This is a genomic window from Chitinophaga sp. 22308 (assembly GCF_052045305.1).
GTDB classification, from domain to species: domain Bacteria; phylum Bacteroidota; class Bacteroidia; order Chitinophagales; family Chitinophagaceae; genus Chitinophaga; species Chitinophaga varians_A.
Map to the genome: position 1 here is coordinate 1 of NZ_JBQEOP010000011.1, position 209,393 is coordinate 209,393.

Here is a 209,393-nt window from a genome sequence, read left to right on the forward strand (position 1 = left end):
AGTCGGCGACTGTGTTAACGAGGTATTGAAGCGTTACTGGTTTGGTCGCCCAGCTGTTGCCCGGAGCGTAAGTTTTCAGTACCCGGTTCAACGGGGAGGCTTCAAATTCTGTTTTGCTGTAAAATATCCGTTCTCCGGTATACTTACCGGAGTTCCGGTAAAACTGGTCCTGGTCACCAAACGCCGTCGTTTTGAATTTACCATCAGCGGTAGCTACCGTGTAAGGCAGATACTTAAACTGTTCCCGTCCGAAAGCATCGTATATCACCGGAGTTATCATGTCTCCACCCTTGCCGCCCATGTCTTTGGCCACCGTCTGCAAAGGCCGCCCAAGGCCGTCAAAGTACTGCGTCGCCTGTTTTACATCGGCTGTCGGATTTGTCTGGGACATTACTGTCGCGGGGTCAGTCAGTGGTTTGGAAGGCTCCCAGGTCCGGATATAGTTGATCGTGGGATTCGTATAGACGCCAGGGATGCTTTCCGGCGTCGCGGCGGGCAGTCCGCCGCCGCCAGGCTGCTGGCCTGAAACTATCTGGCTACCGGATAATATGGCTGTAAACAATAAAAACGCAGAAATTTGGATGATGCTACGTTGAGTTCTTTGTCTCATAGGTATTATTCTTGGGCAACAATTGAAAACGGAATATTTGATAATAAAAATATAAAATATTATCTAAATAGGGTATCTAAAAATATAAAACTCCTCCTTCACTCTCAATTAAATAGTGTTCTCGTTTTAGCAGGCACAATATGCCGGGCATTGCCAACAAGAGGAAGACAACAAAGCAGGATTAAACACATGTAAACACCGGATATTTCATCCTATTATTTTTTAGTATACTACAAATGCTCCATACAGAATAAATATCTCCCCGGAGTATTCTACGTGCCATGCGTTTTCCATATTTTACAGTTCAAAGCACGTTAAATCATCTACTTACCTCTCCTAATACCAACCTTCCCTTTTCCAATTGTCAAGACTCGATTTTCTTGAATAAAAGAGATCGTAATGGCTTGAGAAAGATATTCAAACCTTAATAAGTGCTTATTGTCAACCAGTAATTCATATACTGGTCTATTACATATTAAAGGTTCAAAATCTTTATATTGTTTATAAGTAACAACCACAGGAATGATGTAAAATTTCTCAAAACCGTAACACCCAGTTGTATCAGAGCAAAAAACTTCAAGTGCTTCTTTTTTAATCGCTTGCCTTTTTTCAAAAAAATCAACTCTTAATCCATCTTTCAGCACAGGCTTCACAATTAAACTATCCAACTCATCAAAGTTACGGCCTGCAGGAAAAAAGAAGTCATGAAAACCCAAAAGCCTGATTTCATTCTGCCTTCCATCATAATCATACATATAATTACTTGCAGATAGAAATAAAAAACCACGCTTTTCCCTCACCACCAAGGTATCTACCTGCGCCGAGCTGGTTATAAAAGCCAGCAAACTGAATAATATAAAAATTATTTTCACCGTCGCTATTTTTGGGCTTCTTAACTACATTACAGTTTTAATGCCCTATCAGAACAATACTTACGAAGTGCATGATAGGAAATATTAGTTGAGTCTTTCGACTCCCTATTGACCGCCACCTGGCCGGACGCCGTCAAACAAGCAAATAAGCATACCGTAACAGAATATATTTTTCTCATCACGTTTCTATTTTTAGAAAAACTACTGCTTGCATTGGAAGATTATAAAAGGAAGATATAAAAATAATCTGATGATATCCGCTTTAAAAACGAAAGGCCTTAGCGATCAATCATCGCCAAGGCCTTCCTGCTTATCTGCCATCTCAACTATTTATACCCCGGATTTTGCTGCAAATTCGGGTTCGCATCAAGCTGCGCCTGTGGAATAGGAAACAGCTTCCTGAACTCCGCATCTGCCGGGTGGAACTGCCATTCGCCGCTCCATTTGCCGAAACGGATAAGGTCCTGCCGGCGGCAACCTTCCCAGATAAACTCCCGGCCTCTCTCCGCCAGCAAATCGTCGAGCGTCAGGGTCAGCAGCGGCTTGGCCACCGCGAAGTTGCGGGCACGCACTTCGTTCACCAGGGCGAGTGCCGGACCAGCCTGACCGGTACGTAACAGGCATTCTGCTTTCAGCATGAGCGCGTCAGCATAACGGAAAATCACAAGGTCATTGTCCTGATCGGCATAGGGTGTGTTCTTCTCAATTTCATATTTGACGATACGTACGCCTTCTGTCTGGGTGGCGTTGGCCAGGTCATTGATCTCCGGGGTGAAAGCCAGCGGAGCCCCCTGTTCTGTCTTCAGGGGCGTGCCATCCTGCGCATATTGTTGCCCTACGAGGAACATGGTCTTACGCCTGTCATCATTGTCATAGGATTCATAATGTGCTTTGAGCGTACACCAGCCGTTCCATGGCGAGCTAGGCAGACCGTAAGTATAGCGGTTGTTGTAATGCAGCGTGAGATAGTGCAGCATCATGCCTTTGGCGTTGATGGCGTCATAAGGGACAACGAAGATATTCTCCTTCGACGACTCGTTACGCGTGGAGAAATTGGCGAAATAGTCCGCCTCCAGCTGATAGCCTTGTTTGGTAACGGAATCGCACATACGAATACAGTCATTCCAGCGCGGCGTTCCGGTATATACTTCAGCGTTAGCATACAAACGTGCCAGCAGCATGAAGCCCATGCCTTTGGTCACTTTACCGTAGTTTTTGGTGTTCAGTTCTGCGGGTAACGACTGGATATTGTCCAGTATCTCTTTTTCAATGAATGTAAAGGCCTGCGCCCTGGGTGTGTTTTTAGGCGGCTCTGCCTGGCTGAAGGAAGTCACGATGGGAATATTGCCGAATGCATCCATGGCCAGATAATAGTGAAAGGCACGCAGCACTTTCATCTGCGCCTTGATCTGGTCTTTGGTGGGCAACTGGATAGTGGACTGGTCGAGCTTTTGCAGGATGGCGTTGACCGGGTTTACGCCATTCTGATAGATGCTGTTCCACATATCGTTGATATACTGATGCGTTACCGGAAACTGGTGACTGATCAGCACGCGCCACAGGCCACCTTCGTTCCAGTCGGCGCCGCGGGAAGGCACCGTGGTCTCGTCGGTTGTGACTTCATTCATTTTCCAATAGGCGTCACGGTAACTGCGCATATTGGCGTAAGCACCGTTGGCGAAGGCGTTGAGCTCATCTTCTGTTTTGAGGAAGTTGTCATCTGTGCCACGGTCGTAGAAAGTCTCGTCCAGCTTGGTACAACTGAAAACGGCACAGGCCATGCCTGCCAGCAAGGTATATTTGAAGATTGTTGTTTTCATGATCATCTTGTTTATTTAAAATTCACCGTAAAGCCCACTGCGAGGGAGCGTGTTTTCGGATATACGTTCCTGTTATCAATGCCAGGCGCGAGGCCGTCAATAGGCAGTTCAGGGTCCAGACCGGAATAGGCCGTCAGGATAAAGAGGTTCTGTCCGGAGATGTAAACCCTCGGATTGGCGAACCACTTACTGTTGGCCGCAGGGATGTTATAGCCCAGGGTGAAGTTGTCCAAACGCAGGAACGCACCGTTTTCGATGAAGCGGTCAGACACATACGTACCGCGGATATTGCTGTTGGCGTACTTGGCGATGATGTTCCTTCCGGGCATGCGGCTGAAACGGTCGCTGAGCACCAGTTCTGTAGCATTGAAGATCTGGTAGCCGAACAGGCTTCGTAACAGGAAATTGAGGTCGAAATTTTTATAGCGGAATGTGTTGGCAAGGCCGGCCTGGTATTTAGGCAGACCGTTACCTGCTACGCGGCTGTCGCTGCGGAAGTCGAAGGAGCCGTTGCCGTCCAGGTCTTTGAACTGCTGGTTACCGTTGGCATCTACGCCGTTGAACTGCGGAATGTAAAACGTACCGATGGAATAACCCGGCACCACCTTCACGATCTGTACGGCGGTTAGGCCGCGGGCGCCCACGGTACCGGCGTAAATAGCGTCGCTTTTGAACTGGTCGTTTGCGATAGACAGTATCTCGTTATAGTTACGGGAGATATTGAAAGACACGTCCCAGCTGAAATCTTTCCGCTGGACCACGCCTGCGCTGAGCGACAGTTCTACACCTTTGTTGCTGATCTGGCCCACGTTGGCGAGGATGGTGGGGAACAGGTACGGCGGTGAAGGCACGTTATAGTTAAACAACAGGTCTTTTGTGCGTTTGTCGTAGTATTCGATGGTACCGGTCAGACGGCCTTTGAATATGCTGAAGTCGATGCCGGCATTGAACTGCGCGGTAGATTCCCAGCGGAGATTGGGGTTTTCATTTTGTCCGATGACATAGGACGTCACCCAGCGGCCGTTATCCAGCACTTTACCTCCCGGGCTGTACGTCAGCGGGGATTTATAGTTTTCGATTTCCTGGTTGCCAGTAACGCCATAGCCTACACGTAGTTTAAGATCTTCCAGCCAGGTGGCGCCGGAGAGGAAGGGTTCCTGTGTCATGCGCCAGGCGAAAGAGGCCGACGGGAAGGTGCCCCATTTTTTGTCTTTACCGAAACGGGTGGAGCCGTCACGACGTACTGTACCGGTAAGCAGGTATTTGTCATGGTAGCTGTAGAAAGCGCGGCCAATGAAAGACACCAGAGCATTCTCTCCTGCCCCGGAGCCAACAGTAGGCAGATCGGCCTGTCCGGCGCCGAGGTTGTTATAGCCGAAAATATCGGATACGAACTGCGTATTGCCAGCATTCATGGAGTTGCTAAAGAAATTCTGATAGGAATAACCGGCGGTCACTTTCAGGTTGTGCTGCTTCCATTGTTTGCCATAAGTAAAATAGGTTTCCAGCGTTTTGTTGTCCCAGGTTTTGGATTCGCGGGTGGCGGTGCCGTTGCTGCCGGAGCCTTCAATCACCGGAGACTTTTTGGAATAGTACATGCCTCTGTCGGCGGAAGCTCTTTCCAGTCCCAATAACAGATCGTAGGTCAGGTTTTTGGTGATATCATAGGTGATCTTGGCAGATCCGATAAATTTATTGAATGCGCGCTGATGTTTGATCTGGTTGGCCAGTGCTACCGGATTGTAGTTATCGTTGATATCGAGTTTTTCGAAATAGGTGCCATCGGGTTTGTAAATGGGAGCGGTAGGGTTATAGGCGATGGACTGTTCCCAGAGGCGGTTATCTCCCTGATCGTCGGGGTTCAGGCCCTGGTAGCGGTTCTTCTCTCCTACATAGTTCATGGACAGGCCTATACGCAACCGGTTATCGAAGATGCCCTGGTCGAGTGTGATACGGCCGATGATACGTTCCAGTCCGGAGTTAATGATCGCACCTTCGTTGTTGAGGTAGTTCACCGAAGCGCTGTAACGGGTATTGTCTTTACCGCCGCCCATGGAGAGGTTGTGGTTGTGGCTCACGCCTGTACGGGAAATAGCTTTTTGCCAGTTAGTGCTGGAACCGAGATCAAAACCATTAGGGTCGATATTATTGTCCTTCAGGTATTGACGGTATTGGGAAGCATTGAGCACATCGTAGGTATTGGCGATCTGGTCGAAGCCCACATAACCGCTGTAAGACACCTGGGGAGCGCCTTCTTTACCACGGCGGGTGGTGACAATAATAACGCCGTTCGCCCCACGGGAACCGTATATCGCTGCCGCAGAAGCATCTTTCAGCACATCGATGGACACGATATCGTCCGGTGGCACCACGTTGATGTCGATGCCGGGAATACCGTCCACTACAAACAGCGGCTGGCTGCTGGCCGACAGGGAGGAAGCGCCTCTCAGCCGGATGCTGATTTTTCCGTTGGGATTACCACCGGGCTTGCTGATCACCAGACCGGCTACTTTGCCCTGTAGTACCTGTACCGGGTTGCTGATGATGCCTTTGTTAAAATCTTTGGGGGTGACGCTCACCACAGAGCCGGTGAGGTCTTTCTTCTGCGTGGTACCGTAACCTACCACTACCACTTCGGAGAGTGCGCTGGAAGATTTTTTCAGCTGTACCTGCATGCTGCCTTTCACGGGCAGCTCCAGCTGGTCGTACCCTACGTAGCGGAATAGCAGTGTACCGCCGGCGGGCGCGTTGAGCTGAAAATTGCCGTTTTCATCCGTCACCGTACCGATGGCAGTACCTTTCACCTGTACCGTTACGCCGGGCAGCGGGCTGCCGTCATCCACGCCGGTCACTTTTCCTTTTACCTGGATGTTGTCCCATCCGGAGTTTTCGGGGATGATGACCACCAGTTTATTTTCCAGTTCTTTATAGGTAAATCCGCTACCGGCCAGCAGTTTGTCCAGCAGCGCCGGCAGAGGCTCATCGTCCGCATGCAGACTGATTTTCCGGTGCAGGTCCACTTTACGGTCGCTGTACAGGAAACGGACGTCTGTCTGCCCGGAGATACGGTCCAGCACCTTTTTGATTTCCGTATCCTTCACCGACAGCGACACCCGGCGCTGGGAGTAGCCGGTGGCGGTCACCTGCAGGCAGGACAATAAAACAATAACAAAAGACAGCTTCATAATGACTAGAGGCTTTAGTACCGCCGTTCTTCGCCGGCGGCAACGCGATTGGTTGACATTTTGCATTACATTTGTGATGATGGGTGAGAAAATAACAATGCCCTGTCCGCCCGGCCAAAGGGGATATGCATTGTTTCTTTACCTGGAATTACAGGAAATGTTAGTAGCATTTCCTGTTTTTTTTCTGTGATGTTCTACTGTTTGTTTTTACTGATTCATAACGGTTTTTGCAGCTTATTTTTTAGTTGACGTGCCAAATATGGTAATTGTATTGCCCTGTACTTCATAGCGGAAATCTTCAATCAACTGCATGGCATCCAATGCCTGGGTGACGGTTTCGCCGGCAAAGGCGCCGCTGAAGATATAGTGCTTTGGTTTTTCATCTCGGAAGGTGATATGTACGCCGTACCAGCGTTGCAGCAGCCGTGCCAGCTCTTCGAAGTCGATCTCGTCAAATTGCAGCCGGTTGTTGACCCAGGCCGTTTCTGTCAGGCTGGTGTCGGCCAGTGGCGCAGCGACGGCGGTTTGTGCGGGCGGGCCTGCGTGTATGGTTTTCAGGTTTATTTTTTTCACCGGCGCCGCGATCGACGCGGTAGCGTCCAGCGATACTTTTTCGTAGGGCCGCAACCGTATCCTGCTGTCGGGGGTTTTGTCGGCATATACTTCCACGGCGCCTTCCAGCAGGGTTGTTTCACAGGATGACTGCCCGTGATAGGCTTTTACGTTAAAAGCCGTTCCCAGCGCGTGTATGTTGACCCCGGAAGCGTGTACCACGAAGGGCCTGGCCGGGTCGGGCGCCACTTCAAAATAGGCCTCTCCTTCCAGCCACAGTTCGCGGCGGGAGCCGGTCAGCACACAGCGTAGCTGGCTACCGCCATTAAGGTGTACGGTACTGGCATCTGCCAGGCGGAATGTTTTCCGTTCCCCGTCGGCCGTCCGCACTATCTGCTGATGACTGCCGCCTGCAGGCCGGAATAAAAGGAACATGCCCAGCAGGGTCACAGCTGCGGCTCCCCATAATATCCATGACTTCAGCCCCCGGGAGTCTTTTGTTGTAATTTTTCCTGGGGATGAGTGGGCCGGCTCTGCCACGGCCATGATGTGCCGGAAAATGTCTGCGGGCGGTGTGGCCGCTACGGGGACCGCCTCCCAGTACCGTTCCAGTAAGGCAATGGTGGCCTGTTGTTCGGGACATGACCGCAACAGGGATTCCAGCTCAGCCGCTCCATCCGCATCGATGGTACCGGCCAGCCGGGCAGTGATCAGTTCGTTCAGGCGTTGTTCATCTGTCATCATTCTTCCGGAAAGAAGTGCTCTCCGGATATACAGACACGAAAAAAAACACGATTACGTACAAACGATGAAAAAAATTTTGAAAAGCACTAATGGATGGGGAGGGAATGGTATAATTTGCTTAAATGTCCAGTCGGTTGTATAACGTCGCTACGGTTGCGTGATTATCTGCCGTGCCGGATGCTCAATGTCTGGCCCGGGAGGCACGCTCTTACCGCACCGGATGCTGCATAGCTTGCAGCACTTCACGCAGCCGGGCCACCGCCCTTACCAGTTGGGTTTCCACCGTGCGTGGCGACACGTCCAGGATAGCGGCCACCTCCTTGTATTTGAAGCCTTCCTCCCGCACCATGCGGAAAACAGTGCGGCATTGCGGCGATAGCCGGTCCACTGCCGCGTCCAGTTGCTGCTGCAGCTCTTTCCACTCCAGCGAAGGCTGAATAGCCGTTTCCGCCGGCTCAGTGATACTGTCCAGCCCCAGCCACCGGTGCCGCTGATGGTCACGTATATAATTATAGCTGCGGTGACGGACCGCCGTATATAAATAGGTCTTCAGTCGTATACCCCCCACCGTTTGCCGGCGGTTCTTCCATAGCTGCACAAACACATCCGATACAATCTCTTCCGCTGCTTCACGGGTACCCTCCAGATCGGCCGCGAAACAGACCAGCCGGTTGTAGAAGTAATCAAACAACGTACGAAACGCCGACTGATCATCCGCCCCACAAACAGACTGCCACAGGGTGTTTACTTCAGCGTCTCCCATACAATAGTTTTTAATAATGCGTGCACCCGGGTAAACTACTCAAATTTTTATTGTAAAGCGATTTTTTTCTCGAAGAATACAAGAGAGCGAAGAACGCGAAGATGTTCATCCATTACCGGCTTTTACCGGCGATTTCCCGAAAAAAAGGACCATCCGGGATAGGTTCATTTCCTTACGTCCCTGCTCTTCGCTAAAATCCTGATGCACTTTACATGACTGCGTTGCCGTTTTCTGCGAAAAAGCCTAACTTCCTGTTATGAAAAAAACCCTGCTGCTATTGTTACTATGCATAGGCAGTATCCGGGAGCTCACTGCACAAACGACGGAAAAATGCTGTGACAACGCCACCTGCAGAGCTAAAGCGGTATCCTATGCACAAACCATATCTGCGCTCACGAAAACCCTGGGAAAATATCAGCCACAGGACAGCGCCAACGAACAGCTGCTCACCCGGCTGCAACAACAACATCCACAAATCTACCAGGATTTCATCCGGGTCAGCCGGCAAACCGCCACTTTCATCAACGACACGCTGAACGGCACCTGCTTTGCTGATGCATTGCCCGACGATGAAGCCAACAATGTATTTCAGTGGCTCGTGTATATGAACCGCCAACATATTGCCCATCCGGAGTTTCCTTCTTCTGAGTTTTGCGGCGGACTGGAAAAACGCTTCGAGCTCAGTCAGGGCGCTGCCAATATTTTCAGCAGCCAGGTAGCCTACCTCGGCACGGTGAGGGGTTACCTCAGCTATACTTTCGCCGGCGCCGGACAGTGTGGCGGCCGTTTTCGGGTAATGGCCGGTCCTGCCCTGTTCCTTCGCGGCAATACCTTCTATACCACGCTTAGCACGCGGCTGGCCGTTCGCGTCACTGACATCTCAGTGAAAAAGATACCCGTCGGCGTTGGTAACCTCAACGCCTATACGGAATATAATACAAGCTTCGTACATTTTAACCAGGTGGCACTGGGAGCGGAATTGCAGCTGGGCCCATTTGGCCTCAACCTGTCGGTCAACAATGAACTGAAATCCGCACGTATGGGCTTTGCCGTAGGCATCGTCCTATTCCATCAGCCTTTCAAAAAAAGATCATGAACGTACTCATTACCAGCGGCGGCGGCGCCAAAGGCGCTTTCAGCGTAGGAGCGCTCCGTCAGCTGATGACCACCACCGGTATCCGCTCCTTTGATCTCATCAGCGGCACCAGCACCGGCGCCCTCATCGCAGCCATGGTAGCCGCCGGTAAAATACCGGAGGTGACAGACATATACCTGAGCAACAGCAATGCGGACATCCTCAACAAACAAAACGCTATCGATAACATCATCAACAACAAGCCTTATCTGTACGACACCACTCCGCTGGAAAACCAGATCCGGCAACAGATGACCGATGACGCCTGGAACACCATACGGCAATCCCCTTCGGTATTATGCCTCAATGCCGTCTGTCTGCAAACCGGCCGCCTGAGCATCTTCTCTTCACATCCTATCCAGGCCAGTATTCACTACGATAACCTCGTGATCAATTCCTCCGAAATGCTGATCAAATCGCTGCAGAGCAGCAGCAACCAGGCCGTTTTCATGCCGCCTGTCACCATTGGTGACCGCCAGTATGTAGACGGTGGCAACCGGGAGGTGGTCCCTACCCGCGCTGTCGTCACCAATCTTTCACCCGGAGAAGAGCACCGGATCTATATCCTCAGTAACAACCCGGACACACAGCAGCCAGGTAGCGACAACTATACCGGCCTTCTCGATGTGCTGATGCGCGCCGTTACCATCTTCATACAGGAAGTACGGGAAAACGACCTCGAAGTACTGCGCAACTTCCAGCACAATGCCACTGCCCCCGTCAAGGTATTTTATATCAGCCCCGAAGCAGAACTTGACCCCGACTTTCCCACCGGTCTGCGGTTTGACCGGCTGCTGATGCAGGCCTGGATGAAGCAGGGACAATTACGCGCTAAGGCAATACTGGAACAGTATCCCGGCGGCAATTGGTAGTAGAAGACACATCAGCACAATACCGATGCAGTACCCCGGCGGCAATTGGTAGTAGAAGACGCATCAGCACACTGCTGAAGCAGTCACCCAGGTAACAATTGGCAGCAGAAGACGCATCAGCACAATACTGAAGCAGTAACCCAGGTAGCAATTGACAGCAAAGGAAATGCATCACGCAACGCGTGCGAAATCGGACACTTTTGTTCCGAAACCGGACGCATCGCAACTCCCCGCCTCTTGCCTGGCCAGTGTTTCAAACATGGCACCTTCTTGGTGGAGCAGCTACCAGGCAGATTAAAATTCCCGATTATGCTGAAAAACTACTACGCCGCCACCGTCCGGGGAATGGTCAAAAACAGGCTGTTCACCTTTGTCAATATCAGCGGCCTGTCGATAGGGCTCGCGCTGGGCATCATCTTCCTTCTTTTTGTAAAGGGAGAATTACAATATGACCGCTTCCATCCCAATCTTTCCTCGATCTACGGCATCATGCTCAATGATCCCCGGGAGAATGTCATCTATACCGGCTACACGACCACGCCCGCCCTCGCCTCGGCCATCCGGGAGGGCCTGCCCGATGCGGACCATGTGACACGTGTTACCCATGGCGGCGACCAGTTGCTGAACATCGGAGATAAAAGCACCTATGAAAACGGGTACTATGCCGATGCGGATTTCTTCCGTATTTTCCGGTTCCCCGTTATTGCCGGCGATCCGGTAGCGGCGCTCTCCGACCCCGGCTCTATCGTAATTACCTCCGGCACAGCAAGAAAGTTCTTCGGCAGCGATGACGCCGTCGGTAAAATATTCCGGCACAACCAGGCCCGCAACCTGAAAGTAGGCGCCGTTATTCAGGACATCCCGGACAACAGTACCCTGCGGTTCGATGTGATGCTGCCTTACCAGCTCATAGAACAGCAAAACCCGGGCATCTCCGATCGATGGGACTATAATGCCATGCAGACTTTTGTCACCCTCAAACCACATGTTGACCCGAACATTTTCAATGATAAACTGAAAAAACTGATTGGCACCCGTTATGGCAACAGTACCCCTTTTGCCTATCCTTTTGCCGACTTTCACCTTTATAACAGGTTCAGGGACGGTAAACCCGCCGGTGGCAAAATACAGGTCATTCAGTTCGTCATTATTGTGGGCATCTTTGTCCTTTTGCTCGCCTGTATCAACTTCATGAACCTGGCCACCGCACGCTCCGCACAACGCGCCAGGGAAGTGGGCGTACGCAAAACCCTGGGCGCCACCCGGCGCCAGATCGTATGGCAGTTCCTCTCCGAATCCATGGCCATGGCCTTGCTGGCGCTGGTTACCGGAGTATTGCTGGCTAAACTGAGCCTTCACGCGATGAACACGCTGCTTCATACCCATCTGACCATGGACCTGGCAGACTGGAAGCTGTGGTTATTTATGATTGGCCTTGCCATGATCACCGGCCTTATTGCCGGCAGCTACCCCGCCTTCTTCCTCAGCGCCTTCCGGCCCGTTAAAGTATTAAAGGGCCTGATGCCGGGTAACCGCAACGGCAGCCTTTTCCGCAAAGGCCTGGTCACCTTTCAGTTTATGATCTCTATTTTCCTGATCATTACCACCATCGTCATTTTCCGGCAACAACGGTATGTACAGGAGCTGCCGATCGGTTATGAGGCGGAAAACCTGATCGACATTCCCACCCGCGGCAATATGGCCGGCAAATATGACGCTATCCGGGAGGCCTTCCTGCAAATTCCCGGCGTACAAAGCGTTTCCGCCGGCAACGACGACCTGGTACGCTTCAACGGCGCCACCAATGACCTGGTATGGCCAGGCAAAACAGCCGACCAGAATTTTATGGTCAATATCAGCCAGGTACAATACGACTGGATCAAAACAGCAGGATTATCTCTCCTGGAAGGACGGGATTTCAACCGCGATTTTGGGGATACCATGGGTTGCATCCTGAATGAAACTGCAGTAAAAAAGATGGGACTGAAACCTCCTGTAGTGGGCACGCTCATTGGTCAGAACATGGTGATTGGCGTGGTCAGGAACTTCTCTTTCAATGATCCGTTCGACGTTACTCAGCCATTAGCCGTCTTCCTGAATACCGGCACCCTCAATCATATTTTTGTGCGCCTCGTCAACGACGGCCAATGGCAGCAACAGGTGCAACAACTCGAAGCCGCCTTCAAAAAAACAGCGCCTGGCTACCCTTTCGAGTTCCACTTCACCCAGGATGCGCAGGAACGCAAATTTGAAGGTATCCGTTCCACCTGGCAGATGATCAGCGTGGTGGGCACGCTCGCTATTATTATTTCCTGCCTTGGGCTGCTGGGGTTATCGACCTTCATGGCAGAAAAACGTACCCGCGAAATTGGCATCCGCAAAGTATTTGGCGCCAGCGTTGCCCGCCTGTGGTTCATGCTGTCGGCCGACCTGATGAAACCGATACTGCTGGCCTTTCTACTGGCTGCTCCGCTGGCAGCATGGGCCATGCAGGTTCTACTGCAACACATGGACCGTCATATCACCCTCTCCTGGTGGATGTTTATGCTCGCCGGTTTGCTGGCTGTGGTCATCGCATTGCTGACAATCAGCTTCCAGGGCATCAGGGCGGCGATGACCAATCCGGTTAACAGTCTGAGGTCAGAATAATAAACAGGGCTTATCCCCCAACCTTATCATCTGAAAAACAATCCTACGCTCCCAGCAGGTACAACAGCTGGTCAGCCTCTCCATTTCTCCCGGGAAGGATATGCAAATGCACTTCCAGTCCGGGATTGACAGGATGTTCCGTCTGCCGCAACGGCTTCAGGAGATAAAGGGTATCACCTAAACGGATATACGTTTCATGTGCCGCTTTGCCACGTTGCAACGGGAACAGTACCTCCGTGATCTTACCGATCACAATCACCTTTTCACGGTTATGGTACTGGCTTACCAGCCGTTTATCCGTTTCCGTTAACACCGCCGGCGCTTTCACCGCCAGCGCCTCCGGATAGATCACCTGTAACAACACACCGGTAACACTGATATGTAACTGTACCCGTTCACCTGCCATGCCGGCTGCCCGCTCTATCACGCCCGGATACCAGGAAGACAACTGCCTGCCCAATACAGAAACACCCGGCAATGGCACCGCTACCCGGTACACCTCGCCATTGTCCGCTACATAATCCACTCCCCCCCGGCCATTGGCCTGTAATGCCTTCAACTCCATCTCCACAATCCCTTTGCGGCCATTGTTAATGCTATGCCGGCTACGCCGCCGCATCAGCCACACTCCCCGCCACATAAAATAACAAAGCGAGAACATCAGCAGAAATATCAGCCCTACGCCAATCCTAAAACCGGTCGCATCAGAAGGTATAAACAATAACAACCCAAACACCAGCGTCACAAATGTAAAAAACAGCAGCAGCCTCAAACGACGTCCCTTCACCCGCCCCAGGCTTTGCAACAATTGAATATCAGTATCAGTCAGTTGAACTTCTTGTCTCGTCATATCGCGAAGTTACTAAAAGGAAACTGTCAGAACGATGACAACCCCCACCTCCAGAAGACACCACCCCCGGATTCAGTATCTTTGCAAAAAAGAAAATTATGACCGCTGTCTATATTATTCGCGCGACTTTAGAAAATATCACAGCATTACAGCAACTTTCTGTCGCCACTTTCCGGGAAACCTACGAAGCCTATAATACACAGGAAGATATGCAACACCACCTGTCCACACACTTTAACGCCACACAACTGTCAACAGAAATCAACTCCCCGCACATCAGCTACTACATTGCCTTCCGGCAAGATACGCCCATCGGCTATATCAGGCTCAACACCGGACCGGCACAAACCGACCTGAAAGATCAGAACACACTGGAAATAGAACGCATCTATGTACTGCAACAGTTTCAGGGGCTCAAAGCAGGGCAACTGCTACTCGACAAAGCCATCGCAGTGGCCCGTGAGAAAAATGCAGATTTCATCTGGCTGGGCGTATGGACAAAAAATGAAAAAGCACAGGGATTCTATCACAAACAGGGGTTTGTTCCCTTCGGGCAACATATCTTCCGGCTCGGCGCCGATGAACAAATGGATATTTTGATGAAACGGGACATTTAAATAGTCCCGGGGCTGAAGCCCCGGGCTAATCCGGCAGCACCGGCAACACTACCGACGAAGGATGCGCTGCATCATGATACACCCGGATATCAGCCTTCTTAAAATCTTTTTCCTGTGCTTCGTAGATGTTGATGAACTGCTGCGGATTCCTGTCAGCCAGCGGAAACCAGCTGCTCTGTATCTGTACCATAATACGATGGCCCTTTAAAAAAGTATGCGCTACGTCCGGTAACTCGAAACGCACCTTCTCCACCTTACCGGGCGTAAACGCCTCCGGAAGCGCGAAGCTGTTACGGAAACGGCCGCGGAAAATATCACCACGCACCAGCATCTGATACCCGCCCATCGGATGCGGGCCGCCGGCATCACGGGTCATATTGGGCTGCGAGGCGCCAGGGTAACTGAAATTATCCGGGAACACATCAATGACCTTCACCACAAAATCGGCATCGGTACCGGTAATGCTTACACGGAGATCTGCGGTAACAGCTCCCCCCAGCGTCACCGGCTCAGTAAGTGGTCCGGTTTCAAAAGTCAACACGTCAGAGCGACGGGAGGCAAACCGCTGATCATCGGTCATATAGTCACGGGTGCGTATATAATGTATGTCACCGGTATAAGGCACCGGATGCGCCGGATCACTGATGTATTCACTGTAAGGCCGCGCAGCACCGGCAGGACGAGCCCAACCCAATTCTCCGCCAGCCTGTAAGTACAATGGCTTGTACGCCACCTCCGGCGAAGGCCAGGTGGTAAACTGCCGCCAGTGGTTTTCTCCGGTAAAAAAGACAGTAGCTTCAGGCAGATCTGCCAGCGAACCTTTGTCTTTCAGATAATGATTAAAGAATGGTACCTCTATATGCTCCTGGTACCAGGCGGCGGTATTATCCCCGAATTGTACATTGCCCAGCCGGGAGCCGTCTGTGGAAGCCCATTGACCATGATACCACGGGCCCATCACCAGTTTATTGAAATGGGCGGACTGCTTTTTCTTTTCAATAGCCTTGTACAGGTTCCACGCACCGTAACAGTCCTCTGCGTCAAAAAGTCCGCCTACCACCAGGATGGCAGGCTCTATCCGTTCCACGTACTGCCGCGGGTCGCGGGCCTTCCACCAGTCGTCGTAATTGGGATGGGATATGATCTCTTTCCAGAACACCAGGCTGTCGCCCGTCAGCTTCGTAAAATCAGGAATGGCGCCTATCTGCAGGAAGGTCTGGTAGTTATCGGCGCAAGGCAGCTGCAATTGCTGCACCGGCGCAACGGACACCGGCTGCGGATGAGGATACCCGAAACCTTTGGTATAAAAATTAAAACAGTCCATCAGGAAAAAAGCCCCGTTGTGGTGGAAGTCATCACCATGGAACCAGTCCGTCACCGGCGCCTGCGGACTAACGGCCTTCAATGCCGGATGCCCGCTTAAAGCGCCCATGGTACTATAAAAGCCGGGATAGGAAATTCCGAAGATACCGACCCTGCCATTGTTATGCGGCACATGATGCAACAACCATTCAATGGTGTCATAGGTATCGCTGGCCTCATCAATATCAGTTCCTTTCTTATCAGGATTAAACGGCCGGATATTGGTAAACTGCCCCTCGCTCATCCAACGGCCACGCACATCCTGAATAACGATGATATAACCCTCACGGACATACGTGTTCCAGTAGGAATTCCACAGCCTGGGCGACATATCTTTGCCATAAGGAGCACAGGAATAAGGTGTCCGGGTCATTAGCACCGGGTGCTGCTCGCTGCTGTCAACTGGTTGATAGATAGTGGTGAACAGCTGCACGCCATCACGCATACGGATATACTGTTCTTTTTTGATATAGTGGGAACGTACCCATACAGAGTCTGCGGCAGACCGTGCGGCGGCTGTCAGCGACAGCAGCACGCACAATACGCCTGAATAAACTTGCTTCATGGCTTCTCGTTTAACCGCCCCTAATACCCCTTGTTCTGCGGGAAGTTGGCGGGGTCATTATGGATATTGATTTCACTCTGCGGAATGGGGAACAACAGGCGGTCGGCGTTTAACACCGGCGTAACCAGATTGTACTCCTGCTTCAGGTGGGCCTGCAATACCGCCACGCCGTTGCTGCTGCGGGCCAGATCAAACCAGCGGTCGTTCTCAAATGCCAGCTCCACCCTCCTTTCACGGAAAACAGCATTGCGGAAACTGGCCTGGTCCGGCAGATCGGCAGGTGTCTTTTCTGCCAGGCCTGCCCTTTTGCGGACAGCGTTCAGGAAACCGAAGGCTGTTCCCGGACCGGTAGCGCCACTGTATGCCTGCTCATTGAGTGCTTCCGCCTGCAATAAGAGTATATCTGCGTAGCGAAGCACAGGGAAATTGCTGCCGCCATCGTTGGTGGCGCCGGGCACATCGAAGTATTTTTTTACATAGTTGCCCTTGACCACATTGGTTGCGCTGTTATTATAGATGGTATCCAGCGATACGCCCAGGCGTTTGTCTCCCGGTTCATAATTGGCCACCAGGTCGTGGGTAGGCCGGTTGTTGTTGGAGCCCCCGTATTGCACACCATTATAATAGAAAGACACCGGCACCATATCGGCGAAATAATTGTTGCCTTCAGAAGGATTGAGGCCTTTTTTGAAACGCACGGCAAACAGTATCTCGGGGTTCACCACGTTGGCCGGCTTGTAGAGGTCAGCGTAGTCATTGAGCAGACTGTAGCCGGTGCCCGTGTTTTTCAGCGCTGTCAACGCATCGGCCCATTTTTTCTCTGTCACCAGCACTTTGCCCAGCAGGCCGAAGGCACTGCCAGCAGTGGCCCGCCCATAGTCGTTGGCGTTAGCATAAACAGCCGGCAGTAAAGACGCAGCGGTTTGCAGATCACTCTCTATCTGCGCATATATTTCTGTAACGGCATTTCTTTTATGGCCCAGCGCCTGTGAGGTAGTCTCCATTTTGGTGACCAGCGGCACCGCTCCGTATAGCCGTACCAGATTGAAGTAAGACAATGCCCGCAGGAACAACGCTTCCCCTTTGTATTGTTTTTTGGATGCGTCAGGGATCGCGGAGGCATCAATCTGGTCCAACACGGCATTGGCCCGCGTGATGATCACATAAGCGCCGGCATACCCGTCGCTGACAAAAGGATTGGTGGTCACTTCGGTAAAAAAGTCGATCTGCGAAGCTACACCAGCCAACGCGCCACGGTCCCATATATCGGTATTGTCGCTGCGTACTTCCATCAGGTAATAATAGGTTTTGCCGTAGGTCTGCGCGCTTTGCAGGCCGTCGTAAACAGCATTCACCCCCTGCTCAAAATCAGATGCCGTCTTAAAAAAGGTGGAAGTTGTTTGGTTGGACTGCGGCGTAAGGTTGATAAAATCCTTGCTGCAGGCGCTGAAGGTAAGTATGCCTAAAAGCGGTAGTATATATTGACGTTTCATAGAGCCCTGGTTTTAGAATGAAAGATTTATACCGGCGATAAAGGTTTTCGGCAGCGGATAAGTACCGTAGTCCTCTCCCTGTGACAGCGGACTGTCGGGCCGGGCGTTCACTTCGGGGTTGTAACCGGTGTAATGTGTCCAGGTATAGATATTCTGGCCGGACACATACACGCGCAGGGCGTTGACATGGTTGCCCAGCAGTTTTTTATTGAAGGTGTAGCCGAGGGTCACATTACGCAAACGCACAAACGAACCGTCTTCCACATGGAATGAGCTGATCTGGGCGCTGTTGGCGTTGGTGACGCGGTTGGCGCGCATCACGTTGCCATCGCCGGGGTCTTGCGGGGATTTCCAGTAAGACAGGGCATCGGCCATCTGGTTGGCGTTACCTTCCATATTAAAGATAAAGCGGCGTTGCAGGTTCAGGATCTCATTACCATGCACCCCCTGCAGGGATATGGCCAGATCGAAGCCTTTGTACCGGAATTCATTGGTCATCCCCCAGATAAAATCCGGGAAATAGCTGCCAATGGTGGTACGGTCGTTGGCATCGATTTTTTTGTCACCGTTCACGTCCACAAAACGACGGTCCCCTGGTTTGGCGGTGGCGTAATGAGGATAACTGTTGATCTCGTCCTGGTTGGCAAACACTCCTCCGTTCACATAGCCGTAGTAGCTGCCGATAGGCTGGCCTACTGCAGTAATGAACAACTGTGAGATAGTGCCGTTACCGCCGTCTGACAGGATCGGGGCGTTACCCGGACCGAGCTGCAGCACTTTATTCTTGTTGGCCGACAGGTTGAAATTGGTGTTCCAGCTGAATGCCCCGGTAAGGTTGCGGGTGGTCAGACCGAATTCCACGCCGCTGTTCTGCACCTTGCCCACATTTTTGAGCGCTGTGGCAAAACCGGAACTAAAGGGCACCGGCACGTTCAGCAGCAGGTCGGACGTGGTGGTTTTATAATAGTCTGCGCTGAGATAAATACGGTTCTGGAAAAGGCCGAGGTCCAGGCCGGCATTGAACTGCACCGTCTTCTCCCAGGTCAGGTCCGGATTGGCTGGCTGGGCAAGCCCTGCGCCGTTGACCACATTGCCGTTGCCGCTGCCAAGGATGTAGTTATTGGAAGCCAGCAGGTCGTAGGAAGCGTAGTTGGCGATCTGGAAGTTACCGGAGGTGCCGTAACTCACGCGGGCTTTCAGCTCGGAAATTACAGGCACTTTAAAGAATGTTTCATTGCTGATCAGCCATCCGCCGGAGACAGACGGGAAATAGCCCCATTTGTTGTTGGCCCCGAAACGGGACGAGCCATCGCTGCGCAGACTGGCGCTTACGAAATATTTATCATCATAGTTGTAGTTGATACGTCCCAGGTACGAGAGCAGCGACCATTGGGAGGTATTAGACGTGCCGCTGGTAATGGTGGCCGCATTAATCGTATGTACGGCATCGTTAGGGAAGCCGGTGCCCACCGTTTCGTTGGCTTTGGTGGTATTTTTCTGCGAAGTGTATCCTGCCAGCACATCGAAGCGGTGTTTTGACGCCTCAAAATGATAGTTGAGCGTGTTTTCCCATAACCAGTTCACCGACTGCGCCGTCTGGGCAGACCCTTTGGGCACGGTGGGCGCTGCCTGCTGAATAGGTTTATAGCTGCCCAGCGTGGAAGGACGGTAATAGTTGCGGTTGAAATAATTGATGTCCGTTCCGAAGAAGGTTTTAAAGGTCAGCCCTTTAATAATCTTGTATTCGCCATAGATATGTCCGAGGTTGCGTACGTGGTCCAGTTTGTCTTCGATCTGGGTGGCGAGCGCCACCGGATTTTCACCGCCGGAATAGCCATAGGCCCACACGTTTTGTTTGTTGGTGGCCAGGGAACCGTCAGGGTTGTACACCGGGAAGATGGGCGATGCTTTAAGGGCATTGCTCAGGATACCGTCAAACGTCCAGGGGCCTTCACTGTTGATCAGGTCATAATGATCAAAGGTGGGGTTCAGGGAGAGACCTACTTTCAGCCGGGAGGTGAGGTTGGCCGTAAAATTGGCCCTTACTCCATATCTCTTATACCCCGAACCGATCACGATACCTTTTTGATCGAGATAATTACCGGAGATATAATACTGGAATTTATCATTACCGCCGGAAGCGGAGAGCGTGTGATTTTGTACCGGCGCGGTGCGGAATACCGCGTCCTGCCAGTCGGTGTTCACCAGCCCCTTTTCCCCGTTGAGGTACGGCAGTGTTTCCGGGGCTATCTGGAAGTTGGAGTTGCCGCGGGTGGCATTGTCATCGTTGATGCTGCCACTGGGTTTAGCGTCGAGGTAAGCGTTGTTCTTGGCGTCAAAAGAGAGTTTTGCCCATTGATAGGCGTCCAGCATTTTGATTTTTTTGCTTACCTGTTGGAAGCCGCCGTAGGCGTTATAACTAAAGGAAGGCGGACCTTCTTTTTTCCCTTTTTTGGTGGAGATGAGCACCACGCCGTTAGAGGCCCGGGAGCCATAGATAGAGGCCGCGGAAGCATCTTTGAGTATTTCGATGGATTCGATATCGTCGCTGTTGAGGGTGCTGAGCGGGTCCGGTGATTTCTGGAAGGAGGCCTGGCCGGTGATGCCTACTACGTCGGTAGTGCCTTGCAGGTTCTTCAGGTCGTTGGATAACGGGAACCCATCTACGACGTAGAGGGGATCTGTGCCGGCCGAAATGGAATTGAGGCCCCTGATGCGGACGCTGAGGCTGCCGCCGGGCGCGCCGGTGTTCTGTATCACCTGCACCCCCGCCACCTTTCCTGCGATAGCCTGGGCAAAGCTGGATACCGGCTGGTCTTTCAGCTCTGCGGCGCGGATGGAGGACACGGCGCCGGTCACTTCACGGCGGCGTTGCACGCCGTAACCCACTACGACTACCTGGTTGAGCGATGAGGCGGATTCTTTGAGCACGGCGTTGAGCTGCAACGGCGTTCCTGCCTTGAGGGTATAGCCGGAGAGCTCCTGCGGCTCCAGGCCGATGAAAGTAATACGGAACGTGTAAGGCCCTCCGGAGGGAAGGTTTGGAAACTGAAACACGCCGGCCGCATTAGTCTGCGTAGAGGAAGTGGTGCCGGTGCCCGTATTGGTGACGGTAACGGAAGCTCCCGGCAGGACCTCGTTGCGGTCGTTACGTACGGTACCGCTTACGCCTGCACGCTGTTGCGCCAGCAAAAACATCGGGGAACCAAGGGCCAGTATCAACAGAAGGATAGCCCATGTCCGCTTACGTGCATTAATGTAAAATAAGTCCATAGGTAACTTTTGGTTTAAACAAATGTGTGTTTTTTACCAGGTGGCCTGGTAAATGGTCGGGTAGTAAAAGCCTGACAATCCTGATTATTTGATTACTCAATTATGGTATCATTTGGTTATCTGTTTTACTATTCGGGGAAGCCTGCATGGGAATATTTCACACATCCCATAACGCAATAATCAAATAATAAAATAACCAAATTTTTCGATTCCGGTTGCCGCGCTGCTGCCCTTTTGTCAGCAGCATATTGGTTGTTCTGTAAGCGCGATAAAAGTACTCACAAGTTTTTAGTCTACCAAATTTATAGACTTTTAACTTTTCTAGTGCGCCGCCACAGCGATGTTTTTTAAATTCTTCAGACAGTTATTTCAATTTAAATTAAATTATTATATTCGTGAAAATATATATACACGATGACCGCAATCAGTCATGATAAATTACTGGAGTTGGGTTTCATTTTTCAGCCGGCGAAAAGGTCGTATAAAATCGAAATCGGAGGGTCAGCATTTGGGGTGGTGGAGAGTGGTCCGCGGTGGTTGTTTTCACCCTTACCAATGGAACATGTTTCACTCGTTACGGTTAATTCTCTGGAAGAGCTGGGCGATCTCGTTTTTGCGGAAACAGGGATAAGACCAGGTGCCTGAAAAACAACATAACAGGAAATTGCGGGAACTACTTAAAGTTTTACTTTACTTTAAACAATTCAACTAAATACATTGATAATCTAATAGTTACAATACAGACATTTTATCAACCAGATATAAAAAAATGCAGGTCTAAAAAACCTGCATTTTTATTAAGTAATACATAAAAACCAGCCTATTTCAGCCATTTTTTAAGGTCATCAAGGAAAGAAACCTGCTGGTCGGCGAATACATTATGCCCCGCTCCTGTCAGATAATCAACCCGGTCACTGCCCAAAATCGCCGTCACCGCCGCTACTTGTTTTTCAGAAAACAACCCGTCGTCCTTTCCATAAACTGCATATATTTTTACCTTCCCGGTCACCAGTTTTTTAAGCTCCGGCAGCATATTCAAGGTGGTGTAATGTTCATGCTCCCAATAGCCGGTTGGCGCCAGCCGGGTCATCTGGCTTGCATATCTTTTCACCACGGAATCCTTCCTGGTTTCCTGATAGATAGCCTTCGCCTCATCTGAAAAATGTGCCGGCCCGTACAAGCCGTTCATCATCGCGTGCCCCAGCGTATAGGAGTTATATGCCAATCCGGCAGTATCCATTTGCTCAATCATCTCTATATACCGAAGGCTCATACTGTCTTTTTTCTCCTGGTAAAGACCCTTCACTTTTGCCAGAATAGTACGGTAAGTTTCCTGTGCATTGAGCAACGCATCTGCCAGCACAATGGCATCTACCGCCCCCGGATTTTTGCCGGCGTATTTAACGGCCAGCACCCCTCCGAAACTATGTCCCAGTAAAACGGCCTTTTTCAGTTTGTAGGTTTTATAGAGCCCATCAATATCAGCCAGCGCCTCCCCGAAAGTAAATTTAGCCGTGGTGTCCGGCGAACGGCCTTCACCCCTGCGGTCGTAAACAATCACAAAAAAACCTTTTTCGGCCAGCCGCGCAGCGGTGCTTACTTCAAAAAAAGCGGCGTTATACCCCGGGCCTCCATGCAGGAAAATGACCGGTTTGTCTGTAGGGCTGCCGTAAGTCTTTACATATAAGGTCTGGGAATGCGCCCGGCACAATACCAGGCATAACAGGGCCGTGAGGATTTGTTTCATGAAACGGAAAAGGGATTTTTTTACCGGGCGAAAGTAGTAAAAAAGCACCTTACATTTGCGCTTCAGACATTTATTATGAAAGCTACAATTTGTGTAACCTCCCTGCTGCTGGCAATATTATGCCTGTCTTTCACGACAGGGGCCAGAAAAAAGTATTGCAACAGCCGCTTCCAGTTCTGTATGGAATACCCGGACGATTTTAAAGCCGACGGAGAATCCGGTAACGGCGACGGTCAAACGTTTTCCGCCCCGAAAGGCACGGCCAAAATATACGCCTTTGGCCAGCTGGTCATGGACCCGGCGGATATTGACGATAACGTTCAGCCCGGGACCGACCCTTTGAAGTATAACTTCCAGTCGGCCACCAAAGGACTTAAAGTGGCCTATAAGGTCATCAAACCCGGCTACTACATCTATTCCGGCACCAACAGCAAAGGCGAGATTGTGTACTGTAAAACAATCAAACGCAAAATCGACTATATGGGCGGTGATTCCGATGTCTTCCAGACCATCATGATCATCTACCCGGCAGCCGAACAGGATAAGTACAAAGATTATTGCACCTACATCGCGGGAAGCCTCAAATAAAAAGAGGCTCCCCTTTCTCCCCCGCCTATTGATCCTACGCGAATTATTACTACCTTCCCGTCTGAACAAAAACAACCAAAGTCAGTAACTGTTACCACGTGAACATGAAACAGGACCTACCAGCCATCCTGTCAACAAACAGCTGAATAATTTTCCGGATGAACAATGAACCAGTAACATTCCGCGACCAGCCCGCTGCGGGCCAACCGCAGACGGATACCGCCAATGCCCGGCTATGGGAGGAAGTGCGCCAGAACAACCAGGAGGCACTGGTAGCCCTGTACGAAAAAATGTACCTGTCGCTGGTCAATTATGGCATCCGCAGCTGTGGCGACGCAGAACTCACCAAAGACGCCATCAACGATGTTTTCCTCGAGATATGGGACAAACGCCACCAGCTGAACACCGTCCGGAATGTGAAGTCCTACCTTTTTACTTACCTCCGCCGCAAAATATTTGCCGGCATACGGCAATCACAACAGACCGGCGCCGCAGCCGATGCATTCGCTACGGCCGCCCCCTACGAACTGTCGTATGAAGCCTGCATTGTGGCCGTACAAACCACAGAGGAGCTGCGGGAGAAGGTACGCCGGGCCATTGCACAGCTCACGCCCCGCCAGAAGGAACTGGTGGAGCTTCGTTATTTCGATGGCCTGCCTATGGAAGAAGTGGCCCGACGCACCGGTATCACGACCAAAACGGCCTACAACACCCTCGGTTCCGCGCTCAAAATACTGTCCGCCGCCTTCTCCCTGCTGATGCTGTTGCATGTCAAATCGCTCCGTGCCCTGCCTGCACAGGAAGCCAGCCTGTCTATGCACAAAAACGGCCCGGGCATCGGGCCATTGTCTGTCGACCTTTATTTTAATGTGATCAACACACTGAAATAAAGACCTTTATCTCCCTTTATCTTATATAGAAAAAAATATTTTGGGATTCTTTGGGAATAACCGGGGATTCCCCACACTATATCATAGCAACACGTCATGGAAAACGCTTTTACCACTACTGAAGATTTTTTACAGGACGATTCCTTCCTCCGCTACTGTATGGGCGTGAGCGAGGAAGATACCCGCCGGTGGGAAGACTGGATACGGGAGAACCCCGACCGCCAGGCCCCCTTTGAGCAGGCCAGAAAGATATTTGATGCCATCAACGGGCAACAGGGACAGCTGCATGCTGCAGTCGGCCAATTCAGGTTGTTGCTCCGGGAGCATGTTGCCAATACAACTGCACAGGCGCCTGCTGCCTTAACCCCTCCTGCCCGGGGCCAACAACGCCGGCTCTACTGGTGGGCCGCCGCCGCAGTGCTGCTACTGGTGGCCGCCGCCGGATGGTACCAATACAGCCGTTACCGTGAGCAACATCTCGCCACGGCCCGCCCAATTCATGATGTACAGCCCGGCACCACCAAAGCCATGCTCACACTGGCCGACGGCACAGCCGTCCCCCTCGATTCCACCGGCGCCAGCCAGTTTGAAGAAAAAGACGGCACCCGTATTAACAAAGGCCAGGGCTCCCTGGTATACGGCCACTCCGGCAGCACCACAGAAAAAATACTGTTCAACACCCTCGCCACGCCTCGCGGCGGTGAATACCAGATCACCCTCCCCGACGGCAGCAGGGTTTGGCTCAACGCCGCATCATCCCTGCGCTTCCCTACCCGGTTCACCGGCAACGACCGGACCGTATACCTTAACGGGGAAGCCTACTTCGAAATCAGCCCCAATGCACAACAACCATTCCACGTACAGCTCAGCGACAACCAGCAAATCACTGTATTAGGCACCAGTTTCAACGTTATGAATTATGCCGATGAAAACAACATCACCACCACACTCGTCACCGGGAAAGTCATGGTGTCCCGGCCCGACGGACAACAGGCCGTTCTGGCCCCCTCCCAGCAGGCGGTCATCACCAAAGGACAAAACCGTATCACGGTATCCGACGCAGACGTCGATAAAACCATCGCCTGGAAGACAGGGATGTTTGAGTTTGAAGACGACGACCTTCCTTCCATTATGCGAACGATCGCCCGGTGGTACGATGTAGAAGTGGTCTATAACGGCAATATACCGGACCAGCACTATTCCGGCTCCATCCGTAAAACGTCTACCCTGTCGCAGGCCTTACGCATCCTGCAAACAGCCGGTATTCAATATTCCATCACCAACAAAACCATCACTATTAAGTCATTTTGATATTTGGTCATTTAATCATTGAAATCAGCCAGATGACGTTAGAATCTACAGCAAGGAAAAACAAAAAATAATTAAATATCTAAAGAACCAAATACCTAAATGAAAAACCGGACATGTCGCCACATGCCCGGTAGAAAGTTCTGGTAAACAAAAAACAATTGTCGTAAAGCCTTATTGCTCACCAAAAACCTAACAAAGTTATGCCATTTAGAAATGCCGTCAAACACCGGTGGTCCCCGGTGTGCGCGCAAATGCTGAAAGTTATGAAGCTAACTGCTTTTCTGCTGCTGGTACTTGCCCTGCAGGTGAGTGCCACCGGTTACTCGCAAAAGCTGACCCTGGACATGCACCGTGTACCACTCACTAAAGTGCTCCGGGAAATCAGAAAACAAACCGGCTATACCTTTTTCTACAACACCGAAATGCTGAAAACGGCCGACAAAGTATCCGTTTCCGCCAGCCAGGCTAGCCTGGAAGATGTCATGGCACAGTGCCTTGCAGGTAATAAACTGAACTACAGCGTGGTGGACAATACCATCATCCTGTCGGTGAAAACCAATGGCGCCGATGTAAAACCCGTCGCCAATATTTCGGTATACGGCCGCATCACTGACGCCCTCACCGGCGAACCGCTGACAGGTGCTTCTGTTAAGCTGAAAGGCAGCACCAAAGGCACCAGCACCGACGCCAAAGGCAACTTTGCCCTCGAACTGCCTGATGGCGGCGGCATCCTCGTCATCTCCTTCATCGGATATGAAACCATCGAAAAACATGTCACCAAAGCCGGCCCCCTCGATATCACCCTGCAACAGAAAGCAGTGCAGACCGAAGAACTGGTGGTGGTAGGCTATGGCACCCAGAAAAGGAAAGATGTGACCGGCTCCGTTTCTTCCGTTCGCGTGAACACCATCAGTGCCAATGTCTCTAAAAATATCAGCAGCGCCATCCAGGGCCGCGTTCCCGGCGTATCTGTAGAATCCGCCAGCGGCGCGCCCGGCTCCGGCCTCAACATCACTATCCGCGGTCTCAGCACCCTGGGCAACAACGCGCCACTGTTTATCGTGGACGGCGTGTTTGTCAACAGCATTGACGGCGTAAGCCCTAACGACGTGGAGTCCATCGAAGTGCTGAAAGACGCGGCCACTGCCAGCATCTACGGCTCCCGCGCGGCCAACGGCGTAGTGATCGTGACCACCAAAGGCGGCCTGAAAGAAACAGCGCCCAAACTGGAAATCGACAGCTGGTTCGGCGTGCAGTCCGTTCCCAAAAGAATGAGCCTCCTCAATGGCGAACAATGGACGAAACTGATGCAGGCCAACATGACCGGCATCCCCGACTACAACGGCGTTAACTCCAACTGGCAGAACGCCATTTTCCGCCAGGCCACCATCGCCCGGACCAACGTTAACTTCAGCGGCGGCTCCAAAAACTTTACCTACAACCTCTCCGGCGGATACCTCAAAGAAAACGGCACCATGATCAATACCGACTACTCCGCTGCCAACTTCCGCGTGAAAACACAATACGAAAAAGGCAGAATTAAAGTAGGCGAGACCGTTATTATCAAAAGAGGCGTCAGCAACCTCGCTCCCGGCGGCGGCGACCAGACACACAGCCTCGTAGGCAGCGCCCTCGTCATGCCGGCAACCGTACCGGTATACGATCCTACACAAGACCTCGGCGGCTACGGCAGAAGACCGATATACATGAAAAATCTGTCCAACCCCGTTGCCCTGCTGGAAAAAATCAATAAAAGCGCGAAAGACCTGAACCTGCTGGCCAACGCCTTCGTGGAAGTGAAACTGATAGAAGGGCTGCGCTACCGCTTCAACGTGGGCCTGACCGAAACTCAGGGTTACACCCGCACCTATACCGGCATCTATAATGACGGCAACGCCGCCAACACCCTGCCCGACCTCCAGGAAGGCAGTTCCGTCGCCAACTCCTGGCTGGTGGAAAATACCCTGAACTACACCAAAAAACTGGGTAAACATAATATCGACGCGGTAGCCGGTTATACCGCCCAGAAAAACACCTACTCCGGCTTCAGCGCTTCCCGCAACGACCTGCCGGACGGCACTTCCGTACTGGGCGCCGGTACCGCCAGCTCCCAGAAAAATGACGGCAGCGCCAGCACCAGCGCTATCCTGTCCACCTTCGGGCGGGTGATGTATTCCTACGATTCCAAATATCTGTTCACCGCATCTATCCGCAGGGACGGTTCTTCCCGGTTTGCGACCGACTACCAGTTCGGCTCCTTCCCTTCTTTCTCCGCCGGCTGGAACATCCACAATGAAAATTTCTTCTCCGGCCTGCGCAATGTGGTCAGCAACCTGAAACTGCGCGGCAGCTGGGGCGTACTGGGCAACCAGGAAATCGGCAACTATCTCACACAGTCTGCCATCACCAGCGGGATCAACTACGTACAGGGCAATACGTTATGGCCCGGCGGCACCGCCAGCGCCTACGCTTCTCCCCTAGACCTTTCCTGGGAAGAAACCAAAATCGTCAACGGCGGCATCGATGCAGGCTTCCTCGATAATAAACTGTTCTTCATCTTTGAAGTCTTTCATAAAAAAACCAATGGCGTACTGCTGGGCGTACCCTTCCCCCTGTCTGTGGGTAAAACGGGCACGCCTACACTCAATGCCGGCGTGATCGAAAACAAAGGGTACGAAGCTTCCGTGGAATATGCCAGCCAAACCCGCAACGGCCTTAAATACCGCGTAATGTTCAACGTTTCCCATACCGCCAACGAAATGACCGCTATCACTGTGGGCTCCGGCAGACAGGAATTTGGCGATATCTCCAGAGCTAAAGTGGGCGCGCCTATTGGCTCCTTCTTCCTCATCAAAACCGATGGCATCTTTAATTCCCAGGAAGAAGTCAATGCCTACAAAGGCAAAGACGGCAATCCTATTCAGCCCGACGCCAAACCCGGCGATATCCGCTTCGTAGACTACAACGGTGACGGTAAAATCGATAACCAGGACGTACAGAACGTCGGCAGCCCCTTCCCGAAAATCACCATGGGCCTGGCCGCTAACCTGTCGTATAAAAACTTCGACCTGAACCTCTTCTTTGAAGGCGTGTCTGGCAACAAAATCTATAACGGCAGAAGACAGTGGATGGAAAAGATGACGGAAGTAACCAACCTGTCCACCGCCGTACTGGATGCCTGGACACCGGAACATCACTCTAACTTCCCCCGTTTCACCCTCTCTGATCCTAACAACAATAAAAGAGAAAACAGCGACAGATGGCTGGAAGACGGTTCCTATATCCGTTTCAAACGACTGGAATTAGGTTATAGCATGCCCACCGCTATCACCGGCAGATGGGGTATCGACAAGGTGAGATTTTTTGGCTCCGCTGAAAACCTCTTCACCGCTACCAAATACAAAGGCTACAACCCCGATCTGGGCGGTGGCGCGCTTTCCCGCGGCATGGACAACTCCTGGGACGCCTATCCGCTGTCACGCACCTTCCTGCTGGGCCTGAACCTTTCCTTCTAACCATCCAAAAAAAGTTGTACGCAATGAAAAAATCAATCAAATATATCGGCGCACTGGCACTGACGATGGCGCTGGCCGGCAGTTGCAATGAACGCGACTTCCTGACACAGACAGATCCCAACAGGATCACCGAAACTAATTTCTGGAAAGATGAAAGCAGCTTAAGTATGGCGCTGGCCGCCACCTACAGCCCGCTGCGCCTTCCGCTCTATGGCTACTGGGGTGCCTTCACCGGCGTACAGGACATCAATGCCATGGGCGACGATGTATTTACCATCCCCGGTGAAGAAGCGCCTACCTGGGCCATTGCATCATATACCAATGATGAAAACAACAGCGATGCCGCCGATATCTTCGAAAAAACATACCAGTGTATCCATCGTGCTAACCTGGTCCTGGCGCGTATCGATAAAGTACCTATCGATGCCGCCAAAAAAGATATCTATATCGCAGAAGCCAAATTCCTCCGCGGCCTCTCCTATTTTATCCTCGCCTCCAACTGGGGCGCCGTGCCGCTGCGCACGGAACCTGTAGAAACCACCAACGCCTATGCCGCGCCCTGCGCCAGCAAAGAGCAGGTATGGCAACAGGTGGTCAGTGACCTGTCGGCCGCCAAAGACAAACTGCCGGTAAAACGCGATCCCAAAGAGCAAGGCAGGGCCACCAGCGGCGCCGCCATCGGTTTCCTCGGCAAAGCATATCTCTATATGGAGAACTACGCACAGGCCGAAGCCACGCTGACACTGCTCACACAGGCGCCCTACAGCTACGGCCTTGTAGATAATTTTGAGGACAACTTCACCGATGCCAACGAGTTCAACAAAGAATCCATCTTTGAATGGGTATGTGCTCCCCTCGGCGACCCGTATGGCCCGTGGGGCGCTGAAACTGCCAACTCACCGATGTTTAACTACATCCCGCAGTTTATCGGCCCTCCGGCCGGCGGCGGATGGTTTAAGTATGTGCCGTCCAACTACCTCGTGTCACAGTTTGTAAAAGAACCACGTCCTGCCGGTTCAGATACCAAATTCGACAAACGTATGTACGCCACGCTGATGTGGAAATACTCCACCCTCGGCGAAGCAGACAAAACTTTCTACGATAACAAAACATTCGACGACCTGTGGGGTTCCGCTCGCGCCAAAATCCTGCGCCTCTATCCGGACACCAAACTGGATACCGTTACCAACGGCCGTTTCCTGATCAAAAAATACACCGGCGCCTGGCGTAATGTGGCCAATGCCGACAACTACTGGGGCGCCACACCGTCTACTGCCAACTATCGCGTGATGCGTTTCGCCGAAGTGCTGCTCATGCGCGCAGAAGCAGCCACCCGCAACGGTAATACCGGCCTGGCGCTGGCAGACATCAACCAGATACGCACCCGTGCCGGCCTCGCCCCTAAAACCGCAGCAGACCTGCCCGGCGCCGATCAGCTGATAGCAGAAATAGACCACCAGAAACTGCTGGAAATGTTCTACGAACAAAACAGGATCTATGACCTGCGCCGCTGGAACAAATCGGCCGCTCAACTGGCGTCTGTCCTGACAGCCCGTGAGAAACAAGGCGCCAACACCTTCAAGGCCAAACACTATGTATTGCCTATCCCCGCAAGGGAACTGAATGCCAATCCAAAAGCCACCCAGAACGATCTCTGGAAATAATATCCGGGCGTGGAGAGCAGGCTGCTCTCCACGCATCCCGGTCAACTAACTGCCATGCACACACGCCTGTTATGCCTGCTGCTGCTGTTATGCAGCTGTACCGCCCACACCGTCCGCATCAAAACGGATGTTCCACCTGCACTGCAGGACCAGTTGAAAGCCACTACCATAGCCGGCGAAAACCTGCCGCAGGAATTTAAAAACGGTTTGCTGCTGCTCAATCAGCGCGATGATCCAGGCATGATTTACCTCGTCAATGCCGAAGGACGTATTGTCTGGTACCACCAGGTAAAAGGCACCGGCTTTAAAACCGCACACCTCACCAGCGAAAAAACGTTCCTCTGCATTCTCGGTGATAAAACTTTTCCAACCAGTTATGGTAATGAAATACTGGAGATCGATTTGCATGGCGATACCCTGCTGCACCTGAAAAAAGGTCAGGAGGATTTTACCGCAGACGTACACCATGAAGTGTTACGCAAAGGAAAAGATGCCATCGTAGCGCTTACCAGCGTGGAAAAGATAGTAGACCTTTCTCTTCAGGGCGGCAGCGAACAGGACACCGTGAAAAGCGACGGCATCGTGGTATTGGACCGCAAAGGCCACCGCCGCTGGCAATGGAGCGTGTTTGACGCGTTGGAGCCAACCGCCGATACCGCTATCCTGCGTGAGCGGCATGACTGGATGCATGCCAACAGTTTAAGCTTCGACAAAGACAGCAATTACCTGATTTCCTTCTACAACAACGGACAGATCTGGAAAATCAATGCACAAAGCGGTAAAGTGATGTGGAAGTTCGGCAAGGGCGGCGATTTCGCTATTCCTGATTCCGCCGCATTCGATATGGGCCACGCCGTGCATATCAACGCCGATAATGACCTGATGTTGTTCGACAACGGTGTATCGCGCCAGCAATCGCAAACGCTCGCGTTTAAGCTCCATGAAAATCCACGGCAGGCCGCGGTGACGCTCCGGTCTGTATTACCATCCTATCTTTTTAATGAAAGGATGGGCAGCGCTTACCTGGTGGGCCATGATCATGTAATACAGTGTTGTTCAAAACGCAACACCGTGATACTGACCAGCCGCAACGGCCGTCCACTGTGGACTTTACGTACCACCTTCATTCCGTACCGGGCCGAGTTCATCACTGCATCACAGTTATTACCTTATGTCATTGCACCATAACGTATAAAGCTTTTGTTTATGACGACAACACAATATATCCGTACCGGTTGTTTCCTGGCAGCAGCTGCAGCTGTGATGGTCTGGTCCTGTAATACCGGCAGCAGCGCCAAAGCTCCGTCACTGGCGACCAGCATGCCGGAGCTACTGAAAGTTGACACCAACTGCATTTCGAAAGACAAGTACGGCGAGATGGTCCGTTATGGCCGTGAGCTGATGCTGAACACGGCCTATTATATCGGTCCGGATGGTGTAAACGGCCATTACCTGGGCAATAAAATGAACTGTACCAACTGTCACCAGGACGGAGGCACCAAAGCTTTCTCCTTCAACCTGATGTTGTCCCATCAGGAATATCCGCAGTACCGTGCCCGCGAAGGCAAGGTACTAACGCTCGCAGAGCGGATCAACAATTGTGTAACGCGGCCGCATAATGGTAAACCGCTGCCGCTGGACAGCAAGGAGATGGTGGCGTTTCTCGCGTACCTGCGATGGATCAATAGTTTTGTGCCGAAAGACAAACCACATCAGGGGAGCCACAACCTTGCCGTAAAACTGCCTGATACCGCCGCAGACCCGGAGAAAGGAAAAATGTTATACCAGGAACATTGCGCGCGTTGTCATGGCAAAGACGGAGAAGGTCAGCTGGCGGGCGTCTCCTATACCTATCCGCCGTTATGGGGCCCTGATGGTTATCAGCCCGGCTCCAGCATGCACCGTGTGATCAAGCAGGCGCAATGGCTGAAAGCCAATATGCCTTATGACAAAGCCACATGGAACAAACCTTTCCTCACCGATGAAGAGGCTCTCGACATCGCGGCGTTTGTGAACAATGACAGCATTCATGCCCGTCCCGATGTCAAAAACTATGACTATCCGCATGTAGCGGAAAAGGCTATTGATTATGACAAGGGACCTTTCGCAGATACTTTCTCCGCACGGCAACATAAATATGGTCCGTTCCGCCCGGTGATCCGTTACTGGGACCAACACGGCATGAAAGCATCTTACTGACAAGGAATCCTAATCACCAGCTATACTATGCTACCCTGTAAAAGCTTCCCTCAAACGGGAAGCTTTTTTTATACCATATATTCTCCGGCGAATGAAAGAGTGCCTGTCACCGGAAAAATAATTTGGTTGTCATGGAATTAATTTCTACCTTAATTGTCGGATTTTTACTACGCTCTTTTTTCCTGGCAGCGCTGTTACAGAACCTCAAAGATTAGTGGATACCCCAAATAAGCCAGGAGGAAGATTTGAGAATAGTATTTCATTTGTTTAAGACGGGAAGTTCAGAATTAGCGTCATTAATTGTTGCTTATGTCATTTCCAGCGGCGACTATCGGTGATCTGCATGTGTGTTCACATGGAGGTGGCCCTGTCCTTGGCCCGGGATGCCCGACCGTATTAATTGGAGGCAAACCTGCGGCAGTGATCGGGGACAGTTGTGTTTGTCCTTTAGCACCTGATGCCATCATTACCGGCTCTGCCACGGTGTTGATTGGAGGTAAGCCGGCAGCACGGATAAGCGATAGTACAGCCCACGGAGGTGCCGTAACAACAGGTGCCGCGAATGTCCTGATTGGCTGATTTCACAGATTATTACAACATTTTTTGCGTTGATCGTTTGCCTTCGGCAGATGATGGACCGGAATGGACTTGTCTTTCCTTAACGTTGGTCTTTTGTCTGATACAAGACTGGAGGCCGATCGGGAGTGGATTGCCTTCCCATGAAGTTTGCTTTTTGTTTTCGGCAGATGACAAATTTCTGTGAGATTTTTTTCCAACGTTATTTTTTTCGGTAGATGACTAACCGCGAGAGGATTATTTTTCCAACGTTATTTTTTGCCTTCGGCAGATGATTGATCAACAGTGAATGGCATTTTGGTTGTGTTGTTTTTTTACGTCAGGCGGGTGTCCTGAATGGAAGTGGACGTCCTTATTCAGAAGACACGGTTTTATATATAGTTGTTTGCAGCAAAAGGATACAGTTTAAAATATACATATGCTGACCGAAATACTGACCATCATCAGAGATAGTCTGACGCCCCAATTCGGAGGCGGGGACTTCGACCTGGGCAACATTGCCAGTCCGGGCAATGCAGCACCGTCTGTGCTGCTGACACTGGTGAACCTGAAAGAGGAACCGTCACTTAAAAACACGGCTTACTCACGGGTAAACAACGCCACGCTAAGAACAGAGTATTTCAATCCCTATGTATTCCTGAATGCCTACATCATGTTCAGCTCCCGCAAAAGCAACTATAAAGATGCCGTGTCCGACATCGGAAAAATTATCCGTTTCATTCACGGGCAAAACCAGTTCTCCACCAATTACAACGGTACTGATTACCGCGTGGTGTTAAACATGTATTCCCCGTCGTTCGAGGAAATGAACCATCTGTGGGCTATCCTGGGCGGCAAGGTATATCCCAGTATTATGTATGTGATGCGCGTAATAGAACTGCACAACACCAATGTGGTGACAGGCGACGGCGTGATCGAAGCCATCACCGGGAAATTCAGCGTTATTGACCCTAAAAAGTGATTGTCTCTGATGGAAAATGTAACCGTGGCATATCAGCATGTGTGTGAAATAGCACTGTCACACCAGTACGTGACAACCACTCAGCCGGCGTTGCCGGCAACGGAGTGGATACAGTGGTATCCCGACACGGCCACGCTGCAGCTGCTGGACGATAAAAAATTAGCTATCAGGGCTTTCAGCAGCGGCCTGCGGCTGATCACGGCCATCAAAGCCGATAAAGACCCGGTTTGTGATCTCAGCAATACCAACATCAGGATAGGGTTTACGTTCATTCCTTCCGTATCGGCCCATACAAAGCTGGACGCCCACTTTCTTGTAGGCAACCAGGAAGGAAGATATGTATTTGGCAATGCCGTAGCCCAAGCCAACGGCAGCACCTATCCTGACATTTCCCTGCAAACAGTCACCGTGGCCGCTCCCACAGACAGCGAAAGGCTTTTCGGCTACATCGAAATCAATATCATCCGCGGTCCCGGCAATTATGACCTGCTGGACACCGGCGGTAAACTAAAATACCAGAAAGGAACAGCCAACAGCAAATTCTCCCTGATATTTCAACAATAAACTCTTTATCACCATCACTTCTTAAACCCCATCACATGCTCAATTTAACTGCCATCAAAACACCCGGCGTTTATATAGACGAAGTGCCCAGGTTCCCGCCCTCCATTGCAGCGGTGGAAACAGCCATCCCGGCATTTATCGGGTATACGGAAAAAGCAGACATGCTGAGCCCCGGCGACCTGCATAATACACCTACAAAAATTGGCTCCATCGCTGATTACCAGTTGTATTTCGGCGGACCAGCCAAACCCGTTGTCACTGAAGTGCAGCTGGACCTCAACAACCAGTTCTCCAGCGCCAAAGTAGACTACCAATGGTTCCTATATGATTCACTACGGCTATTCTATGCTAACGGCGGAGGCGACTGCTACATCGTGTCTGTTGGCCTCTATACCGCCGGAGCGCCGGTACAGGGCGACATTCAGAATGGTATAGACGCACTCGTTAAATACGATGAACCTACCATCATCCTCTTCCCCGACGCGGCCACCCTCACCGGCACGGCCCTCTATGACCTGCAAGTGTCCACCCTGAGCCAGTGCGATAACCTGAAAGACCGGGTAGGCCTGTTCGATCTGAAAAGGACCGATGCACAGGGCGCGGAATTCCGCGATAAAATAGGCATCAACAACCTTAAATACGGGATGGCCTATACGCCGTGGATACAAGTGGCACTTGACAAAAACATCCTGTACGCCGATATGGTCGGCAAAATCAAAAAAGCAGGCGTGCTCATTCCCTCACTTAAAAACTTCACGACAGATGCCAACGTTCAGAAAGTGATCGACGACCTCGACAACCTCGCGGCCGACAGTAAAAAAATCAGTACTGAATTCACTACCCTGCTCGGCACAGACAGCCTGGACGGCCTCTTCAACAAAAAGATCAATAAATTCATCCTCAGTGGCACTGCCGCTGACCTCCAGGACGTATTCAAATACCTGCTGGACATCGCCAATACCGTCAACACCCTCGACACCACGACCCCGGCGCCAGGCACCCTCAAAAATGCCGATATGATCGTGAACCTCAAAAACACGGTACTGGCACTCAAAGACCGCTACACCAACCTGATCAACTATCAGGCTGATCTGAAAGCATTGGCTACCGCGGGTTACACCACACAAACCTTCGCCGGCACCGCTACGGCCGATTGGGGCAGTGTGTTAGGCGCGGCCGGTACGGCCAACGGCGTGCTCTCCGGCCCTAACGACAAAGCCAAAATGCTCAGCGTGGTGCCCCTTGTGCAAAATGAATGCTACGCCATCCAAAGCACCATCCAGGCCGGCATTCTTGGTGCGGCCACCATCCTCGAAAAAGCGAAAAACGACGCGCTCTCCGCCGGGTTCCCGCTGTTCAAAAGCATCATCGCAGGCATCAACAACACCAGCATGGCACTGCCGCCCAGCGGCTCCATCGCCGGCGTATATGCGCAGGTGGACAATGCACGCGGCGTATGGAAAGCGCCCGCCAATGTCAGCATACTCGGTACACCGGATATTATCTACTCCAACAGTGAACTAAATCAGCTCAACGTGGACGTGGTATCCGGCAAATCCATCAATGCTATCCGCGCCTTTACCGGCAAAGGCACCCTCGTATACGGCGCACGCACGCTTGCCGGCAACGACAACGAATGGCGCTACGTGAGCGTAAGGCGCTTCTTTAACATGGTGGAAGAAAGCACAAAAAAAGCGACACTGCAGTTTGTGTTCGAACCTAATGACGCCAATACCTGGGTAAGGGTACAGGCGATGATCGAAAATTTCCTGCTCACCCTCTGGCGCCAGGGCGCACTGCAAGGCGCTACGCCCGACAAAGCATTCTACGTGGCCGTCGGCCTCGGCAAAACGATGACGGCACAGGATATCCTCAACGGCTTCATGATCATCGAAATAGGCATGGCTGCCGTAAGGCCCGCAGAATTTATTATCCTGCGTTTCTCCCATATCCTGCCACAGGCTTAAATCATCTTTTCACACATTAAAACCTTATCACAATGGCTGAATATCCAATTCCTAAATTCCATTTTGAAGTCAAATGGGGAGACACCACGATCGGCTTCACAGAGGTCACCGGCCTCGACAGACAGGTAGATGTCATCGAGTATCGCGAGGGACAAAGCAAAGACTATAACAAAGTAAAAATGCCGGGCCTGCAGAAAAGCAGCAATATCACCATGAAACGCGGCACCTTCCCCAATAAAACCGAATACTTCGACTGGTTCAAGGAAGTCAATAACCTCGGTAAAATAGAACGGCGCACCATCACCATCAAACTGCTGAACGAAGTGCATCAGCCTGTGTTCACCTGGTCCGTGCTCAACGCCTTCCCGGTGAAAGTACAGGCCAGCGACCTCAAAGCCGATGCCAACGAAGTAGCGGTGGAAACAATAGAAATCGCGCACGAAGGAATCAGCCTGGTCAAATAACCAAATTTCAAAATAAATAAATCAGTAAGCCCCGAAATCAATACATCTCTAAATCAATAAATCCCAAAATTGCTATGGCTGGTTACTACCCGCCGGTGGGATTCCACTTCAAAGTGGAGTTTACCGGTCTCGGCAAAAGTGATAACGACACCCGCTTTCAGGCTGTCACCGGCCTCACGGTGGAATATGAAACAGAGACCGTGAAAGAAGGCGGCGAAAACAGGTTTGAACATACCCTGCCCGTGAGGACCAAATACCCCGACCTCACCCTCAAAAGAGGCATGCTGCTCACCGATTCGAAAATATTCGACTGGTGCATGAAAGCCTTTCAGGACAGGGAGTTCACGCCTTCCGATATCGTGATCACGCTGCTCAACCATGAGCATGAGCCTATCCGTACCTGGAACGTTGCGCAGGCATGGCCTAAAAAATGGTCCATCACGGAACTCAATGCTGAAACCAGTTCTATTGTGATAGAAAGCCTGGACCTCCGGTACCGGTTTTTTACCGTCAGCTAAAAAATACTGCTATGCCCATTCAGATAAGAGAATTACATATCCGGGTGGTGGTCAACGCCGCCGAAAGTCCGCCCGGCAGCACCGCTGCCACCGGTGGCGGCGGCAACCAACAACCGCCGCCCGACAAGGCTGATGCCGATAAAGACCTGATCATCGCTGAATGCGTGGAACAGGTGATGGCCGTGCTGCGCGACAAAATGGAGAAATAATCCCGTATTAAAACAATCATCCCATGAGTGTTGACAAAGGCAAACTGGAGAAAGTAAAGATCATCGCATATAAAAAGCCTGAAATGGACGATGCGTCCAAAACAGGCGACTTTGATGCGTTCATCAATCCCGAAAGCTACCAGTTGAACTATAAAATAGAATACAGCGAAGGACAGGGACAAGGCACCAGCGGCAAACAACAGAAGTTTAAAGCCATCGCGCCGGACGAACTGGCCCTCGAACTGATGTTCGACTCTACCGGCATCGCCGATGACCAGCCACGGGACGATATATGGGACGATATCAAAAAGTTCAAAAAACTGCTGACAGACTATGAAGGCGACGCGCACGAACCACGGCATTTCCGGGTAATATGGGGACCGATGGCATTTGCCGGCAGGCTCACCTCGCTGAACATCACCTTCAAACTGTTTAAGCCCGACGGCCGCCCTATTCGGGCCATCGCCAAGGTGACTTTCAAAAGCAGCATCGATGACAAAAAACGGGTGGCCAAGGAAGACCCGCTGTCTCCCGATCTGACGCATCAACGTACCGTGGCCAATGGCGACCACCTGTCGCTCATGAGCTTCCGGCAATACGAAGATCCGTCTTACTACTTTCAGCTGGCCCGCGCCAACAACCTCACCAACTTCAGGAAACTGATACCAGGTACCGTTATTAACTTTTTACCACTGGAAGATGCCCGATAACCGCGACATACAAACCAATGGAACACCCTCCGTGACCACCGTGACCGTCCTTTCCGGCGGTCAGGAGGTGCCACGCTCCTACCCGATCGCATCGGTGATGGTCAACAAGGAAGTGAACCGCATCCCCGCCGCCACCCTGATCTATCAGGACGGCGAAGCGTCCAAACAAACATTTGCCCTTTCCGATACCGATCTTTTTATTCCCGGTAAAGAGATCGAAATCAAAGTGGGCTATGGCGGCAAGGATGAAACTATCTTCAAAGGCGTAGTGATACGGAACAGCATCAAAGTGCGCAAAAACATATCCCTCTTCACCGTTGAGTGCCGGGATAAAGTATTTGCCGCCTCCATCACGCCACAGGAGAAATACTACAAGGACCAGAAAGACAAGGAAGTCATGGAAGATGTCCTGTCCGCCTGGAGCATGCAGAAAGAAGTAGACGCCACCACTTACAAACATCCCGGGCTGGTGCAGTACCACCTGACAGACTGGGACTTTCTCCTGGAAAGGGCCACCGCCAACGGCCTGCTGATAGCCATAGATGACGGCAAAGCCACCATCAAAGCGCCGGACTTAAGTCAGCAGCCCGTGGAAACCGTGCAATACGGTTCCTCACTGCTGGAGCTGGACCTTGAAATGGACGCACGCACACAACCCGCCGGACTGAAAAGTTACTTGTGGGATTATGCCAGTCAGCAGCTCACACCCGTTGAAGCGAAAGAACCGACCGGCACACTGGGTGGTAATATCAACGCCAAAGATCTGGCTAACAGCATCAAAACAAAAGATACCGAACTGAAATTCAACAATAAGATCAACAGCGCCGAACTGCAGCCCGCAACAGACAGTATGCTGCAACAAGCACGCCTGTCGAGGATTACCGGTCGCGCCAATTTCCAGGGCACGCCCAAAATAAAACCCGGCAATATCGTGGCGCTGAAGGGTGTCGGCAAACGTTTTGAAGGCAACGCATTCGTTTCCGGCGTCCGTCACCAGATCGTGAAAGGCAACTGGACCACTGATATTCAAATCGGCTTTCAGCAACCCGTTCCTGCAAATCCGCAGGCGCCTGCGTCCCGTATCACCTCGTTGCAGGTAGGTATTGTCACCCAACTGGAAAATGACCCCGAAGGAGAAGACCGTATCAAAGTCACCCTGCCGTTCATCAACAGCAAAGAAGACGGTATGTGGGCCCGTATCAGCACGCTCGACGCCGGCAAACAAAGAGGCTCTTTTTTCCGGCCGGAAAAAAACGATGAAGTGCTGGTCAGCTTCATCGATGGCAACCCCAACTATCCCGTCGTACTGGGGGGCCTCAACAGCAGCGCGTTGCCCGCTCCCTTCAAAGCCTCTGACAACAACGACGAAAAAGGACTGGTGACACGCAGCCAGATGAAAATGATTTTCAACGACAAGAAAAAAAGCTTTCAACTGGATACGCCCGCCGGCAAAAAATTCACGCTGTCGGAAGATGCGGACATCCTCCAGCTGGAAGATGAACACGGCAATAAAATCACCATGAACAGCAGCGGCATCAGCATCGAAAGCCCCAAAGACATCTCCTTCAAAGCTACCGGCGCCATGACCGTGGAAGGCAAAACAGCAGACGTAAAAGCTTCCATGGGCTTCAAAGCCGATGGCGGCGGCGGCTGTGAACTGGCAGCAGGCAACGGTATGACAAGCGTCAAAGGAGGAATGGTAAAAATAAACTGACACACATGGACAACAACAGCTTTCTGGGCAGAGGCTGGAGCTTCCCGCCCGCCTTCAACAAATACGGCACCGTGGCCATGCTCGAAGATGTGGAAGACATCTACAGCAGCCTGCATATATTACTGACAACCGCCACCGGTGAGCGGATCATGCAGCCCCGCTATGGATGCGATATGCAGGAATTTGTGTTTGAACCGATGGACACCGGCCAGAAAACACTGATGCTCGAAAAAGTGGAAACAGCCATCCTCTTCTACGAACCGCGCATCAAACTGGAAAACCTTGAAATTGACGGCAGCAACGAATGGCAGGGTATCGTATACATCAAAATAGATTTTATCGTGAAAACGTCCAATTCACGGTTCAATTATGTCTTCCCCTTCTATATCAAGGAAGGCACCGAGATACCCAACTTCTTATATACCACCCCCAATATCACTGATACTTTGTAAACCACTATTATGTCACAGGATTGCCCGTTGGTATTGGACCCCTTATTTATTCCGGGAAGTGGCACTTCCCAGCAGGACAGGCAGCTGCCTGCGCTTGACCCTGCCTATGCCCCGGTGGACGAACACAGCACCGCCGACCACCTCGTGTTCACACAGAAACTGTCCGCCTTCCTGCTGTTTATCAACAACGACAATAACAGCGATGGCACCACCTGGGAAAGTTTCTTTAACAAAGACATTTCCACGCAGCTGTCGATGATCGTAACGCAGCAGACCAGCGACTTTGCCGATACACTAAAAAAATTCCTGCAACCATTGCAGGAAGGCACGGCCCTCCTGCCCCAGGCCAAGAACTTCTATGGTAAAATATACAGCGCCCTCTTTTCCCTCGCCTGGCAGATAGAGAAAATGCGGGCGCAGCTGCCCGACACCCTGCTGCTGAAAGCCGTGGTGCAATCGCTGATCACCACCCGCCTCAAAGACCAGCTCCATAAACTGCTGGCTTATTACAACAAAGCTGTCACCGACGGGCTGATCAATGCTAACGCCAACATCTATACGAATATATTCGGTGCCGCGGCAGAAGATGCCGATGTAGCGGCAGGACACAGCTTTCCGGCCATCTGGAACAGCTCCGTTACCGTAGATCCGGACATCTACAGTCCGGCGACCACCAAAATCAAAAAGCTGTATTTCGCCGCCAACCACAATTTCTTCAAAAGCGCGATCGATGTCTTTATCAAAGCCATCGTGAAAATAACGGCTGCTGCCGCACAGGAGCTGCAAGATACGCTCGGTCAGTGGGACAGCCACGAGCCGCACAACGCCTTGTTCCTCGCCTTCCTGAAACTGCTGCAGTTCTCCCGCACACAGCTCAACGAGCTTACACAGCGACACCTGGAGCTGTACTACCAGGAGATACTGCGCCTCCGGAAAAAGCAGCCCGTTCCGGATAGGGTGTTCATGACCTTTGCCCTCGCCCGCTTCGCAGATGAATACCTGTTGCCTAAAGGCAGTCAGCTGAAAGCCGGGAAATTCCCCGATGGCAGCGACGCCTTCTATGCCACAGATGCCGATCTGGCCATTAATACGGCCATTATCAGCGATATGCGCAGCGTATATGTATGCCCGGTAGAAGATGCGGACGCAGCTGTTTCCAAAGACCGCGTATATGCGTCGCCGTTGCCTGCCAGCAAAGACGGCAACGGCCTGCCTTTTGACAATCCCAATACGCCCTGGCATCCCTTCGCCAACAAAACGCTGGCAGACTATACCCAGGTGCAACAGGTGAACATGCCGGTGGCACATATCGGGTTCGCGTTTGCCTCCCACTACCTTTTCCTGCGGGAAGGCAACCGCACCATCACCCTCAGCGTGGCCACCAGCAACCCCATCACCAGCCTGAATGCGACCGATTTTACGGCGGCCGTCACCACCGCCGCAGGCTGGACAGCGCTCACCATCACCGGCCTTGCCGCCGCTGCCACAGGCAACGGGTTTGTGCTCACCTGCGCTATGGCGGCCACTTTGCCCGGCACTGTGCCGTTCAATAAAGCGGTACACCAGGCGGCCTTCGACACTACCGACCCGGTACTGCGTATCCTGCTTAGCGAAAACACCGGCGCAACTTCCGCGTGGGCAAAGCTGAAAGACACCGTCATCACGGGTTATACGCTGGAGGTAAGCGTTGACAAAATCAAAAACATCCATGTGCAAACGGATACCGGCGTCATGGACCCGTCCAAACCATTCCTCCCTTTCAACGCAGTACCGGCCCCCGGCGCCATGCTGTTGCTGGGATGTGATGAGATATTCCAGAAAAACAACGCCCGCGTAACACCCATGTTCATGTGGAAACAAGGCACCGAATATGATTTCGGCGAATCACCACAGCTTTATATCCTGCGGCATAACGACGGATGGAAGATCATCCGCCACCCGCTCGACATCTTCGATGCCGATATCAACGGACTGCTGCACAACAAACCCAGGGAACATTTTTATATCGACGATAAAACCCAAATAGCACCGGTTTACAGTAACCTGAATACACCTTACTCTCCTGCCAGCACCACGGGGTTTGTGCGGTACAACCTCACCACCGACCTGGGTTACCAGGCCAGCCTCATACAACGCATGGCCTACCTCACCAAGGCGGCCAACGGCCAGGACCTCACCGGCGTACCCACCGGGTTGTTCACCCCGCCCACCCTACAGGAAATGTACCTGCAATATGTGGCAGACACACAAACCGAAGCGGCGTTCTTCCATGTGTATCCTTTCGGCGAAAAACAAACACCTGTCGGCAACCACCTGCTGCCGCAATTCCTGCACGATGCTACCGCCAACAAGCCCAGTCTGGCAGAATTTTACCTGGGGCTTCAGCAGTTCGAGCCGCCCCGGCAGGTGACATTACTGTTCCAGATAGATGAAAGCACCGCCAATCCGCTGGTGAGCAAACCGGATAACCAGGTACGGTGGCACTATCTGATGAACGATGAATGGACCGCCTTTGACAACGCTGCCGTGGCCGATGGTACCGATAACCTCATACGCAGCGGCATCATCGCCTTTAACATACCACGGGAAGCAGACCTCAGCCATCACGTGATGCCCGGTCAGCATTATTGGCTGAAGGCCACCATCGCGGAAGCCGACGAAGCGGTTTGTAAAACAGTGTCTATCGTTTCACAGGCCGTGTCCGCCACTTTCGTGCCCGGCACAGACATCACTCAGACGCTGGCCTCCCCCCTGCCCGCAGGCACCATCGCCAAACTGGCCACCCCTCAACCGGAGATCAAAACGGTAACACAACCATTTTCCTCTTTCGGCGGCACGCCACAGGAATCCAGCCGGCAGTTCTACATCCGTTGCAGCGAACAACTGCGGCACAAAGGACGCAGCGTCAACAAATGGGATTACGAACACCTCGTGTTACAGCAGTTCCCCAATCTCTACCGCGCCAAATGTATTCCGCATACCCGTTTTGAAAACGGTATTTACAATGAAATGGCGCCAGGGCATGTAACGGTGATCACCATCCCCTCCCTGTTGCAACGTAATGGCATCGACCCCCTGCGGCCTTTTACCTACATGAGCGATCTCCAACAGGTGAAAGAATATCTGCAAAAACTTATCTCACCGTTCGTCCACCTCCATGTCTGTAACCCGGATTACGAACAGGTACGGGTGGAAGCCAAAGTATGTTTCTTCCCGCAATATGATGAAACACTGTTCACACATCAGCTACAGGACGAAATCACCCGCTTCCTCGCGCCCTGGGCTTACACCGACGGAGCGGAACTACGGTTTGAAAACAGGATCACCAATGCGATGATCGTCAACTTCATGGAAAAAAGATACTATGTCGACTATGTGACAGACGTCAAACTTTATCACGCCGGCATACTTGAAGATATTATCACCCCCGACCGGCAATCCGCCATCATTGTACCGGTAAAGGCCACCGACCACGTGATCACGCCCATTCCTGCCAAAGCTGCCGCTGTGGTGGACAACGGACCTGATTGCGGATGCGCATAAAGCACAAGTCATTGTATTATGGAAAAACAGACAACCATACTTCGCAATATCAAACTGAAACCGCCGGAAGACTTCAACTTCCTGCGGCAGCAGGGCATGAACTATATCCAGCAGCTGGGCAGCCGGTTCTGGACAGACTATAACCTTCATGATCCGGGCATCACCACGCTGGAACTGGTATGCTTCGCCATCACCGACCTGGCTTACCGCACCGGTTTCCCGACGGCCGATATCTTTGCGGCATACATGGATAAAAGCCAGTTAAACAAACAGGCATTTTTCCCGGCCCATGAAATACTGACCATGAACCCGCTCACGGTCAATGATTACCGGAAACTGATGATCGACCAGGAAGGTATCCATAACGCCTGGCTGGCGCCCCGGCATTGCAGCTGCGATGATAACACGTCCCCGCAGGCGGAGTCTGAATGTGCAGACACCTGCAACTGCGAAACAGATATCTATGCAGATGAAAAAAATGGTTTGCTGACCTATAAAAGTCATACTCCCGATGGCAAACAGGTTTTCGAAAAGGTAAACATCAAAGGGCTGTACGACGTACAGATTGCGCTGGAAGACGATCCTGTATTCGGCGACATCAACGATGGCAGGGTGTACCAAACCCTGACCTATGGCAACAGCCGTGCTACCATAGAACTGCGCCTGCCTTCCTACGAAACCATCCTTCAAAAATGGAACGACTGGAAAGACCTGACAGACGACAGCATTTCCGTGACAGGCGTAGCGCTGAACAAAATCGTTGACAACAACAACACCGCCGTAACAGACAGTAATCTGTCCAAAGCCATGCAGAGCGCCATATTCATAGACCTGCAGCTGACACTCAGCAATGCGGCGGTCATCACTTTCACCAACGCGGTACTGAACATATACCTCTCTTTTAGTGACGCCAGTATACCCGCGGTAGCAGACATCACCAGCGCCCTGCAACAGGTGCCGGGCATCATCAGCACATATAAAAACGGGTTGGAAAAAACAGACGCCCTGATCAATGCCACCCGGAGCAATCTCAATGCGCACCGCAACCTCGATGAAGCATTCTGCCATATTTCACTGGTGCCTATGGAAGACGTCAGTATCTGCATGGACGCGGAACTGAAGCCGGACGCGGACATTGAAAAGGTACAGGCAGAGATCATGGTAAAAATTGAACAGTACCTGAACCCGAATATCCCTATCTATTCCCTGGCGCAACTGCTGAAAGAAAATACCGACATCACGGAGATATTCAATGGCCCGAGGCTGCACAACGGATTTATCAAAAATGAAGACCTCGACCAGGCGGTCATCAAACAGGAAATACATGCTTCAGACATGATCAATCTCATCATGGACATCCCCGAGGTGGTAAGCATCACCAATTTCCTGATGACCAGCTACGATGAGCGTGGCGAAGTGATCTATCACAGCCAGCCATGGGTACTGCCGGTAACGGCAGGCCATCAGCCACGGCTATACGTACAACGCAGCAAGTTCCTGTTTTATAAAAACGGGCTTCCCTTCCTGGCGGCCAACGAAGCGGAGCTCAACAGCATCCTGCAGGAGCTGCGCAGCAGCGGCGAATATCTCAAAGCTACCGGTATCAACAACGAACTGGACATCCCTGCCGCCACCATCCGCAATATGGAAGATTATTACCCGGTACAGTATTCCTATCCGCTCACCTACGGTATCGGGGAATTTGGCCTCTCTGACACAGAACCGGCCGTACGCAAAGCGCAAGCGCGGCAGCTCAAAACCTATCTGCTGTTCTTCGAGCAGCTGCTGGTCAATTACCTCGCACAACTGCAACATGCCGGTGATTTGTTCCTGGTAGACAGCAGCCAGCTACAGAGTTATTTTACCCACTGGCTGTCAGAGAACGATATCAAAGGTGTTACAGCACTGTATGCAGGCCTCACGCCGGCAGCATTGCAATCGCTCACAGAGCCGGCCAACGGCGGGCTTGCACGCCGCAATCGCTTCCTTGATCATCTGCTGGCACGGTTTGCAGAGAGCTTCAGCGAATACGCGCTGGCAAGGTATACCAGCATCCCCACAGAACAAACCGCCATGCAGACAGCATTGCTGCAACTGAAAACAGATTTCCTCAGCAATTATCCCGAGGCAAGCTACAACCGCGCCAGGGCGATCGATTACTCCATCGCCGTTCCGTGTACGGCCGGAAACATAGCCGGACTGCAACGGCGGTTGAACAGCCTGCTCAATATAGACGCTACCACCAGCTTCGTGATCATCGAACACCTGCTGCTGCGGCCCCGCATACCCGGACAGATATTGCTGCCCATCTGCCTCGATAGTGGCTGCCATACCTGCTATGATAACGATCCTTATTCCTTCCGGCTCACGTTTGTAATGCCCGGATGGCTGGAACAAAACATGAAGATCGACTACCGGCGCTATGCAGAAAAAACCATCCGGCAGGAAACACCGGCCCACCTTCTACCCAAAATATGTTGGGTCGATAATAAAGCCTGTGATGACACGCTGCTGTGCGACCTGACAGATCTCCTCTGGGGGTTGCAGGTGCCGCTGCCCGCGACCAAAGAAGATGATGCGCTGCATCAGCTATGCCTGGTGGCCGAAGCAGCCATAGCGGCCATGAACAACGCCTACCGGCAGGCATTGAGCACCGGCAACAATGTGTTTCCGGTGAAAGCTGAGGCAGAAAAGTTTTTTGACGATAACGTAAAAGACGGCATCGCGAATGGTGTTCCGGGCATCACACCTGCCGGCATTGATACCGTCAAAGCCTGGATGGTGGATTACTGGCTCAAACACACCGACTGTTTCATCTTCACCCGGCTGGAACTGGCCTGGTGCGCCTGGCTGAGCGCCAACGCCAAACTCACCGCTAAGGACAACTATCTCGAAAACACACTGGCAGAGGCCCTGCTGAAAACAAATCCCGGTAAAAAACAACAGGATATCTGCTCATGCGCCCAAAGCCTGATGGAACAATATGGTGAAGCCATCCGTCTGTGGGTCATAGCGCAGCTGACAACCGGTCTGCAAAAAGCGGCCTTCGACAGTATGATCAATGCCATGGTGCCGGTGTGCAGTGGTATCGTCACCACATCCGTCAATGCCGTTTTCACCACTTTTTATGATGCGGACAAAATACAACTGTTACAAACACATGCCGCGCTGATACAGGTCATGTCGGCACTGAAAAGCATCTATCCGCCGGCCACGCTGCACGACTGCGAAGACGGCAATGATGTAAACCCCGTTCGGCTGGGCGCTACCGCTATCGGATAAAACCGGCAGAAAAGGATAAAGCTATTATTAAATCAAAGAAGTCATTATCATCATTATGATACCTTCCATTCAAAAGTACCCTCAGTTTGAGGCGAACCAGATACTCACCAACGAACAACTGAACCTGTTGTTCGGGTACAATGATGAACAAACGAGGCTGACCAGAAGCCATCTGATCGGCATCGGTATCATTTGCGGCCTGGATGCCATCACCGCGGCAGATGGAAAGTCCGTTACCATCACCCGGGGCGTGGGCGTCACTTCCGCCGGATACCTCGTCATACAGGATACCGACCTGGTGTATGCCGCCTCCCAAAACTATTCCCTGCCAAAGGAAGTAGCTTATCCGGTATTGCAGAACAATGCAGGCGCCAATCTGTACCCGCTGTGGCAGCTGCTGCCGCAGATACCCATCAGCAATCCAGATCCTTCTGCCCGCAACCTGGACAATCCTTTCCTGCTGGACAAAGTAGTGATGCTGTTCGTAGAGCTGAACAAAACCGGCAATAAAAACTGTCTGCCTAACTCCTGCGATGATAAAGGTTCCACCGTGGGCGTCACCATACAGCCGGTGCTGATACGAAAAAGCGATGCCGACAAAATAAAGGCCGTGATCCCTGGTTACCCCAACAAAGCAGCGCTGCCGGATATCCGGATGCCCCGCTTTGATGTGGCGAAAACAGCGCTCAATACCACAGCCGATGTCATCAAGGCATACAAGATCATACTGACCAAAGCTTTTATTGACAAGGTATTGGCCAACCTGAAAAAATTATCAGACACGTTTGCCTTCCTGAACAGTAATGCCACGGCCCTTGGCAACCTGATACAGAACAACACTATTTTTAGTTATGATACCGACAGTACCATTAAACTGCCGGTGGAATATTACTACCAATACTATTATGATTTTGTCAGCGATCTGGTGGACACCTACAACGAGATAAAAAATAAATCGGGATCGGTACTGGCTACCTGCTGTCCCGATCCCACATGGTTCCCAAGGCACCTGTTTTTGAAAGAAGCCGTCAATCCGCCGTCACCGAGCGCCTACCGCCATTATTTCCTGCCTTCGCCGGCAGTGGCACGGGAAGGCCAACGCACGGAAGAGATCGTACAATTACTGAACCGCCTCTACATGATGCTGCTCACATTCCCGAAGATAGCAGCGCCTACCATCATTGCAGGCGGCGGCGTCAACAACTCAGACCTGCGAGTGACGCCCAGCTACCTTGGCAACAATTTGTCGGGCAAAGCTATCCCGCATTATTACAGTGAAGACAAACAAAGCAACAACCGGCAATTGTTTGAATACTGGAACTACCGGCTTACGAAGGATGGCAAAGCGAACCAGAATTTATCCTATCGCGCCATCGAATACCCTGCCACGGAAGATTTTGTTAAAAATCCATTGCGGTATGATGTAGAGCCGTACAACTTCTTCCGGATAGAAGGGCATGTAGGCAAGAACTACAAATCGGTGGTCAACTACCTGCAAGGCATCATCAATAACAACCGCCTGCCTTTTGATATCATAGCCATAAAAACGGGCAACAAGCCGGATGCGCTTACCGGTAGTACTTTTGACGCACAGTTTGCAGACCTGGAAAGTGAATTCCTGCTGATACAGGCGGACATTATCTGTAAAGGCGGTGCCAACGCGACTATCGACGCGTTTAAAAAACTAACGAAGCTGTCACAGCTCAACGACCCGGTGCCGCCCAACAACCAGACGATGCTGGCCATGCTGAAAGCCCTGACCATCGGCGGTATTCCCTGTGATGTGTCAGAACTGGTAAAGTTGCTGGACATCTACAAAACACGGATGACGACGTTGCAGCAGCAGTTCCTGCTTAGCAATTACGCTGAAAAACATGCAGGGTTGCAACACAAAGGCGGCGTGCCCGCCGGTGGCACGTTTGTGATCGTGTACCACGGCGACGTAGCTACGCCGTCACAGCCCGGGAAGTTTTTCGGCGACCTCATTTACCTCGATGCCGCGACCAACAAATACAAACTGGACGAACAGGCTTTTAAGTTTTATCATCCCGATGCCGGCACCGCTGCTGTTATCGGCAGTTTGCTGGGACAGATAGACCCTGCCAACCCGCAAGCAGGCGATTTTATAGAGAAAACCTTTCAACCGATCATCGGTAAATATAAAACCCCTTCGCGGAGACCTTCTTACGGAGGGAGAGGCGTCGTGGGTGCTGCCGGCGCCGGCTTTTCTACCGGGACACCGGTAGGCATCGCCGAAGGCATCGTGTTTGCCGACTTTTACCTGCCTTATCAGTGCTGCGGCGATGGCAGCACCATTCAGTACACCATCAACGAAAGCTCACAGGCGCTGGCAGCGGACATCACTGGCTCAGAATGCGTCGATGGTCAACAGGTGGTGCATTTCCTGGTCACCGGTGGCACGGCGCCCTATAAGGCGAACGGCAATGCTGTCAACAGCCGGTTTGACCTGCAATATGGCAGCAATCAGCCGGGCACCGTAGTCGTGACCGACAGCGCCGGTGGCAGTATAACCGTACAGGTGCCGGCCAAAACCTGTGAACCGCCCTGTAACCTGCCCTGTAACGGCATCTTCACCCGCTGTCTCTATCCTACCTGGATGGCACTGCCGGAGAACAACGTCTTTGACGCCAAACTTATCCGGATGGAGATCGCCTACCTCACTATTGCCGATGAAAACGGACTGGTACTGCTTGACGAACAGTTCGTTAAAGACATTACCGACTATCTCCAGCAAACCGGCGGCATCAAAAACGGCAACTACCACGATTTCATGAAAGCGGTGGCAGACATGATCAACAAGCGGGTGGACAAGCTCGCCAAAGGCATATTCAAGATCGAGTACCTCGTGAAAGATGATACGGTCACCGGACAGTTCATGATCATGTCCTATCCCTGCCAGGCATTTGACCTGCGGATACGGATGGACTTCGATGGTTATTATTACGACTACCGCTATACGAAAAACGGGGTGGACGCACAACTGGAAATCCGTAATCAGCACAGCGACCAGACCCGGCTGCCTAAATATGGCTGCTTTATCGATGACCAGTGCAAAGGCACCAGCATCCAGAAGCCCTGCGCCAACGACGGACTCGTGATCAAACGGGAAACAGACAACTTCTACTTCGTCACAGGTGAGTACAAGGCCATCTACTGGATAGCAGAAGAAGGAACACCGGGCTTCGGTACAGGGCCGCAGTTCCACCTGGACAACAGTGACAGGATGCCGGAAAAAATCAGGGTTATCGCCATTGACAATAATGGATGCTGGGCATACGCGGAATATACCCGCAGAAATAATTAAACCAATAACCAGATAAACATGCATCTCATTCAAAAACAGCTGGTAGACGTGACTTTCAACGGTCCGGAATCGCAGGCGCTGCAACTACAGCGTGAGCTGTCTGCCCTGTGTGAAAATGAGTTGCTGCCCGCCATCGAAAAAGTGCTGGCGCCCTATGATTTTTTAGAAGATGATCTGATTTTTGATTATCTTAGTATCAGCGTTGACGACCTGCGGACGGGCAATTTCCGGCAGCTGTTCACAGACGCTGTAGCGCAGCAGTTGAAAGCAACCCTTGCGCAAAAGATACCGCTCCTTTCAGGAAAAGTATCTTCCACTACCTCCGACGTAATAAGGATAAAAAATAGAAAAAGAAGAGAAGCACAAAGTGCCGATCATCGGAATGTTGAGCAAATACTCTTCCATTTTCTCCTGCATGGCATATACCCCTGGTGGGTATTGCCGGACAGGGTCAGGGAATGGAAGGGTGTTATGCTCAACATTTTTTTTGCACCCCATCCACCGATTACGCAGCTATTGCACATACTGAGAACAGTTCCTGTGGCACGGGAACGCCTGGCAGCACAGTTTCCGGCAGACTGGCAGCAACAACTGCTGCAACAGATTGCTCCCGACGTGTATGCTGCTACGTTAGCTGCCATTACAACATTACAGCAGTATATACCCCCCACGCGGGATATAACAGGGCAGGCTATACGTAAATGGCAACTGGACATCCTTGCGCAGGAACAAACCGCTCTTGCTGAAGCAATCCTGACCGCCAGCGCACTGAGCAGCCTGCTACCGGCTGGTCTGCCATTACTGCAAACACTAGTGCAGGAGAACCTTCCCGGTCCGTTACAGGCCCTGGTGCAGAAGCAACTGGAACAACAGGCGGTCATCTCCCTAAAAGCAAAAACAAACACCTCCCCTCCTCCGGAAGAAAAACATACTGCCGCCATCACGGACGGTTACTATATACATAATGCAGGACTGGTATTGCTGGCGCCTTTTATCAGCCGGTTCCTGCAATACTGCGGGGCAGCCGATGACAAAACGCTGCTACGCCCCGGCTATGCCGCCGCCCTGCTGGAATGGCTGGCCACCGGCCGCACAGACATCGGCGAAGAAGAAATGGTGCTGAACAAAATACTCTGTGGTATCCCGTTGTCGCAAACGATGGAAAGAATCACCGTCATAGAACAGGCACACCAGGAAGAAGCTGCCAGTCTCCTTAAAATGGTGATCAGCAACTGGCCTGCCCTGAAAAACACCAGTCCCGACGGGCTGCAGGCGAGTTTCCTCCGGCGGCCGGGCAAACTGTCCGTCCGTGAAAACGACGGCAACTGGTTGTTACAGGTAGAACGGGAAAGCTACGACGAATGGCTGCTGCCCGACCTGCCATGGGGCTATAACATGGTGATACTGCCCTATACCCCGCATAAAATGATCTGGACAGAATGGATATAACCGATTAAACCAACAGGAATGAAAGCAGGTGCAGATGCGGCCCCCAAAACGTCTGCCGCACAAAAAGCCCCCAAAAGCGCGCCTTCATTGAAAAATGAAGAGAAGCCCTTTTTTGCGCCTGCCATGCCCCCGGTACAAACCAAGCTGAAAGTAGGCAGCCCCAACGATCCCGCGGAAAAGGAAGCAGACAACATGGCCGACAAAGTGATGCGCATGCCCGCCGACAAGCCGGCAGCCAGTGTTTCCGCAGGCAGGAAAATACAAACCAAAAAAGAAGAAAAACCAGGCATACAAGCCAAACACAAAGACAGTAAAAAAATCCGCACCAAAGGGGACGAAAAAAAGATTCAAAAGAAAGAAGAAAAAATCCTGCAACGAAAAGGGGAAGGCACGCCCATCACCGCCACCAACGAAATCGGGGAAGGCATCCGTCAACAGAGTGCCGGCGGATTCACGCTCTCAGACGATACACGGAGTTTTATGGAAACACGGTTCAATGCTGATTTCAGCAACGTACGTATCCATACAGGGCCGGAATCGGCACAGCTCAACAATCAGCTGGGCGCCAAAGCTTTCACCTACCAGAACCACATCTTCTTTAACCATAACCAATATCAGCCCGAAGCACCGGCAGGCAAACACCTGCTGGCACATGAGCTGACCCATACCATACAACAGGGACAAAGCATACAACGTGCCGAGGCCACCAAAACCGAAGCCGCCAAACCTGCCATGGCAGCACCCGCCACTACTGCCATGGCGCCGCAGATACAACGGTTCCTCGGCATCGATATACCCTCCTGGCAAGACGTGCTCGACTGGCTCGCGGAAAAAGCCTACCATATTCCCGGCTACCGCATGTTCACCATCGTGATAGGCGTGAACCCGATCAACGGTGAATCTGCCGACCGCAGCGCCGCCAACATCCTGCGGGCCATCGTGGAATTCCTGCCCGGCGGCCACCTGATCACACAGGCACTCGACAAATACAACGTATTCGAGAAAGCCGGCAGCTGGGTGGAACAGCAACTGAAACGCTTCTCCGGCCTCATGGGTGAAGTCAAATCCGCCGTCAAACAGTTCATGGACGATCTTGACTTCCTCGATATCATCCTGCACCCGGTGCGTACCTGGGAAAGAGCCGTGGCCATCTTCACCAAACCGGTGAACGATATCATCGACTTTATCAAAAGTATCTTCCAGGCCATTATGCAGTTCATCCGCGACGCCGTGCTGAAACCGCTGGCTGAACTGGCCGCCAGAGCGCCCGGATTTGACCTGCTCTGCGCCGTGCTGGGCACCAACCCCATCACCGGCGAAACAGTGCCCCGCAACGCCGATACCCTCATCGGTGGTTTCATGAAGATGATCGGACGGCAGGACATCTGGGAGAACATCAAAAAAGGCAATGCCATACAACGGGCTTTCGACTGGTTCCAGAAAGCCATGAAAGGCCTGATAACAATGGTGACCAGCTTCCCCGGACAGTTCATCGCCATGCTGAAGTCACTGGAAGTGATGGACTTCATTGTGCTGCCCAACCTGTTCAGGAAAGTATTCGGCGTATTCGGCAGCTTCGCTTCCGCCTTCTTCAACTGGGCTTTCAACACCATCTTCGACCTGCTGGAGATCATCTTCTCCGTGGTGGCCCCGGGCGCTATGCCTTACCTGTCCAAGGTGCGCAGCGCCTTCCGCAGCATCATCGAAAAACCGATGGTGTTCGTCGGGCACCTGATCAACGCCGTGAAGAAAGGCTTCAACCAGTTTAAAGACCGCATCGGCACCTGGCTGAAGAAAGCGCTGATAAGCTGGCTGCTCGGCTCTCTCGAAGGCGCCAACCTGTATATACCACAGTCCTTCTCCCTGAAAGAACTGCTGAAACTGGGACTCTCTGTATTCGGCCTCACCTGGCAGAACTTCCGCGTGAAACTGGTGAAAGCCCTCGGGGAAACAGCCGTGGCCGCGCTGGAAACAGGTTTCGACATACTAAAAACACTCGTCACCGAAGGCCCCGCCGCAGCATGGGACAAAATACAGGACAAGATAGAAGAACTGAAATCCCAGTTCATCCAGGAAGTCACCACGTTTGTAACGGTCACCGTAGTGCAGAAAGCCATCGTTAAACTGCTCTCCAGCCTCAACCCTGCCGGCGCCTTCATACAGGCTATCCTCGCTATTTATGACACCATCATGTTTGTCATCCAGAAGATCAAACAGATAGCACAGGTAGGCATGGCCGTTGTCAACAGCATCGTGGAAATAGCCAGCGGCAATATCAGTAAAGCAGCCAATGCCGTGGAAAACGTGCTGGGCGGCCTGTTGAAGATGGCTATTAGTTTCCTCGCCAATTTCCTCGGACTGGGTAAGATATCCGATAAGGTAGTGGAGATCATCAAAAAGCTGCGCGCACCGGTAGACAAGGCCATGGACAAGCTGGTGGACTGGATCGTGACAGGCGGGAAAAAACTGTTGGGTGGCATCAAAAACAAAGTATTGGGCTGGCTGGGCGTCACACAGGGCTTTACGGCCAAAGACGGGGAATCGCATACGATCAGCTTTAAAGGCAAAGATGCTAATGCGAACCTGTATGTGAATTCCAGGCCCAAGCTGGTGACCGACTATCTCAATGAGCTGGCCGCCATACCGGAAAACGGGCCTTACATAGGTGCGGCCAGGAGCGCTTTCGACAATATCGCCAAACTGAAAGCCAATGATCCCGGCGATGATCCGGCGAAAGTAACAAAACAGAAAAATGATATCGAAGCCGAATTCAAAAAGCTCGCCGCTGCATTCAGCCAGATGAAAGGCGGCACACAACAGACCATGGAAAACGTGGCCATCGTCTTTAACCGCAGCAGCCTCACCACGCCGGTGGAACATAAAGAATTCGACGATCAGCTCGAAATGCAAAAGAACGCATTAAACAACATGACGATCCTGATCTGGCTCAGAAACAGAAACACCTTTGAACAGATAGGCAGGAGCAAACAAGGCACCAGGGCCATGCGGCGCGAAAGAACCCTGGAATGGACCAACCTCAAAAACCAGTACATAGCAGCCGGGAAAACACCTGCCGACGCAGAAAAACTGGCAGATGCCGATATGAAAGGCAAAGCCAAGCTCCATGTCATTGACCAGGTAGCAGGCGGGTACGACGATGAATTTGCCAAAGCCTCCGGCCTCTCCCGCGTTAATTCCATTATCGGTCCGGGCTGGGTCAACAAGATCCCGCTTATCCTCGATAAAATCAAAAAAGTAGATCCTAAAGCACAGGAAACAGCGAAAATAAACGTAACATTATCCTAACGTAAAATCATATGCAACAGATCGATACCTTTCTGGCAAACCTGCCACCCGACAAAGGCGCCTTTCCCGCCATCGCTCCTGCGGTGCAGGAAAAATATGCGTCGCTCGTGCCGGGCTTCCTCCTCGATATCTGGAAGAACAGCGGTATCTGCTCGTTTGGAAATGGTTTTATCTGGACCGTTAACCCCGACGACTATACGGACATTCTGCCGAAACTGGGAGAGCAGTACAAAAACGCTGTGGCCGTGCTGCGCACCGGATTAGGCACTGTGTTCTTTAAACAGGGAGATGAATATCTTTTCTTCGATCCTGTATATCTCGATGTGTCTTCCCTGCAGAACGTGCCGCTGGAAATCATCATGAACTATACCATTGGCGACAAAAGACCCGCTAATGAACTGTTCTATCAGAAGCTATATGAAAAAGCGCTGAAACGGCTCGGCCCACCGGCGTTTGACGAATGTTTTGCCTTTGTGCCCGCCATCGCCCTTGGCGGAGAAATGAATGAAGAAAACCTTCAAAAGATGAAACTCAGGGAACAGTTGATACTCCTCACACAACTGATATAAAATGAACACCTCTTTTCATATACCCCTGCAATACCTCCGGGAATACATCCTGGGAAGACTGGCGCTCCATTTTGGCAAAGCCACCAGCGTAACGATCAACGCTGACGCCTATGTACATGACGGCTCCCCTTTCGCCACCTGGATGGAAGAAGCACAGCCCGACGCACCGGAGTTCGTCGCCCTGTTACTGGCGCTGGCGCCGCATTTGCAGCCAGGGTTCTTTGAAGATATTCTCCGGGAATATATTCCCGAAGGCGGGGATTTTATTCCCTTCGGCGGCATCAAATCCCAGCATCACCGGGGCATGTTGCCCACCGGCGAAACGCTGTTGTTCGTGCTGGCAGGCAATGACCCGGACAAACGGACAGATCTCCAGGGCAGCCTGCTGTATCAAAGCCGCTTTTTCCGTCAGGGCACCCTGAGCATTGAGCCGGTGAACATAGGCGAACCCGTGATGGCAGGACAATTATTGCTCGCTGCAGAAACCCTTGACTACTGGCTTACCGGCCGTGTCAGCCACCCCCGCTTTTCTCCGGAGTTTGCCGCAGAATATATCACCACCGACCTGTTATGGAGCGATCTTGTATTGCAGGAGAATACTTTACAACAAATACGGGAAATAGAACAATGGGTAATACATCACCGCACCCTGCTGGATGACTGGCAGATGATCAAAAAAGTAAAAAGAGGCTACTGCGCCCTTTTCCATGGCCCTCCCGGCACCGGCAAAACCATGGCCGCCACCCTGCTGGGCAAATACACCCAGCGCGACGTGTTCCGGATAGATTTGTCCAAAGTAGTGTCCAAATATATCGGGGAGACAGAAAAAAACCTGTCGCGCATTTTTGACAGGGCAGAAAGAAAAAACTGGATACTGTTCTTTGATGAAGCGGACGCCCTCTTCGGCAAAAGAACAGAGATCCGGGACGCCCATGATAAATACGCCAACCAGGAGGTAGGCTATCTGCTGCAACGTATAGAAAGCTATGACGGCCTGATTATCCTGGCCTCCAATTTCAAAGGCAATATGGACGAGGCTTTTCTGCGTAGGATGCAGAACGTGGTGTACTTTCCTGTGCCTGCCGCCCCGGAAAGACATGTGCTTTGGAACCGCGCGTTCCCGGAAAGGGTCACCCTGTCTTCCGGTATTTCACTCGAACAAATTTCCCTGCATCATGAACTGACCGGCTCCAATATTAACAACATCGCCTTCCATTGCTGCCTGAAACTCATCAGCGATCAACGGATGGAACTTACAGGCGCCGACCTGCAAAGCGCCATTCACCGTGAACTGATGAAAGAAGGCAAATCTTAAATTTTCGCCTTTTCCCTCTAAACAACTCACATTGACACCCTGGCCCGGGGCTTCTGCCCCGGGTTCGAATTTTATAAGTGTTTCTTGTAATTGTATAACATTTCGATCCCCGCTATCCACCAATTTTGTCATCATAAAAAACTGATGACATGCAACCGCTTACGTCCACACCCGAAACCATTACCCTGGCCGTAAAACAGCTGACAGCAAAGATCTACGGCGGCGATTTTGTGTTCCCGGAAAATTTCAATCTGGCCCAACAGGTGTCCCGGTCGCTGCAACTGGACTACGCCACCGTCTGCCAGGCTTTCCTGGCGATTGAAAATATTACACTGGAAAAATATATAGAAAATCTGCGCACTGAGAAAACAAAGGAATGGCTGGTATATACAGACGATTCCCTTCAGCAGATAGCAGCCAAACTGGGATTTCACAGTGCCCGTCAGCTGTCGGCCCATTTTAAGGCCGCTACGGGGCTCAATACGGGCTATTTCAAGGAAATCCGGAAGTCCAGGCAGTCCATACAGGCCATGCCGGGAAAACCATCTTAAAATTATATACAAATCATCTTTAATCATATAACAACACCGCCCTCCACTGTCGGTACCTTTGTTAAAATTATAAAACAGACCACTATGACCACCTTAACGCTTAACGATACATCCAGGGCCACCGGCCATCAACATAAAAAAGGACTCATTAAAGAAACCTATCCTGTACTGGAAATGACCTGCGCAGCCTGCGCAGTGAGCGTAGAATCCACCCTGGGCTCCGTTGAGGGCGTAAGCGCCGCCGGCGTGAACTTCGCCAACCAGACCGCCTGGGTGGAATACAATCCCGGCATTACCACGCCCGAACAATTACGTGATGCCGTGAGAAGCGTCGGTTATGATATCGTCATCGAAAAAGAAAACCAGGACGAGATCAAAGAAGCCGCTCAACAGAAACACTATCAGGCGGTGAAACAACGCACCATCTGGGCTTCCGTGCTGTCGCTCCCCATTGTCGTCATCGGTATGTTCTTTATGGATATGCCCTACGGCAACTGGATCATGATGGCGCTTGCCACACCCGTAGTGTTTTTCCTGGGCCGCAGCTTCTTTGTCAACGCGTGGAAACAGGCCCGTCACGGTAAAGCTAACATGGACACGCTCGTGGCCCTCAGCACCGGTATTGCCTGGGTGTTCAGCGCCTTCAATACCATTTACCCTGAATTCTGGCACCAGCGCGGATTGCACGCCCACGTGTATTTCGAAGCAGCTGCCGTGGTGATCGCCTTTATTTCTCTGGGTAAACTGCTGGAAGAAAGAGCGAAATCCAATACCTCTTCCGCCATCAAAAAACTGATCGGCCTGCAGCCTAAAACAGTACTGCTGGTAGACGCCTCCGGCGATACCCGCGAAGTGCCCATTGCTACAGTAAAAGTGAATGACGTACTGCTGGTGAAACCCGGTGAAAAAATACCGGTAGACGGTACCGTTACCGGCGGCGATTCTTATGTAGACGAAAGCATGATCACCGGTGAACCGGTGCCTGTACTGAAAAAAGAAGGCGAAAATGTTTTCGCCGGTACCATTAACCAGAAAGGCAGCTTCCGCTTCAAAGCCGATAAAGTAGGTGCAGACACCCTGCTGTCACACATCATCAAAATGGTACAGGAAGCACAGGGCAGTAAAGCGCCGGTACAAAAACTGGTAGACAAAATTGCCGGTATATTCGTTCCCGTAGTCATCGGTATCGCCATCCTTACCTTCATCACCTGGATGGTTTTTGGTGGCGACAACGCCTTCACCCACGCACTGCTCACTTCCGTGACCGTACTGGTGATAGCCTGTCCATGTGCCCTCGGCCTCGCCACTCCTACCGCCATCATGGTGGGCGTTGGTAAAGGCGCTGAAAACAATATCCTGATCAAAGATGCCGAAAGCCTGGAACTGGCGCATAAAGTGAATGCCGTCATCCTCGATAAAACCGGTACCATCACAGAAGGTAAACCAGTTGTCACCGATCTTTTATATGTAGATGACCAACATACTATTGACCAGTCAGTGCTCTTTGCCCTGGAACAACAGTCAGAACATCCACTGGCAGCTGCCATTGCGCAACATCTCCAACAGGCGGGCGTGAACACAGTGCCTCTTGCGTCTTTTGAAAGCGTGACCGGTCAGGGTGTAAAAGGTGCCTACAATGGCCAGACTTACCTCGCCGGCAATAAAAAACTGATGCAGGAAAACGGCGTGGTATTGGACAACAAATCCATTACCCTTGCCCAGGGCCTGCAGGCAGCTGCCAAAACAGTGATCTATTTCGCCCGTGACAAAAAGATACTTGCCGTGGTAGCCATCGCCGACCGCATCAAGGAAAGCTCTGCCGCCGCCATTGCAGCGCTGCAACGCCAGGGCATTGAAGTCTACATGCTCACCGGCGACAACCAGCAAACTGCCGCCGCGGTAGCGCAACAGGTTGGCATCACCCAATACACCGCCGAAGTAATGCCCTCCTTCAAAGCCACTTTTGTAAAACAGTTACAGGACCAGGGCAAAACCGTAGCGATGGTAGGCGATGGTATCAACGACTCCCAGGCATTGGCACAGGCAGACGTCAGCATAGCGATGGGCAAAGGTTCCGATATAGCCATGGACGTAGCCAAAATGACGCTGATCACTTCCGATCTGAACAGCATCCCGAAAGCGCTGAAACTGTCTTCCAAAACAGTGGCCACCATCAAACAGAACCTGTTCTGGGCCTTCATCTACAATATCATTGGTATACCGGTGGCCGCCGGCATCCTGTTCCCGGCCTACGGCTTCCTGCTGGACCCGATGATTGCCGGCGCAGCCATGGCGCTCAGCTCCGTCAGCGTAGTGTCCAACAGCCTCAGACTTAAAACAGCTCAACTTTAAACTTAATATTCTACCACGATACATGCCTTTATCATATACCTGGCACACCCAACAGGTCATCCGGGAAACAACAGACACCGTCACTATTATTTTCAATACCCGCGGGGAAAATTTTCACTATCTGGCCGGCCAGTTCATCAATCTCACTCTGAGGATTGATGGACAGCCGGTCACCCGTTCTTATTCCCTCAGCTCCGCACCTAGCACAGATGCCGCTCCCGCCATTACCGTTAAAAAAGTAAGCGGCGGCCTGATGAGCAGCTATATCACCGAAAACGCGGAGAACATCCATAGCTGGGACATTGACGGCCCTTACGGCGCCTTCACCCTGGACGATGACACCAGCAGTTACCATCACATCGTATTGCTGGCCGGTGGCAGCGGCATCACACCGCTGTTTTCCATTGCGCGGACGATAGCCCGCCAACAACCGGACACGCGCATTACGCTGCTGTATGCCAGCCGGTCCATCCCGGAAACCATCTTCAAAGCAGCGCTGGACAACTGGGAAGCCCAACACAACAATATCCGCATACAATATGTTTTATCAAAACATACCGCTACCGCGGATGATCCGGCCAATATCATGACCGGAAGGCTCAACAGGATCATTATCAAAAAACTCATCAGGCAAGCCATCGGCGAAAGCACCACACCCGCGCACTTTTTCCTTTGCGGACCGGCGGAACTGATGAAGATGCACCAGGAATCACTGACGGCGCTGGGAGTACCGGACACGTATATACGCCATGAATCGTTTGCCGTGGAAACCACTGCCCCTACCATCGCCTTGCCCGGTAATACGCAGGAAGTACTGCTGCATTATTACGAGCAAAGCAACCTGCTGGAAGTGCAACCCGGGCAAACCATCCTGGCCGCCGCACTGGAAGAGAGGATACCGCTGCCGTACTCCTGCCAGTCAGGCACCTGTGGCCGCTGCGCGGCCCGCCTTACGCAGGGCGCCGTACATATGCAGCAGAACTACGCCCTCCGCAAAGAAGACATCGATGCAGGCTATGTGCTGCTCTGCCAGAGCTTTCCGCTCAATAACGAAGTAACGGTGACCATGGGGGAATAGCTACTTATAATTATGTAAAACGATTACCCAATTGTATAACAGTTCAGCCCCCTGTCCGGTGTAATTTTACATCATCAACAATAACAAAAACAAAAAAAGTTAATACAATGGAAACAGTTCAATTCAAAACCAATATCAAATGTTCCGGTTGTCTGGAAAAAGTAACTCCCGGATTAAATGAAACCGCCGGCGCAGACAACTGGGAAGTAGACCTGCAGTCTCCTGACAAAGTGCTCACCATTTCCGCAGACCATGTAGACGCAGCCGCTATCCGTAAAGCAGTTGAAACAGCCGGTTACAAAGCAGAAACCATCGCATAAAATAATTACAGCCATGAAAAAGTTTATTCTTGCCGCATCTATGCTCACCGCCCTCTTTCAGTTCCGCGGTGAAGCCCAGGACAAAGGACAGTCCCCGCTCCTGACCAACTACTACAGCATCAAGGATGCACTGGTAAGCGGTAACGCCGATAACGCGGCCAGCGCGGCCGCCTCGTTCGTTCAGGCAGCTAAAACATCAGACGCGTCCGTTAAAGACAAACTGATCACCGATGCGTCCGGTATCTCCGGCACCAAAGACCTGGCCCGTCAGCGGGAAGCATTCAAAGCCCTGTCCGACGACCTGTACCAACTGGCTAAATCCTCCAAACTGTCAGACCAGCCGATATACCAGGACTATTGTCCCATGAAAAAGGCTTCCTGGCTGAGCAACAGCACCGCCATCAAAAACCCGTACTACGGCAGTCAGATGCTGAGCTGCGGTAAAATAAACGACACCATCAAATAACAGCACAGGCAAGGGAGCCGGGCCCTCTTCCCGCTCCCTTTGCCGCTTTGCTGGCTTCCAGCCTTCCGGCGTCAATCATCTCTTATGAAACAGCTTTTCGCATTACTCCTACTGCTTTTTACCACACACACTGTCCTTGCACAAAAAACCATCCGTTACGATCTTTACGTGGGCGATACCATGGTCCACTATTCCGGTAAAATGAAGCACGCACTGGCCATTAACGGTACCATTCCCGGTCCTACCCTGCACTTCACCGAAGGAGATACTGCCGAAATATATGTTCACAACACCCTGCATGAAGAAACTTCCATCCACTGGCATGGCCTGATACTGCCCAACCAGGAAGATGGCGTCCCCTACCTGACCACTCAACCTATTAAAGCCGGGCAAACACATAAATTCCGTTTCCCGGTAGTGCAACACGGTACCTACTGGTACCATAGCCATACCATGTTCCAGGAACAAAGCGGCATGTACGGCTCTATCGTTTTTCATAAAAGAGATGCCGCCCCGCAGAAGGAAGAAGTTGTATTGTTAAGTGACTGGACCGACATTCATCCGCACCAGGTGAACCGCATGCTGCATAATGCAAGCGATTGGTTCGCCATCAAAAAAGGATCTACCCAGAGTTACGCCGAAGCCATTAAAAAAGGTTATTTCGGCACTAAGGTCACCAACGAATGGAAACGCATGAACGCCATGGACGTGAGCGATGTGTATTACGAACGTTTCCTCACCAACGGTCAGCCTCAGGCCACAGCGCCCACCTACAAAGCCGGCGACAAAGTGCGGCTGCGCGTTATCAACGGCAGCTCCTCCACCTATTTCTGGCTCAGCTACGGCGGCGGTAAACTCACCGTGGTGGCCAACGATGGCGCAGACGTAGAGCCCGTGGAAGTAGACCGTTTACTCGTTGGCGTGTCCGAAACATACGACGTGATCGTGACCATCCCGGACAATAAAAGTTACGAGTTCCTCGCCACCGCCGAAGACCGCACCAACAGCACCTCGCTTTGGTTAGGCACCGGCGACAAGGTAGCAGCCCGTCATCTCCCTAAACTCAAATACTTCGAAGGGATGAAAATGATGAACGATATGATGCGCATGGACGGTAACCTCGATACCAGCGGCGGCATGATGATGACCAACCAGACAATGGACATGAACACCGTCATGTATCCGGAAATCACCAACCCCGATTCCACCACCGGCGATATCGTGACGCTCAACTATGGTATGCTCAAAGCACCGGAAAAAACCACGCTGCCCGCCGGTCCCACCAGGGAATTTAAGTTTGAGCTGACCGGCAACATGAACCGGTACGTATGGACCATCAACAATAAAACCGTTTCCGAGACTGATAAAATCCTGATCAAAAAAGGAGAAAATGTCCGCATCGTTCTGTACAACAATACCATGATGCGCCACCCCATGCACCTGCATGGCCACTTCTTCCGGGTACTCAACGGCCAGGGTGAATACTCTCCGCTGAAAACCGTGCTGGACATCATGCCTATGGAAGTGGACACCATCGAGTTTGCAGCCACAGAGAGCGGCGACTGGTTCTTTCATTGCCATATCCTGTACCACATGATGAGCGGTATGGGCCGCGTATTCAGCTATGAAGATTCTCCTCCCAATCCACAGGTACCTGATCCGGCGAAAGCCTACCGCATGCTGAAACGCGACGACCGTATGCTGCATCTCATGGCCCAGGTAGGGCTGGAAAGCAACGGCAGCGACGGTGAAATCATGCTGGCCAACACCCGCTACCGCCTCTCCGCCGAATGGCGTTTAGGCCTCAACGATAGACACGGCTACGAAAACGAAACACACTTCGGCCGGTACTTCGGTAAAAACCAATGGCTGCTTGGCTACGTAGGCTGGGACGTACGCTACCGCAAAATGGGCGACGACGACGAAAAAAATCTCTTCGGCCAGCGCAACACCAAAGACTTCCGGCAGGTACTGCACCTGGGCGTACAATACACATTACCCATGCTCATCCTGGCAGACGCCTCCCTTGATACCGACGGCAGGCTGCGTATACAGCTAATGCGCGACGACGTACCCGTCACAAAAAGACTACGGTTCAACTTCATGGTCAATACCGACAAGGAATACATGGCCGGCTTCCGGTACATCTTCACCCGCAATTTTTCCCTCTCCACGCACTATGACAGCGATATGGGGATCGGCGCAGGGATAACGTTGTCTTATTGATCCTCCCCGCATCAAATAAAATATTATATTATATTCGATGCATGAAAATCGCAATCACCGGCGCAACGGGTTTTATCGGCTCCGTATTAACGCCGTTGCTGCTGGCCCGGGGACATCAGTTGAGAATCCACGCCCGCAAGACACCATCACCGGTTACCGGCATTACCTATGTAAACGGCTCATTGTCAGATCCTGATTTTGTTGCGCGCTTTGTGGAGGATATGGATGTTGTGATTCACATGGCTGCGGTGATCTCGCTGAGCGATGTTCCTGATATGGATGCGTTCCACTTTAATACTATCAGTACCCGGCTGCTGGCGGAAGCCGCGCAGCGGGCCAGTGTCCGGCGTTTTCTATTTGTCAGTTCCATTACTGCGTACGAACAAGCTCCTTATGATACGCCGATGGATGAAACCCGTCCCTATACACAGGGTATGCGTTACAGTTATGACCATTCCAAGGCAGTGGCGCAGGAGGCAGCACTGGCCTGTAACGGTCCGGAGCTGGAAGTGATCGTGCTGGCGCCTACGGCCGTGATAGGACCGTTTGACCAGCGTCCTTCTTTGATCGGCGATGCGGTGGTCCGTATTTACCGGGGGAAGATACCAGCGATATTTCCCGGGGGCGTTGACTTTGTGGACGTCAGGCAGGTGGCGCAGGCTATTGTACAGGCGCTGACAGCCGGTACACCGGGCCAGGCCTATATTCTCAGCGGTGAATGGATGACATTAAAAACATTGTCCGCCCATATCGCAAGGATTAAAGGAAAACGTATATTCCTGCCCGTATTGCCATTGTGGCTGGTTATGGGACTGCTGCCACTCGTACGGGCCTTTTCGCGGCTGACGGGCGGCGCACCGTTTTATACCAGGCAATCGGTTTATAACCTTATTCGCAGCAATCGCAAAATAGATAACAGCAAAGCCCGCAGGGAACTGGGGTTTAATCCCGGCAGCCTAACCGCTGTTTTGCAGGATACCATCGCGTGGTTTAAAGAAAACAAGATGCTCCCATGAATCAATATTTGTCGCTTCAGCAGTACTATCTTTTTATCGGCGGCTGGTCTGCCGTAGGCATCGTCACCGCCTTCTACCTGCTGCGGCGGGAAGCTCCCTATGGCCGTTTCACTTCTGAGAAATGGGGACCTATGGTCAGCAATAAAGTGGGATGGGTACTAATGGAAACCACGGTGCTGGTGTCTTTTTTTGTGTGGCAGCCACCGGCAACGGTCAAATGGACCTCGCCGGCAGGGATAATGACCGGCATGTTCCTGTTGCACTACCTGCACCGGAGTTTCGTATATCCGTTTATGATACGTACCCGTGGCAAGAAAATGCCGCTGGTAATTATGTTATCGGCCATGCTGTTTAATACCGTCAATGGTTCATTGCTGGGCTCATGGTTTGCGCACTACGCGCAGTATCCGGATGACTGGTACAGCAGTTTTCCTTTTATAGCAGGCACCTTGTGTTTTTTTACCGGGATGTTCATTAACTGGTCGGCCGATTATCAGCTGATAGGACTGCGCGGCAAGGGAGAAACAGGCTATAAGGTACCGCAGGGCAGGCTATTTGAATATGTCACCTCTCCCAACCTGATGGGTGAAATCCTGGAATGGGGCGGCTATGCGCTGCTGACCTGGAGCGCCCCGGCGCTGGCGTTCTTCATCTGGACCTGTGCCAACCTGGTGCCCCGGGCAGCAGCCAACCAACGCTGGTACCGGCAGCGGTTCCCCGATTATCCTGCCAAACGGCGCATCCTGATCCCTTTCCTCTGGTAGAAATTTAATAGGCTTTGATCTGCAGGCAGGAAGGCGCCGGCATGGTCAGCTCTGTTCCTGTTTGCTTCAACAGGCCTGTTTGTATATTACGTTCAAACACCACTACATTGTTACTGATCTGATTAGCCACCAGGAGATATTTACCGGTAGGGTCGATCACAAAATTACGCGGATGATCACCGCCGGTGGATTGGTAGCCTATCCTGGAGAGCAGGCCTGTGGCCTGGTTAATGGCGTATATGGTGATGATATTTTCCTTCGCCCGGACAGATGCATATAAAAAACGGCCATCAGGTGATACATGAATATCTGCGCCGCTGTAATCGATATCCTTTTTTCGTGTACGGTGTGCCGTTATCCGCTGCAGGCTGTCGAGCCGGCCATTGGCATAGCGGTAGGCACTTACCATCCCTGACAGTTCCTCTATGCTGTACGCAAAAGGCTGCTGCGGATGAAACGTAAAATGCCGCGGACCGCTGCCCGGAATAGTAGCGGTAAAGGGAGGTGTGGCCGCCTGTAACGGTTGCGCAGCATCGGCATCAAAAGCAAAACAACGGATTTTGTCAGCGCCCAGATCGGGCAGGAAAAGGAAACGGTGCGCCGGGTCCAATACCGCCGAGTGCACATGTGAACTCCGTTGCCGGTCTGTCAGGCTACTGTCTTTGAAAGCCACTACCTGCGCAGCTTTGCCAATGCGGCCGTTTTCAACAGGAAACACCGCGGCGCTGCCACCGGTATAATGTGCCACCGCCAGCCAGCGATAACTATTATGCTCCGTAATGTATACCGGGTTCTCCCCACCTGCCGGCTGCGTGCTAAGCCATGTGGCCTGCCCCGTTTCCCGATTAAAGGCATAGCTGTTAACACCGCCTGCCCCCGGCGTTTGCGCCTCCGTACAGGCGTAGAGGTAGTTGCCATCTGCCGAAGGCACCAGGTAAGCCGGGTTCAGGACATCGCTTACTGTGCTGACCGGCTGCAACCCGCCATTGTTCGGATTAAAACGATAAATGTAGATGCCTGGCTTGCTTTTATCGCGGTTATAGGAACCGATGAACAAATAATACTGCTGTGCGGCGAGCAGCTGGCTGATACCTAATATCAGCAGGCACAACAACTGGATTCTCTTTATCAAAATGTTTTTCGTTTTAACGTGAAACAGAAAGACCTGGCTGTCATTACAAAACTATCAAAGCATCTCCGGAAATCATAACGGAAGCAGTCTCAAAAAAAAATTATTATACAACCAAAAGGTTACCTATATTTATACAACCAAAAGGTTGCATATTATGAGACGAGATGTGTTCCAGGCTATCGCTGATCCGACAAGAAGGGAGATAATACAAATGATTGCCACTACTCCATTGAATGTTAACACTGTGGCAGAGAATTTTGACGTCAGCCGGACAGCTGTTTACAAGCACATTAAGATACTGACGGAATGCGGATTGATCGTGATGCGGCAAAAGGGACGGGAACGATACTGTGAGGCGCAGCTGGAGCGGTTGCAGGAGGTGGCTGACTGGGCGGAGCTGTACAAAAAGATGTGGAGCGCGCGTTTCGGGTTGCTGGACAATGTGCTGGCAGGCATGCAGGCCAACGATAAAAAGCCGCGCAGGAAAAAGTGACAAACAACACACCTATAAATAGCTATCACATGAAAAAGACAACTGTTCTCTATTGGATTTTCACCGGTTTACTGGCCGCAGGTTTCACCATGTCTGCCATACCGGACGCTTTATCTGTACCGGAAGCCAAAGCTATCTTTCAGCATCTCGGCTATCCGATGTATCTGCTGCCTTTCCTGGGCATAGCCAAGCTGCTGGCCGTTATTGCGATTGTAACACCCGGCCATCCGCGGCTGAAGGAGTGGGCTTATGCAGGCCTCACATTTGATATTACCGGCGCGTTCTATTCCAGCATCGCCATCGGGGAAGGCGCTTCCGCCTGGCCTATCATCATCTTCTATGGCGTACTGGCGGCCTCTTATATTTATCATCATAAAAAGCTGAAAGAGAGCGGTGCATCCAAATTATCGGTTGCTTAAAATATAACAGCCCTGTCTCACTGACAGGGCTGCTTTTTTTTTAGCGATTGACAATAAACCGTACATCCCTGCTTTCGTTTTCAGTCACCACCCGCAGGATGAAGATGCCGTTGTTGACGCTTCCCAACGCAATGCGGTCGTCAATCTGCAAGGCAGGACTATAGGGCAGCTTCGCCAGGATACGCCCGTTCAGGTCGAACACGGTCACCATTACCTGTTGTTTGCGTTTCAGTTTTATCTGGAAACGGAAATTGCCGTCATTCGGATTGGGCGACAACATCACCGTATCTATCACGGAAACGGGCACACTGTATGACGGACCGGCGAGCGGGTCGTAGGCGTTGATCTGAATGTCTTTGCGCAGCTCATAGGTACATTCTCCGAAAGTGGCTTTCATGCCCACCCAATAAGAACCGGCTGTCGTGAACCTGATCAGCGGCGTACCGCGGTCATAGCCCAGCAGGACCGCCTGCGGATCGAACGTCCAGCTTACCAGGTCCGGCGCAGGCAGACTGATTTCCTTGATCACCAGCGTATCGAAAGCATTTTTCCGGGAGGCCACCAGGAAGTTGACGTCCGGCTTCACATTCCGTTTAATGATAGTGGTTGTACCGGTAGCGCCACAACCTCGGGCATCCTGTACTTTCAGGGCGTACTCCCCTGCTGTGAGGTTGGCAAAACTGTTACCGGCAGACCAGCCGCCGTTGTTCAGCGCATACTGATAAGGCTGGGTGCCGCCTTGTACCATAGCTGCCACGGTGCCATCGTCAACGCCGTCGCATATCTGCGAACCGGTGACGGTCAGCCCCAGGGCTGCCGGCTGCGTCACCTCATAGCTGTATGACCGGCCGCAGCCTTTTCCGTCCGTTACATTGACGGTATAGCTGCCAGCAGTAAGGCTTTGCGCCTGCGCGCCGCTCACCCCTGCGTTATTCCACTGATAGTTATAGTTGCCATCACCACCAGCCGGCTGCAATACAATAGTGCCGTTAGCTTCGCCGTAACAGCGTACCGGCGTCACCGCAGCCGTGGCCGTCACCGGCGGGTACATTTCTTTCACCGTGGTGACCACCGTCGCCGCGCAACCGTTTATATCTTTTACCGCCAGGGTATAATTGCCCACCGGCAGAGAACTGAATATTGATGATGCCTGCGGTATTCCGTTGTTCATCGTATAGGCATAAGGTGTAGTGCCTCCGGTTGTTTGCAGCGTGATGCTGCCGGTTGGGATACCGCCACACGCCAGATGGGTGATGCCGGACACCGTGAGCGATACCGCTGCTGCCGGCTGTTGCAGTACAATGTTTTTAGTGATTTCACAACCGCGGCCGTCTTTTATTTTCACGGTATAATTACCCGCCGCGATACCGGTATATTGTGATGTTCCCGTATAGGCGCCACCGTTAACACTGTACAGATATCCCTGATAGCCGCCATCATTACCACCGGTCGCAGCCAGGCTAAAAGCGCCGTCTGATAAGCCATAGCAGGATATCTGTTTTCCGTGGAAGTCTGAAGTAGCGACCGTTGCCGCCAAAGGCGTTGCAGGCGTGGTGATGGACACCACACTGCTTACGGCGGAATAACAGCCAATCGCATCCTTTACCCGGACAGTATAATCACCCGCACCCAATGGCGTAGTATTGGTAAATGCCGTATAGGCGCCGCCGTTCAGCGCGTATTCATTGGTCAGCTGGCCGCTGCCGCCATGGGCCTGTACCTGAATGGCACCAGGCGTGCCGAAACAGATAACATCGTTTCGTGTAATGTTGTCTATGGTAATAGCCGGGTTCACAGACAGTATTTGCACCGGCAATGTGTTACCGCAGCTATTCGCGTCCCGCACAGTGACGGTATAGTTACCGGCAGTAAGGCCGGTAAACACAGGGCCGGGTTGCCAGTCAGTGCCGTTCAGGCTGTACAACAAAGCACCCGTGCCGCCGCTGCCGGCTACCGTAATACTGCCGCCCGGAATTGCCGCGCAACGTACGTCCTGTTTGCCTACCAGCTGTATGCTCAATGCCTGTGCAGACTCGGTAAAGCTATAGTTTCGTGTGGCCACGCAGCCACGGCCGTCTTTCACTTTAAACACATGCATACCCGCTTTAATACCGGAAATCAGCGATGCCGGGCCAAAAGCACCGTTGTCGATAGCATACGTATACCCGCTATATGTGGCACCGTTGCCGCCCGTGGCCGTCAATTGTACAGAGCCGTTATCACCGCCGGCGCAGGAAATATTATATCCGTTATAATCTGACAATACCCCGGAGAGCGACAGCGAAGCCGGGGGCGCGGTGATGGTCAGCAGGCCGCTGTAGTTAAGGCTGCAGCCGTGATTGTCCGTCACTTTTAATGCATAAACACCGGCATTCAGTCCGGCCCCGCTGGTATAAGCCTGCGACGTGGCCCAGTTGTCCGCGCTCAGGCGGTACTGATAGCTGCCATCTCCGCCGGCGGCATTTATGGCAATGCTGCCTGTGCTGCCGGAACATTGTATGTCCGTTACCGTAGCAGCCGTAAAGGCCAGTGCAGGATACTGGTGACTGATCGTCAGTGTGGTATCTTTTGTACAACCGTTGGCGTCGGTGACATGCAGGGTATAATTGCCGGCAGGCAGATTGGTTGCCGTAGCGCCGGTAACGTTAGTACCATTGAGCTGCCAACGGTAAGGCGCAGCACCACCCATTATATTGGTAATGATGCTGCCGGTGGGCTGACCAAAGCAGATCACGTCCTGTTTGGTAGCGTTGACGCTCATTTGTGGCTGTACCAACGTTACGCTGCCGGATGTCTCACAGCCACGGGCATCCTTTACGCTGATGGTATAGGTGCCGGCTGTTAAACCGTTGAATATGTTTGACGGTTGATAGGTTCCGTTGTTCAATTTATATTGATATCCCGTATAGGCACCACCGTTACCACCCGCTGCCGTTACGGTGATTTTACCATCTGCCGCGCCGTTACAGGATATCTGAAATCCGTTGTAAGCCGACAGTTGTGTGGTAAAACTCAATGCTGCCGATGGCAGACTCACATCATAGGCATTGGGCAGGTCCAGGGTACAACCCTTGCCGTCTCTGATGCGAAAATGATAGCTGCCAGGCGTATACACCTTCGTGCCCGGCGTAAAAGCCGTATAGCCGGTACCGTTCAGTGTAAAGAAATAAGTGTAGGTATTATCTCCCCCGCTGGCGGAGATATTAATAGTAGCGCCATCAGCCAGGCAGACCGCCGGGGTGACCGTTACCCCGCCTGATTGTAAGGCCGGCAGCTCCGTGATCGTCACTACGCCAGACTGTACGGAACAGTTGGCAGACTTACTATCTGCAACGGTTACACGATAAGTGCCGGCACTAAGTGCGTCTATTTTAGTGTCAGTGTCAAACCAGAAGGATTTGGTGGTCCAGACGCCGTTTTTCAGCTGCTCCCATTTGTAGGTATAGAAGCCGGAACCACCGCTGACCACCGACTTCACGATGCCGTCCTGCGCGCCATTACAGCTGATATTGGTTGTTTGCAGGCTGACTTGCAGTGCCGCTGGTTCTGTGATTGTTACCGGCTGCGACACAGCGTCGTTACAGCCGGCCACGTTGTTTTGTACGGTAATGCTATAAGTGCCGGCCTGTAGACCATTAAAAATACCGGTGCTGTTGCTCACCGCAGGCATACCGGCGCGCTGCAGCAAAAACGTATAACTGCCGGAACCGCCGCCAGCGGAATATTTCAGCGAGCCGTCGCTTCCGCCGGAACAGGTCACCATATTGCGGGCATCCTGTGTCAACGTTAAGGGAGGCACGGCGTTCAGACTGATGGGACCACTCCACCCGGTACAAACGGGAAAGTCCATGTTCAGGATTTCAACCGTGTAGTCCCCATTGCTTAATCCTCCAAAAGTGTAGTTGCGTAAAGCGGTAACAGCGCTCTGTTGCAGCAGTGCAGCGCCTTTATACAGTTTATACTGATAGTTGGTAACACCGGGATCAGCCACAACGCTGATACTGCCGTTGCCCGGGGTGATACAGGTGGGATGTTGCGCCGTCAACTGTCCTTTTACCTGCGGCGGCTGCGTGAGTTGCACATTTACCGGGACCACCGGAGCACAGGCGCCGTCTTTCACTTCTCCCGTATAATTGCCTGCCGGCAAGCCGGTCCAGGTAAAACTGTTGCCGGACGACTGTTGCCGGGCACGTATCACCGTGCCATTTTGTTTGAGGGTAAAGAAATAGCCGCTGGCGGCGTTTCCACCGGAGGCAGTGATCGTAATTCTACCGTCGGTAGCACCATAGCAGGCCGGATTGGCAGACCGGGCCACATCCTGTGCGGCCGTGAGCACCGGCAGGTCGTCTATATCCACATCAATGGGTGTAAAACAATTTCCGGCCGTTCCTGATGGATTGATCACCCAGAGCGTATAACTTCCTTTTCGTACGTTGTTCACCGTTACACCGCCTGATACTGGTACATTACCATTGCTCCAGTCGATGATATCTCCGCAGGCAGAAGCACCTCCGGCAAGGTCAGGATCGCAGGGCGTTGTCACGCCGGCGGGGCGCAGCATCCAGCGCATGGTGGTATATCCGCTGGTGATAGCGCTGCCGGGAATAAAGATCGTACCGGTTTGCTCTCCCGCACAGGAAGACGTCTTTTGGAGTTTAGTCACATCTACCCGGGGACCGGCAGGCAGAAAGGTGTAGTCATTGGTTTCAGCAGAATAAGGGGAATAATAGTCCTTGTTGGCATACGACGCCTTAATGCGGCAACGGAAACGGACATTTACCATTCCGCTCTGCGTTTCCGGCATCTGGCTGCCGGTAAAACCATAGGAATAGGCAGTGGCATACTCCTGGCTGTTGCTTCCCAGCGTTTTCCACACGGCCCCATTATCAACCGAATACTCCCAGACTACCGATGATTGCACCAGGTTATCAGAGAAGAGTGGCCAGTTGCGGGGTGAGCTGAGGTAAACCATTTCCGTGGCACAGGTCTGGGAGGAAGGAGTCATGGAAGGTATGATGTCATTCGGCGCGATCATCGTATATACCCAGCGCGCTTCCACGGAACCAAGCCTTTTGTAGCCACCATAAAAATTGACATCCCCCATGAGCCGTCCTCCGGAAATGGGATAGATATCAGAAAAACTAAGGCTGCCGGCAAAGGAATTATTCTGGAAAAGCGCATAAGGCGGAGCATACATGACCCCGGTGCCCACTACAGGCCCGCCATCAGGCAAAGCACTGAAGGGCGTGGAAGACAAGCTCCAGTTTTGTGAGGATGGCGTAACGCCCATTCCTAAATTACCTATTGTTCCCGTTCCTATATAACTGGAGGGAATATTGCCAAATACATAGACCATCTGCGACAGCTGCAGCTGCGCATACAATTGCCTGCCGGCACCGGACAATAGCAGTACCAGCGTACACAGGATACGTGGGAAACGAAACATCGTATTGCGTTCAGATTTTAGTATTTCAGGGACACTTCCCTGCTCATTTCAGCTTTGGCATCACCTTTCAGTACTGCCGTAATCTTATACCTGTAAATATTGCCTAACATTATTTCATCGTCCACCGACTGACGGGCAGTCCCGTCTACCGTACGGTAAAGGATATACGGCGCATCGTTTTTAGCGCGGTAAATACGGTACTGTTTTACATCCGGCTGATCATACTCCCAGGATAACACCACCTGCCTCTTCTCCGTGTCCACTATTCCTTTCCAGCTTTTCACCGCCGGGCGCCTGCCTGTTTCAAACCAGATATCGCCGCTGATATCTTTGGATTTATTACCACTATCGTCCGATACCACCAGCTCATAAAAGTACGTATTGCCGAGCACCAGCGCAGTGTCTGTATAGGACTCACGCAGACGGGCTGTGTCCCATACCGCCACTTCACGGCGACTGCTGTCTTTGGTATTGATACAATAAAGCGTGTATTTCACCACGTCTTCACTGGCACTGTTATGCCATTGGAGCACTGCGGCTTTAAGGCTGTCGGAACGCAATGCTTTGGTGAATACCGGTGCGGAAGGCGCAATGGTGTCCGGCCGCTTCAGCATCAGCGCCGGCGTATAGGCGGAAGTGTTATAGTTCCTGTCCAACGCTATCACCTTGTAGTACACTTTTGACGTCAGCGTATGCAGGGTAATCGTATCTGTAAAAGCCGGTGCAGCAAGAATTTCCTGCGTCACCTCCATAAATTCTTCTTTGGCGCTGTTGCCTCTGAACACACGATAACCTTTCAGGTCTTTCTCTGTGTTGTTATCCCACTTCAGCGTTACTACACCGGTAGAATCCACAGTGCCGGCCAATCCCTTTGGCATGTCCGGCGGAATGCTGTCTATCAGTTGCGCGAAATAAGGGAATGAATAAATGGCCTTGCCTCTTTTGGTGATGCCTTTAATCTTGTAATAGTTGGAGTTCATGGGCTTGGGGTCGGTGTAACTGTACACCGGCGCCTTGTCTGTTTTAAAGGTAGCGATGGGCAGAAACGGGCCGCTGCCCTTCTCCGAGCGGGTTACCACAATGGAAGACAGGTTTTTGGCCAGATCGCCCGGTAACAACCAGCGTAATTCAATCTTTTTATTTTCTATGACGATGATAGTGTCCATAACAGGCCTTTCTGCTACTGCCGGGATACCCATTCCCATCACCACCTGCGAGTACGGGCCATATTCCCCGAAAGGCGTGATACCTTTCACGCGGTAGTAATATTTAACGTCATTGTCAGGCAGCGAATCCTGGTAATAGGAAAAGCCGGCAGCATCGGGCGCTGTAGGCAGTACCGGCAAATCGCTCACCGGTTGAAATGTTTTTCCGTCGGTGCCGCGCTCCACCACATAGGCAGAATACATGCCCCGGTTGAAGTTGGTCAGCCACCCGAGTGTGGCCGTGCTGTCGGCGCAAACGATGGCCAGTTCAGGCGGCCGCACCAGCAGCACGGTTTCGTTGAGCGCGGTTACCACAATGGCGGTATCGATGACGAGGTTCTTCGGTTGCTGCGCGACGCTGATACGGTAGGCATACCGCTCTCCGGGGCGGACGGTGCTGTCTTCCAGGAAAAGGCCGGCAGCCCTGGCGGTGGCGGTGGACAGGTCGCAGCTCAGCAGCGCCATGCTCATGCGCCAGTCGTTTTGGCTCTGGTTTTCAAACCAGGAACCGATGCCTTCTTCCGGCTTCACTTTTTTCCCTCCTTCTCCATAGATCAGTTCCGCGATGGCAGCTATGCGCTCATCCTTACGGGCGGCGGCTTCCATCTGCTGCAGGGAATAAGGTTTCAGCGGTTGCGCCGTTAGTACCACCGGTTTAGGGTTGGGTACCAGTACGCCATTGACAGACGTTGTAAAACGCTCTACCGTATAGCCGTACTTGTTACCGATCTCCCAGGCGATATATCCGGCGGGCGACCAGCGCAGCTGGATGTTGCCGGGCTTGGGATTTGCTATACCCACAATACGGTGCTCACTTTGCTGTTGCTGCGCACTGGTATGCAGGTAGCCCATCAGCAACAAACTCACAGATAACAAACCGGTAAAAAGTTGACGGTACATCGATATTATAATTTATAGTAAATGCTTCGTGTAATGGTAGATGTTATATTGTTTTTGCCTGGCAGCCGGTATTGCAGCTCTACCGGGTAGAACTGGTTGCCCTGGAGGTCGGGAAACAGCGATGTCATCAGCCTGCTGATAGCCGGTGTTGGCTGTCCTCCGCTGATATAGTAGCGGTTTGCCTTGTTGAGCAACTCGTGGTAGTCGTCGTTGGCCACAAAGGAAACATAGTACATAAAGCGGCAGCGGCCGGCCTTTGAAGGCGCATAGCCATCGTTGATATTACCGTCTTCCAGTTTATAGCCAGCGATGTCATTGTTGTACAGTCTCACCGCTTCCAGTGGCGGTATGCCTCCGGTCACGTTCAGATCGCGGGTGATATTGATAGACGGATGGAACGGATAATTGTTGTACAGCAGCGGCATCAGCTGATTTTGCAGCCAGCCGTTGTTGGTACCCGCACGCAGGGTCACCAGGGGTTTGGTGGAGAAAGCGCCGTCGCCTTCCAGTTCAAATTTGTCGAAGGTTTCTTCCGCGTCAAAACGCTGGCCGATCACACTGATGTAATTGGTGGCCACATCGAAGAGGTCCCGCGCATCGGTCATGGCATTCATCTTTTCAGCGAACGTGCCGTAGCGGCTGGTGCGGAAGTTATAGCTGATCACTTCTTTGGTCACTGCGGAGCTGGCGTTGCCTTTCAGCATTTTCTGGGAGAAGGTGGTGGTGTCCCCTTCTTCGCTGATGGTCGTGGTGTTTTTGGTCACCACGTTATTGGCTGCCGCTTCTCCGTCGAGGGAAGCGCGGTTGATATTAAAGCTATAGATAGTCTCGCGGGACAGGTTGGCCGGAATATCAAAACCTATTTCTGCGGTGTTTTCTGTATAGGATACCGGCACAGCAGTTGACTGGCCCTGTGCAGTGGCCATAGCGGCATCGACTTTCCACTTCTTGCCGGAATTATCAACTTCCGCAAACAGGTAAGGCTGGCCGCGTTTTAATTTAATATAGCCTTTACCGTATTCTCTTGTCAGCAGGTTGTACTGGCGTTTTACCGGGTAAGCATACGCTACGTTCTCCCAGGGAATATAGTCAGGCGCTTCGCCGGTAGTGAAAGTAGCGGCTTTTGTTTCATAATCGATGTTATGGCCGTTTTTCAGCGCCTCCCAGCTGCCACCGTTCTGCCGGTCGATATGCACTTTGGCGGAAGCCGTGAGCGTGCTTTTCGGCGGGAGGATGTCACGCAGGGTGAGCGAAGCGGAAGAACCGTCAGCAGCCAGTTCTGTGGTACCTCTGATCTCGGTCTGTTCTTTCATCAGTTTCAGTTCATCCAGCTGAATACGGTAAGTGGCCACTTCATCAAATTCATTCATCATGCTGAACGGCTTGCCTACGGCCATATTGAATGCCACCTGCGGAGTGGCGAACACGCTGACGTCGTTGTTTTGGTCACCTGGTTTGATATCGCTGATCACTACTACGTTCAGTTCTTTGGCGCCAACCAGTTCACATTGCGATCCCAGCTCTATTTTGATGTTGGCCGTACCTTTGATGAGGCCGCCCAGCACGGCATATTTAACGCCTACCATACCGCGGAACCAGCTGGGGTTAGGCAGTTTAGCCTGGAGCAATACCGCTGCCGACAGTTTGGCGATGGAGAAGCCTCTTTTCTTTCCGAATACTTTCACGCGGATACCCACATCTCCTTTCACAAACACATAAGCCTGGCCCGAAGCGTACCAGCCGTTGAAACCGATAATGCTGTTGCTGCCTTTACACCTTGCCTCGCCGTAGTTGCGCAGCAGGATGTCTGTTCCGGCGCCGAGGGCAAACTCGCCATATACGCCGAAGTCGAAGGAAAAACCGGCCCTGAAGTGCGCGCCGAAGCCGAAGCCACCGCCTTTGCTCATGGTATTTTCCATGGCCATGAAGTTGGTGTTCACGTTATCAAACACTTCGCTTACTTCCTGTGGCACCGGTGGCATGTCTTCCACCTTGCTGCCCATCATGAAGTAGGTTTTTATTTCCGCCAGTCCGAGGATATTAAGGCCGAACATCTGCGACGGGCGGCCGATATAGAACCACCATTCGTTGGGCGCCATATGGAAGGCCGCTTCGCCCACCAGGCCGTTTTCATTGATGCCCCGCAGGACACCGGCAATATTGATATAGGTTTTGAAGCTGGCATCGTAGGTGCTGTTCACGTTATCATAACGCATTTTGAACTTCACCCATACCGGCGCCGAAGCATCTTCTTTTGCCTCATCTTTGCTTTTGGCTTTCAGTGCCTGATGTACCACATACCCTGCACCGTCGAACTGGGCGTAGCGGAAGCCGCCGTCCGTGCCGAATTGTACTTCCAGCGCCACGTTGGCGTTGACCACCATTTCCTGTACAAACGCCAGTGATACGCCGCCGATGAAGCCGAGGCCGGCATCACGGGTAGGCACATACGGGAATATTTCAGATACGTCTTTCAGACCGCCTTTTTGGTCCACCGCATTGCGGGACTCATACGGATCGAAGTTGGAAGGCCGTTCCATATGATAAGACATACCGCCCATAAGACCAGTGATCTGCAACATGCCGATGGGGATGGTTACACCGATGTAGGCGTCCACATGCCAGTAGCGGTAGTCGTCTTTGGAGCCGAAATAGGCGTTGGCCTTGGCTTTAGGAATAGGTCCGGGGATGGAGAAGTCCAGCATGCCGCGGAAACCGTTGCCATACACCGGATGATCATCGAAGATGGTGAGGATGCCATGCATGGAAAACGCCATCACTTTTACGGTGAGCTCTATGTCGTTCACCGCTACCTTGTCGAGTTTCCAGCGGGTCCTTGTTTTTTGTATTACAGAACCATCAACAGTGACGGATTGTGTTTCTTCCTCCTGTGCTGCCGTTACCACGAAAGATGTTTTACCGCTGAAGCCCTTGTCGCTGGAGTTCATGAAGTTAAGCCTCACGGTGGCGCCTATACCGATTTTTCCTTCAGAGATACCGATATGGATATCGTCAAATCCTATCGGGAACCCGCCTACTTTGGAGGTAGAAGTATCCGTATTCGTTATATCGAAGGTACCGCTGTGGACATAAGGTCGCTGGGTAGACAGCGTCAATTCCTGGAAACTGATATTATTGATATTCAGCAGGCGCTGTTTCAGGGACACTTTACCGTTCAGCACCGCCATCGGCACAAAGTCTTTTTCTGTTTTGGTGATCTGGATACGGCTGTTTTTGTTGAGCGTGATCTCTCCTGCAAAGAACGGGTACTTTTTATCTTCTGTGGTCCTTAAGGCGAAAGAATAATAAGTATCGCCGCCGCGCATGCTCACGGAGGCATCGTAGCCCAACGGGTCTTTGCCGAGGAAATCCACCTGTAGCAGGCCGGCCAGCTCTCCGCCATTGAGTTTGTTCTTGCTGAAGGAGAGCCCGATCTTATCAACGGACAAAGGCCATCCACCGGCGCTGGCATCGCCAAGCGGGAGAATGTTTTCAGCCGTGATGGCGCCACTGACGCCCTGATCGTCCAGGATAAAATTAGTGACAGACACTTTGGGGCGTCCTTTTTGGGTGGCCAGTTGTTGGGGCAGTCCTACTTCCAGTTCCTGTAAATAAAAGCCTCTCCACAACAGTGGGTTGCCCGGGTCAGTCAGCATATCGCCGGTAACGTTCAGCCCCGTGGGATTGGCGATATCGCTCATGTCCACGGTGGCGTTCTTCACTTTAAAGCTGAAATCTTTCAGGCCGTTGATATGGAAAGCAGGGATGTCTACACTGGCCATAATGTTGTTAAGATCATGCACATTCACCTGCATGGCTGCACGTAGTTTGTCGGAAGCCTTGTCTTCCGGTTGCAGCCAGCCTTTATCAAACTCGAAGATACCGCTGAGGTTAGCAGCACGGAAGCCGTTGCAGTCCCACTCTACGTAGTTGGTGCCGTCGCCGGGGAATATCAGATCGAGGTGATCATTGATAGGGATGTCTTTTTGTTTGAGCAGTACCAGTTTGGTAGAGCCGGAGGCCGCAATGCCTCCTGGCGTAAAGGCTACGTTTTTCGCTCCGAATATCAGTTCACTGTTGGTACCGGGAAAAGTAAACCGGAAATAAGCGTTGAAATAAGCGCCGGAAGGTGTCATGCGGGCGCTGTCTATTGCGATGACATAAATTTTTCCGTTGATCTCCCTTACCAGTCCTACCGGCAGGCTGCCCATCTCTTCTGCGCTCAGCGCATTCACATATCGGCCTTTGTCTTTGATGTTTTTAAAAACGCCTTCCACATAGTCCACCACATCTGCTTTTTGGGCAGTGTCGGCCATGGGCGATAGATACGAAGAATCAGTGACAGCAGCATAACCGGGTTGAAGGCATAACAGTAGCAGCGCCAGCAACCATAGCGACAGTGCAGGGACAGGGTTAGGGATATTCTTGAACATTGGTCAACGGGATAGGCCCTTAAAAATGTTTATTTCACGGTATTGCCTCAAATATATATTATTTTTTATAATTAAACATTTTTTTAATCCGTACAATAAATGAGAGCGTGATTTACAGACCAGGACTGACGTTAGGCCCGCAATCATGCAACAGGGAGATCTTAACCCGGGCGATGTTTTTGGAATTACGATCTTGTTAACGTATTTTTGACGCAAAGTAATTTTCCAAACAAATGAGCGGTATACGGTACATCAAGGGAGATGCCACACAGCCTGTTGGCGACGGCAGCAAAATCATTGTCCATATCTGTAATGATATCGGGCGTTGGGGAAAAGGATTTGTAGTGGCAGTATCCGCCCGGTGGCCGGAGCCGGAAAAACAATTCCGCGAATGGTATGCTTCGGGGGAAGGATTTGCCTTAGGCAACGCGCAGCTAGTGGCGGTGGAACCGCACCTCTGGGTGGCGAATGTGATTGGTCAGCATAAAATCACCAACGCTAAAAACAGCCTCCCTCCTGTCCGTTACGAAGCTATACAGGAAGGACTGCGGCAGGTAGCGGATTTTGCGCGCACACATAAGGCGACGGTACATATGCCGCGTATTGGCTGTGGCTTAGCCGGCGGCACCTGGGACAAAATAGAACCGATCATCCAACAGGAGCTGGCGGATAAAGGTATTGAAGTAACAGTGTATGATTTCAACTAGGGGTTCCCGTTAGTACTGCTTTCCGGCCGTCAGCCCAACAACAGGCGACAAGTATCAACAGCCCGCAAAAAAGCATAACGCCTACGTACATAGGTATACCCTACAGGTAACAGTTATTATTTACCGTTGACAAGTTTTGTGATCAACGCTGTAAAACTCTCTGCATATAATTCAAACGCCCATTTACCCTGACCATGTTCCGCAGTATATACCGGCGCATCGCCGTCTTTCACCGCCGAAAGGTCCAGGCAGTAAGGATCAGCGCCGTCATCGCCGATCACCAGCAAGTGCGAAGGCCAGTCTGCCAGGTTTTCGCCGGTAACGGTATTATAAGCGTAACCTCCCTGCCGCTCCGCCAGTTCATGGGCGCCATACAGAAAAAGACCCTCTACAAAGTCCGGCCCGACAAGGGTTACTTTCAGCGGGGAATAGTATTGCAGAAAAGTAGCATACACTTCAGGCAATGCCCAACGGTCCCGTATATACGATATGTCTTTTTCATCGGCCATTACGAGCCAGTCAGACGGGTTAGCGTGGTCTTTATTCTTACGCCGTTTTTTCTCCAGCTGTTTGTCCAGTTTGGCCATCAGTTTCTCGAAATCATTGCCTGGATGGAGCAGCGACGGATGCACCTGTGGCGGCGCATATCCCGCGCCATCAGGGTATCCCTGTTCCTGCCAGGCGATCAGTTCATCCAGCCGCAACTGCTCCGGCTTCCAGTAGCCAGGGTCTGAAGGCAGTTCTCTGTCAAACGGCTGACGGCTGTACATCGCCAGGCTTTTAACTGCCTTGGCGCGCTTCTCTGTGGGAAGGTTTTCATTGGCGGCCAAAGCCACGAGTGCGGGATAAGCCTCGCGGCCTGCGGTTTTCAGCAAGCCATCTGTTGCCCGGTAAGCGAGGGCCGGTTCGGTGACGGCCCACTCAAAAAAAGACCGCCAGCTATTTTCCGCAGGAGCTACAAGTTGAATAATATCTGTCATCAGGAAAGCACGCCAGTGCATCAGGCGTCCTTCACGGACATAACGTACCAATGCTTCGATCACCGCTTGCCGGTCTTTGCCGGCATAGCTGCGAATAAGTTTATCTTTCAGCGTAGCGAACTTATTGCCATCTGTTTCCGCAAACAAAGTATCGATCAGGTTAACTAAAGTATTGCTCATGTGCCGCAAGGTACAACATTATCAAATGTCTGCACGGCGCATGGCCTGCTCGATGTCCGCTCTCAGGTCGGCCACGTCTTCAATGCCGACAGACAGCCGCAACAGATTATCCGCAATGCCCAGCTCCTCCCGCGCAGCAGCCGACAACGCGCGATGTGAGGTGGTGGAAGGCTGACAAATAAGACTCTCCACCCCGCCAAGGCTCAGCGCCGGCCTTATCAGTTCCAGGTGATCGAGGAAAGCATTTAGCTTATCAGGCGTGGTATTCAGCTCAAAGGACAACATCCCGCCGAAGGCGGTCATCTGATCACAGGCCAGCTGGTAATCGCGATGGGTGGGCAATCCGGGATAAAACACCTGTCCTACTTCCGGGCAGACAGACAGATACTCGGCCAGCGACAACGCATTGGCATTATGCTGTTGTACCCGCAATGCAAGTGTCTTAAGGCTTCTCTCTGCCAGGTAGCATTCCTGCGGCGCCAGCGATCCGCCATATGTTCTGGCCGTGTCCATGATCCTGTCATGATGTTCGGCATGTGCAGATACCAGCACCCCGAAAGGCAGGTCGTTATGGCCGCCCAGGTATTTGGTACCGCTGTGTACCACGATATCAATACCAAGCAGCAACGGCTGCTGGTTCAGCGGCGTGGCGAAAGTATTGTCTACAATGGTCACAATGCCACGGCTGGCTGCCAGCGACGCGATGGCTTTTAAAGGCACGATGCTCAACAGCGGATTGGCCGGTGTTTCGAGGTAAATAACTTTGGTATGCTTCTGCAGTTGCGCTTCAAATTCTGCGAGCGTATTGCCGGCATAACTGCAACGGATACCCCGTTTGGGCAGCTCCTGTTCCGCCAGCTTCCAGGTGCCGCCATACAGGTCTCGCGAAAACAGCACATGATCGCCCTGCTGGGCAAATGATAGTATGGCGGTGGTGATAGCCGCCATACCGGAGCTGTAAGCCATGCCCCAGCTGCCTTTTTCGAGATTGGCGACTATCTGTCCCAGCCGTTGCTGATTGTATGTCGAATAAAAACCCGGATACCGCATAGCATCGGTATCCGTATAGGCGTATGCTACCGCGGGCATCACAGCGGCGGTAACGGCTCCATCGAGGGTACCGGAAAGGTCCAGCGGATGCACACATAAGGTGCCGGTGTTTTTCATGGCTACTGCTTTTGGTTCTCCCTAAAATTACCCAAAAGGGCAAAGGAAAGCAAACAGCCGGGAAATTACTTTTGCTGCAAGGCCTGTAACTGCTGCTCCAGCACGCGCTGCCTGTCTTTCAGCGCGCTCATGTCTGCTTCCAGCTTTTTGCGCTGTTGATTTTCCTCCAACAGGTACAATGTCAGCTCTTCCACTTTTTTCAACAGCGCTTTATTCATCTCCCCTACGTCCTGTCCTTCTTTTTCCACGACTGCCGCCGCTGGTATTTCCGAAAGATGACCATTGGTCTGGATATAATCTCCCACTTCCTGCAAGGGGGGCAGTTGGTAGTCTTTATGGAACACATAGTCAGGCCAGCCGGTAGCGGTCACTTTTATTTTCTGTGCGGTAATAGTGCCTGCCACCGCCAGTTTGGACTGTGGCGTACGGGTACCAATGCCAACATCGCCGTTCATAGTGGCAGCGATAGCGACTTTGGCGGAGGCAGCATCATACGGATTACCAACAAAAAGGTTCCATTCGTTGGTCATAGGCATCAGTCCCACAGGAGCAGCTGTATTTCCTTTCGCGCTCAGGGGCACCCAGCTGTCGGTGAAGTTGACGGAACGAACTTTAATATCCACTTTTATGTCTGACGCAACACCCCAGGTGGCCATCGCCCTAACCCGGAAACGCGTATTTCCATATTGAGAATTTACGTCGATTGCAAAACTTTCAACTGCTGATTCAACATACCCTCCTTTGTTGATACGGCCGGCTTCCCGCCATACATCAGGGTTAGCATGAGACACACTCACCAGGAACGTGGCCGCAGCGGCAATGTTGCCACGTGTATACGAAATTGACACCTCATAATGCCCCGAGGCACCGGCATTGGAAGGAACTGCTTTCAGAAACTCTACATAGTCGCCCACTACATAATTACCGGGAAAGGTGACGGAAGTAACATAAACATCATTGCTCTGCGCGCGGGCACCGGAAAAAATTAACAAAAAAGCTAACACTGTTAGCGCACAGTACAGGGATATTTTTTTCATATAGGATTAAAAGGATTTTTGTAAAGATAACCGCTTTTTCCCTTCATTATCCAACAACGTACTATCTACCGGGTTACCAGAGCAAATGATCTTCGCTTTGGGAAGCGCCAGCAATGGCCTCAGGTCCTTTACCCTGTTGTTGGAGATATCAGCTTCCTGCAATGCAGGCATACAGTGGATAAAACTGATTTCCTGTAATTTATTCCCTTTTAGGTAGATGGTAGTAAGATGGTTGAGTAATGTTGTACACGTAATACAGGTAAGATTGTTAAATGTGGCGGAAAGGTTTTCCAGTACAGGGAATGCTGACAATGAAGGAAGTATTGTTAAAAGGTTATCCCCCACCCGGAGATTTTTCAACCGGGGCATAGAGGGGATATTCAATGCCGTGATCATGTTATGGGTGAGATCCAGCTTCTCCAAGTCCATGAAGCCCGACAGAGTAACCGGCCCCTTGATTTTGTTGTTACTCAGGTCCAGCTGCTGCAGTTTTTTGAGCTCCGTTATGGGAGAAATGTCTGTAATACTACAGCCGGGCAATGTTAGTATCTGCAAATCAGTTTTGCCTTTCAGGGGCAGTAGATTTTTGACAGGCAACGGCTCGCCGCCATACCCGATCAGCAGTACCCGGAGATGACGCATGGGCTCAATGCCCGCCAGGCTAACCAGTTTATTTTGCCGGGCATCGAGGTATTGAAGCTGTGTAAGACCACGAAGGGCTGTCAGGTCTTTTATTTGGTTGTCACTGATATTGAGGTGGGTCAGTTCTTTCAGATTCATCAACGGGCGTAGGTTAGTGATAGCGCCGCCGTATTTTCGGTTGGAACCGTTTAGGTCCAAGTATTTCAGGTGAAGAGTGTATTTCAGTTGCTGGAAAATGACATCTTCCTCTTTATGGTTGATATCCAGCGAATCGGTTTTCAGTAGTTCAGATAACGGCGTATGCTGGCCTTCGATGGTGAAAAAATATATACCGTTTTCCTGTATCACCTCCCCTGCCGCGATAGCCCTGGACAGGTCTATTCCCGCTTTCAGGTATATTTTACGCAGACTGTCCTGAGCCATGCCCAGGTGACTGAATAACATTAACAGAAAAACGATCGCGTTTTTTTTCATCAATTTTTTTTAGCCGGAGCTACCGCTGGCGCTCCTTCCTTTTTGGCACCTGTCTTGTCGCCAGCTTTGGGCATGGCTTCTTCGGGCGCCAGTTCATTTTTAAGTTTTTCTCCTTCCGGATCTTTCATCTCCACCATTGTACCAGTGGCTTCATCTTTTTTTGTTCTGCTTTCAGATAAGAGCTTCAGGTTTTTGATGACGATATCTTTCTGGGATTTAGTCCCGTTAGTATGTAAGTTACGATAATGTGTAAATACTTTCAGCCCGTCGTCCAGGCGGGCCCTTTTAATGAATTCATTCCTTTCCCCCAGGTGTTTATAACCACCGTTTACTTTCAGGGTGGTCAGTTTAATATCGTCCTGGTCCGCATAGGTGGCCAGTATTTTAGTAGTAACAGCCCAGAACACTAAACTGATGTTCCCCAATGGAAAAGGAAGTCCGGGTATATAAAGACATAGTTAGTAATTTAGGTAATTCGATCTGGGTAACTAAGCCTGGCGGCTAATCGTTTACCTAATTTAAGGGAATTTTGCGGTTATTCCAGAACTATTTTTTGACGGCATTAGCTTTTGCCTTCAAGCCAGTTCTTGAATTCCGCCACCCTCTCACGGCTAATAATAACATCAGTATCAACATAAGGCGCTAATTGAAGAATTAATCTGCTATTGTAATAAGTCGTTATTTTTTTGATGGCATCAATGTGAATGATAAACTGCCGGTTGATCCGGAAAAACACGTTGCGGTCCAGCATCTTCTCTATCTGGTCCAGCGAATAGTCCAGCGGAAAACGTTGGTTCGTGACCGTAGTGGCCACTGTCATCCCTTTGGAAAAATGCAGGTAAGCGATGTCCTGTGCTTTCACATATACCAGCTGATTATTGATCTTGCCGATAAAGCGGGTACTGTTACGTTTCATGAACTCTTCGGCGAGCTGCTCAATACTGATGGCCGTAGCGGCGGAAGGCCGGAAATGTTCATACTTTTGCAACGCCCGCTTCAGCTCTTCTGCATCTATCGGCTTCATCAGGTAGTCGATACTGTTCACCTTAAAAGCCTGCAATGCAAAACCATCATAGGCGGTCGTGAAGATAATGGGCGTATTTACTTTCACCTGGCTGAACATTTCAAAGCAGTTGCCGTCCGACAGCTGGATGTCCATCATCATCAGGTCTGCGGCAATGCCCTGCTCCAGCCATTTGACGCCCTCCGCAACAGATTCTATCACGGCCACGACTTCTATCCGCGGATCGTACTGGCGTAACAGTTGTATCAGGCGTTCGGCATTATGCATCTCATCTTCAAATATGACTATCTTCATGTGGCAGTTATAATCGGAATTTTTACAATGAACATATCACCAGCCTGCAATACTTCAATTCCCTGTTCGCTGATCAGCGCGTAGCGCTTCTGTATGTTCTCCAGTCCTATACCGGAGGATATCTCCGTGCTGGCTTTGCGACGGATATGATTGGACACCACCAGGCATCCGTCTTCATGTTTAACGTTGATCACCAGCGGATCAGCAGAAGAAAAACGGTTATGTTTGATCGCGTTTTCGATGAGCAGCTGCAACGACACTGGTGGTATCATTCCTTTACTGCGTACTTTTTCATCGATGTCGATCCCGAACTGTATGCTCTGCTGATGCCGTATGCGCATCAGGAAGAGATAAGACTCCAGGAAATCCAGCTCTGTTTGTATGGTGACAAGGTTCTCAAATTTTTTATCGAGAATATAACGATAGGTCTTCGCCAGCTGTGTGATATAGTCAGCCGACAGGTCCGGGCTTTTGTACACCAGGTTGGTCAGCACGCTCAGCGAATTAAAAAAGAAATGCGGGTCTATCTGGTTCCGCAGCGCGTCGTACCGCGCCTGTATATTCTCCCGCTTCAACCGCTCCGCCTGCACCTGGTACTCTTTCCAGGCGGTATAATAATAGATGATGCCGTTGAACGTCAGTATCAGCAGGTAAAACATGAAGATACCAAAGTTGAGATCATAGCTCAGCCGCTTAAAACTCTCCCATGCTTCATAACGGTGAAACAGTACGATGTCGGTGACTGCATAGAGGAAACCGAAACCAATAGCGGCCAACATACCATACAATACCAATGCACAGCACAGGAGCGTCAGCCGGCGGGAAGCGCTGCCGCCTCCTATCCGCTTTTCCAGCACCCGGGCCAGCCACACCGCCCCTTCCCATACGATCAGCCCGAAAACCACGTATACCAGACTGAAGGTCCACCCCCTCACGTCCATCACCCGCAAATCATTCACAAACGTGTGGTCAAAAGATTTGAAGATAATGCTGAAAGTGAACAATACCAGTATCCTGGACAGATACAGGAACAGCTTGCTGGAGAATAAAGGTTCGTTTTCCTGGAAATTCATAATATACTGTACTCCTAAAAATAGTTATTTTCCCGAAACCAGTTGAATGCGCCGCTGACGGCATCTTCAATCGGTGTATATCTCACCTGCAGCTCCCGTTCTGATTTTTTTCCTGAATAATAATTGTCGATGCACAACAGGTAAGCCGATGTGTAATTCAACTTACTGTGAAACCGTGTAAACCGCTGCAGGAGTGATCCTGCCATGCCACCGATCTTCAGCGCCACCTTTGGAATACGCACCATCAATTTCTTTTCTCCCGCCACCCGGTTTACCAGGGCAAAAAACTCCCGGTAACTGAGGTTATGCCCGGCCAACAGATAACAGTCGCCCGTTTTACCATAAATGATCGCATTGATGATTCCCCGGCACACGTCCTGTATATGCACGAAATTTTTTCCTCCCGGAGGATAAAACAGCACTTTCTTACCCAGACCGTACAACAGCAACTTGCCCGAACTGGGCTTCACATCGCAGGGGCCGAGCATAAAAGTGGGATTGACCACCACTCCCGGCAGCCGCGATGCTGCCACCTGCTCCAGCACATATTGCTGTGCAAGGTATTTGGTATTGATATACCCCGAATTGGCGTTGAACAGGGTGAAGCCGTTCAGCTCACTGCCCGGATGCAGGCGGCTGCCCGGTCCGATGGTATTGGCGGTGCTCACGTAAATGAACCGTTCCACCTTATGCCGGATGCAGGCTTCCACGATATAACGCGTACTGGTGTAGTTGATCCGTTCGTATTCCTCAAAAGGGATGTCCCACTGATCGGTGATACAGGCCGCATGCACCACGATGCTGCAACCGGCCACCGCGGCCATCACATCGTCCGGATTATCGATATGCCCGTAGTACACTTCACAGGGAATATCGGCAATACCTTTCAGATCTGCGGTCGGCCTTATCATCGCCTTGATGTCATATCCCTGCCGGTATAGTTCCCGGGTAAGATTGGAGCCAAGGAAACCGTTGGCGCCTGTCACTAGTACTGTCTTCATGTTTTTGCTCAGATGGTAAATTGTATTTCCTTTTTCACTTCTCTCGACACCAGTTTCAGTTTGAATGACAACGGCAGCAGCTGCATCAGGGTGTGATTGATGCGGTTCATCAGCCCGGGGATGATCACCCGGCATTTGCTGAACGTTCCTTTCAGCGCGATGGCTGCTATCTCCGATGTGTTCAGCAGTCCCATTTTACCTTTAAAGCCCTGCCCGATGATCCTGCGGGAGGTATGTGAATTGGTCATGATAGGCCCGGGATACACTACGCTCACAAACAAACCGGTGCCGGACAACTCTTCTCTCAACCCCAGGAAAAAAGAAGAGATGAAAGCCTTGGAGGCTGGATATACCGTTTTATAGGCAATAGGCGTGAATGCCGCCATGCTGGCGATATTCATGATATAACTCTCTTTGTGCTGCAACAGGTGCGGTATCAGCATCCGGGTAACGATCACGGTGCTACGGATATTCAGCTGGATGATACTGTCTATCCGTTCCAGCGAAGTGTCCGTGATAGCGGACGTTCCGCCAATGCCGGCGTTGTTGACCAGGAAATCCACCTGGTATTGAGACATCACTTCCTCCAGGGTTTGTTGCAATAAAGTGGTATTGGTCATATCGAATTCAAAAAAACGGACATCCACCCCATATTCCAGCTCGAGGCTCTCTGCCAGGGAGAACATATTACCTCCCGGCAGTGCCATCAGGATAAGGTTCCGGCCCATTGCAGCACATTGCCGGGCAAACTCTTTTCCCAATCCTGAACTGGCCCCTGTGATCATTGTGTACTTTGCAGGTTTCATCATATGATTGTTGGCTTTTAGTCGTCAAAACAGCGCTCACTGTTTTTGCTCATATTACCGGACACAAAAATGCAGTAGCGCGAGGCTACTGCAAATGAATTTCCTTCGAGTTGAGGAAAAAAGGCCATGAGCCGTCAGACCAGCTTTTCAGCCGGCGTGAGCTTCTGACCAATACCGCCGTCTACCAGCAGCTCTTCACCAGTGGTGAAGGTAGCGTCGAAAGCGAGGAACAGCACGGCTTTGGCCACTTCTTCGGGGGAACCGTGGCGGCCCATCGGGGTAAGGATATCGCCGGTTTTGCGGAAAGCGGCCCTTTCTGCTTCGGTGGCGTCGGTCACCCCCATGGTAGGCGTGTCTATAAAACCGGGGCTGACAGCATTCACGCGGATACCTTTAGGCAACAGTTCCGCGGCGAAGTTTTTCGCGAAAGCCCGCAATGCCGCTTTGGTGCCGGCATATACGCTCATCCCCGCATAACCGGAACTGTCGGCCACAGAGGTGGTGAAAACAATTGACCCTCCGCGGCTGATCAGCGGCACCAGCTGCTGCACGGTGAAAAAGCTGCCCCGCGCATTGATCGCAAAAGCCTGGTCATAAGCTTCCGGGGTCACGGTGTCCAGCATGGTCAGGGAGGAGATGCCCACATTGATATACAGCAGGTCGATAGCGCCCAGTTTCTCCCGGACAATAGCGCCCAGCTCTTTGATATCCGCCATGCTGGCGGCATCGGAGACAATGGCATGCGCCCTGTCGCCCAGCGTCCGGCGGACAGCCTCCACATTGGCGGGATTGCGGCCTGTCAGCAGCACAGTAGCGCCCTCTTCGAGCAACATTTTCACGGTTGCCAATCCAATGCCGTGCGTTCCGCCGGTGACTACCACTTTCTTTCCTTCGTATTTACCTGGTTTCATGTTACTTGTTTTTGTGTTGAATTGATTTGCTTTGAATGTGTTTGCTGTTCGTTTTTTGACAACACAAAGTGACGCCGATAAAGGGAAAGAGTCAAGAATGGCAATTATCTTCGGATACGGATAATTTTTTCCGTATACTCCGTTTGCGGAAATAGGGATAAATTTGTCAGTGTATAAAAACCGAGACGATGTACGAAAAGAAGATTCCCAAAAACTTTAGCTGTGGCATGGCCGTACTGATGGAAATTATCGGCGGCAAATGGAAATCCTATCTGATTTATCTGATCAACAACGATGTGAGGAGACCTGCCGACCTGCAACGGGCCATCCCTTCCGCAAGCCGCCGGGTGCTGGACCTCCAGCTGCGGGAACTGGAATTTCACGGTATCATCAAAAGAGTGATCTATCCGGAGATGCCGCCTAAAGTGGAATATTTCCTCACTCCTTTCGGTGAATCGATGTTGCCCGTGGTGGCTGCTATGGAAGCGTGGGGAGGAGAATATATGGAAACTTTCCGCCAGCTGATGGAAAGCAAAAAGAAAAGCATCCTTACAGACGGTGAATCTGTGGAAATAAAACAGGAACCCGTAATCCGGCGCCGCCGCACCCTGGCAAAAGCAGTATAGGCGTCTATTCCACTTCCCTGACGGCAGAGAGGCCGACCGGCAGGTAAACGGTGAAGCGGGTGCCTTTGTCTACGTTGCTCTCTACGGTGATCGTACCGTTGTTCTGTTGGGCGAACTCTTTACAGAGAATCAGTCCGAGGCCTGTTCCCCGCTCCCCGCTGGTGCCGTAGCCAGGGCTCTGGTTATAGGAGAACAGGTTTAACACCTGCGTAGGCGGCATGCCCGTGCCATGGTCTGTAATGCTGATGCCTACCTGTGCGCCCGCCATCTGGGCTTTCAGCTCTATCACACCACCGGCATAACTGAACTTGAGCGCGTTGCTGAGGAAATTACGCAGTATCACCGATACCTGGTCCTTATCGGCATACAACATCAGGTCGTCCGGAATACTGGTCTCCACCGTAATGCCTTTCTGCTGGATCGTCATCTCAAAAAAATACAAGACCTCGGTGGCCAGCGGTCCCAGGTAAAAATTAACCGGCTGCGCCTGAATACCTTTCATACTACGGGAGCTCCAACGCAACACATTATCCAGCGAGCCTCCCAGCTGGGATATCTTTTTATGCAGGATGGCCGCTGCGTCTTCCATCTCATCTTCCGGGTACTCTCCTTTGCGGAACATGTCCAGCAGGATTTCCAGCGTGGCCAGCGGACTGCGGATGTCATGCGCCACAATGGAGAAAAGTTTCTCTTTGTCTTTGTTCATAGTGGCCAGCGCCTCCCGCTGCTTTTCTATCTCCGCCTGATAATCTGACTGGATATGTTTGAAAAAACTCAGGGCCACGATGATAAAAACAAGGGACGTGGCTATATTGGCCCATACCCGTACCCGTGGCACGGGTTCTGCCAGGTACCAGTGCTGCGGCATCAGCACAATCAGCAGGAAAGCACCAATGATCAGCAGTCCCAGACTGGCATTGAGCCATTTATTGTCATACACCAGCAGGCAGCTGATGAGGATATTGAGCAGGAAATATTCCGCGCCGTTGTGAAAGAAAAGACCTGTAACGGTGTATATCGCCACGCTACAGAGAATGGCCACCATGCGGGCGCTGAGATAACGCTGCTTCCAGTGCAGCCATAATACAAATACGTTGATAGAGCTGGTCAGCAGGTTAAAGACGGCCAACAGGTAGCGGCCCTGACTACAGTTCAGAACAGCGAAAAACAGCATAAAGGGAATGCAGGGAATGGCCAGCAGGTTCAATAGTTTGGTACGCCGGGATTCAATAAAGGGCATCAGCGGACTTACGCCAACATTGACGATATAATTCCACGCTCGCAGTGTAAGTTGGTATAGATAGCCAGAAAGACCCTTATGCATAGGACTGCAAATATACCGCGAAAATCGGCTTATCAAGCAGTCCCTAGCCTTCTTTTCCGGCGGGCCACAGCATGATGTCCAGCAACACCGCAGCCGTCAGCAGCAAGATAAAGAGAATGATCCTGAAGGCCAGTACCACGCCACCCACCTCATTTTCCCGGTATTGATGCCAGGCTTCCACCACTTTTCCGCCGTATTTTACGATCAGCACAGCTTCGATGACGAGAAAAACCAATATTACTGTCCATTCAGAGTAAGGATGCATAGCGCTTGCGTTATTTGTTTTGGTGATCCCAGGGCTGAAGCCCTGGGTTAAGATGTTATTGAGGCACATTCGTCCTCTTCATACTGAACAGCCTGAAACACAATGTAGCCCAAGGCTTCAGCCCCGGGACACTATAAAGATTGGCGTTTCAGCTCCTCCACGGCGTGGTTGGCCGCCCTGGCGGTAAGCGCCATATAGGTAAGGCTTGGGTTCTGGCAGGCGGAAGAGGTCATGCAGGCGCCATCGGTCACGAATACGTTTTTCACGGCATGTACCTGGTTCCATTCGTTGAGCATGGATGTTTTAGGGTCTCTGCCCATGCGGGCGGTCCCCATTTCATGGATGGCCATACCGGGATAGGAATCGCGGTCGAACGGCTGTACGTTTTTCAGGCCTGCTGCTTCCAGCATGGCGGCGGCTTCGCCGGCCATGTCCCTGCGCATTTTCTTTTCGTTGTCTTTGAATTCGCAGTTGATCTTCAGTACCGGCTGGCCCCAGGCGTCTTTCACGGTATGGTCAAGGCTGACCATATTTTCTTTATAAGGCAGGCATTCGCCAAAGCCCATCAGTCCCATCTGCCATGGGCCGGGTTCTGAGATATAATCTTTAAACGCGCCGCCTACGCCCAGTTCGGCGATACCTCTCGCCCATCCGTTACGGCTGCTGTAGCCGGTATAACCGAAACCGCGCAGGTAGTCCCGTTTGTCTTTACCTACATTGGCAAAGCGCGGGATATAAAAACCGGCGGGGCGCTGGCCGTGGTAGTATTTATCTGCAAAGTCTTCTGATATGCCGCTGGCGCCGGCATGGAAATGATGGTCCATCAGGTAATGGCCCAACACGTCGTTATCATTGCCCAGTCCTTGCGGGAAGCGGTTGGACGTGGAGTTGAGCAGCACAAAGGTGCTGGCCAGCGCGGAAGCGTTGAGGAAGATGATCCGGGCGTGATACTCGGTCATCCCCCTGGTGTGTTTGTCGATGACGCGCACGCCGGTGGCTTTGCCTTTCTTTTCGTCGTAGATGATACTGTTGACCAGGGAGTCTGTCAGCAGGGTAAGATTGCCTGTTTTCACCGCTGCCGGCAATGTAGACGCCTGTGTGCTGAAGTATGCGCTGAAGGGGCATCCGCGGGAGCAGCGGTCGCGGTACTGGCATTTGTTGCGGTCGCCGATGGCCTGTGTGAGGTTGGCGGTGCGGAAGATGGTCATGCGCCTTTCGGGGAAGGCCGCTTCCAGCTTACCTTTCACATGTTTTTCAAAGCAGTTCATTTCCATCGGTGGCTGAAACACGCCGTCCGGCAGGTGTGGCAGCCCTTCTGCCTGTCCGCTGATACCAGCGAAGGCTTCCACATGGGAATACCACGGGGCCAGGTCTTTATAGCGTATCGGCCAGTCGATACCGATGCCTTCTTTGAGATTGGCTTCAAAATCCAGGTCGCTGAGGCGCAGGGAACCGCGGCCCCACATGATGGACCGGCCCCCCACGATGTCAGCACGCTGCCAGTCGAACCGCTTTTCTTCGGTGTACGGGTTGTCGCCGTCTTTCATCCAGTAACTATGGTTGAATTCCGTGTAAACTTTCTCCCGGATAAGATATTGATGGTCTTTTTTCTGCCCGTTGGTAAGCACGCCGCGGTGGGGCACTTCCCAGGGCGCGGCGGTAGCCGTTTCGTAATCCTTTACATGTTCCAGCTGACGGCCCCTTTCTATCATCAGCACTTTCAATCCTTTTTCACACAGCTCTTTGGCTGCCCAGCCGCCGGTAATACCGGAGCCTACTACTATCGCGTCGTATGTATTGGCCGCTTCGGCCTTCAGGTTCAGATTGATCATTCCACGGAATTTACTGGCAGGCCGAAAAATAATAAAATATTCATACAAACCTAACAGAAAAGGGACGACCGGAAAGCCATGCAGATGATCTGCTTCTTTCTTTCAGCGCCATACGCCGACTGAAGCACAGTGATTTGATGGGGTCATTTATCGCCTTTCAGTTTTACCACCACCCCGGGCTTGCCGCTCTTTATGCCATATTGCTTTTTCAACGCGGCTTTATCGAGAATAACAATGCTGGCGAAAGTCTCCGCGGTAACTTCGGCGAGAGACGATTCAGGCTGATGGGACAAGGGTTTTCCTCTTAGGATATATATCACTCCGCTGTCAGCATCCGGCGACGGTACCAATTTACGGTAAGCCTCATCCTGGCTGAAGATGTTCCAATAACGGTGACGTACAAACTTTTTTGTTTCGATAAAAATGGCACCCTTGCTGCCCACCAAAATTTTGTCTGTGGAATGCATTAATGTCGTCACACGGCTAATATTGCCGGAGGCAAATACCTGGTCCAGGTCGGGCACCAAAACACTGTCTACATAATAATTCGCGGACGCTGTCAAGTCCAGCCCGGATTCCGCAGGATGGCAGCCATAAACAAGATCGATGCCGGCGATAGGCTTTTTTCTATAGTAAGCGTCATCTATGGGATATAAGGGCTTCCGGCTGTAATCTTTTTTTACATAAAACTGAATCAGGCTGTTAGATAGTATCAGGTAATCACTACCCGGCCGGGACATCCACATCCATCTGTTTACCAGTTCAGGATACATCCGGAGCACATCGGCGGCCTTCAGGCGCCGGACATCAATCGCTTTTCCATCCGGTAGTTTGCCTTTGAAATCAGGTGTAAGCCGGATTTTGGCGATATAGCGGCTGTTCCGTTCTGTTTGAAAGATCATGCCCGGGTACCTGGCAGTAATATATCCTTTGCCATATTCATAACTACTGTCCGGGCGGAGCGCCTTTCCCGGATACTCCATTTCTGTCACTTTTACTGGTTGCAGGGCATTACCGGCCTTTTCCAGATCATCCAGCGTGGTATAACAAAGACAGACACCGGCAACGGTCCGCTCGGGTTTATCAAGTGAGGGTTGTTGAGCATACACGGTACCGCTGGCAAGCAGCATACCGAAGAGCAGGGGTAACCTTATGGCGGGCATGGGAAATGCGGTTTCACTAAAGATAAATAAAAGAACCGCAACAATCAGACGACTGTGCGGCTTTTTTCACTTTAAACCAATTACTACTTTGGTGGGTACTGCATAAGAGAATTTTCAAAAGAATATTGGGGTACAACAAACAATGGGAATTACTGATTAAGACGACGCTAATTAGTAGTTCGTATGGCGGAAGGAAAGCAGCGTTAAGGCTGTAAGCCCTTGTCATACACCGTGTTAAATGATGGTCAGACAAAAGCTGCCCTCTCTTCGGAAACAAAATTATCGTGATTACCGACAGGCGAATAGTACAAATGCGACATTTTTTTTATTGGTTCATCATCCGGTGAAGACGGATCGTGTTCTCCAGGGAGGTCTCGTCCAGGATGGAGGGGGTGATGCCAGCGAACTCCTTAAAATCACGGATAAAATGCATCTGGTCATAGTAGCCGCTCATATGCGCAATGCGCGTCCAGGTGGCTTCCGGATGTAGCTCTTTCAGGTGGTAGGCCTTACAGAAACGGATCAGCCGCGCATAACGTTTCGGCGACATACCCGTACGCTCCACCACTTTACGCTCAAACTGCCGTACGCTCACACAGGCGTCGGCAGCGAGCTTTTCGATGGTCATATTTCCGGCGTTCGCCACCAGGTTGGTCATCACCAGATCTACCGGCAGCAAAGGCTTAAGACGGGACAGTTTTTTGAGCAGGTAGGTTTGCACGATACGGACCATCAGGTCCCAGTCATCCGTATTCTCCTGTAACTGTTCATTGATTTCCTTTATTTCATTGCCCAGCAGCATACTGGTATCGAAGTCCTGTTCCTGCATTTCCGTCATGGGGATATTGAGCAGCCGAAACAATCCCCCGGGCTTAAACGCCACGCCCAGCGCCAGGTGATGCCGCCCCAGGTCCAGCATTACGGAGCGTTCCAGCGGTCCTACCGTCAGTGACACCGACTTGGTCTGGAAATCGTTGCTGTATACCCGCAACACCTTAATAGGGTCTTTGATATAAAACATGATATACCGCTGATAGGCAGGCACAAAACGGTACATATTGGAAAGTTCCGGTGATTTGGCAAAATCAGCTTCATAGATAGTGATGTTGGCAACAACGTCCTGCAGCGCAGGGTGTGGCGTATAGGCTTTCATGCGTGGGTTCATCTTCCTCAGTTTTATAGGTTATTTATCGACCGGCACTCCCAACTAATGCCCGCCATCAAACAAATGTAAACATTCACCTTCATAGTACGATACCGTGCCGGGCTATTCAGAAAACACCAGCCAGGGGTAAAATTCGCCCTAAAAATACCGGAAAATTTGAAGATCTTGGCCTCCACATCAATCGTTTGCTTATGTCTTCGAGAAGAAATTTCCTGCTGCAGGCCTCCCTTGGACTGGCAGCCACCGGCCTCACGCCTTTGCTGTCAGCAGCACGCCCGGCAACACCACCACCGGCGAAAGACCGTTTGTCCATCGGCATAGCCGGATATACCTTTTTCAAATTCAAAGCCGACCAGGCCATCGCGATGATGCAACGGGCCAATATCAGCCACATCTCCCTGAAAGATGTCCACCTGCCGCTGCAAAGCAGCCCGGAGCAGATAGCAGCCGTACTCTCACAGTTCCGTGACGGCGGTATCAACGTGTACGCCGTAGGCGTGATCTATATGAAAACGAAGCAGTCGGTAGACGATGCCTTTGCCTACGCCAAAAAAGTCGGGGTGCCCATGATCGTCGGCGTACCCACGCCCGAACTGCTGGACTATACAGAACAACAGGTAAAACAATACGACATACGCCTCGCCATCCATAACCACGGCCCGGAAGACGCACTGTACCCCGGCCCGCGCAATGCTTGGGAACATATCAAAAACCGCGACGCGCGCATGGGCCTCTGCATCGATATCGGCCACGCCACACGCGCCGGCGAAGATCCGGCCAAAGCAGTACTGGCCTATAAAGACAGGGTATTTGACCTGCACCTGAAAGATGTGACGGTAGCCTCCAAAGAGGGCAAACCAACAGAAATAGGCCGGGGCGTCATCAACTTCAGCAGCTTCGTCAACGCGCTGGATAAAATACGCTACAAAGGCATCTGCAGCATTGAATACGAAAAAGACATGAACGACCCGCTGCCAGGCATCGCCGAATCGGCCGGCTATTTCAAAGGCGTGGTCAATGCCGTAAAATCATAGTCCCCGGGGCTGAAGCCCTGGGCTACGTTGTGTTTTAGATTCCTTTGAGGGCAACGTAGAAAATTTTCGGTCTGGTTTCTTCTTATGAACCACCTGAAGAATAACAGAACGGCCCGGATACCATTAGATTCAGACTGACCGGGTGGGCAAAAATAAAATTTTCAGGTCCATTAGTTGTTTCCATACAAAACAGCCTGAAACAGAACGTAGCCCAGGGCTTCAGCCCTGGGATTGCGCAATATATTCATTCCGGCGATGCAGGAATAGACAACAACGGCACAGGAGAATTGTACGCCAGTTCCTTGGAAATGCTTTTATGGAAGATGGAAGAGATAAACGAATGTTTTTTAGGCACGGTCACCACCAGAGAGGCGTGATGCTCTTTCGCAAACTCCAGCACGCTGTCAGCGATATGCGTGCCGGTCACATAATGGAAGGCCGGATTGTACTTTTCCAGGGTATCATGCAGCAGCGTGATTTCATTCCTGGTATTATCAGAATATTTATCGGCTGCGGGCGGTTCCACATTGACGATATGGACTTCCGGACGGAGCAGGTCGAGGAAACGATGCAGCTGTTCCAGTGAGGCTTTGGAGATATTCTGCAGGTCGGTGGAGAAAACAACGCTGCTGATCTTTTTCCCTACTACAGCCTCCTGCGGCACGACCAGCACCGGGTATTCACTTACTTTCAGCACCTGTGAGGTATTGCTGCCCATAAAAAACTGTTGCAGCCCCGTCTTGCCTGCAACGCCCATTACGACCAGGCCTATATTTCTTTCACGACAGAGCTTGTTCAGTTGGTCAGGCAGATATGCGTCTTCTGCCAGTAGTTCATACTTTACGTTGGCATCGGTCATCATGCGCAGCTGGTCCTGCAGGGAGGCCAGTTTCTCCATATGCTCCACATAGACCAGGTTCTCCACCTGTGGCGCGGGCACCGGTATATCGGAGCCCTGTACCATCGTGCGGTAAGCATGGTAGAGGATCAGGTTTTCCACGCCAAGCAAAGGCGCCAGGCTGGTAGCATATTCCGCCGCACGAAAGGCGGCATCGGAAAAGTCGGTTAATATAAGTATCGATTTCATGACATCTTCATTTTCAGGTGTGGTGAAAAAAGGGATTGAACATTAGCTCCGCCCAATCCCTGTCTGCCGGTTTCAACGTTGTTCATCAAGACGGAAAGACACTTTACAGATTGCCCCATAAGTGGTGATCTTACCATCCTTTACGTGTACCTTGAAGTCCTTCACAAATACAGAATCTACATTATGGATGGTTTTGCTTACTTCCTGCACGGCATTCTGCACAGCGTCTTCAAAACCTTTTTCGGAGGAGGCGATCACCTCGATTACTTTAACGATAGCCATAAGAAAAGTTTTAAATGATGAAAAAATAGGGCGTGTATATTAAAACAAACTACCTACCGGTTTGGTTAACACCGGCACCGTGGCGGATTACAGCAGGCATAAAGACAAAGCGGGCAGGCAATATTTCCCCCGGAACGCTACCCGGAATGTGCAATCCCCGCTACAGTAAAAGGTTCTGCCGGTAAAGATTTTCATTGAAAATCAATCGGTTTCCGGAAGGTTTGTTAGCTGGCATGGTCCTTTCATTATAGTAAGCAGATGTTTCTGAAAAGGGGTGGTTTGGTAAAACAACACCTGAGATTATACCCTTACAACCTGAACTGGGTAATACCAGCGTAGGAAAGCAGGAAACACCAGAAAGGCACTGGAGAACCCGGCGCCTTTCTTTTTTGTATCGAGCCACTAGATAAGTTGTCATTTTGTCACCAAATCGTTTATTATCAATCCTTTAATCCTGCAATTTTTTCATTTCCGTATAGTATTATGTGTTATATTAGCTGACAAACACTACGGCAGGCTTTTTGTTATAATCCCAGCTCAGTCATGCATATCAAAAAAAGATGAATGTCCCGTTTGTAAACACTTATTTTCACACTATGCTACCATAAATAGGCTTAACCCTGATTTGTGCAGTATCCGTGAGGATTATACACCATAACCGACGAATGAACAACTACCAGCATTATTCCTTTGACCTCTGGTTAACCTTGATCAGATCTAATCCTTCCTATAAACGGGAACGGACAAAATTCTTTTTTGATCATTTTAATCCCCGGCAAAAATCTCTTGAAGAAGTGGAACGTATTTTCCGCAGGATAGACCTGTTGGCCAATGCCATCAACGAAAAAACAGGTGGCAATCTAGATACCGACACCCTTCATCTGATGGTGATCAGCGAGATCAATGACCATCAGTACGACTTTGAGTCGATTGACCTGGCAGCACTGTACAACGAAATGGAGGCCCTGGTATTCCGATACCGTCCGGTCGTGTATTGCTCCGCCACCTTGGCCGTGCTGCGTACGTTGCATCAGCGGCAGGACTGTACCCTCAGCTTATTGAGCAATACCGCTTTCATCAAAGGGCGCACCCTGAGGAAGATATTGGAGGAGCTGGAACTGGGCCGGTACCTGCATTTCCAGCTGTATTCGGATGAAACAGGCATGTCCAAGCCCAATCCCGATATGTTCCGGCTCATGCTCGATTCCATTGCCACTACCAGAAACGGGGCGGCCGTACTGCCCCAACAGATCATACATATAGGCGATAACGTAAAGGCTGATATCCAGGGCGCCACCAGGGCCGGCATTCATTCGTTACTGGTCAATTCCAACAATCAATGTATTTCAAGCCTGCTTAACTGATGACGACGACATACTCCCTTCACAAAATCACTGATACCAGCCAGTTCGGATTTTGTCCGGATGATTACAGCCGTTTTAAATTCGGTGATGACCTGGTAGCTGAAAAGTTCGGCGCCACACTGGCTGACGGGTTTATTGAACAGCACCTGAAAGGCCGCACTATCCCACAACTGGTGGTGGTGTCCAGCCCCTATGCGTTCATTCCTACCGCTACGTTCTCCATGAAGAACCACTTCGTGTTCCGGCTCAACCGCTGGCTGGCGGCCAACGGGCACCCTGTCACTCAGGAAACGAAAGTACACCGCACCATCACCTATAAGGAAGATTACGGGGAACTGGACGCCGAACAGCGACTGAAACTGATTGGCAACGATTCGTTTCATATCGACCGGGAATTTCTGGCAGGCAAAACCATCGTGTTCCTGGACGATATCCGTATCACCGGCGGCCATGAACGCATGATCCTCAAAATGGTGGACGCCTATGGCCTCACCAACGAGATGTACCTGCTGTATTATGCGGAATTGCAGAACAACAGCATTCATCCCAACATTGAGAACCATCTGAACTATCATTTTGTCAAATCGATTTTCCACCTGGAGAAAATTATCCGGGACGAACGGTTTGCCATCAATACCCGTATCGTAAAATATATTCTCAACTACGATTTCGATTCATTTTGTATTTTCCTGCAAAATCAGTCGGACCAGTTTATCAATATGCTGTATGATATGGCCATCGGCAACGGTTATCATACCATCGGGGCCTATCAGCAAAATCTTCAGTATATTAACCACTATATTTTTCATAGAAAACATAAAAGCATACAACATGGCAATTAATTTGCAAAAAGGACAACGGCAGGCGATTAATGCTCCCAAATTCACGATTGGCCTGGGATGGGATGTGAACTCCTCTTCCACCGGCACCAGCTTCGACCTCGATGCTTCCATCTTTGTGATGGGCGACAACAAAAAAATCCTGTCTGACCAGCACTTTGTGTTTTACAACAACCTCGTTTCCCCTGACGGCAGCGTGGAACATACCGGCGACAACCTCACCGGCGAAGGCGGCGGCGACGATGAGCAGGTTAAAATCGACCTCTCCAAGGCAGATCCAAGAGTGACTGAAATATGCGTGGTAGTGACCATCCATGACGCAGAAGCCAGAAGACAGAACTTCGGCCAGGTGAGAAATTCCTATGTGCGTATATTCGATCCCGCTAACAACGAAGTGATCCTGAAATATGAACTGGAAGAAGACTTCTCCATCGAAACAGCCGTAGAGTTCGGCCGTATCTACAAACGCGGCGACGAATGGAAATTTGAAGCTGTAGGCGTAGGCATGAAAGGCGGCCTGCAGGACTACCTGAACAAATACAACTAATCTATTCCATACCATTTCCATTAAACAACCCGACAAATGGCAATTAATCTCCAAAAAGGCCAACGTATCAGCCTCGAGAAAAGCAACGGTACTAAACTGCAAAATATCTGTGTGGGCATCAACTGGGGCGCCATCGAAAAGAAAGGCCTCTTTGGCATGTCCAAATCCAAAGAAGCCGTAGACCTGGACGGCAGCTGCGCCCTGTTCAACGAACAAAAACAACTGCAGGAAGTCGTATATTTCGGTAACCTGCGCTCCCAGGACGGCTCTATCCGCCACAGCGGTGACGACCTGACGGGTGATATGAACGGCAATGACGGCCTCGACAACGAAGTGATCACCGTAGACCTCTCCCGCCTGAACCCAAGCGTGAACTACGTCGCTTTTGTGCTCAACAGCTTCCGTGGCCACGACTTCGGCACTATTCCGTTTGCTTCCATCCGCATATATGAAGGCACCCCTTCCCGTGTAAACGAAGTATTTGCCACTTACGACATCGCCAGCGGCCCCGGTTTTGCCGGCCACGTCTCTATGGTAATGGGCGTATTCTACAGGAAAAACGGTGAGTGGAAATTTAACGCGATCGGAGAACCCACCCGTGACCGTAAGTTGCAGGAAACTGTAGACACTGTGTCCAGGCAATACCTGTAGTCCTTACCTTTGCAATGCTATCACACATTAATCTGATACCTTATGGAATCTAATCCGAATGTTACTGATCAGGCGCTTCCCGCGGTAAGACTGGACAAAGACGGCAATGCCGACCTTGCCCGTATCACCCCTGAAGAAACGCAGAAATATAATGAGCTCAATAAGTCGCTGGTCACCACCGACGTGAACTCCATCCTGAACTACGGCGCCGACGTACAGAGCTCCATGGAGCGCTACAGCAACGAGTTCCTGACCTCTGTGCGTACCTACAACTCCGGAGAAGTAGGTGGCCTGATCAATGAACTCCTCACTGAGCTGAACTACGTGGACGTGGATGAGCTCAACCCCAGCGGGCTGAAGGGCTTTCTCTCCAAAGTGCCGTTCCTGAAAAAACTCGTTGTCGACGCGCAGAAACTCTTCCAGAAATATGATACTGTAGTGGCCAACATCGACAAGATCACCAACAAGATCAAAGCGGGCCGTATCAATTCCCTGAAAGACAACAGTTCCCTGCAAACCATGTTCGACAGCAATGTCAACTATATTAAACAGATGGAAGACCTGATCATCTCCGGTCAACTGAAGTATAATGAACTGACGCAGAAACTGGCCGAAATGGAAGCCAACGCCGGCAACTACAACGACTATGAAATTGCGGACCTTCGCGATTTCGTCAGCCGTCTGGATAAAAGGCTCGCAGACATGAAGATCGTACGTTTCATCATGTTGCAGTCATTGGCGCAGATCAGACTGGTACAGAACAATAATACCTCTATCGCTGAAAAAGCGCAGTCTATCATCTCCACTACCATCCCTGTCTGGAAAAACCAGCTCACCATCGCGGTAGCGCTGCAACGCCAGAAGGCCAACGTGGAAATGCAACGCAAAGTCTCCGATACCACCAACACCATCCTGCAGAAAAATGCGGACCTGCTCAAACAGAACAGCATCGAGGTGGCACGGGAAAACGAAAAGACCGTGGTGTCTGTCGAAACATTGAAACGCACCACCCAGTCGCTCATCGAAACGTTGCATGAAGTGAAGAGAATCCACGACCAGGGCGCCGAAAGCCGTAAAGTGCTCAACGGTGAACTGCAAAACCTGGAAACAGAGCTGAAGAAAAATGTAACTAATGTTCGATAACCGTGTGTAGATAATGGAGGATAACCTGGCGATTATATTAAATGACTCAAATAAAACCAACAGCAAACTACAGCTGCTGTCCGCTTTTTTTGAAGAAGAGATTATTTACAAAATATATCTCCGAAGCCAGGTTGTCCATAAATTATTTGAAACCAACCCAGAACTGGACATCAATAAGCTGGAGCTGTTCCACCTGCAATACACCGCCTCCGCCATCGAGCTGCTGAAAAAAATCAAGGCCTCCAACGAAAGGAACGTCAGCCTGATCTATGATGAAATACAGCTCAACAAAGAAATGATGGAGAAGCTGAACAGCTCCGTCTTTTCCGAAAAAAACTACGACCTCGACAAACAAAAACAGGCGCTGAAAATAAACCTGTCGCTTCGCAGGCTGTACCAAACCCTGTCGGACAACACGGATGAATACCCGTTCTCCAAAAACATCAATACCTTCAGCAGCCGCTTCTCCCAGGATTTTTATTACGATATCTCCGCGGACCAGATGATGGCCCTCGTTCATTACGATACGGCAGATGTCTATAAAAACAATTACGCCACTATCCAGAAGAAACTCATGGGGCTGCTCTGCAAACATGAGTTCCGCACGGAATTCTTCTGTGGCCTCAAAACCGGTAGCATGATCGCGGAAGTGTACCGCTTCCTGGACATCGACCGGCATTTCCTTTTCTTCCCCTCCAAAAACCTGTTTTTGCTGTGTGACCTCTCCGCTATTCCGGACATCGACTGGACCAACTCCCTGTCCAAAAAAGCCAGGATCATACAGGAAATGACCGATAAAAACGATCAGCTGGAAAGCAGGGCCAATATCCTCAAAACCGCCATCCCCGACAATGTCCGGGCTTTGCTGCAGGAGTATTATGATAAAATCTCCGAGGTGGACTTCCTTCAGAAAATCGGTAACTACGACGTACAAACGAACATCCTGCGCACCATGCTCAACACCGATACCCTCTAAAAAAAAATTGCATCAGTCCGAAGACCAATGCAATTTTTATATTTAGGTATTTAGTTGTTTTATTACGCCTTTTCCCCTTCCAGCTTAGCTGTGGCACCTCTTTTAGGCACATTAAACAGTGCGGAAGTAATGATCGGCACGAGGAACACGCCTACCGTCAGGATAGAAGTCCATACGTCAGCGATGTGGCTTTCGAGGAATTTGGTCACCGGAGATTCTGTGTTGTAATGTTCCCACAGGGACAGTGACAGCTTCAGGCCCAGGATAGCGATCACGATATAGGCGGCAGTTTCCAGGAAAGCGAATTTAGTCATCAGTTTCACGAAAGCCTGCGCCACAAAACGCATGGCGAGGATACCGATAAATACGCCGAGGCAAACCAGCAGGATGTTGTCTGTGAATGCTACCGCAGCGAAGATATTATCAATAGAGAAGGCCATGTCCATCAGCTCTACCAGCGCCACAGTGGCCCAGAAGGGACCGATAGCGCCTACCGTCATCTTATACAGCCAGTTCTTTTCCTTGTCAATGGATGCTTCCTCTTCTTCTTCAGCAGCTTTGGCTTTGGCACGTTTTTCTTTTGCCCAGCTGAACACCAGGTACAGCAGGTACAGGCCGCCCAATGCTTTGAGCCACCAGAACTGGATCAGGAAGGAAGCAAACAGCATCGCAAGGCCACGGAACAAATAAGCGCCAAAAATACCATACTTCAGTGCGCGGTCACGTTGTTTTTCAGGCAGGTCCATTACCATAGTGGCCAGTACCGCAGCGTTATCAACAGAAAGCAAACTTTCGATGATAATCAGGTTGCCCACCACAATCAGGGACGGGATGGGATTGTCAATAATTTGTTGGAATAGTTCTGCAAAATTCATTTCAGTGTGTTTTTTATAGGTATTTATTTGTTCGCCATTGTGATGATCACCACCCTGCCGCCTTCTTCGCGGGAGAGCAGGAGTTTTTTGCCGTCGGTCAGTTCCACCATGCTGCCGGGTGGTATTTCCCTGTCTTCCGTCAGGTCTTTCAGGGTAGTCAGTTTCTGGTTGACCAGCACCCATTTGTTCTGATGGAAGGTAAAATAGCCGACAGGCACTTTCTGTTCCCCTGTCAGCCGCTCATTGCGGATGATATTGCGGTTGGCATGCCATTGAAACAGGTATTGGTTATGGTAGACCATCAACCGATGGTTTTCCGGTTTCCAGACGGTCGGTTTAAATTCATAATACAAATCCAGCACCGGCAAGGTGCCTTTATGCGGCGTGCCGCAGAACGGGCATTTCGGGGAGATGGTATTATCAAACACGTACCATTTCTGTTCGCAGGCAGCGTTGCTGCAGGGCTGCATCAGGTCGGTGGTCTTCAGCAGCGCCTGTTCCCACATTTCCGCCGGCGGCCTGTTATTGGGCTGATGCAGGCCGGTAATGAAGGCCTGGTCAAACAGCTCTTTCAGGTAAGGGCCGGTGATAGTGTAGGGCAGTTTCGTCACATCCGCCCAAGGCAGCTCTTTCGGGTTCAGCTGGTTCAGCTTCGGCCGGTTGGAGGCATCCTGCGGATGTTCGATGAACAGGGCTTTTTCGCCCATAGACAGCAGATCGTCTTTTTCCGTGTCCAGGTCGTGTACCTTGCCGCCTTTCAGCGGATGCCGGTACAGCAGGTACATATAGATCATGACGGCCAGCGCGTGCAGGTCCGTCAGCCGGTTCGGCAGTTTGCGGTTGGCGTCCTTGACGTCCAGGTGTTTGGTGGCCAGCACTTCCGGCGCAATGAAATCGGCGGTGCCGATCACATCGGGCGGGAAAAGACCAGGCACAACGAGGCCGTCTATATCAATGATGGCGGCCGATTTGCTCACCGGGTCCACCAGCACGTTTTTATAGGACAGGTCGGAATGGGCCAGGCCGGCGGCATGCAGGCGTTTTACCCCACGTGCGATATTGACGCAGATCTGAAAATAGCTCAGCCAGTTGCCCAGCTCCGTTTCGTCGAGACGCAGGGCGAATTGTTTGTTCCTGAATTTGGGGGAAGCAAACCATTTGCCCTCTTTTTCCTTTCCTCTGATCAGATCATTGGAAGCGTATCCTTTTTTGAAAAAGAAGTTTTGGTTGTAGCAGGGAACGATCAACCCGACTTTTTTGTCCAGTTCTACCATGTCGGTAGGCCAGCAGTACAGGTCTTTGTAGTAGTGGCCGCCTTCGCGGTTAAAGAAACTGTTATAGTATTCGGTCACAATTTTACGCAGCCGTTCGCGGGAGCTGAAATCCTGGTCATCCCGGTAGAACGCCACCACATAAGATTTATCGGGGCTGAAATACACATCTTTCATTCCACCACGCATAGGTTCGCCGTTATCAATATACTGATAAGACTTGCCTGCGTTAATGACGGAATGGACAGTTTTAGTGTTCATGATGTTACGGTGTTACCTAATCAATATGCAATTAACTGATGATCATCAGGGTCCTGTCGTCATGGTTTCCGGGGCTCCAGAAATCCATCCAGGCAGACAGGCGGCCGGCGCTTTCCGGTGCGTGTGCGCCCAGTGGCAGGGCCACTTTTTCCGGGTTGTTGCCGTTCAGGTCGTCCAGGAAGGCTTTCCATGTCTCTATTTTTTCGAGGTTAGCTTCCACCACGAATTTAGGATCATAGATGCCGTCGGTCATCAGCATGAGATAAGCGAAGTCCGGCACCAGTTTAAAACCGAAACGGGTGGGGAATTTGTCGCTCGTAAAAATTTCGGGCATGGTGATGAACCGCGTGCCGCCTCCAAATTCTCCTACGTCGAGCCGGTTCATCAGGGTGATAACGGAACAGTCCTTGTTCAACAGTCCGATGGGGCAGTCTCCTACTCCAAAGCTCATGATGACATAGCCAAATGCATACTTTTTCAGCAGCACAAATATAAGGGTGGAATGCAGATCTTTTATGGAAACCTGTTGAACGGCTGCAAATTCTTCCAGTTTTTTATGGGTGGCGAAAGCGGCCTTGCCCAGCGTGTCGTATACCAGGCGGGTAATCCGTTTCTGGGTATCGGTACCGGTACCGGCGGCATATTCCTGGAAAAGGACGTCCATATCCGTTACAGGAGCGGTTTGGAAGTACTGCTCAAAATAATCGATGATGCTGGCGCAGGCGAGGCGGGAGCCTTCGCGGGACAGTCTGGCGCTGCCGGCGCCGTCAGATACGGCCAGCACGCTCCAGCCGGAGGGTTCCAGGTGCCGGAAAGCGTAGTCGTCGTCCCGGAACGATCCTACGTTGGCGTGGGAGCGTCCCCGTTTGGAGGCGACGGTCACCCAACGGTCGCCCAGCGGCGCAAATTCGGCCACATCGTCTGCTTTCCAGAAGGGGCCGGCCATATCGCTGGGGATATTTTTCCAGAGCGAGCGGGGATCGGGATTGATGACGAGCGGCAGCTGCTTTTCGTGGGGAGCGGCGTTTGCATCGCCGCCTGTGAGGCGGAACTGCAGTTTAAGCCGGACATCACCGCTTTTCACGGGCGTACCCTGTATGATGCCGGTGGCGGCATCATATTGCAGTCCGTATTCTTCCAGCCCTTCGATGGCCGTCCACGTGATATCGGGCCACTGCCGGAAGTCGAGCGTGGCCTGATAAGGCTTGCCCACAGTGGCATTGGGAATGGTAACGGTTTGCTGCTGGATATCCGCCAGCCTGTTTTTATACTGCCATATGTCCATGAGTCGTTGTTGGTTTTCCAGTATCTGCCGCGCCAGTAGCTGATGTTGTTCATCATCCACAAAAGCGTCGAACAGCTGCTGTTTGCTGCCGGCAATGGTGATATTTTTGGCAGCAAATAATTCGCGGATATATTTTTTTGACATGCTGTTGGTTCCTTTTAGCCCTGGGCGCGGTTAACGTCGAATCCGCCTTCCCCGATGCCGTAAGTGCCTTTGTTGCCGCACCAGGGGCAGGTACTGATATGTTCCTCGCCGATGCAGTGGATCTGGCCGCATACGCACATGGCAAAAGCTACCTGGTTGCCGCAGCAGGGACAGGTAGGGCTTCCGATCAGTTCATCGCTGTTGATGCGGGACGGGCCGGCGCTGTCGTCTGACAGTTCCTGGTAGGTGTTATCTACCTGGAAAGCGCCTACCAGGCGGTATGACAGGCGGTTGATGTCCAATCCGTATATCTTTGCTTCTTCTTCGGAGCGGCGGTATTTCATCAGGTAATGCCGGTTCAGGTTCTGGCATTTGCCCACCAGCACTGCATAGTTGCTGTCCATATAGGACTGTGGCGGAATGGGTTTGGTGAGGTCTACCTTGCTGAGGGTATCGTCACTGTATATTTTGGCCAGTTCGAAGCCGGAAGCGTTTTTCTCCACGCTTTCACTGCTGGTTTTGATAGAGTCTGTCACCCATTTGAAGAACTGTTTGTAAGCCGCGGCGTTGCTGTTTTTAAAATGGATGATGTTTTCGGTGAGTTCTTTCAGCACGTGCACGTCTGCCTCATTACCGAAGGAGATGGCCACCATATTGGCAGTGCGTTGCCAGTTTTGTTTCCATTCGTTGATGGCGGCGCGGGTATCGTCTGTGGGCACGCCATCGGTGAACAGGAATACGATCGGTTTCCAGTCGCCTTTTTGTTCGTAGGTGGTTTTCACCTGGTTTTTACGCAGCTCGTACATCAGGTGCCCGAGGCCTTTGCTGAGCGAGGTGCCGCCACCGATGGGGAAACGGGGCGGGTAGAAATTGATGATCTCCTGCAGGGGTACCAGTGTTTTGGCCTGTCCTGCGAAGACGATGATAGAAACCCAGACGGTTTCAATAGCGTAGGGGTCAGCCTTGAGTGCCTGGATAATCTGAGACAGGCCTTCTTCCACCTGCTGTACCGGCTCTCCGACCATGGATTCGGAGACATCTATCAGAAAATAAATGGGGAGTCTTCTCATTATCTGAAGTTTACGGAGGTTACATATACGGTGCCAGGCCCTGAGATTTTGAGCATGGAAAGGCCTTCCCCGCCGAGCATATTACTGCCGGAGAAGTGTGACGACATTCTGTTCTGCATATCGGCGTTCATGCAGATAAAACTTTTTTCATCCACAAAAACCGTCTGACCGGCTGCCAGGTCCAGCGTGGTGGGTGTTCCCACCACGTCGAGGAATACGGTGCAGAAGCCGGTGATTTTCTGCATAATGAGGCCGGTGCCACCGATCAGCGAGGTAAGGTTCAGCTTCGCGTCGATATCGACTTTGTCGGAGGAGGCCACATAGTATCCGGCACGGCAGATGATGCCGCCGGAGATATTTTTCAGGTTGACCGGCAGCATACCTACCCTGCCGGCCACCATCAGTTTCTTTGGGTTAATATTGGTATTGCACAGTTCTACCTGGAAAATGCTTTCGCCCGTTAGTTTTCTTTTCAGTACGCCGGCGATGCCTTTATCAAATACATTGATGGAAGAATGGATGCCTTCTTCGTAATAGATCAGGGCTCCTTTCTCACAGTAAAATTTCTCGTTGTGGGTTAATTCTACCTGCAGGCTTTTGAAGTCGTGCCCTATAAGTTTTACGTTCATAAATTGTTGATCAGATCACTAAATTCACTTCCTGGGGTGGCGGCGGCAGGGTTACCTGTGAGGTAGTGCCCATGCTTTTATTGCCTTGTTCGATGGTATCGGACACCCATTTAAAGAACTGGCGCAGGGTGGCGCTGTCTGCGGTATCGAGGTGTACCACCGTTTCCGTCAGTTCTTTCAGCATATCGTTGTCGGCCGCTTTGCCGGCGGCGCATCCTACGATGGCGCCGAAGTTGAGGCCTTTTATTTTGGGGATCATCTCCCGGTAAAGTAGCTGGTCAGATGGTTTCCCATCGGTAAAAATAAACAAGAGGGGGCGCCAGTCTCCTTTCTGGGTGGGCGTTCCGCGCTGTACTTCATTGACCACTTTACCATAGAGATATTCCAGTCCCTGTCCGGTGTGGGTAGGTCCGCTCTGCGGGCAGGTGATTTCGGGCAACTGGAAGCTCACCAGTTCGGTGAGCGGTACCAGTTCCTTTACTTCCCTGTCGAAGGTGATGATGCTGAGCCATAGGGAGTCCAGGGCATGGGCATCCATACGAAGATTGTTGACCATCCCGCTCAGCGCATTATTTAATGCCTGAATGGGTTCCCCATACATGGAACCGGAGGTGTCCAGCAGGAAATATACCGGTAGTCGTCGCATAACAGTACATTAAAGTCTTACACTACAATATTCAGTTCGGAGGGTGGTGGCGGCAGTTCAGACAGGCCGGTCAGTTCCTTACCGGAATCTTCCACGCGGGTAGAGGTAACGCCGATGGAGGCGGTCACCCATGCGAAGAAGCGGGAGATAGTGGCACTATCGGCCGTATCGAGGCTGACCACATTTTCCGTGATTTGTTTCAGCACGGCCGTATCGGCGCCATGACCGGCGGCACAGGCTACGGTGTAGGCCGTTTTACGTTGTTTAAACATGCTAAGGCCGCTCTGCCAGTCGTCAGTAGGTACGCCATCCGTCATGATGAACACCAGTGGTTTCCAGTCGCCTTTTTGTTCAGCGGTGGTTTTCGCCACTTCTTTATCGATGCAGAGGCTGACCAGCTTCAGAGCTTCGCCCAGCGCGGTGGTGCCGGTAGCGCGGATATCGGCCATCTGGAAGGATGCCAGGTCTGTTAAAGGAACGATTTGTTTTGCATTGCTATCGAACGTGATGATACTGAGAAATGCAGTCTCGATGGCTTGCGGGTTCTGTCTTAATGAGCTGATCATTATCTGGACGCCATTCTTCACGGCCTCTATCGGTTCTCCGTTCATAGAGCCGGAGGTGTCCAGCAAGAGGTAAACAGGTAGTCTTCTCATAAAATAAGTTGGTTAAAGCGCTGCTGTTGATTTGGGTTAACAACATTGCTACAGTTACATACATTCAGGAAATCAGGAGTACACCATTGTCTTCAGTTCATCGATGAAGCTGTCGGACGGGTGCGGGTTACCGAGTGCCCTAAATTTCCAGGCGCCGTCTTTACGGTAAATCTCTGCAAACGTCATGGAGCACATGCCGTTGTAGGTGCTGTCACCGGAGAGGCTGAATTTGGCGATTTCTTTGCCTCTGGCATCTACTGCGCGGATGAACGCGTTGTCGATCATACCGAAGTGCTGGTTGTTCGTACGTCCCTGATAGATAGTCACCATGAACAGGATTTTCTGGTAGCGCTGGTCCATCTGGTCCAGTTTGATGATGATCTGTTCATCGTCGCCATCGCCGGCGCCGGTCCTGTTATCGCCGGTGAGCCAGATATGGCCGGAAGGGTGTTTCATGGAATTGAAGAACACCACGTCACCTTCATACAGGCCCTGGCTTCTGCCATCACGTGTTTGCACAGTACGGCCGAGGTTGGCCACTTTGCCGTTGTTGTCCAGCAGGAACGCAACAGCATCGAGGTCATACTCCTCTTCTTTTTGCGCGCCTCCGAAAATTTTTCCGAAGAAACCACCTTCAGCTTTTTTCTGTCTCACGTCCCAGCCGAGGCCAATGGTAACAGTAGAGAGATCGAATTCTTCTCCCTGATCATTTTTACGAAGGTCGATAGTTTGACCTTTTACGAGATTGATCGCCATATACAGGTTATTTAATGATCTGTCCTTTAAAATATTTAGAGAGGAAAAATGCCAGGTCTTCCTTGTAGCCTTTACCGGAAGCTTCAAATTTCCATTGACCGTCTTTTACGTACAGGCGGCCGAATTCCACGCCGGTTTCAATGGAGAAGTCTTCTCCCAGTTCGTATTTAGCGATCTCCTGTGAGGTAGCGTTATCAACGATACGGATATACGAATCTCTTACCTGGCCATAGTTTTGTCTTCTGGCGATCGCGTCGTGAATAGTGACTACAAAGAGAATTTCTTTTACACGCGGGTCTACTTTTGTCAGGTCTACCGTGATGGTTTCATCATCGCCGCCGTCGCTGTTGCCGCCCGTAGGGTCGTCACCGGTATGATGCAGCGCGCCGTCAGGAGAGTCGGTATTGCCATAGAATACAAAATAACGTTCTTCCGGGATCGTTCTGTTGTCATCGATCATGAAGGCAGATGCGTCGAGGTCGAAAGCCGCGCCAGTACCTTCATTCGGCTCCCATCCCAGTCCCACACTGATGCTGGACAGGCCAATATCAATCCTTTGTCCTTTTTGTAAGTTAATAGCCATTTTCAGAAAATTTAAAACGTGGGTAAGATAGTATTTTTAATTAGAACGGGTGGCACATACCTTAAAATTATTATGTATAGAAAATGTTAAATCAGCAAGTCGCGAATTTGACCTGCTGGATGAGGGTATGGCGCCACTGTCCAAATGGTAGCAGCTAATCGCGGCCCACACAAACTTATCGAGCACCTACGCATTAATTTCGCACTGGCATGGCCTTGGGATAACACTATTTCTTTTTGGCATTCACTCGAATTCATTAGTCAGCTGTTTGGGTTAAAAACAATACCCAAATATAAGTAGCGGATGCAATTTCGTGCAAGTTTTTTAAGGAAACTATCTTTCCTGTTTTCTGAAAATTAATGGGAATAATAGTAGTCCGGTTGAGGCGATGGCCATCAGTACAAATCCGTAACCGATAGATATAGACCGGGTTAATGCTCTCGCAAATCCGGCAAATATTTCAGCATTATCTAATGACGTCATATGTCCAAATTTCTCTTCATATGACAGCAGAAAAAACGCTAATATCACCAGCGAGAGCGTGCCAGGTATGGCCACCCACTGTGAATACTTTGTAAAGCACAATATGGCTGAAACAAGGGCTAAAAACAATATATATCTACCGTCTCCTTCTCCGTTCATAAAGTAGTTAACGGAACCAACGAAAGGTAGGTTAATTAACGGCAGGAACACTGCCACCGCTAAGAGGCAGGAACAACAAAAAAGAATCAATTGGTTGCTTTTCATGGGGTGATTTGTTTTTTATTTGGATAAATTGATATAATCAGACTGAGAGCATACTACATGGCCGCGGGATGATTTTTCTTCATCTGGAGAAAGGCACCTACAGCGGCTTTGCCAACACTAAATCCTTTTTTGTTTATAGTGATCTGTGTTGAGTTACACTTGGGGCAATGTACCTGGTTATCCATATCATGAAGATTATGTTATACCACGCAAAAATATTTATACTGTACTACAGCGTTTTACGGGTTCCCGTATATCGATAGGATACCATCAATTCAACTATATCCGGGGGGTGATGTTCTCCGAAAAAAAAGCTGGCCAAAAAATGGCCAGCCTTGTATGAATGTGAAAGTGTTTTATCAGATTTATTTCTTCGGTATCTCCTTCAAAATATCCAGCAAAAATGCATAGAACTTTTCCACGGAAGATATCCGCACACATTCGTTTGGCGAATGCGCGCCGCGGATGGTAGGCCCGAAAGAAATCATGTCCGGTCCTTTGAGCAGCGAGCCCAGGATGCCGCATTCCAGTCCGGCGTGGATAGCGCCTACTTTCGGGCTGGATTCGAAGTGCTTGCCATGCAGGGACAACAGTACCTGCAGTATCGGAGACTCAGGGTTGGGCTTCCAACCGGGATAACCGCCGGCCTGCACTACTTCACAGCCCATATTTTCAAAGGCCGACCGTACCGCGAGGGCTACGTCTTCCTTGGTGCTGTCTACGTTGGAGCGTTGCAGTGACTGGGTGATGAACTTCCCTTCTTTGGCCGTCACCTTAGCGATATTGTTGGATGCTTCCACCAGGCCCGGAACATCGGGGCTCATACGGAACACGCCGTTTGGCGCGGCATAGATAGCACGCAGCAGTTTGTCAAAATAGGCCGGTTCCATGACGGAAGCTGGTGTCGCAACCGGCTTGATTTCCACTGTCAGCGCTGTTTCCACGGTTTTGTATTCTTCCTTCAGCACAGCGGCAAATGCTTGGGCCAACTCCTCAAAGCGGGCTTTATCAGCGCCCGGCACCACTACCGTAGCATGGGATTCACGCGGGATAGCATTACGCAGGCTGCCGCCATCGAGAGAAGCCAGCTGCAGGTCAACGGACTGCCGCACTTTGTACAGCAGGCGGTTCATCAGCTTGTTGGCATTGCCTCTGCCGCGGTTGATGTCCATACCGGAGTGACCGCCCAGCAGGCCTTTGATGGTAATCTCATAAGCAGCGCCGCCAGATATGGCAGGCACCTGCTGATAGGTCCCGCTGGTATTGGTATCGAGACCGCCGGCACAACCGATGGTGATTTCATCATCTTCTTCCGTATCGAGGTTGAGCAGGATGGTGCCTGTATAAGGAGCAGGGTCCAGCTGCATGGCGCCGGTCATACCTGTTTCTTCGTCTATGGTGAACATGGCTTCGATAGCGGGATGCGCGATATCGGTAGCTGCCAGGATAGCCATGATGGTGGCCACGCCGATGCCGTTGTCTGCGCCCAGCGTAGTGCCACGGGCCCGTACCCAGTCACCGTCCACATACATCTCAATACCTTGTGTATCAAAATCGAATACGGTATCGCCATTTTTCTGGTGTACCATGTCCAGGTGGGATTGCAGGATAACAGTCTGGCGGTCTTCCAGACCGGCGGTCGCCGGCTTTTTGATGCACACGTTGCCGACAGCGTCTTTTATCGTTTCCAGTCCCAGTTGACGGCCAAATGCCTCAACGAAGGCGACTGCTTTCTCTTCTTTCTTGGAGGCCCGGGGAATGGCGTTCAGCTGACTGAAATATTGCCACAACGGTTGCGGGGCCAGGTTTGTTATTTCCATGTCGTATCTTAAATAACGTTGTTAGGCCGGCAATGTAGGTAAATCCGGCGAAACGGGCAACAACTACAGGTAACGCAGGTACATTTCAGGGTTATTGAGAAAAGAGTGCGTGATGCGATAATGTTCCGTGTCCCGGAAATCCACCTGTTGTATCCCCTGTTCCTGTATTTCGTATAGCCTTGCACCGGGAATGCCCATCAGGATAGGTGAATGGGTGGAGATGATAAACTGTGTATTACGGCTCTTCAGCATATCGAGCAGGTAAGCCATGAGCGTCAGTTGCTTCTGCGGCGAAAGGGCCGCCTCGGGCTCGTCCAGCAGGTATATACCGTTATCGGATATATGTTCGCCAATGATTTTCAGATAGGCTTCTCCGTGGGAAAAGGCCTGCATGGAGTCGCCATAATCTTTGTACATGCTTTTCAGGGTCGGGTTCATGTTGTTGTTCATCTCCTCGATCACACTGTCGGCGACTGCTCCCTTCAATTCATCCAGGTGGGCGGCATTTCTGTTGCGGTCGCGCTTGAGCGCGTACAGGAATTCGCTGAAGTCTTCCGCACGGAAGAAAAAACTTTTCAGCGGCCTCCTCACCTGTTGTATTTCCAGAAAGGGCTGTAATGCCCGGGGCCCTTCAAATCCTTGCCTGCCGCCAATACGGCCGCCTATCAGCGGCGCGTCCAGGTAAAGGCCGATCGTTTCCAGCAAGGTGGATTTGCCACAACCGTTGTCACCGGCAAAAACCGTGATACGATCATCCAGCGCGATATTCCGGGCAAACCTGACGCCCGGCACATTGAAGGGGAAAGGGTGCTGTCTGCTGCAGTTGAGCGAGAAAGAACGGATAAAAGGCATAACAAACTGAATTACGAATTACGAATGTAGGGTTTATTCGTATAATGGGTCCAAATCGTAATTCGTAATTCGTAATTTATGGGGGATTATAGTTTTTCACCGCCTTTCATCTTATCAAGCACTTTCTGTTGATATTCTCTTTTGTATTTGTTTGCTATTCCGGCGGAAAGCTCATTCACCACTGTCTCCTGTAGACGGACAGCTGCCGGGACATCTCCCAGTTTATACAACAGTAACGCCTGTACGCTCATGGTTTCGGCATGAGGGTCTTCCTTCACCGCACGCTCGCTCCAGGACAGGGCGGTGCGCAACATGGCCGTATCGGTAGCATACTGGCCTACCGTGCGGGCGAAGCTGCTCAAATCCCTGGGGTCAAGTTGCTGGTCGTATTGTTTCAGGTAGACTTTCACTGCTTTCTCAAACTGGTCGTACGCTTTGTTGCGCTGGTACCATTGCAGCCGGAACTTATCGATCACGATGCCCGTCAGTTCGGGGTATTTCTTTTTCAGGTTTGCCTGAATACGCGTAAAACCGGCAGCGCCTTCCTGCGGCGCGGAATAAACCTCTTCCACGAAGATGATCTGCTGCACCCTGTTTTCCGCATAACGCGCACCTTTTACCTGATTGATTTTTGCCGGATTTTTCCGGAAGATGGTAAAGCCGGTGTCATGACTGCTGAGGGTAAACCTGTCCAGGAAGTCCACCACGTCCGGCGCAAAAATATCCGGGACGACGTGGAGATAACGTTGTAAAAACAAAGCGGTGTAACGACCATCGTACATCTTCCTGGCTTCTTCGGCCAACCGTTTCAGGGTGTCCGGCTGGCTGCCGGCGTTTTTAGCCATCATCTCCATGCGGGTATAGTACTGCGTTGCAGGGTCCAGCGCCTGTGCGGAGGAAGCTATAAATGCAGCGGCGCTGTCGCCGCCCACTACCAGGTGTACCAGCCGGCCATCGGGGGCAAAATACAAAAACGTGGGATAGGCCATCACGTTATATTCCCTTGCAATAGCGGCGGCATCGTCATACCAGCGTTTTACGGCGGCATCATCCCCGGCTGTTTTGTCCATCTGTACCTTAACGGAGATAAATTTGCCGTTGAAAAAATCTCCCACCGCCTGCTGCGGGAAAATGTCGCGGCTCATCATTTTACAGGGCCCGCACCAGGTGGTGTAACAGTCCATGAAAATAAATTTGCCTTCTTTTCTGGCTTTTGCCTGGACCTCTTTCCAGCTTAGCTCATGTTCAAAATGAATACCCTTGTCCTGTGCCATGGCTGTTAGGCCGGTCAACAGGAATACATACAAAAGGAACTGCTTCATAAGAAAAATAGAGGACGGTGAAAATATCCTCCGCCGCTTTTTTACTGGTTGGTAATTGTTTCTTTCAATAAGACACAATCAGACAGGCAGATTGTCTATCCCCGTAAAAAAAATTTAGCGGCGTTGCAGCAGGTATAACAATACGAGAAGGGAAAAGTCTACGAAATGTTCCCGGAGGCGCTCTAAAGCGCGGTACACGAGTTTGTAGGTGCCGTTGGCGTTAATTTGCAGAATAGCGGCAATTTCTTCAAAGGAAAGGTCTTCATAGTATTTCAGGAAGATAGCTTCCCGTTGGCGGTGGGTCAGTGCATCTGTCAGGGCGTCCACCTTTTTTTTCAGGTCGGCTGCCCGCTCTGCGCGAATGAGCGGGTGTTCGTAAGACAGTTCCAGGTAAAATGGGACATGTTCTTCAGAAAATGTTTCCTCCAGCCGGGACGGGCTGTATTGCAGTTTACGCAGTAAGATCTGCCGGAAGGAGAGCAAAAGGTATTGTTTCACTGCCGGCGGCGTGCCCGTTGCATCCCGGTTGCGCCATAACCTCTGAAAGAGGTCCTGAATGCTTTCGTCTATCAGTGATTTATCTTCCGTGAATTTAAATCCGTAATTGGCAAGGGGCATATAATAGGCATTATACAGCCCTTCCAGGCCACTGATTTCTCCGGATTTATACCAGGACCAAAGTTCTTTGTCTTGCATGTCAAATAGGAAAGCCGATGAAGATACAATTTACACGAAATTTTTTTGTCGCCCAATTCAGCGGGAAATACCGGCGAGGTGCTCACACCTTACCAACGCCCAGTCCATATCGTCCATATCGCCGGCGATGGCCGTCTGGTATACTTCTGTTAAACCGATATGCAACTGGTAACAATCCAGCCGTGCTTTATCAACAGGTTGTGTTTCGAAGTAGCGCGCCTGGTACTCCATACAGTCCAGCCACGTACGCCAGAAGAAAATATTCGCCATGTCATACAGACTGTCGCCTATCATGGCTTCCGACCAGTCGATCACACCAGTGATCTTGTGGCCGTCGGTAAGGACGTTGTTGGAACCGAAATCGCCATGTACCAGCTGTCTTGTTTCCGGGATGTCCTTCAGCTGTTGCAACAGCTGCTCCTGCAGGGGCCTGATGCGTTTCAGGGGCACTCTTTTGCCCGCTGCGTGCCAATCGTAGTGTTCTTCCCGGCAGATGCTTTCCAGGTAAGTCTTCCAGCTGGCATGCCGGGTTTCGCCCCTGGAATTGAAGGGGCCGAAGCCGGTGATGCCTTGCAGCGGCGCTGCGGCCATGACCTGCATCACTGCTGCTACCGGCGCGGTAACGGCCGTCAGGTAAGCTTCCGGCAAGTCCTGCAATGTCACGCCGGGCGCCTGCGCCGACAAACACCAGGCGACTCCGTTCTCCAGCAGGCCAATCGCTTCTATCTCCGGCACCGGCAGCCCTGGTGCGGCGAAATGCCGGTTGGCGAAATCATCTTTCTCAAAGCCTTCCGCCTGATGATTAACGCGGAGCACATATTTTTTCCCGGAGATGACCACCCGGAATGCAAAAGATTCCATCCCGTCCGGTACCGGCTCCATGTGGGTTATCTTTCCATAATGATCTATGACCGCAGTTGTCAGTTGTTCAATATCTACTATGGGTTTGCGCATGCAACGTTTTTTTTAGACAACAAGAGTAAAGCCAACAGGTTCAGTCCACCACTATAAGTTTTTATTAAAAATAGGATCTTTCCGCATGCTAGTGCTGTTACCTACTGCAACTTCCCCGCGCACCGGCCCGCATAGCTACCCACGGCAAACTTTGCTCATAATTCACACAGCACGTTTATTATGAACCAGTTATGGGATTTTTATTACTTTTTTCCCACTGCGGCCCCATTTCAGTAACACTAACTAACTTGCCCATCAATCGGACCGGAAAACTCAGTGACCATTTTTCGACATAGCAAATCCATACACTTTCCCTGTTCGTATATTTTTTTTGAAAACCGGATATATTTAGAAAATCTTTTTTAATTAATGCACCGATCCGCCGCCGGACATGTGAATTCCTTTTTTGCTGATCTTTCATTACAGATGACCTATGTAAAATAGTAATTGAAAAACCTTTAAACCACAGACCTATCCATGATGGACCGCACACCTATCCACACTGCGACCAGTGAACCATTTTTGCTGCGCTTTCAAAACACACGATCACCGGACAGGTGAATCATTTCCTGAACTTTAAAACCACGTATCCACTACTTATTTAACCGTACTCCTTTTTTAAACCCTCATTAAACCACGATCCTATGGACGCGATCCTGCACGATGCGAACGGGCCGCAGCGGAATGCTGTTGCAACCGATAGCAATCAACACCTGGCCGATTTATTGAAACAATCATCCTGGGAAGAGTACAATTCCCGGGAAACGCTGGTCTCCCTGTTCCGCAAACAGGCGGCCCGCACACCAGACAACATGGCGGTATCTTTCAAAAACCACTCCCTTACGTACCGGGAGCTGGATGAAAAAAGCAACCAGCTGGCACATTACCTGCTGGCACAGGGCGTGACCACCGGCAACTATGTGCCCGTATACCTGGAACGCTCTACTGAATGGGCCATCGCAGTATTGGGAATCCTGAAAACAGGCGCGGCCTACATCCCGGTAGACGCTATCTACCCCGGTAAAAGAGTGGCCTACATCCTCGAAGAAGTGGAAGCAAAAGTGATCATCACACAACTGTCGCTGGGCTCACGGCTTTTCCAGGTAAACCACACAGCTGTCGTATACCTGGACAACCTCTCTATTCTCCAGGACCAGCCTGCCACTGCACCGGAAAAAATACCGGCGCCAACTGACCTGGCCTACATCATCTACACCTCCGGCTCTACCGGTCAACCGAAAGGCGTAATGATCAGCCACCTCTCTATCCAGCACCTTGTCACCTGGCATCAGCAGCAGTATGCCGTTACAAGCAGCAGCCGGCTGTCGCTCGTAGCCGGACTGGCATTCGACATCTCAGTCTGGGAATGCTGGTCGGCCCTTCTGTCTGGAGGCACGCTCTTTATCGCTGACAACGAAGAGAGGACCCATGCCGGGCTCCTGTTGGAATTCTTCCGGAGAAACCAGCTCACGCATGCTTTCGCCCCTCCGGTACTGCTCCCTGAACTGATAGCGCTCAGCCGGCAGACACAGGGACTGGCACTGCAATATCTTTTTTCCGGCGGTGAACAAATGAAACCCGTATTAACCGGCGGACTATCATTCCGGGTGATCGATTACTACGGTCCTACGGAATACACCGTATATGCCGCCCACCGGCATGTAGTGGATGTAGACGGACAATACTTCCCTACCATCGGCATGCCCATCGCCAACACACAGGCGTTTATCCTTGACCGTGACCTGCAACTGCTGGTGCCCGGCGCTGTAGGTGAACTCTGCATCAGCGGCATCGGACTTGCGCAGGGCTACTTCAAAAACCCGGCGCTGACCGACAGCAAATTTGTGCCGCATCCTTTTGTGCCCGGCCAAAAGCTGTACCGTACCGGTGATCTGGCCCGCCGCCTGCCTGATGGCAACATCCAGTTCCTCGGCCGTATCGACAACCAGGTAAAAATCCGCGGCTTCCGTGTAGAACCAGGTGAGATAGAAGCTGCGTTGCTACAGGTGCCACATATTAAAAGCACCGCTGTGATCGCGGTAGACAACAACCGTCAACAGCAACAGCTGGTGGCCTTCATTGTACAGGACCATCCCAACGAACAACAAGGCATCGCCATGGCACGGCAACAACTGAAACAAGATCTGCCAGGCTACATGGTGCCCGCCCGCTTCATCACCCTTCGCGAACTGCCCGTGAACGCCAATGGCAAGGTGGACAAAGCGGCACTGGTAAGGCTCTCCTCACAGGCCGCCGGAAACAACCAGGAAACTGCGGAACCGCTGAGCGAAACAGAACATGTCATCGCAACAGTATGGGCCGATATGCTGGAAAGACCGTATATCCATCACAGTGACAACTTCTTCGACATCGGCGGCGATTCCCTGCTGGTAGCCGCTGTGGTCACCAAACTGAAAGACCGCTTCAACGTAAAAATGTACCTGCGTGACCTATACCAGTATCCCGAACTGCGGGCACTGGCCACTATGATCGACAACCGCGTCAAAACCGGCGAAACAGGTATCCCGGAAGAAGATGTGGAGCCATATGTGTCCCTTCAACAGGACGCCTACCTCTTGCCTGATGTTGAATACCAACGGCCCTTTGACGCCAGCGTGCTGCAACACCAGTCGGCCGTACTGCTCACCGGCGCCACCGGTTTTGTAGGCATCCACCTGCTGCAGGAACTGCTCGACAATACTTCCGCCGTCGTGTATTGCCTCGTTCGCGCAAGAGACGAGCACCATGCGCTCGACAAAATACATCAGGCATTTGCGGCCTATCATATCCCGGTGCAGGACGATACGCGCCACCGCATAGTACCGGTACCAGGAGATTTTGCACAACCATACCTCGGCATCGCTGACCAGACTTACCAGGAACTGGCCGGCAAAGTAGAAGTGATTTATCACTCCGGCAGCTCCGTGAATTTTATTGAGCCCTACTCTTTCATGAAGAAACCCAATGTAGACGGCCTCCGGGAGATCATACGTTTTGCCGCCACCGGCAAAATGAAGTGCCTGTCGCTGCTGTCCACTATTTCAGTCTACAGTTGGGGTCATGTGTTCACACACAAAACCGTCATGAAAGAATCGGATGACATCTCCCAAAACCTGCTCGCAGTGAGCAAAGACATTGGTTACGTCAGAAGCAAATGGGTGATGGAAGCTGTTGCCGACCTGGCCGCAGCAGCCGGTGTGCCGCTGATCACTTTCCGGCTGGGTTATGCCATGTGCCACAGCCAGTCGGGCGCCAGTGCGCCTTACCAATGGTGGGCGAGCCTCGTAAAAAACTGCGTACAGTACTCCTCGTACCCCACGCTCCGCGAACTGCGCGAAGGGCTTATTACCGTAGACTACATGGTGAAAGCCATTGTACATATCACTAAAAACAAAGAAGCCATCGGACAGAAGTTCAACCTGATCTGCTCCCCGGACACCAATCTCACATTGGAACAGTTCTTCGGGCGCCTGATGGACATCTACGGCTTTAAACTGAAACCGCTGTCTTATAAGGACTGGCGCAAACAGTGGGAAGATGACAGCACCAACCGTCTGTACCCGCTTACCAGCCTGTTCAGGGACAATATGCATGAAGGACTTTCCACGGTGGAACTTTATCAGGACACCTATGTATGGCACCGCGACAACGTGGACAAGTTCATGCAAGGCTCCGGCATACCGGAACCCGTGTTCGACAAAGCCGTATTGGATAAGTATTTACAGTATTTAGGTATACTAGTTGGCTAAAATGAAAACCGCCGCATGATGTCTTCATGCGGCGCTTTTTTTATCTGATCAGCCATTCCAGCTTGTACATGTGATGGAAGTTGTCATATGCCATCAAGTCGTCCTTGTCACGAAAAACAGCGTCCATCCGGTCGGGCAGATCTTTGTCTGCCGCAAACGCCTGTTTGATATGCTGTGAGGTCAATTCCTGAACAGCGCCGTCACCGGCTGAAAAATAATAACGCCACGGGTTGTCAGGATATGTTTTAGGCGATGCCGGTAGCTTCCGCCGATATAAAAGTATTCTTGGATGACGGTTCAGCAGCTCATAGTTTTCTCCGCCCTTCATGCGAAATATTTTTCCGTCTTTCAGTTGTAAAGCAAAAAAATGGTCCTTCTGCAGCTTTGTTTGTTCACCGCCGCCATTCAGCAGAATATGATTTTTGGGGACCATTGTATAAAGCCGCGCCTTATAAGCATGGCCGTTGGTTTCGGTATACGACATCCGGTGCTGGAGATAGTCGTCCTGTGTAAGATAAATACCGGCTATTTTCTGTTGTGCCGTTGCTCCCGTACTGACCATCATTAACAATCCTGCTGCCAATAGGGATAATTGTTTTCCTTTCATGATTTTGTTGTTTGATGAGCAAATGTCAATGGAAATGCCATACTGAAAAGGCAGTCGCAACCTATTGAATATCAACATATGAAAATTACAGACTCCCCGTGTTCGTTTGCCACAATGAAAAATATGCGTCAGAATGAACATCCCCCGCTCCTTTTTCCCATTTTGAAAAGCTTTTTCATTTTGAACCGGAAGGTATCATCTTTTTGGCAAAGCCAACAAAAACGGGTTATCAGCTGTAATGCTTGATGGCAAACAATTTACTGCCCCCGTGAAAAAATTGTGCTATTCAGGGCACATGTTTGGTAATTCCAGCTGTACAACAAAATCAATTTTACCCGGACATGAAACACGGATTTATGATCCTGCTGATGTTGTCAATGACATTATCTGAAGGATACGCACAACAAGACACCACACATGCGTCAGCTACCGCAACGGACAGCAGCGCCAATGGCAGGAGCCTGCCGTCACCCCTCTCTGCACCACCGTTTCCCGGTGGTGAATGGGTGGGCAATCCGCTGATCGGCATACCCAGCGACGCACCGGATTATCCGTTAACGAAACTGCTGGGCCTCGCCCAAAGCAAAAGCCGCATTAAAATTTACGGATGGGTGGATGTCGGTGCCAACTTCAGTACCTCCAAAAACTCCAATGCGCCCACATCCTATAATCTTGTTCCCAACAGGGTAGTACTGGACCAACTGATACTGCGCATTGAACGGCAGCCTAATACTGTACAGCGGGAACATGCCGACTGGGGTTTTGTGGTTGACAACATTTTCGGCACTGACTATCGTTACACGCTGGCAAAAGGCATCTTCAGCGATCAGTTGCTCAAAGACAACCATCTGTATGGATACGACCCAACACAGGTGTATGCCATGCTTTATTTACCGAAAATAGCAGAAGGCCTGCTCATCAAAGCAGGACGCTTTATTTCACCAGCTGATATCGAAGCGCAGTGGGCGCCGGACAACTACCTCTATTCCCACTCGCTGATGTTTACAGTAGACCCGTACACGTTTACCGGTGTACATGCTGCACTCCGATTAAATGCGCACTGGCAGTTGTTTGCCGGCGTACATGGAGGCAACGACATGGCGCCCTGGAGCAAGTCATCCAGCGTGAACGGCCTGTTCATGGCCCGATGGGTTTCCGGCAATAACAACAACTCCCTGTATGGCGGTATCAATTCACTGGGACGGGGCTATTACAAAAATGAACACGACAACCTGCAGATGGCCGTACTCACATGGGGTCACCGCTTCAGTTCCATGGTTCATATGAATACAGAAGTCTATTATATGTGGCAACATGATGCAGCAGTGGGTGGCACCGCTATCGACGGGCCGGCTAAAGAATGGTACATGAACACCGGCCTTGGCGATATTATCCCGGGCGTAGCATCTGCTGTAGGCGCCGTGAATTACTTCCAGGTACAGCTGTCCCCTGCGAAAGATTATCTGTGTGTACGCAACGATCTGCTCAATGATCCGCAGGGTAACCGCACCGGTTTCAGCACGCTGTATACCAGTCATACCATTGGCTGGGTACATCACTTCAGCCCATTATTGCGGATACGGCCGGAAGTCCGCTATGAGCGGGCCTGGCGCAATGACGCCACCCCTTATGACAATGGCCTTCGCCGTGACCAGTTCACCGCTGCAATGGACCTGATTGTTCGTTTCTGACCTTATGTGATGGTAAAAGAAAGAAAAAAGGACATCTGCTGTATTGCGAGATGTCCTTTTTTCTTTTACCTGGCCAGGCTGTATTCGTCCATTTTCCGGTACAGTGTCGACAAGCCAATGTTCAGCAGCCGTGCGGCTTTGGTCTTATTTCCGGCTGCGTAACGGACCACCCATTGTATATGCTCCCTTTCCACGTTCGCCAGATCGAAGGTGCCGGTACTTTGGCGGCCCCCTTTATGCCAGCGTACCTCCAGTGGCAATGTTTCCGGTGTCAGCTCCAGGCCTTGTGCCACGATAACGGCCCTCTCCATCACGTTTTTCAGCTCCCGGATATTACCGCGCCAGTCATGCTGTTTTAGCTGCGCCACAAAATCACTGGTCATACCGCTTACAGCTTTACCACTTTTAGCGGCAAACAGCTGCATAAAATAAGCGGCAAAGAGAGGGATATCCTCTTCTCTTTCGCGCAGTGCCGGCAACCGGACCGTAAACATATTTAACCGGTAAAAAAGATCTTCCCGGAAACGGCCTTCCGTTATTTCTTTGGTCACTTCACGGTTGGTGGCCGCGATAATACGTATATCCGTTTTCGTTGGTTTGGTATCCCCTACTTTGATAAATTCACCGGATTCGAGCACGCGCAGCAGCTTCGCCTGTAGCTCCAGGGGCATTTCCCCGATCTCGTCCAGGAAGAGCGTACCCTGATGTGCTTCTTCCATCAGCCCTTTTTTATTTTTGGCAGCGCCGGTAAAAGCACCCGCTTTGTATCCGAACAGTTCACTTTCCAGGATATCTTTTCCAATAGCGCTGCAGTTAATGGCCACAAAATCTCTTGCCGCCCGACAGCTCGCATTGTGGATCGCTTGCGCGAACATTTCTTTTCCCGTGCCGGTTTCTCCCAGCAACAGTACCGGTGCATCGCTGGGGGCTGCCTGTGCGGCCAGTTGGCGGGCAGCTTTGATACCGGGGGCGGTGCCGATGATTTCCTGAAAAGAAGCATAACTGGTCCCGATGCGTGTTTCCAGGTGCTGAATACGTTGTTGCAGTCGTACTTTTTCCATTGCGCGGAAAAGCAAGGGTATGATACGCGTGTTGTCATTGCCTTTGGTAAGATAATCAAAAGCCCCTGATTTGATGGCGCGCACACTATCGGCGATGTTGCCATAAGCCGTTAACAAGATGATTTCCGCCGGCAGCTGTCGCTCCCTGACATAGGTCACCAGATCGATCCCATTGCCATCCGGCAACATCACATCGCACAGCACCACATCTACCGGCGTATCTTCCATTAAGCGGCGGGCAGATTTAATATTGGCGCAATCCTGTACGTTAAATCCTTCGAGTGCGATAATACGTTTCAGCAGATGACGGACCTTCTCCTCATCTTCCACTAACAAGATGTTTCCCGTTGTCATGTTTTGGTGAAATTTTAGTAATCAAAAAAAATGCTGTCAAATCATTTGCAGCTGTTCATCTGTTGCATCCAGGATTTCGCTGCTGATTTTCAGGATGCGGTCCACATCTTCCTCCAGGCTGTTGACCAGCTCGAGCTGACCCGGCAGCAGAGGGCCGGTGCGGGCATCGGCCAGCAGGCCAAGGCTCATCTGCATGGACGCAATGGGAGTTTTCAGTTCATGAGAGGCTGTAGCAATAAATTTAGTCTTGGCAGCGGCCAGTTCCTGTATAGCGCTGATATCGCGCAATACCATCACTTCTCCGATCGCGTCCCGATTATTTTCCACGCTCATTACTTCTTTAACAAAAGTGTAAGTCTGGCCGGCGTGACTGATCGTCAGCCGCTGTTGCGCAGGGTGATGAATGATGGTGTCCAGCACTGTATTACCGGGCGCTTTCACCTGTCCGCATAACCGTTTGGCCACGGTATTCATAAACAGGATATTCCGTCTTTCATCAAACCCGATCACGCCGTCATGCATCAGGTTGATGATGGTTTCCATCCTTGCTTTTTCCGCTTTCAGTTGTTCGATGTTGCTGTTTTCATAGCCATGCAGCTTTTCCGCCATATTATTAATCCCTGCCGCCAGTTGACCAAACTCGTCACCGGGGCGCAGGTCGATGCGGGCACGGTAATTTTTCTCCGCTATCTGACGGATACCGTTAGCCAGCAGTCCTACCGGCCTGCTGATGATCTGTGGGAAACTGAAGATAAAAATGATATACACGCTGAGCGACAGCAGGGTAAATACAGACAAGGCTAAAATAGCGTTGGACGCGGTTTTGGATGCCACGGCACTTTTGCGGGATATGGCTTCCTGGTTAATGATGGCAATCCTCAACACCTCCTGGCGCAGGGATTTGATCAGTTCCTCATTCTGCGGGTCTGCCTGTAGTTTTTTCACCGTGGCCGCTGCAGCGGCCGTAGCCGCATCTTCTCCATGCTCCGTTATGTTCCGCTGCTGCAGGGCCAGGTCCTCCTTCAGGGAGGCCAGTTGCACCGGCCGTGTTTCCAGCGCCTGCAACATATTATTACAGTAAACAATAGAATGCAGGTTTTGCTGTAAGATCAATCGCGCATCACGGTCCAGCTGATAAATGCGGTAAATACCCTGCATACTGATGGCTAATGTCACGGCAAACAGGAAGGTAAGGCCGAGGATCAGTTTTGTTCTTAACCGTAACATGGTAAGTGTTTTTTATATCGCCACCAAAGCGATGCCATACCCACGAGCAGAATTTAACTGTTTGGTTATTAACTTATTGAGATTTTACCGCTATCTTGAGACCCTTCAGAAATGGTAGGGTTATTATCAAAATGGTAAAGTATTTACTCGTTTTTCCGGGTGGTGGCATCCATTAAATACTTTATATTTACGGCCCATCCGGAAACAATATAAAATGTTAACCATATGTCCGAAACGAATGTATTCCTTGTCATGCTCGAGAGTAGTCAGCACGAACAATTACCGGTCAGTATCTATTTAACCCATCACACGTTCAGCGGTATCGTGACCCACATCACCCCGGAGACCGTAGAGATCAGAACATCCGGAGGTCAGCCGGCGATCATTCTGTTGAACAAAATTGAAGCTGTTATCGGCAGCTGATTTCTTTACATTGAAAAAACGATAGCATGGAAAATAGTACCCAACGCCCGGAGCACGCCTTGCCCGGGCTTATCCGCAAAGTACTGGGCAGCCCGCATTCCGAACAGGTGATCAAAGCGCAGATTATCCAGATGGCTTCCCAGAACCTGCATGTACCGGAAGTAACCACCGCGTTGCTGGAAGTACTGCCCCTCACAAAAGATAAAGAGACCCGGGACCAGCTGCTGCACTTCCTGTCCGCGCTGAACACCTCCCGTTTTGCCGATACCGGTGCCTTGTTCCAGGCGCTGCTGGACGTGTACCGGCAGGAAAAAGACCGCGATACCCGCACCACGCTGTTATACCGCCTGCAGGAAAGTATCCACCAGGACCCGCGGCTGGCAGTATTCTTCGTGGAACTGTCGGGCCAGGAGAACCTCAGTGAACAGGAACGTATAGCCGTACAGGATACCCTTGCCTCTCTTCCTGTCATCACGGAAGATATTGCACTGGCAGCGCTGCTTAAAAACGTGAACGCCCCTACGATATTACAATTACAGGCCATAGAGATAGCAGAGAAATGTCCATCCTGGAGCGCGCAAATGGTGGCCGGCCTGCAACCCTACCTCGACGTCAAAAACGATCGCGGTATCCGCTTCCGCATCCTGCAACGGCTGGCAGCCGCACGCCTGCTGGAACCTGCCTATGCCGAAGTGCTCATCCCCGTACTGCGTACCGACAACGATGTCCTTGCCCGCCACGAGGCACTGGCGGCCCTGTCACGCATCAAACCATGGAACGAGGCCATCCTCCTGCAACTGCTCTGGTCTTCATCCCACGACGGCGATGCAGGCATCCGCAGCCAGGCTTTGGCTTTGCAGGGAGAACAACCCGAACGCACCAACGAACAGCTGATCAGTATGGCCGGCCTGCTGGCCACTGACCGCTCGGAAGGCGTACGCCTTACCCTGCTGCAGCAGCTTAAGCCCGTGATGCGCATAGCGGAGATCAGAAACAAAGTGGCCACCGCTTTTGCCGGCAATCCCGGTGTTTTTAATGAAGAGGAATTTAGCCAGCTGACCGATATGCTGGCTCCTTACGCCGGCAGAGACGAACAAATCAGCCAGCTGTTGCTGCAAAGCATCAAAGACCTACCCAGCACCAGCCAGCGCCAGAAAGTACTGCAACTGCTCATTGGAAAAATCAGCCTCGAGAAAATGCTGGACCCGGTGGTGCAGCTGTTTACCCGGGAGCACAACGAAGCGCTGCGGGAAGTGCTGTTCAACCAGATCAAGGCGTTGTCCGTGTCCCGCCATCCGCAACTGGTGGATATATTCTGCGCGGAGCTTACCGAGCCGGGATCGCCGTTCAGGGTTACCTGCGCCGGCATCCTTGCCAACGCGGCAGAGCTTTACGCACAGATACCACCGGCACTGGAAGACGTACTGTTGTACGATAACGAACGGGAACTGGTACGCCTTTGCCTCGATGGCTACCTGCGCCCCGGCGTAGACAAAAAGTTCGATGTACTCATCCAGGTAGTGAAGAACGAACTGATAGACAACGCCTCCAGACAGAAAGCACTGGACGCCACCCTGAAACTTCCTTTAGATGAACACCAACAGGAGACCATGGCCAACGCCTTGTCCGGACTGAAGCCCGGCACACTGAAAACCTCCTGATAAACGACCGTCAATATGGACCTTAGCCAAACCATCGCCACCATCCGCGAACGCAGGAACGCCGGCACCGAACAGGCGCTGCTGATGCTAGATATGGTGCCGCTCTCCGATACAGACAATAAATACTCGCTGCTCTCCACGGCGGCCCATTACCTTAATGATCCCGCCGTGATCAGCAAATGGATGGAGCTTATTGCCGCCGAGACAGACACCCGGCTGAAAGCGGACATGCTGCAACGCCTCGCCGCCACAGGGCTGCAACAGGTCCCGGACAAGCAAGGCTTCGCCGACCTGCTGGCCACATCGCTGCAGCAGGACGAATCCAGGGACATCATCCTGCCCCTGCTGGGCAGGCTCTCCCTCACTTATCCGCCCGCACGGGAACGCCTCATCGCTTTTTATCAACAACAACATAACGCTGATGTCAACCGGCAAATCCTTTCGTGGCTGCTGATACCCGTTCAGGCTACGGAGGCCGACCTCGCCTTCTACCGCAGCCTGCTGGACAGCACTGATACGGACGACAAACTGCTGCTGCTGAACCGGCTCCTGCTGCGCGACCAGCTGACACCGGAGCAGATAGCACAACAGCTGCAGCCCGCCACACCGGCTGCTATCAAAGAGATGGTGCTGCGTTTCTGTTTTGACCGCTCCACCGTTCCCGAAGCGGCCCTGTGTACGCTCGTTCGCGCGGATAAAACACCGCAGATACGCAAATGGAGCATACAACTGCTGGCCGTACACGGCGTCAGCAACAACGATGTGCTGGACACCCTGCTGCATGCATTAAGGGAAGACCCCGACCCGGCCGTAAGACAGGCCGCGATGTTTGTATTCGCGTACAGCCTCACCCTTACACCCGCAATAATTGAGCATCTCACCCGTTGCCTGCAAACAGAAAAACATATACAGGTAGCCTTACAGCTGCTGCAACTGCTGGCGCCCTATACAGAAAAAAATGAGGCCCTGACGGAAGCATTGTGGCAACTGCCGGACCGTGACATCCCGGTCGATCTGGCTGCCGCGTTATACGACATACTCGGCCGGCAGGTGCCTGTAAAACCGGCACTGCTGGAGAAGTTCATGGCCGCCTACGAAAAAGAACAGCATGACGCCTGCAAGGCCATCATTCTGAAAGCCATCACCAGCGCCATGAACACCGGAGAATCGTGGAACCGTTTTTATCTCCGCGCATTGGAAGCACCTTCCGCCGCTATCAGGAGCTGGGCCGTACAAGCTATATTGTACATTCCGCTGACGCCCGACAATACCAGTACCATCGCCGCAGCAGCGCCGGTGTTGCTGCATCCGGAGATACCACACCAACAACGGCAATTGCTGGCGCGCAAAATCAGCTGCATCCCGCAGCTACCTGCCGCCGCCGTACAGGTGTTCAGCAAGCTGGCAGACCATAGCAACGATGCTGAACTGCAACGCCTCGCCACCAAAGTACAGGAGAAAGCCATCTCCCATAACGGCGGCACACAGATCAACTGGGAACAGTGGCTGCATAAAGCGGAAGTAACCCGCGACCTAAGCGGTATATTTCCGCATATCTGGCTCTTCTACGATGACAATCCGCAGATGGCCGATAAAATATTATTCGCCGCCATTAACCCGGCAAACAGCAATAGCCTGTACCAGTCCGGCGTAACCGACATCGAAATACTCAATTTCCTTTCCGTGAAAACCGGCATCAATGACGACATGAGCCGGTATGCCCTCAACCAGTTACTACATACCGATCTGGGCAACGAATCGAAATTCAAATGGTACCTGCTGGTGCTGAAAAGTAATCCCGCCAATGCGGAGCTGCGGGAAGGCCTTTGGCTGCTGCTGGAGAAGAGAGGACGTTATCTCAATATGATACAGCTCGACGAACTGCTGCGCATCATATGGAAAGAGCAGCTGGAGACTGTTTTCCGGCAACACCTCTTACAACAGACCACCGCCGCCGGCGTAGTGCCTTACCTGCAATACCTGGAGGCCAACAATACCTGGGAACCGATGCCGGTATTGCTGAAAGAAGCCGCTCAATTGCCCGGCATGTTACAGGACAGCAGCTTTAAAGAAGCGTTGCAGCGGGCTTGCCGCGCTGCCGGGCTCAATGTGGACGACCTGCTGCGCAGCGCCGCACCGCCTGCCGCTCCCGAAGCAGATGGCCCCGGCTTCGCCGATTAACCGGCGCTGGTACATTATTTCATCATCTTCACAGCACAACATATGTCGGAAGAAATCTTATTATTCGATATACTATTATCTACAGAACGCAGTACAGAAGAGCGGCTGACCGCCCTCTCCCGGCTGCGTCCCTTCCTGGAAGCGGCAGAAGGCATTACCAAATTATGCGATGCCGTACAGGCAGAGACAACGGTCGCTGTAAAAACAGCGATGCTACAACAGTTATGTGAACTGGACAGTGCCCGTGTAACGGACCATCCATCCTATATCTCCACGCTGGCCCTCATTGCCTGCCTGGACCCCGAGCGCCCGTTGCGGCTGATGGCCGTCAGCACCCTGGCTTCGCTGGCCGCGCATGTTGACGACATACAGGACATACTGGCCGAAACGATGGCCCATGATCTTGATACAGATATACAGCTGGCCAGTATTCAGGGCCTGCGAAACAGCGTCCGCAAATCGGAGGCTACCATTGGCAGGATAGGTACGTACATCCCGCAGGCACCGGCAGCATGCCGCGAAGCACTACTGGCACTTGTGCAACAGCTGCCCTTACCTGCCGCCGCCACAATGGCCCTGCAGTTTACCGGACCGCTGGAAGCCACCCATCTGCGGCTGACGGCAATAGGTTTTCTGGCGGCCATGCCACAAGTGCCTGCCGATGCCCTGTCACAGCTGGCCGCCATGATACCAACCGAAACATCGTTGCCCGTACGCGAAGCTATCATCAGCCTGCTGGCCGGCATGCGACAGGTAGATGAAACACTGTTCAAAGGCATCTTCCAGGCGTTACAGCAGATTCCGGACCTCCCCGATCTGCTGGCGCTGGTCACCGGAAGGCTTACCGCCCACCCTGAGCTACAGGACGCCTTCGCAGCCCTGTTTGCCGCCACACCATCCGCAGGGCTGAAGATCAGGCTGCTCACACTGTTGCAACAGGCAGCTATGCCACAGCTGATCGTCAGCGGGATGCAGGATGCCAATCCATATGTAAGAGAAGCGACGCTGCCGTTGCTGACATCCCGCTTTGCCGCCTTCCAGGAGCAGCTGGAACCGGCACTGGCAGCAGCTATCCGGCAGGAGCCGCTACTGGCGCTGCGCAGCGCCATGGTGCAGGTAATCCTGCAAACCGGCCGCAAATCCGCAGAGACAGCGCGTTTGCTGGTGGAACTGGCTACCACGGAAACAGACCATTACCTGAAAACACAACTCGCCACCGCTGCCTGTGAGGTGACCATACAGGAACAATTCCAGCCGGCGCTGTTACAGCTGTATTGTGACATCCTGGAGGGACAGTGGTACCCTGCCGCTCTCAAACAACAGGTGATCGACCGGCTGCAAACCTTCTCCTACAGCGACAACCCGCATCTTCGTAAAAGCCTCGGCCTCCTGCTCGACCAGGCTAAAGATATCCATGAGCTGGACCGCATCTACCGCGTGCTGAAAACATTGGAGGCAGATTTCAGTCAGCTGGCCCCTTCCCTGTTACAGGCACTCTACCGGCACATCGCCTGGTACCCGCAGCAGCCACTGGATGAATGGGTGAAACTGATCGGCCAGCTGGCGGAACAACATCCGGGCTTAAGAGCGGAACTGCCCTACCTGGTGTCTGTCACCGGCGCCACATGGCTGCTACAGGGCGCAGAAAAAGCAGACCAGACAGGCGCCTTCCTGCCCACGCTCAAAGATGCCATGATGAAAAACAACGGCATGCAGAGCTTCATGGAAGTGCAACGCCTCATCAACGACGCATGGAACAACCGCACCATCAAAAAAGGCGAGATCATTGCGCTGTACCAGATGCTGCTGCAAACGCCGAAGTCCTCCGGGCTGCTGCAACAGGTGACCGGCATCCTGCAACAGGGCAAGCTGGTAACACCGGAACTGGTGACCCTCAGCCTCGACTATATCCTTACTTCACAGGACACGGAAGGCGTATATGTGGTCCGCAAATACCTGGAGCAGGCGGGCTTCATCGACCTGGAATACCGGGAACGGCTGCTCCGGCTGTTTACACAGGAACGATATGTACAGTTCATGCAGCACCGCCTGCCGCAGCTGCATTCCAAACGCCGCATACAAACATTCAACGACTGGGAATATGCCGGTGGATGGACCTGTCCGTACGGCCAGTGGCCTATCGCAGACCTGGTATTTGCAATTGAACCGGGAGACCAGATCATGCAGGTGTTCAGCGAACTGCCGGCAGGTGAAGATACCAACGCCACATTACCTTACCTGGTGCTGGAACACCTGTTCCGCAATACCAACGGCGTATGGGCGAAACAGTTATATGGCGACACTCAACGGCTGGAACAGTTCCTCACCCTGCTTTTCAAAGGATACCAGCAGCTCACCGCCCGCAACCCGCTGGGCGACCGGATGATGTATACCTTCTGGAAAAAATGGAATGACTATGTGAACCGCCTCAACGGCCAGCCGGCTCCGCCTGCCCTCGCAGATGCCGCCACGCTTATATACGCAGGCGTATGTCAGTTGGCACATCGACTGGACCCCGTCCTGAAAAACAAACAGTTCCCGCAGGTGCTTAAAGGAATGAACAAAGACCTGCTGCATCAGCACTGGCCCTGGGACCAGGACCTTTGGGAGACTTTTTCCTATAAGAACTTCCCGGTATACGACCCTGATCAGGAAGCGGCCGTGCAGCTGTTTCAACAGGCCGCTAAAACCTTACAGGCGGGCAATCATGCCGAAGGTTACCAACTGCTGAAAGACCTGCTGGCACGGTACCCGCATACCCGGCAGGTGAAAGAACAACTGTCTGTGATTAATAATGCATTGCAACAGCTGGAAGAAAAACTTCGTCCTGCATAAAAAATAATAAACCGCGGCAGCTCGTTCCCTGCCGCGGTTTATTTTTAGATTTCCCCCTCCGGCCTGATTTTTCCATGGCGGCCAAATGACATGGCTACTACGTTACGCCTCATGTCGGGAAAATTCGTCAACTCACAGGGAAAATCAGATATCAACCGGGCCTCTCTATCCGGTTATCTTTGTTTTGATTCCTAATAAAAAAGATCAGCATGAAAAACAAGCAACCGGCATGGGCGTCCTTTTTAGGGCTCTCCCTGTTAATATCCGCCTGCAATAAGGACGATGAGGGCAATATGGGCATGACATCATCCCCCACGATCACGGTAGAGAACATATTGGATTCAAGACCGCTGGTTGAATCAGGCACTTTTAAAAACACCGGCAGTTCACCCGTGATTATGCCGGGAGAATCCATATCCTTCCAGTTCTCCGCCGGAAAAGGCCAGGCAGTGTCGTTCGCCACCATGTACGGGTGGTCCAATGATCTTTTTTTCGCCCCCGCCAACCCTGGCATCAAAGTATACAAAGATGACGGAACACCAATAGAAGGCGATGTTTCAGCCCAGGTAAAACTTTGGGACAATGGCACCCGGATTAACCAGGCGCCGGGAGCTTCCGTCATGCATCCGGGCACGGCAGAAGACACCCCCAAAAACATAACAGAAGTAAACGGCACCGACGCGCAGGGCAATACCTATGCCGCAGCATCAGCCCTGATGAAGGCCAGTTTGCATTACAACGGCAATTCTATCTTTACATTAACCATCACCAACACCTCCGGCAGCACGTCCAATCCCACCCCTTTCAGTCCGGGCGTGTGGACAGTCTCCTACCTTGCCGGTGGCAATTTATTAAGCCCCAATCCGCTGTACGAAGCCGGCAAACCCAGCGCCAACGGGTTAACCAACATCGCAGAAATGGGAGACAACAGTGTGCTGGGAAATTATATCAGTGGGCAAACTGGTATTTTTACGCCATTATCGCCTATATTGGTGGTGGTGTATAACGGTATTGACAACCCGATCTATAAGACAGGAGAAAATGACCGCGGCCAGGGATTGAAAAAACTCGCTCAGACCGGTGATGCCAGCGATCTGGCAGCTTATTTGAAAACAGTAAAAGGCGTTAAAAACGTATATGTGTTACCAGCCCCCAACACTACAGTATTATTGCCCAAAGCCGGCGGCCAGACAGGCGGCAAGGTTTCGCAGCAGTTGAGCGTGGCTAACGGCGACAGGGTAGCTATTGCCACCATGTACGGCTTATCAAACGACTGGTTCTTTGCATCCACTGGTAATGGTACGGATGCCACTCAGACCGGCGATATCTCCGGATCGATTGCCCTTTTTGATGATGGCACCGCTGTCAACCAGTTTCCGGGGGCAGGCTTCACACAAGCCAACTTTGGCGGCACCCCTCTCCCGGAAAACAAAAACATAACAGCAGTACCCAATCCCAATGACTTTACCACACTACCGGCAATACCCAATATCATTAAGGTAACTCTTCAGTAAAATGTGTATGGTAAGTGAATATGATGAAAAAGCGACATCGGCACGGTTCATTATGCATGTCAACAATGACCGGCTTAAGGGAGCAGGGATGCATAAACCCACCGTGCCGATCAATACCTTTGTGTACAACAAGGGCAAAGCACAACGGGTAACCATTGATGAGATCAGTTATATGATGCCCGCAGCTTCCATCCTGCCATTGGTATCCAATCAGCATTTTGTATTTGAAGCCCCGGACCAACTGGTAGCATGGCAGTTTAACCGGGAATTCTACTGTATCGTGGACCATGATGCAGAAGTGGGCTGCGTCGGGTTCCTTTTCTATGGCATTCATCACCCCATGTTCATCAAACTGGATAAAAGCCAACAGGAAGAAATACAATACCTGGAGAAAGCATTCTCCGCAGAATGGCCGTCCCAGGACCCTTTTCAGGGAGAAATGCTGCGTACCCTGCTGAAACACCTGATCATCAAAACAACCCGTATCGCCAAACAGCAAAGCGATTGCTATCAACAGTTTTCAGATGAAAGAATGGATATTGTCCGGAAGTTTTCCCTGCTGTTGGAATGCTCATTCAGAAAGGAACACGGCGTAAAGTTTTATGCAGGCGCACTCAACAAATCAGCCAAGACACTTAGCAATATCTTTGCGCTGCTGGAACAGCCCGCCCCCTCCAGGCTTATTCAAAACAGGATCATACTGGAAGCAAAACGGTACCTTCATTATACCGGCAAAACAGCCAAGGAGATCGCTTATGAACTGGGGTTTGAAAGCCCCGCCCATTTCAGCCGTTTTTTTAAAATGTACACCGGTATCAATATCTCTGCATTCAGGGACAGTCAATCAGCAGTAGACATCCTTCCTTAAACTACACCGCCTGTGTGGTTTCCCGTTGCAGTGCGGCGGCTTCCTGCCTGTTCACGATCAACACCCGGTACATCACCACCCCGCTGGCCACGATCAGCGCCATGTAGCTGAAAGACAAGTTCTGTCCGTCTTTGGCGGGCAACACATAAATAATGCCGGCACTAAGCATGGACACCATCACATATACCAGGCCACCGGTAAGGCCTCCGGCGATGCCTGCATTTTTGGGGAACCGTTGCAGGCAGTAAGTAAAGTAGTTATTGTAAGTGAAGCCTGCTCCCACATGCACGAGGAAGGCGAATATCAGTACCGTCCACAACTGGTTGAACAGCAGGAACGTGCCCCACAGCGCAAAGGCCGCTATAAGCTGGCAGCCTATATTGACATTCATCTTGCGGACAAAGGGCTTGTTGATGGTCCCTTTGCCAACGAAACCGCCCACCATCCAGGCAAAGCCCAGGAACAGGGAACAGTAGCCTGTTACCACCGGCGACAAATTAAAATAATGTTCAATAATGAAAGGCCCTGACATGTTGTAGATCATCACCATGGTGTAAGCCAGTCCGAGCATACCGATACCCAGCGTAAAACTGCTGGTGCGCAGCATTTCATAATAGATAGACACTATCTTCGCCGGATGGAACGGTGTTTTCTGTTTGAGGGTCTCTCCGCTGAAGAACACTTCCAATACCAGCAACAGCGCGGCATATCCGCCCAGGAAATAAAAATTCGATTCCCAGCCGAAGTTCACCTCCAGGTAACCACCGATGAAAGGCGCTATGATAGGCCCGGTAGACCATATAATGGTGAAGAAGCTGAGGTAATGTTTTAATTTTTCGCCGGAGTAGAGGTCTACAAAAAGCGCTCTTTTACTCACCACCATAGCAGCGATGGTGATGCCATGCACGATCCTCATGGCATATACCACATATAAGCTGTGCGTGTTAGCGATGATACCGCATGAAATGCAGAAAAGCAACATGGACACCAGGGCTATCCTGTAGCGGCCGTAGCTGTCAAGCAATCCGCCGATGAAGAGTTGTGAAACGCCGTAGCTGATCAGGAACAGGCTAAGCGTTAGCTGTGCTTCGCTGCTGGAAATACCGAGTGCATTGGTCATGCCTGGCAGCGAGGGAATGTAAATGTCGGTGGCAAATCCCGACATGGGTATCATGGCAAAAGCGAGCAGGGTCGCTATCCCGATGTTGCCTTCCTTAATAGGTCTAACAGTGCTGGTCGTCATTTTTACAGAGGCTGGTGATTCAATTCGCTGCAAAATTAGGTCTTCATCCCCTATCTATTGACATAGTAATCTCATAAAAAATGTAGCGCTGTTCCTATAAAAAACATTTTGAAGAGAAGTTGAATTTTTGGCAAAAACATTAACAGCCGGTATGAAAACCATCATACCGGCTATCTTCATTGTTTACTTTTCTACAGCAATATTTTTATTTGCCGGCTGCGGCAAGCCCCTTTTGCAGGTCTTCCATATTCATCACAGGCTGAAATTCCAATTTGGCGTTCAGCTCCATAAAAAATGGTTCCGCAATAACCGGGATCTGAGATGGATCTTTCATATCGAATACCATGAGGCAGGTACGGCAGCCTTCTGATGCGAAGAAGTAAGTTGCTTCAGGCTTGATTTTATCGACAGTAGCTTTGATGATTTCGGGGAGACGGCCTTTTTTAATGGCTTCATTGCCGGCCGAAACTTCCATCACGACTTTTAGCATGGTACGCATAACATTTGGGGTTTGGTTATGCTGTAATTTCGCACTTTTTGCGCAGGGGAAATGTTATCCGAAAGTTATAATGCACTGCCGCCGTGGCTGCTTAGAACAGTGACATCTGTGCTTGCTGTGGTTGTTGCGACAGCTCCGGCAGCCCGAATACTTTCCTTACCACCCGGTAAAAATCCGCCTCATGTACGCCGTCATGCACATGCAGGAAGAAATAAATATCCTGCAGGCCCTGTGCCTTCCAGGCATCGAGGCGTTCCTTCCAGGCGTGGAGCCGTGTAACGTCCAGCGGATGGCCTCCCTTTGTCACGAACCGCAGGAACAGGTGCGGAATGGTATGCGCCATATGCAGACAATCACGCCTGCCGGGCGTGTCTGTCATCACCACACCAATGCCCAGCTGCTGCAGCGTACGAAAGAATTCTTCCCGCTCAGCGTTTTTTTCAAACCAATCAGGATGCCGCACCTCCACATAAAAGCGGATGTCCCGGGGCAGCTGCTCCAGGTATTTATAAAGGTTCAGCTTACGTACGGGAGAAAAATGTTCGCTCAGCTGCAGGAATACCGGCCCCAGCTGCGTTTCAAACGCCCTTATACTTTCCAGGAAAGCAGCGGTTTCCGTGCCGGCATTCAGCAAGGTGCTGTGATGACTGATGGACTGCGGTACTTTGGGACAAAAACGGAAATCGCGCCCTTTGGTCTTATCCGTCCATTTGCGGATATCATCAGGACTGTAAATTTTGTAGTGGGTGGCGTTTAGCTCCACACAGTTGAACAACCGGCTGTATTCTGCCAGAGTGTCCTTAATGTCTTTGGTATACAGGGTACCAGCATATTCTTTCCGGCTCCAGCCGGAAGTGCCTATCCTCAGCACACTATCGCCCGCAACACCGCTCAATACGGCCGTGGTAGGCCAGGCATCAGCCGGCAGGCTCAGGTCCAGTTGATCGTAAGATTGCCAAAGGGCGCCAAAATCCATGCTTTGTTGCTTTTTTTGTTAGCCGGTAAAAATACAAAAGTAAAAGCTTATTTCGCCTCCAGCGCCCGCAGCCTGTTGTCCTGTTCTTTCAGTTGCTGCTGCAAACGGATGATCAGCTCCTCCTGTGTGTTTATTTTTGTTTGTTGTGTCTCCATCTTTTTTTGCTGATCAATCAGGTACAGGGTCAGTTCTTCTATCTTCTGCATCTGACGTTGCTGCATATCCCCCAGGTCCAGCCCCTGTTTCGCAATTTCTGAGGCGGAAGGTATACCGGGGAGGTGCCCTTTTGTTTGTGTATGCTGCGCTACTTCTTTCAGGGAAGGCAATATATAGGCGGAATCAAACACAAAGTCGGCCCAGGTTTCCTGTGTCACTTTTATTCTTCTGGCACCGATAGTGCCGTCTACCGCCAGTTTGTAGGGGTTGTTGGGAGATGTCACACCAATACCAACATTCCCCGTGTAGGAGATGGCCAGGCGCGGTGCTCCGCCGGTAAAAAATTTCATACCGCCAAAGCCACTCAGCCAATAGGTTGGCCCCGCATTGGCGCTCCAGCTGTCCATGGTCCATTGCATGCCGTAGTGGGGTTGTTCCTTGTTGTCATACATCATGTGGTCAGTCATCGCCACACCAATTTTGTGTCCCAGCTCTGTCACGCTGATATTTCCGGCGACCAACAGTTGCTCGTTCGGATTATTGACACCAATACCTACTCTTCCTACTCCATCCAGAAAAATTCCCCGCTGGGAAGAATTATCTGCGTCATTCTGGATAGCGAAGACATTACTGTTTCTTAAAAAGCCCATCCCGGCTATCTTAGTGCCTGACCGGATAAACGAAAGGTGAAACTGATTATCTCCCTGATCAGTATGCCGGGTAATCTGAATTCCTTTTCCATAAACTACCGGATCATACCATTCTCCAAAAAATGCAGTCCCTTCAAATCGGGATTTGCCGGCGACATGAAGTAAAAAATCTGGCGAAGGATTGGTACCAATACCAACGGGTCCGGGGTAGGTTTGTGCATTCACGTGATACAACAGGGAGCCAGCCAGCACCAGGCCATAGGTTAAACAAATCTTTTTCATAGAGGGTAATATATTTAGCCGGGCAAGATAGCATATTTTCGTCATTAAGAAGATCAGTTCTGCGGGATCACCATCAACCATACACGTTGATGTAGACAGAACTATTCTTATCTTAGCGGCATGTCGTACACAGACTTTTGGAGTCGATAAAACAAATACATGAAAAGCCAGCCACCCATCCCGCTACATGGCAAAGAACTGCAGGACCTCGGCGTAGAACTGAAGACAGGCACCTATATACACGAGCGCATGAGGCACATCCACCGCGATGACCATTACGTTTTCCTGCTGTTGACGGAGGGTGATTTTGTGCTGGAAATTGATTTTATCGAATGGCATGTGACTGCGCCGGCGTTATGTTTCATTGCACCCGGACAGGTACACCGTTACATCCGGCAGCACCCTCGCAGCAACGGCTGGTTTCTGTTTGCCGCCCCCGGTATGGTCAGGGGAAACTGCCGCGATATTTTTGAAAACTACCAGCGGGTACAACAACAGTTTCCGCTCCCGCAGTCACCTGCTGTTTTCTTCAGCATGCCGGTATTGCAGCACGCACTGGAAGCAACCGGCCGACTCCTGAAAAAACAAATCGTGACATCACTGGCAGAAGGCATATTAGGGCTCTTCGCCGCTGAAATCATGCAACATGATTTATCCCATACCATAGCCAACAGCCGGCGGCAAACCATTACCGCAAAATTCAGGAAACTGGCAAAAAATAAATTCAGGGAACTAAAGCAGGTGCAGCAATACGCCGAACTGCTGCACATTACGCCGCTCTATCTCAACGAGTGCGTAAAAGCCGTCACCGGCTTTCCCGCCAGCCACTGGATTGCAGAAGAAGTACTGCTGGAAGCACGGCGGCTACTGTACTATACCCGCCTGGACGCAAAGCAGATCGCGTTTGAACTGGGTTACGAAGATGCAGCCTATTTCTCGCGGCTCTTTAAAAAACATACCGGCATGACACCATTGGCATTCAGGACACAAAACCATGAATTGTCCAATGATGTCCATTAATCGGCCTACTCCTCCCTTTCTTTCCATCATAGCTTTGCACTCATAATAAGCTGATAAAAAATTATGAGTACAATTGCTAAAAACAGTATGGATACCCCGGCTATGAGCTTCGGTTCCCTGGTGGCCCCGGTAGTGCTTTCCGTATTGTCTATCTTTCTGACCATTGGTGTTTCTTTCGCAGTGTTACCGAAACTGGTACACGATCAACTGGGATATGGCAACGTGATCGTTGGCGTGGTGATAGGCCTTGCCAATGCCACCGCCCTGATTACCCGTATGTACGCAGGCACGCATACGGATACCCGCGGCCCTAAGTCCGGGCTGGTACGCGGCATCATTACCACCGCCGTTGCCGGCCTGGTGTATGTTTGTTCCGCTATTGGCGGCCTCCCTCCGTTACTCACCCTGGGCCTGTTGCTTGCCGCCCGAATCCTTCATGGCATTGGCGAGAGTTTCCTCATCACCGGCGCGCTGACACTGGGTATTGGGCTGGTAGGCCCTGCCAGGGCAGGTAAGCTCATGGCCTGGGTGGGCATCTCCCTGTATGCCGGTATCGGTATGGGCGCGCCATTGGGTAATTTTGTGCACCAGTATTTTGGCGTGATGGCAGCCTTTATGCTGATCCTGTTATTGCCGGCGCTGGGCAGCCTTCCTGTATTAAGAAGCCCCGAAATAGCCACCAGTGGCAGGAAACCAGCCGTTCCGTTTTACCGGGTGTTGTCCATGATTTCAAGACAGGGCGTATCCCTTGCTTTGTCCGTGATAGGATTTGGTTGCCTCTCTTCCTTTATTGCGCTGATGTTCGCGGCCAACAAATGGGGCGGTGCTCCATGGGCGCTGAGTGTATTCGCCACTACGTATACCCTTGTCCGTTTGTTCTTCGCCTCATCGCCCGACAAGTACGGCGGATACCGGATTGCGGCCATTTCCATCGTGATCGAGATGGCAGGTCTGCTCCTGTTATGCAGCGCCGGTTCTCCGGCCATGGCATTGATAGGCTGCGCGCTCACCGGCATCGGCTTCTCCCTGATATTTCCTGCTTTAGGTGTGGAAGCGGTCAAAAAAGTTTCCCCGGAAATACGTGGCAGCGCGATGGGCGCCTATACAGCCTTCACCGACCTGGCGCTGGGCGTTACGGGCCCTGTCGCCGGGCTGATCGCCAGCAGCTACGGTTATCAGGCGATTTACCTCTTTGGCGCCGTATGCGCCGCATTGGCACTGTTGCTGATCATGATCAGAAAAGAACAATAAGCTACATACGAACAATAACCCCATCAAATCCCCGGACAGCTTCCGGGGATTTATCGTAAGCTGTCTCTTACCGGGACGGCGTCTTTGTTCCTCCTCCGTGAATACGGATAGTTTTCAGGAGCGATAATGCTTCGGGGATAAAGTAATCAGTGATGGAGTCTTTCTTTGCCGACAGCAGTTCATATGTAAGCTCTAAAGGATTTTCGTTGATGATGGTAGCTGCGGTAACTTCCTTCCGTTGCAGGGAATCTGAATAATCAAAAACCGTAATGGCATAATATCGGCCATCGATTTTTTGTATGGTGTCAAACAACAGTTTATTGCTAGTCCCCATCATTTGTGCCTCCTTTTTTACATTTTTGAGGACAGCGATGGTAATAATGCCCAGGCTGTCAATCAACGGTATCTGCACTAGTTTGGAATGCGATGGAAGTGGCTCGTCGTTCTTCACGTTCTGGCAGGCTGCCAGCAGAAATAGCGCTACGAAAGGCAACAAGTATTTCATGGTGGGATGATAGAAACGGAGGCAGGGCTCGAACCTGCGTCTATCCGGATTAAGTGCCGGAAGCTCTACCAACTGAACTACTCCGTTAGTTTTTTTCGGGGGACAGCGGCGTAGCGCCTTTCCCTGAAAAATATTTATGTTGCTTTAATATCGTTGCAAGATAGGGATTTGACACCGTAACACCATGCACCAATTCCGGCGTTGGCAGAAAAGGTACGGGCTGATGTACCCTTGGGGCGATCCAGCCGGAACGTTCCGGGTCCAGCCCTGCTGCCTTACAGGCAGCAGCCACACGCTCGCGGTTACACGTAGTTTTACCGGAAAATACTTCCCAGGGCAACGGCAGCTGGTTCCATACCGACAGGTTAGGGTCGCCTTTGTGCCCTTCCATATGATGCCATGCGGCCACATCGCCAGCTATCAGCCGCATCACTTTTCCGAAACACATCTCTTCCAGTAGGAATTCCATGCCCAGGGCATAGATGAGGCTCATCCAGCCGTCACGTGCCTTGTTCCACGCACTGGCGGTATTGTTCCAGGTAGAGGAATCGTTGCCTGACCGCACCACCATCGACTGACGGTCAAATTCGTTCGTTTGCCACAGCTCTTCCAGGAATGTGGCCACCTGTTGCAGCAGTGTGGTCCATTTACCGAGTAAAAAACCCTGTTGCTCCGGTGATAATTTACGCAGCACCTGCTGGTCCGGATATACCATGGCAATAGCCGGCCAGTTGGCAGTGTCCTGCTGCCGGGGCTGGCGTTTCGCCGGCATAATATCCCACCAGCTGGCATCCACCGGCTCATATAAACATCGTTGCAACAACATATCAGCAATTTCATCAAATGCCCGTTGTTGCCCGCTCACCGTGAATTCACTACGCAGGTTGCAGCGTGCGGTATAGTAGGCTATAAAACAAGCGCTGTTCACATCTTTCATAAAATCTTCCCGGGAGATGTCTTCCGCGAAGCCATGTTTACCGATACGCTGGAACAAACTTTTCTTATGCCCGCGGAGCATGGTATGCAGCTTCTTATCGAGATGCCGTAAACAGCGGAACAACTTATTGTACCGGCGGCGGGAAATGTCCAGGCCGGCAGCCATCCGTTCTTCCCGGTTCAGACGGTCTGTTTTATAATCACTGTATCCGGGGTTTTTATGTATTACCGCGCTCACTTTCGCTAGAAAGGCCTCTACCACCAGCGGATCGTCATAAGCCGACATATCAGTGCCATCATCTGTTTTAAACAGCTGCATGGCCCTGCTCACCTGTACCTGTGCTCCTGACACGTCTGCGAACGCCTCCAGCATGGAGGTGTATTGCCATACCTGGTTACGCAGCGCGCGGGACGCGGCTTTATCCAACAGCCGCATTTCCTTTGCGTTCAGGTCGCCCTGCAATACGTCTTTGATCAGCATCGCGATGTCTTCAGGTCGTTTCCGCCGGCGCAGGCTTTCGTATAATGTTTCCAGGTTAGATTGGGTCATTGCTTTCACTACAGAATTTCTCAAAGCTACTAAGTTCTGTCGTTTTTATTTATTTTTAAGAAAATCCCGTATATGAAGTTCCCTTACCTATTGTGCTGTTGCCTGGTCATTCTTGGCGCCCGGGCCTATGGTCAGAACATTGATATCCTCCATAAATCAGACACCTTCGAACGCAAAGGAAAACACCGCGACTTCGTTTACTGGAACAATCCGGCCGATACCGCCGGACTGGAATATGTGGCCACGCTGTCTTCCAAAGGCTCTGCCATGGGCGGCAGCTCCCTGTGGGAAATCTGGAGCCATGCCGGCAACCGGTCCGCCAGGCTGGGCTCCAATGTGTTTGTCTTCCGGTCATTCACCGACAGCGACTCCACCAGGCCGGAGCTGATCGTTGATCTTTATCTGGCCTCTGATGAAGCTCTGCAGCGCAATGCCGGCCGCGAAGAAAAAAATGTGGTATACCTCTTTGGCAACAAAGGAAAAGAGATGTCTGTAAAAGTGAATGCCACGCAGAAAGATATTCCGGCCAACGGTGTGCTACGCTTTGCGCTGCCTGCCGGTGAAGAGCTGAAACTCAATAAGGGCGGCGCTACCGGCGCCTGGAGAAATATCAGGGGAGAAGAAGGAAAAGCAGCGTTGTATTTTTCCGTATCAGGACCAGGGCTTGGCGGAGCAGTGCCTCCCGCCGGTTCTATGGGCATTTCCCTTAACAGCGGCCGTATCACGGAAATGAACCCTCATTTTGCCCGCATGATGATGGCCATACAGCAACAGAGCATAAAATAGCCTTTCAAAAAAAATCCGGCAGGTATAAAAAATAATCCCGCCAGCGCCACAGCAGGGCATCCGGAAAGATGAGCTTTGGTCAAAACACATGACCATATGAAAAAAGTAATCATCATCGGAGGGGGTATAGCCGGACTTGCTGCAGCACATGTGCTGTCGGATTTCTGCCCGGAGATATTGATTATTGAAAGGGACGGGTTGACCTCCACGCCTGAAACACGGCCCGGTACGCCGCAGGCATACCATCCGCATCATCTCACGCCGAGAGGGCGCATGATCCTGGAACAGCTTTTCCCGGGACTGAACAACGAACTGCTGGAGAACGGCGCCGCTTCGAGCCTGGGCAAAGACATCCGCTTTTATTACCCTTTCGGGGAACTGATCATGCCCGATCCCGGCAATGACGCGGCGTGCAGCCGGCCTTTCCTGGAATGGCATATCCGGCAACGGGTGCTGAAAAACAAGGGCGTCCGGTTGCTGGCAGAAACGACTGTCACTGATCTTGTCATCGACAGCGAACAAAACAAAGTATGCGGTGTGACCATCACCAGCGGCAACACTACCGCCGACATCAATGCCGATATGGTGGTAGTAGCCACCGGCTTCCATTCCCGTTTAGGCGAATGGCTTAACCGTCCTGGCTATACGATTCCCGAACCGGAATTACTGACCACCAACCTGGGGTACAGCACCCGTCACTATGCCCTCCCTCCTGCCCTTGCCCTTCCCTGGAACCTGCTGCATATCGAAAACCAGGAACAGCCCGGGGTGCCTACCTGTGTGGTAAGCATCATGGAGAACAATATCCTCGAAATCATCCTGGGCAACATCGGCGGCCTGTACCCGCCTACAGACACGGCAGGTTTTGAAGCAGCACTGGCATTGCTGGACAATCCAGTATTAAAGGAACTGCTGCAACAGGTAACACCGCTGGAAGCACCGCGTGGCTACCGGATAAAAGACGTGACGTTCCGGCATTATGAAAAAATGGCTTCGTGGCCGGACGGATTAATGGCCATAGGCGACGCTTTCTGTACGTTTGATCCTATTCATGGCACCGGTATGACCATCGCTGTGATGCAGGCAGAGCTGCTGCAAAAAAAGTTACAACATACCGGTATACTATCCCCTTCCTTTGGTAAAGATTTTATGCAGGCCGCCGCAAAAATTGTGGCCCCTGCTTGGTGGATAAATGCAGTGGCCGATACCGGTCATCCACAGGTAAAGCACCACTATACGGAAGCACAGAAAGGACTGCGGTTTGCGCATGTTTTCATGGAACAGGTGTTGCGGTTTTCCGTCAGCTTCCGTCAACCGGCTTTATTTGGATTGGTGTGGCTGGTCAGGACTTCTTTTTTATCGCCGCAGGAACTGATCAACCGGCCGATGCTGGACATGCTCCGGGAAGCAGGGCTGGCCGGCCCGCTGGACCAGCTGATACAATCCGGTGAAGTATCAGATCCCCGGCAGTGGCACCATGACCGCTGCCCCGACATCCCTGCGTTTGAAGAGGAACTTTTTATTCCCCGGGAAGTATTGAGCAGGCAATAATTCCCATATCCCCAAAGATCTCCCTGTGGGAGATCTTTGGGATTAACTATTAATAAAAAAACTGTTCGAGAATAATCTTTCCGTCTTTCACCTCGTAGAGCATGATCTCGTTCATCTGAATTCTGCCATGCGGTCTTACCGTGATGTCTGTTTCCCTTGCCACCGCAATGTGATTGCCCGTTACAATTGGCACGCTGGTATATACCCGGTGTACAGCCTCAATCCGGCCCACGAAATCATCCGCTTTTTTACGCACCGCTGTTTTACCAAAAGCGTCTTCCATATAGGGAGAACCAGCCGGTTCGATGCTCCGCACATTATCCGCAAACAATTCGTCCTGAATATCAAACCATTTTTCCTGTTGCGCGAGCTCCGTGAAACGTGCCACCACCTCCTGTGTTGTCAGTACTTTTTCTGCTATCTGTGTCATAGTGTTACCTGTTTTTTTTGTGTGATGTTTTCTCTGACAAAACTACCTCCCGCCCGCTATTTTCTACCGGGGTTAAACAGACTTTGTTACGGGTTGATCTGGACAGGTCCGCGGAAACTCCCCTGTATGACGGTTGTTACAGAATACCAGCTTTCACAGACACTCAATTTGTCAGACAATCATCAAATCCCCGGCATTATCATCCTCCTCCCATAATACCGCAGTTACGGGATAAACAACAGCTTTGCGAACGTTAAATATCATCCGCGCAACACGTTTGTATTTTATTATTATTGTCATTATCTTGATCGTGGATAATTGTTCAAAATACCTTTAATGAGCTATGGGTGATCCTGTAGATGAGATACGTCAGACCGGTACTTCGGTACCGCAGGATGCAGCAGCGCTTGAGCCTCTTTTTAAAGCGTGTTATGCCCTGTTGCTGTCGTATGCCTGTAAGTACGTGACCCGCGAAACAGCAGAAGATATTATCCAGGACGTATTCATTCAACTCCACAAAAAAGGCCCTTCCCTCCATATCAATTCCAGCATCAAGGCATATCTTTTCCGCAGCGTACATAACGGTTGCCTCGATCATATCCGGCGGGAAGCTATCCATCAACGTTATATCAACGCCACAATTCCGGGGCTGAGTGAAGCAGAGCTGGACTATTTCAATCCGGACGGGCCGCGGCAAAGCCTGCTTCAACAAGATAACCTGGCTGCCAGTGTCTGGCAGGCCATAGAAGCACTGCCGCCCAAATGCCGCGAGGTAGTCAGGCTGCGCTATGAACAAGGCCTTAAAACAGGCGAAATATCAGCAACAATGGGCATCTCCACCCGCACCGTGGAGACTCAACTGTACAAAGCCATTAAACAACTGCGTGCCCTCATACGCAAAACCAGCATTTTCCTCTTTGCGATTGCTCTTTTTTAAAATGGATATATATTATATTCCCGTCCCAGGGCTGAAGCCCTGGGCTACGATTTGTTCTTGACTATTTTATGGAACCTGCCCCTAACCGGTGGTTTTAAAGCCCTAACATGCTGTAGAGGCGATTAATTTCCCAATTGTGGAACGGACATTCAAAACCAGAACTAATCGTCACCCCAAGGCTTCAGCCCTGGGCTAAGAAAAAAAAATTTCCAAAATCTGTACGTAGTTCCTATTCCTTTCTCGTCTAAATAATATGAAATGGCACCTAATAATACTAACAGGTTGGATTATACGATATTAATAAAGTTTATCGATGGCCAGGCCAGTCCTGCAGAAACCGCTGAGGTGGCCGCCTGGCTGGATGCAGCACCCGGCAACCGTGAGCTGTATTTCCAGGTCAAGGACATATTGGACCAGCAGCGGGTATCGGCTGTGACCAGGGATGAGACTGACCAACGCTGGCAGCAGATAGCTGATCAGCTGCAGGCGCCTGTGCCGGTACGACGCCTCCACCGGCTGAAGTACGCAGCAGCCGTATTGGTGCTGGTGGTAGCCGGCGGCATTGCCGCCTATGTGTTGACACGGTCCCCGAAACAGGCGCCGTTCATCACCCTGGTGTCGCAGAAGTCAACGGTACAGCAACTGCTGTTGCCCGACAGCACGCGCATCTGGATAAAACCGGGCAGCCTTCTCCGTTATCGTAAGGTGAAAGACGGACTGCGGGAACTGTGGCTGGACGGCAGCGGTTATTTTGAAGTAGTAAAAAACACAGCAACGCCTTTCAAAATACATACGTCCGGTATCGACGTTACGGTATTAGGTACCTCATTTACAGTGAACAATGATCAACACAACACCAACGTAATAGTAAATACCGGCATGGTAAAGGCCAGCACGCATGAGCAGGAGATGCTGGTCCGGCCGGGACAGAGAGCAACGGTAGTCAACAACGCCCTGCAGATGGACAGCGTCAACGCACAGCTGTTCGCCGCCTGGAAAGATGGGGATTACAAATTTGAAAACACCACCGTGGAAGAGCTGAAGGAATTACTACAGCTCAACTATGGGTATGAAGTCAATGTACTGCAACCGCACAAATTCCGCAACACCAGCATCAGCGGCCGCATGCTGATAACAGATGCACAGAGCCTGTGCAAATCGCTCTCAGGCATGCTGGAAGCCGATGTCAGCAAAGATGGTAACCGGATTATTATTCAACCAAAATGAGTCATCACGTTTTAAACAACAAACAGATTTAGCAACATCATTTTTTAACCAGAAAAAACTATCCGAATTCCCAATCGCCGCAGGTGACCCTGCGGGAACAGTGACTTTTTTTTTCTAATGGAAAGGAATTTCTCCGCAGGCCGCGCGATCCTGCGGCAGGTAGCTCCTTGTCATTCACATATCGCTTTATGTAGTCTTTAACCAAAATTTTACCCGTTATGAAATTTGGATCTCTACGGCTTTGCCTGAAGGGAATGGCCGGCCTATGTCTATTGCTGGGCATTTCAACATCTTCCACGCAGGCACAGGACGCAGTAGCCGGCGTACAGACGCCACCGTTACCACAACACCAATACCGGAAACCAGGCAACACAGACACCAGTCCCGCCAGCCAGGTACTCTCCCTGAGCAATGCCCTGGAAAAAGTGTATACAAAATACCAGCTGCGCATAGCCATGAATGAAAAATATGCGCGGAATATTTTTGTGCCCGACAAACTGCTGAACAGCGGCGCTTCCGCAGCCATCTCCTCACTACAGAAAATATTGCAGTCATACGGCCTCACGCTTAACATGACCGGTCCCTCACAATACATCATCACGCCGGTTGAGCCTCGTCCGGCTCCCGCACCCAAACCACCGGCCAAGGTCCGTGTATCCGGCACCGTGAAAGATAAACTCGGCGCGCCTCTGGTAGGCGTGACCGTGAAAATCATCAAAACGCCCGTCGGCACCACGACCAATGACAGAGGTTTTTATGAGCTGGACGCAGAGCCGACCGATACCCTTGAATTTTCCTACATCGGCTATCAGACCCAACAGATCAGCGTCCGCAACAGGTTAGACATTAATATCGAAATGCTGGCCAAAGAAGGAGGGCTCAACGAAGTAGTGGTAGTGGGTTTCGGCGCACAGAAAAAAATCAGCCTCGTGGGCGCGCAATCTACCATCAAACCGGAGGAGCTGAAGCTGCCGGTAAGAAGTCTCACCAACGCCCTCGGCGGCCGCCTGGCAGGCATCGTGGCCGTACAACGCAGCGGCGAACCGGGCTACGACGGCTCAGATATCTGGATACGCGGCATCTCTACTTTCGGCTCCAGCCCACGCGGGCCACTCATCATCGTTGACGGCGTACCTGACCGCAGCATCAATGACCTCGACCCGGAAGACGTGGAAAGTTTTACGGTGTTAAAAGACGCTTCCGCCACCGCCGTATACGGCACCCGTGGCGCCAACGGCGTTATCCTCGTCAACACCAAAACCGGACGCCCCGGCAAACCACAGATTAATATAGAATTCAATCAGGCCATCACAAAATTTACACAGCTGCCAAAATTCGTAGATGCGCCCACGTTCATGCGCCTTTATAACGAAGGACTGCAAATGCGTGGCAGGACGCCCCTCTACACAGAGGAGCGCATACAGAAACATATCACCGGCGAAGACCCTGACCTGTACCCCAACGTGGACTGGTTTAAAACACTGTTCAACCAGTTCGGCCAGAACAGAAGGGCCAATCTCAATGTGCGCGGTGGCTCCGAATTCGCAACCTATTATATCTCCGCAGGATATTACTCCGAAGTGGGCATGTTGAAACGGGACAACCTGCAATCCTATAATTCCTCCATTAAACTGGACCGCTATAATTTTACGACCAACGTAGACGCCAATATTACCAAGACGACCAAACTGGAACTGGGCGTTAACGGTTTTATCATCAACAGCAACTATCCCGGCATTGGTACCGGCGACTTGTTCAACCTCGCCACGCAGGTGCCACCTCACCTGATCCCGCCGCAATATTCCAACGGGCAATGGCCTAAGATACCCGGCGGCAGCTACCCCAGCCCGTACCGCAATTTGACACAGTCCGGCTATGCAACAGAGTATCGCAACACCGTCCGCTCCAATATCAGGGTACGGCAGCAACTCGACTTTGTACTGAAAGGTTTGTCCTTCACCAGTATGTTTGCATTTGACTCCTACAGCTGGAATAACCTCAACAGAAAAAGGGAAGTGCAGACCTATTATGCCACCGGGCGCGATTCCGCCGGTAACCTGCTGACCCGCATCGTGGACCCGGGTTCCAACGTACTGGGCTTTGAAGTGTCCAGAGGTGGCGACCGGCGTTTCTATACTGAATCAGCACTGAACTATGCCCGTAAATTCGGGGACCACGACGTGTCAGCATTATTGCTCTATAATCAGTCTGATTATATCAATGCAGATGCCGGTGATCTCATCAGCTCCATTCCTTTCCGTATCAGAGGTCTAAGCGGCAGGGCCACCTATGGCTACAAAAGCCGTTATTTTGCAGAAGCGAATTTCGGTTATAATGGCTCTGAGAACTTCACCCCTAAAAAACGTTATGGGCTCTTCCCTTCGTTTGGCGCCGGCTGGGTGGTGTCTAACGAACATTTCTTCGAACCGCTCAGCAATGTTATTTCCTATTTCAAACTGCGTTACACCTATGGCCTTTCAGGCAACAGCAACACCGGCTCCCGTTTCCTCTTCCTTACCAGGATAAAAAGCAGTGGCGACCTCGGTTATACGTTTGGTGTTCCAGGCAACACCACCTCATTCAGTGGCCTGCAGGAAGACCAGATCGGTTCCGAGGTAAGCTGGGAAACCGGCAAACGGCAAAACCTGGGCATCGAGGTAAAAGCCTTTAAGGACGAACTGTCTGTTATCGTTGAACTCTTTAAAGAGAGAAGGACCGGCATCCTGTTGCGGCAATATGACATCCCTTACGCTTCCGGCTATACGTCAGACAACATTCCCTATCGTAATATCGGTATCACCGAAAACAAGGGAATTGATGTGACCATAGACTACAACAAGGCATTCTCCAAAAATTACTGGGTAGCATTCCGGGGCAATTTTAACTTCAACATCAACAAAAACGTGTACGACGGCCTTCCACCGTGGCAATACCCATGGCTCAACCGTACCGGCCACACCATTGACCAGCGTTTCGGTTATGTGGCACTGGGACTTTTCTCTGATTCCGCAGATATCCTTAAATCGCCCAAACAGGCCGGCGACGTGCGCCCCGGCGACATCAAATACGCAGACCTAAACGGCGATGGCATCATCAACAGCTTTGATCAGCAGGCCATCGGTTATGGCCCCGTGCCCCGCATCGTATATGGCCTTAACTTCAGTGTTGGCGCCAAAGGCTTTGACCTCAGCCTGTTCTTCCAGGGCGTGGCCATGGTGGACTTCATGTACAGCGGCGGTCATGGCACCAATCCGTTTTATGAAGGCCCCACTATCGGTAACCTATATACGGTAGCCACCGACCGCTGGACGCCGGACAACTCCAACAGCCAGCCTTTCTATCCACGTATGTCAACCCGTCAGGATATCACCACCAACTATTACGCCAGCACCTGGTGGCTCAAAAGAGCGGACTACATCCGCCTGAAGAGCGCCGAGCTGGGATATACCTTCAGCATGAACCGGCTGCAGAAATACGGTTTAAAAAACCTGCGCGCCTATGTTAACGGCACCAACCTCTTCACCATTTCGCCCTGGAAGATCTGGGACCCTGAATTGGGCGATGGCAGAGGAACCGCCTATCCCAACACCACTTCGTACAACTTCGGCATCCGCGCCAGCTTCAAATAAAACCTAATATCATGACCCATTCATACAAAAACATACTGCTGTTGTTCCTGCTGGTACTGTGTACGGCAGGTTGTAAAAAAGGTTACCTCGATACGGTGCCGGACAATATCACTACGCTGAAAGACGTGTTCACCAACCGTACCATGACAGAACAGTGGCTTGCGCGGCTGTACAATCCCATGCCCGACATGTGGAACCAGCCGTATGGCGTTCCATGGACAGGCCAGTGCGATGAAGCCGACTATGCCTGGGTGCAGCCCGGCATCAACTCCGGCGCCATCACCCCCGACAATGCCAGTCCGTCGTATTGGAACAGCTACTATCAAACTATCCGGCAGGCGGCCATCTTCCTCCAGAACGCAGACCAGAACCAGGAGATCAAAGCATTGCCCGACGGTAACAGGCTGTTGAAACAGTACAAAGCAGAAGCCCGTTTTCTGCGCGCCTACTACTACTGGCTGCTGATGCGGCAATATGGCCCCGTTGTGCTGATGGGCGAAACGGCCAGTCTTCCCGAAGACAATTTCCAGATACCCCGCAGTCCGTGGGACGACTGTATTGGCTTCGTGCTTTCCGAAATGGACAAAGCCTTCCCCGACCTTCCGGTGCAACATGTGAACCCGGTAGATCCCACACAGCCCGACGTAACGCAGACAGGGCGTATCACACAGCCTATCGTGCTGGCGGTTAAATCGCAGATACTATTATATCATGCCAGTCCGCTGTTCAATGGCAACAAGGATTTCGCCTCTTTTACCAACCAGGACGGCACCGCACTGTTTAACCAGGCTTATGACAAAGAGAGATGGAAACAGGCCGCCGATGCAGCCAAAGCGGTGATAGACCTCAATCGCTGGGATTTATTTACCGTCTCCGATCCCGATCCATTCCGGGCCGCCTTCCTCTCCTGCCGCAACCTCTTCTTCGATGGCTGGCAGAAAGAAGCCATCTGGATACGCACCTCTTCCGGGCATGTCAGCAACTGGGAGCGCCACTGCTCTCCCCGCTGCGCCAATGGCCAGGGCTGGAACGGTATCGCGGTCACACAGGAGCAGGTGGACATATTCCGCATGGCCAGCGGCAAAACGATCAACGACGCCGGCAGCGGCTATTCCGAGACTGGTTTTACCACCACCGCTACGCCTTACTATGTTAACGGCACTTACAATATGTACACTAACCGTGAAGCACGGTTTTATGTAGATGTGACCTTCAACGGCTCCACTATCCCTGTTGTTCCGGAAGCAGGCCAGACAAGAGTGGAATTTTTCTTCACCGGCAATTCCGGCAAAAACGGCGCTCCCCGCGACTGGCCCTCCACTGGCTATACCGCACGTAAAAACATCCATCCCAACAACGATTTCAGAACAGGGAGGAACTTCGCGCGGCCGGCAATGATGATACGCCTCGCTGAAATTTATCTTAACTATGTCGAAGCGCTGAACGAATATACGCCCGGCCACGCCGACATTCTTAAATACCTCAACAAAATCCGCAACAGAGGCGGTCTTCCAGACCTGTTGCCCGGACTCTCACAGGACGAAATGCGGGCACAGATACGGCTCGAACGCCGCATTGAACTGATGTTTGAAGGGCACCGTTATTGGGACGTGCGCCGCTGGAAAGTAGCCGACAACCCCGATCAGCACCAGGGCGGCGCCTTCCATGGCATGAATATCGAAAAAGGCAGCTCCTTGTCCGATCCTGAGTTTCATAAAAGAGTGACATCGTTCACAAGAGCAGCATGGCAAAACAAATTTTATTTCTATCCTGTGCCGCAGAGTGAGATAGACAGAAACAAAAAGCTGGTGCAGTTCCCCGGATATTAAGAGCGGTAATAAAAAAGCCCGCCCGGAACGAATCCGGGCGGGTTTCTAATAAAAACGCGTCTTCAGGCGTTCAAAAAAATCTGAACGAAAAGACTGTAGAGCATCTTTAATATTCAACAGGATATCGGTTTATCGACATTCCTCCAACGATGCCAAGACCGTAAAGGATATTGTTGAATACAATTACTTTCTCCGATAATATATTGTCATTTTTTTCTTCTGCCATCATTGAGCTGTACAAATAGTTGTAACTGGCATAGGTTAAAGTTGTCACTTCAATAACTACCGGGTTCTTAAAGCCGAGCCAGCTGGTAGCGATAAAACTCAGGCGGTGCCTGCGACCGTCTAAAAGCTGATCATCTATGAATACTTCCTGTCGTTCTTTTTTCCCAAACATTACGTCAGACGGGTCGGAAGACTGGATGGGCAACTGGAGCAGTGATTTGTCAGTACCAACATCGTCGTGGTTTAGGTGTTCGTATATTCTGACACGGTAATAGTTCTTTATTCCCGGATCGCCCTGTATTTCAAAGCTCACATTCGCTTTAGTCTCCCGTTGATTATCAGATATTTTTTTTACGCTCATTTCACCTACAGCAACCGGCAATGGTATCGCGTCAGCACCTTCTACCGCCGGAATGTCGGGAGCGTCGGGAAGTTCGGCTCTAACAAAATATTTAAAGCCGGGTTTCGCGCTGAAAGTGCTTAGATAATACGCATAATTTCCCTGTTTATGCATCGTCATGGTTTCCTTAAAGGCATCGTTTTCGTACAAGAACACCCCTGCATTGCTTATTGTCTGTATGCTCCCCGACGGGACAGGTGCGTTCCCGATCTCAATATATTTCGACATCAATATTTGAGCGGTGATCAGGCTGTCCTTAGCCATCAGCACATTCATCACCAGTTTATTGCCCTCGTCCGGGATAGTTATTGTCACCTGTTTATTACAGCTGCCGGCTACCGCTGCCAACAACAACAGCATTAGTCTTATTTTCATGATTTAAAATTTCAGCTCATATGAAACACTGGGAAGAACAGGCACCAGGGAAACCGCATTCAGGGTTACTTTAGGTTGCTTTTTGTCAAAACTCTCCACATAATAGAAGAACGGATTAAACCGGTTATAGGCATTTAACAAACTTACATTCCATGTCCTTACAAGTCCGTTTTTTTTGTATTTGATAAAACTAACGCCCAGGTCTAAACGGTGATATGCCTGTATACGCGTATTGTTACGTGCACTTACATAGTCGATGTGGCGGGAGGTACCCCAGTTCCCTGTGCTGGAAACGGGGTCCGTGATACCAAAATAGGACGTCAGCGGGATGGTAAAAGGAGCCGCGCTCTGATAAGTCCAGGAGCCGGACAACTCTATACCTTTGCGCAGCCTGTAAATCGCCACGATGTGAAAGTCATGCCGGCGATCGTATTTATAGGGAAATTGCCTGCCGAAATTTACCTCCGGAAGCCGGCGGTTGGCCCATGCCAGCGTATATCCTACCCACCCGGTCAGCTTGCCGGTTTTCTTTTGCAGCAGCAGTTCCATTCCGTATGATTTTCCTTCGCCGGCTGTCACATGCTGTTCCCAGGTATCGCCTTTAGCAGCCGTCAGATAATTGGCCCCTTCTTTATACTCAATCACGTTGTGCATGTATTTGTAGTAAGCTTCTGCCGAAAATTCAAACTTCCCGCCAAACAGAAAATGCGTAACGCCCAGTGCGTACTGGTCAGCATCCTGGGGCTTTACCTTATCGGTAGCAGGCACCCAGAGATCTGCCGGCAGGGATATGGAATTGTAAGCCAGCAAATGGATGTACTGGGTCATCCGGGTATAGGAAGCCTTCAGCGCCCAGTCTCCGGGCAACAGGTAGCGGGCGCTCAGCCGGGGCTGTACAGACCGATAGTGGCGACCCTGCACGTTAAATCCACTCACATGTAACCCCGCATTCACCTTCAGCCTTTTAGATACTTCCCAGTCATCTTCCGCATAAAGGTTCATTTCCAGTGCATAGATGCCGTGGTTATTGTTGGAAGAATCTGCCAGCACCTCGTCATTTTCAGTTTGCCTTGATTCCAGTACGCCCGGTGTAAAAACGCGGTACATCACCTGCGCTCCCGCTTTGATGGTGTGCGCGGGGTTTAACTGATAGTCTAAATCTATTCTGCCGCCCAGGTCCCGGATACCGGAATTCAATTTCTGGTGATCTGTAAATTTGGTGGACGTTGCAACACCCACCTGGTCAAAGAGCGACCGGAAACGATAATCGCTTCCCATCAGCATCACATTGGAAAACAACTTCGGCGAGTACACATGGTTCCACCGGATGGTGCCCGTATAGTTACCCCAGTGTATGCTGGTGTTAGACACATAATAGTTGAGAGCGTTCACACTATTGAAATCCACTTTTGTCGCCATCTTATCGCGGCCGCCATAGAAGCTGAGGTATAATTTGTCTTTGTCCGAAAATTTATGATGAAGTTTGGCGTTCACATCATAAAAGTTCAGTTTGAATTTACCCGGATCACTGAGCTCTTTTTGGTTGTTCAGGTATATTCCGGCGGCGATGTCAGGGTATGATCTGCGGACAGATACCACAAAAGTTGTCTTCTCCTTTTTGATGGGCCCCTCCAGCATCGCCTGCGCTGAAAGCAGCCCCACAGAAAAATTTCCGTGTAGTTGGTGCATGTCTCCATCCTTTGTGGAGATGTCCACCACTGAGGACAGCCTGCCGCCGTAGCGCGCCGGGAATGCCCCTTTGTAAAGGGTCACATCTTTCAGTACACTGGTGTTGAAGTTGGAGAATAAGCCCATCAGGTGTACGGGGTTGTACAAGGGTGCGCCATCGAGCAAAATAAGGTTTTGGTCAGGAGTGCCGCCGCGTACCAGCAAAGCGCTGGTAGCTTCGGTGCCTTGTTTAACACCAGGCATCAGCTGGAGGGTTTTGAACAGGTCCGGCTCCCCGAGAAGGCGGGGCGCCGCCTGAACCAGTGATGCCGATATATTCACACGGCTCATCTGGGAAGAGGACACGATATTGTCTGTCCCTACTCCCCGGATAGTCACTTCCCCCAGCTGGCTGCTGAGTGTCTTTAGGCGGAAGGAGAAACTCCTGGTGTTTTCCATGGTCACGAATGTGTCCAGGCGCTGATATCCAAGATATGACAGCTGTATCCTGACCGTGTCTGCCGGCAAGGTAAGGCTGTAGAACCCATAACCATTGGTAACTGTGCCTGCTTCAAATTGAGGCGCCACTAACGATACGCCGATCAGTCTTTCACCGGACACGGCATCTTCGACGTATCCGCTAAGCGTATGTACCGCCTTGACCGCCGGTCCGACAATGATCTGCCCTCCCCGTCTTTTGAAAGTGAGGGATGTTCCTTTCAACAGGTAGGTAAGCATCGTTTCCAGTGGCGCCTCTTTAAAGCTGTGTGCTTTAATGGTTATTCCCTGTACTCTTGTGTATTCATAGGATATTTGTACGCCGGTTTGCCGTTCCAGTATTTTCAGCGCCCCTTCCAGCGTAGTGGCGGGGATGCTGATACTGAACCTGGCATCGTTTTGCTGACCGGCGGCTGCCAGTCCGCAGACTAAGAACAGAACGGTTAAAAAATGTCGCATTCATTGATTTTTGACAAACACAGCTCTCCCCTGCCGCCTTCAGGGCGGCTTTGTACGGGTGGAGCAAATGCAGTTACTGAATGATTATTGTTGTATACCGGTAACGGTTATACGGTCTTTACTGATCGTGTAGGTCATACCACTCAGGTCTTTTAGCATTCCGAGTGTTTCCTGTAATGGCGTGTGGGCGGCAATCCGCAGGTTAAAACGATAATTGGCCATCAAGGCAGTATCATAGGAAACCTGTACCCCGTAATGATTCTGGAGGATGCGGGCCACCTCTGCAAAGGAAGCGTCCAGTAATGTCAGATCGCCATTCCGCCAATCGTCGACCGGGCCGTCCGTCCGTGTAGCCGTATGCGTTCCCAATTGATATACGATCTGCTGGCCGGCTTCCAGTACGCCCAGCACCGTAGTGCTGTCCGCCACCTGTACCTTTCCCGAGCGAACGCTCACCTGTACATACCTCGTTTCCTGATATGCTTTCACACTGAACTCCGTGCCCAACACTGTCGTTCGTATGCCAGCAGGAGTGCTGACCATGAACGGTGCTGATGCGCCTGGCGCCACCGAGAAATAGGCGAGGCCGTCCAGTATCTGCACGTCACGGCTTTTTTTGCCGAAAGCTTCCGCGTAGCGCAGCCTGGAGCCAGGCTCCAGCCACATGGCAGAGCCGTCAGGCAATGAAACATGCAGCACATTTTTACCGGCCGGAGCAACTATTTCTGTATAGCTCACCGGCACCGGCTTGCCCCGCAGGATATAAAAAAGGTCGCCTATGGCGATCAACAGCAGTATGGCCGCCGCTATCTGCCAGTACAGCCGCCGCACCGGCTTCCTCTCCGGCACCGCCTCCGCTGCACCGATTATCTCAAAGATCCCCGCCTTCATCAGTTCCCGCGTCGCCTTTCGCTCCGCTTCGTCTTCAAATACACGCCCTTCGGCCGGAAAGGACGCATACCACCTGTCGAGTACAGCACGCTCTTCCTCGGTACAGATACCCAGTGCATGCTTTTCAAGCAATCGATCGATGAGTGATTTATCAGGGTGGCTCATATGCTGTTGTTTAATAGACAATTGTCAGGTTCCGGTAGTACTATGCCGATGAAAAAAATTATTCCAAAAAGAAATTACCCAGTCCTTCTCTCAGTTTCTTTAGCGCGGATGAAAGCTGGTTTTTAACCGTTTGTTCCGACAGGCCGTGCTTTTCAGCTATTTCGCGGACAGACAGCCCGTGGTCACGGCTCTCGATAAATACCTGCCGCATCTTATCGGGTAACCGTTGCAACTCCCTGCGGTAACTGGCCTCCAGGTCAGCGCCGGCCAGTGTCTCCTCTGTGGCATGCGTGATCTCCGGTATTTCCCGCCCCGCCAGTTGACTGTATTTATCTCTTGCCTGTTCTGATTTGAGGTGGTTGAGCACCTTAAACTTTACGGCCGTGCGAAAATAGGCTTCCACCGATTCGGTGATATGGATCTGTCCTCTTTTCTGCCAGCAGTAAATAAATACTTCCTGTACAATATCTTTTGCGGCGTCTTTGTCGTACAGCCGCCAATAAGCGGTTTCATACAGGGTTTCCCAATAGCGTTCATATAATTCTCCATAAGCAGGCAGACTGTCCTGACGGGCCAGCTGCCATAATTCGGTATCCGTTGTGTCTTTGAGGATAGATGTTGACATGTAAATGGGCAAAATCAGGCGCGAAGGTAGTTTGTTATTTAGAAAAGAGGTAATAATTATCTTGTATAACGTCTACGGATATACAGAAAAACCCACCGGAAAGAATTCCGGTGGGTATCTTACAAAAAAACTGCGGCCTTAATTCCAAAAACACTTCTCCTGAATATAAGAGCGGAAAAAGCACACATTGGCATCTTACCTGTTTTTACTACATACATTCAGGCGTGGACGCTTGATAACGCTGATTGATAAGCATGGTTTCCGTCGCCGCCTTCCTGGCAGCTTTATTGAGCTAATACATCGGCCAACATTCCCGCATTCGGCAGATAAATGTTGTCCCATTGCTTAATAGACAACTGTCAAATTCCGGTAGTACTATGCGGGTGAAAAAAATTTCTTCTTTTTATTAATGACAGGTCGCCGGGAAGAAAACCCAACCGGGTCAGCACCTTTTCTTCCTCCAATGCCATTGTAATGCTAAAACAACAGCACAGCGGACAACGTAAATAAAAAAAGAGACCTGAAAGGTCTCTTTTTTTATTTACGTGCATTTATAAGGAATGATATTCTGTTAGTTTAAAACATCAGGCGCCGGCAGGAGCCAGTTGCTGGTCTTTTTTCCTCCCTCTCATATATACCACGAGTCCTGTGAAAGCGATTATCAGTATAACCGGAATGATCATGGTGGTATTTAATATTTCAGGTCCGGCAGCTTTCTTTGCCTCAGTCAACGCGGATGCCATGGCGGAACCGGGAGGTGCTTCGTTATACAGTTTCAGATCAGCTCCGGCCGGCAGTTTTTGCGCCAGCAATGTATCATAATGACCACCAATGAACATCATGTACAGGGATACGGCAAACATACCTGCTCCTCCCATGAAGTTCAACCCTACAGCGCCGGTACGTGGCAGATTCTCCGATACAAACCCCAGCATGGTAGGCCAGAAATAACATACGCCCACCCCAAATATCAGCGCGCCAACAAAAATCATATTACCGCTGGTATGCCCCAGCAAATAGATCCCCAGGGCGGCAAAAACAGATGACAACAACAACACGCCCTGCGGAGACAACCGGTGTACTACCGGCTCGGCCAGTCCCCGTCCTATTACCATCACACCGGTAGTAAGTGTAAGAATCAGAATGGCATTGCTGGTCACATTTCTCAGCAATACATCGATCCATTGATTGGTAAATAATTCTGTGATGGCTGTACCAAACATACATACCATCATAAAGATAAAAAGCGGATTTAACAAAGACCTGTACATATCGCCGGTAGAAACACCTGCCGCAATACGTTCGGTAACCGGGAACTTTAACCTGGAGAAAAGATATCCGTAAATAAGCGTGGGAATAAGCATAGTGGCCACCTGCACCTTCCATCCAAGGCCCATTTTATTAAACGCCAGTACCACCAGTGTTCCGATCACTATCCCACCCGGAAACCAAAGGTGAAAGTGATTCAGCTTCGTGGTTTTATTATCCGGATAAATAGCCGCCACCAGCGGATTACAGGCTGCTTCCACGGTACCGTTGGCCACCCCGATAAACAGCGTGGACAGGAAAAGCGTCCAGTAGCCGCCAGCTACAATAGTAAGCAGAATTCCCAACAGGTGAAATACAAATGCAGTCACCAGCAGCTTCTTCATCCCGATGATGTCTACCACCATCCCCCCGATAATTACCGCCAGAGGAAAACCCCAGAAAGCGGAAGCGGAAATGATGCCAAGTTCACTTTTACTCAGGTTAAATTCGGTCCCCCAGGTATCCAGTAGCCCTGCACGGATACCAAATGACAGTGAAGTAACAAGTAGCGCGAAACAACTGGCCATGAAAAGCTGGCCGCGATGAATATTTGGTTGCATGTTAAGTGTGTTTTATCGTGGTAAATGGTAATAAAATCGTCATAACGTGGAAAGCGTGTCTATTGCTGTCGGCAGGGAATATTGCGCTACTTCATTCTTTATTGGACTGATTGTCTGTTTCCAGTTCGAGGGCCCGCCGGCAACGGCTAAATGACCGGTCCGGCAGCGTGCATATGTTTTTCCATTCAATTCGGGCGCCTATATACCTGGCAAATTATTCCATACAAGTATAGTAAAAGTTTTTCCTTTTACATAGCGGGACCATTTTTATTTTCATTTTTTGTTAAACACGCACTTACTTAAGCATGCAACCGACTAATGGTTTCTACCATGGAAAGTCAACACGTTTCCATCTGGCGGCACTAACAGTATCCGGATTAAAAGGTTTCCGGTCCCATACATAGTCTACATACGAAGGCTTACATGAATTGTCCTGATCACTTACCGAGTTAAAAATAATCTTGTTGTTTTGTACAAGGTTCGATGCGGATTGGGGATACAGGCAGCTCCCGTTATGAGGGGAATATTTAATGGCTGCATAAATCGTTTCCGGCACATTAGGATTAACATTGGAGAATGAAGTCCATACAAGTTCCGGTGTATAATACCTGAACATACTAAGCGGATCATAATCATACTTTAACGTTAGCACCGGATTTGATGACAGGGCGGTAGCCCTATAGGTAGGATTGGCCGGACTGGTGGTTGCGTTATAAATGCCACAACTGGCGGAAAAGCTGTTAGTGTCTTCCATTACCGTAGCCGTAAGTGTACCGCTGGTCATCAACGGCACGTCGAAACTGACAGATATATTCGAACCGGCGCCCACATTTACCGTCTGCCAGCCCAGGAGCGATGATCCGGATGAACTGCTTTTTATTTGTATCGTAAAAAGTTCGGTATTGGCGGTATTATTAGTGAAATGTACGGTAGCCACCCCGTAACCGGTAGAGTAAATATAGTTTACATAAAGATCTGTTACCGCTGCGTCTGAAAGAAGGCTTGTGCCGGTATGGCCGGCCAATGCCGTCCGGACAGCCATGCCGGCTTTCTGTTGAATTTGCATTTCAGCAGGTTTACTACAGGAAAACAGTGCCAGTACGGCCACTGGAATGAGCAGATACATTTTCATGGGGGATATTTTTTTGTGATGAATTAATTGACAATATTCCAACACACCTCAATCCTATCGGGCAACTATGCAACACGGCTAAACGAAGTTAGCGGTCTCTGACTGGTAACTTCACCACATTCTTAGCAAAGACAGATGTTTTCTTTGCCCAACCTGCTATTCCGGCTACAGCGACAGCGTTTTGCTGAAATTAGACAGGTGATAAAAAAGACAGGAAAAAACGCCCTTCATCATCTGCGGCACAGCCCGTAACTCACCATGCAGGCCAATTTTACCTGTAAGAAATTTGCTGTAATTTCAATAAAACACTATTTTTAACACCAACACAACGATCGTATTTTTATACACGTATTATCTTCGATAGAACTCAACGGTAACCATTTTTAATTTTTAACCATGTCCCAAACCCTTTCAGAAGAGCAGTTTTATGCCGGGCTACGGCATTTGCCCAAACCCAGGTATCCGTTTCCGGATTTTATTCACCCGGACGTTCAACAACAACGGCTGGAATATTACAATTGGATTGACAGAGAGTATACCTTTCATAGCGAAGCCGCCCGGGAAAAGCACAAACAGCATAACCTGGCGGATATCGCCGCCCGGGGATGCCCGTTCCTGAACACCCTTGCCGAATTACGCCCGCTTGCCAACTATACAGCCAATGGCGCTATGATGGATGATTATTTCGACCGTTGCTCGCACCATGAAATGCAAATGGTAACGAACCGTATCAAGAATATCCTATCGGGAGAAGATATCAGTGAGCCCGCCGACATGGGAATATTTCACCAGTTTTGGGTGCTGCGGCAAGATGCCATTAAATGCGTACCGGACCGGCACTACCGCAAATACATATCCGCTATACACAATGTATTCGTTGGTTATACAGAGGAGAGAACATATTACAGGGCCAATACGACGCCACCACTGCCCGTTTATCTGGTTATCAGGCTGCATACCAGCGGAGGACTTCCGTATTGCAAATATGTGGCCATGCAGAAAAACTATCGTGAGCTGCCGGACGACGTGCTGGAACATCCACATATCCTACGCCTCCACGATCTCTGCTCCTGGATGATAGGCATGCATAATGATTTTATTTCACTGCCCAAGGAACTGCATCGGGAAGGAGACACCATGAACCTGGTAAAAGTGATACAGCATGAACACAACATACCGCTCCATGAAGCCTACATGGAGGCGCTGAAGATCCATGACAGCTACCTGGATGAATTCAGGCTGTTACATCAGCACTTGCCCTCTTTCGGGGAACTGCAGGACACTGTACACAACTACGTACAGGACCTGGGCATCATGGTAGCAGGTGTTTATGCGTGGCATATCAACGATGTGTCCCGCTATGTGAACGGCGGGTACGTGGATGGAGAGTACGCCAGTAAGGAATCTTAGGCGTTGGGGCAATCTCTTCGGTCCATTGCCTGTAGCTACTTTATCAGATCGTTCGTATATTGCATGTTGATGCAGTGACCGCTCATTTAGATTAAAAAATAATGATCATCTGGATTAATGGCGCATTCGGAGTTGGTAAAACACATACCAGCTATGAGCTTTGTCGAAGAATCGACAACGGATTTTTATTTGATCCCGAAAAGGTGGGATATTTTCTGCGAGAGAATCTGCCACGGGCCAAAGAATACGATGATTTCCAATATTTGCCGCTCTGGCGCAGACAGGTATTGGAGAACCTGATCTATTGCGAAGAAAAGCAGGTCAATACCATCGTTCCTATGACGATTGTCGACGATGAGATCTTTGATTTTATTATCGGTGGCCTGCAGTGTCAGGGAGCAGATGTCAGACATTTTTCATTGATGGCCGGCAAGGAGACCATAGAAAAACGATTAACAAGACGGGGCGACAAAAACGCCTGGAATTTCAAACAAGTGGACAGGTGTTTGTCTGCGCTGATAAAACCCAAATACAATATGCATATTGATACCGATAAATACAGCATTGACGAAGTAGTGGAATTAATAGCGGACAACGTTCAGCTGACACTTTCAACAGGAAGACTAAAGGGGGTTTTAAAAGGCATAAACCGGATAAGAACGACCCTGAAAAATATCAGGCAAGGCTTATAAACCGGTAAATGAAATAATTATGAGATTCAGTATTCTGGCTTTTTTCATCCTGCTGGGCCCAGGTTCCACAGTGGTTTGCCAAACAGTTCCCACTAAGACAGACAACCCGCTAAAAACCCGCCTCGACAGCACCATACATCAGGCAGTATCCGGGCATTTGCAAAATCTCCCTGCCTATGATTTATCAATCGGAGTATATTTGGAGGAACATCCCCACCAGTATCATTATCATAAAGGAGCAGGTAAACTGCCGACAGGTGACAGCTACTATGGCCTGGGGTCCATTGCCAAAACATTCTCCGGGTGGATGCTGGCCAATGCAGTTGTGGAAGGGCGAGTGAAGTTAAATGATGATATCCGGAAATATTTACCCGGCGCCTACCCGAACCTGGAATATAACGGTCATCCGGTGCGTATGGTCGATCTCTCCAATCACACGTCCGCAATGCCTGCAATGTCCAGAGAGTATGCCGATGAATTTATCGATAGCATTGCTAAACTCCCACGCCAACAGCTTGCCGCGTTTTTTAAGGGATATACCGCTGACAGCCTTTTTAAAGATATGCACCGTTTTAAGCTGGACACTGTACCGGGCACAAAATACCGGTACAATGGCAACGCCGTTATGGTATTGATTGCCATACTTCAACATATCTATCATCGTCCATACCCGGAATTGATTAGCCAGTATCTTCATCAGCAATATGGCATGGACCATACTAAACCTGCTTTGACCAAAGCGGAGGAGAAAAACCTGCTAATGGGGTACGATGTCACCGGTAAGGAAGCACCTTTAACAGTTGATGAAGGCTTCAGAGCTGCGCCTTCTATGATATCCACTCCCAATGACATGTTAAAATATATCACAGCGAACCTCGACTCAAATAATACTGCGGTCCGATTGAGCCATCGGCCAACATTTGTTGCTCCGAATGGCATGGCAATCGGCTTAAACTGGATGATGGGCAAAGAAGCTGACGGCTTGCCGTTCATCATGCATACAGGTCGTGATGGCGCCGGATTTACCTCCCTGTGTTATATCTATCCGGGTAGGCAAGCCGGCATCGTGATTCTGGTGAATGTCGGAACAGGAGAAGACAAGATAACATTGTTAAAGAACGATATCATTACGAAAATATTCAACTGATTTTCGGTTACCGAAGCACTCGAAAATATGCCGCACCGGCCTACCGCTGTAACAGAACATCCAATACCACGCAGCTAAACCTGATACCGGGATCATCGACCTCCGTAACAACAAACACAAATTGCAGTATATTTTCCGACAGCTGATGCACAGTGGTTGTAATGTCGTAAGGCACATCAACGGGCATAATACGCGTGGGATGAATGGCAGCGCTATCTATCACAGGCTTTGTTTCCGGTTGCTGCCCCCGCACCTCCTTTATCCAATTTTCCACCTCCAGGTGGAACAGCCGGAACAGGAGTAATGCCGGCACGCAGGGATAGCCATCGAAATGGCCGAGGCAATGTATTTCATCTACAGGAGCTAACCGGGACACATAATGCCAGGCATTCTCAAAAGATATACGATTGATAACAGGAAGGGGCACCGATTCGTCCTGCACCGGCTTTCCATCACTTTTCAGGAAAGCAAACCTGTTCTTAAAGTCCGCTTCATTCCACATATAATAATCGAAGACCATCTCATAGACCATATCTCCCGCATCATCGCAAATACGCATAGTGCTTTTCCGCTTTCTTTTGCTGATCTCCTGTGTATGAAGTACCACTTTTAAAGATGTATCTGCCAAAAAGTTGCCGGTACGTATGCACCGGAACCGCTCCGCCAGCATATACTGGTCGGTGCCGGCAGCATACAGGCGGCAGGCATTCCACGCTTCGACCGACAGGCATTGCTGGACCATTGCAGCAAACTGACTACCTTGAAACTCACAGGTAGGCCCCAGGTCTACCTCGAGGTATTTCCCCCTGGTCACCATAGCAGCAACCGGCAGTTGGAAAAAGGGAGGCCGCACACCGATATGAATATTTCCTACCGGTGCCACCGCTTCCTGATATATCCTGAAAACATACTCACAATTGCTGTTCTCATCTACCGCAGACGCCACTGTTGCCACCTTCCACCCCGGTGCTGCCACATCCCGTATCCCTTCCAGGAACGGCAGTATCACCGGCCATTTCAGGAGATGGGTTATTTGCAGTCGCTGACTGATCCGATGATAACGGTCTGTTCCGCGGACAGTGAAAACCACTTCAGCTGCCGCATAGCTATTGACCTCGAAAGTAAATTCAGGGCTAGCGGTAAAGATGGCAGCGATAACAACCTCTATAACACCTCTGGGACCGCGCTCCAATAAAGGATACGCCTCCATTATTCTGGCGGCTTTGTTCCTGCCCAGCGTGTGTATCAGTGAAGAAGAAAGGGCTTCGGCCATATCAGGTCCATTCAGCGCAACCGCCTGCTGTAGCAGCAAACCATAAAAGGAAGCAGTGATCTCTGACATCCCCTGCATCAGCTGTTGTAGATTCCCCGGGGAATACCGGCTGAACACAGCAGCTGCATCCATATCCGGATGATAACTATCCTTGTTTCTGAGAGCGAATAATTCCTGCGCAAGTGCGGACAACGGATATTTTTCAGGAGACATGGTTACAAATATTAGACATTAAAAAATAGGGAAACACAGGCCTCTTACGAAGCTATGGCCGCACCATGCACTTTAGACAGCAGTTGGAATATGCCGTACCACTTCAGCAGCTGTTAATAACTTTGAACAAGTTACTGTCCATTGTCCATTTTGTTAGATATGCTAATTGTTACCCCTTTTTACTATCTTAAAAAACCTGACTATGAAAAAGTGCAATGCGGTTGTCACAGCAGTCGGCGGATACGTCCCGCCTCACATCGTTTACAACGAAGAGCTGGAACAAAAAATGAATATCCCATCCGGGTGGATTCCTAAATATCTTGGTGTTAACGAGCGGCGGTATATCCGGGAGGAAGGCGTCGGCACTTCTGCCATTTGCGTGCAGGCAGCCCTTGAAATCTGCCGTAAACGCGGCATACAACCATCAGAACTGGATGCCATTGTACTGGCCACGGCCACGCCGGATATGATCACGCCTTCCACCAGCAATATTGTTGCCCGTGAAATCGGCGCCAACAAAGCCTGGGCTATCGATATCAACGGGGCCTGCAGCGGTTTTCTCTCCGCCCTGGATATAGCCTCCCGGTATATAGAGCAGAACATATACCGTTACGTGCTGGTACTGGGAGCAGATAAAATGAGCAGTATTATCGGCGGCCAGGACCGCATCACCACATGCCTGTTTGCCGACGGCGGAGGCGGCGTGTTACTGGAGCCCGGGCCTTCCGACAGCGGGATACAGCACAGTTTCCTTCGTACAGACGGCAGCGGCGCCGACCTGCTGTACGTGAAAGCCGGAGGTTCGCGCTGGCCGTCCTCTGCAGCCACGGTCAACAACCAGGAACATTATCTGTACATGGACGGCAAAGCTATCTTCGATTATGCAGTATTACGCCTCACGGAATCCATTACCAATACGATGGTGAAAAACGACCTGTCAGCACAGGACATCACCTGGCTGGTGCCCCATCAGGCTAATCAGCGGATCATTGACCGCACGGCGGAAGTACTGTCTTTTCCTGCTGAAAAAATAATGCGGAACGTTGACCGCTACGGGAACACCACTTCCGGTACAATTCCCCTGTGCCTGTGGGATTATGAATCACGCCTGAAAAAAGGGGACCGCCTGCTGCTTGCCGCTTTCGGCGCCGGCTTCACCTGGGGAGCATTGTATATGATCTGGGGATATGACGGTCAGGGGTAGTATGAGTTTATTCTTTACTATCTTTGCACTCAAAATATAAGATAAAAATCCCCGCTAATGCAAATATTTAACGGACGTTTGTATCCCGAAGAAATTATACCCTATCTGGAGCAGTTCGATAAAGAGGGTTATACAGCAGAGCTGAAAATCCTCATTGAACAAGGGTTTCAGAAGATCAGCCAGCATCCCTCCACGGCGTTGTATACCTGTTGTATTGCAACCGACATCTATAAAATGGAAACAACCGTCTCTTTCGATGATTTTGACACCAGCGGACAATACAGGAAAAGCCTGTTTGCGGCTTTAGAAAAGCGGTACCGCCAAAAACTCGAACAAGGGAAACTGACCAAAAGAGACCGAATACCGGATATGAATAACATACCACGTAATTACGATGAACCGGACAAATATGCTTTCCCCCGCATCTCCAGTATAAAAAACACCTCCATCCCGAAAAATTTCGAGTTTTATACGCAAAGGAAATGCTGGTACGAGATCTTCCCGCTTCAGCAGGAGGTGCTGCAGTATGCCATCGGGCAACTGCACGTTTTGCCTAACCTGCACCCTTCCTTCGAGATGTTTTTTATTGGCATGGAGTCGAAGGAAGGGTTTATTTACAAGAGGTGACAGGACGCCATCGGGTGATGTCAAAATTTAACGACTGACCAAAACGCTTTCTTGGGTTGCAACTCCTTGTCGAACAGCAATGGATAGTCTTTTCTGCCACGCACCGGAAAGTTGTCCAGCCAGCTATACCGGTCGGAGATATTCCAAAACGTTACACCCGTCAGGACATCGCGATACTTGCGAAAAGATGCAAAACACCGGCGGTACTGCTCCAGCTGTTGCAGCTCCTTTGCTGCGGTAAACACCGTGGCGCTGTCGCCCGCTTCCCGTTCCCTCATCTCATGTTCCTTCGGATACACGGAAACATCAAATTCAGTAATCTGTATTTTCAGTCCCAGTTTCGCAAAATCTGCCATCGTTTTATCCAGCTGCTCCGCCGAAGGTTCATTTACGGCCCAATGCGCCTGCAATCCCACGCCATGGACCGGCACTCCTTTGCTGATAAGGCCGTTGAGCATACGGATAATTTTTTCCCGTTTTACGGTGTTTATCTCATTGTAGTCATTATAAAACAACAACGCATCAGGGTCTGCTTCATGGGCCCACTGAAACGCTTTCTCAATGTATTCTTCGCCACAGATCTGGTACCACAATGAATTACGGTAAAACTCATCCTTACGGTCACTGATCACTTCATTGGCCACGTCCCAGGCATATACGACGCCTTTATATCTCTTTACAACAGTGGTAATATGTTCTTTCAGGCGTTGTAACAATACGTCTTTGGAGACCTGTTGTCCGCCGGCATCCTTAAAAATCCATCCCGGGGCCTGATTATGCCAGACCAGGGTATGCCCCCTGAGCTTCATTCCATTATGGCGGGCAAAAGCTGCGATAGAATCAGCATCCTTCCAGTTATACAGCTGCTCCCCCGGATGAATTACGCCCATCTTCATAGCATTCTCCGGGGTAATGCTGTTAAATTGCCGGACCACCAGTCCGGCTTCCTCTGTATGCAGCGCACGCGCTGAAACGGCCACGCCTATAGGAAAATAATCCCTGTAATAGTCTTTTAGTCCTCGTGCCCCCGGCGCAACAAAAGAATGGGCCCGGTAGGCCACGCAGGAAAAACTTATGGCGACGGCCAGTAAAACAATAACAACGTGGCGGATATACTTCATATGTTGCCTGGTTCAATTAATTATTTACGAAAGGTGTTATCTGAATGCGCTTAACGTTTGAATAGTACCATCGCTGTTATACTTCAGCTCCATTACTTTGACGTTTCTCAGGTGTGTTTTACCCGACAACTGCGTATCATGATAAAACAAATACCATCTATGCCCGATTTGGACAATCGAATGATGGTTGGTCCAGCCGTCAACCGGTTTCAGAATAACCCCCTGATAAGTGAAAGGACCATATGGGCTGTCTCCAACCGCATAAACAATATTGTGTGTATCGCCAGTTGAATAAGAGAAATAATATTTGCCATTGTACTTGTGCATCCAGGCCGCTTCAAAAAAGCGTTTGTCGTTCTCCTGCTCATTATACAGCCGGCCGTTGCTGTCTGTTATTTTTACGGCCAACGGAGCGCTTTCCAGGCTTTTCATGTCCGGGGAGAGTTTTGCCACGCGGGGAAGAATGGCCACTTCATTTTTTTTACGCAACGTTGCAGTGGCGTCATAGCGGTTATTATCCCAGTTTTGCAGTTGTCCTCCCCAGATACCTCCAAAGTACAAATAAAAAGAACCATCATCGTCCCTGAATACACAGGGGTCGATGCTGTAACTTCCGGCAATCGGTTCTTTTTCGGCCACAAAAGGACCAGTCGGTTGTTTGGAAGAAGCAACGCCTATTCTGAATACCCCTTCCTTGTCCTTCGCTGGGAAATATAAATAATATATTCCTTTTGAAAATGCTGCATCCGGTGCCCACAGCTGTTTAGAAGCCCATGGCACGTCATGCACCCGGAGCGCAATCCCATGGTCTGTTACCTTCCCTCCGATGGAGTCCATGGAAAAAATGTGGTAGTCCGCCATCTGGAAATGGTCCCCGTTATCACTTTCCTTCGTATTGGTAGCTGTGTCATGCGAAGGATAGAGATATATTTTTCCGTTGAAGAGATGTGCAGACGGGTCAGCGGTGTAGATATGTGATATCAGCGGGGGCGATGTATACGTTTGCTGCTTGTCATTGGCGAAGGTAAACCAGCTGAAACGGGCGGTGGACGGAGTTTCTCCCGTAAATGCAAACGTCAGCCGGTGCCTGCCGGCAAGCGGCTTCACAGGCACGCTGACCGTCGTATAGTTCAGCAACGGTTCTTCGGGCACGGCCACTGTAGCATAGGGATTCAATGAATCATTATCAAGATACACTTTTATACGCCCTCCGCGGGGCGCCATCCGCAGCAACAGGAATTGATATCCCTTGTCAAAATCCACCTGGTTAAACCGCACCCATGAACCGGCCGTCAAATGGGCTAACTCCTGCTGCCCCGGACCGTCTCCATCATTTCCGGGGACCACACGTGCACCGTAAATGTCATCATACATTTCAGCAGCAATACGGGAGGACGCCTTAAAGAGGTTAGGGGCTCCCTTCCGGGTATCCATATGAAACCAGTCCACATCAACATAACCTCCGTTTTTAAGCGTAGCATAATTAAACAGCGTAAACCGGTTACCAGTAAACATTTTCAGGTTGAACTGCATATTCAGCGTATCACCCAGAGGGATATATGTCCTGTTATCGAAGCTATAACTGAAGTAGGCCTGATCTTTCATGGTATTAACGGAAGCCCTGAAGAACACCCGCTTTTCCTTTCCTATGGCAACACTGTCTTTCCTGCTGCCGCCATGCTCCATCACAATAAACTTTGCCGGCGCTCCGGCGCTGACACCGATAAAGGCATAGGGCAATTGCAAAACAGCAAGTCCCGCCACGTCACCGGCCTTCATTCCGCTGATATCGAATGCTGCGGTGGCTTCGGAGAAAGGGCCAAACATCCGTTGTGTGAGTGAATTCCGCGCATGCAGCAAATCAGCGGCGACGCCGGCGGTAGTGAGCCGCAGATAACCTTTCCGTTTACTTAAAGACCAGGCGCTGTCGTCAGGATTGTGGTTCCAGGCCCATTGTATGCCAGGCTTATCGCCATCAAACTCATCACTGGTGGGAAGTATTTCTACCGGAACGACGGCTTCTGTACGTGGTTTAACATGGGTTACAACCGCTCTTCCGTTTTTTCCGGGGATAGGCCAGCCATCTATCCACTGCACCGGCTGCAAAGTCGGCACTCTTCCTACCCCTCCCCTGTCCTGAAAGATAATACTCCACCATTCCCCCTGGGGCGTTTCGACCAGCGCACCCTGATGAACACCTTTACCATAGAGGTTCATATCATCTTTCAGCACGGTTTTTTCCTCATAGGGGCCGTATATGTTTTTTGACCGGAGGCAAACCTGGTAACCGTCTCCACCACCATAGGTAGCATAGATATAATAGTACCCGTTTTCCTTATAGACATGTGCCCCCTCCAACCCCGGCCGTTGCACCTTGTCAAACACAATACTGTCTCTTCCAATGGGGGCAAGGTTAGCATCCACTTCTGTCACAGACAGTTTAGAATAACCGTGAGCGATGTAGATGCGCCCATCCTCATCAAAAAACAACCCTGGGTCATAGTAGGGCCTTACCAGCTTTTGCACCTCCCAGGGCCCTTCCGCCCTGGCAGCGGTGCACAAAAAACCGCCTTCGTCCAGTGTCATGAATAGTATGTAGAACTTACCCTTGTGATAACGGATACTGCTGGCCCACTGCCCTCTTCCATACCTGTTCCCGCCTTTTAAATCATAAAACGGATGCTGCCTGAACCGCTGCACGGCATTGGCAACATACGTCCAGTTCACCAGATCCTTCGACTGCAGCAATGGCACGCCGGGGAAAAAATACATGGTGGTAGCTACCATATAATAAGTATCTCCCACGCGGATTACATCGTTATCCGGAAAGTCGGACCAGATGACCGGATTGGTGTAAGTGCCGTCTTCATTATCAGACTGCTGCGCATGAAGCGCAGCACTACAAAAGAAAAGGAGTGCTATAACGAGGAATTTCTTATACATCTTTAAAAACATTATTCAGTCATATAGATTCTATGCATGATTGCTTCCGGATAAAACAGTCAGAAGACAAAAATACAAGGGCCGGTACTTTCCCGATAGCACATTTGTTGAAATTGATGGAAAAAATGTCTTTTATACAATTATTATCGTCCAAAACCAATGTATTAAGGCAATTTAGTATCATAATGTTTATAAATTTCATTACAATACTTAAATTGAGATACAAAGGACCACGTTATTACCATTCAACCAACATCTCGTTTTTTAATGATCGCTCCATATGTGTAAATATACATTTACGTTCCTGTGCTGTTTACTATGCCTTGCTAAAACCGGTCGGACCCAAACCGGCCACCTCAACTTCACTTCGCTTACCGCTAAAGACGGATTGGTATCCAATGGGGTAAATGCCATCACGAAGGACCACTATGGTTTGATGTGGTTTGCTACCGATGATGGATTAAATAAATTTGACGGTACACACTTTACTGTTTACCGTCATCGCCCGGATGACGTTTCCAGCCTGAGAGCCAATGAGATACTGACGCTGCATGAAGACGAAGCCGGCAACCTCTGGATAGGTACCAGTGGCGGCGGGCTAAGCTTATACGACCGTAAAAAGGACGCCTTCGTTCACTTCCCCCTGCACGCAGATGCCCCGCAATTGCCCCCTAACGCGGTAATACTGGATATCTCCAGCGATACGTCCGGTAACATATGGATCGCACAGTTCGAACATTTATTTAAGCTCACGCCTGGCAGCCGTCATATTTCCCAGATCAATCTGGTAGCTGGAGAAGAGGGCCAGGAGACAAAACTGAATCCCCGCTGCCTTTTTGTTGACCGAAATCAACAGATCTGGATTGGTACCACCCATGGCCTGTACCGATATGCCCCTTCCACAGGCGCCATAAAACGGATAGCCAACAACAAAGCCGGGTGTACCAGCCTGGATAACGAGATCAAGTCAATTACAGGCGACCATGACGGGCAGATATGGGTTGGCACTGCTACAGGATTGTATACATTGCAACCCGATGGCAACAGCATCTCCCCTTATCATATCATCCCGCTCCTGAACAATAAATTAATTAACTGCATCAGGCCTGACAGAGACCATCAGCTATGGATTGGTACCGAAGAAGGGCTCATGGTACTAAATACCCGGACAAACACTATTGATCAATATCTTCCCTCCGATGAAAACATTTACAGTCTTACCAACCAATCGATAAGATGTATCTATAACGACGAACAGGGCATTTATTGGTTAGGCACTTTCAGAGGTGGGATTAATAAATATGACAAGAATCTGCACCTCTTTAATTTTAAACCAGGCAGCGCTTTTCATGAAAATAGCCGTCAGTCGTCCATTGTCACTGCCTTTGCGGAAAACAGCGAAGGCAATGTTTTTGTGGCCACTGACGGCGGAGGCATGTTTGAATTCAACCGCAAAACAGGGAAAGTCCGTCCAATTGACATCCCGCTGCCGGTAAAGGGTAATAAAGCGGCCATTATGGCCCTCCAGTACACCCGCGACAAAAAACTATACATCGGCACGTATGCATTGGGCCTGCTCATCATAAACAGTGCTACCGGCAGCTATAAATACCTTACAAAAGTCGCGGGGAGCGACCATCCCGGCGCCAATGATATTTTTTGCCTAAAGGAAGACAGTAAAGGCAACGTTTGGGTTGGCACCAACGGAGAAGGGCTCAACGTTCTCAAAAATGAGCAGGTCGTTACCAGGTATACACCTCATCCGGACCCCACCAGGCCCAATGAGAAAAAGCTGCCGTTTAACGGATATATCAGGGCTATTGAGGAAGATACAGAAGGCAATATCTGGATCGGCACCCATGGAGGCGGCGTTGGCGTTTATCATCCGGGCACGGGCCAGTGGGACATCTATACGCAAAGCAACAGCCTGTTGCCCAGTGATAAAGTGCAAACATTGCTGTGCGACAGTAAAGGCCGTATGTGGGCAGGCACCTTTGGCGGCCTGAGTTATTTTGACAAAACGCAAAAACGGTTTATCAATTTCTCCGAAAAAGACGGGCTGCAAAACGTGACCATTTACAAAATCATTGAAGATAAAAGCGGTATTATCTGGCTAAGTACCAATATGGGCATCAGCAGTTTTCATGTTGAGTCAAAAAAGTTCAGAAACTATACACGCTATAACGGCGTTCAAAATAACAACTTCGTTCATAATTCCGGGATACGCCTATCTGACGGAGACCTGATGTTCGGCGGACTGGAAGGCATTAATTACTTTACGCCCTCCGACCTTACCCTCAATAAACATGCGCCGGCCGTACTGCTGACAGATTTAAAGGTATCCAACAAATCGATACTTCCCGATGAGGACGGTCCCCTTACAGCACATATTGCTGTAGCCGACAACATCCGCCTGGCCTACAAACAAAACTTTGTCATCAGTTTTGTGGCGCTCAACTACACGCTCCCTACAGAAAACCACTACGCCTACAAACTCGATGGGTTTGATAAAGACTGGAACTATACCGGCACAGCCAACAGTGCCGCCTATACGAACCTTGATCCCGGAGAATACACCTTCCACGTCAAAGCCGCTAACAACGATGGAATCTGGAGCAGCCGGGACACCACCATAAAAATCCACGTCCGCCCGCCTTTTTGGCGTACTATCTATGCATACGTCTTTTATGTCTGCGCCATTTGCCTGTTATTGCTATATAGCCGTTACCTCGGCATTAAGCGGATAAGGAAAAAATTCCTGCTGGAACAGGAAAGGCTGGAAGTAAAAAGACTACAAGACATCGACCGGCTTAAAATTAAATTCCTCACTAACCTCAGCCATGATTTCAGAACACCCATTTCACTGATCATGGGCCCGGTGGAACAGCTCATTAGCGGAGAAAGCAGCGGTCCCCGCCTCGACAGGCTAAACATGATCAAAAGAAATTCCAGGCGGCTGCTTAACCTGGTCAACCAATTACTGGACTTCAGGAGAATGGAAGAACAGGAGCTAAAACTACAGCCGACAGCGGGAGATTTTGTAGCTTTTATCAGGGAGGTTACAGACTCTTTCCGTGATTTTGCCGAAAGAAAGAACATACAATTCACTTTTATCAGTGGCCCCGAAGTACTGTATGTTCTATTTGACCATGACAAAACAGAACGTATCCTTTTCAATCTGCTCTCCAATGCCTTTAAGTTTACATCAGAAAAAGGCGCGGTTACCGTCACGCTGCAGCTGTTAAAGGAAGATGAAGCTGCCTGCCGGCAATGGGTCCGGATAACAGTAAAAGATACCGGCATCGGCATTCCCAAAGATAAAAAAGACAGGATCTTCGAACATTTCTTTCAGACAGATACCGCTTCCACCATATTAAACCAGGGAATCGGCATAGGTCTGTCTATTACGAAAGAATTTGTAACAATACACGGCGGCACAATTGAGGTAGACAGCGAACCGGGACAGGGCGCTACTTTCACCATAGAACTGCCTCTGAAAGCGGTTGCAGAAATCCCGGCGAAACAGGCGCCGCCTGACCATCCGTTGTTGTCCGTGGCTGAAACAACACCGCAGGAACAGGAAGCAGCAGCATCGCAGGCCCGCAGGGAATTGCCAGACAGTCAGGACAAGGCTGTTGTACTCATCGTGGAAGACAATGACGACTTCCGGTTCTATCTTAAAGATAACCTTTGCAGGAATTACAAAATAATAGAAGCCGCTAATGGGAAAGACGGCTGGCAAAAAGCCCTGTTACAGCATCCGCATTTGATCGTCAGTGATATCACTATGCCGCAAATGGATGGCATCAGCTTATTGCAGAAGTTAAAGTCGGACAAAAGGACCAGTCATATACCGGTGATATTGCTCACCGCACTTACTCATGAGGCCCAACAGATCGCAGGACTGGCTACAGGCGCCAACGACTATATTACCAAACCATTTAACTTCGAAATACTGCATGCCAAGATCAGAAACCTCCTGCATCTCAACTACACCCTGAAAAACACGTATACCAAACAAATAAAATTACTTGCGCCTGAAATTGAAAAGGTATCATCGGAAGAAAAGTTAATGGCGCGGATTGCAAGCCACCTGGAAGAAAACCTGACAGATTCCCAACTTTCGGTCGAAAGCCTGAGCAAGGAACTAGGGATGAGCAGGAGTTCGCTGTACAATAAATTATTGGAATTAACCGGCCAGACCCCGGTAGAATATATCCGGTCTTACCGTTTGGAAAAAGCCGCCATGCTGATGAAAAAAAGTGACCTGACCATTGCTGAAATCGCCTATCAGGTGGGCTTCTCCACGCCCAACTATTTCGCCAAATCATTCAAGGCAAAATACAATGTGCTGCCCTCCGAATTTATGGCGAGGATGCAAAGGGATAAGGCGCTTGAGTAATCAAACAGCAAAAATGATAACAGTCCCGTGGTAAACAGGGGCTGTTATCATAATGTGCTTTCGTCAGAGGTGAAATATTATTTACTCACAGGCGTAAATGTTTCCATGGTGACAGACCGGTCCCTGAGTACCAGCGTGTCCGATGAAGACACCTGCATACCAGGCAGGGTAACCTGGTAGGTAAGGTAAAGCGCATCGCGGTCTTTGTTTCCCCAGCTGTTCTTCTCTCCCCTCTTTACAAATTGTCCATCTCCCGTAGCGCTGATATTGGCGGTTGCTGCAGAAACCGTACATTTCCCGCTGTCCTGGAAAGTGAGCAGCAACGTACAGTTGATGTTATTGCCGTCTTTGTCTTTGTATACTACCGGAAACTCCAGTTCCTTCATGGACCTCGTACTTAACTTATTGACTTCATCTTTTTCCACATACTCCTTATGCCGCACGATGGTTTGATTTACGCTTCCTGATATGACATCTTTCCCTCTGCGCAGGTAGTTACCATGCCACTCATTCACGTATTTGACGGCATACAGAATAAAATCTTTTCCGCTCAGGACAGAATCTGCGCCTGATTTATCGGTTATACGTAATGGAATCACATAGGTATTCTTGATTGCCTTCGGATCATTAAAAAAGGCGTCTGCCAGCTGCACTTCCACGCCACCGGCCAGGCTGCCTTTGGGGATAATGATTTTGTTGTCTGCCAGTGAATAATATTTAGCGGGCATGGGCAGAATTTCATCTTTACCGGCGCCAAACAGCAACCCGTTCCCCAACAGGGTATTATCTACCGCTATACTGATGTTCACGTCGTTTTTACTGTAATAAACACCACCCGTTGCAGCCATGATTTTACATTTCCGCTGGTTATCCAGCTCTGTGCTGAAGATATCTTCTCCGAAAGTAATGGTGCGCACGGGGTATTGATAAGCGAAGTATACCGTTTGATAAGGATAGTCGGGGAACGTTACGTTTTTGTTACATGCTGCGAGCAGCAGTAATACCACGGGCATTAAAAACTTTTTCATCTTTGCTGTTTTCAAAAAATCAATTAAAAATGATCACCTGTCCTGCTTTTTATTAACGCCAGCCTTTGTTTTGTTCCAGCGCGCCAAACTTCAGTATTTCTCCATAAGGTATGGGGCCATAAGCCATGAATGGCTGGAACTGCCTGGGCTCCACATTTATCACGGCCGGAACGTTATTTTTTATGCTCACCCCCCTGGCCGTTTCGCCAAGGTCCACCTTCCAGCGGCGCAGGTCCCAGAAGCGAAATCCTTCAAAGCACAATTCTATTCTCCGCTCATTCCTGATAAGGTCTCTCATCAGATCTTTACTGCCTTTCGCTTCTTCCAGCCAGGCATCGCCATTGGTAGTGCCTACACCGGCTCTTTTCCGGATAGCCCTGATCACATCATAGGCGGAGATGCCATACCTTCCGGCTCCTAACGGGCCCCAGGCTTCATTGGCCGCCTCTGCGTAGTTGAGAAAAATTTCCGAATACCGGATATGCGGCTTGTAGTGCCGCTGGTTGTTGGTGGAAGTAGGATTCAGGTTTACATCCTGCCGCAACAGCTTGCGGAGGTAATAACCGGTCCTGGTAGATGTTCCCACTATGTTGAGCCCATCATTTGTGCCACCGTCCGCAGCAGTACTGATAACGGTATTATTCGGACCGGCGGTGCCGCCATTCACTAAAATAAACATGCGCAGCCGGGGGTCCCTGTTGGCGTATGGTTTCGTTGCATCGTAACCGCTGCCGGTATTGGTAATCGGTATTCCGTTAGCCATAGGAAAGGCGTCTACCAGGTTTTGTGTTGGATTGATACGCCCGTTGCCGAACAGTCCCGGTGGATAGTTAGCCTGCTCCAGGTCGCGGTTATCGCCGTAATTGTTCCTCCAGAGTATTTCAGCGGGGTTGGCGCCATCAGCGAGACCGGCAATTTCGCTCGCATTGGCATACCAGGTGAGGCCATTGGATGCCAAAGCACTGACGCCTCCTTTCAGATAAAGCACTTCCCCAGCGTAGTCGGCCGCATCTGCCCAGGTGGTGGTGTTACCTGCGCTAAAAGCCGGGCTGGCAGCCAGCAATGCGGCCTTTGACCGGATTGCCTTTGCTACGCGCCCGGTGAAAAATCCCCGGAAAGCGGAGCCGAAAGCACGGTCATACTGCTCTTTGGTAATAGTGCCGTACTTAGCAGGAATGAATGCCGCACTGGCAATATTTTCGTAATCCAGCGGAAGCAAATCATCCGCCATAGACAGGTCGCTGTAAATTTGCTTCATACAAGCCTCAAAGGTAGCCCTGGGCGTATTGAAATCAGCATTAGGTCCCTGTACTGCGGTAATAATGGGCACTCCCAGCACAGCGCCGCTTTCAGATACACCGGCGTGGGCCTGCAGCAGATGGTAATAGAAAAGCGCGCGCAAACCGGCGGCCTCCCCTTTTATCCGCATGGCAAATAATTTACTTACTATGGGATCTGACACCCAGCGTACCGTATCCACGTCGCGCAATACGATGTTAAGATACTGGATAGCCGCATAGGCGTTGGTCCACTGGCTCAACGGATTGTTATTGGCCGTCCACTGTCCGTTCGCTATTTTCAGAAAACTGTTGCTCTGGTCATTTGTCACTGCGTCGTCAGTGGCCACATCATTAAATGACCAGGAATTAGTGGGTATCCGATTATAGCCGTTGAGTAATACGCCAAATGGCAGCGCCGCGTCATTGGGAGGATATTTACCCGGATTCAGGTCCCGGATATTTTCAATCTCCGGCACCAGCAGATCTTTGCAACCAGCCACCAGCAACAGACAGGCAAGTAAAATGACAATATTTATTTTCATAAAACGGGAACTTAATTATGCGAATGAAAAAGTTTAAAATGATCCCTTTATACCCAGATTATACAGGCGTGTTTGCGGAGCACCGCCTACGTTCATTTCCAACACTTTTCGTTCTGCCGATATCGTTAGCAGGTTAAAAGCACTGACATATACTCCCATTTCTTTCAACACTTTCTTTTTACCCAGCAAACCGCTCATATCATAGGAAACCTGCACTTTCTCCAGGTCTATGCGATTGGTTTTATACAACCAGAAATCTGAATTGCGGAAATTATTATCGCTGGCGAGCGTCGTCAGACGGGGATAGTTGGCGATTTCCGCTGTTTCCGGTGTCCAGCGGTCTCTCACGATAGTGGAATATTTACTTTCTCCGGCAACCCAAAACCAGGAATTATTCTTCATATCATATGCGCCAAAGCGGCCCACCCCCAGGGCCAGAAAAGAGAAATTCCTCCACCTGGCGCTCAGATTGATGCCCAGTGTAAGCGGAGAACCAAACCAACCGGCACGGCCGAGGTACACTTCATCACGGGCATCAATGATCCCGTCACCGTTTTGATCTTTATATTTGATATCACCCGGTTTTACCTGGCCAAAAGCCTGGGCAGGAGAATTTTTAATATCATTCTCATCACGGAAAAACCCCTGGCTTTGTAATCCCCATATGGCATCCAGTGGTTTCCCCTGGCGGCGTTGATAGACGTCAGCATATAATTCTGCTCGTTTCGTGGCTATAGTTTTGTAGTAACTACCTACCAGTCCGATGGTATAGCTAACCTCTCTCAACTTATTATTAAAACTGAGGTTGAAGTCAAAGCCGACCCGCTTATCATCATTATAATTGATATAGGGAATGAAGGAGGATAACGGGAACCCGGTGGTAAAATAGGAAGGATAAAGTACATCCGGCTGTATGATGTTGCCGGTGATTTTATTGATAAAGAAATTACCGTTCAGCTTTATCAACTGATGAAAGAAAGAGCCATCCAGGCCAATGCTGAATTCTTCTCTCTTAGGGAAACGCATATCAGGGTTAGCTCCCCGGCGCGACTCGGTAGCCTGTACACCGGTACCGTCTTTCCAGCCAAACCAGCTGCCCTGGGTGGTATAGGCCCCCTGGTACAAATAGTAGGATAAAATATCCAGATCAGTGTGCAACACCCCTGCCGCAGCAGTCAAACGAAGGTCATCGATGGCTGATACGCTCCGCAGAAAAGGTGCATTACTGATTCGCCAGCCGAGTGTCACTGTTGGAGAAAAAGCATTCCGGTTTCCTACCGGCAGTTTCGCACTGTGCACCATAGCGCTGCTCAAATCAACATAGTAGGTATTGCTGAAATTATAGCCCAGCTGCAAACCCAGGTTGGCATTACTGGTGCGATGATAAACCGCAGACTCTGACTGCTGAAAACCATTCACCAGCAAAACAGCCGAGAGATGATGCTTATCACCGATAGTATTCAGGTAATTGAACTGACCGGTGGCAGCAATGGTTTGACGGTACCAGCTGTTGCTCACATTCTGCACACCGGACGTCGCATCTTGTCCATACTGCGTAAGACTGCTGATCACATCCTTATCGGAAGACGTGCTCCACGTTGGCGCATATACGGCATAACTGTTATTATAAGCGAGATTATAAGATGTATTATAATCCACCGCAAACGTAGCGTGGAAGGAAAGCCCTTTCAGCAAATTCCTGAGGTCTGCATTCACACCGGTATTAAACAGGAATTGCCGGCTTATATACCGGTTGTTGCCACCGGCATAGATAGCGGCAAAAGGATTGGTCTGGTCCAGCTGCGTGCCGCCCAGCAGATACTTTCCGTCAATAATATGGTTACTGTTCTTCACCAGCACATTGGGTGCTTCATCATCCGGCCGTAGCATATCTATAGGAACAAGCGGCGCAAAACGATAAGGCCGCAACGTGGCCGCACTGCTCCAATAATCGGTATTTACGCCTCTTCCGGTATAAAAGATGGCGCCGGCATCTATATTACAGGAAATATAATCATTCAGGTTAACGTCTACGTTACCACGCAGATTGAGGCGGTCCGATTTCCCATTTTGGCGGGCCTCTCCAAAGTTGAGCAATGATCCGGTAGTCTGATAGCCGATATTGGTATAATAGCGGGCTTTATTATTTCCACCGGATATCTCTGCCGTGAGATCGTAACGGCTAAAGAATTTTTTAAGGTATTCATCTGAATAATAATCTACGTCGGGATACCTGTATTTATTTTTACCGGAGGCATATTGGGCAATAGTTTCAGGGGTGTACAGGTCTGTGAGCCCGTCATTGCGGCGTGCCTCATTATAGAGCGTCATATACTCGGCTGATCCCAGGTATGCGGGATAGGCTTTAGGCACCATGGTCCCTCCATTTGCCCTTACGTCTATCCGCTGGTTGCCGGCTTTTCCTCTTTTCGTAGTAATATATATCACGCCTTTCGCAGCCCGGCTGCCATATAATGCTACTGCATTCACCCCTTTGAGAAATGAAATCTGTTCTATTTCAGTGGGCAACACATTGGTGGCCTCGCGGGGTACTCCGTTGATCACGAGCAGGTAACTTCCCATTCCCCACATACTATTGCCGTTAAAACCATTGGCCCAGCTCTCCATATTTTCGAGGCTGTAGTTCATATAGTTTTGTGTCATTTGTGATGCTACGTCCACCACTGAAATGCCACCCGGCAGTTCATTTTTATTCAATCTGCGGAATGCCGCCTGCGCGGTATTGCTGTCAGGAGGATTTGATATAATGATGCCAGTAGTGTCCTGTGCCTGTGCCGTCTGCACGAGGCCGGTCAATACAATAGCGGCTATTAATGCTTTCATCTGGTTCATGAATTTTTGAAATTAGCGGTAACGGTACAAGCAGGAACTGCGCGTTTTACCAACCGGGGTTCTGTTTAAAATCCAGGTACATATTGGCATCAGCATTTTTCAGCGGCAGCCAATAGTGTTTCTCTGAATATTTCCGCTCCAGGATTACAGCTTCACGTAAGTTGAGCACCTTGTTATTCCTGGGATCGGCCGTATTGAATGTGGACGACCGGTCAAATTCTACTGACTTCTTCAATGTATACGGCCGCTGTATCAGCAACATCCACCTTCTCAGATCATTAAAACGATGACCTTCAAAAGCGAGTTCCACTGCCCGTTCGCGCCGGACTTCGCTCATAAATTCGTCCAGCGCGCCGGTAAAGCGCGCAGCCACATGTCCTGCTCCCGCCCGGTCACGGATGGTATTGATGGCGTCTAATGCAGTTTTGTTATAATTACCGGATTTTCCTGCCGCAGAACCATACCCTTCAGCAGCCGCTTCTGCATACATCAGGTACACATCTGCCAGACGCATGTAAGGCAGATGGATATTGAGTGCCTTGTCGTAGCTCCAGCCGTTGTCAAACCGATTAGCGGTCATGGGTACAAACTTGTGGAGTAAATAACCGGACCGGCTGGCGCTGCTGACATCGCGGTAACTGCCACCGGTGAAGAGATTCGCATAGCGGTTGTTTTCATCCGTGGTGGCGCCCTGCACACATTTCACGCCATCGAAAACGATATCATTATAAAAACGGGGGTCCCTTCCCTTCCAGGGATATGCCGGATCGTAACCCGATTCCGGGTCTGCCTGTGTGATGTCTTTAATGGGCAGCCCGTTAGCCATGCCATAGTAATCCACATAGTTGGCAGTTGGCGCAAAGGTGATGGTTTCTCCTGTCAGCAAAGCGGAGCCATACTGTTTTGCGGTGCCATAGGTAGAGCCATGTGCGCCGTAGTAAGGGCCGCGAAAAATAGCTTCCGTGCCTCCCGGCATCAGCCAGTTCTGACCGGCGCTATAGAAATTAGTATAGTACTTTGAAAAATCCACAAGGCTGTAAGGCGCGTCGCCCGACTCGCAGCGTTGCAATAGTTCACCAAAAGCCTCGGCCGCCTTCTGACAGTAGGTTGCGTTATATGCTTTACTGCCACTAGATACATAATTCATCAGGGGACTTCCTGCCCACAGATAATTTTTACCGAGGTAACCCAGTGCCATGATCTTATTAATGCGCAGCTGATTTTTTCCCAGCGTCCTTTTACCGGCGGTAGTATTGTCCCAGTTCACCGGCAGTAGCCTTGCCGCCTCGGCGAAATCGGCGGCGGCCTTATCTGCACATTCGCTGTATTTGAGGCGGGGCAGTGTTAACTTCTGATCGCCGGGAAGTACTTTATCAATGTACGGCAGGCCACCGAAATACTGAATGAACATAAAATGAAACCATCCCCTGAAAAACAACAGCTGGCCTTTGATGAGGTCTTTTTCTTCCTGGGTGGCATCGGTGAGATAATTGAGATTCTCGAGGCCCATATTGGCTTTACGAATGCCGTACCAGCCCAGCTTCCACAATGATTTTGCAAACCGGTCGTCATTGGTGCTGGTATTGTTCCGGTCCATCCAGCCAGCCTGCCAGCCGTCGAACTGCGATTGCCAGCCCCAGAAATCACCGTTATCTATTTTTATAATGAAGTGAAAATCGCGCGAGGTCGATTGAATTTCATCTTCGCCCCAGTTCCAGGAATTTGTCCAGTAAGCGTTGGTAAAATCCGGTATACAATGATAGAGTTCTTCCGTATATCCCTGGAAACTGATGAAGGTTTTAAAGGCATTATCTGCCGATACGACAGATTGTGGTTCCCTGTCGAGGAATTTTGTGCAGGATGCCAGGCCAAGAAAGACAGTCAAGCCCAAGGTGGCCACTAACAGCTTTATATATTTATTCACAACGGTCATATTTAGAAGGTTAAATTGGCGCCGAGATTATAACGTTTTACAGTGGGGTAAGCTCCCTGCGATGCCCAACCGGTACCGGCAAAGTTTGATTCACGGTCATCCGGCATTTTGCTCCAGGCCGCCAGGTTATTGCCGTTGAGATATAGTCTCAGCGATTCAAGTCCCGCACGTTTGATAAATCCAGTATTAAACGTATAGGCAATTTCAGCGTTCTTTAATCGCAGATAGGAACCATCAAACATATATTGCGTACCCCGGTAATAATCTGCCGGCGTTGACAACCAGCGGGGCATTGGCACGTCTGCACCGGGGTTGTTCTTTGACCAGTAAGTGCCTTCATTATAAACGGTGTGGCCCTGGGATGACAGGCTGTTAAAGACCACCTGACGGGTAACGTCATTGGCCGCATAGAATTGAACAAAGACACTCAGCCCTTTCCAGTCTACGCCCAAAGTGGCATTATAGGTATTGGCAGGCCAACCGCTATGCCCGTAAGGGATATTGTCGCGTGCATCAATCACCCCATCGCCATTGTAATCCACGAGATAGTAATTGCCCGGTAACTTCTGATTATCGTTGGTATTGTGCATGGTACTCCCGTACAGCTCATCCCAGGTGTTATAAAATCCCTGGCTTACGTAAGAATAGGTCTGACCAATCTGCATGCCTTCTGATTTCTGATAGGCCGGCAACAATGCGGGGTTATCAGCCTCGATGATTTTATTTTTTGTATGGGTCATATTCAGATCGGCCCAAACCCGGGTTTGTTTAGTTGCCTGGTAGTTAAAATGCAGCTCCAGCTCATAACCCTGGGAATTTACCCTGCCCAGATTAGCCACGGGTGGCGTGGCACCGTAATAAGAAGGTACAGAAGTGCGGTTGGCCAATAATATTTTAGAGCGCTTATCCTGGAAGAAATCGGCTTTGCCTTTTATAAATCCATTGAATAATTCAAAGTCGGTACCTACGTTGATTTTTTCCGCCTGCTCCCATTGCACGTTGGGATTACCTACAGCGGCTTCCCGGTACCAGTTGTACGGGCTTTGCTCAGCGCCTTCACCAGTGGTGCCCAGTCGTGCCTGACCACCGTATGCCCAGTCAGTGAGGTATAGGAAGCGGCCCGCCACGTTATCAAAACCTGTTTGTCCGTATGAAGCACGGATTTTCAGCAGGTCAAGGAACCTGATGTTCTGCATGAATTTCTCATTGGAAACGATCCAGTTCACGCCGCCGGACGAAAAGAAGGCAAAACGGTATTTAGGCGCAAATTTCTCGGAGCCGTTATAGGCGCCATTGTACTCAAATGTATACTTGTCGTTGTAGGTATAAGTGGTACGAAACACCCAATCTTCCCGGTACGAAGGTATCATGCTGCCATAGGCTGTAACATTACGGTTCAGCAGCCCCATGGCAGTTACATTGTGTTTTTTCGCAATTGTCCTGGCATAATTCAGCTGCAACTGGTAGAACAACCTGCGCTGGTTATCGGTCACCGCACCTGCCGCCGGCGTCCATTTTGCCCCTTCCTGGAAATCGAAATTAGTAACGCCGTCAAAGGCGCTTCTGTAAAATACATTTCCTGTAGCCGGATCAATCCATTTCCGTTGCACATCATTGTAAAGATCATTTACTCCTCTGTTACTTTCCACAAAAGTGTTGTCCATAGAAAGCGTGCCGTTAAACTTCAGTCCATGGAGTAGCATATCCAGGTTTTGTTCAACCGTAAAATCGGTGGTAATGCGGGTAGTGGTCTGATATTGAATACCGCCAACCGCCAGGTTTCTCGCCGAATTCTCCGCCCTTCCTTCATTAGGCGCATAATATCCCCAGGAACCGTCGGCATATACCGGCAGGAACACGTCAGGTGCAGTGGTATAGGCGTCTATCCATGATCCGTACTGGTTTCCTGAAAATCCCCATGGACTTTTCCTTACGCCATACGACCCGGCAAGATTTACTTTAAAGAGCGTGGAAGGCGTTAATTGAAAATCCAGGTTAGACCGGACATTCACGCGGTTGAAGCCGAAACCGGGTTTATACCCGCGTTTGTTATCATAAATTTTGAAAAGATCGGCTTCATGCAGAAAGTCCGCGCTGGTGAAGTATTTGACAAAACGTGTTCCTCCGCTGATATTCACATTGGCATTTTGTGACATCGCGTAATTTTTGAATAAGGTTTTTGCCCAGTCTACATTAGGATAACGTTCTGCTTCTTCCAGGTTAGCCGGATGCCGGTATTTATCTAAAATGGCCTGGGGGTAATAGTTATTCCAGCTTTCAGGCTTTAATGCCAGTTCATACTCGATAGCTTCATTAACGGTACGCAGGGCATTATAGGAATCTACCTTGCCGGGTAATTTAGAAGGAGCTTTCAGTGTGGTGTTGACCGTTGCACGGATCGAGGCCTTCCCTGTTTTTCCTCTTTTGGTGGTAATGAGGATAACGCCGTTGGCGCCCCGTGAACCAAATACCGCGGTTGCCGAAGCATCTTTCAAAACCGTTACAGTTTCTACAGACCCAATATCCACACTGTTCATTGGACGTTCCACCCCATCCACCAGTATCAGCGGGTTGCTGTTATTCCAGGTGCTGAGACCGCGGATAATCAGCTGGGGATCTTCTTCGCCGGGCAGGCCGGTGCTTTGGGCGGTAATCAGCCCGGGCACATTTCCGGTGAGGGCAGCACCGATATTTGATACGCCGCCGGCCCGTTCAAGCACCTTGCCGGAAGTCTGCGAAACAGCAGCAACCACACTGGCCTGTTTCTGACGGCCATAACCCACCACTACTACATCTTCCAGACCAACCACCTTGTCTTTCATGTGAACAGTTATCTCCGGCCGGTTTAGGATATTTACTTCCTGGGTCACTTTTCCTATGTAACTAAAAACGAGCACCTGTTTGCCGGACGGAACATGAACGAGGAACTTTCCATCACCGTCAGTACTGGTGCTGACCTTCGTTTCTTTTACCAGTATCGTTATACCAGGGATGGGCGTCTTTTTTTCATCCAGCACTACTCCCCGGACCACACCTGCATCCTGGGCGTGCAATGGTGAATAGCCGGGTACTGCCGACAGCATTAGCGCCATCAGTGCCAGCCATTTCCATGACATCTGCGAAAGAATCATTTTAAACATGGAATTCAGAATATTTAATGTTAGGGCAATACGGGTCCTGACAGCCGGTAAAAGGCCGTCACGCCGGAAAACCGGCAGGAACAATCACAATGCGATAAAAGACAGTATCGTTACAGAGATACGGATACTACCTGGTCAGGAATGAAACTGAAATTGGTTGATACGGGACGTGGTAACCCGGGTGCATTGAAATTTCATAAGTAATCATTTAACGTTTAAGTGGAATTTTTTTTCATAACGTAACAGTCGAAAATCAGTCAGAAGACATTGAAACTAAAAAAACAACAGTCGAATCTACAATAGAGACGTATATATCAATGCTACGAATCTCCAAAAGGATAGCAATAATGTTTAAATAACCTATAAACAGTATATCCTCCTGTAAACATTAATGTCCTGTACTGCAATTATTTAAAAAGCTGCTGCGCAAAATTGAACAGGTTATTTCTCCATACCGGCCAGGTATGGCCACCAGGATATTCGCTATAAATATGTTTGATCTTTAGCTCATCCAGTTTTGCCAGCATCAGCTGGCAGTTCTTATAGGCGATATCTTCTTTTCCCCCCATTGCAATCCACAGTACTTTCAGGTTGTTATTAATCATGGATGTGTTAGCGCCCATAAAATCGTACTGGGCTGCTGCAATACCGCCCTGCCGGGGTTGCATCCAGCCCGAGCTGAATACCCCCAGGCAGGAAAACAGGTCCGTATTCCGGATGCCGGTATAAAGCGTATGGATGCCTCCCATGGATAAACCCGCCAATGCCCTTTTGGCTGCAACGGTTTCAACACGGAAATTTTTTTCTACCAGGGGAATGATCACTTCCTTCAGTTCCGACTCGAATGTTTTCAGCCCGGATTCATCGAAAGCAGCGCCACCTACGTTGGCATCCGGCATCACGACCAACATTGGTTCGGCTTTTTTGGCGGCAATCAGGTTATCCATGATCAGGTCTGTTTTACCCTGCGTGGCCCAGCCGGTCTCATCTTCACCGCCACCGTGTAAAATATAGAGCACAGGATATTTTCCACCTGTATTTACGTCATAGCCAGGCGGGGTATAGATGTACAACTGCCGCCAGGAGCGGGTGACTTTTGAGAAATATTTCCTGATCCGGACATCTCCGTGTGGCACATCTCTTAATGCGTAATAGTTATCGCCGGTAATGGGTATTTCAATACCACTTGCCATTCTGCCCATGCCGTAAAAAGTTTTACTGGCAGGATCTGCTATGGCCATGTCGTCAATCAATAATGAATAATAGTGAAATCCTTCGCTGATGGAGTCTGTCGTCACTGTCCATAATCCGCCGGTGTCTTTCGTCATGTCATATCTGCGGCCCAGGTCAACCTGCACCTTCTGCGCTTCCGGCGCCTTAACGCGGAAGATTACACGGTGGTCCGGCAATATCTGCGGATATCCGGCAGCACGCACGTTAGTTTCAGCAGGCATGCCCGCCACCGGGTATTTTGAGAACGTGGTGGTATCCACCGGTTTAAAGATCAGCTGGGAAAACATATACAGCCCGTTCTTCCAGACTTTAAAATCGTGTACGCCCGGCTCTATGTAATAGATATGCGGTACATTGTTTTTTTGCAGGTATTCATGGGTGCGTCTGCTGAAGGTGATTAACCCGTCACTGGCGCCGCAGGAGAGCCACAGCAGTTTTATCTGCTGCCTTGCAGCCGCAGGGTCGGGCACCAGCTCCTCCGGCAGTTTTGTATTGGGGGCAGATGAAAAACCACCTATCCATGCAAACTTATCCAGGTTACCGAGGCCAAAATTCAGTGACTGCCCACCTCCCATTGACAGTCCTGCGATGGCGCGGTGGTCCCTGTCGGTGTACACGGGGTAGTTCTTTTGTATATAGGGAATGAGGTCATGTAACAGGTCTTTTTCAAAGGTAGCAAACGCCTGTACTTTGTCGGGCGTCATGATGTTGCCGACGGCCCTGTCATCTTTCATGGCCCTGCCGTTGGGCATAACAACGATCATGGGCTCAATTTTCCCCTGTGCATACAGGTTGTCCAGGATTACCTGGGGCGTGCCGCCGTTTAACCATTCCTTTTCGTCACCACCGATGCCATGCAGCAGGTAAAGCACCGGGTATTTTTTCTGCCGCGAAAATCCGGGGGGCGTATATATCAACGCTTTGCGCTGGTTACCTACTGTTGTGGAATTATACCTGACAGTATCAATCCTGCCGTGTGGTATAGCTGCCTGCGGGGAGTCAAAACCGGGGACTGCCTGCTCAACAACGTTTTGTGTAAAAGCCGGCATGATAAATAATAGAAAAAGGGAAAGACTAAGTACCGTAGTTTTCATATCGTGGAATTTTTCTGTTGTTAAATTAATAAATGTCATTCAAACAAATAATATTATCATTAACGCAATTAAAGCAAAAACGGGTGTTATTTTTCTGCTCTTAATAAGCGGATGTTTTGAATGATGACATCTCCTGAAGTACCGGCGGGAAACCGGATAAAAAGATCATGCTGACCGGACACCTGGCGCAAACTGCCTGTATGCAACTTGTTGTTTCCCGGCTTAACCTGCACCACAGCGATTTGGCGGCCCACTTCCAGGTCGTCAGTGAACAGTTCCAATTTGCCGCCTTTGGTTGCACGGCCCACTATTTCAACAGCCTTCGCTTCACCGGCAGTTCCAAAATCCACTCCCGATATCATCAGCCATCCACCGTTTACAGTAGAATTGGTGACAGCTGTTTCTTCTCCCTCTTTTATTTTCCTGATGCCGTAATAATTGCTGCTTCCCGCCGCAGGCAGCCGGGAGAATCCATCTTTACAAATAAAAAACCGGAAGTCGACCGGGCCTTTTTCCGCAAATAAGCCGACGCTGGTCCCTACCCAGCTGTTAAAATCGGGTTGTGCTTTATCAATGGACGTTGCGCTCACCGGCGCACCAACCGGTTGCCAGTTTTTACCATCCGCGCTAAAGAAGCCGGTCAACTGATGCCCCTGCCGTTCCAGTTTCAGCCAGACATCTTTTCCCTTGCGACAGGGCATTTCCCGCACCGCAGTATCCAATTGCAATAGGACACGTGGGTTATTACCATGGTTATAATAAAGACGGGCAAACACACTTTGTTTTCCGTTGGTAAGATAAATACCGCCATGTGCCTGCGGGATGCGGGCATCCACACTTACCCGGGTAACGGCCGTATAATAATGGTCTGTTTCTTTCTGCAGCAGGTGTGCGCCGGCACTGTCAGGAGACAGGCGTAGCCACCCTTTGCGCTGTGACAGCGAATAGGCCGCAGCGGCGGGTTGCGACAGGAAATGCCACCAGGGCCCCAGGCTGTCGCTGTCAAAACGATCTGTATGCACACTGCGCCATGGCGTGTTATTATTATCCAGTGCTGGTTTTACCACAGGCCCGCTGACCGGTGCCTCTCCCCAGGGGCGGTCGCCTTCCCAGACCACCCGGTAAAGGGAGGTTTGCCGTCCCATACCCGACCAGTCGTCATTGCCATGCTTTTCATAGCTCTGACCTATTGTCCACCAGGTGCCGTCTGCCAGTTGTACAGGTGCGGAAATATGATTGGGGCGCGGGAAGGTATTGTCCGGGTCTGTAATAGGTTTGAAAAAATCACCCAATCGTTCCCACTTAGAGGAATCCGCCGTCAGCGCCGTTGTCCGCAAAACATACTGACCACCGGACACGTCACCGGCAGGGAAATAGTAATAATATCCGTTACGCTTGCACATGACAGGGCCTTCCGCCCAGCTGTACTGCAGTCCGGCATTCATCCAGTCCAGGTTGATGACAGTATCAGTGAGTTGCCCGTCCTGCCCGAGTGCCTGTATCCTGTTTACTTTCTGGCCATTTTTTATCAACATATAGGGCTTGCCATCATCGTCAACAAAAATGGAGTTATCATACCCGAGCGGTCCGGTACGAACATTTTCCCGTACCCGCACCGGGGCGGACCATGGCCCTGCCGGTGATGACGCCTTGGCAAACCATTGCCCATTTGAAGAAAAATAGATCCGGTAAGAACCATAAAAATACGTGATGGCGCCCTGCCATACGCCGGCCCCCGGACGGTCCGTTACCATACCGGTATTCGAAGGCGTCAAAACGCGGCCGATCACTTTCCAGTGTACCAAGTCTTTGGAATGATAGATGGGGAGATAGGGATTAAAATGGAAAGAGGAACCGCAATGATAGAAGTCATCACCCACCTTTAGCAACGTTGGATCAGGATGATCCCCTGGCAAAACCGGATTGACATAGGTATTTACCCCCGAGTAAAAACGTGCGGCGCCCGCATCCGTCACAGGTTGGTGATTGCCTCGCCCTGCCGGGTAATTTTGTTGGGCAAGGCCGTTTTGTATCATCAAATTTAAACATACAATGACAAAAGCAACAGGTCTTAAAAACATTTGACAAACGAATTTTGTGACGACAAGATACCCCTGTGCGCTTCAGCAGAATGCCACAAATGTTGAAATGAAGAGTAAAAATGTTTTGTCCGGGAATATGCTCTTTGGGAATAGAGATGAACAACCAGCTGCGTATGAACATTTGTGTAACAAATTTGGCGATTATTAGCAGTGTTCCATTTTTAAATATGTTTTTTTTGTTTCTCTAACAAAATAACCACGATATGAAAAAACAAAACCCACTAACAAGCGCAACCAGGAAGGTTGCTTTTGGCGCTGCTGCCATTGTTGTACTTGCAGGCGCTACAATTTTAACAGGCTGTAAAAAAGAGGAAAAGACCCAGCCCGATGTAACGGGTATTGAGCGTCCTTCCAAAGCCGTGACCGAAACCTACCAATCGGGTACACATAACGGCTTCTTTTGGTCACTTTGGCAAAGTGATGGCGCCACCGGCACGGTTAATTACGCTAATGGCCCCGGCGGAAACTACAGCGTCAACTGGAATGGATTTAATGGCAATTTTACATGCGGCAAAGGCTATTCGGCAGGTTCTCCATCCTACAAAATAGGCTATAATCTGGGTACTTATTCAAATTCCGGTGGCGGTACTTTCGGCTGGTACGGATGGAGCAGGAACCCCTATTATGAGTATTATGTGAATGAAACGTGGGGTGCAGTGTCACCGCACACCGGCACTTATTTAGGGACATTTGAAAGCGATGGCGCAGGTTATAACGTATGGACCCGTTGGATGACAGGTAAAAATATCGATGGTGGCGATGGCTTCAGACAGATTTACAGCTCCAGGGTCAACAAAGTAAGTACCGGACAAAATCACGTCATTACTTTTGCCAACCACTATAACAAGTGGAGCAGTTTAGGGTATACCCTCGGCCAGTTAAATATTCCGGCTATCATGGTTTCAGAGACCTGGGGCTCTAATACCAACGGCAATATTAACTGTACTATCTGGATGCAATAAACACCGGTTTAAATTAATGACACACAAATACTGCCTGACGACAAGCCAGGCAGTATTTAGTGCGGGTATTTCCGAACCATTCAACCACCAGCTATAATGAGATCAATACCTTATTTTCTTGTATCTTTCATTTTTACGCTTTATGCCTGCGATTCACCCAATTTTAAAAACATCGAAGAAAACAAAAAATATCTAACCGGAAAATGGCATAGATTTTCAATGGAAAATGGATATAGCGAATTTGACATTGATTCGCAATACATCGTTTTTTATAATCAGAAAGTCGGCCGGTTCGGGCTTCCCTACAAAATAGAAAATGATTCCCTGAAATACCTTACCAACCCTTACGCAGCCAAGATCACAGACTACGGTGACTCCATCCTTCTAGAAGGCAACGATAGCACAAAAGCTACTTTATACAGGTTTAAAGAATCGAATGTTCCTTTTAAGGAAATTCCCGAAACAAAAGATTCTTTGTCATTTGCATCTTACATTGCAGGTTTCGACAAAAGATTAATCCGGGCATTTGAAAAAGCCGGGATAAAAATTTCTAATGGTATGGAAAAGCCGGAAGAGCCGCCGTATGAAGAACTATTAAAAAAAAGGCGATAACTGATATGCCATTAACTGTAAAACAAAGCCGGCAGCAAACTAAAAAACTGTTCTTTTTAATCATTAACCTAAAATGTGCAATAATTCTTAGCTTTGGTTACCGGATCGGGTATCTGATCCTAAAAAATAAAAGGACGAAAAGATTGCGAAATGCCTGACATACTTGAAAATTACCTATCCTCAACAGGAGGACTATCAGCAGAGGAAATCAACTTTTCTGCGCAGTTCTTCAAACCGGTCCGTTTAAAAAAAGGTGATTTTTTTGTTCGTGAGGGTGAATCCTGCCGTCATATTGGCTTCATCGCCAGTGGCGGTGTTAAAGCATATGCTACCGACAAAGAAGGAAAGGAAAATATAACCTGCTTCAAATTTGAAAATGAGTTTGTCACCTCGTTCCAGGAGTTTGTGACGCAGGAAAAATCCAGCAGGAGTATCAGGGCCATAGAAGATAGCGTAATCTATAGGATAAGCTACCCGGACTATCAGTATCTGCTTGATCAGGTGGCCGCCTGGAACGGAGTTATAAAATCGGTGATGGAGCAGGAGTATAAGCAAAAGGAACGTTACCTGTTGAATTACAATAACAGGTCAGCGGTGGATAAATACCGTCATGTCCTGTCCAGCGAACCGATGCTCGTTCAACGTGTAGCGACGCAGGACCTGGCATCATACCTGGGCATCACGCAGCGATCGCTTACGAGGGCGAAGGGCGAAATACACAGATCCAACCTATTATAGGACAAATGTCCTTATCCAGCTCTGACTGGCGATGTAGCTTTGCACTAAAAAATGCTACGTCAAATTGCGCCCGAAGTGCTACAGATTCCACTGATGCCACGAAACAGTATCAACTGCTATATTATCGAAGGTGTACTGGTAGACTCCGGAATACGGAGTTCCTATACCACTGTGAGGAAAGCTCTCCGGAAAGTCCCCGTTCATCAACATATACTCACCCATGCGCATGCAGACCACCAGGGCTGTAGCGATCAGATATGTGCAGAGTTCGCGATACCCCTGCTCTGCCATCCCGACGAGGTTTTCAGGACCGAAACCGGCATGGTCACCAACGACTATCCCACTCCGCAACATTGGGTGGCAAAGCTTCAACAAAAATATTGGGCAGGTCAGGGGCATAAAGTTGACCGGACGATTGTTGAAAACGACAGGGTCGGAAACTTCCGGGTAATAGAGACACCCGGACATGCGGCCGGTCATATTTCTTTATTCCGCGAGCGGGATGGTGTACTGATAATCGGAGATGCAGCGGTAAATATGAACCTGCTCACAACAGCAACCGGTTTGCGGCTCCCGCCCAGCATATTCACCACGGACCAGCAACGCAACATCAAATCGCTCAGGAAGTTAGCAGAACTGAACCCGGCCATTATATGCTTCGGTCACGGGCCGGTATTACGAAACACAGATCGGAAGTTTGAGGAATTTGTAGCGAAATGCGGTGCGGGTATTTAAAGGTTGCAATTACGGTTTAAAGGAAGAATCATCTATTGGATAACAATTTTATGACAGATAGCTCTTATCCGCCGGCAAATATTTACTGTAACTGAAATAACTCATCACGCTAATTGAAGGATTGTTTAAATTCTGTTGGCGTCAGGCTTGTCTTCTTTTTAAACAGCTTGTTGAACGACTGCGAATGTTCAAAACCCAATTGATAAGCGATTTCTGAAACAGATAAATTTGTCGTTGTCAGGTACTCCTTAGCCTTGTCAATCAATTTGTCGTGGATATGTTGTTGTGCATTTTGCCCTGTGTGAGAACGTAACATGTCACTTAAATAACGTGGCGAAACATTCAATTTACCCGCCAAATATTCAACTGTAAGGAGCCTATCCTGTGACGTGTCTATTTGTTCAAAATGGTCGTTCAATATATTCTCCATTCGCACGACCAAATCGGTATTTGCAGCTTCTCTTGTAATGAACTGCCGTTTATAAAACCGCTTACTGTAATTGAGCAAAACTTCGATATAAGAAACAATTACATCCTGACTAAAATCGTCAATATTGGCATTAAGTTCTTCTTTTATATTATCAAAGATGGAGAAAACAATCTGCTTTTCCTTGTCAGATACAAACAGCGCCTCATTTGCCGAGTATGAAAAGAAACCGTAATTTTTTATCCTGGTTAAAAGTGAATAATTACGAATAAAATCAGGATGTATAAGCAAAGTAAATCCGGAATAGCTTTCCTCAATTTCTGCGCATGATATAATCTGGTTAGGTGAAACAAAAGATAAACCACCCTCGTCAAAATCATAATAATTCTGTCCGTATTTTATTTTCTCCGGAGTGCTTTCCATGTAAGAAACTTTATAGAAATTCAGCAGCAGTATTTTGGGCAGTTCGCTGTAAGGTATTTTTATATCTGCGTAATTCACTAAACTAACCAATGGATGTAATGGTTTCGGGAAACCCAACAGCTTATGAAATTCCGAAATGGAATTGAATCTTTGGGGTATATTGTTATCTTTTTTCATGACAACAAATTTAAACTATTTCCACTAAACACCATTTAATGCTATGTCTATTCAGGAGAAACTGAAAGCATCACCGCAAGCGAGTCCATATAATCACGCCAATGAGTTATTTTCCTGTCTTTAATGGTTACGATAGAACAGAAACGATTATCATAAGCCTTGCCTGTCGATGGAACAGTCCCATGAACCTGATATTCCAATACGATTACATTTTCCGGATTTACAGATTTATATATCCGTAAATTGTCAGAAGAATGAAGAACATTGCTATATCCGCCAAACCAGTCCATATATGCTTTGCGCCCCTTAATCTCATTAGTAAATCCAGGAATGTTGTACAGGAATTCAAACACGGCATTTTCTGCCACGGCATCCCAAAAATGTTCTCCGTCAACTTCTCCTTTCAGTCCCTCCATTACAATTCTGTAAAATGGTTCTGAATTTTTGTTAAATGCGGGATGATTTCTATCTACTTTTCCCGCCATGGTTGTTTTCTTTTCCATAGTAAAAGAAATTTTTTCTGTTTAAAAATTATAAAGAATTATACAATGGCAGGAATACCTCTTGTATAAAAACCTCTGCCGATGTTGGGGATGTGTTTTCAGCAGTTCTTTTTTCGTAGTTCATCACCCCGGTTTTCAGAGAATTTTCCATACCAGTTATATCTTTAGCGACATCAGCAGAAAGACCTTGTTCAACCATTGCCTGCATTGACTGTTCAACCGGGAATTGAATATACTGCAATTCCGGCTTCCCAATCGCCTTGCCGATAATTCCGGTTATTTCTTTAAATGAGTAATTTCTTTGCCCAAGTATTGCCCGAACACTTTTTCCAGCGAAATCCAGCTTGGTCAGATAAGCTGCCGCAACCACCGCAATATCCTTTGTTGCAACCATTGGAATTTCGTGGTCTGCATCGGCAGTAGTGCCATTTATCCCCATTTGTTTTATTAGTTGCGCATTTAACAGCGTATTATCCAAAAAATAAGCCGGGCGCAAATGCAATACATTAACATCATTTAGTTGGTTTAATTTCACCTCCTGTTCGGCAAGACCACCAATAAGACCATTACCTTCGTGCATGTGACCTCCGCAACTACTTAGGTTTACAATATATTTTATCCCAGACTTTTTAACCGCTTCAATAACAGCATCTCCAACTTTTCGCTGAAACACCCGATAGCTGGCAGCGCCAAAATCAGGTGGTGTCATGACATAAGCACCATCGGCGTTACGAAATGCTTCAGTTAATGCATTCACATCTGTAATGTCTGCCGGAATTACTTCAGCACCCATATCCTTAAACCTTTTTAGCTTGCTATCCGTTTGAGCAATTAATTTTAAACGGAATCCATCTTTCAGAAGGATTTCCGAAATCTTACTGCCAACCTTTCCGGTTGCGCCTAATAATGCGATTGTTTTTTTCATATTCCTGACTTTGATTTTTGTTTGGATTTGACAATACAAAATTGTGCAGAAATTATTACTCTTCTGTTGCCAGATTGAGTTAGGTTGTATCCAAAATGACGATAGATGGATTAAATGATATACCAGCCCCCTTGTCCACTACTTAAATAAATGAGATAAAAACAGCATTTTTTTAACTGCGATGGCCGCAGTCGTTGATTATCAACTATGTCAGAGATACCGGTCGTTTCCCCGAAATTGAATCTGGTTTGAACTGCGTAAATACGCCGTTGTTATGTTAGGATACAACAAGACAATGTCTGATGATGTTGACAGTATTGTGGGGTCAATAAAAAAGCTTCTCATCTTTCAAACTTCGGCGCCCCATTGCTGAGCGGCCAGCATATTGGTGTGGGTATTTCAGATGGTACAGGCGCAGGGTGGCTCTGCAGGTTTAAAACTGACAGGCCGGGCAAATACGTCGTCAGGATGTAGCGTATTAACAAGTTGGATAATCCCAGCGCCATCCAGGGAGCGCCGGTGACGGGGAATGGTATAGCCGTACCTCTCCCCTTACCGATATTGGTCTCCTCCAGCAGCCCCAGGCCCGGGTATAAGAATGCGTTGGCATTTGCCACCGTACAACCCCGGGACCTGTTTACCGGACTTGCGCAATACCTGAGTGGTAGTTCTTCTAATCCAATTTCACTGCTTTGAAGTAATCCGCCTGCATAGTGGAGTTTTTGGAGATCGCAAACCCCGACTTATCAAGTGACCCACCGGTAGATGGCATATTAAACACTTCCTGGGTATTGATATAAAAGTGAAGCGAACCATTAACCAATGTGATGCGAAGCGTATTAAAGTCGCTATTCCGGATCGCGCTGTTCGATACCCAGTCTTTATACACAACGAATGGCTTATCTGTTCCGTTCGGGTATCCCCATATGGTATAATACCCATCATATGATATTCCAAAATAATAACGCACATTGCTGTTGTTATTTTCTTTGGATCCCCAAATCAGTCCTCCGCTTCCATCACTGCTGCTACCGGTTGTGCTTAGTTTTACACTTGCCTCCACAGCGGTACCGCCATCAACGCCTGAAAAAACAGCCCAGGTCCAGACATCCCTCCCCTGCGAGCCTCCCACCAGGGTATAGTATCCGTTGCTGATGGTTGCCATTGCCCCGGCACTGCCAAGGGCCCCTACAGACCAATGTCCGTCCTCACTGCTAAAATCCGCTTCATACAGGACTGTCTCTCTGGGTTTAACATTGTCTTTCTTACAGGAGGCGAAGATGGCTGCAACTAAAAATACGACTGCAAAGATGGGGGTATATTTCATTTGATTATCTTTGTATTCAAAGTTGGGCATCAGCTGCCATCCTAACAATACTCCCCTGGGAGTATTTTAAACCGGTACTTTTATATTTCTCAGGAAATTTCTGTAACATTACGTCGCAATCTTTTACCAGGTGACCCGCCTATCTCTTTTCCTTATTGCGTGCATTTGCAGCACAGTAGTACTGATGGCACAACCATACCAGCAACAAGTTGACAGTTTACATAAGTTGCTGCAAAAGGCCACCAGCGACACGACCCGCATTCGTTTACTGCGCGGTCTGGCACTCGCCTATGCCCAGATGAATGAAGGGGAAAAAGCTATCCGGATCGGAAATGAGGCTTTATCACTTTGCCGGCAAAAGCACCTGAAATTTGAAGAAGCCAGGACCCGATACAGCCTCGGTACGGTTTACCTGTACCTGCAAAATACGGACAGCGCGATCGCACATTATAGCATAACCAGACAATTAATAGAGAACGAGTCTGGCCCTGATGCAAAAAAACTTTATGCGCGCACTTTGGGGAACCTGTCAAATGCTTATAGCCTGAAAGGTTTCGAAGGTATTTCATTACAGTTGCTGATTTCGGCGCTACCCATATTCGAAGAAATGTCAGATACCGGGTCGTACGCAATTACCTTGCATAATATTGCCAATAAATTCCTCAATGCAAACGAATTCAGGAAGGCATATCCTTATTTTTTAAAAAGCGTTTCACTTATTGAAAAAGACCCTTCCGTCCCCGGAAAGGCAGGGTTATACCTGTCAGTAGCCTATCTGATGCTTGAACTGGACAGCATGGACCGCGTAAAACATTACCTCGATAAGGCAGAACAGGCATTGACAGCTGTCGGCCAGACACGGGAATGGTCAAATTATTATGCTTATAAAGCATCTTATTACACCAAATCAGGGAAATTTTCGCTTGCCGACTCCTTATGCAGAAAGGCCATCGCACAGCAGGCAGTGTATCCTGACAGGATGAATTTACACAATGCCTATTCCATGCTTCAGGAAAACTTCTTTGTCCAACGCCGTTACCGGGAGGCAAAGGTATATGCAGCGCTCATCAACAGAATGGCCAGGGAGGACAATATACCCACATTTCTGATTGCTTCACTTCATGATCTATCAGACCTTTCCAAAAAAACGGGAAATATTACTGATGCTTACCGGTATCTTTCTGAGTATACGCAGTTGAAGGACAGTATCGACAAGAAAGAGGCAGCTATTAAGCTAAGTGAAATGGAGATGCAATTCCAGTCTTCCAGAAAAGAACAGCAGATATTCGAGCTGCAAAGCAGGGCAAAGATGCAGAAGCTTCTGTTATGGGGTATCGTTATCCCCCTGATACTCGTTATACTTTTTTTCCTCTACCTGTTCAAACAGAGAAAAGTGCGGACCCTCCAGCAACTGCAGTCATTGGAGCAGCAGCGGCAGATAGAAGTCACACAGGCCCTGCTTACAGGGGAGGAAAAAGAACGCCACCGCCTGGCCCGGGACCTGCACGATGGTTTAGGGGGTATGCTGGCCGGCGTAAAGCTTAATCTCTCACGGATGGCCGAAGAAGAGGCGCTACAAAACACAGCACTGCATTCCGCCATTGATCAATTGGGCTCCTCTGTCAATGAACTCCGTCGGATAGCCCGCAATATGATGCCGGAATCATTGCTCAAATCCGGTTTGCAGACAGCGCTTAAAGAACTATGTGAAAACAGCATGTCTCCAAAAGTACAGATCATATTCCATGCATTCAATATAAACGTGAACATACCATCGCAAATACAGATTATTATATACCGTATGATACAGGAGATTCTGGGCAATGCTGTAAAACACTCCGGCGCCGGCTGGATCATGGTGCAATGCAGCCAGGCGGAGGATACCTTTTTTATTACCGTAGAGGACAACGGTAAAGGATTTGATGCCGCACAGGAATATGAAGGTATGGGATTACACAATATCCGCAGCCGTGTAACCTTCCTGAAAGGCAATATTCATATCGATTCTTCAGACAATGGTACCATTATTAATATTGAACTAAATGTGGCAGTATAACCCCAACATAAGCATCGCTATTGTAGATGATCACCCTGTTGTAATAGAAGGACTGAAAAATCTGCTGGAAGCAGAATATGGCTTTTGTGTAAAAGCGCGGTTCACCACTGGCGGCGACTTATTGTCCTACCTGAAAGATAATACGGTAGACATTGTCCTGCTGGATATTACCCTGCCTGATGGCAGCGGCATCCACTTTTGCAAAGAAATATGCAGACGGTATCCCGAAATGAAAATACTGGCCATCAGCAACCTGAGCGAAAGGAGCATTATCCGGCTGATGTTACAAAGCGGCGCCCATGGTTACCTGCTCAAAACTGCCACGGCAAAAGATATCCTGGAATGTATCCGGCATGCACTTGAAGGCGGTACCGCACTGAGCGGCGAGGTCAAGGCGATCATGTCCGGTCCGGAACTGGGAACTATTACAGATACCCCGAACCTTACCAAAAGGGAGAAGCAGATTTTGCAGCTATTGGCTGAAGGGAAGAAGTCTGCCCAAATAGCGGAGGAACTGTTTATAAGTCCCCTCACCGTAAAGACACATCGCGCAACATTACTTCAGAAATTCCAGACCAATAATATAGTGACGCTTATCAAACTGGCAAAAGAATACCAGTTGCTCTGACCCTAAAAAATACTCCCCAGGGAGTATTGTTCTGACACGTTATCTTCCGCAATTTTGGGTACAGGATCTTCTCCGGTGCTCTAACCCTCATTACCCCTATAAATTAATCGAAATGAAGATGCAGCCTCCATTGTACCATTCATTCCTTGCATTATTACTGCTGTGCTGCAGTTGCAGCAAGAAAAATGATAATCCCGGCCCGGACAACGGCGGGGCAAACCGGAATTACGGCGCCGGCGTAATTTATTACGACTGGGCCAATGATGGTATACTGAAATTCAAACTGCAGAACGGGACCATATCGGTGCAGCGGCAGCATACTTCAGGTGATAACGGATGGGACATCAGCCTGGATGGAACAAAGATGCTGCAGTCCATAGACAATCCGGACGACTACGATTCGGAGATTTACATGCTGATGAACGTCGCCGATGGCACGGTGGTAAGTAAATTTGTGAGACAATCCGGCTATGCCAGTCATACTCACCCGCTTCTATCGCCGGATATGCAACTGATTGCCGTACCACCCACTTTTGATGATGGATTGATAGTCCTGGACACGAAAGGAAAAATACTGTATAACCTTGCCACTTACCAGGGAAAGAAGATTGAAGGAAACGTTAATTGGATGCCGGACAAGACCCTGGTTTTCAGCATCGGCAATAACCTGTACCGTACCAACAGCACTTTTACGCAGGCCACGCTTGTCAAAACATTTAGTTTCAGCGAATGGGGTTATCTCTCTGTTAGCCGCGACGGCAGCAAAATGGCATTGGCAGCAAGCAACCATATCTGGATGATGAATGCTGACGGCAGCAACCTTGTCCAGGTGACCAGCAGCGATAACGTAGAGATAATGCCCCTCTTTTCTCCGGATGGCAAATATCTGCTGGTAGGAACAAATTACCGGGCCACCGGCCCTTACTCACATATATGGAATATGGCAGTGATCCCCGCGGACGGGCGGCGCTATAATGTAAACGAAGGCGCGGACGGGAATGTAGTACCACTTGTAAAGCAAGGAGGAGATTCGCCAGAGACATGTGACGAAGAGATGTGCTGGCGTTAGGCAACTGCCTCCAAAGTACGGGAAAGAAATCGGGGTTATACAAAAAGAACTCGACTAAACGCTCAACTAAAAAACAAAACCCGCGACCAGCGCGAGGTTTGTAAGCTGTCTGTGATCCCTACGGTACAAAACTCAAACTTATTTATGTACGATTTACGTAAATTGGCATAAAGAAAAAATTAAAATGGCATTACAATCGAATACAAGAGGATGAAATATACACAAATACAGCCGGCTACGAAGTTGCGACCATACATACGCCATTTCGGTTTACTGGAAAGTAACGGCCGTTGTGATCAAATAAAAACATTTAAGATAATTGCAGACGCCAACCCTGGCCTGGTATTTCAGGAAACCACCTGTTTTATTGGTATTAATAATGAAAAGTTACCTCCACTTTATCTGCATGGTCTGACAAGTTCTAATTCGCAAAAAACAGTCAGCGATGGCTATTGCAACCTTATCGTATGTTTTCAGACCAATGCCATTAAATCAATTTTCGGAATTGATGCTAATGAGTTAACAGATAGTTATTTTCATTTAGATGATATTGTAAAAAACAACTTAACAGCGCAATTGCTGGAAGAGAGACGTTTAAATAAAAGAATTACTATTATCTCCGATTTCATCTCACAGTTGATTACAAAAAATAAGCATCGTGAAAATCTTTACGCTTCATATGCTGTAGCAAATTTGAATATAAACAACGACGATGGATTACATAGAATTCAGACAGAACTTAACATTACAGAACGTTCTTTGCAAAGGATGTTTAAAACGAATATAGGCATACCTCCAAAGTTATACTTTCGTATTTGCCGCTTTCAGGCAGCGCTGGACCATATTCGTAGCCGGAAATTTACATCTTATACTAAAATAGCCTATCAGCATTCTTATGCGGACCAGGCACATTTTATCCGTGATTTTAAATCGTTTACTGGCACTACACCGAAATTGTTTTCGCAGCAGGCAAATGAACAAGTATTAAATTTTCCGGAATGGTTGTCTTAAAAATGTCGGGTTTGTTCAATTTTCCTTTTTTCCGTTAAGATAGTTTTGAGCCATAATTCAAAATTTTTTCAAAATGGAAAATAATAAAATTACCGTTTTTGGTGCATCTGGCAATATCGGTTCATTGCTGGTCCACCTGTTATACAAAGCCCAAATTGAAACAATCGCAGTAACCCGGAACTGCCATAATACTACTGACTTCCCCTTTGTACAATGGGTACAGGCAGATATGTCCCATAAGGAAAGTTTGTATGCGACAATGGAAAACAGTAAGGCTGTTTTTTTATTATCTGGAAATAGCCCCACAGTTGTAGAAGATCAAAAAAATGTGATTGATGTGGCAAAAGAAATGGGGATTAAGCATATTGTGAAGCTGTCCTCAGGTGCCGCTGACCTCAACTCCAGGCTTTATATACCACGTAGCCACGGACAGATCGAAAATTATTTAATTGCATCTGGAATCCATTATACGATCCTACGTCCCAATGGAATTATGCAGAATTGGTTAGGTGAAATAGCCGATGCAGTGTGTAAGGAACGGAAATTCTATGAAGCAACCGGTGATGGAAAGAGAGCACATGTAGATAGGAGGGATATTTCAGATGTGGCTTTTAAATGTCTGACGGTACCCGAAACTCACTTTGATAAAATATATCTCCTCACCAGCGATAAGGCAGTAAACTATTATGATGTTGCGACGGCCATCAGCAATGTTATTCATGAAAAAGTGATCTACTGTCCTATTTCTTTTGAACAGGCAAAGCAGGATATGGAAGAAAAGAACATACCGGCCGCATTAATCGAAACTTTTCTGGCTTACGACGCTGAACAGCGTAATGGAGAAACTGAAATTGTTACAGACTGTGTAAGGACAATACTGGGTTGTCCACCACGAACCTTAGAAGTTTTTATTGCAGATCATGCTACATACTTCAAATAACAGATTTATGCTGAAATCTGCACAAATATTTTACAACTTCGCTGGAGCGACTTCCAACGGAACTAAAAAGGGCAGGCTTTCAGTTTCGAGAGCTTGTCCTAAGTGATGATACCACTTATCTTAGTAAATGTTGATTAGTCTGTATAAAGTACGGGAAAGAAATCGGGGCAATACAAAAGGAACTCAACTAAAAAAGCAAAACCTGCGACCAGCGCAGGTTTTAGAAGTTGTCTGTGATCCCGCTGGGATTACCGCTGTCATTTTCCACTAGACAGCAAACTACTTAACACTACAATAACTCTATGATTTTCAACATTCTATAACATCGTGGTGTTTTTCTGTAAACTACCTTTATAGAGGCCGACACAATTTTTATAGAGTAAATTATAGAGTAACTATGTTTCCAGTCAAACCAGTATGCAAAAAGAAATTTGTACGCAGGGACGGCACAAGCGTAATTTTCATCCAATACTGCCATTCCATTGATAAGCGTACCCTTTTAAATTCAGGTATAGCTATCCCTCCTTCGTGCTGGAACCTTAAACGGCAACGGATAGACGACAACCTACCTGAAAATTACGGCAAGGCAGCAGCACTTAATGAACAACTTCAACGGGCCATTAGAAGTGTGCAGGACATACTAAATTTTGCTATAAAGGAAAAAATAACTGACCCTCTCTCATTCCTTAAAACGACTTTCAAACCGGGATTTGACATTGCTACGCTTACTCAAAAGGCCCAACAGGCCGCGGCCCTCGACCCTAAAACCAATCTTGATCTGATTTTCCAGATAGAGGACTACATCAAATGCAAGCGGGATAAGGTTTCGGCGGGTATGCTGAACGTGTATAAGAACATGAAAGACCACATGGCGGCCTTTCAGGAACACCGGGAAGCCGCTATCACATTCGATTCCTTTGACTTTAACCTGTATGAAAGCCTTGTCAATTATCTGACTTACGACTATGTTCAACGCCGGAGATCGGAGGTTATTGACGGTAAAAAGGAACAGATAAAAGGGCTAAAAACCTCCACCGTAGGCAAAACTATTAAACAGCTTCGTATATTCCTGCGGGATAGAATGCGCCGTAAAATTATCGCTCCTATTGACCTATCCGATTTTAAAATACTGGACGAGGACGCCGATGCCGTATACCTGTCTTGGCCCGAAATTAACCGGATTTATCAGGCAGACCTATCCAAAAAGCCCCATCTGACAAAGTACCGGGACTTATTTGTACTTGGCTGCCTGACAGGGCTAAGGTTTTCCGATTTTTCGTCTATCCAGCCGGAGGACGTACGGAAAGGGTCATTATATAAGAAACAAGAAAAATCTGACCATTGGGTAGTTGTACCACTGAGGGACGCGGCGGAGGAAATATTGCTTAAACGCTTTAACCGCCAGATTCCCGCGGTCAGTAACCCCGAATTTAACCGACATATCAAAGAAGTAGCACAACTGGCGGGCATTTGCGAGTTAATAAAGTTCTCCCATAAAAAGGGAAATAAAGACATAGTACAGGTAAA

Annotated in this window: 158 protein-coding genes, 1 tRNA gene and 1 riboswitch; of the genes, 80 read left to right on the forward strand and 79 right to left on the reverse strand. The window is 50.3% G+C overall.

The window, feature by feature from the left end; all coding sequences use genetic code 11:
- From ACTJJS_RS31740 to ACTJJS_RS31765, 6 genes are all read right to left on the reverse strand, one after another.
- The coding region (locus tag ACTJJS_RS31740; RefSeq protein ID WP_440667881.1) for a DUF6443 domain-containing protein at positions 1-610 on the reverse strand (610 nt) is incomplete at its 3' end.
- A 323-nt stretch (positions 611-933) separates the two neighbouring features.
- On the reverse strand, positions 934-1,482 hold the full coding sequence (locus tag ACTJJS_RS31745) for a hypothetical protein (protein ID WP_440667883.1): 549 nt from the start codon (positions 1,480-1,482) through the stop codon (positions 934-936).
- Between the two features lie 326 nt (positions 1,483-1,808).
- Positions 1,809-3,302, reverse strand: coding sequence for a RagB/SusD family nutrient uptake outer membrane protein (locus ACTJJS_RS31750; protein ID WP_440667884.1), 1,494 nt, complete (start codon positions 3,300-3,302; stop codon positions 1,809-1,811).
- Between the two features lie 11 nt (positions 3,303-3,313).
- Complete coding sequence (locus tag ACTJJS_RS31755; RefSeq protein WP_440667886.1) at positions 3,314-6,487, reverse strand: TonB-dependent receptor; 3,174 nt, start codon at positions 6,485-6,487, stop codon at positions 3,314-3,316.
- A 234-nt stretch (positions 6,488-6,721) separates the two neighbouring features.
- A complete protein-coding gene (locus ACTJJS_RS31760; protein ID WP_440667888.1) occupies positions 6,722-7,783 on the reverse strand; it encodes a FecR family protein in 1,062 nt (353 codons plus the stop codon).
- A 208-nt stretch (positions 7,784-7,991) separates the two neighbouring features.
- Positions 7,992-8,546 (reverse strand): RNA polymerase sigma-70 factor, encoded by a 555-nt coding sequence (locus ACTJJS_RS31765; RefSeq protein WP_440667890.1) that lies wholly within the window; start codon positions 8,544-8,546, stop codon positions 7,992-7,994.
- A 256-nt stretch (positions 8,547-8,802) separates the two neighbouring features.
- Between ACTJJS_RS31765 and ACTJJS_RS31770 the strand changes: the two genes are divergently transcribed.
- From ACTJJS_RS31770 to ACTJJS_RS31780, 3 genes are all read left to right on the forward strand, one after another.
- Complete coding sequence (locus ACTJJS_RS31770; RefSeq protein ID WP_440667891.1) at positions 8,803-9,642, forward strand: hypothetical protein; 840 nt, start codon at positions 8,803-8,805, stop codon at positions 9,640-9,642.
- On the forward strand, positions 9,639-10,553 hold the full coding sequence (locus tag ACTJJS_RS31775) for a patatin-like phospholipase family protein (RefSeq protein WP_440667893.1): 915 nt from the start codon (positions 9,639-9,641) through the stop codon (positions 10,551-10,553). The genes ACTJJS_RS31770 and ACTJJS_RS31775 overlap by 4 nt, the downstream gene beginning before the upstream one ends.
- 309 nt (positions 10,554-10,862) lie before the next feature.
- Positions 10,863-13,202 (forward strand): ABC transporter permease, encoded by a 2,340-nt coding sequence (locus ACTJJS_RS31780; RefSeq protein ID WP_440667895.1) that lies wholly within the window; start codon positions 10,863-10,865, stop codon positions 13,200-13,202.
- Between the two features lie 43 nt (positions 13,203-13,245).
- Here ACTJJS_RS31780 and ACTJJS_RS31785 read toward each other — a convergent pair whose 3' ends face one another.
- Positions 13,246-14,052, reverse strand: coding sequence for a hypothetical protein (locus ACTJJS_RS31785; RefSeq protein WP_440667896.1), 807 nt, complete (start codon positions 14,050-14,052; stop codon positions 13,246-13,248).
- A 98-nt stretch (positions 14,053-14,150) separates the two neighbouring features.
- Here ACTJJS_RS31785 and ACTJJS_RS31790 point away from each other — a divergent pair, with 98 nt between their 5' ends.
- Positions 14,151-14,669 carry a GNAT family N-acetyltransferase gene (locus ACTJJS_RS31790; protein ID WP_440667898.1) on the forward strand — a complete coding sequence of 173 codons (519 nt, stop codon included), beginning with the start codon at positions 14,151-14,153 and terminating at the stop codon, positions 14,667-14,669.
- 25 nt (positions 14,670-14,694) lie between these two features.
- On the opposite strand, the gene ACTJJS_RS31795 is transcribed toward ACTJJS_RS31790, so the two are convergent.
- Genes ACTJJS_RS31795 through ACTJJS_RS31805 form a run of 3 tightly spaced genes read right to left on the reverse strand, consistent with a single transcriptional unit; the run spans position 14,695 to position 21,362 of the window.
- On the reverse strand, positions 14,695-16,596 hold the full coding sequence (locus ACTJJS_RS31795) for a CocE/NonD family hydrolase (RefSeq protein ID WP_440667900.1): 1,902 nt from the start codon (positions 16,594-16,596) through the stop codon (positions 14,695-14,697).
- Positions 16,597-16,616: 20 nt separating this feature from the next.
- Positions 16,617-18,089: a RagB/SusD family nutrient uptake outer membrane protein gene (locus tag ACTJJS_RS31800; protein WP_440667903.1), complete on the reverse strand. Its 1,473-nt coding sequence runs from the start codon at positions 18,087-18,089 to the stop codon at positions 16,617-16,619.
- 12 nt (positions 18,090-18,101) lie between these two features.
- Positions 18,102-21,362 carry a SusC/RagA family TonB-linked outer membrane protein gene (locus tag ACTJJS_RS31805; protein ID WP_440667905.1) on the reverse strand — a complete coding sequence of 1,087 codons (3,261 nt, stop codon included), beginning with the start codon at positions 21,360-21,362 and terminating at the stop codon, positions 18,102-18,104.
- Positions 21,363-21,776: 414 nt separating this feature from the next.
- Here ACTJJS_RS31805 and ACTJJS_RS31810 point away from each other — a divergent pair, with 414 nt between their 5' ends.
- On the forward strand, positions 21,777-22,007 hold the full coding sequence (locus ACTJJS_RS31810; RefSeq protein ID WP_168873437.1) for a hypothetical protein: 231 nt from the start codon (positions 21,777-21,779) through the stop codon (positions 22,005-22,007).
- A 175-nt stretch (positions 22,008-22,182) separates the two neighbouring features.
- Here ACTJJS_RS31810 and ACTJJS_RS31815 read toward each other — a convergent pair whose 3' ends face one another.
- Positions 22,183-23,109: an alpha/beta hydrolase gene (locus ACTJJS_RS31815; RefSeq protein ID WP_440667907.1), complete on the reverse strand. Its 927-nt coding sequence runs from the start codon at positions 23,107-23,109 to the stop codon at positions 22,183-22,185.
- A 75-nt stretch (positions 23,110-23,184) separates the two neighbouring features.
- On the opposite strand from ACTJJS_RS31815, the gene ACTJJS_RS31820 reads away from it, so the two are divergent.
- The 32 genes from ACTJJS_RS31820 (at position 23,185) to ACTJJS_RS31975 (ending at position 66,973) form a co-directional block, all read left to right on the forward strand.
- Positions 23,185-23,697: a hypothetical protein gene (locus ACTJJS_RS31820; RefSeq protein WP_440667909.1), complete on the forward strand. Its 513-nt coding sequence runs from the start codon at positions 23,185-23,187 to the stop codon at positions 23,695-23,697.
- A gap of 158 nt (positions 23,698-23,855) precedes the next feature.
- Positions 23,856-24,587 carry an RNA polymerase sigma factor gene (locus ACTJJS_RS31825; RefSeq protein ID WP_440667911.1) on the forward strand — a complete coding sequence of 244 codons (732 nt, stop codon included), beginning with the start codon at positions 23,856-23,858 and terminating at the stop codon, positions 24,585-24,587.
- Between the two features lie 96 nt (positions 24,588-24,683).
- The gene (locus ACTJJS_RS31830; RefSeq protein WP_440667913.1) at positions 24,684-25,898 is read left to right on the forward strand and encodes a FecR family protein; all 1,215 of its coding nucleotides are present in this window, start codon (positions 24,684-24,686) and stop codon (positions 25,896-25,898) included.
- Between the two features lie 263 nt (positions 25,899-26,161).
- Positions 26,162-29,413 (forward strand): TonB-dependent receptor, encoded by a 3,252-nt coding sequence (locus tag ACTJJS_RS31835; protein ID WP_440667915.1) that lies wholly within the window; start codon positions 26,162-26,164, stop codon positions 29,411-29,413.
- 23 nt (positions 29,414-29,436) lie between these two features.
- Positions 29,437-31,077, forward strand: coding sequence for a RagB/SusD family nutrient uptake outer membrane protein (locus ACTJJS_RS31840; protein ID WP_440667917.1), 1,641 nt, complete (start codon positions 29,437-29,439; stop codon positions 31,075-31,077).
- Between the two features lie 9 nt (positions 31,078-31,086).
- Positions 31,087-32,265, forward strand: a complete 1,179-nt coding sequence (locus ACTJJS_RS31845) for an aryl-sulfate sulfotransferase (RefSeq protein ID WP_440667919.1) — start codon at positions 31,087-31,089, stop codon at positions 32,263-32,265.
- Between the two features lie 18 nt (positions 32,266-32,283).
- On the forward strand, positions 32,284-33,276 hold the full coding sequence (locus ACTJJS_RS31850) for a c-type cytochrome (RefSeq protein WP_440667921.1): 993 nt from the start codon (positions 32,284-32,286) through the stop codon (positions 33,274-33,276).
- Between the two features lie 309 nt (positions 33,277-33,585).
- Positions 33,586-33,855 carry a PAAR domain-containing protein gene (locus ACTJJS_RS31855; protein ID WP_168873429.1) on the forward strand — a complete coding sequence of 90 codons (270 nt, stop codon included), beginning with the start codon at positions 33,586-33,588 and terminating at the stop codon, positions 33,853-33,855.
- 415 nt (positions 33,856-34,270) lie between these two features.
- On the forward strand, positions 34,271-34,813 hold the full coding sequence (locus ACTJJS_RS31860) for a DUF4255 domain-containing protein (RefSeq protein ID WP_440667923.1): 543 nt from the start codon (positions 34,271-34,273) through the stop codon (positions 34,811-34,813).
- A gap of 9 nt (positions 34,814-34,822) precedes the next feature.
- Complete coding sequence (locus ACTJJS_RS31865) at positions 34,823-35,377, forward strand: hypothetical protein (RefSeq protein ID WP_440667925.1); 555 nt, start codon at positions 34,823-34,825, stop codon at positions 35,375-35,377.
- A gap of 35 nt (positions 35,378-35,412) precedes the next feature.
- Positions 35,413-37,344, forward strand: coding sequence for a phage tail sheath C-terminal domain-containing protein (locus ACTJJS_RS31870; RefSeq protein WP_440667927.1), 1,932 nt, complete (start codon positions 35,413-35,415; stop codon positions 37,342-37,344).
- Positions 37,345-37,376: 32 nt separating this feature from the next.
- Positions 37,377-37,808 (forward strand): phage tail protein, encoded by a 432-nt coding sequence (locus ACTJJS_RS31875; RefSeq protein WP_078671504.1) that lies wholly within the window; start codon positions 37,377-37,379, stop codon positions 37,806-37,808.
- A gap of 74 nt (positions 37,809-37,882) precedes the next feature.
- On the forward strand, positions 37,883-38,326 hold the full coding sequence (locus ACTJJS_RS31880) for a phage tail protein (protein WP_168873425.1): 444 nt from the start codon (positions 37,883-37,885) through the stop codon (positions 38,324-38,326).
- A gap of 11 nt (positions 38,327-38,337) precedes the next feature.
- Entirely contained in the window at positions 38,338-38,535 is a 198-nt protein-coding gene (locus ACTJJS_RS31885) for a DUF5908 family protein (protein ID WP_168873424.1), read from the forward strand.
- A gap of 23 nt (positions 38,536-38,558) precedes the next feature.
- The gene (locus tag ACTJJS_RS31890) at positions 38,559-39,245 is read left to right on the forward strand and encodes a CIS tube protein (protein ID WP_168873423.1); all 687 of its coding nucleotides are present in this window, start codon (positions 38,559-38,561) and stop codon (positions 39,243-39,245) included.
- Positions 39,235-40,959 (forward strand): type VI secretion system tip protein VgrG, encoded by a 1,725-nt coding sequence (gene vgrG / locus ACTJJS_RS31895; RefSeq protein ID WP_440667930.1) that lies wholly within the window; start codon positions 39,235-39,237, stop codon positions 40,957-40,959. The genes ACTJJS_RS31890 and vgrG overlap by 11 nt, the downstream gene beginning before the upstream one ends.
- Before the next feature lie 5 nt (positions 40,960-40,964).
- On the forward strand, positions 40,965-41,411 hold the full coding sequence (locus ACTJJS_RS31900; RefSeq protein WP_168873421.1) for a GPW/gp25 family protein: 447 nt from the start codon (positions 40,965-40,967) through the stop codon (positions 41,409-41,411).
- Positions 41,412-41,420: 9 nt separating this feature from the next.
- On the forward strand, positions 41,421-44,954 hold the full coding sequence (locus ACTJJS_RS31905; protein ID WP_440667932.1) for a baseplate J/gp47 family protein: 3,534 nt from the start codon (positions 41,421-41,423) through the stop codon (positions 44,952-44,954).
- Between the two features lie 18 nt (positions 44,955-44,972).
- Positions 44,973-48,236: a hypothetical protein gene (locus tag ACTJJS_RS31910; RefSeq protein ID WP_440667933.1), complete on the forward strand. Its 3,264-nt coding sequence runs from the start codon at positions 44,973-44,975 to the stop codon at positions 48,234-48,236.
- Positions 48,237-48,291: 55 nt separating this feature from the next.
- Positions 48,292-51,561 (forward strand): hypothetical protein, encoded by a 3,270-nt coding sequence (locus ACTJJS_RS31915; RefSeq protein WP_440667935.1) that lies wholly within the window; start codon positions 48,292-48,294, stop codon positions 51,559-51,561.
- Positions 51,562-51,579: 18 nt separating this feature from the next.
- Complete coding sequence (locus ACTJJS_RS31920) at positions 51,580-53,010, forward strand: contractile injection system tape measure protein (RefSeq protein ID WP_440667936.1); 1,431 nt, start codon at positions 51,580-51,582, stop codon at positions 53,008-53,010.
- 18 nt (positions 53,011-53,028) lie between these two features.
- Positions 53,029-56,316, forward strand: a complete 3,288-nt coding sequence (locus ACTJJS_RS31925) for an eCIS core domain-containing protein (RefSeq protein WP_440667938.1) — start codon at positions 53,029-53,031, stop codon at positions 56,314-56,316.
- An 11-nt stretch (positions 56,317-56,327) separates the two neighbouring features.
- Entirely contained in the window at positions 56,328-56,885 is a 558-nt protein-coding gene (locus ACTJJS_RS31930; protein WP_168873415.1) for a T6SS immunity protein Tdi1 domain-containing protein, read from the forward strand.
- Between the two features lies 1 nt (position 56,886).
- Positions 56,887-58,200 carry an ATP-binding protein gene (locus ACTJJS_RS31935; RefSeq protein ID WP_440667941.1) on the forward strand — a complete coding sequence of 438 codons (1,314 nt, stop codon included), beginning with the start codon at positions 56,887-56,889 and terminating at the stop codon, positions 58,198-58,200.
- 149 nt (positions 58,201-58,349) lie between these two features.
- Positions 58,350-58,751 carry a helix-turn-helix domain-containing protein gene (locus tag ACTJJS_RS31940; RefSeq protein WP_168873413.1) on the forward strand — a complete coding sequence of 134 codons (402 nt, stop codon included), beginning with the start codon at positions 58,350-58,352 and terminating at the stop codon, positions 58,749-58,751.
- 84 nt (positions 58,752-58,835) lie between these two features.
- Complete coding sequence (locus tag ACTJJS_RS31945) at positions 58,836-61,103, forward strand: heavy metal translocating P-type ATPase (protein WP_440667943.1); 2,268 nt, start codon at positions 58,836-58,838, stop codon at positions 61,101-61,103.
- A gap of 22 nt (positions 61,104-61,125) precedes the next feature.
- Entirely contained in the window at positions 61,126-62,181 is a 1,056-nt protein-coding gene (locus ACTJJS_RS31950; protein ID WP_440667945.1) for a 2Fe-2S iron-sulfur cluster-binding protein, read from the forward strand.
- A gap of 107 nt (positions 62,182-62,288) precedes the next feature.
- The gene (locus tag ACTJJS_RS31955) at positions 62,289-62,501 is read left to right on the forward strand and encodes a heavy-metal-associated domain-containing protein (RefSeq protein WP_168873410.1); all 213 of its coding nucleotides are present in this window, start codon (positions 62,289-62,291) and stop codon (positions 62,499-62,501) included.
- 13 nt (positions 62,502-62,514) lie between these two features.
- Complete coding sequence (locus ACTJJS_RS31960) at positions 62,515-62,967, forward strand: DUF3347 domain-containing protein (RefSeq protein WP_440667947.1); 453 nt, start codon at positions 62,515-62,517, stop codon at positions 62,965-62,967.
- 84 nt (positions 62,968-63,051) lie between these two features.
- Positions 63,052-65,193 carry a multicopper oxidase domain-containing protein gene (locus tag ACTJJS_RS31965; RefSeq protein WP_440667949.1) on the forward strand — a complete coding sequence of 714 codons (2,142 nt, stop codon included), beginning with the start codon at positions 63,052-63,054 and terminating at the stop codon, positions 65,191-65,193.
- Positions 65,194-65,234: 41 nt separating this feature from the next.
- A complete protein-coding gene (locus ACTJJS_RS31970; RefSeq protein ID WP_440667951.1) occupies positions 65,235-66,209 on the forward strand; it encodes an NAD-dependent epimerase/dehydratase family protein in 975 nt (324 codons plus the stop codon).
- On the forward strand, positions 66,206-66,973 hold the full coding sequence (locus ACTJJS_RS31975; protein WP_440667953.1) for a hypothetical protein: 768 nt from the start codon (positions 66,206-66,208) through the stop codon (positions 66,971-66,973). Before ACTJJS_RS31970 ends, ACTJJS_RS31975 begins: the two co-directional genes overlap by 4 nt.
- 4 nt (positions 66,974-66,977) lie before the next feature.
- Here the strand turns inward: ACTJJS_RS31975 and ACTJJS_RS31980 are convergent, their stop codons facing one another.
- Entirely contained in the window at positions 66,978-68,105 is a 1,128-nt protein-coding gene (locus ACTJJS_RS31980) for a lactonase family protein (protein WP_440667954.1), read from the reverse strand.
- Between the two features lie 154 nt (positions 68,106-68,259).
- Between ACTJJS_RS31980 and ACTJJS_RS31985 the strand changes: the two genes are divergently transcribed.
- Entirely contained in the window at positions 68,260-68,598 is a 339-nt protein-coding gene (locus ACTJJS_RS31985; RefSeq protein ID WP_440667956.1) for an ArsR/SmtB family transcription factor, read from the forward strand.
- A 29-nt stretch (positions 68,599-68,627) separates the two neighbouring features.
- The gene (locus ACTJJS_RS31990; RefSeq protein WP_168873403.1) at positions 68,628-69,017 is read left to right on the forward strand and encodes a DoxX family protein; all 390 of its coding nucleotides are present in this window, start codon (positions 68,628-68,630) and stop codon (positions 69,015-69,017) included.
- A gap of 40 nt (positions 69,018-69,057) precedes the next feature.
- Here the strand turns inward: ACTJJS_RS31990 and ACTJJS_RS31995 are convergent, their stop codons facing one another.
- From ACTJJS_RS31995 to ACTJJS_RS32005, 3 genes are read right to left on the reverse strand one after another with little or no spacing between them, the layout of a single operon-like run.
- Positions 69,058-74,463 carry a T9SS type A sorting domain-containing protein gene (locus tag ACTJJS_RS31995; protein WP_440667959.1) on the reverse strand — a complete coding sequence of 1,802 codons (5,406 nt, stop codon included), beginning with the start codon at positions 74,461-74,463 and terminating at the stop codon, positions 69,058-69,060.
- 17 nt (positions 74,464-74,480) lie between these two features.
- Complete coding sequence (locus tag ACTJJS_RS32000) at positions 74,481-76,568, reverse strand: fibronectin type III domain-containing protein (RefSeq protein WP_440667961.1); 2,088 nt, start codon at positions 76,566-76,568, stop codon at positions 74,481-74,483.
- 5 nt (positions 76,569-76,573) lie between these two features.
- Positions 76,574-81,001, reverse strand: a complete 4,428-nt coding sequence (locus ACTJJS_RS32005; RefSeq protein WP_440667963.1) for a hypothetical protein — start codon at positions 80,999-81,001, stop codon at positions 76,574-76,576.
- A 233-nt stretch (positions 81,002-81,234) separates the two neighbouring features.
- Here ACTJJS_RS32005 and ACTJJS_RS32010 point away from each other — a divergent pair, with 233 nt between their 5' ends.
- A complete protein-coding gene (locus ACTJJS_RS32010; RefSeq protein WP_440667965.1) occupies positions 81,235-81,708 on the forward strand; it encodes a macro domain-containing protein in 474 nt (157 codons plus the stop codon).
- Between the two features lie 116 nt (positions 81,709-81,824).
- Here ACTJJS_RS32010 and ACTJJS_RS32015 read toward each other — a convergent pair whose 3' ends face one another.
- The 10 genes from ACTJJS_RS32015 to ACTJJS_RS32060 all read right to left on the reverse strand — a co-directional run bounded on the left by ACTJJS_RS32015 (position 81,825) and on the right by ACTJJS_RS32060 (position 91,297).
- Positions 81,825-82,868 (reverse strand): SMI1/KNR4 family protein, encoded by a 1,044-nt coding sequence (locus ACTJJS_RS32015; protein WP_440667967.1) that lies wholly within the window; start codon positions 82,866-82,868, stop codon positions 81,825-81,827.
- A 21-nt stretch (positions 82,869-82,889) separates the two neighbouring features.
- Entirely contained in the window at positions 82,890-84,035 is a 1,146-nt protein-coding gene (locus tag ACTJJS_RS32020) for a trans-sulfuration enzyme family protein (RefSeq protein WP_440667969.1), read from the reverse strand.
- Between the two features lie 65 nt (positions 84,036-84,100).
- Positions 84,101-85,072 (reverse strand): hypothetical protein, encoded by a 972-nt coding sequence (locus ACTJJS_RS32025; RefSeq protein WP_440667971.1) that lies wholly within the window; start codon positions 85,070-85,072, stop codon positions 84,101-84,103.
- 6 nt (positions 85,073-85,078) lie between these two features.
- The gene (locus ACTJJS_RS32030) at positions 85,079-86,188 is read right to left on the reverse strand and encodes a leucine-rich repeat domain-containing protein (RefSeq protein WP_440667973.1); all 1,110 of its coding nucleotides are present in this window, start codon (positions 86,186-86,188) and stop codon (positions 85,079-85,081) included.
- Entirely contained in the window at positions 86,188-86,595 is a 408-nt protein-coding gene (locus ACTJJS_RS32035; protein WP_440667975.1) for a hypothetical protein, read from the reverse strand. The genes ACTJJS_RS32030 and ACTJJS_RS32035 overlap by 1 nt, the downstream gene beginning before the upstream one ends.
- Positions 86,596-86,750: 155 nt before the next feature.
- A complete protein-coding gene (locus tag ACTJJS_RS32040; RefSeq protein WP_440667976.1) occupies positions 86,751-87,506 on the reverse strand; it encodes a LytR/AlgR family response regulator transcription factor in 756 nt (251 codons plus the stop codon).
- Positions 87,503-88,579, reverse strand: coding sequence for a sensor histidine kinase (locus ACTJJS_RS32045; protein ID WP_168873394.1), 1,077 nt, complete (start codon positions 88,577-88,579; stop codon positions 87,503-87,505). Before ACTJJS_RS32045 ends, ACTJJS_RS32040 begins: the two co-directional genes overlap by 4 nt.
- 14 nt (positions 88,580-88,593) lie before the next feature.
- A complete protein-coding gene (locus tag ACTJJS_RS32050) occupies positions 88,594-89,580 on the reverse strand; it encodes an NAD-dependent epimerase/dehydratase family protein (protein WP_440667979.1) in 987 nt (328 codons plus the stop codon).
- Positions 89,581-89,588: 8 nt separating this feature from the next.
- On the reverse strand, positions 89,589-90,389 hold the full coding sequence (locus ACTJJS_RS32055) for an SDR family NAD(P)-dependent oxidoreductase (RefSeq protein WP_247655046.1): 801 nt from the start codon (positions 90,387-90,389) through the stop codon (positions 89,589-89,591).
- A 131-nt stretch (positions 90,390-90,520) separates the two neighbouring features.
- Entirely contained in the window at positions 90,521-91,297 is a 777-nt protein-coding gene (locus tag ACTJJS_RS32060; protein WP_440667981.1) for an SDR family oxidoreductase, read from the reverse strand.
- Positions 91,298-91,485: 188 nt separating this feature from the next.
- Here ACTJJS_RS32060 and ACTJJS_RS32065 point away from each other — a divergent pair, with 188 nt between their 5' ends.
- Positions 91,486-91,923, forward strand: coding sequence for a winged helix-turn-helix transcriptional regulator (locus ACTJJS_RS32065; protein ID WP_168873391.1), 438 nt, complete (start codon positions 91,486-91,488; stop codon positions 91,921-91,923).
- A gap of 4 nt (positions 91,924-91,927) precedes the next feature.
- Here the strand turns inward: ACTJJS_RS32065 and ACTJJS_RS32070 are convergent, their stop codons facing one another.
- The 5 genes from ACTJJS_RS32070 to ACTJJS_RS32090 form a co-directional block, all read right to left on the reverse strand.
- Positions 91,928-93,247 carry a sensor histidine kinase gene (locus ACTJJS_RS32070; RefSeq protein ID WP_440667984.1) on the reverse strand — a complete coding sequence of 440 codons (1,320 nt, stop codon included), beginning with the start codon at positions 93,245-93,247 and terminating at the stop codon, positions 91,928-91,930.
- 43 nt (positions 93,248-93,290) lie between these two features.
- Positions 93,291-93,512 (reverse strand): hypothetical protein, encoded by a 222-nt coding sequence (locus ACTJJS_RS32075; RefSeq protein WP_440667986.1) that lies wholly within the window; start codon positions 93,510-93,512, stop codon positions 93,291-93,293.
- Positions 93,513-93,643: 131 nt separating this feature from the next.
- Positions 93,644-95,344, reverse strand: a complete 1,701-nt coding sequence (locus ACTJJS_RS32080; protein WP_440667988.1) for a GMC oxidoreductase — start codon at positions 95,342-95,344, stop codon at positions 93,644-93,646.
- A gap of 143 nt (positions 95,345-95,487) precedes the next feature.
- Positions 95,488-96,507: a hypothetical protein gene (locus ACTJJS_RS32085; RefSeq protein WP_440667989.1), complete on the reverse strand. Its 1,020-nt coding sequence runs from the start codon at positions 96,505-96,507 to the stop codon at positions 95,488-95,490.
- Positions 96,508-96,832: 325 nt separating this feature from the next.
- Positions 96,833-97,672, reverse strand: coding sequence for a helix-turn-helix domain-containing protein (locus ACTJJS_RS32090; RefSeq protein ID WP_168873386.1), 840 nt, complete (start codon positions 97,670-97,672; stop codon positions 96,833-96,835).
- A gap of 191 nt (positions 97,673-97,863) precedes the next feature.
- Between ACTJJS_RS32090 and ACTJJS_RS32095 the strand changes: the two genes are divergently transcribed.
- The gene (locus ACTJJS_RS32095; protein WP_440667991.1) at positions 97,864-98,706 is read left to right on the forward strand and encodes a sugar phosphate isomerase/epimerase family protein; all 843 of its coding nucleotides are present in this window, start codon (positions 97,864-97,866) and stop codon (positions 98,704-98,706) included.
- Positions 98,707-98,950: 244 nt separating this feature from the next.
- Here the strand turns inward: ACTJJS_RS32095 and ACTJJS_RS32100 are convergent, their stop codons facing one another.
- Complete coding sequence (locus ACTJJS_RS32100) at positions 98,951-99,793, reverse strand: universal stress protein (protein ID WP_440667993.1); 843 nt, start codon at positions 99,791-99,793, stop codon at positions 98,951-98,953.
- Between the two features lie 72 nt (positions 99,794-99,865).
- On the reverse strand, positions 99,866-100,075 hold the full coding sequence (locus ACTJJS_RS32105) for a dodecin family protein (protein ID WP_168873383.1): 210 nt from the start codon (positions 100,073-100,075) through the stop codon (positions 99,866-99,868).
- 259 nt (positions 100,076-100,334) lie between these two features.
- Positions 100,335-100,434: riboswitch (TPP riboswitch) on the forward strand.
- Between the two features lie 348 nt (positions 100,435-100,782).
- Here ACTJJS_RS32105 and ACTJJS_RS32110 point away from each other — a divergent pair.
- From ACTJJS_RS32110 to ACTJJS_RS32135, 6 genes are read left to right on the forward strand one after another with little or no spacing between them, the layout of a single operon-like run.
- A complete protein-coding gene (locus tag ACTJJS_RS32110; protein WP_440667994.1) occupies positions 100,783-101,439 on the forward strand; it encodes an HAD family hydrolase in 657 nt (218 codons plus the stop codon).
- Positions 101,439-102,281 carry a phosphoribosyltransferase family protein gene (locus ACTJJS_RS32115; RefSeq protein WP_440667996.1) on the forward strand — a complete coding sequence of 281 codons (843 nt, stop codon included), beginning with the start codon at positions 101,439-101,441 and terminating at the stop codon, positions 102,279-102,281. The genes ACTJJS_RS32110 and ACTJJS_RS32115 overlap by 1 nt, the downstream gene beginning before the upstream one ends.
- Positions 102,271-102,825 (forward strand): TerD family protein, encoded by a 555-nt coding sequence (locus ACTJJS_RS32120; protein WP_440667998.1) that lies wholly within the window; start codon positions 102,271-102,273, stop codon positions 102,823-102,825. Before ACTJJS_RS32115 ends, ACTJJS_RS32120 begins: the two co-directional genes overlap by 11 nt.
- Positions 102,826-102,861: 36 nt before the next feature.
- Positions 102,862-103,476: a TerD family protein gene (locus ACTJJS_RS32125; RefSeq protein WP_168873380.1), complete on the forward strand. Its 615-nt coding sequence runs from the start codon at positions 102,862-102,864 to the stop codon at positions 103,474-103,476.
- 42 nt (positions 103,477-103,518) lie between these two features.
- Positions 103,519-104,619, forward strand: a complete 1,101-nt coding sequence (locus ACTJJS_RS32130; protein ID WP_440668000.1) for a toxic anion resistance protein — start codon at positions 103,519-103,521, stop codon at positions 104,617-104,619.
- Between the two features lie 13 nt (positions 104,620-104,632).
- Positions 104,633-105,595, forward strand: a complete 963-nt coding sequence (locus ACTJJS_RS32135; RefSeq protein ID WP_343745731.1) for a hypothetical protein — start codon at positions 104,633-104,635, stop codon at positions 105,593-105,595.
- Positions 105,596-105,657: 62 nt separating this feature from the next.
- Here ACTJJS_RS32135 and ACTJJS_RS32140 read toward each other — a convergent pair whose 3' ends face one another.
- The 15 genes from ACTJJS_RS32140 to ACTJJS_RS32210 form a co-directional block, all read right to left on the reverse strand.
- Positions 105,658-106,470: a TerC family protein gene (locus ACTJJS_RS32140; protein ID WP_168873377.1), complete on the reverse strand. Its 813-nt coding sequence runs from the start codon at positions 106,468-106,470 to the stop codon at positions 105,658-105,660.
- A 23-nt stretch (positions 106,471-106,493) separates the two neighbouring features.
- Entirely contained in the window at positions 106,494-108,002 is a 1,509-nt protein-coding gene (locus tag ACTJJS_RS32145) for a helix-hairpin-helix domain-containing protein (RefSeq protein ID WP_440668003.1), read from the reverse strand.
- 31 nt (positions 108,003-108,033) lie between these two features.
- Positions 108,034-109,431 carry a PP2C family serine/threonine-protein phosphatase gene (locus tag ACTJJS_RS32150; RefSeq protein ID WP_440668005.1) on the reverse strand — a complete coding sequence of 466 codons (1,398 nt, stop codon included), beginning with the start codon at positions 109,429-109,431 and terminating at the stop codon, positions 108,034-108,036.
- 14 nt (positions 109,432-109,445) lie between these two features.
- Positions 109,446-110,501 carry a TerY-C metal binding domain-containing protein gene (locus ACTJJS_RS32155; protein ID WP_168873374.1) on the reverse strand — a complete coding sequence of 352 codons (1,056 nt, stop codon included), beginning with the start codon at positions 110,499-110,501 and terminating at the stop codon, positions 109,446-109,448.
- The gene (locus ACTJJS_RS32160; RefSeq protein ID WP_440668007.1) at positions 110,501-111,130 is read right to left on the reverse strand and encodes an AIM24 family protein; all 630 of its coding nucleotides are present in this window, start codon (positions 111,128-111,130) and stop codon (positions 110,501-110,503) included. Before ACTJJS_RS32160 ends, ACTJJS_RS32155 begins: the two co-directional genes overlap by 1 nt.
- Before the next feature lie 10 nt (positions 111,131-111,140).
- Entirely contained in the window at positions 111,141-111,776 is a 636-nt protein-coding gene (locus ACTJJS_RS32165) for a vWA domain-containing protein (protein ID WP_168873372.1), read from the reverse strand.
- A gap of 17 nt (positions 111,777-111,793) precedes the next feature.
- Entirely contained in the window at positions 111,794-112,432 is a 639-nt protein-coding gene (locus tag ACTJJS_RS32170; RefSeq protein WP_168873371.1) for a vWA domain-containing protein, read from the reverse strand.
- A 72-nt stretch (positions 112,433-112,504) separates the two neighbouring features.
- Positions 112,505-113,188, reverse strand: a complete 684-nt coding sequence (locus ACTJJS_RS32175; protein WP_343745724.1) for a TerD family protein — start codon at positions 113,186-113,188, stop codon at positions 112,505-112,507.
- 7 nt (positions 113,189-113,195) lie between these two features.
- Complete coding sequence (locus tag ACTJJS_RS32180) at positions 113,196-113,771, reverse strand: TerD family protein (protein ID WP_168873369.1); 576 nt, start codon at positions 113,769-113,771, stop codon at positions 113,196-113,198.
- Positions 113,772-114,104: 333 nt separating this feature from the next.
- Positions 114,105-114,518, reverse strand: a complete 414-nt coding sequence (locus tag ACTJJS_RS32185) for a hypothetical protein (protein WP_440668010.1) — start codon at positions 114,516-114,518, stop codon at positions 114,105-114,107.
- 365 nt (positions 114,519-114,883) lie between these two features.
- A complete protein-coding gene (locus ACTJJS_RS32190) occupies positions 114,884-116,338 on the reverse strand; it encodes an aminoacyl-histidine dipeptidase (RefSeq protein ID WP_440668011.1) in 1,455 nt (484 codons plus the stop codon).
- A 63-nt stretch (positions 116,339-116,401) separates the two neighbouring features.
- Complete coding sequence (locus ACTJJS_RS32195) at positions 116,402-117,190, reverse strand: AAA family ATPase (protein WP_440668013.1); 789 nt, start codon at positions 117,188-117,190, stop codon at positions 116,402-116,404.
- Between the two features lie 86 nt (positions 117,191-117,276).
- The gene (locus tag ACTJJS_RS32200) at positions 117,277-118,512 is read right to left on the reverse strand and encodes a thioredoxin family protein (protein WP_440668014.1); all 1,236 of its coding nucleotides are present in this window, start codon (positions 118,510-118,512) and stop codon (positions 117,277-117,279) included.
- A gap of 114 nt (positions 118,513-118,626) precedes the next feature.
- Positions 118,627-119,208: an RNA polymerase sigma factor gene (locus ACTJJS_RS32205; protein WP_168873364.1), complete on the reverse strand. Its 582-nt coding sequence runs from the start codon at positions 119,206-119,208 to the stop codon at positions 118,627-118,629.
- A 57-nt stretch (positions 119,209-119,265) separates the two neighbouring features.
- Positions 119,266-120,162, reverse strand: a complete 897-nt coding sequence (locus ACTJJS_RS32210) for an aminoglycoside phosphotransferase family protein (protein WP_440668015.1) — start codon at positions 120,160-120,162, stop codon at positions 119,266-119,268.
- A 644-nt stretch (positions 120,163-120,806) separates the two neighbouring features.
- On the opposite strand from ACTJJS_RS32210, the gene ACTJJS_RS32215 reads away from it, so the two are divergent.
- On the forward strand, positions 120,807-123,911 hold the full coding sequence (locus ACTJJS_RS32215; RefSeq protein ID WP_440668017.1) for an amino acid adenylation domain-containing protein: 3,105 nt from the start codon (positions 120,807-120,809) through the stop codon (positions 123,909-123,911).
- Positions 123,912-123,951: 40 nt separating this feature from the next.
- Here ACTJJS_RS32215 and ACTJJS_RS32220 read toward each other — a convergent pair whose 3' ends face one another.
- Entirely contained in the window at positions 123,952-124,518 is a 567-nt protein-coding gene (locus ACTJJS_RS32220; RefSeq protein ID WP_440668019.1) for a hypothetical protein, read from the reverse strand.
- A gap of 341 nt (positions 124,519-124,859) precedes the next feature.
- On the opposite strand from ACTJJS_RS32220, the gene ACTJJS_RS32225 reads away from it, so the two are divergent.
- Positions 124,860-126,209: an outer membrane beta-barrel protein gene (locus tag ACTJJS_RS32225; RefSeq protein ID WP_440668021.1), complete on the forward strand. Its 1,350-nt coding sequence runs from the start codon at positions 124,860-124,862 to the stop codon at positions 126,207-126,209.
- 65 nt (positions 126,210-126,274) lie between these two features.
- Here the strand turns inward: ACTJJS_RS32225 and ACTJJS_RS32230 are convergent, their stop codons facing one another.
- Both ACTJJS_RS32230 and ACTJJS_RS32235 read right to left on the reverse strand, forming a co-directional pair.
- Positions 126,275-127,624 carry a sigma-54-dependent transcriptional regulator gene (locus ACTJJS_RS32230; RefSeq protein ID WP_440668022.1) on the reverse strand — a complete coding sequence of 450 codons (1,350 nt, stop codon included), beginning with the start codon at positions 127,622-127,624 and terminating at the stop codon, positions 126,275-126,277.
- A 36-nt stretch (positions 127,625-127,660) separates the two neighbouring features.
- Entirely contained in the window at positions 127,661-128,851 is a 1,191-nt protein-coding gene (locus tag ACTJJS_RS32235; protein WP_440668024.1) for a histidine kinase dimerization/phospho-acceptor domain-containing protein, read from the reverse strand.
- A gap of 225 nt (positions 128,852-129,076) precedes the next feature.
- Between ACTJJS_RS32235 and ACTJJS_RS32240 the strand changes: the two genes are divergently transcribed.
- From ACTJJS_RS32240 to ACTJJS_RS32265, 6 genes are all read left to right on the forward strand, one after another.
- Positions 129,077-129,274: a hypothetical protein gene (locus tag ACTJJS_RS32240; RefSeq protein WP_168873357.1), complete on the forward strand. Its 198-nt coding sequence runs from the start codon at positions 129,077-129,079 to the stop codon at positions 129,272-129,274.
- 26 nt (positions 129,275-129,300) lie between these two features.
- Positions 129,301-130,935, forward strand: a complete 1,635-nt coding sequence (locus tag ACTJJS_RS32245; RefSeq protein WP_440668025.1) for a hypothetical protein — start codon at positions 129,301-129,303, stop codon at positions 130,933-130,935.
- A gap of 15 nt (positions 130,936-130,950) precedes the next feature.
- Positions 130,951-133,116 carry a hypothetical protein gene (locus ACTJJS_RS32250; protein WP_440668027.1) on the forward strand — a complete coding sequence of 722 codons (2,166 nt, stop codon included), beginning with the start codon at positions 130,951-130,953 and terminating at the stop codon, positions 133,114-133,116.
- Positions 133,117-133,158: 42 nt separating this feature from the next.
- The gene (locus ACTJJS_RS32255) at positions 133,159-135,951 is read left to right on the forward strand and encodes a hypothetical protein (RefSeq protein WP_440668029.1); all 2,793 of its coding nucleotides are present in this window, start codon (positions 133,159-133,161) and stop codon (positions 135,949-135,951) included.
- Positions 135,952-136,160: 209 nt separating this feature from the next.
- The gene (locus ACTJJS_RS32260) at positions 136,161-137,465 is read left to right on the forward strand and encodes a spondin domain-containing protein (protein WP_440668031.1); all 1,305 of its coding nucleotides are present in this window, start codon (positions 136,161-136,163) and stop codon (positions 137,463-137,465) included.
- 7 nt (positions 137,466-137,472) lie between these two features.
- Positions 137,473-138,333, forward strand: a complete 861-nt coding sequence (locus ACTJJS_RS32265) for a helix-turn-helix domain-containing protein (RefSeq protein WP_440668033.1) — start codon at positions 137,473-137,475, stop codon at positions 138,331-138,333.
- Between the two features lies 1 nt (position 138,334).
- On the opposite strand, the gene ACTJJS_RS32270 is transcribed toward ACTJJS_RS32265, so the two are convergent.
- The 4 genes from ACTJJS_RS32270 to ACTJJS_RS32285 all read right to left on the reverse strand — a co-directional run bounded on the left by ACTJJS_RS32270 (position 138,335) and on the right by ACTJJS_RS32285 (position 142,139).
- Positions 138,335-139,576 (reverse strand): MFS transporter, encoded by a 1,242-nt coding sequence (locus ACTJJS_RS32270; protein WP_440668035.1) that lies wholly within the window; start codon positions 139,574-139,576, stop codon positions 138,335-138,337.
- A gap of 205 nt (positions 139,577-139,781) precedes the next feature.
- Positions 139,782-140,075 carry a DUF3303 family protein gene (locus ACTJJS_RS32275; protein WP_440668037.1) on the reverse strand — a complete coding sequence of 98 codons (294 nt, stop codon included), beginning with the start codon at positions 140,073-140,075 and terminating at the stop codon, positions 139,782-139,784.
- A 91-nt stretch (positions 140,076-140,166) separates the two neighbouring features.
- Positions 140,167-141,051 (reverse strand): DUF72 domain-containing protein, encoded by an 885-nt coding sequence (locus ACTJJS_RS32280; RefSeq protein ID WP_440668039.1) that lies wholly within the window; start codon positions 141,049-141,051, stop codon positions 140,167-140,169.
- Between the two features lie 47 nt (positions 141,052-141,098).
- The gene (locus tag ACTJJS_RS32285) at positions 141,099-142,139 is read right to left on the reverse strand and encodes a hypothetical protein (RefSeq protein ID WP_440668040.1); all 1,041 of its coding nucleotides are present in this window, start codon (positions 142,137-142,139) and stop codon (positions 141,099-141,101) included.
- Positions 142,140-142,298: 159 nt separating this feature from the next.
- On the opposite strand from ACTJJS_RS32285, the gene ACTJJS_RS32290 reads away from it, so the two are divergent.
- Both ACTJJS_RS32290 and ACTJJS_RS32295 read left to right on the forward strand, forming a co-directional pair.
- A complete protein-coding gene (locus ACTJJS_RS32290; RefSeq protein WP_440668042.1) occupies positions 142,299-143,159 on the forward strand; it encodes a helix-turn-helix domain-containing protein in 861 nt (286 codons plus the stop codon).
- A gap of 63 nt (positions 143,160-143,222) precedes the next feature.
- Complete coding sequence (locus ACTJJS_RS32295; RefSeq protein WP_440668043.1) at positions 143,223-144,410, forward strand: MFS transporter; 1,188 nt, start codon at positions 143,223-143,225, stop codon at positions 144,408-144,410.
- A gap of 67 nt (positions 144,411-144,477) precedes the next feature.
- On the opposite strand, the gene ACTJJS_RS32300 is transcribed toward ACTJJS_RS32295, so the two are convergent.
- The 3 genes from ACTJJS_RS32300 to ACTJJS_RS32310 all read right to left on the reverse strand — a co-directional run bounded on the left by ACTJJS_RS32300 (position 144,478) and on the right by ACTJJS_RS32310 (position 146,401).
- Positions 144,478-144,915, reverse strand: a complete 438-nt coding sequence (locus ACTJJS_RS32300; protein ID WP_440668045.1) for a hypothetical protein — start codon at positions 144,913-144,915, stop codon at positions 144,478-144,480.
- Positions 144,916-144,928: 13 nt separating this feature from the next.
- A tRNA-Lys gene (locus ACTJJS_RS32305) sits at positions 144,929-145,002 on the reverse strand.
- A complete protein-coding gene (locus tag ACTJJS_RS32310) occupies positions 145,001-146,401 on the reverse strand; it encodes a hypothetical protein (protein ID WP_440668047.1) in 1,401 nt (466 codons plus the stop codon). The genes ACTJJS_RS32305 and ACTJJS_RS32310 overlap by 2 nt, the downstream gene beginning before the upstream one ends.
- Before the next feature lie 72 nt (positions 146,402-146,473).
- On the opposite strand from ACTJJS_RS32310, the gene ACTJJS_RS32315 reads away from it, so the two are divergent.
- Positions 146,474-147,187 carry a hypothetical protein gene (locus ACTJJS_RS32315; RefSeq protein ID WP_440668049.1) on the forward strand — a complete coding sequence of 238 codons (714 nt, stop codon included), beginning with the start codon at positions 146,474-146,476 and terminating at the stop codon, positions 147,185-147,187.
- Between the two features lie 96 nt (positions 147,188-147,283).
- On the forward strand, positions 147,284-148,738 hold the full coding sequence (locus ACTJJS_RS32320) for an NAD(P)/FAD-dependent oxidoreductase (RefSeq protein ID WP_440668051.1): 1,455 nt from the start codon (positions 147,284-147,286) through the stop codon (positions 148,736-148,738).
- 49 nt (positions 148,739-148,787) lie between these two features.
- Here the strand turns inward: ACTJJS_RS32320 and ACTJJS_RS32325 are convergent, their stop codons facing one another.
- The gene (locus tag ACTJJS_RS32325; protein WP_440668053.1) at positions 148,788-149,168 is read right to left on the reverse strand and encodes a SnoaL-like domain-containing protein; all 381 of its coding nucleotides are present in this window, start codon (positions 149,166-149,168) and stop codon (positions 148,788-148,790) included.
- A 343-nt stretch (positions 149,169-149,511) separates the two neighbouring features.
- On the opposite strand from ACTJJS_RS32325, the gene ACTJJS_RS32330 reads away from it, so the two are divergent.
- The 4 genes from ACTJJS_RS32330 (at position 149,512) to ACTJJS_RS32345 (ending at position 156,790) form a co-directional block, all read left to right on the forward strand.
- Positions 149,512-150,105 (forward strand): RNA polymerase sigma-70 factor, encoded by a 594-nt coding sequence (locus ACTJJS_RS32330; RefSeq protein WP_168873337.1) that lies wholly within the window; start codon positions 149,512-149,514, stop codon positions 150,103-150,105.
- A gap of 258 nt (positions 150,106-150,363) precedes the next feature.
- Positions 150,364-151,332 (forward strand): FecR domain-containing protein, encoded by a 969-nt coding sequence (locus ACTJJS_RS32335; protein ID WP_440668055.1) that lies wholly within the window; start codon positions 150,364-150,366, stop codon positions 151,330-151,332.
- Positions 151,333-151,550: 218 nt separating this feature from the next.
- On the forward strand, positions 151,551-154,961 hold the full coding sequence (locus ACTJJS_RS32340) for a SusC/RagA family TonB-linked outer membrane protein (protein ID WP_440668057.1): 3,411 nt from the start codon (positions 151,551-151,553) through the stop codon (positions 154,959-154,961).
- A gap of 11 nt (positions 154,962-154,972) precedes the next feature.
- Positions 154,973-156,790 carry a RagB/SusD family nutrient uptake outer membrane protein gene (locus ACTJJS_RS32345; RefSeq protein WP_440668059.1) on the forward strand — a complete coding sequence of 606 codons (1,818 nt, stop codon included), beginning with the start codon at positions 154,973-154,975 and terminating at the stop codon, positions 156,788-156,790.
- A gap of 106 nt (positions 156,791-156,896) precedes the next feature.
- Here ACTJJS_RS32345 and ACTJJS_RS32350 read toward each other — a convergent pair whose 3' ends face one another.
- The 6 genes from ACTJJS_RS32350 to ACTJJS_RS32375 form a co-directional block, all read right to left on the reverse strand.
- The gene (locus ACTJJS_RS32350; RefSeq protein WP_440668061.1) at positions 156,897-157,790 is read right to left on the reverse strand and encodes a DUF4249 domain-containing protein; all 894 of its coding nucleotides are present in this window, start codon (positions 157,788-157,790) and stop codon (positions 156,897-156,899) included.
- Between the two features lie 3 nt (positions 157,791-157,793).
- Entirely contained in the window at positions 157,794-160,415 is a 2,622-nt protein-coding gene (locus ACTJJS_RS32355; protein ID WP_440668062.1) for a TonB-dependent receptor domain-containing protein, read from the reverse strand.
- Positions 160,416-160,499: 84 nt separating this feature from the next.
- The gene (locus tag ACTJJS_RS32360) at positions 160,500-161,471 is read right to left on the reverse strand and encodes a FecR family protein (RefSeq protein WP_440668064.1); all 972 of its coding nucleotides are present in this window, start codon (positions 161,469-161,471) and stop codon (positions 160,500-160,502) included.
- Positions 161,472-161,529: 58 nt separating this feature from the next.
- A complete protein-coding gene (locus tag ACTJJS_RS32365; RefSeq protein WP_440668066.1) occupies positions 161,530-162,096 on the reverse strand; it encodes an RNA polymerase sigma factor in 567 nt (188 codons plus the stop codon).
- A 584-nt stretch (positions 162,097-162,680) separates the two neighbouring features.
- On the reverse strand, positions 162,681-163,964 hold the full coding sequence (locus ACTJJS_RS32370) for an MFS transporter (protein WP_343745686.1): 1,284 nt from the start codon (positions 163,962-163,964) through the stop codon (positions 162,681-162,683).
- A gap of 325 nt (positions 163,965-164,289) precedes the next feature.
- Complete coding sequence (locus ACTJJS_RS32375) at positions 164,290-165,096, reverse strand: hypothetical protein (RefSeq protein ID WP_440668067.1); 807 nt, start codon at positions 165,094-165,096, stop codon at positions 164,290-164,292.
- Positions 165,097-165,492: 396 nt separating this feature from the next.
- Between ACTJJS_RS32375 and ACTJJS_RS32380 the strand changes: the two genes are divergently transcribed.
- The 3 genes from ACTJJS_RS32380 (at position 165,493) to ACTJJS_RS32390 (ending at position 168,345) form a co-directional block, all read left to right on the forward strand.
- A complete protein-coding gene (locus tag ACTJJS_RS32380; RefSeq protein WP_440668068.1) occupies positions 165,493-166,506 on the forward strand; it encodes a terpene synthase family protein in 1,014 nt (337 codons plus the stop codon).
- Positions 166,507-166,607: 101 nt separating this feature from the next.
- Entirely contained in the window at positions 166,608-167,198 is a 591-nt protein-coding gene (locus tag ACTJJS_RS32385) for a tunicamycin resistance protein (RefSeq protein ID WP_440668070.1), read from the forward strand.
- 19 nt (positions 167,199-167,217) lie between these two features.
- The gene (locus ACTJJS_RS32390) at positions 167,218-168,345 is read left to right on the forward strand and encodes a serine hydrolase domain-containing protein (protein WP_440668072.1); all 1,128 of its coding nucleotides are present in this window, start codon (positions 167,218-167,220) and stop codon (positions 168,343-168,345) included.
- A 40-nt stretch (positions 168,346-168,385) separates the two neighbouring features.
- Here ACTJJS_RS32390 and ACTJJS_RS32395 read toward each other — a convergent pair whose 3' ends face one another.
- Entirely contained in the window at positions 168,386-169,831 is a 1,446-nt protein-coding gene (locus ACTJJS_RS32395; RefSeq protein WP_440668073.1) for a hypothetical protein, read from the reverse strand.
- A gap of 202 nt (positions 169,832-170,033) precedes the next feature.
- Here ACTJJS_RS32395 and ACTJJS_RS32400 point away from each other — a divergent pair, with 202 nt between their 5' ends.
- Entirely contained in the window at positions 170,034-171,035 is a 1,002-nt protein-coding gene (locus ACTJJS_RS32400) for a beta-ketoacyl-ACP synthase III (RefSeq protein ID WP_440668075.1), read from the forward strand.
- A 57-nt stretch (positions 171,036-171,092) separates the two neighbouring features.
- Complete coding sequence (locus ACTJJS_RS32405) at positions 171,093-171,662, forward strand: hypothetical protein (protein WP_440668077.1); 570 nt, start codon at positions 171,093-171,095, stop codon at positions 171,660-171,662.
- Between the two features lie 20 nt (positions 171,663-171,682).
- Here ACTJJS_RS32405 and ACTJJS_RS32410 read toward each other — a convergent pair whose 3' ends face one another.
- Both ACTJJS_RS32410 and ACTJJS_RS32415 read right to left on the reverse strand, forming a co-directional pair.
- The gene (locus tag ACTJJS_RS32410; protein WP_440668079.1) at positions 171,683-172,783 is read right to left on the reverse strand and encodes an endo-1,4-beta-xylanase; all 1,101 of its coding nucleotides are present in this window, start codon (positions 172,781-172,783) and stop codon (positions 171,683-171,685) included.
- 36 nt (positions 172,784-172,819) lie between these two features.
- Positions 172,820-175,726: a family 43 glycosylhydrolase gene (locus ACTJJS_RS32415; protein ID WP_440668081.1), complete on the reverse strand. Its 2,907-nt coding sequence runs from the start codon at positions 175,724-175,726 to the stop codon at positions 172,820-172,822.
- 280 nt (positions 175,727-176,006) lie between these two features.
- Here ACTJJS_RS32415 and ACTJJS_RS32420 point away from each other — a divergent pair, with 280 nt between their 5' ends.
- Entirely contained in the window at positions 176,007-180,128 is a 4,122-nt protein-coding gene (locus ACTJJS_RS32420) for a hybrid sensor histidine kinase/response regulator transcription factor (protein ID WP_440668082.1), read from the forward strand.
- A gap of 77 nt (positions 180,129-180,205) precedes the next feature.
- On the opposite strand, the gene ACTJJS_RS32425 is transcribed toward ACTJJS_RS32420, so the two are convergent.
- The 7 genes from ACTJJS_RS32425 to ACTJJS_RS32455 all read right to left on the reverse strand — a co-directional run bounded on the left by ACTJJS_RS32425 (position 180,206) and on the right by ACTJJS_RS32455 (position 195,267).
- The gene (locus ACTJJS_RS32425) at positions 180,206-181,156 is read right to left on the reverse strand and encodes a DUF5627 domain-containing protein (protein ID WP_440668084.1); all 951 of its coding nucleotides are present in this window, start codon (positions 181,154-181,156) and stop codon (positions 180,206-180,208) included.
- A 52-nt stretch (positions 181,157-181,208) separates the two neighbouring features.
- On the reverse strand, positions 181,209-182,978 hold the full coding sequence (locus ACTJJS_RS32430; protein WP_440668085.1) for a RagB/SusD family nutrient uptake outer membrane protein: 1,770 nt from the start codon (positions 182,976-182,978) through the stop codon (positions 181,209-181,211).
- 33 nt (positions 182,979-183,011) lie between these two features.
- A complete protein-coding gene (locus ACTJJS_RS32435; protein ID WP_440668087.1) occupies positions 183,012-185,822 on the reverse strand; it encodes a SusC/RagA family TonB-linked outer membrane protein in 2,811 nt (936 codons plus the stop codon).
- Positions 185,823-185,877: 55 nt separating this feature from the next.
- A complete protein-coding gene (locus ACTJJS_RS32440; protein WP_440668089.1) occupies positions 185,878-187,755 on the reverse strand; it encodes a RagB/SusD family nutrient uptake outer membrane protein in 1,878 nt (625 codons plus the stop codon).
- Positions 187,756-187,766: 11 nt separating this feature from the next.
- Positions 187,767-190,904, reverse strand: a complete 3,138-nt coding sequence (locus ACTJJS_RS32445; protein WP_440668091.1) for a SusC/RagA family TonB-linked outer membrane protein — start codon at positions 190,902-190,904, stop codon at positions 187,767-187,769.
- A gap of 407 nt (positions 190,905-191,311) precedes the next feature.
- Positions 191,312-193,231, reverse strand: a complete 1,920-nt coding sequence (locus ACTJJS_RS32450) for an alpha/beta hydrolase-fold protein (RefSeq protein ID WP_440668093.1) — start codon at positions 193,229-193,231, stop codon at positions 191,312-191,314.
- A gap of 86 nt (positions 193,232-193,317) precedes the next feature.
- A complete protein-coding gene (locus ACTJJS_RS32455; protein ID WP_440668119.1) occupies positions 193,318-195,267 on the reverse strand; it encodes a family 43 glycosylhydrolase in 1,950 nt (649 codons plus the stop codon).
- Positions 195,268-195,536: 269 nt separating this feature from the next.
- On the opposite strand from ACTJJS_RS32455, the gene ACTJJS_RS32460 reads away from it, so the two are divergent.
- From ACTJJS_RS32460 to ACTJJS_RS32475, 4 genes are all read left to right on the forward strand, one after another.
- Positions 195,537-196,295: a glycoside hydrolase family 11 protein gene (locus ACTJJS_RS32460; RefSeq protein ID WP_440668095.1), complete on the forward strand. Its 759-nt coding sequence runs from the start codon at positions 195,537-195,539 to the stop codon at positions 196,293-196,295.
- 96 nt (positions 196,296-196,391) lie between these two features.
- Positions 196,392-196,907: a hypothetical protein gene (locus ACTJJS_RS32465; protein WP_440668097.1), complete on the forward strand. Its 516-nt coding sequence runs from the start codon at positions 196,392-196,394 to the stop codon at positions 196,905-196,907.
- A gap of 150 nt (positions 196,908-197,057) precedes the next feature.
- Positions 197,058-197,645 carry a Crp/Fnr family transcriptional regulator gene (locus ACTJJS_RS32470; RefSeq protein WP_440668099.1) on the forward strand — a complete coding sequence of 196 codons (588 nt, stop codon included), beginning with the start codon at positions 197,058-197,060 and terminating at the stop codon, positions 197,643-197,645.
- A gap of 51 nt (positions 197,646-197,696) precedes the next feature.
- Positions 197,697-198,380 (forward strand): MBL fold metallo-hydrolase, encoded by a 684-nt coding sequence (locus ACTJJS_RS32475; protein WP_440668100.1) that lies wholly within the window; start codon positions 197,697-197,699, stop codon positions 198,378-198,380.
- Between the two features lie 109 nt (positions 198,381-198,489).
- On the opposite strand, the gene ACTJJS_RS32480 is transcribed toward ACTJJS_RS32475, so the two are convergent.
- From ACTJJS_RS32480 to ACTJJS_RS32500, 5 genes are all read right to left on the reverse strand, one after another.
- The gene (locus ACTJJS_RS32480; protein WP_440668101.1) at positions 198,490-199,407 is read right to left on the reverse strand and encodes a helix-turn-helix domain-containing protein; all 918 of its coding nucleotides are present in this window, start codon (positions 199,405-199,407) and stop codon (positions 198,490-198,492) included.
- A gap of 47 nt (positions 199,408-199,454) precedes the next feature.
- Positions 199,455-199,910, reverse strand: a complete 456-nt coding sequence (locus ACTJJS_RS32485) for a nuclear transport factor 2 family protein (protein ID WP_440668103.1) — start codon at positions 199,908-199,910, stop codon at positions 199,455-199,457.
- A gap of 28 nt (positions 199,911-199,938) precedes the next feature.
- The gene (locus tag ACTJJS_RS32490; protein ID WP_440668105.1) at positions 199,939-200,835 is read right to left on the reverse strand and encodes an NmrA family NAD(P)-binding protein; all 897 of its coding nucleotides are present in this window, start codon (positions 200,833-200,835) and stop codon (positions 199,939-199,941) included.
- Between the two features lie 341 nt (positions 200,836-201,176).
- Positions 201,177-201,452 (reverse strand): hypothetical protein, encoded by a 276-nt coding sequence (locus tag ACTJJS_RS32495; protein ID WP_440668106.1) that lies wholly within the window; start codon positions 201,450-201,452, stop codon positions 201,177-201,179.
- A gap of 56 nt (positions 201,453-201,508) precedes the next feature.
- Positions 201,509-202,162: a hypothetical protein gene (locus tag ACTJJS_RS32500; RefSeq protein ID WP_440668108.1), complete on the reverse strand. Its 654-nt coding sequence runs from the start codon at positions 202,160-202,162 to the stop codon at positions 201,509-201,511.
- Positions 202,163-202,346: 184 nt separating this feature from the next.
- Here ACTJJS_RS32500 and ACTJJS_RS32505 point away from each other — a divergent pair, with 184 nt between their 5' ends.
- The 6 genes from ACTJJS_RS32505 to ACTJJS_RS32530 all read left to right on the forward strand — a co-directional run.
- The gene (locus ACTJJS_RS32505; RefSeq protein WP_440668109.1) at positions 202,347-204,218 is read left to right on the forward strand and encodes a tetratricopeptide repeat-containing sensor histidine kinase; all 1,872 of its coding nucleotides are present in this window, start codon (positions 202,347-202,349) and stop codon (positions 204,216-204,218) included.
- Positions 204,205-204,846 carry a response regulator gene (locus tag ACTJJS_RS32510; protein ID WP_440668111.1) on the forward strand — a complete coding sequence of 214 codons (642 nt, stop codon included), beginning with the start codon at positions 204,205-204,207 and terminating at the stop codon, positions 204,844-204,846. Before ACTJJS_RS32505 ends, ACTJJS_RS32510 begins: the two co-directional genes overlap by 14 nt.
- Before the next feature lie 112 nt (positions 204,847-204,958).
- The gene (locus ACTJJS_RS32515) at positions 204,959-205,915 is read left to right on the forward strand and encodes a TolB family protein (protein ID WP_440668113.1); all 957 of its coding nucleotides are present in this window, start codon (positions 204,959-204,961) and stop codon (positions 205,913-205,915) included.
- A gap of 210 nt (positions 205,916-206,125) precedes the next feature.
- Positions 206,126-206,926, forward strand: coding sequence for a helix-turn-helix domain-containing protein (locus tag ACTJJS_RS32520; protein ID WP_440668115.1), 801 nt, complete (start codon positions 206,126-206,128; stop codon positions 206,924-206,926).
- A 73-nt stretch (positions 206,927-206,999) separates the two neighbouring features.
- Positions 207,000-207,866: an NmrA family NAD(P)-binding protein gene (locus ACTJJS_RS32525; protein WP_440668117.1), complete on the forward strand. Its 867-nt coding sequence runs from the start codon at positions 207,000-207,002 to the stop codon at positions 207,864-207,866.
- 397 nt (positions 207,867-208,263) lie between these two features.
- On the forward strand, positions 208,264-209,393 hold a 1,130-nt coding region (locus ACTJJS_RS32530; protein ID WP_440667441.1), incomplete at its 3' end, for a phage integrase SAM-like domain-containing protein.

Excerpts from the sequence above, each read along its gene's own strand:
- ACTJJS_RS31805 (WP_440667905.1), bottom strand. The coding sequence starts at position 21,362 with ATGGACTTATTTTACATTAATGCACGTAAGCGGACATGGGCTATCCTT.
- ACTJJS_RS31890 (WP_168873423.1), top strand. The coding sequence starts at position 38,559 with ATGAGTGTTGACAAAGGCAAACTGGAGAAAGTAAAGATCATCGCATAT.
- ACTJJS_RS32165 (WP_168873372.1), bottom strand. The coding sequence starts at position 111,776 with ATGCGACGACTACCGGTATATTTCCTGCTGGACACCTCCGGTTCCATG.
- ACTJJS_RS32375 (WP_440668067.1), bottom strand. The coding sequence starts at position 165,096 with ATGAAAATGTATCTGCTCATTCCAGTGGCCGTACTGGCACTGTTTTCC.
- ACTJJS_RS32350 (WP_440668061.1), bottom strand. The coding sequence starts at position 157,790 with ATGAAAATAAGACTAATGCTGTTGTTGTTGGCAGCGGTAGCCGGCAGC.
- ACTJJS_RS32275 (WP_440668037.1), bottom strand. The coding sequence starts at position 140,075 with ATGCGTACCATGCTAAAAGTCGTGATGGAAGTTTCGGCCGGCAATGAA.
- ACTJJS_RS32420 (WP_440668082.1), top strand. The coding sequence starts at position 176,007 with ATGTGTAAATATACATTTACGTTCCTGTGCTGTTTACTATGCCTTGCT.
- ACTJJS_RS31780 (WP_440667895.1), top strand. The coding sequence starts at position 10,863 with ATGCTGAAAAACTACTACGCCGCCACCGTCCGGGGAATGGTCAAAAAC.
- ACTJJS_RS32250 (WP_440668027.1), top strand. The coding sequence starts at position 130,951 with ATGGACCTTAGCCAAACCATCGCCACCATCCGCGAACGCAGGAACGCC.
- ACTJJS_RS32155 (WP_168873374.1), bottom strand. The coding sequence starts at position 110,501 with ATGAGAAGACTCCCCATTTATTTTCTGATAGATGTCTCCGAATCCATG.
- ACTJJS_RS31885 (WP_168873424.1), top strand. The coding sequence starts at position 38,338 with ATGCCCATTCAGATAAGAGAATTACATATCCGGGTGGTGGTCAACGCC.
- ACTJJS_RS32425 (WP_440668084.1), bottom strand. The coding sequence starts at position 181,156 with ATGAAAAAGTTTTTAATGCCCGTGGTATTACTGCTGCTCGCAGCATGT.
- ACTJJS_RS32245 (WP_440668025.1), top strand. The coding sequence starts at position 129,301 with ATGGAAAATAGTACCCAACGCCCGGAGCACGCCTTGCCCGGGCTTATC.
- ACTJJS_RS32460 (WP_440668095.1), top strand. The coding sequence starts at position 195,537 with ATGAAAAAACAAAACCCACTAACAAGCGCAACCAGGAAGGTTGCTTTT.
- ACTJJS_RS32290 (WP_440668042.1), top strand. The coding sequence starts at position 142,299 with ATGAAAAGCCAGCCACCCATCCCGCTACATGGCAAAGAACTGCAGGAC.
- ACTJJS_RS31900 (WP_168873421.1), top strand. The coding sequence starts at position 40,965 with ATGGACAACAACAGCTTTCTGGGCAGAGGCTGGAGCTTCCCGCCCGCC.
- ACTJJS_RS31830 (WP_440667913.1), top strand. The coding sequence starts at position 24,684 with ATGGAAAACGCTTTTACCACTACTGAAGATTTTTTACAGGACGATTCC.
- ACTJJS_RS32330 (WP_168873337.1), top strand. The coding sequence starts at position 149,512 with ATGGGTGATCCTGTAGATGAGATACGTCAGACCGGTACTTCGGTACCG.
- ACTJJS_RS32195 (WP_440668013.1), bottom strand. The coding sequence starts at position 117,190 with ATGCCTTTTATCCGTTCTTTCTCGCTCAACTGCAGCAGACAGCACCCT.
- ACTJJS_RS32160 (WP_440668007.1), bottom strand. The coding sequence starts at position 111,130 with ATGAACGTAAAACTTATAGGGCACGACTTCAAAAGCCTGCAGGTAGAA.
- ACTJJS_RS32295 (WP_440668043.1), top strand. The coding sequence starts at position 143,223 with ATGAGTACAATTGCTAAAAACAGTATGGATACCCCGGCTATGAGCTTC.
- ACTJJS_RS32255 (WP_440668029.1), top strand. The coding sequence starts at position 133,159 with ATGTCGGAAGAAATCTTATTATTCGATATACTATTATCTACAGAACGC.
- ACTJJS_RS32030 (WP_440667973.1), bottom strand. The coding sequence starts at position 86,188 with ATGAAAAAAAACGCGATCGTTTTTCTGTTAATGTTATTCAGTCACCTG.
- ACTJJS_RS31815 (WP_440667907.1), bottom strand. The coding sequence starts at position 23,109 with ATGAAACAAATCCTCACGGCCCTGTTATGCCTGGTATTGTGCCGGGCG.
- ACTJJS_RS31765 (WP_440667890.1), bottom strand. The coding sequence starts at position 8,546 with ATGGGAGACGCTGAAGTAAACACCCTGTGGCAGTCTGTTTGTGGGGCG.
- ACTJJS_RS32410 (WP_440668079.1), bottom strand. The coding sequence starts at position 172,783 with ATGAAGTATATCCGCCACGTTGTTATTGTTTTACTGGCCGTCGCCATA.
- ACTJJS_RS32510 (WP_440668111.1), top strand. The coding sequence starts at position 204,205 with ATGTGGCAGTATAACCCCAACATAAGCATCGCTATTGTAGATGATCAC.
- ACTJJS_RS32100 (WP_440667993.1), bottom strand. The coding sequence starts at position 99,793 with ATGAAATCGATACTTATATTAACCGACTTTTCCGATGCCGCCTTTCGT.
- ACTJJS_RS31960 (WP_440667947.1), top strand. The coding sequence starts at position 62,515 with ATGAAAAAGTTTATTCTTGCCGCATCTATGCTCACCGCCCTCTTTCAG.
- ACTJJS_RS32215 (WP_440668017.1), top strand. The coding sequence starts at position 120,807 with ATGGACGCGATCCTGCACGATGCGAACGGGCCGCAGCGGAATGCTGTT.
- ACTJJS_RS31910 (WP_440667933.1), top strand. The coding sequence starts at position 44,973 with ATGGAAAAACAGACAACCATACTTCGCAATATCAAACTGAAACCGCCG.
- ACTJJS_RS31840 (WP_440667917.1), top strand. The coding sequence starts at position 29,437 with ATGAAAAAATCAATCAAATATATCGGCGCACTGGCACTGACGATGGCG.
- ACTJJS_RS32140 (WP_168873377.1), bottom strand. The coding sequence starts at position 106,470 with ATGAATTTTGCAGAACTATTCCAACAAATTATTGACAATCCCATCCCG.
- ACTJJS_RS32475 (WP_440668100.1), top strand. The coding sequence starts at position 197,697 with ATGCTACGTCAAATTGCGCCCGAAGTGCTACAGATTCCACTGATGCCA.
- ACTJJS_RS32170 (WP_168873371.1), bottom strand. The coding sequence starts at position 112,432 with ATGAGAAGACTACCTGTTTACCTCTTGCTGGACACCTCCGGCTCTATG.
- ACTJJS_RS32325 (WP_440668053.1), bottom strand. The coding sequence starts at position 149,168 with ATGACACAGATAGCAGAAAAAGTACTGACAACACAGGAGGTGGTGGCA.
- ACTJJS_RS31965 (WP_440667949.1), top strand. The coding sequence starts at position 63,052 with ATGAAACAGCTTTTCGCATTACTCCTACTGCTTTTTACCACACACACT.
- ACTJJS_RS32455 (WP_440668119.1), bottom strand. The coding sequence starts at position 195,267 with ATGATACAAAACGGCCTTGCCCAACAAAATTACCCGGCAGGGCGAGGC.
- ACTJJS_RS32120 (WP_440667998.1), top strand. The coding sequence starts at position 102,271 with ATGGCAATTAATTTGCAAAAAGGACAACGGCAGGCGATTAATGCTCCC.
- ACTJJS_RS32085 (WP_440667989.1), bottom strand. The coding sequence starts at position 96,507 with ATGCCCGCCATAAGGTTACCCCTGCTCTTCGGTATGCTGCTTGCCAGC.
- ACTJJS_RS32485 (WP_440668103.1), bottom strand. The coding sequence starts at position 199,910 with ATGGAAAAGAAAACAACCATGGCGGGAAAAGTAGATAGAAATCATCCC.
- ACTJJS_RS32280 (WP_440668039.1), bottom strand. The coding sequence starts at position 141,051 with ATGGATTTTGGCGCCCTTTGGCAATCTTACGATCAACTGGACCTGAGC.
- ACTJJS_RS32395 (WP_440668073.1), bottom strand. The coding sequence starts at position 169,831 with ATGTCTCCTGAAAAATATCCGTTGTCCGCACTTGCGCAGGAATTATTC.
- ACTJJS_RS32260 (WP_440668031.1), top strand. The coding sequence starts at position 136,161 with ATGAAAAACAAGCAACCGGCATGGGCGTCCTTTTTAGGGCTCTCCCTG.
- ACTJJS_RS31820 (WP_440667909.1), top strand. The coding sequence starts at position 23,185 with ATGAAAGCTACAATTTGTGTAACCTCCCTGCTGCTGGCAATATTATGC.
- ACTJJS_RS31945 (WP_440667943.1), top strand. The coding sequence starts at position 58,836 with ATGACCACCTTAACGCTTAACGATACATCCAGGGCCACCGGCCATCAA.
- ACTJJS_RS31810 (WP_168873437.1), top strand. The coding sequence starts at position 21,777 with ATGACCGCAATCAGTCATGATAAATTACTGGAGTTGGGTTTCATTTTT.
- ACTJJS_RS32005 (WP_440667963.1), bottom strand. The coding sequence starts at position 81,001 with ATGTTCAAGAATATCCCTAACCCTGTCCCTGCACTGTCGCTATGGTTG.
- ACTJJS_RS32365 (WP_440668066.1), bottom strand. The coding sequence starts at position 162,096 with ATGTCAACATCTATCCTCAAAGACACAACGGATACCGAATTATGGCAG.
- ACTJJS_RS32185 (WP_440668010.1), bottom strand. The coding sequence starts at position 114,518 with ATGAAAAGCAACCAATTGATTCTTTTTTGTTGTTCCTGCCTCTTAGCG.
- ACTJJS_RS32355 (WP_440668062.1), bottom strand. The coding sequence starts at position 160,415 with ATGCGACATTTTTTAACCGTTCTGTTCTTAGTCTGCGGACTGGCAGCC.
- ACTJJS_RS31940 (WP_168873413.1), top strand. The coding sequence starts at position 58,350 with ATGCAACCGCTTACGTCCACACCCGAAACCATTACCCTGGCCGTAAAA.
- ACTJJS_RS32415 (WP_440668081.1), bottom strand. The coding sequence starts at position 175,726 with ATGTATAAGAAATTCCTCGTTATAGCACTCCTTTTCTTTTGTAGTGCT.
- ACTJJS_RS32180 (WP_168873369.1), bottom strand. The coding sequence starts at position 113,771 with ATGGCTATTAACTTACAAAAAGGACAAAGGATTGATATTGGCCTGTCC.
- ACTJJS_RS32230 (WP_440668022.1), bottom strand. The coding sequence starts at position 127,624 with ATGACAACGGGAAACATCTTGTTAGTGGAAGATGAGGAGAAGGTCCGT.
- ACTJJS_RS32385 (WP_440668070.1), top strand. The coding sequence starts at position 166,608 with ATGATCATCTGGATTAATGGCGCATTCGGAGTTGGTAAAACACATACC.
- ACTJJS_RS32335 (WP_440668055.1), top strand. The coding sequence starts at position 150,364 with ATGGCACCTAATAATACTAACAGGTTGGATTATACGATATTAATAAAG.
- ACTJJS_RS31785 (WP_440667896.1), bottom strand. The coding sequence starts at position 14,052 with ATGACGAGACAAGAAGTTCAACTGACTGATACTGATATTCAATTGTTG.
- ACTJJS_RS32300 (WP_440668045.1), bottom strand. The coding sequence starts at position 144,915 with ATGAAATACTTGTTGCCTTTCGTAGCGCTATTTCTGCTGGCAGCCTGC.
- ACTJJS_RS32190 (WP_440668011.1), bottom strand. The coding sequence starts at position 116,338 with ATGGAAATAACAAACCTGGCCCCGCAACCGTTGTGGCAATATTTCAGT.
- ACTJJS_RS32200 (WP_440668014.1), bottom strand. The coding sequence starts at position 118,512 with ATGAAGCAGTTCCTTTTGTATGTATTCCTGTTGACCGGCCTAACAGCC.
- ACTJJS_RS32025 (WP_440667971.1), bottom strand. The coding sequence starts at position 85,072 with ATGAAAAAAATATCCCTGTACTGTGCGCTAACAGTGTTAGCTTTTTTG.
- ACTJJS_RS32220 (WP_440668019.1), bottom strand. The coding sequence starts at position 124,518 with ATGAAAGGAAAACAATTATCCCTATTGGCAGCAGGATTGTTAATGATG.
- ACTJJS_RS32285 (WP_440668040.1), bottom strand. The coding sequence starts at position 142,139 with ATGAAAAAGATTTGTTTAACCTATGGCCTGGTGCTGGCTGGCTCCCTG.
- ACTJJS_RS32000 (WP_440667961.1), bottom strand. The coding sequence starts at position 76,568 with ATGTACCGTCAACTTTTTACCGGTTTGTTATCTGTGAGTTTGTTGCTG.
- ACTJJS_RS32470 (WP_440668099.1), top strand. The coding sequence starts at position 197,058 with ATGCCTGACATACTTGAAAATTACCTATCCTCAACAGGAGGACTATCA.
- ACTJJS_RS32115 (WP_440667996.1), top strand. The coding sequence starts at position 101,439 with ATGACGACGACATACTCCCTTCACAAAATCACTGATACCAGCCAGTTC.
- ACTJJS_RS32345 (WP_440668059.1), top strand. The coding sequence starts at position 154,973 with ATGACCCATTCATACAAAAACATACTGCTGTTGTTCCTGCTGGTACTG.
- ACTJJS_RS31850 (WP_440667921.1), top strand. The coding sequence starts at position 32,284 with ATGACGACAACACAATATATCCGTACCGGTTGTTTCCTGGCAGCAGCT.
- ACTJJS_RS32225 (WP_440668021.1), top strand. The coding sequence starts at position 124,860 with ATGAAACACGGATTTATGATCCTGCTGATGTTGTCAATGACATTATCT.
- ACTJJS_RS32340 (WP_440668057.1), top strand. The coding sequence starts at position 151,551 with ATGAAATTTGGATCTCTACGGCTTTGCCTGAAGGGAATGGCCGGCCTA.
- vgrG (WP_440667930.1), top strand. The coding sequence starts at position 39,235 with ATGCCCGATAACCGCGACATACAAACCAATGGAACACCCTCCGTGACC.
- ACTJJS_RS31760 (WP_440667888.1), bottom strand. The coding sequence starts at position 7,783 with ATGATGACAGATGAACAACGCCTGAACGAACTGATCACTGCCCGGCTG.
- ACTJJS_RS32145 (WP_440668003.1), bottom strand. The coding sequence starts at position 108,002 with ATGAACACTAAAACTGTCCATTCCGTCATTAACGCAGGCAAGTCTTAT.
- ACTJJS_RS32150 (WP_440668005.1), bottom strand. The coding sequence starts at position 109,431 with ATGTCAAAAAAATATATCCGCGAATTATTTGCTGCCAAAAATATCACC.
- ACTJJS_RS31990 (WP_168873403.1), top strand. The coding sequence starts at position 68,628 with ATGAAAAAGACAACTGTTCTCTATTGGATTTTCACCGGTTTACTGGCC.
- ACTJJS_RS32320 (WP_440668051.1), top strand. The coding sequence starts at position 147,284 with ATGAAAAAAGTAATCATCATCGGAGGGGGTATAGCCGGACTTGCTGCA.
- ACTJJS_RS31755 (WP_440667886.1), bottom strand. The coding sequence starts at position 6,487 with ATGAAGCTGTCTTTTGTTATTGTTTTATTGTCCTGCCTGCAGGTGACC.
- ACTJJS_RS32400 (WP_440668075.1), top strand. The coding sequence starts at position 170,034 with ATGAAAAAGTGCAATGCGGTTGTCACAGCAGTCGGCGGATACGTCCCG.
- ACTJJS_RS31955 (WP_168873410.1), top strand. The coding sequence starts at position 62,289 with ATGGAAACAGTTCAATTCAAAACCAATATCAAATGTTCCGGTTGTCTG.
- ACTJJS_RS32065 (WP_168873391.1), top strand. The coding sequence starts at position 91,486 with ATGTACGAAAAGAAGATTCCCAAAAACTTTAGCTGTGGCATGGCCGTA.
- ACTJJS_RS32270 (WP_440668035.1), bottom strand. The coding sequence starts at position 139,576 with ATGACGACCAGCACTGTTAGACCTATTAAGGAAGGCAACATCGGGATA.
- ACTJJS_RS32075 (WP_440667986.1), bottom strand. The coding sequence starts at position 93,512 with ATGCATCCTTACTCTGAATGGACAGTAATATTGGTTTTTCTCGTCATC.
- ACTJJS_RS32500 (WP_440668108.1), bottom strand. The coding sequence starts at position 202,162 with ATGAAATATACCCCCATCTTTGCAGTCGTATTTTTAGTTGCAGCCATC.
- ACTJJS_RS31800 (WP_440667903.1), bottom strand. The coding sequence starts at position 18,089 with ATGAAACGTCAATATATACTACCGCTTTTAGGCATACTTACCTTCAGC.
- ACTJJS_RS31930 (WP_168873415.1), top strand. The coding sequence starts at position 56,328 with ATGCAACAGATCGATACCTTTCTGGCAAACCTGCCACCCGACAAAGGC.
- ACTJJS_RS32515 (WP_440668113.1), top strand. The coding sequence starts at position 204,959 with ATGAAGATGCAGCCTCCATTGTACCATTCATTCCTTGCATTATTACTG.
- ACTJJS_RS31750 (WP_440667884.1), bottom strand. The coding sequence starts at position 3,302 with ATGAAAACAACAATCTTCAAATATACCTTGCTGGCAGGCATGGCCTGT.
- ACTJJS_RS31985 (WP_440667956.1), top strand. The coding sequence starts at position 68,260 with ATGAGACGAGATGTGTTCCAGGCTATCGCTGATCCGACAAGAAGGGAG.
- ACTJJS_RS32175 (WP_343745724.1), bottom strand. The coding sequence starts at position 113,188 with ATGGCGATCAATCTCGTAAAAGGTCAAACTATCGACCTTCGTAAAAAT.
- ACTJJS_RS32080 (WP_440667988.1), bottom strand. The coding sequence starts at position 95,344 with ATGATCAATCTGAACCTGAAGGCCGAAGCGGCCAATACATACGACGCG.
- ACTJJS_RS31915 (WP_440667935.1), top strand. The coding sequence starts at position 48,292 with ATGATACCTTCCATTCAAAAGTACCCTCAGTTTGAGGCGAACCAGATA.
- ACTJJS_RS32405 (WP_440668077.1), top strand. The coding sequence starts at position 171,093 with ATGCAAATATTTAACGGACGTTTGTATCCCGAAGAAATTATACCCTAT.
- ACTJJS_RS32040 (WP_440667976.1), bottom strand. The coding sequence starts at position 87,506 with ATGAAGATAGTCATATTTGAAGATGAGATGCATAATGCCGAACGCCTG.
- ACTJJS_RS31835 (WP_440667915.1), top strand. The coding sequence starts at position 26,162 with ATGAAGCTAACTGCTTTTCTGCTGCTGGTACTTGCCCTGCAGGTGAGT.
- ACTJJS_RS32050 (WP_440667979.1), bottom strand. The coding sequence starts at position 89,580 with ATGAAGACAGTACTAGTGACAGGCGCCAACGGTTTCCTTGGCTCCAAT.
- ACTJJS_RS31875 (WP_078671504.1), top strand. The coding sequence starts at position 37,377 with ATGGCTGAATATCCAATTCCTAAATTCCATTTTGAAGTCAAATGGGGA.
- ACTJJS_RS32370 (WP_343745686.1), bottom strand. The coding sequence starts at position 163,964 with ATGCAACCAAATATTCATCGCGGCCAGCTTTTCATGGCCAGTTGTTTC.
- ACTJJS_RS32105 (WP_168873383.1), bottom strand. The coding sequence starts at position 100,075 with ATGGCTATCGTTAAAGTAATCGAGGTGATCGCCTCCTCCGAAAAAGGT.
- ACTJJS_RS32130 (WP_440668000.1), top strand. The coding sequence starts at position 103,519 with ATGGAATCTAATCCGAATGTTACTGATCAGGCGCTTCCCGCGGTAAGA.
- ACTJJS_RS32505 (WP_440668109.1), top strand. The coding sequence starts at position 202,347 with ATGGCACAACCATACCAGCAACAAGTTGACAGTTTACATAAGTTGCTG.
- ACTJJS_RS31855 (WP_168873429.1), top strand. The coding sequence starts at position 33,586 with ATGTCATTTCCAGCGGCGACTATCGGTGATCTGCATGTGTGTTCACAT.
- ACTJJS_RS31790 (WP_440667898.1), top strand. The coding sequence starts at position 14,151 with ATGACCGCTGTCTATATTATTCGCGCGACTTTAGAAAATATCACAGCA.
- ACTJJS_RS31770 (WP_440667891.1), top strand. The coding sequence starts at position 8,803 with ATGAAAAAAACCCTGCTGCTATTGTTACTATGCATAGGCAGTATCCGG.
- ACTJJS_RS32360 (WP_440668064.1), bottom strand. The coding sequence starts at position 161,471 with ATGAGCCACCCTGATAAATCACTCATCGATCGATTGCTTGAAAAGCAT.
- ACTJJS_RS32480 (WP_440668101.1), bottom strand. The coding sequence starts at position 199,407 with ATGAAAAAAGATAACAATATACCCCAAAGATTCAATTCCATTTCGGAA.
- ACTJJS_RS32210 (WP_440668015.1), bottom strand. The coding sequence starts at position 120,162 with ATGCGCAAACCCATAGTAGATATTGAACAACTGACAACTGCGGTCATA.
- ACTJJS_RS32020 (WP_440667969.1), bottom strand. The coding sequence starts at position 84,035 with ATGAAAAACACCGGCACCTTATGTGTGCATCCGCTGGACCTTTCCGGT.
- ACTJJS_RS31905 (WP_440667932.1), top strand. The coding sequence starts at position 41,421 with ATGTCACAGGATTGCCCGTTGGTATTGGACCCCTTATTTATTCCGGGA.
- ACTJJS_RS31870 (WP_440667927.1), top strand. The coding sequence starts at position 35,413 with ATGCTCAATTTAACTGCCATCAAAACACCCGGCGTTTATATAGACGAA.
- ACTJJS_RS32525 (WP_440668117.1), top strand. The coding sequence starts at position 207,000 with ATGGAAAATAATAAAATTACCGTTTTTGGTGCATCTGGCAATATCGGT.
- ACTJJS_RS31950 (WP_440667945.1), top strand. The coding sequence starts at position 61,126 with ATGCCTTTATCATATACCTGGCACACCCAACAGGTCATCCGGGAAACA.
- ACTJJS_RS31775 (WP_440667893.1), top strand. The coding sequence starts at position 9,639 with ATGAACGTACTCATTACCAGCGGCGGCGGCGCCAAAGGCGCTTTCAGC.
- ACTJJS_RS32430 (WP_440668085.1), bottom strand. The coding sequence starts at position 182,978 with ATGAAAATAAATATTGTCATTTTACTTGCCTGTCTGTTGCTGGTGGCT.
- ACTJJS_RS31880 (WP_168873425.1), top strand. The coding sequence starts at position 37,883 with ATGGCTGGTTACTACCCGCCGGTGGGATTCCACTTCAAAGTGGAGTTT.
- ACTJJS_RS32315 (WP_440668049.1), top strand. The coding sequence starts at position 146,474 with ATGAAGTTCCCTTACCTATTGTGCTGTTGCCTGGTCATTCTTGGCGCC.
- ACTJJS_RS32450 (WP_440668093.1), bottom strand. The coding sequence starts at position 193,231 with ATGAAAACTACGGTACTTAGTCTTTCCCTTTTTCTATTATTTATCATG.
- ACTJJS_RS31795 (WP_440667900.1), bottom strand. The coding sequence starts at position 16,596 with ATGAAGCAAGTTTATTCAGGCGTATTGTGCGTGCTGCTGTCGCTGACA.
- ACTJJS_RS32070 (WP_440667984.1), bottom strand. The coding sequence starts at position 93,247 with ATGCATAAGGGTCTTTCTGGCTATCTATACCAACTTACACTGCGAGCG.
- ACTJJS_RS31975 (WP_440667953.1), top strand. The coding sequence starts at position 66,206 with ATGAATCAATATTTGTCGCTTCAGCAGTACTATCTTTTTATCGGCGGC.
- ACTJJS_RS32380 (WP_440668068.1), top strand. The coding sequence starts at position 165,493 with ATGTCCCAAACCCTTTCAGAAGAGCAGTTTTATGCCGGGCTACGGCAT.
- ACTJJS_RS31925 (WP_440667938.1), top strand. The coding sequence starts at position 53,029 with ATGAAAGCAGGTGCAGATGCGGCCCCCAAAACGTCTGCCGCACAAAAA.
- ACTJJS_RS32435 (WP_440668087.1), bottom strand. The coding sequence starts at position 185,822 with ATGAAAGCATTAATAGCCGCTATTGTATTGACCGGCCTCGTGCAGACG.
- ACTJJS_RS32060 (WP_440667981.1), bottom strand. The coding sequence starts at position 91,297 with ATGAAACCAGGTAAATACGAAGGAAAGAAAGTGGTAGTCACCGGCGGA.
- ACTJJS_RS32090 (WP_168873386.1), bottom strand. The coding sequence starts at position 97,672 with ATGAACCCACGCATGAAAGCCTATACGCCACACCCTGCGCTGCAGGAC.
- ACTJJS_RS31825 (WP_440667911.1), top strand. The coding sequence starts at position 23,856 with ATGAACAATGAACCAGTAACATTCCGCGACCAGCCCGCTGCGGGCCAA.
- ACTJJS_RS32205 (WP_168873364.1), bottom strand. The coding sequence starts at position 119,208 with ATGCAAGACAAAGAACTTTGGTCCTGGTATAAATCCGGAGAAATCAGT.
- ACTJJS_RS32240 (WP_168873357.1), top strand. The coding sequence starts at position 129,077 with ATGTCCGAAACGAATGTATTCCTTGTCATGCTCGAGAGTAGTCAGCAC.
- ACTJJS_RS32010 (WP_440667965.1), top strand. The coding sequence starts at position 81,235 with ATGAGCGGTATACGGTACATCAAGGGAGATGCCACACAGCCTGTTGGC.
- ACTJJS_RS32235 (WP_440668024.1), bottom strand. The coding sequence starts at position 128,851 with ATGTTACGGTTAAGAACAAAACTGATCCTCGGCCTTACCTTCCTGTTT.
- ACTJJS_RS32490 (WP_440668105.1), bottom strand. The coding sequence starts at position 200,835 with ATGAAAAAAACAATCGCATTATTAGGCGCAACCGGAAAGGTTGGCAGT.
- ACTJJS_RS31970 (WP_440667951.1), top strand. The coding sequence starts at position 65,235 with ATGAAAATCGCAATCACCGGCGCAACGGGTTTTATCGGCTCCGTATTA.
- ACTJJS_RS32015 (WP_440667967.1), bottom strand. The coding sequence starts at position 82,868 with ATGAGCAATACTTTAGTTAACCTGATCGATACTTTGTTTGCGGAAACA.
- ACTJJS_RS32055 (WP_247655046.1), bottom strand. The coding sequence starts at position 90,389 with ATGATGAAACCTGCAAAGTACACAATGATCACAGGGGCCAGTTCAGGA.
- ACTJJS_RS31935 (WP_440667941.1), top strand. The coding sequence starts at position 56,887 with ATGAACACCTCTTTTCATATACCCCTGCAATACCTCCGGGAATACATC.
- ACTJJS_RS32310 (WP_440668047.1), bottom strand. The coding sequence starts at position 146,401 with ATGACCCAATCTAACCTGGAAACATTATACGAAAGCCTGCGCCGGCGG.
- ACTJJS_RS32095 (WP_440667991.1), top strand. The coding sequence starts at position 97,864 with ATGTCTTCGAGAAGAAATTTCCTGCTGCAGGCCTCCCTTGGACTGGCA.
- ACTJJS_RS32125 (WP_168873380.1), top strand. The coding sequence starts at position 102,862 with ATGGCAATTAATCTCCAAAAAGGCCAACGTATCAGCCTCGAGAAAAGC.
- ACTJJS_RS31860 (WP_440667923.1), top strand. The coding sequence starts at position 34,271 with ATGCTGACCGAAATACTGACCATCATCAGAGATAGTCTGACGCCCCAA.
- ACTJJS_RS32445 (WP_440668091.1), bottom strand. The coding sequence starts at position 190,904 with ATGTTTAAAATGATTCTTTCGCAGATGTCATGGAAATGGCTGGCACTG.
- ACTJJS_RS32390 (WP_440668072.1), top strand. The coding sequence starts at position 167,218 with ATGAGATTCAGTATTCTGGCTTTTTTCATCCTGCTGGGCCCAGGTTCC.
- ACTJJS_RS32465 (WP_440668097.1), top strand. The coding sequence starts at position 196,392 with ATGAGATCAATACCTTATTTTCTTGTATCTTTCATTTTTACGCTTTAT.
- ACTJJS_RS32520 (WP_440668115.1), top strand. The coding sequence starts at position 206,126 with ATGAAATATACACAAATACAGCCGGCTACGAAGTTGCGACCATACATA.
- ACTJJS_RS32265 (WP_440668033.1), top strand. The coding sequence starts at position 137,473 with ATGGTAAGTGAATATGATGAAAAAGCGACATCGGCACGGTTCATTATG.
- ACTJJS_RS31920 (WP_440667936.1), top strand. The coding sequence starts at position 51,580 with ATGCATCTCATTCAAAAACAGCTGGTAGACGTGACTTTCAACGGTCCG.
- ACTJJS_RS31865 (WP_440667925.1), top strand. The coding sequence starts at position 34,823 with ATGGAAAATGTAACCGTGGCATATCAGCATGTGTGTGAAATAGCACTG.
- ACTJJS_RS31995 (WP_440667959.1), bottom strand. The coding sequence starts at position 74,463 with ATGTTTCGTTTCCCACGTATCCTGTGTACGCTGGTACTGCTATTGTCC.
- ACTJJS_RS32135 (WP_343745731.1), top strand. The coding sequence starts at position 104,633 with ATGGAGGATAACCTGGCGATTATATTAAATGACTCAAATAAAACCAAC.
- ACTJJS_RS32045 (WP_168873394.1), bottom strand. The coding sequence starts at position 88,579 with ATGAATTTCCAGGAAAACGAACCTTTATTCTCCAGCAAGCTGTTCCTG.